Here is a 178,355-nt window from a genome sequence, read left to right on the forward strand (position 1 = left end):
GCGGGTCGGGCTCGGGCCGTCGCCGATGCTCTATTATGCCGCGGCGACGCTCGGCGTCGACGGCGGGGTGCAGGTCACCGGCAGCCACAATCCGCGCGACGACAACGGCTTCAAGCTGGTGCTGCGGGGCGACAGCTTCTTCGGCGACGACATCGCCGATCTCGCCCGCCTCGCCGCCGCGGGCGACTGGACGAGCGGGCAGGGCGCGGTGAGCGAGCGCGACGTCCGCGCGGATTACGTCGAGCGGCTGCTCGCGGGCGACCCCGAGCGCGATCAGGGGCGACCGCTCCGCGTCGGCTGGGACGCGGGCAACGGCGCCGCGGGCGAGGCGGTGCGCGCGCTCACCGCGCGCCTGCCGGGCGAGCACCATCTGCTATACTGCGACATCGACGGCCGCTTCCCGAACCATCACCCCGATCCCACGGTCGAGGCCAACCTCGCCGACCTCAAGGCACTCGTCGCGCGCGAGAAGCTCGACCTGGGGCTCGCCTTCGACGGCGACGGCGACCGCATCGGCGCGGTCGACTCGAGCGGCCGCGTGCTGTGGGGCGACGAGATCCTGGCGCTGCTCGCCGCGCCGCTGCTCGAGGAACTGCCCGGCGCGACGATCGTCGCCGACGTGAAATCGAGCGACGCGCTGTTCGACCGGATCGCGGCGCTGGGCGGACGCGCGCTGATGTGGCGGACCGGGCACAGCGAGATGAAGTCGAAGATGAAGGAGGTGGGCGCGCCGCTCGCGGGCGAGCTGTCGGGCCATATCTTCTTCGCGCACGGTTATTACGGCTTCGACGACGCGCTGTACGCGGCGGTGCGGCTGCTGCGCGCGGTGCGGCGCGCGGGCGAGACGCTCGCGGCGTTGCGCGCGGCGCTGCCGCCGCGCTGCACCACGCCCGAGTGGCGCGTGCCGGTCGCCGAGGCGCGCAAGCTCGCGGTGGTGGCGGAGGTGGCCGAGCGGCTCGACGCCGCGGGCGCGCGGGTCGACCGCACCGACGGGGTACGGGTATCGACGGACGAGGGCTGGTGGCTGCTGCGCGCGTCCAACACGCAGGCGGCGCTGACGCTGCGCGCGGAGGCGCGCGACGCCGCCGGGCTGGCGCGGCTGGTGGCGGCGATCGACGCCGAGCTGGAGCAGAGCGGGGTGCGGCGGTAGGCGCCCCCGGAGGGTCGGGCGGCCCCGCGTGACCGGTCTGTTCCTCATCCTCCTTGGGAAGGGGAGGTGGCGCGCGCCGCACGTCGGAGGGGTGTCCACGCCAGTGAGAATCGCCGGACTCTCCGGCGGTGACACCCCTCCGTCAGGCCTGCGGCCTGGCACCTCCTTCCAGGGGAGGATCCGACCGCGCTATCCCGCGCTCGGCCCCGGCAGCCAGCTCAGGTCCACCGCGGCGAGGCGGTCGACGTGGTTGGCGCTGCGCATGAGGCGTGCCTCGTCCAGCAGGGTCACCCGGCCGCCCGAGCGCGCGATCAGCCCCTGGTCCTCGAGCTGGCGCAGCATCCGGTTGACGTGCACCGCGGTGAGCCCGGTGGCGTCGCCGATCTCCTCCTGGGTCAGCCCCAGCTGGAAGGTGTCGCCGGTGCTGTCGTCCTGGCGGCGGATCCGGTCGCGCAGGTCGAGCAGCACCGCGGCGACGCGCGCGCGCGCGGACAAGCGACCCAGCCCGGCGAGCCGGTCAGTCAGCGTGGTGCGCTCAACCTGCTCGAGCGCGGCGAGCGCGAGCGCGACGCGCGGGTGGCGGAGCACCAGCTCGGCGAGCTGCGTGCGGTCGATCGGCACCACCACGCTGTCGGCGAGTGCCAGCAGCGCGTGCGGCGCCTTGCCGAACGCGATCACCGCCATGCCGGTCAGGTCGCCCGGGAAGATGAAACGGAGGATCTGGCGGCTGCCGTCGTCCAGCAGGACATAGGCGATCAGCATGCCGCTCCTCAGCGCGAACAGCTCGGTGGAGCGTTCATTCTCGCGCACCAGCGTCACACCCTTGCGCACGGTGCGCTCGCGTTCGCCCAGCTGATCGAGCGCCGCTCGCTCGGGCGCGGTGAGGATTATCATGTCGCCGATCCTGTCGGCGAGGCTACGCGCTGGCACCCGGTGGATATCCCCTTGATCTGCACGTTCGTTACGCGGGGGAAAGACCAACGTGCATTAAACCCGATCAAGCGCGCGCGGCCGCCACCCATGTTCGCTCGTCCTTGGCGACCGAGCGGGCGTTCGATAGAGCGGCGCGATGGATCGCATTCTCATCCGCGGCGGCAACCGCCTGAACGGCCGCCTGCCCATCTCCGGCGCCAAGAACGCCGCGCTCACCCTGATGCCCTGCGCCCTGCTCACCGACGAGCCGCTGACGCTGCGCAACCTGCCGCGGCTCGCCGACGTCGACGGCTTCGGCCACCTGCTCAACCAGCTCGGCGCCTCCACCACGATCGAGGGCAGCCGGCCGGAGGATTTCGGCCGCGTGATGACGATCCGCGCGGGCCAGCTCACCTCGACCGAGGCGCCCTATGACATCGTGCGCAAGATGCGCGCCTCGATCCTGGTGCTGGGCCCGATCCTGGCGCGCGCGGGGCAGGCGCGGGTATCGCTGCCGGGCGGCTGCGCCATCGGCAACCGCCCGATCGACCTCCACCTCAAGGCGCTCCAGGCGATCGGTGCCGAGCTGGAGATGTCGGCGGGTTACGTCACCGCCACCGCGCCCGGCGGGCGGCTGGAGGGCGGGCGCTACACCTTCCCGATCGTGTCGGTCGGCGCGACCGAGAACGTCGTGATGGCGGCGGTGACGGCGCGGGGCAGCAGCCGGATCGAGAACGCCGCGCGCGAGCCCGAGATCGTCGACCTGTGCCGCTGCCTCGTCGCGATGGGCGCGCGGATCGAGGGGATCGGCACCGAGACGCTCGAGATCGAGGGCGTGGCCGAGCTGCACGGCGCCACCTACGGGGTGATGCCCGATCGGATCGAGGCGGGCAGCTACGCCTGCGCCGCGGCGGTGGCGGGCGGCACGGTCGAGCTCGCCAACGTCAACGCCGCGGACATGGGCGCCACGCTGGAGGCGCTGCGCGGCGCGGGCGTGGGGATCGAGGAGCGGCGCGACTCGATCGTGGTGAGCAGCGAGGGGAAGCTGGCGCCGCTGACGCTCTCCACCGCGCCTTATCCGGGCTTCGCCACCGACATGCAGGCGCAGTTCATGGCGATGCTGTGCAAGGCCGCGGGCGCCAGCGTGCTGACCGAGACGATCTTCGAGAACCGCTACATGCACGTGCCCGAGCTGGCGCGGATGGGCGCGGACATCCAGGTGCACGGCCGCACCGCGGTGGTGAAGGGGGTCGACCGGCTGGTCGGCGCGCCGGTGATGGCGACCGACCTGCGCGCCTCGATGAGCCTGATCATCGCGGGGCTGGTGGCCGAGGGCGAGACCAGCGTGGCGCGAGTCTATCACCTCGACCGCGGCTATGAGCGGCTGGAGGAGAAACTGTCGGCGGTGGGCGCGGATATCGAGCGCGACTCGGGGGGGTGAGCGCGGAGGGTTCCCGACCCAGTCGCCCTCACCCTTCCGGCGCTGCGCGCCTCCCTCCGCTCGGCGGAGCCGAGTGGGAAGGGTGAGCCGCCTGACCCCCGTCCTCCCCATCACCCCAAAGGCGCGTCCCGCCGCGCCAGCAGCGGCGGCGCATAGGGCAGCGGCGCGTCCGCCGGCATCGTCGCCAGCTCGGCCGCGATCGCGTCGGCGCGCGCCTTGGCGGACGGGTGCGTGCGGCTGCGGAAGAAGCCGCCGTCGATCTTGCCGCCCTCCTCGCGCCAGAAGCGCACCGCCAGCTGCGGGTCCCAGCCCGCGTTGCGCAGAAGATAGGCGCCGAGCAGGTCGGCCTCCGTCTCGGTCGCGCGGAACAGCCTTCCGTTGCGACCCAGCTCGGCGAGCAGTCCCCATCTCACCCCGGCCGCCTCCAGCCGCGCGCGATGGCGCAGCACCGCGTGCGCCAGCTCGTGCGCCACCACCACCGCGACCTGATCGTCGCCGAACAGCGCGAACAGCCGCCCGCCGACCTGCACCACGCGCCCGTCGGACGAGGCGCCGAGCTTGTTGCCAGCGAGCACCTCGAACTCGACGCGGCAGCCGGCGCGCGGCTGGACCGTCACCGTCCGGTCGGCGCCGGCGCGGCGCAGCGTCAGCGCGAGCGGGGCCGTCGGCGGATGCGCGGCGATCAGCGCCTGGGCCGTGTCGCGGGTCACGCTGGTGGGATCCCCGCTCCCCGCGGGCGCGGGCACCGCCGCGCCGTCGACAGCGACCAGCCCGTCGTCGGCCACCACCCCCGCGGTCGCGGCGGGCGCGCCTGGCACCACCAGCTCGACCGCGACCGGGGCGGCGAAGGCGGCGCGCAGCGCGGGCGGATATTGGTCGGCGGCGTGGAGCGCGGCGCCGATCACCGGCTGCTGGTCGCGGCACAGCGACGCGTTGGCGGTGGTCAGCCGCCACGCGATCGCGGCGAGCCGCTGGTCGACCTCGAGCAGGGTCGGCTCGGCCGCGGCGGGGGCGGCCGAGAGAGCGGCGGGGAGCAGAGCTGCGAACAGGAACAGGAGACGCATCGGGGCAGGATCACTCGCGGTGGCGGAACGCCGCGGGCTCGATGCCGTGGCGCTGTAGTCTGTCATAGAGGCTGCGGCGCGGCAGCTGAAGCTCGGCCGCCGCGGCGGCGACGTCGCCGCGCACGCGGTCGAGCGCGGCGCGGATCGTCGCCGCCTCGAACCGGTCGACGCGCTCGGCGAGCGGCAGCTGGTCTGCCGCGCTCGGCGTCCCCTCGGCCACGCCGAGCACCACGCGCGTGGCATAGTTGCGCAGCTCGCGGACGTTGCCGGTCCAGTCGTCGGCGACGAGCCGCGCCTCCACCGCGGGATCGATGTTGGGCCGCTCGCGCCCGAACCGCTCCGCCGCCTCGCCGAGGAAATAGGCGAACAGCAGCGGCACGTCGGCGCGGCGCTCGCGCAGCGGCGGGATGCGCAGCCGCACCGTCTCGAGCCGGTAGAGCAGGTCGGCGCGGAACCGCCCCTCCGCCACCGCGGCGCCCAGGTCGGTCTTCGCCGCCGCGACCACGCGCAGGTTGACGACGCGCGGCGCGCCGCCGGGCTGGGGCAGCTCGCGCTCCTCCACCACGCGCAGCAACTTGCCCTGGAGCGCGGGCGACATGCTGTCGATCTCGTCGAGGAAGAGCGTGCCGCGGTCGGCGTCGGCGACGCGGCCGGGCTGGGCGCGGCTGCCGAACAGCGCCTCGTCCGCCACCGCGTCGGGCAGCGCGGCGCAGTCGACTGCGACGAACTGGCGCGCGCGGCGGTGGCTCCAGCGGTGGAGCAGCAGCGCGACCAGCTCCTTGCCCGTCCCGGTCTCGCCCTCGACCAGCACGTCGACGTCGACGTCGGCGAGCTGGCGGATCGTCTCGCGCAGCCGCACCATCGCGGGGGTGTCGCCGATCAGCGGGTAGTGCGTCTCCGCCTCCGCCGCGGCGACGCGCAGCCGGCGGTTCTCCAGCACGAGGCGGCGCATCTCGAGCGCGCGGCGCGCGCTGGCGATCAGGTGATCGGCGGCGAAGGGCTTGGCGATGAAGTCGAACGCGCCCTGCTTCAGCGCCGCCACCGCCATCGCGATGTCGCCGTGGCCGGTCATCAGGATCACCGGCAGCTCCGGGTCGCGCGCCCCCACCGCCTCGAACAGGGCGTGCCCATCCATCCTCGGCATGCGGATGTCGCTGACGACGATGCCGCGGAAATCGGCGTCGAGCTGCGCCAGCGCGGCGCGCGCGTCGCCGTGCGGCTCCACCTCGATGCCCGCGATGGTGAAGGAATCGGCGAGCGCGGTGCGGAGGCCCTCGTCGTCGTCGATCAGCACGACGCGGAGCGGTGACTCGCTCACGCGCGCCGCACCGAGGCGCGGAACGCCGCGCCGCCGAGCGGGGAGGGGACGATCCGCAGCGAGCCGTCGAACTGCGCGATGATGTCGCGCGCGATGCCGAGCCCGAGCCCGAGCCCGTCGGGCCGCCCCGTGACGAAGGGGCTGAACACCTCGTCGCCCAGCGCCGGGTCGATCCCCGGGCCATTGTCCGCCACGGTCAGCTCCACCTCGTCCTCCCTCGTCGCCACGGTGAGCGTCACGCGCGGGTCGTCGCGCCCCGCGAGCGCGTCGACCGCGTTGTTGATCAGGTTGACCAGCACCTGCTCCAGCCGCACACGGCCGGCGAAGACGCTCGGCTGCCCCGGCGGCGGCCAGTCGAGCGCGACGCGCGCGGCGCGCAGCCGGTCGCCGACGAGCAGCCGCGTGCCGTCGATCACGTCGTCGAGCGCGATCGGGCCCGCGGTGCCGCTGCCGCGTCGCGCGAAGCGCCGCATCTCCTGCGTGATCGTGCCGATCCGCTCGGTCAGCGCCACCGCGCTGTCGAGGCTGGCGGCGACGCGCTCGGTGCGCTGCTGCGCGAGATGGTGGCGCGCGTTCTCGGCGAGCGTCCGGATCGTCGCCACCGGCTGGTTGATCTCATGCGCCAGCCCCGCGGTGATCGAGCCGAGCGAGGCGAGCCGGTTGGCCTGCGCCAGCTCCTCGCGCGCGGCGCGGAAGCGACGGTCGGCGTCCTCGCGCCGCGCCATCGCCGCGCTGAGCTCGGCGGTGCGCGCCGCGACGGCCTGCTCGAGCTGCGCGCGGTCGGCCGCGGCACGCGCGATCCGGCTGGTGCGCCACAGCAGCAGCGCCGCCACCAGCGCCAGCAGCAGCACCGCGGTGGCGGTGGCGAGCCGCGCGAGGTTGGCGGCGTCGCGCAGCGCCCGCTCGACCGGCACGAGGTGGAGCAGCCGCCAGCCCGGATGCGCCGCCGGCACCGCCGTGAGGCGCAGCGGCGCGCCGTCGGGCGCGGTCGCGTCGGCGCCGGCGAGGCGGTAGCCGGTCGGCGCGAGCGGCCGGTCGAGGAACTGGCCGGTGCGCCGGATCTCCGCCAGCGTCGCGGGCGGCAGCGGGGCGAGCAGGCGCAGCGCGGCGCGCGGGTCGGTCGCGGCCAGCACGATGCCGCGCTCGTCGGCGAGGAGCGTCTGGCCCGGGTCGTTGGCCCAGGCGCGCGTGATCGCGCCGAACTCGACCTTCACCACCACCACGCCGAGCGCGCCCGCGGCGCCGTCGATCCGCCGCGCCATGAAGAGGCCGGGCCGCCCGCTGACGTTGCCGAGCGCGAAATGCTCCGCCGCGCCGTCGCGCAGCGCCTGCTGGAAATAGGGGCGAAAGCGGTAATCGTGGCCGACGAAGCTCTCCGCGCCGGCGGCATTGGAGGCGGAGACGGTGACCCCGCGCGAGTCGATCGCGTAGATCACCGGCGCGCCGGTGCGTCGCGCCAGCGAGGCGAGCTTGTCGTCGAGCCGCGTCGCCGCGCGCGAGGTACCGCCCTGCACCAGCGCGTCGCGCAGGTCGCCATATTCGCTCAGCACGATCGGCAGCAGGCGGAACTTGGCCAGCTCGCTGTCGATCAGCCGCGCCTGCTGGCGCGCGGTGCGCAGCGCCTCGGCCTCGACGCGATCCAGCGCGCGCTGCCGCGCCACGTGCGCGGCGGCGACGTAGAACAGCGCGCCGAGCAGCGCGACCGCGAGTACGGCGAGCAGCGGACCGGGGCGACGCGGCGGAGACACGCGTGCGGGATACCGCATCCCGGCCAACGAGACCATGCGAAAACCCGCGCCTGGCCATGCCGGGAGCCGCGGAAATCCTAGGATGAGCGTGTTTTCGCCGGTCCGACCGCGGCGGCGTACGATGGCGGTGAGAGCGACGGCCGCCGTCACGCCGGGTCGAGCCGCCTGCCCATGGAGAGGTCATGGTACGAGTTTCACCGATGTCGGGCGCGCTGCTCGCCCCCGCCCTGCTGGCCGCCCACATGCTGGCGACGCCGGCGGGCGCACAGGCCGGCGGCGGCAAGGCCGCGCCGGCGACGCCGATCGCCTCCGAATATCCCGCCGCCGGGACCGGGGAGGGCACCGCGCAGGGCAAGTACAACGTCTCGCGCTGGGCCGAGGACTGGCGCGCGATGGCCGACGCGGAGAAGCGCGACGACCCGCTCGACCGGCTCAAATATCTGCCGCTGACCCAGGACGGCTCGGTCTATCTCTCGCTCTCGGGCGAGCTCCGCTTCCGCGTCCAGGCGACCACCAACCCCGACCTGCGCGACCGCGCGGCGCAGCGGCAGGAGCGGCTGCGCGTCTACGCCGGCGCCGACCTGCACCTCGGCGACCATGTCCGCCTGTTCGGCGAGCTCGCCAAGGCACGCGTCGACGGCGTCAACATCGGCACTCCCGCGGGCAACCTGCGCAACGCGCTGACGCTGTCGCAGGGCTTCGGCGAGGTCTACGGCACGGTCGCTGGCGCCAGCGTGGGCGTGCGCGCGGGGCGGCAGGAGTTCTCGGACGGCCCCAACCTGCTCACCTCGGTGCGCGACGATCCCACGCTCCACTTCGTGCTCGACGGCGTCCGCGCCTACGCGCGCGGCAAGCGCGTGCGCGCCGACCTGTTCGACCTGCGCTACGTGGCCTACGGCCAGCAGGGGCTGAGCGACGACCGCACCGACGGCGCGCGGCGCTTCAGCGGCGTCACCTTCGGCTATGCGGTGCCGGGCGACTTCCTGGGCGGGTCGAAGCTGTTCTTCGACCCCTTCGTGTGGCGGCTGCGCAACCGCGCGGCGAGCTGGAACGGCACGGTCGCGCGCGAGGAGCGCATGTTCTACGGCCTCCACCTCTACGGCGACGCCGGGCCGGTGACGCTCGACTGGACGGTGAACCACCAGGGCGGCACGTTCGACGACCGGCCGATCAGCGCGTGGCAGGCGTTCGTGGCGCAGACCTACCGCCTCGGCGCGGCGGCGAGCGCGCCCCGCGTCGGCGTCCACGTCGACTATGCCAGCGGCGGCGGCACCTATGACGGGGGCACGCTGCGCACCGCGAGCGGGCTGTACGGCAACAACATCTATTACAGCTACCAGCTCTTCCTGACGCCGACCAACCTGTTCTCGGTGTCGCCCAACGTCTCGTTCGCCCCGGTGAAGAGGCTGCGCGTCACGGGCGAGTATACGATGGCGTGGCGCGCGAATGAGAAGGATGCGGTGTACCGTGCCTCGGGCGCCGCCTTCGCGGGCACGCAGGAGGTCGCGGGCCGGCGCATCGCCGACCTGATCCGCTTCCAGGCGATCTGGGCGGTGACGCCGCGGGTGAGCGTGACCGGGCGCTACGAGCACCTGATCGCCAAGGACGCGCTGACGCGCGCGGGGTATCAGAACTCAGACTTCCTGGCGGCGTGGCTGAGCCTGCGGTTCTGATGGGAAAGTCTCAGATCCTCCCCGGCACGGGGAGGGGGACCGCTCGCGAAGCGAGTGGTGGAGGGGGCTCTCCGCGCACGGGCCGGTGCGCCTGCGGAAAGCCCCCTCCACCAGCCTTCGGCTGGTCCCCCTCCCCGCGATGCGGGGAGGATCGATGGTGCCCGCACCTGTAGCACGATAAACCACCTATGATGAGGAGAGACGCCATGGCCGTCGCGCCGTCCGCCACCCCCGTCGCCGGTCGGCTCAAGTCGATCATCGGCGGCTCCACCGGCAACCTGGTCGAGTGGTTCGACTGGTACGTCTACTCGGCCTTCACGCTCTATTTCGTCGGCCACTTCTTCCCCAAGGACGACCCAACGGCGCAATTGCTCAGCGCCGCGGCGGTGTTCGCGGTCGGCTTCGTCATGCGGCCGATCGGCGCCTGGATCATGGGGGTCTACGCCGACCGGCGCGGGCGCAAGGCGGGGCTGACGCTATCGGTGACCTTGATGTGCACCGGCTCGCTGATCATCGCCTGCGCGCCCGGGATCGAGACGATCGGCTACGGCGCGCCCGCGCTGCTGGTGCTCGCGCGGCTGATGCAGGGCCTGTCGGTCGGCGGCGAATATGGCGCGAGCGCGACCTATCTGTCCGAGATGGCGGGCCGAGAGCGGCGCGGCTTCTTCTCGTCCTTCCAGTACGTCACGCTGATCTCGGGGCAGCTGCTCGCGATCCTGCTGCTGGTGGTGCTGCAGTCGGTGATGAGCGAGCAGGCGCTGACCAGCTGGGGCTGGCGCATCCCCTTCGCGATCGGCGCGGTGCTGGCGCTGGTGGTGTTCTGGCTGCGCCGCGGCCTCGCCGAGACGCAGAGCTTCGAGCGCGCCAAGGCGAGCGACGGGCCCAAGTCGGGCTTCGGTACCCTGCTCAGGCGCCACCCGCGCGAGACCGCGCTGGTGATGCTGCTCACCGCGGGGGGCACGCTCGCTTTCTACGCTTACTCGATCTACATGCAGAAGTTCCTGGTGAACACGTCGGGCTTCTCGAAGGAGACCGCGACCCAGATCAACGCGGTGACCTTGTTCGCCTTCATGCTGCTCCAGCCGGTCGCGGGCGGGCTGTCCGACCGGATCGGGCGCAAGCCGCTGATGGTGGCGTTCGGCGTCGCGGGGGTGCTGTTCACCTACCCGATCTTCTCCGCGCTGGAGCACACGCGCGACGCCACGGTGGCGGGGCTGCTGGTGATGGCGGCGCTGGTGATCGTGACGGGCTACACCTCGATCAACGCGGTGGTGAAGGCGGAGCTGTTTCCCGCGCACATCCGCGCGCTGGGCGTGGCGCTGCCGTACGCGCTGGCGAACACGATCTTCGGCGGGACGGCGGAATATGTCGCGCTGAGCTTCAAGCAGCACGGCTGGGAGCAGGGCTTCTACTGGTACGTCACGGTGATGATCGGCGTGTCGCTGCTGGTGTACCTGCGCATGCGCGACACGGGCAAGACCAGCCTGATCGCGGAGGACTGAGGGGGGATCAATCCTCCCCGGCACGGGGAGGGGGACCGCGACGCGCAGCGGCGTGGTGGAGGGGGATGGACCCAGGCGAATCGGCGCTTTCCGCGGAGAGCCCCCTCCACCGCCGCGCTGACGCGCGGCGGTCCCCCTCCCCGCCTTGCGGGGAGGACTTGAGGGGCAACTCACCCCATCGTCAGCACGATCTTGCCCACGTGATCCCCGCCCTCCATGCGGCGGTGCGCCTCGGCCGCCTGCGCCAGCGGGAAGCTGCGGTCCATCACCGGCCGCAGCTTGCCCGCCGCGGCGAACGGCCACACCGTGCGCGCGATCTCGTCGGTGACCAGCGCCTTGAAGCCGCCGTCGCGCGCGCGCAGCGTCGAGCCGGTCAGCGTCAGCCGCCGGCTCATGATCTGGAACAGCGGCACCGTCGCGCTGGCGCCGCGCTGCACCGCGATCGAGACGTGGCGGCCGTCCTCGGCGAGGCACTGGAGGTTGCGCGGCACATAGTCGCCGCCGACCATGTCGAGCACCGCCGCGCAGCCGCGTCCCTCGGTGATCTCCCGCACCCGCTCGACGAAATCCTCGGTGCGGTAGTTGATCGCATGGTCGGCGCCGAGCCGCCGCGCCGCGGCGGCCTTCTCCTCCGATCCGACCGTGACGATGATCTCCAGCCCGAACAAGTTGGCGAGCGTGATCGCCATCGTGCCGATGCCGCTGGTGCCGCCATGGACCAATACGGTGTCGCCCTCCATCGCGAAGGCGCGCTCGAACAGGTTGGTCCATACCGTGTAGAGCGTCTCGGGCAGCGCCGCCGCCTCGACCGGCGACAGGGCCTCGGGGACGGGGAGCACCTGGCCGGCGGGCACCAGCGCGTATTCGGCATAGGCGCCGCCCGCCACGAGCGCGCACACCGACTGGCCGAGCAGCCCCGGCTCGGCGCCGTCGCCCAGCGCCACCACTTCGCCCGCCAATTCGAGGCCGAGCACGCTCGACGCGCCGGGCGGCGGGGGATATTTTCCCTGGCGCTGCATCACGTCGGGTCGGTTGACCCCCGCGGCGGCGACCTTGACCAGCAGCTCGCCCGCGCCCGGCCGCGGCACCGCGCGCTCGACCGGCACCAGCACCTCCGGGCCGCCGGACTCCGCGGGATCGATCGCCAGCATCACCTCGGGCAGGTCGGTCATCGCTCGGGCAACCCTTTCTTCTGGCAATCGCACCGCCTTATGGCCGGCGCGGCGGGAGCGTCAACGCGCGCGGCGCGATCTGGGTCACCCGGCTTGACTCCGCGCGCGGTGGGGAGGACGATCGCGCCATGGACCCAGACGACCTCCTCGGCCCGGAGCGCGACGACCCGCTCGCCGCGCTGCTGCGCGAGGATCTCGACCGGCTCTCCGTCACCGAGCTGGAAGCGCGCGCCGCCGCGCTGGAGGGCGAGATCGCGCGGATCCGGCGCAAAATAGACGGGGCCGTTAACCATCTCGCAAGCGCCGACGCGCTATTCAAGCGATGAACGCTGGCGCACTGGGCTGGCGAACGATCGCTCCCGGTGCGGACGGCCAGCGCTTGATGCGGGGCCACTCAATCACGACATTCGTGACGATGGGCCGCGTGTCCTCACGCGGCCCGCTAGGAGTAATCTGATGCCCTCATTCGCCAGCGCCCTCGAGACCACGCTGCACAAGGCGCTCGAGGCCGCTTCCTCGCGTCGCCACGAATATGCCACGCTGGAGCATCTGCTGCTCGCGCTGATCGACGACGAGCACGCCAGCCAGGTGATGTCCGCCTGCGGCGTCGATCTCGGCGAGCTGAAGACGACGGTCGCGCATTATCTCGACACCGAGCTCGGCGCGCTGCGCGTCGACGCGGCCACCGATCCCTCGCCCACCTCGGGCTTCCAGCGCGTCGTCCAGCGCGCGATCCTGCACGTCCAGTCGTCGGGCCGCGACGAGGTGACCGGTGCCAACGTGCTGGTCGCGCTCTTCTCCGAGCGCGAGAGCTACGCGGTCTATTTCCTCCAGCAGCAGGACATGAGCCGGCTCGACGCGGTCAGCTTCATCAGCCACGGCGTCGGCAAGGGCGCCGCCACCCCCGAGGCCACCAGCGTCAAGGGCGCGGCCGAGGAGGAGAAGAAGGAGAAGGCGGACACGTCGGGCAAGAAGGGCGAGAGCGCGCTGAAGCAGTTCACCGTCGACCTCAACGAGAAGGCGAAGGTCGGCAAGGTCGACCCGCTGATCGGCCGCATGGCCGAGGTGGACCGCACGGTGCAGATCCTCTGCCGCCGTTCCAAGAACAACCCGCTCTACGTCGGCGATCCCGGCGTGGGCAAGACCGCGATCGCCGAGGGGCTGGCGCGCAAGATCGTCGAGGGCGACGTGCCCGAGGTGCTCAAGCCCGCCGTGATCTACTCGCTCGACATGGGCGCGCTGCTCGCCGGCACGCGCTATCGCGGCGACTTCGAGGAGCGGCTCAAGGCCGTGGTCAACGAGCTGGAGAAGATGCCGCACGCGGTGCTCTTCATCGACGAGATCCACACCGTGATCGGCGCCGGCGCGACCAGCGGCGGGGCGATGGACGCGTCCAACCTGCTCAAGCCCGCGCTGTCGGGCGGCACGATCCGCTGCATCGGCTCGACCACCTACAAGGAGTTCCGCAACCACTTCGAGAAGGACCGCGCGCTGCTGCGGCGCTTCCAGAAGATCGACGTCAACGAGCCCTCGATCGAGGACACGATCAAGATCCTCGCCGGGCTGCGCTCGGCGTTCGAGGACCATCACTCGGTGAAGTACACGCCCGACGCGATCAAGTCGGCGGTGGAGCTCAGCGCGCGCTACATCAACGATCGCAAGCTGCCCGACAAGGCGATCGACGTGATCGACGAGGTCGGCGCGATGCAGATGCTGGTGCCGCCGTCGAAGCGCAAGAAGACGATCACCACCAAGGAGATCGAGCAGGTCATCGCGACCATGGCGCGGATCCCGCCGAAGAGCGTGTCGACCGACGACAAGAAGCAGCTCGAGACGCTCGAGACCGACCTGAAGCGCGTGGTGTTCGGCCAGAACGCCGCGATCGAGAAACTGTCCTCGGCGATCAAGCTGGCGCGCGCCGGGCTGCGCGAGCCGGAGAAGCCGATCGGCAACTATCTCTTCACCGGCCCGACCGGCGTCGGCAAGACCGAGGTCGCCAAGCAGCTCTCGACGATCCTGGGCATCCCGCTCCAGCGCTTCGACATGAGCGAGTATATGGAGCGCCACTCGGTCAGCCGGCTGATCGGCGCGCCTCCCGGCTATGTCGGCTTCGACCAGGGCGGCCTCCTGACCGACGCGGTCGACCAGAACCCGCACTGCGTGCTGCTGCTCGACGAGATCGAGAAGGCGCACCCCGATCTGTTCAACATCCTGCTGCAGGTGATGGACAATGGGCGGCTCACCGACCAGCACGGCAAGACCGTCGACTTCCGCAACGTCATCCTGATCATGACGACCAACGCGGGCGCCGCGGACATGGCGCGCGAGACGGTCGGCTTCGGCAATCTCACCCGCGAGGGCGAGGACGAGCAGGCGGTGCAGAAGATGTTCACGCCCGAGTTCCGCAATCGGCTCGATGCGATCGTGCCGTTCGGTTACCTGCCGCCCGAGGTGGTGGCGCGCGTGGTGGACAAGTTCATCCTCCAGCTCGAGCTCCAGCTGGCCGACCGCGACGTCCACATCAAGCTCGACGACGAGGCCAAGAAGTGGCTCACCGACAAGGGCTATGACAGGCTCTACGGCGCTCGCCCGATGGGCCGGCTGATCCAGGAGAAGATCAAGCAGCCGCTCGCCGAGGAGCTGCTGTTCGGCAAGCTGGTCCACGGCGGCGAGGTGACGGTGAAGTTGAAGGAGGGCGCGCTCTCCTTCGCGATCGAGCCCGCCGCGCCGAAGAAGCCGGGCAAGAAGAAGGGCGGCAAGGCCGCGCCGGTCGAGGCGGGGTGAGGGCTGGGGGCGCGCCCGCCTCTCCCCGACCTTTGGAAGCGCCGCGCGGCGCGTGCGGGAGGCACAAGGGATGGTGAGCGACGGCCGCGGCGTGATCATGCCGCGGCCCGCCGACCGCCTCACCCCTTGAACATTCGCGCCGGTCGCGGATTGTCAGGGTGATGCCAGCACTCGCCCGTTCCACCGCGCCGCCGCCCGCCCTGATACGGATGCGGCTGGTCGCGACCGGGCTGCTGGTACTGATGGCGGGCGTGTTCCTCGCGTCGCGCGCGCTGGAGCCGCACCATACTGCCTGGGGCTTCGTCCGCGCCTTCGCCGAGGCGGCGATGGTCGGCGGACTGGCCGATTGGTTCGCGGTGACCGCCTTGTTCCGCCACCCGCTCGCGCTGCCGATCCCGCACACCGCGATCATCCCGCGCAACAAGGACCGGATCGGCGACCAGCTCGCGCAGTTCCTCCGCGAATATTTCCTCGTGCCCGCGGTGGTGGCGCGGCGCATGGGGCGGGTCGACGTCGCCGGCGCGGCGGGGCGCTGGCTCGCCGATCCCCCCGCCGCCGGCAGCCGGCTGACCCGCGGCATCTCGCGGCTGTCGATCGAGGTGCTCCAGTCGCTCGACCAGGAGCGGCTCGGCGGGATGGTGCGCGCGATGCTGGTGGCGCGCGTGCGCGACGCGAGATTGGCGCCGGTGCTCGGCCGCGCGCTCGCCGCCACGCTGGCGGAAGGGCGCCATCTGCCGGTGATCGACGGCCTCATCCACTGGGCGCGCGACGCGCTGGCGAGCAACGAGCATCTCGTCCGCGCGATGGTGCACGACCGCGCGGGCTCGATCCTGCGCTGGACCGGGCTCGACGAGACGCTCGCCAACAAGATCATCGACGGGCTCGACAAGATGGTCGCGGAGATGGCGGAGAACCGCGATCATCCGTTGCGCGCGAAGGCCGAGGGAGGGCTGGCGCAGCTCGCCGAGCGGCTCCAGCACGACCCCGTGATGCACGCGCGCGTCGAGACGCTCAAGCTCGAGCTGCTCGAGAACCCGGCGATGCAGGACTGGATCAACGGCCTGTGGGAGCAGGCGCGTGCGGCGATGCTGCGCGCCGCGCGCGACCCAGAGGCGATCCTGCGCGGCGGACTGGGTGACGCGCTGCGCCAGCTCGGCGCGACGCTGCGCGACGAGCCGCGACTGGGGCGGACGATCAACCGCTTCGTGCGTCGCGCCGCGGTCGGGGCGGCGGCGGACTATGGCGACTCGATCGTGCGGCTGGTGTCGGAGACGGTGCGCGGCTGGGACACGCAGACGATCACGCTGCGGCTGGAACATGCGGTGGGCAAGGACCTGCAGTTCATCCGCGTGAACGGGACGCTGGTCGGCGGACTGGTGGGCGTGCTGATCCACGCGGTCGACGTGTCGCTGTGAGTGGGGAAGGGCCGCGACGCCGCTCCCCTCTCCATCTCCCCGAGCGGACCTCGGGTCCAGCTGGGAAGACCGTCGTGAGGGTCACTGGCCTAACCCGACCGGGCGACGGCGTTCGCGGGGGCGGTGACGGCGTGCGTGCGCCCCGCCTTCACGAAGGGATACGCGCGCGGAACGAACCGCGCCTCGGAGCGCTTGTGGCGAGATGAGCTTTGCCGCATGGGATAACAGATGACCGCGGCAGCTGATTTCAGCGAGGAGAGAGACGGCCAGGCGCCCGTGCTGCGCTTCACCGGCGACCTGTCGCTGGCGCGCCTCGGCGATCTGCCCGACCGGCTCGGCGCGGTGCAGGGTGAGGTCGCCACCGTGGACCTCTCCGACGTCGACCGGATCGACACGATCGGCGCCTGGGTGATCCACCGCTTCGCTCGCCAGCACGACGCGCGGATCGAGGGGCTCGACGAGGACGCGCGCCATCTGTTCGAGCAGGTCGAGGCGGCCGACCAGCCGGTGCAGATGCGCCCACAGTCGGGCTCGTCCTTCCGCCGCGTGCTCGGCGAGATCGGCGAGGCGACCAGCAACGCGGCGCGCACTTCGCTCGGGCTCCTCGGCTTCATGGGCGCGACGCTGATCGCCTTCGGCGGCGTGCTGCGACACCCCAGCCGGTTCCGCTTCAACGCGACGGTGCAGCGCTTCGAGGTGGTCGGCGTCTCGGCGCTCGGCATCATCGGCCTGATGAGCTTCCTCATCGGCATCGTCATCGCGCAGCAGGGCGCGGTGCAGCTGCGCCAGTTCGGCGCGGAGGCGTTCACGATCAACCTCGTCGGCCGCATCACGTTGCGCGAGCTGGGCGTGCTGATGACCGCGATCATGGTTGCGGGCCGATCGGGCTCGGCGTTCGCGGCGCAGCTCGGCACGATGCAGCTGACCGAGGAGATCGACGCGATGCGCACGATCGGTGTCTCGCCGATGGAGGCGCTGGTGCTGCCGCGCACGATCGCCGCGATCGTGCTGATGCCGCTGCTGGGCTTCTACGCCTCGGTGATCGCGATCATCGGCGGCGGGCTGCTGTGCTGGTTCGCGCTCGATATCCCGCCGGTGGCGTACGTGGCGCGGATCCGCGAGGTGGTGCCGATCACCGACCTGTTCGTCGGCCTGATCAAGGCGCCGGTGTTCGGCGCGATCATCGGCATCGCGGGCTGTTTCCAGGGGATGCAGGTGAAGGGCGACGCCGAGCAGGTCGGGCTCAAGACGACCTCGGCGGTGGTGCAGGCGATCTTCATGGTGATCGTGGTCGACGCCTTCTTCGCGGTCTTCTTCGAGCAGATCGGCTGGATCTGATGGCGCGACGCGACACCCACCGGCGCGACGAGCCGATCATCCGGGTCAAGGGGCTGCGCAACAGCTTCGGCGACGCGGTGATCCACGACGACCTCGACCTGGAGGTGCGGCGCGGCGAGATCCTCGGCGTGGTCGGCGGCTCGGGGACGGGCAAGTCGGTGCTGATGCGCTCGATCATCGGGCTGCAGTCCCCCGACCGCGGCGAGGTCGAGGTGTTCGGCGAGCCGACGCTCGGTCGCTCCGAGCACGAGACGGTGGAGATTCGCAAGCGCTGGGGGGTGCTGTTCCAGGGCGGCGCGCTGTTCTCGACGCTGACCGTGGCGGAGAACGTGCAGGTGCCGCTGCGCGAGTTCTACCCGGGGCTGAACCTCGCGCTGCTCGACGAGATCGCCTCGTACAAGGTGGTGATGACCGGCCTGCCCGCCGATGCCGGGCCGAAATTCCCGGCGGAGCTGTCGGGCGGCATGAAGAAGCGCGCGGGCCTCGCGCGCGCGCTCGCGCTCGATCCCGAGCTGTTGTTCCTCGACGAGCCCACCGCCGGTCTCGACCCGATCGGCGCCGCCGCCTTCGACGAGCTGACGCGCGCGCTGCAGAAGACGCTGGGGCTCACCGTCTTCCTGATCACGCACGACCTCGACACGCTCTACGCGATCTGCGACCGCGTCGCGGTGCTGGCGGACAAGAAGGTGATCGCGGTCGGCACGATCGACGAGCTTCTTGCGCTCGATCACCCGTGGATCCAGGAATATTTCAACGGGCCGCGCGGGCGCGCCGCGGTCGCCTCCCAGAGCGCGGCGGCGGAGCGGGTCGACGCCGCCGACGCCGACGCGCGCGCGCACCCGACCGACGTGAGCGAGCGGGTCACCGGGCAGCACAGCCAGGGCGGCCTCGCCGACAACAGGGCCCGCGGGGCCGCAGGGGCAGAGTGATGGAAACGCGATCGAACCACGTCCTCGTCGGCGCCGTCGTGCTGATCCTGCTGGCGATGGTCGCCATCTTCACGGTGTGGATCGCGCGCATCGGCGGCACCGAGGAGCGCGAGTATGACATCTTCTTCCGCCAGGCGGTCGACGGGCTCGCCAAGGGCTCGTCGGTCACCTTCTCGGGCGTGCCCTCGGGCCAGGTGAAGTCGATCTCGCTGTGGCAGCCCGACCCGCAGTTCGTCCGCGTCCGCATCAGCGTCAACGGCGACACGCCGATCCTGCGCGGCACCACCGCGACGATCCAGGGAAGCTTCACCGGCACCAGCACGGTCAGCCTCGACGGCGCGGTCAAGGGCGCGCCGCCGATCACCTGTCCGGAGAATGACGCGGGCAACGTCTGCCCGCTCGGCAAGCCGGTGATCCCGACCAAGACCGGCGGCATCGGCGCGATCCTCAACTCCGCGCCGCAGCTGCTCGAGCGGCTGTCCACGCTGACAGAGCGGCTGACCGGCATGCTGAGCGACCGCAACCAGGCCTCGATCGCGGGCATCCTGGACAACACCAACCGGCTGACCGACGCGCTCGCCGACCGCGGCCCCGAGATCGCCGCGACGCTGGCACAGACCCGGGTCGCGATCGCGCAGGCGGGCAACGCCGCCGAGCAGATCGGCCAGCTCGCGAAGACCACCAACGGCGTGCTCGCCAACGACGTGCAGCCGGCGATGGCGAACCTCAACAAGGCGATCACCTCGGCGCAGGCGAGCGCGGACACGCTCAACTCCGCGATCGGCGACGCGCGGCCGGGGCTGACCACCTTCAGCAAGCAGACGATCCCGCAGATCAACCAGCTGGTGCGCGACCTGCGCGTCACCACCGCGTCGCTGTCGGCGATCTCCGAACGGGTCGAGCAGGGCGGCGCCGGCTCCCTGATCGGCCAACAGAAGCTGCCGGACTACAAGGGGAAATGATCGTGCGATCCGTGGCCAACACACTCCTCGTGGCGGCGGCGCCGGTGCTGCTGGCCGGCTGCGTGCGGTTCGGCGCCGAGCCGCCGCCCTCGCTGCTGACGATCGCGGCGCAGTCGCAGCCGCAGCCCGGCGCGGCGCAGAACTCCGCCACCGCGCGCTCGATCGTGGTGCAGGTGCCCGCGGTGCCGACCGCGATCGCGACGACGCGCGTGCCGGTGCAGGAGACCGACACGACGATCGCTTACGTCAAGGACGCGCAATGGGCCGAGCCGCCCGCGCGCCTCTTCGCGCGGCTGCTCGCCGACACGGTGACCGCGCGCGCGAACATGGTGGTGCTGTCGCCGGCGCAGTCGTTCAGCGACCCCAGCGCCAATCTGGCCGGCGAGCTGCGGTGGTTCGGCCTCGACGCGGCGCAGCGCCAGGCGGTGGTGGTCTACGACGCCGCGCTGACCCCGGCGGGCGCGACCAACGTCGAGAAGCGGCGCTTCGAGGCGCGCGTGCCGGTCGCGGCGATCGACGCCCCCTCGGCCGGCGCGGCGCTGAGCCAGGCGGCCAACCAGGTGGCACAGCAGGTCGCCGACTGGGTGGCGGGGCAGCGCTGACTCGCGTGCTCGCGCGCGACGCGGCTTGCGCGGCGGCGCGCGAGCCTCTAGGCGGGCGGGCTCCCGGGTATGCGGAGCGGTGGCCGAGTGGTCGAAGGCGCTCGCCTGGAAAGTGAGTATACGCCAAAAGCGTATCGAGGGTTCGAATCCCTCCCGCTCCGCCACCCAGTCTGAGGCTTCCTCGACCTCTTCTATCCTCCTGCCCGAAAGGGCGCACTTCCGCGGGGTGACGGGCACTTCTCGGTAGCGCGGAGAGGGTTCGCCAGGGGCATAGCGTGGTGATTCGCGCCAACATTCTCCGAAGCGAGGCTGGCTGGTACGGTTTCTCCCTCGGCTCGGGCGACCAGCTTTCAGTTCAGCCAATTCATCTAGTTTCGCTCACTCAGCCAGTTGGCGAGAGCCGCTCGCGTCGACGAATGTCGCAAATAACTGCGCTTTTCTGATGGTGCGAGCAGGTGCGTATGACTGCGACAGACGAGGCGTAACAGGCGGCTAATTACGTCGTATTCGGGCAAGAACCGGCTTCAGTTAAAGGCCGTAGAGGCAGTCATTTTCCGGCTTGCGCCTGCGCCTAGTGGGGCACATAATGGCTCTATCGAGGTTGTCGGGCCGTTGCCGGCCAGCGCCACTCGGTAGACGATCCTAGCATCGTCACATCTCCCAAGGAAGGGGCCGTTTCGTTGCTTCGCGCGCGGAAGAGCATTCGCTCTCCCGCGTGAGGAGCGGGGTTCGAGTTCTGACGTGGGGGATTGGTGATGGGCGTGCAAGGGCGGATTGAGCAAGGCCAACTTAAGGGCAAGCTGCTGCTATCGTCGCGTGGGCGGCGCGAGCATTGCGCGGCGGCGCGCGACCAGGTCGCGACTGTTGGCGACGGTGCTGCGGCCAAGAACGCGACATCGTTCAAGCTGCGCTCCATCGAGCACATTAAGGTGGCCAAGCGGCGCGCGCGGAAGACTACGCCGGCGCAGCTGCGGCGCGTGACCCAGTCGGTTCGCCAGTACGGCATCGTCGCGCCCGTGCTGATCCATGCGGCAGGCACGGTCATCAACGGTCACATCGTCGTCGAGGCGGCGCGCGAGCTGGGCATCTCCATGATCCCGGTGGTGGAGGTGACGCATCTCGACGAAGCAGCGGTGCGCGGCTTGCGCATCGCGCTCAACCGTCTGGCGGAGACGGGTGAGTGGGAGCTGCTCGAGCTCGCGCTCGAGCTCAACGAGCTGGGCGCGCTCGACTTCGATCTGTCAGACACCGGTTTCACCATGCCCGAGCTGGACATCATCATGCTGGGCGACGGTAGCGGCACTAAGCGGCAGTCGCACCAGGAGGCTTTGTCAAACCAAACGCACCGGCTTCGCGAGCGGCCGGGGCTTGTGCATCGTAGCGTCCTTCAGCTACTATCCTAAGGCTGTCAGCGCTGCGAACTCTCTCGAGCTGGTTTCGAGATCTCCTTCGTTCGCCCGGCCATCGAGCAAGCGGACGGGGTAGAAACTCGCCTATCTCGCGCTAGGTGCGGTTGCTTTGACAACACCAGCGTCCGATATCGGGCGGGCGGCAGGCAGCCCTGAGTGGCCGATATTGGGTCAGATTGGCTGTAGAGCGATGAGTTTCCGACATCAGCCAGTACCGCTCAAGTGACGGCTGATGTCGAGCCTCATCGTTTAAGAGACGGGGACGCCGCCCGTGGCAGCTACGACGTTACCAGACATGTAGCTGCCCTCAGATGAGGCGAGCAGCACATATGCGGGAGCAAGCTCCGCTGGCTGCCCGGCACGCCCGATTGGCGTATCCTGCCCCAGCGTTTGCAATTCCTCCGGCGATTTGGCGATCGGCTGAATGGGAGTCCAGATCGGGCCAGGCGCCACCGCGTTCACGCGGATCCCTTCACTGGAAAGAAGATTGGACAGGCCCACCGTCAGGCTAGATATCGCGCCCTTCGTAGCAGCGTACACGACCATGGTCTTGTTCGCGACCTTGGCCTGCTCGCTGGTCGTGTTGATGATGGCAGAGCCTGGCTTCATGTGCGGCGCGGCTGCCTTCGCCAGGCGGATCATGGCGAACACATTTGCAGCGAAGGCGCCTTGCATTTCATCGTCGTCGATGCTGTCCAACCCCTCGTTCATGGTCTGAGCCGCGGCATTGTTGACGAGTACGTCGACACTTCCGAGCTCGGCGACCGTGCGTTCGACAATGCTCGCGCAATGATCCCGGTCACGAATGTCTCCCGGAAGCAGAAGACAACGCCGCCCGGCTTTCTCGACCCAGGCCCGGGTCTCCTCCGCGTCCACCTGCTCGTCGGGAAGGTAGGATATCGCGACATCTGCACCTTCGCGAGCATAGGCGATCGCCACGGCCCGCCCGATGCCTGAGTCCCCGCCGGTGATCAGCGCAATCCGATCCTTGAGCAATCCCTTGCCGACATAGCTGTCCTCGCCGTGATCGGGCTTGGTCCGCATCTCTGCCGTCAGGCCGGGACGCGGCTGTTGCGGCTCGTCAGGAAAGCTGGTCGGATGGCTGATGCGCGGATCGTCGGTCATTTCAGTTCCTGCTGATGGAGTGAGCAGGGAACGGTCGACGAGCGGTTACGTGCCGAGGCAGGCAGCCCCGTTGATTAGCATGGGCCTCAGGGCAGCGATGATGAAACGACGTCCCAACCTGGCGTAGCTGGAAAGGCCGCCCGGGTGTCTGCTGGAATGGGTCGACGAGCTGACCATCACTCCGCCGTAGCCCGCACTCTGGCTTGATGCGCGCCGATGCCGGCCAAGACGCCGGCCGCTGATGCCAGCGTGGCATTATGCATGGGGGTGGCGACGTCTCCTGCAGCCCACACCCCAGGCACGGACGTTGCTCCCCACTGATCGACCTTGATGTAGGGGCCGGTTGGTCCTTCCTCATGATCGCATCCGAGAATAGCGGCCAGCGAAGTCGTGGGTGTCGTTCGGGGCGCCGTGAAGATTGCTGCGACGGTCAGTATGCGCCCGTCCGCCAGGCGAACACCATCGAGTCCGGGTGCTTCGCCGAGCAGCTCGACGATGGGCGTGCGCTCGATTGCCACGCCCCGCGCGGCGAACGCCTGGAGCTCGGTCGGCTCGGGCTCGAACTCTCCTTGCGTGAAGTAGGTGGTGGGTCCCCAGTCCGGGATCAGCAATGCCTGGTGCGGCGACATGGGATGCGCGGCCAGCACGGCAAGCGGCAGGTCGCGTACTTCGTAGCCGTGGCAATAGGGGCAATGCAGCACGCTCTCGCCCCAGCGCTCACGCAAGCCCGGGATCGACGGCAGCGTGTCCGTCACCCCTGTGGCTAGCACGAGACGTCGGGCGTGCTCCTCGGCGCCAGACGAGAGGCCGACGGCGAAGCCGTCATCGATCGGCTCGACCGCGCTGGCCTCGCCGGTCCGGATCTCCACCGTCGAATAGCGTATAAGTTGAGTTCGAGCGTCACGTAGGATCGCAGCGGGAGGCCGGCCATCCTGACCCAGGAAGCCGTGGGCTTCGTCGGCGAACCGGTTCCGCGGCAGCCCGGCATCGACTACCAGAACTTTCTGTCTCGCCCGGGCAAGCTGCAGAGCAGCGGACAGGCCGGCGAAGCTGCCGCCAACAACGATCACGTCGTACATATTGAGCCTCTCAGCATACTACAGGTGTTACATGACGTGCGTCGCCATATTTTGCAACATCGAAAGTTACGTGATAGCCAGGGCTCAGGAGGATCAATGCTGTGGACGCCCGGCTGTCGAGAATGCTGCACCTGCTGATCCACATGGGCCGCATGGCGGGACCGCTGACCTCGGAGGCAGCGGCCACAATGTTGGGAACGAACCCTGTGGTTGTCCGCCGGACGATGTCGGGGCTGCGCGACGCGGGCTACGTCCGCTCGGTGAAGGGGCATGGCGGCGGATGGTCGCTGATTAGGGATTTGGACGATATCACCATGCTCGACGTCCACCGAGCGCTCGGAGAAAACCGCATCTTCGCGCTCGGTCCAGCTGACCCGACGGCGACCTGCCTGGTCGAGCAAGCGGTCAACGCATCACTCGAAGGTGCGCTGCGTGAGGCAGAAGCGCTGCTCCTGCGGCGTTTAAATGATGTGTCCGTTGCGAGCATCGCTGCGGATTTCGACCACAGGTTCGCCGAGTCGCCGGACATAGGCGAGACTGAAGCGAGCGGCCGTCGTACGTCGAGCGACTAAACGGCGGACAGCCAATAGACCTTATTGGTGACCGCCCGGGGGTCACATGCGAGAGCTCTAATCGGCAGGCTCTTAGGACCGCCCAAAAGCCTTGAGCACCGCTCTGTTTCGACGTCCGAACTCGGGAGGCGGGCAGGGAGTTACGGATGACCGATACTGGACCCTAGCCACGAAGGGGCGCAGCACAGCGCCCCCTTGCGGACATCCTGCGTAGGCCGCACACGTTCGGCTATGAGCGATCACGTAAACGTCTTTACCGTCGACCACACAGGGTTCGCTGTTTCGTCTTTGGACGCAGCCATCCGGTTCTGGACGGGAGCGCTCGGTTTCACGCTGGAGCGTCAATCTGAGATGGGCGGCGACTTCCTGCATCAGGTGACTGGTGTCGTTGATCCGAGCGTAAAGACGGCGATCGTCAAGGCACCCGACGGCTACGTGGTTGAATTGTTGCAATACTCGAACGGCTCTCAGAACGGGAGGGTACCCGACAGCGCGGGATCGATCGGAGCCGCCCACCTAGCTCTGACCGTGAAGGACATCCACGCCGCCATCGCCCGCGTTGAGGCGGCAGGATGGAGAGCGAAAGGTAGTCCGCTGCCGATCGCGGGTGGCCCGCGGAAGGGTACCTTGGTGGCCTACGTCTCAGGTCCCGATCATGTCACGATAGAGTTCATGCAGCCGCCAACCCGTTGATGGCCCGCGGCTGCTTCTCTGCCAAGAAGTCCAGTCGGACGTTTGCGCGGCATCCCGGAAGGCTCGGACCCGAGATGAACAAGCATCCGAAGTTTGGCGGGCGCCAGGCGGCCCTGAGTGACCGGTATTGGATCTCTCCAGTTCTTACACGTGAGCGCAACGCGACCTGCACGATCATACGCCGTGCCCGCTCGCGGAAAAGGTTCTCGAGATCTCCGCGGGTCAGTGTTCAGCAGCGAGGCGTGCACCTACCGCGGTGATGAGCCCGAAACCGAGATGGTTTAGCGTGTGAACCGCGATCGTCGTACCTCCTGAGTGCCATTCAGGGCGCCGCGGCGGAGAGGGCAAGGTACGCACCCTGCACGATGACCTACTCGCGCGCGTCGGGCAGCACCCTGGCGTCTGGTGTATGGAGCCCGAGCTGACGCGCACCGGCGCGCTCCAGGTCGGTGAGCTCGGACGGCTTGCGACTTTTCCGCTCGCCTGCGACCAGCAGCGCGCTTATCGCGAGCCCGGCGACCAGCCCACCCGCGACTGCGCCGGCCGTGCGCTCATGCCGGCACCTCGTCGACGCTCGCCTGCCGCGCGGGGGTGACGCCGTTCTCGTGCTGGCGGAACGCGGCGAGCGCGCGATACACCTGCAGCCGCGCCCGCATCACCGAGCCGAGCGGCTGGTGCGCGATCAGGCTGTTAGACGGGCGGAACGTCAGCTCCTCGTCGAAGTAACGCTGTCGCGCCGGGCTATACGCGTCCTGCACCGGCAGTCGGATTGTTGCCACGGTGAGGTACGGGCTTTGCTCGGTCGGCCACTCGACTGACGCGTCCTCGATCGGCTGGGTCTCGGCGTCAGTCCACAGCTGTGCTCGAAGCTCGTAGACAACCTCATGGTCGCGGAAGAAGGCAGTCGCGGCATGGCGGAAGCCGTCCTCGTCGGCGTGCGGGTCGAGCCGCCACTCCTGCAGCGCCGCCTGCGCGGGGGCAACCGGGAACGCGCCGAGCTTGGCGACATGGTCGCCGAAGCGGATCGGCGCCTGGCTGAAGTATGGCTCGGCAAGCGGGTGCGCGAAGGGATGGCCGAAGAAGTCCGCCATCGAACTCTCGGTGCCCACCGCGTGCAGCAGGCGGTTGAGGTTGCGCGCGACCGACGCGACCGCGCTCTTCGCGCCTTCGGGCAGGGCGGCCGCCTTGCCGATCACGCTGCCGTCGCGAAGGAAGCCCGCGGCAGTGCCCGACGGGAAGGTAGTGCCGGTCGCGAGCACGAAGTCCTGGGTCTCGGCGTCGTGCCCGGGCAGCTTCTCGCCCTCGACCTCATAGACCTTGATCGCCATGCCGCGATGGGTGGACACACGGTCGCCCAACGTCTCTCCCGGCCCCTGCGCGAAGCGGACCGCGACCGGGTGCGAGCCCGGCGTCGCGAACAGCCCCTGCGCCAGCTCGCGCGGCAGGTCGGCGGCGATCTCGAGCGTACCGGTGACGAGCGCGCTCGACTTCGCATGACTGGCGCGCACGGCGTGGTGCTCGCGCCGCTCGACCGTCTCGCTCTGCTGGGTCATGCCGCGGATGATGCCGTCGATCGTCTCCTGCTCGTCCGCTTCGGGGTGCTCGATCTCGGGTCGATAAGGGAGGTAGGTCATCGGCATCTCGCTAGATGAGTGATGGGAGGCGCTCACGTCTGAGCCCCGCCGAGAAAGTCGACCAGCAGCTGCGCCACCTGCTCGGGCGCCTCGCGCTGAGGAAAATGGCCGACGCCGGGCAGGCCAACCAGCTCGAAGGGGCCGTCGAACTTGGCCGGCACGCGCTCGAAGCTGGCAGGCGCGGTGACACCATCCTCGTCGCCCTTGATAAAGAGCGCGGGCAGAGACAGCGGTGCCGCCGCCTTGATCTTGGTCTCGAGCCACTCGCTCCGGGGGTCGAACGGAGCGTTCTCCCAGCGCGAGCGATAGCTATGCAGTGTCACGTCGATCCAGTCAGGATTATCGAACGAGCGGGCGACGCGGCGGAAGGTGGCCTCGTCGAACCAGCCAGGTGGCGCCCAGTTGACCCAGTGCACGTGCGCGAACCCGTGCGGGTCGCGCCGCACCGCTTCCTCGCCGCGCGCGGTCGCCATGAACCAATGGTACCAGTAACGCTGCGCCTGCTCGAAGCCGGGCGTCGGCATGCCCCCGAGCCGCGGCGGTGTCGCCAGCATCGCCAGCCGCTCCACGCGATCGGGCCAGCCGACCGCGAGCGCCTCCGCGATGTTTGAGCCCCAGTCGTGACCCACCACCGCCAAACGACGGATCCCGAGCGCGTCGAGCAGCGCGATCATGTCCATGGCATGGATCGCGCTGTTGCCGGTACGCAGCGCCGCGGAGTCGCGGAAACGGGTCGCGCCGAACCCACGCAGCGTCGGCACGATGACGGGGCGGCCGGCCGCGGCGAGCGCGGGCACGACGCCGTCCCAGGTCGAGGCGTCGTCGGGCCAGCCGTGGAGCAGCAACACCGGTGGACCGTTGTCGGGGCCCGCGACGGTGTAGGCGAGGTCGAGGTCGCCCGCGGCGATCGTCGGCATCGCGCCGCGCCTCAGCCGACCGCCGGGAAGCGGGCGCTGTCGTGCATCGGGCAGCCGTTGTAGCGTGCGCGAAACGCGGCCGACATCTCATAGGCTTGCCGCCGCGCGCGATTGACCGAGCCGAGCGGTCGATGCGCGGCGAGGCCGTGCCAGGGGCTAAAGAAGGTGTTCTCGTCGACCGCGCCGGCGAGGTCAGTTCCGATCGACAGCTGCGGTGCCACGGTGATCCGCGCCACGGTGCGATACGGGCTCGCAGCCTCGTCCCACGCGACCGAGGCATCCTCGATCGGCATCGCGTCGAGATCGGTATTGAGCTGTACGCGCAGCTCCCACTCGCCGCCGCGCTCGATGATCGTCTCGCGGATTACCTCCCGCAGCGCGTCGGGGCGACCCGACGTGTTGACGCTGTCACCGGTCAGCTCGGTGAGGTTGGACGACACCGGTACCAGCGCGAACTTGGCGATATACTCACCGTAGCGGAACGGTACCTGGCTGTAATAGCTGTCGCCGAGTGGGTGCGTGATCGGCGCGCCGCCCATCGTCGCGATCATTGCGCTCTTGCCGCCGACCGCCTCCAGCGCGGTCTCGACACCGCGCAGCGTGGCGGAGAGCAGCTTCTTGGCCCATTCGGCGCGATCGGTCGTCGCGGCGAGCTGCTTGAGGCTGCCGAGGAACGCCTTGGCGTCGGGCGCGGCGAAGGCGGGCGCGTTGACCAGGATCAGGTTCTGCGTCGTGTCCTCGGCCGAGTCGGGCAAGCGCTCGCCCGCGACGTCGAGGACTTTCAGCGCCAGCCCACGCGGCGCCGAGACCGAGTCGTCGAGCAGGTCGCCCGGGTTGGTTGAGAAGCGCATCAGTACGCGGTGCGCGCCCGGTCCGGCGAACAACCCCTGCGCCAGCTCGGGCGGCAGGCCGTCGACGATCGTGAGCTCGCCCGAGAGGATGCCGTGCGCCTTCGCATGGACGCTGCGCACCGCGTGGCCGTAGTCCTCCGAGGTGGTCTCGGTGATCGAGCGCATCGTGTCGATCAGGTCGCGGTGGACCTTCTCCTCATCGTCGATCGGCGCTTCGACGCTGTCGCTGTAGCGAACGGGGGTGGGGGTCATCGGTTCTTCTCGCAGACTGGAGGGCGGCTTGGGTTATCGGGCGGGGGTGAAAGCAAACAATTGCGTAGGCACCGATGCAGGCGCGCCGGGCTTGAACCAGACGGTGTCCTGGATGTGGCTCGCGGTCACGTAGATGCGCCCGTCCGGACCTTCGGCGAAGGTATCGGGCCAGCGGAGCCGGCGATCGGTGAGGACCGTCTCGACCGTCGCTCCGCTCAGGCGCTTGATCGAGTAATCCTGCGGCGAGGTCAGGTAGAGCACGCCTGCCTTGCTCATCCACAGCCCGTCCGCGACGTGGGTGCGCGTGATGGTGCGCACGCCCGCGGTGCGGCGTGCTTCCGCCACGTCGCGAGCGAGGAGCGCGGTGTCGATCGAGTAGAGCGTCTGGCCGGTCAGGGCCTGATAGAACAGCGTCTTGCCGTCATTCGAGATGGCGATGCCGTCCGCGGCGAAAGCGGGCTGCCGACCATCGGGTCGGCGCAGTGGAGCGCCGTCGAGCGTGACCGTGACGGCCTTGTCGACCTGGGTCGAAGGATGACCGTCGAGCGTGCGCCAGCTCTGGCCGCTCTCCAGGTCCACGACGATGATCGCACCGCGCGTACCGCTGTCGGTGATGTAGCCCAGTTTGCCGTCGGGGGAGAAGCGGATGTCGTTGAGGTAGGTACCCTGCAGCGCGACGTCCTCGGGCACCGGGATCACCTTGGTGACGGAATTGGTCTTGAGGTCGACGCGGACGAGCTTCGGCGCTCCCGGCAGGATCTTCTCGTTGCCCGGCGCGCCGGGATCAAGCACCCACAGGTTGCCGCGGCCATCCGGAACGATCGACTGCACGCAGACGAAATGTTCGCCGACCGAGAGCTCGCTGGACCGCGCATTGCGCCATTCGTTCCATCGCGCGTCCGGGTAGGGCCTGAGCGACCCATCCTTCATGATCTCTGCCACGGAGATCGGCGCATCGTCGGTCCAGCGCGGGAAGTTGACGAAGCGACGCCCGTCGGCGACCACCGCCACGCCCGTGGCCTGATGGTCGAACTGAGCGACCTCGGTCAGTTGTGAGGGCCGCTGCGCGAGCGCTGCTCCGGCAACCGAGGCGATCAACGCGGCCGCCGTGGCTGCGGTGAGATAGGGATTGGCTCGCTGCACGTCACGGCTCCGGCTTATCGAGAGGGAAGATGGGCAACGTCTCGAGCGCAAACACCCGAACGCGACATCTGGCCCACGTCCTGGCGCGGGGGACTGGACGTCCCCCGCCGTGGCCTCAGCGGCGCGCGGGCGCCGCGAAGGCCGCCTTCAACCGCGCGACCGCGAGATCGTTGGCGTCCTTGGCGCCGCGGACGACCTTCGCCATGCCGAAGAACTCGTGCGTCACGCCGGGATAGGTCTTCTGCTCGACCTTGACGCCGGCCGCGCGCATCGCTGTGGCCAACGTCTCGCCATCGGAGCGAAGCGGGTCGATCTGCGCGTTGATGATCGTCGTCGGCGGCAGGCCACGCAGGCTCGCCGCGACGAGATTGAGGCGCGGGTCCTGCGCGTCGGCCGGGCTGGCCTGGTAGTAATAGCCGAACCACTTGAGCATAGCGGCGTTCAGCGGCTTGGCGTTGGCCGAGTCCATGCGCGATGGCAGTGTCGTGCTGCTGTTGGCGATCGGATAGACCGAGACGATGTGGCGCGGTACGGTCAGGCCATTGTCGCGCGCGTAGATCGCGGTCGCGACCGCGAGATTGCCTCCCGCGCTCTCACCGACCATCGCGATCTTCTCAGGGTCACCGCCCCAGTTCGCCGCCTGCTGCAAGGTCCAGCGATAGGCTGCCGCCGCGTCGTCGTGCTGCGCGGGGAACTTGAACTCGGGGGCGTGGCGATATTCGACGGACACCACGATCGCGTTCAGCGCCTTCGCCATCGCTCGCGGAGCAGCGTCATACGTGTCCACGTCGGCGATGACCCAGCCGCCGCCATGATAATAGACGATCACGGGCATCGGCTTGCTGCCGGCCGGCGCCGCCCCGGGCTTGTAGACGCGCGCGAATTGCTGCGGGTCCGCGCCATAGGGCAGATCCTGCGTCGTCACCGACGTGTCGGGGGCGGTGGACATGCCCTTCTTCGCCATGACCGCCTTCGCACCGTCAGCGGCGGACGGCTGCATCCGCGCCTCGGCGGGGGTGAGCGTCTCGATCGGCTTGCCACCGAGACCGGCGAGCGCGTCCAGTACCATCTGCATATCGGGCGCGGCTTTCGGCGGCTGGATCGCGCTGGCGGGTGGTGCAGCGGGGGGCGGCGCGCTCGGAGAGGACGGCGATTGCGCCAGCGCACCGGCGGAGGCTGTCAGCACAGCGGCCGCGACAATGCCGGCGCGCAGAGGCAGCTTCGAGACGGATACCATGGATTTCTCCTGTTGTTCGAACCTGAACAAACGAGGCGCAAGCAACGTTTCTGTACGGAACCGTCCCAAGCCGAAGGCGGTCCGGGAGGATAAGCGATGACGATCCTATCGTTTGCGAGCAGCACGCCTGCGAACCCGGCTGCCGACGTCGTTGGATCGATCGGCAACAAGCTGTTGGCCAGCTTTTCGGCGCAGAACCTTGCCCTGCTGCGACCGCATCTTCAGCCGGTGACGTTCGCGGTGGGCGACTTCATCGCTCGCGCCGGCGAGCAGATCGACAGCATCTGCTTCCTCGAGCAGGGCATCGCCGGCGTGCTGGACTCGCTCGACGATGACCGGCGCTACGCCGTCGGGCTCGTCGGCGCCGAGGGCTTCATCGGATGGCCGCTGCTGATGGGCAGCGATCGCTCCCCTTACGATGTCACGATGCGGGCCGAACAGGGACAGGCCCAGCGGATTCCCGCCGACGCCTTGCTGGCCGCTATCGATCGAAGCGCCACGCTTCGTCTCGCCCTCACACGCTACGTCCATGTCTTCATGCTGCAGATGGGGCGGACGATCGTGTCGTCGCTGGCGCATGCGGTGGATCGGCGGATGGCGCGATGGATCCTGCTGTACCATGACCGCGTCCAGAAGGATGAGATCTGCATGACGCACGAGGAGTTTCGGCTGATGCTCGGGGTGCGGCGCAGCAGCGTCACCGAGGCTCTGCATCGGCTCGAGGGCGAGCAGGCTATCCGCTCCGTGCGCGCCAAGGTGCTCGTGCACGACCGCGCTAAGCTGCTGACGCTCGCGGGCGACACTTACGGTCAACCGGAACAGGAGTATGCGCGGCTGCTCGGCTAGATCGTAACAGCGCGCGCCTTCGCTGATTCCTCTCTCCTGCCGGCGGATCAATTCGCCTAGCGTCCCTTGCAACCTTAACGAATGTCGGAACTTGGGGAGCGATGATTTAGCGCTGAATGTCTGAAGATGGGTTTCCGCTCCTCACAGGCGAGAGGTCAAAGCTTCTTCCCAGACCTGCTAGCGCATAACGCAGCGGAAACCCATGTGGGACGCTGTAGTGTCCTTCGGTTGAGGCCAGCGCGCAGCGGGGCGGTACCGCTGGCAGTATTCCGGAGCGCACAGATGCGACCCGCCCTTAGCCACATACCGATCGATGCCCGGATCAGAGGCCGCACCTGCACAGCAGCGAGCTGCTTTATCGCTCTCACTCGCATCCGAGTAGCGGTCGGCTGTCCATTCCCAGACATTGCCAATCAGATCGTAGAGCCCATACCCGTTTGCGGGATAGCTCCGCACCTGCGCTGTCCGCGTTCGATGCGGCGGCGCCGCATTGTGCCAAGGAAAGATGCCATCCCAGGTCTGCGCCATTCGGCGGCCGCCCGGCATGAAGTCATCACCCCAGGCATATGGAGCGCCTTCAAGTCCGCCTCGTGCCGCATATTCCCATTCGGCTTCAGTCGGCAGTGACTTACCCGCCCAAGCGGCATAAGCCTCGGCATCGGAGTGCGCGATGTGGACGACGGGATGTCTCGCAAGCTGCTCGATCGAGCTGCCCGGGCCTAGCGGATGCCGCCAATCGGCGCCGAGGACGAACTGCCACCAGACCGGATCGCCTTCGAGCTCAACCGGATGGGCTGGCGGCACGAAGACGATTGAGCCGGGAGCAGCGAGCGCAGGGTCCATGCCTGGATAGTCGGTCGGGTCAGGCGCGACCTCGGCGAACGTGACGTGGCCGCTCGCCTTGACGAAGCGGGCGAACTGCGCGTTCGTAACCGGCGTCTCGTCGATCCAGAAGCTGTCGACCTCGACCCGTCTAACTGGACGCTCATCCGGGTAGAAGTCGTTCGATCCCATTGCGAACTTGCCCGCAGGGATGCGCTTCATGCCAGCGTGCCGGCTCCTCATCGCGGTCGCGTCCGACCGGCTGCCACCATGGCTGCCAGACGGCGATCCATCGCCTGCACCAGCTCCAGCTGCCGAGAGGATAGATCTTCTTTCTCGTCGGGATCGTGAAGGAGATTGAACAGCTGCGGAGCCGCAGCGGCACCAATGTCGTTGCCGTGGAAGCTAGCCGCCCCGCCACTCGCGCGGATTAGCTTCCAAGGGCCCTCCACCAGTGCGAGGATGCTGCCGCCAGCCCCTTTAGCCAGCGTCGCTTTCTCAGAAACGACGGTGCTTGCCTCCTCGATGACGAAGCGACGGCCTTCGCGGCTCCGCCCAAGGAGCGGAGCAAGCATATTGAAGCTATCGACGGCCGCGTCGGACGCCAGAGGCTGCCTCGCCAGCGCGGCGAGGCTTGCGGTCAAGTCAACATGATCGATCAGCGCTGAGGACGTAGCACCGCCGTTCACACCGGCCGGCCAGCGGACGATCATCGGCACCCGCAGACCGCCGTCGTAGATGCTGTACTTGCCGCTGCGAAAAGGCCCCGCTGGTCGATGTGTGCCGACCTTGGCGACGGCCTCGTCGTCGTAGCCGTCGTTCAGTACGGGGCCGTTGTCGCTGCTGAACACAACGAGCGTATCGCGCTCGACGCCGGCGTCGGTCAGCGCTTGCAATACCTCTCCGACGCACCAGTCGAGTTCAGCGATCACGTCACCGCGCGTGCCCATTGTCGTGGCGCCGCGGAAGCGGGGTGCCGGGAGTCTTGGCACATGCACCTCGTTCGGCGCGAAATAGAGGAAGAAGGGCTTTGACGGATCGGCGCTCACGCTGTCCCTGATGAAGGCGCTGGCCTTGCCGGCGAGATGCTCCGCCATCTCCTCGTCCTTCCATCGGGCTGCCTTACCACCGCTCATGAAGCCGATGCGGCTCACGCCGTCGACGATCGTGCCGTCATGACCGTCGTTCGGCCTCAGCCGCAGCAGATCAGGGTTCTCGCGACCAGTGGGATCCGACCCGACTTTCTGGCGGTAGTCGACCTGGATCGGATCGGCTGGGTCGAGACCCACCACGCGCCTGCCCTCGACGTACACGCATGGCACCCGGTCGATCGTCGCCGGGATGATGTAGGAATAGTCGAAGCCGATCTCGAGCGGTCCTGGCGAAATGTCCTGGTTCCAGTCGATGTGGCCGTCACCGAGCCCGAGGTGCCACTTGCCGACGACGCCGGTACGATAGCCGGCTCCGCGCAGCACCGAGGGGAGCGTCGCCGTGCCCGGTCGAATGAGAGCCGGCGCGTCGCCCGGCAGGATATGCGCGCCGTCCTTCCGCCACGCGTAGCGCCCCGTCAGCAACGCATAGCGCGACGGCGTGCATGTAGCCGCTGGCGCATGGCCGTTGGTGAAGCGAAGACCTTCCGCCGCGAGACGATCGATGTTCGGAGTTCGAACAGCGGTCGCGCCGTAGCAGCCGACGTCACCATAGCCGAGATCGTCGGCGTAGATGACGACGACGTTTGGCAAACGATTGTGATCGGTCACCCGAGCGGAAGCTCGTCCAAGCAGGCCCATCGCGGCAGTGCCTGCAAGCAGCGCGCGCCGCGTCGTCGAGAATGCCATCTCTTCACTCCTCATCGACGCCATAGCGGCGCGGTCGATCCGAGCCGCTAAACTTCAGCTTTGGCGTAGATCGAGTTGTCTATGTTGACCCTGCCAGCGGATTTGCTCCTTTCCAAGCGGCACGGCCGCGCAAGACGACAAGGGGAAGGTCGCCATCGAAGTCGCGAGCCGGGCAGGGCGAGGGGGAAGACGTGACGAACCGACTCAAGACCACCGCGCGAGCGCGGGTGCTATCAGGCGTGGCGCTCGCAACGCTGTGGGCAGGCGCTGCGGGCGCACAGGCGATGTCGGGTGCGCCGGATCAGGCAGCCGTGGCGGGCACGACCGTGGATCAGGCGGCCGACGATCAGGCGGGCTCGAGCGCGCTGGCGCAAGGTGGCGGCGACATCGTCGTGACCGGCATCCGGCAATCAATCCGAAGTGCGATCAGCGAGAAGCGCGACGCGATCAACGTCGTCAATGTCATCAACGCCGAAGACGTCGGCAAACTGCCTGACCAGAACCTCGCAGAGGTCCTGGAGAACGTGACGGGCATCCAGATCGATCGATCCGCCGGCGTCGGTAGCTCGGTGTCGATCCGAGGCTCGTCCCAGAACCTCGTGCTGATCAACGGTCGCGTCACGACGCCCTCGGGGGATGCGCGCGGCGGCATCAGTTTCGACGACGTTCCGGCCGAGATCATCGCTTCGGTTCGCGTCACGAAGGTGCCGACGGCAGACCAGGTGGAAGGCTCGGTCGGCGGGATCGTCGATCTGCGGACCTACCGCGGGCTGGGATTGAAACAGCCGCTAGCCGCTATCCGGGCGCAGATGGAATATGCCGATCAGGCGGACCGCTACAATCCGACCGTCTCCGGAGTTTTCGGACGGACCTTCGACACGGGCATCGGCGCGATCGGTGTCGTCTTGTCAGGAAGCTACCAGACGCAGGACGTGCGCGAGGACACACTGAACGTTCGCTACGCGCCGCGAACCGGGGTCGATGTCACCGGCGACGGGACCGCCGACCCGTACCTCGCTCCTAACTTCGTGGGCCAATATTTCTTGCGACGTCACCGCGAAAACAAGACCGTGAGCGGTTCGACCGAGTGGCAGGCGACGAGCGCGCTTAAGCTGTTCGTCGATGGCACCTACGTCAATCAGCAGAACGACGGGGATCAGCCCGGCGTGTTCCTCCAGCCGCCGCTGACGGAGCTCCCGCTGACTAACGCCGAGTTCGAGATGCGTCGGTCGGGCGGCGTCAGCTACCGCCAGATGACGCGAGGCACGCTTAGCGGCGTGCAGTTCCGCTCGACGGGCGAGAGCCCAACGCGCGACACCGAGTCCTACCTCGTCGCAGGAGGCGGCGAGTGGGAGCACGGGCCCTTCACTCTCAAGGTCGAGGCGAGCCGGGCAGGGTCGGACACGCTAGACGCCAACTTCCAGCTCGTTGCGCAGTATTCCAATCCTGGTGCGGGCTTCAACACCGCGCCAGGTCGGATCAGCCCGCCGCTTCTCTTCGATCTCACGCGCGACGATCTGTACCTGGCCCCGGACGCATCGAGCCCGCTCGCGGCGAACCTCGCGAACCCAGCCTATTACTCGACCTTCATCGCGCGCGACAATTATACCCGCTTCCACAACGTCGAGAACGCGCAGCGGATGGATCTGCACTGGGCGGCGGATCTCGGCCCGCTGAAGTCGGTCGACGTCGGTGCACGCCTCAATCAGACGGATTCACGTCGCGACAAAACGACGCAGGTGTCGGCGACCTTCCCCGGTGTCAGCGCAGCTTCGCAGCCCGGCCTCTATCGGCAAGCGCCGACAGACTTCTTCGATTTCACCGGCGACCGCTACCTCGGTGGCTTCGTGGTCGCTGGCGCGTTGACCGATGATCCGGCGGCCGCCCGCGCCGCCGTCGGGCTGGCCGCCGCTCCGCCGGAAGACCTCAGCGCCCGCTTCTCGGTACGAGAGCGGACGTATGCCGGATACGGCAAACTCAACCTCGAGGGCGACACCCTCGGCATGAACGTGCGTGCGGAGCTGGGCGCTCGGTACGTGCACACGAAGCAGACGGCGTCCGGCCTGCTCGTCACCGGCGGCACGTCGACGCCGAGGGTGGCGACGCAGGAATATTCGTATCTGCTGCCGGACGCGATCCTGAGCGTGCAGCCGGTCGAGTCGGTGCTGCTACGCGCTTCCTACGGCCGCTCGCTGCGTCGACCCGACTTCTCGCAGCTGGCGCCGAGCGCCGTCTTCCCCGTCGTCGCCAACTACGTCAGCGTCGGCAATCCCGATCTCAAGCCGCAGACGGTCGATCAGTTCGATGCCGCGGTGGAATGGTACTTCGACCGCAACAGTATCTTCTCGGTCGGCGGCTTCTACAAGAAATACCACGATCTGGTCGTCACCATCGCGCAGCCCCCAGTGCTCCGCGATGAAGCGGTCGGCTTCTTCAATCAGGCCAACTGTATCGGCGGCATCTTCAATCCGGTCGCAGTGGACCTGACCGGCGCCGTCGGCGTCTGCACCGGAGTAAACCAGCCACAGAATCAGGGCGACGCTACGCTGAAGGGCATCGAAGTCGACTTCCAGCACAGCTTTACCTATTTCCCCGGCGCGCTGAGCGGCTTCGGCGTGATCGCCAACTACACCTATCAGGATGGCAAGCGCTCGGTGCCCTTCACCGTACCCGCCGCGCTTGTGGGCGGTCAGCTGGTCACCATACCTTTTGGGCTTAGGGAGCTGTCGAAGAACAACTACAACGTCACCTTGTTCTTCGAGAAGTACGGAATCAACGCTCGTGTCCGTTACACCTACCGCGATCCGTTCCTGCGCACCGAGGCGACCGACGTTACCAACAATCTCCCTCTCTACCAGGACAAGCGGAGCCAGGTGAACGCTTCCGTCAGCATTGATATCAATCCCAAGTTCGCCGTGACCTTCTCGGGCGTCAATCTGACGGCCTCGCCCAACAAGGAGAACGCCATCTTCATAGATGGTCCCCTGACGCAGGAGCGCATCGCCGATCGGCGCTTCGTCGTAGGCGTTCGCGGCGTTTTCTGAGGGCTGCTCAGGGGCGTGGCGATCACGCCCGCATGAAGGTTCACCATCGAGGTGGACGCAGGGACCGCACCCGCATGGACGAAGACCAAAGGGGAGACACCATGACCGCAAACGCTTCTGGCGAACGCTCGCGACTGCTGCGAGCGCTGAGAAATGGCGTTGCTGTAGCTGCGGCCTTCGCATCCGCTACGGCGATCGCGCAACCTGCGTCGCCGAGCGCCCCTACGATCGTCAGGACGGCGGTGCCGCTCGTTCGCTCCGCCGAACGACCGAACATGATCGTCATTATGGGAGACGACATCGGGTACAGCGACATCGGCGCCTTCGGCGGCGAGATTGACACGCCCAACCTCGACGAGCTTGCCCGCCACTCGCTCAAATTCAGCAACTTCTACAACATGTCCCGGTGCTGCCCGTCGCGCGCCAGCCTGCTGACGGGTCGTTACCCCCACCGGGTCAATATGGGCGAGAATGGCAACAGCCTGGCCAAGGACGTGCCGACCGTCGCGGAGGAGCTCCGGGACGCAGGTTACGCGACGACGATGATCGGCAAGTGGCACCTGACCGCGGCCGTGCCGCTCAAGGAGCGCACCGAGCAGTTGAAGTGGCTCAACCATCAGGCGTACCGTGATCGCGACTTCGGCGATCGCACGACCTACCCCGCCGCGCGCGGCTTCGAGCATCACTGGGGGACGATCTGGGGGATCGACGACTATCACGACCCCTTCAGCCTGGTGGACGACTTCACGCCCGTCCAGACGGTGCCGAAGGGCTTCTACCTGACCGACGCGATCAGCGATCACGCCGTCAGCGAGGTTCGGCGGCTGGGCGGTGGCAGGCGGCCCTTCATGATGTACGTGGCGTACACTGCGGCTCACTGGCCCCTGATGGCGCCCGAGAAGGTGATCCAGAAATACCTGCCGCGCTATGCCGACGGCTGGGAGCGGCTGCGAGCAGATCGATACGCGCGACAGGTGCGCCTCGGCCTGATTGAGCCTGCGACAGATCGAGTGCCGGCACTCGATAAGGGATACGAGAACAATGCCGGCATTGCCTGGAGCAACCTTACCGCTGCGGAGCGCGCGGTTCAGGTCCGGAAGATGGCCACACATGCGGCGATGATCGACGTGATGGATCAGGGGATCGGCCGCTTGATCAGGGCACTCAAGGACAGCGGGCAGTACGAGAACACGGTCATCATGTTCTTGAACGACAACGGCGCCTCCCCTGAGATCATGACCTATGCCGATTACGATCGCTGGAGCGAGACCCGAGACGGCAGGCGGGTTCAGTACGGCGAGTATCCCGAGGTGGCGGCGATCGGCGGCGAGACCACGATGGCGGCGATCGGGAGCTATTGGGCTAGCGCAGCCAACACGCCATTCCGCTGGTGGAAAGCCGAGGCCTACCAAGGCGGGACTCACACGCCCTTCATGATGAGTTGGCCTGGTCACATGGGATCCCGCGAGGGCATGACCGTCACCGACGCGGCGCACGTCGTCGATGTCACACCGACCTTGTTGGCGCTGGCTCATGTCACGCCGAGAGCCAGCCGAGCACCCGTCGACGGTGTGTCTCTGGACGTTGCTCTGAGAGGGCACGCGGTTGCCCGTCAGCGACCGCTCTTCTTCGAGCACGAAGGGTCGCGCGCCGTGATCGATGGTCGGTGGAAGTTGGTCGCTCGAGCGCCTGGTCCAAGCTCGCCCGTATATCGCGCTTGGGAGCTCTACGATCTCGAAAACGATCGCACCGAAACCAAAGACGTAGCTGCTCCAAGCGCTGCTGTCGTCAGGCGCTTGGAAGGGCTCTGGGATGATTGGGCGAGAGAGGTCGGAGTTCGCGCTCGCATCGAGACGGCGCGAGCTTTTCAGTCTGACTGAGCCGTAGTCCGGCGGCTCTGAAGATGAACGAGCGGCCGGAGTTGGGGAGCGGGCAGGGGCGCCTGAATGACCGATCTTGGGTCTTTTCCCTGGGCATTGGTCAGCGCTCCCGCGCCTCGCGCCCTAGGCCGGCATAGGTGGCGTCAGGACCGCGCCGCTACTCAGAACGAATCGAGCAAGCTCGTCGGATCCCTACACAGTCGCTCGCACGGCTAGGACGGATGCGCGTCAATCGCGATGCATCCGTGGGAACCCAGCCGTCGCTACTAGACTACCGCGGCGAGCTCCTCGAACTTCTCCGGCCGCCGCGCAGTGTGCACTTCGCCGCCGCGGACCGAAACGTTGGACCATGGAAGACGGTGGAGGGTTTCCGCAATTCCGGCGAAGCCGCCGATGCGAACGACCAGATACTCGATCCCGCCCCCGCCGCAGCCGACCAGAGCGTCGACCGCGTGGCCTGCCACCGAGCCGTCGGCCGCTCTAACAGGAAGACCGTCGAGCGACGCCACCGAGAACAGCGCCTCGCCGGGCAGCTTCGTGCTCCGTCTCTCCTCCGCCCGCGTCGCATCGCTGATGCGCGCACGGCGGCCCAACCATCGCCAGATGCCGAACAGGTCGACGATGCCGAGGAACAGGTTCGAATAGAGGAGCTGCTGCTGGCCGGACGCGAGCCCGACGACGATCCAGCTAACGGCGCCGATCGTGAAAACGACGAAGCCCCAACCTGTGACGCGGGCGCCGAGGTTGGCGGCAGTCATGAGCGCTGCCACGCAGGTCGCGACTAGCGCTACCCAACCAGCCGTATCCGCCATCCGCCTTCTCCCAACAGCTCCGCACAGGTGGAGCGACGTCGCATCGCCTCTCCTACCTAAGCTGTTGGAGAAGTCTCGGCGGGGATTGATCAAACTGACTGGGATCAAGCGCCTCTGGGTGGACCCGTAAGAAGGTACAGCGGGTGCCCAGCTGCTCCAGCGTCCCGGATGAACGAAGGCGCTCAAAGACGACCTGAGGGCACTGTCAAAGCTAATGCACCTTCGGCGTTCGCCGGGGTAGGGAGGCGCATGCCTCGCTCACGCAAGCCAGCCAGCCCGTTCCGCTATTTCAACTCGTCGCCCGAGGTGATCCGGCTGGTGGTGCTGATGTACGTGCGCTTTCCACTGTCGCTGCGGAACGTGAAGACCTGCTGTTCGAGCGCGGCATCGACATCTGCCACGAGACGGTGAGGCTGTGGTGGAACAGGTTCGGTCCGCTGTTCGGGGGTGAAGTACGGCGCCAGCGGGTGAGCCGCATGCGCGGCTTCCGTCACTGGCGCTGGCACCTGGACGAGATGTACGTGAAGCTGAACGGCGAGATGGTCTACCTGTGGCGCTGTCGATCACGAGGGTGAGATCCTCGAGAGCTACGTCACCAAGACACGCGACAAAAAGGCCGCGCTCGCGTTCATAAAGACGGCGCTCGAGCGCCACGGCTCGCTCGAGGCGATCACCACCGACGGTCTGCGCTCCTACGGTACGGCGCCGAGCGAGCTCGGCGCCCGCGAGAAGCAGGAGGTTGGTCGCTGGGCTAACAACCGGGTGGAGAACTCGCACCTGCCCTTCAGGCGACGAGAACGGGCGATGTTGAGATTTCGGCAGATGCGAACCTTACAGAAGTTCGCCTCGGTCCACGCCAACGTCCACAACCACTTCAATCACGAACGCCACCTCGTCGACCGCCGAACCTACAAGCAGCGCCGCTCCGCGGCGCCGGCCGAGTGGCAGGCGCTCGCCAGCTGATCCGACGCGAGCCGAGGGCGAGGTGCATCGTGTGGAGATGAGTTCGCATTAGACTGCCAGCACCGTTGCGGCCATTCGTCGAGCAGATCCAGCAGCGGGCGGCGGACGAAGGCATGTCGACGATGTGTCCGGCCGACGAGGCGGAGCTCGCCGCTCGCGATCGAGAGATCGCCGCGGGTCACATGGGCTGGTGACCCCAGGCAGTCGAACAGATGGCTGCCAGGAACGCCATGTGCATCGACTGCCGAGATTAACGACTAACGGAAGTTGGGAAGTGGGAAGGGCGCCTGCAGTGACCGCTTGTGGGTCCGTTCGCCGTGGTCTCCTAGCGATGTGCCTAATGCCTCCCGGATGTCCTGAATGCCCATGCCCGCGCGCTGCGACCCGTCATCGTTGCGCATGAATGTGACCATCAGGTGGGGGCAGTCACCTCGGCTTTCAGAACATCAAAGTTGGCGTGGAGTAGCTCAACCAGTGAGCGTCGTTCGCCTTCACGACCCAACGCTTCTGTCGAAAGTCGAATGGCTCCCATGGCGAGCATTGCGACTAGCCGGTGCGCCATTTCGCGCTCAGGACTGGGCCAGCGCGCCCGCAGGCCGTCGACCAAGCGTCGTTCTTGCTCGACATAGGTCACCTGCTTGCGAGCCTGAACCGCGGCGCTCGTCCGCATGAGCTGATCGATCGCGGCTAAGTCGTCGGCCGGCACCTGGGCACAGACGTCGATCACTGCAGCTCGAACAGCGTCGATCGGTGAGGCGGTGTCGTCGGCATGGCGGATGCGCTCGGCGATCAGATCGCCCATACGGCTCTGGAGCGAGAGGAGAATGTCGTCCTTGGATTTCAGGTAGAGGAAGAAAGTGCGTCGCGAGATACCTGCCTTGGCAGCGATCTCGTCCACGGTCGTCGCGTCGATGCCTTGCTCAATGAACAGGCAAATGCCCGCATCGGTGATGCGCCGCAGGGTCTCCTGCTTCTTCCGCTCGCGTAAACCCGGCGTCGAATCCGCGACGATCTCAGCCACTGTTCCTGCTTCACGCTTGATTTTTGCACCCAGTGCATATTAAGTGATCTGCACTCGATGCATATATCAGGATCGGCTCGGATGGCAAAGTGGACATGCAGCGACATGCCGGACCAGTCAGGGCGCGTGGCGGTGGTGACCGGAACGGGAGGGCTTGGCCTTGAGGTGGCGCTGGCGCTGGCTCGAGCCCGTGCCGAGGTGGTGATCGCCGGACGCGATCCGCGCAAAGGCGCCGCGGCCACTACGCAGATCTGCTCTGCAGTACCCGCGGCCAAGGTCCGCTTCGAACCGCTAGATCTCGCGTCGCTCGCATCCGTGGCGCAGTTCGCCGAACGATTGCGCATGGATCAGCAGCGGGTTGACTTGCTCGTCAACAACGCGGGCGTGATGGTGCCGCCTGAGCGGCGCTCGACGGTGGATGGCTTCGAGCTGCAGTTCGGCACGAACCACCTCGGGCATTTCGCGCTCACCGGACACCTCCTGCCGCTCCTTCGCGCGTCCGAAGGCGCGCGGATCGTCTCTGTGTCGAGCGTCGCGGCCCGCGCCGGCTCGGTCGACTGGGGCGACTGGAACGCGACAGGCAGCTACGAGGCGATGCCGGTATATGCCCGCTCGAAGATTGCGTGCCTCATGTTCGCGTTCGAGTTGCAGCGACGCAGCGAGGCCGCCGGGTGGCAGCTTACCAGCATCGCGGCCCATCCTGGCGTCGCGCGCACGGAGCTGCTCCACAACGGACCCGGCCGGAGCAGCCTGCACAGTCGCGTCCGCTCGCTTCTGCCTTTCTTATTTCAGCCCGCAGCGCAGGGCGCGCTGCCGCTGCTGTTCGCCGCCACGTCACCCGACGCGTGCGCAGGGAGCTATTATGGCCCCGACCGGCTGGGCGAGACGCGCGGTTACCCGGCCGACGCGAAGATCCCATCGCACGCATTAGACCGCTTGGCCGCCGAGCAGCTGTGGGCATTGTCCGAGCGCGCGACCGGGGTGCGGTACTGAACAGCCAGGTAGGACACTGCATCTATGGCCAGGTACCTGACCTACGCAGCCTTCGGCTGGCTGACCTTCACGGGCGTGATGCACTTCGCCGTCGACGTCGTGAGCCAGTACCTGCGCGGCAAGCGCGCGCCCGGACCGGAGACAACGCTCTATTACGGACTGAACTCGGCCTTCGCGCTCGGGCAAGTCCTTTTCGGGCTGATGTGCCTGTGGGCAGCGCATCGTGAGCCTGGCCTGCTGCGCGAACCGGCAGTGGTGATGCTCGCCTGCGCGGGCGCCGCGGCGTGGCTGGCGCTCACCTTCACCGCGATGGACTATTGGGAGCCCAAGCTCAACGCCGTCATCTTCATCGCCCTGCTGATCGCCGCCATCACGCTCGAGCGCGTACGGGCTTGATCCTGTGCAGATGCCAAGTCGCGAATTCACAAGGAGACGAGCTATAAAGGGGCTTCGATGTGCTCTCACGGCTGGTGGTGGAGGGCAGGCGCGCCAGCGTCATCACGGCGCAGGGTGCTTGACCGTAGCGAGCGCTATTGCTCTGGCGTTGCAGGCATCGCGTGCCCCGGCGCTCCCGTCAGACGGGCCGGTACAGCGCCTGCCGCCCGCGGGCGTGCCGGTTCCGCTGGACCGCGCGTTCTCGGGCACGATCGCGCTCTCGGTCGATGCCACCGACGTCGCACACAAGCTCTACACGGTCGAGGTCGTCATTCCGGTCCAGGCCGCGGGCGCGATGACCCTGCTCTACCCGCGCTGGGAGGCCGCGAGCCATGGTCCGAGCCTGAGCGTGGTCAACCTCACCGGCTTCGCCGTCTTCGCCGGGGCGCGTCGACTGGCCTGGCGGCGCGATCCGCTCGAGCCGCATGCCTTCCACCTCGACGTGCCCGCTGGTGCGGCGAGCGTGACGGCACGTTATCAGGTCGTCGCCGCGGCCCGCGACCTCACGCGCGACCTGATCATGCTGCCGTGGCAGCAGCTCATCCTCTATCCCGCGGGATGGTACGCGCGAAACATTGCGGTAGCCGCCATGGTGTCGCTGCCGGACGGCCTGATCTCCCACGCGCCACTGATCGCTGGCCGGAGCGCCGACGGGCACCTCGTCCTGCCGGAGCGAACATTAGAGGCTCTGCTCGACACGCCCGTCTACGCTGCGCGCTCGGCAACGCGAGTGTCGCTCGCTGCAGGGGACGCGCCGGTGACGCTCACCGCGATGGCCGCGGCCGCGATGCCCCCCGTCATTCCGCCGGAGCGGGTCGACGCGCTCCGGCGCATGGTGGCGCAGACGGGCCGGGTCTTCGGCACCGCTCCGTTCGCCCGGTATGACTTCCTGGTCCGGCTGGGCGATGACCTCGCTGCCGGCGGGACCGAGCATCGCGCCGCGGGTGAGATCACGCTACCCGCCGGCTATTTCGACGACTGGTCGCGCCAGCTGCTCGACCGCGACATCTTCCCGCACGAGCTCGTCCATGCATGGAACGGCCTCTTCCGCACGCCGGCGGACCTGTGGGCGCCAACGCCCAACGTCCCGCAGTCGGGGAGCCTGCTATGGGTCTACGAGGGGCGGACCGAGTTCTGGGGACGCGTGCTCGCCGCACGCGCGCACCTGCGAAGCAAGCAGGAGACGTTGGACCGGCTGGCGCTCGACGCGGCGGAGGTGTCGCAGCGACGCGGGCGCGCCTGGCGATCGCTCGCCGATGACGTCAATTACCCCGCCTTCATGCTGCGCCAGCCGGTACGCTGGCGAGACTGGCAGCGCCGACGTGATTATTACGACGAGGGCGTCCTGCTGTGGCTCGCCGTCGAGGCGCGATTGCGCGAACGCACCGGCGGACGGCGCGGGCTCGATGACTTCGCTCAAGCTTTCTTCGCGGGGGCCACGCCCAATGCGCCGACGCAGACCTACACGTTCGAGGCGCTGTGTGTCGCCTTGGAGGCGGTCGCGCAGGGCGAATGGGCGGGTTTTCTGACGACGTGGCTCGAGGCGCACGATGAGCTCGACACGTTGATCGGGCTGAGAGCGCTCGGATGGAACCTCGTCTACACGAACACGCCAACGGAAACCTTCCGACAGCACGAGGCGGAGTTGGGCGGGCTAGACCTCACTTACTCGCTTGGGATGACGGTCATGGCCGACGGGCGCATTGGTGCCGTCTCATGGCAGGGATCCGCGTTCACCGCGGGCCTCGCACCGGGCGCGAAAATTTTGGCGGTCAGCTCCGAGCCGTTTTCGACCGAGCGCCTCCTGCAGGCAGTGCGAAGGTCTGAAACAGTGCCAATCACGCTCACGGCGGAGCAGGACGGCGGCAGGAGGGACTATCACCTCAGCTACAAGGGATCATTGCGCTATCCCAGTCTCGAACGCTTCGCGGAGAAGGCGGATCGTCTTAGCCGCTTGTTGGCTCCACGATAACGTGCCGCCCAACGCCGGCGGGGCAGGGGGCGGCTTACCCCCGGCTACCTGCGGCGATCGCCGTCAGAGCTCGAACACCTTGGGCAGGCCGAAGGAGAATGCATGCTCGGCCCGGGACGGTTCGGTAGTTTCTCAGCTACCGGCCCGGCCACATTTGCAGGAAGGTCGCCGCAGTTTGGCGCAGTTCGGCTTCACTCGTACCACTACCGGCCGCTACGAGCAGACCATCCGTTGCAGCCTTGAGCGTCAAAGCCAGACTGCGGGCGGCAAAGGATGGCGCAAAGTCGCCGTCCTCGGCTGCGCGTACCATGCGCGCGACCAATTTCTCGCGCCAGAAGTCGCCGCGCTGAACGACGAACTTCCTGATCTCGTCATCACCGGGGGCGTGGCTGAGCGAATGGACGATGCCCATGCTGCCCTTGGGGTCGGCCGTACTCGTTTGCAGCGCGATAGTACCTTCCAGCAGGTGCTCGGCGACGGCGCGGGCGGACGGCTGTTCCAGCGCCTCGACCATGTAGGCCGTCTTCTCCTGTTCGTAGAGGCCCATCACCTGGCGGAACAAGTTCTCCTTGTCGCCGAAGGATGCATATAGCGTCGCGCGGCTGATCCCCATCGCCTCGAGCAGAGTACCGATACTGGCCCCGGCATAGCCGTGGCGCCAGAACACTCGCATAGCAGCGACAAGGGCTGCATCGCTGTCGAACTGGCGGGGACGCCCCCGTTGAACGGGCCGCTCTGAAGCGTCTTGGGCGCGCGTCTCGGTCATGCACTCGTCCTCGTCCTGGCACTCGACCGTTGATTTATGGAACGATCGGTATACCTAGGTATTTGGAACGACCGGTATAGCAATGCGGCCGCCGTCCCACATCCGTTTTCTGACATACGAGGACTCGAATGACCTACTCTCCCCAGGAAGAAACCAACCTTCGGATCATCAATGACGCGTTGAACGATGCGGCGCACGATTTCACCCGCTTCTTCGAGGCGGTCTTCGCGTCGGACGCCGAGTGGACCATCGCGGGGCACGGGCCTGTGGCACGGACTTACTACGGGATGACGGACTTGTTCGATAATGCGGAGAAGGCCCTATTCGCTCGCTTCGCAGAACCCCTGACGATCGTCACGCGTGGCACCTGGGCCGATGGAGACACCGTGTTCGCGCGCATCGACAGCAGTAGCCGCGCCCTCGACGGTGAATCGTACAACAATGGCTATATGTATATCATGACTATGAAGGACGGTAAGGTCATCTCCGGTATCGAATGGCTAGACCTCAACGCTTATTACCAGATCATCGAGAGAGTGGTGATTTAAGCTCCACAGGGTCATAAGCACAGCGTACACGGTCGGTATCGAAGATAGCTTCGTGTCCGTCATTCGGCGTCGACCATGTGCCTGACCTATTTCTCAAGGCTGCATCGCATCTGGGAACTCCTTGGCCGTATTGCTGGCGGCTTTCAGTTCGGCGCCTATAGGCTCATGTTTCTCCTTCGTATGCGAGTGGGAGCGACAGCAGCCGGCCGCCCTCCCGCGTGAGGCGGTTCAGATACTCAGCGTGGTTGATGATCTGGTAGGGGAAGAACAGCCCAGCCTTCGTCGCCGGCTCTCCATCCAACCCTGCGAGGCGTTCCAACACCATGCTGATGCCGAGCCCGGTCAGCGGAGCTGCTCCACCGGGATGAAAGACGGCATGACGGGTGCGCTGCGGTGTGCCCGCCTCGCCAACCCCCGACAGCTCAATGATGATCTCGGTCGACTTCTCTCCTCCCGCACGCCTGCTGGAACTGATGCCCGTACCAATGCCGAACTCGACATCGCGGGCGCCTGTCGTGGCCGCCAGCCCGGCGATGTCGATCGTCGAGAATCCAACGGCCGTCAGCTCCGCGCCGTCGATGGCTTGGAATTTGAAGTTGGCGTTACCGCCCTTGCGCCACACGAACGCGCCGTTGCGCCGCGCGAAAACAGAGGAGATGACCGACGCGAAACGCTCGAAATCTTCCGCGACTGCAGGGCCACCCCAATCTTCCTCATCGATCAGCGCGCCGATCCGGATGCCGTCGATGCGGGCGTACGTCTTCGCTGCCGTGAGCGTGGCGATAGTGGTGGCGCCGACCAGCCACTCATACCCGAGCACCACTGCTGCGGCATCGGGGCGCTGCATATGGATCGCCATCTCGGGCGCCACCTCGTAGAGCCCGGTCGAGATGCCCAAGTGCGGGATGCCTCGCGCGTGTGCATAGCGCAGGCTCGCGAGACGATGATCGGAATAGAGGACGGCAACCGCCGCGATCGATCGGTCGCCGACGCCAAGATCGTCGGCATACGGATCGATCGCTATTCCCTCGGCATGATCAAGCTCACTCGCAGCCTGGTAGGCTTTTTGCCGGTTCCTGCTGCCTATCAGCAAGGGAGCTTCGGGATGCCGCTTACGCAATGCCTGGATGGTGTAACGACCAATCTGGCCGGTGCCGCCCAGGATGAGGATGGGTGATATGGACATGAACGCCTTTCCGCTTAAAGCTACGATTCGTAGCTTCTTGTAACCTACCTATGGTAGGTTATGCAAACGGGTATGACGGTAGCGGTGTCGAACGTAGTGGTCCCGCGGCAGGGACGTCGTCTTTCCAAGGCCGATCGGCGGAAGCAGCTGCTTGCGGCGGCGCTAGACATGATCCGCGAGAAGGGTGCTGACAGCCTCACGCTCGGGCATCTCGCGGTGCGGGCCGGGGTGTCCAAGCCGGTCGTCTATGACCACTTCGGCACGCGTTCTGGGCTGTTGATCGAGCTGTATCGCTGGATTGATACCGAACGGGTCGAGGCTTTCCGCCAAGGGATGGCGGCGGCCTACCAGGATCGCGACGAAACGATCGCCACTCTTGCGACCACCTACATTCGCTGCGCGGCAGACCTGACCGGCGAGTTCCACGTGGTCGGTGCGGCGCTCGCTGGAAGTTCGGAAAAGGCGGAGGTATATGCCGAGCTGCTTGACCAGTCCGTCGCCATGTTCGTGTCGGTGCTGCACCCTTTCAATCGGCTGACAGGTGCCGCCGCGACGCGACTATGTGTCGGCCTGGTCGGCGCGGGCGAAGGGCTGTCAACGGCGATCGTCCGTGGAAGGCTCGCCGAGACCGAGGGCATTGCGACCTTCAGGGACATCATCGATGCCTGCGTGGGGTAGCCATCGGCCATGGCAATTAGACATGTCGGCGTGCAGGCTTGTCGACGCGCGTTCGACGAGGCCCGTAAATTAGCGATTTGCGAATGCTCCGCCGACTGACAAGCAGCCGGCCAAGTCTTTCCGCTCACCGCCCTGAGATCCGGCACTACCTAGGCTGCCCTTTACGATCAAACTTCCGCAGTACGCACGATATCGATCAGCGCTTGTAGAGCGGCGGGTGTCCTTCGGTTACGAGCATTATAAAGGCACAGGCCTGGGACTGGTGGCGACGAGTCTGCGAGAACCTGTACCAAACGTCCCACCTGCAACCCTTCAGCGGCATAGGGCTCTGGCACGAAGGTGATGCCTAGCCCATCAGTGGCAGCCTCCACCATCAAGCCGCTATGATCGAGAGTGAGCGCTCCGGGAACGTCGACCAGCACCTCTTCGCCGCCACGCTCAAATTCCCAGCGGTACGATTTGCCACTCGGAAGACGCTGGCGGATGCAACGGTGCGTGTGGAGCTCCTGTGGAGCTGCCGGCTCACCATGGCCAGCCACGTAGCTCGGCGCCGCGACCGCTATGAAGCGCGTGTCGCCACCAAGGGGTACTGCGACCATGTCCTGCGGCACTGCCTCTCTCAAACGCACGCCGGCATCGAACCCTTCCGCGACGATGTCGACCAGTCGGCCCTCTGTCAGCAGCTCCAGGATCACGCGCGGGTGGCGCTCGAGCAGGAGCGGTACGGCGTGGCGTAGCAACCAGCGCGCGCCACCCTCGTTTGCATTGATGCGGAGCGGTCCACCGACATTCGGGTTCGCGCCGACGTTCCCGAGCATGTCATCGAGGGCGCGGAGGGCAGGGGCTAGTCGCGCAAGCAGCCGCTCTCCAGCTTCGGTCAACGCAACGCTCCGCGTCGTCCGGTGAAGCAGGCGGGTACCGAGCCGCTGCTCCAGGCTGCGCAGGGCATGGCTCAATGTCGGCCGCGCCACCCCGGCGATGTCGGCAGCGCGACGAAAGCTGCGGTGCTGCGCAACCAGTGCGAAGGCCCTTAGCTCTGTCAGGCTTACGTCTGCCATTGGTGCATCCCATCGACCAGCTACGTGCGATTGAGCCGTCTTATTGCACCCAGTCCAACGCTTTATCTCTGCGGTAAAGGAGATTGCCATGAAGCGTTGGTTCATCACGGGCGCGTCGTCGGGGCTCGGCCTTGGCATGACGGAGCGCCTGCTACAGCGCGGTGACGCGGTGGTCGCAACTGCCCGTCGCGTTGAGGCACTCGCGGCGCTGCAGGCGAGCTACCCGAGTCAGCTGTCGGTCGAGCACCTCGACGTGACGGACACGGCCGCGGTCCGACGGATCGTCGATGCCGCGTTTGCCAACGGGCGGGTCGATGTCGTTGTGAGCAACGCTGGCTACGGCCTGTTCGGTGCGGCGGAAGAGCTCTCCGACCTTCAAATCGACCGCCAGATCGCAACCAATCTGACGGCGTCGGTCCAGCTCATCCGCGCCGTTCTGCCGCACCTGCGCGTGCAGGGCGGAGGCCGTGTTCTGCAGGTCTCGTCGGAAGGCGGGCAGATGACCTACCCCGCTTTCAGCCTCTATCATGCCACCAAATGGGGATCGAGGGCTTCATCGACGCGGTCGCCCAGGAAGTCGCGCCATTTGGCATCACGTTCACACTCATCGAGCCGGGGCCGACCGATACGGGCTTTGGCGCAGCTCTGGATCGTGCGCCCGAGAGCGACGTGTATGACGCCACACCTGCGGGCGACGTCCGACGTGCGATCGCAAGCGGCGACTTCACCTTGACCGGGGACGCCGATCGCACCGTGGCGGCTATGATCGAGGCTGGTGACACCGCGCAGCCGACAGCTCGGGTGACGCTGGGCAGTACCGCCTACATCAGTATCGAGAAGGCTCTCACGTCGCGGCTCGACGCGCTTCGTGCCCAGCGGGATGTTGCGTTCGCGGCAGACCGGTCGCGATGACCGCGCGTGTGACGGCGCTCGCGTTGATGCTTGCCGCCTCTGGGGGGGGCACGCGGGCCAGGATGCGAGCTCGTCAAACGAGCTGGTCGGCACGTGGCGGATGATCTCGGCGACGCTCGAAGAGGATGGACGTGAGACGCGGCCCTACGGGCTTAAACCGGCCGGGATGCTGGTCTTCACCCCGGATTTTCACTTCGTGGAGGTCCTGACAAACTCAGAGACGCCGCATGTCGCATCCGGGCGGCGCGGGGAGGGTACCGATAGCGAGAACCGGGAGGCGATGACAAACGGGGTCGGTTTCTTTGGCGCTTATTCCGTCCGCGGGGACGGCACATTCTCCGGCAATGTAGTGGAGGGCGCGACCTTTCCGAATTGGGTCGGAAGTGAGCGGACGACCCATGAGCTCCTACTTGAGGTTCGCGGCTCCCGGTTGACCGAGACGTTCACGCGGCCAGGTGGCGGCGTGCTGCGCGCCGCGTTCGTCCGGGTAAGAGCGCCTGCTAATGCGCGGAATACCTGAAGGGCTCGGCGTCGGGATGAACGGACGGCGGGAGTTGGGCGGCGAGCAGGTGTCCCTGAACGACCGCTCTTGGGTCCTCGGCACGAGAGGGTAGGGGGTCGCAACCGCCCATTAGTAGACATTTGAGGCTGACATCTCGAAAGCAGCCGCCATACCGTCCTGCGGTGTTTGTCGAGCGAGCCTACGTCGAGCGGGAGAGGCTGTCGGATCGCGATCTGGAGCGGCTCCGCGCTTGTTTGGTCGTTCAGGTGCAGCGTTACGAGTACGCCCTCCCCAACTACCCGACGAACTGGATGGAAAAGCACGGGCGGCCTTTCGTCGACAAGCTCCGCGAGAAGGTCGCGCGCGTTGACGCTCTGATCATCAGTAGGACGACTGTCCGCTGACGCCCACTTGCGGACACCCATGCAATCGGTTCTTCTGTGCAAATGAGTGCCGCACCTGTAACCCGCGTCAGACGTGAAAACTTCAGAAAGGCTGCGTTGGGCCTATGCCTCACTATGACAATTCCTGCCGTCATAGCCTGCGCGCAGCTGCTATTCGCGCAGGAGATTCTCGTCAGACTAGGCGTTATCGATGCAACCGATAGGTATCAAAACATCCCCGTTTTTCGAATAGCGATACTGAATTTCTATGGCAAAGTTGCTATTGTTCTCGTCATATATTGGGTGGTAGCTGCGCTTCTCAGCCGACGAGAATCTCTCAGGTTAAGACGAGCTAACGTGGTACTATGGCTTGGCATTGTATTTTCCTGCGCGGCTATATTTGTCGGATCAGTAGCCCCAGCACGCGCACACTTTCTCGAGAGTACTTGTTCGCTTCTCGGCCTATCTAGCGTTGACCCGCCGGGTTTTGACACACAATCACCCTGCTCGGTCTTTGCCACGCAAAGCTTGGCTGTCATGGCTTGCTGGGTGCCGCTTACCCTCATCATCCTGAGCCTACTACAACGCGTGCTAGGTTCGCGTTGAAGGCCGCATTCGGACGTCGGCCTTCCAGACACCGCCAGGCCGTAAGCGCCCATAACTGACATTCTGGCGCGTCGTGAAGCGGCGCATTCTACTAGATCTATCGCTTGCTCGCGTGAGGCAGCGCGCTTGGGATTGAAGTTAAGCATGTAGTCGCTTTGAAATAGCATGATTGCCTCTGGCCCTTGAATGATGCGCACGAAGTCACGCCAATCTAAATCAGAACTACCTTGTGCCGATTTTAGCTGAACGCGTTCCGTCGATCGATCAACGATGGTCTGAGTTTGAAGTGCTTTCGTTTGTCGGTACGCTCAGCGCGAGCGAGAGGGTATTAGGGCGTAATTCATGGCAAGGATGCAGGCGAGCACGGGAGACCAGGAAGCAAAACCCGCCGCCCCGCCGCTAAGGATCAACCACGCACTACCCGAGGCGCGGAATAGCGCTCCAATTAGCGCGCAAACGAGCCCGACGAGAGCGAAGCTCAGGACCGTGCGTATGGGTCGCCTTCTCTCAGGTGGCGCCAGAGCCAGTTTCTCGGCGCGCTAAGCCGGCACTCTCCGCCTTGAGCGGGCGCGACACGGGACAGACCTCCTGCACGTAGGCGTTGAGCGTGTTGGCGAGATTGTCGCCCACGAGCCTGTAGAAAACGAACTGACCGCGCTTCTCACTGGCCACTAGCCCGGCGTTCTCCAGCACGGACAGGTGCTGCGACACGGCCGGCTTGGACATCTCGAACCGAGACGCGATCTCTCCCGCGCTCAACTCCGCGTGAGCGAGGTAGGCCAGAATTTTCCGGCGCGGAGTGGACGCCAGCGCCTCGAACACCTTCTGCATGGTCCTCAATTAAGGGATAAGTTAAGCGCTTGACAAGGGAGAAGCTGTGCGGAAGTATTTAAGCCGTTACCTAACGGCTTAGAGGATGGCATGAGCGACGATCCCGACCGCTGCCGCGTGAACTCGCTTGTGGAACTGCCCGACAGCAGCCCGGTGGAAGGCGTGGTGCGCTGGGATCCGGTGCATTCGCTTTGGAACGGTGGGATGCTGGCGGGGGCGCTCGCGGCGCCGTTCCTGTTCAGCTGGGGAGCGCTCACGATCTGCCTGCTGCTCGCCGGCGCCACCCTGCTGCTCGGCCATAGCGTCGGCTTCCACCGTCGCCTGATCCACCGGAGCTTCGACTGCCCACTCTGGCTCGAGCGGCTGCTGGTTTGGGCCGGCACCCTGGTGGGCATGAGTGGGCCGCTATGGATGATCCGCACTCACGATTTGCGGGACTGGGCGCAGCGCCGAACCGATTGCCACGACTACCTGGCGCACCGGCGCCCGCCGTTGGTGGACGCGTGGTGGCAGATGCACTGCCGGCTGGTTCTGCGCTTCCCGCCTGCGTTCGATCTCGGGCGAGCGGGACGCGATCCGTTCTACCGATACCTGGAGGCGACCTGGATGGTCCAGCAGCTGCCAGTGGCGGCGTTGCTCTATCTGGCGGGCGGCTGGAGTTGTGTGCTCTGGGGCGTGTGCGTACGCGTGACGCTCTCCGTGGCCGGCCACTGGTTCGTCGGTCATCTGGCACACCGACAAGGACCGCAGAGCTGGATCGTCAACGACGCGGGCGTGCAGGCGCACGATGTGCCCTGGGCAGCAATCCCCACCATGGGCGAGGCGTGGCACAACAATCATCACGCCTTTCCAGGTTCCGCCAGGATCGGGCTCTACCCGGGGCAAAGCGACTGGGGCTACGCGTTCCTGCTGCTGCTTGAGCGTGCAGGGCTAGCCTGGGATATCGCGCTGCCTGAACACCTCGCTCGCGAGGGCGCAGTGACCAGGGTGGCGCCCGAGCACCGACACGAGGCGCGGTCTGGCGCGATGAGGAGGGCTTGAGCAGTGCGGCTGCTCTCCTTCGCCGATTCCACCCGGCCCGCCACCTACGCGTTGATCGCCCCGGTTCTCCTGTTCATACCGCATCTTACGGTAGCGCTTCTGCTCACGTGGCGCGGTGCGCCGCCGGTAACTGACGCTGGCTTTTGGCTGCTCCCACTCCGTCGTATGGCCATGCGCCCGGACCTCCCCGACAGCGACGCCGCAGTGGCGTTTACCGTGGCGCTCATGGCGGCCGCCGCGCTGGCGCTGGCGTCGTTCCGGCGCGCCAATTGGTCGGGTGCAGGCTATGCCGTCGCTGCGATCATCGTGTTGCCCGGCGTGCAGGTGGCAGCCGCGGCGGTGCTGGCCTTACTTCCCAAGTTCACGCGGCACGAGGCGAACGGCCTAACGCCGGGCGTCAATACCGCTCACGTTGTGCAAGGCGTCCTTGCTGGTGTGGCGATCATCGTTGCTGCGGTGCTCGTGTCCGCGCTGGCAATGGGCAGCTATGGCTGGAGCCTGTTCGTCTCGACGCCCGTCCTGGTAGGAGTGACGACCGGCTACCTCGCCAATCGAAGCCTGCTGCTGAGTTGGGGCGCCACGGTGCGGGTTGTGCTGGCTGCAGCAGTGCTTGGAACGACGGCGCTGGTGGTGCTGGCGCTCGAGGGGCTTGTCTGCATCCTGATGGCAGCACCCCTTGGCGCTGTGGCCGCGTTGGTCGGCGGTGCTGCAGGCCGGGCGACTGCCCGCGCCGTGCACGGCGGTGGGCGGCCGCTGGCGAGCCTGGCGCTGCTACCCGCACTGTTCGCGCTGGAGGCGGCAATTCCACCCACGCTCCCGATTGCTGCTCACGCCACGGTGATCGTTGGCGCACCGCCGGCCGCGGTGTGGAAGGCGCTGACTGAAGGCGACGCGATCGCCGGCAGCCCCGGTTTGGTGGGCGCGGCGGGGCTGGCCTACCCGCTGAGAGGGCGACTGCTGGGCCAAGGTGTCGGCGCGATCCGCTTGGGCGAGTTCTCGACAGGCATGGCGCGCGAGCGGGTGACCGAATGGGTCCCCGGCCGCCGGCTTGGCTTCCCCGTATTGAGCCAGCCGCCCGCGATGGAGGAGATGAGCCCGTATCGCCGCGTGCGCTCACCGCACGTGCACGGCTATTTCAGCACCTCCGCTACCGCCTTCACGCTTTCCACTTTGCCAGGCGGGCGCACCCGGCTCAGTGTGGAGGCTTCCCACATTCTGCGCATCGAGCCCGCGCTCTATTGGGAGCCCCTCGCGCGCCTCGCCATTCGCCTCAACATGGCCCACGTGCTTGGCGACGTGCGGCGGAAGGCTGGGCAGAATTAGGGCGCAGCGCATCTCGCTTCGGCAATGACAGGCAGCTGACAGCGCCGCCGATCATCCAAAGGCTACCTGACCCATTGACTACTCTCCAAGAGAGAATGAGCTGCCAGGAACGCCCGCGACTGCGTCCTCGGCACGAGAGGGAAATGGTTGCAACCGCCCACTTGCGGCGGTTCCGCTTGATCGTCAATCTCGCTGGAACTCGCTTGCGGAGACGAGGTTGTGCCTGACCAAGCTACCACGAACATGTATGTGGACCTGTCGCTTTTCACGATGAACAATTCGTTCGGCTACATCAATGGCGACATGCTCCTCCCGTCCACCCCTGCCGTCGGTGAAATCATATCTTTCACTCATCCTGAAAGTAGTGGCGAGGATGCCTTGGTTGGAAGTGTGCATGTCGAGCATATAAACCATGTAGGCGGCAAGATCGCGGTTCGACGAGCGTCACCGCTGTGCACCGCTGCTGAGGGATCGCGAACCTTGGGTCCGGCTCGAAGGGCTCGTCGCTCAGAAGGTGTCCGGCCACATCGCGATGGGTGGCTGGTCATCGCCATCGATCCTGCTACCGGCTGTACATGCTTAGATTACGGATCAGGCGCCACGAAGCGATGGTCGGACGCATCTTCGATCGCGTGGCTGCGATAGAAGCGTCGATAGCGGCTCTCGGCGACGAGGATCTGCTCGATCTCGCCGATATCTTTGCCGACAGAGGCACAAACCCGTTGCGCGAACTGACGCAGGACGAAATGCGCCGACGTCATATCAGCTTGTGATGCGGCCTCCTTCGCGTTTCCGGCGTCTGGACGGCGCGCTCGCGGACCTTCCCGTCGAGCAGCCGATGCTACTCACCGAACTCGACGGCTTCCTGACCGGGCTGCTTGTGTCCCCGCAAGCCGCGCCGCCGAACGAGTGGATGGAGATCATATGGGGACCGGAGACTGAAGGCGTGCCTCCCTTCGAGGATCCGCTCGACGTGCAGTGGTTCGCTTCGGCGATAGCAGCGCGCATGTCAGAGATCGCCCGTGACCTTGCCCGTGGCAAGTTTCAACCGATCCTCGACCTTGATGAGCGGGATCGAGAGCTGCTCTGGGAAGACTGGATTGGTGGCTTTGCCGAAGCTGTGGCATTGCGCCCGGATGCGTGGAGCGCGCTGGCGAACGATGACTCTTTGTCGCAGCCATGGTCGCGATTGGAGACGCTGATCAAGGTCGCCCGCAACGAGAGCGACTTGGACAGCGTGGAGGTCAACGCACTCCAGGACCATGTCGTGAGCGACCTGACAGACGCGGTGCTCCGCCTGTACCCCATGTCCGATCGTTCCCTGGCAGCGTCGACCATTGCGCCGTCCACGATGATGGCGGCGAAGATCGGCCGGAACGATCCGTGCCCTTGTGGATCAGGCAGAAAACACAAGCGCTGCTGCGCCTGAGAGCGGCCGGCGATCGTGCAATCCGCACGCGTCGCCGACCGACGTGAGTACGGCGAGATCGTCATGCGGTCGACCGCACCGGCGTGGGTGCCTGTCGCTTGCCTCACCGACGAGAGATTGTCGCAGCTCCCGGATCATGTGATTGATGAAAGCGCGTGGCGGACGCCTAGCCCCCTAGGGTCAGGATCACCGCCGACGGTCTGCGCTCCTACGGTGCCGCGCTGACCGAGCTCGGCACCCGCGAGAAGCAGGAGGTGGGACGCTGGGCCAACTACCGGGTGGAGAACTCGCAACTTCCGTTCAGGCGAGGAGAGCGCGCGATGCTGCGCTTCCGGCAGATGCGAACGCTACAGAAGTTCGCCTCGGCCCCTGCCAACGTCCACAACCACTTCAACCACGAACCCCACCTCGTCGAGAGGCAGACCTACGGGCAGCGCCGTTCCGCGCGTTTGCAGGTGGCAGGCGCTCGTCAGCTGACCCGACGCGAGCCGGGGGCGCGGTGCATCGTGTAGCGACGAGTTCGCATCAGACTGACGGCACCATCGAACCGGCTCGACACGTCGAGCCGGGCAGCGTGAGCGGCAGCGCCGACCTGAGGACGCGCACCGCAGCGCAATTTTCATGCGCTGCAATGCCTCAACCCGACGCTAGTTTGCTTTAAACGCAACGATTGCACAGCATCCAGTCCATTGAACGGCGTTGTCAGCCGCTGCAACCTCCTCACCTTGGAGAAGCGGCCGCGAGGACATGGTCGCCGCGCGACCTACTCGAGTTGACCCGGAGGCCGGGGATCGATCCACGATCGTCCCACATACCGCGGCGACCCGAGGTTCAGCGGATAGGTGCGGGATCGCCTGTGTCGCCGTTGGTCGCGCGGTCAACGAGTGGGAGGCCTGGGCGCGATGGCGCCGTGTCCTCCCGCTGGCATCAGAAGGGGTTGGTATGAGAAAACGTTACTTCGGGGCAAGCGCCCTGGCCGCGATAACGATCGCACTCGCCGCCGGAACGGCGCAGGCGCAGGAAGCGGGTGGAGGCGATCAGCAGCCGCTCGCCACACCGACCTCGGCGGGAGTCGACAACGACGTCGTCGTGACCGCGCGCAAGCGCAGCGAGACGGTGCAGACGATGGCCGATCCGGTCAGCGTCATCTCCGAGGCAGCGATCCAGAACGCGGACCTGCGCACGCTGCAGGACGCGGTGCGCCTGACACCGAACCTGGTGGTGCTCGATGGCTTGTACCCGGGCTATAAGACGGTGTCGTTCCGCGGCTTCACCACGCTGGGGCGAGACGGCGAGTTCCCGTTCGCGACGATCGTCGACGGCGTGGTGCAGCCCGGCCAGATGTTCTTCCAGCAGGAACTCGTCAACGTCCAGCAGATCGAGGTGCTGCGCGGTCCGCAGGGTACGCTCTATGGCGGCGGCGCGATCGCGGGGGCGATCAACATCGTCACCAAGCAGCCCACCGACGAGTTCGAGGGCAGTGCCACGGCGGCCTGGCTGAGCGGCGACGAGAAGCGCGTCAACCTCAACCTGTCCGGCCCGCTCATCGCTGACAAATTGTACTTCCAGGCGGGTGCGACCGCGTATGACTTCGACGGTCTGATCGACAATGTCGCGATCAACCAGAAGGCGGACTTCGCGCGCGCTCTCACCAGTCGCTCGTCGCTGGTATGGGCGGGCACGCCCGACTTCCGGGCGGCGCTGACCCTCTCGACGACCGACAGCAAGGTGGGCGGGCTGTGGCTCGCGCCCGTCGCCGATGAGCTATTCGACGAGGTCGTCGCGCCGGTCAGCGAGAACCAGCTCGGCATCGTCCGTACCAAGCTCCGCGCACTGTCGCTGAAGATGGACTACACGATCAGCGACTTCGCGACGCTGACGTCGATCACCGCCAACTCCTACGGCCGCGATTATACGACCGCCGACGGCGACTTCTCCGCGGCCGATACCTATACCCAGAACGTCCGCTTCATCGACAAGGCTTGGTCACAGGAGGTGCGGTTGACCTCCGATGGCACGGGGCCATTCAAGTGGAACGTCGGCGCCTTCTACCAGGACGAGACGCGCAACCAGGTCAGCAATTACGGCAGCGTCGGCAATCCGCCAGACTTCTTCTCGCAGAACGACGACGAGCGCGAGTATCGCACCTTCGCGCTGTTCGGCCAGGCCTCCTACGCCTTCACCGATCGGCTCGAGTTCACCGGCGGGTTCCGCTACGACTGGGAGCGGCAGCGGCTCACCGACCAGCTCGCGAACCAGACCTTCCGCCAAACCTTCAGCGAGCCGCAGGGTAAGGCCTCGCTGTCCTACAAGGTCTCACCCAGCCTGTTCACCTACGCGAGCTACTCGCGCGGCTATCGCAAGGGCGGGTTCAACCCGCGCAGCATCGCGGCACTGTTGAGCTACGATCCCGAGACCGCGGACAATTACGAGCTGGGGTTCAAGAGCGACTTCGCCGATCGACGTGTCACGTTCAACGGCGCGGTCTTCTATACCGATTTCAACGGCCAGCTGCTCCAGACCTCGCGCGTGCTGCCGGGTCAAGGCATCTACATCGCCATCTCGAACATCGAGAAGACCAAGGTGTTCGGCTTCGAGGCGGAGACCACGATCCGGCCGCTCGACGGCTTCAGTATCAGCGGCTCCGTCGGTTACTCGGACGTCAAGATCAAGCAGTTCCTCCCCGAGGATCGCGACGCCTTCCGCGACAATCGCACGCCGCAGATCTACGGCTTGACGTTGCAGGGCTCGTTGGATGTCGACCGGCCGCTGGGCGGCGGCTTCAGCCTGGTCGCGCACGGGGATGTCACCCATCGTGGCGATGTCTACTGGGACGTGGAGAACAGCCTGCGCACTTCGCCGCGCACCTTCCTCAACGCCAAGATCGGCATCCGCCGCGACAATTGGACGCTGTCGTTCGTCGGCCGCAACATCACGGACGAGCGCACGCCCGCCGCGGTCGGCCCGCACGCGCTCGGCACCACCAGCCTGGTCAGCTACAACGAACCCGCGCAATATGGCGCGCAGCTGGGCGTCCAGTTCTGAGCGAGATGCGCGCCGGTGGCCGAGCTTCGCCAGATTGGCCGCCGTGCTGTCTCGCACTGCGATGGCGTGAGCGGATCGGCGACCGAGCAGCCGGTCAACTGAAGTGAGGAGAAGGGCCATGCCGAACGCGATCGACCGACGTGCTGTGCTGGGCGGCGCGGCGGCGCTGGCGCTGTCTGCCCCGCTTGCCGCGCGATCGCGCCGCCGCCCGCTCGGCATCCAGCTGTACACGCTCATGGCGGCGCTGGACGCCGACTTCGACGGTACGATCGGCAAGGTCGCGGCGATGGGCTATCGCGAGGTGGAGACACTCGGCAGCTTCGGCCGCGATCCCGCCGAGGTGCGCGCGATCCTCGACAAACACGGCCTGGTGTCGCCGTCGCAGCACATCATGCCGCCCGGGCTCTACAAGGTCTTCGACGACGGGGTGGCCAAGCGGATCGACATGCCGACGTTCGAGCGCAAGTTCATCGAGGCCTTCTCGTTCGATCGCGTCGAGGGCCTGATCGAGGCGTGCGTCGCGCAGGCGCGACCGCTCGGGCAGAAGTATATCGTGTGGCAGATCAGCTGGCCGTCCCAGCTGCGCACCCGCGCGCAGATCGATCAGCTGATCAAGGCGTTGAACCGCGCCGCCGACGCGGCGCATGCGGCCGGGTTCACGCTGGCCTATCACAATCACAGCCAGGAGTTCACGAAGGTTGGCAGCGACGTGCCCTATGATCTGATCCTCCAGGGCACCGATCCTGCCAAGCTGAAGTTCGAGATGGATCTCGCCTGGGCGGTCAACGCGCGGGTCGATCCGGTCGCCTATTTCCGGCGCTTCCCGGGCCGCTTCCGCATGGTGCACATGAAGGATATCGCGCGCGACGGCTCGGTCCGCGATCCCGGCGAGGGCATCGTGCCGTTCAAGACGATCATCCCCGCGGCCGAGGCCGCCGGGGTCGAGCATTTCTACGTCGAATATGACGTGCCGACCGACCCGCTGGCGACGTCGGCGGCGGCGCGGCGCTATCTCGCGCCCCTGATGTGACGTCCACGCCGGCAGCGGCGCGGCCCATCTCGTTCACCGCTGGCGGCTGATCACTTCGAAGGAGGCGAGCCGTCCGTCGCTGATCGTCGCAACCGCGAGACACTCCTCCGCGCCGGCACCCTCGGCGCCCTCGAAGGTGGCCGCGTAGCGGGCGAAAGCGAGCCGATCGTCGGCCAGCGTTGCCTGCACCGGAGTCTCCAGCGTCACCGCGTCGGTCTTCGCGCGGATCCGTCGGAAGTGCTCGCAGATCGCCTCGGGCCCGGTGCCGCGAACCGCACCGTCCACGATGAAGGGCGCTTCCGCGGTGAAGAAGCGCGCGAAGCCGTCCGGCGTGAAGTCGTGCTCGAGATAGGCCTGGTTCCACCAGGAAAAGAAGCGAGTAATCGGATTGTCGGTCATCGCAGCTCCGTGGATGTCGAGAGAGTGGACAGCGGGCGCGCCGCGGAACGCGAGAGCCGCTTGGCGGCGAACAGAAAGGCCATGGCGGCGAGCAGCGCGTCGACGGTCGGCGCGCGGGTCAGCTCGAGCAGGCCGAGCCCCAGATTAGCGCGCGGCAGCGTAATGAGTCCAACGACGATCCCGAACCCCCAGGCAGACAGTGGCACGAGCCGGAAAGCGGCAGGCGGCGGCGCAGCGGTCGCGTAGCGCTGTCGGTCGAGGAAGAAGTCCGCGACGTACACGCCCGACATCGGCGCGATCAGCAGCCCCATGAAGGTCAGCCAGACGATGAAATGGCCGAGGATGTCGGCGGCGGCGAGGCACGTGCCCAGCACCCCCGCGACGGCGGCGAGCAGCCAGCGCTCCACCTTCGGGAACAGCGCCGAGAGCGACAGCGCCGAAGCGTACAGATTCTTGTCGTTGCTGGTCCAGGTGGCGAGGATGATGACGAGGAGGCCGGGCAGCGCGATCCCGGCCGCCAGCATGGTCGCGACCAGATCGGCGTTGCCGTACAGGATGCCCAGCGTGGCCGCGAGGATCAGCAGCAGCGGGAAGGCGACGCCGTAGTTGATGTACATCGCCGTCGCATTGTCGCGCGGCGTCCGTAGGAAGCGGCTGAGATCGGGGTTGATCGAGCAGCCGAACACTTCCGCGCCGACGACGATCGAGACGATCATGCCGAGCCCCAGCGGCTCGGCCAGCGCGCGCGGTGCGAACAGACCCGCGGTGCCGTGACGATCGAGCCCGATGGCGAGCGGCACCAGCGTCGCCAGCAGCAGCAGCGGCACGCTGACCACCGCCACCTTGCCCATTGCCTTGACGCCGATCACCGCGGTGGAGGCGATCAGCGCGCCGACCAGCGCGATGCCGACACGCTGGTCCAGCGTGTAGCCGAGCTGGGTGTCGAGGATCGCGGCGACGCTCTTCACCAGGATCTGCGTCTGGAGGCCGAACCAGCAGAAGGACGTGACCACCATCAGCGCGACGATCACCAGCGAGCCGCGCGTGCCGAAGGTGCGCCGTAGCACCATCGCGGTAGGCAGCCGCGCGGTCACGCCGACATAGCCGGTGGCGATGCCCCAGAAGCCGAGCAGCAGGCTGCCCAGGAGGATCCCGATGGTGACCGTGGTGAGATCGGCGCGCTGGCCGAGCTGCCCGCCGAAGGCGAAGAACGGCACCGAGATCGATACGCCGACCAGCACCATGGTGAGAAAGGGCCAGCTGCGCATGTCCTGCTCGCCGGGCGGGCGCTCGGGATGCCGCTCGATCATGCCGGCGATGCGCTTGACGATGGCCACGGTAGAACGCCCCCTTTGTTTCAGCGCATCTGCGCGTGCAGCGCGCGAACCCAGTCGCTGTCGCCGCGCGCGTGATCGAGATGGGTCCAGAAATGGTCGAGGTCCGGTGTCTCCACCGTCACCCGGTTGCCCGCGGCGACGAGCGCGTCGGCGAAGCTGCGACCCTGCTCCCGGAAGATAGCGAGCTCCTGCCGGCCCCAGGAAAGGTGGAACGCGGTGTCGACCTTTCCCACCGCCAGGAGCGGTGAGGCGTCGGCTTCGGCGCCCGCGTCTACGAGCATCGGCACGGGCGACACCCCGGGTATCACCGCGCGCCCGTGCGCGCCGCGCAGGTCATAAAGGCCGCTGTAGCAGAAGCAGCTGCGGATCACGTCTGGCGGCAAGTCGAACGCCGCGTGAAGGTCGGTACGAAGGCTCGCCAGCGCGGCGAGGTGTGCGCCCGCTGAGTGACCCCCGACATGGATGCGCCTCGGGTCCGCGCCGATCTCCTCCGCGTGGCGCAGCAGCCAGGCGATCGCGGAGAGACAATCCTGCAGTTGCGCCGGGTGCTTCGCCGCGGGCGCGAGCCGGTACCCCAGCGATACGAAGATCGCGGGGCAGGCGGTGATCGCCGGTGCGGCCAGCGCCATCCACTCCTTGTAGCCGTGCGTCCAGCCGCCGCCGTGGATATCGAGGAAGATCGGCAGCGGCGCGGCGACGGCGGCCTGCGGCGGGAAAAAGAGGTCGAGGCGTTGCTCCTCGTCCGCGCCATATGCCACGTCGAGGCGATGGGGCAGCGCGGCCACGGCATGCCGCCACAGCGCCATCGCCACGCCATGATAGCTGTCGCACGTCGCGTTGATCGAGGATTGCGGTCGCAGCATGTGAGGCCTGATCCTGTCACCGGCGCTTCCTTCTCATCAGCGGCGATCCGCTGCTTTGCGCTCGGCGCAACAAACTCACGAAGATTTGGGTCAAGAATGGAATATCAATGCGGCGTGAAGCGGAATGGGGATTGTTCTGAATGAAGCGATATCGCGTCGCGGTGGACATCGGCGGCACGTTCGTTGACTCGATCCTGTTCGACGCAGAGACCGGGCGGACGCGTCTTGCCAAGGCGTCGACCACGCCGGACGAGCCGGCGCGCGGGGTGTTGGAGGCCTTGTCGCGGTTGGGGATCGACCTGGCCGACACCGAGCTATTCGTGCACGGCACCACCCTGGGCCTCAACGCAGTCATCCAGCGGCGCGGCGTGGCCACCGGCATCATCACCAACGCTGGCTTCCGCGACATCTTCGAGATCGGTCGGGGCGATGTCCCCGCCGCCTCCATGTACGACTTCCGCTACCAGCGGCCGCCCTCGATCGTGCCGCGGCGCTATCGCAAGGGTGTCGCCGGACGCATCGCGGCGGACGGCAGCGAGCTCGAGCCGCTCGACGAGGCGGGCGTGGTGGCGGCGGCGGGCGAGCTGGTCGCGGCGGGTCTGCGCTCGATCGCTCTGTGTTTCCTCCACAGCTATCGCAACCCGTCGCACGAGGAGCGCGCCGCCGCGCTCATATGCGCCGCCTTTCCGTCGGTCGCCGTGTCCGCGTCGAGCGCGATCACGCGCGAGTATCGAGAGTATGAGCGCACCGCCACGGCGGTGGTGGACGCCTATATCAACCCGATCTTCAATGACTATGTCGGCCGGCTCGAGCGCGGATTGGTCGATGCCGGCTTCGACGGCAAGTTGCTCATCATGCGCTCGGCCGGCGGCGCGATGACGGCACGGACTGCGCGCCAGGCGCCGATCTACACGGTGCTGTCGGGGCCCGCCGGCGGTCTGATCGGGGCGAGCTATCTCGCGCGCGAGATCGGTCGCGATCGGGTGCTGACGCTCGATTACGGCGGCACCAGCCTCGACGCCGCGGTGATCGAAGACGGCGAGCCGCTGGTGATGCACGAGGCCCCTCTGGCCGACCTGCCAGCGCTGATCCCGATCTTCGACATCCGCTGCATCGGCGCCGGTGGCGGGTCGATCGCCTGGGTACAGGAAGGTCTGCTCCAGGTCGGTCCGCACAGTGCGGGATCGCAGCCTGGGCCGATCGCCTACGGCCGCGGCGGCACCGAACCGACCACCACCGACGCGGCCTTCATCCTCGGCTTCCTCGACGCCGCCAATTTCCTGGGCGGCAGCGTGGAACTGGACGTTGAGGCGGCGCGCGCGGGCATGGAGGCGAAGGTGGCGGGGCCGCTCGGCATCGACCCTACCCGGGCGGCCGCGGGCATCTTCGACGTGCTGGTGGCGCGCACCGCCGGCGCGATCCGCGAGATCACGGTCGAGCGCGGGCGTGACCCGCGCGACTTCTCGATGCTCGCCTTCGGCGGCGCCGGCCCGATGATCGCGCCGCTGATCGCGCGCGAGGTCGAGAACGCGGAGTTGATCGTGCCCCAGTCGCCGGCGGTGTTCTCCGCCTGGGGCATGCTGATGTCGGACGTCGTCACCGACGTGGCCCGCACCGAGCTGCGGCCGCTCGACGACGCCGCCGAGGCGCCCGTGATGGCCGCGTTCGACGAGCTGGTCGCGCAGGCGCGCGCGGCGCTCGCCGATCAGGCGAGCGGCAGCATCGGGGAACGCATCGTGCGGCTGGTGGAGTGCCGCTATGTCGGGCAGGAGCATGCGCTCGAGGTCGAGCAGTCGGACGAGCAGCCGTTCGACACCATCCGCGCGCGCTTCCACGCGTTGCACAAGCAGCGCTACGGCCACGCCATCGATACCGCCATCCAGGTGGTGACATTACGCGTGCGCGCCAGCGCCGTGCTGCCCAAGCCGACCTTACCGCGCGCGGCGGCGGCGACCGGCGCGGTATCGGACGCCATGCGAGGGCAGCGCGAGGCGTTCTGCTTCGCGCGGCGCGAGCGCGTCGCCTTCGTCGTCTACGATCGCGCCGGCCTCGCGGCGGGCCACGCCTTCGACGGACCGGCCATCGTCGAGGAAGGCACCGCCACGACGGTGATCCACTCTGATCAAGCCGTCACGGTCGACGAATATGGTCATCTTATCATCCGCAGGAGAGTCGCATGACGCTGGACGGCGCGACGGTCGAGGTCATCCGCAGCTATCTCGTCTCCGCGGCGGAGGAGATGCGGCGCACGCTGATCCGCACCGCCTTCAACCCGGTGATCTACGAGGTGCTCGACTTCGGCATCTCGATCTTCGACGCCGAGCTGGAGCTGATCGCGGACGCGCCCGGTCTCGCCTTCTTCCTCGGCGCGAATGATTACGCGATCCGCAAGGGCGTGGCGCATGCCGGGCTGGAGACGCTGAAGCCCGGCGACATCCTGATCATGAACTATCCCTATTGGAATTCCGCGCACGCGGCGGACGCGACACTGTTCGCGCCGGTGTTCGCGCCGGGTGCCGACCGGCCGTTCGCGTTCACCTGCATCCGTGCGCACTGGATGGACCTGGGCGCCAAGGACCCGGGCTATGTGCTCGATTCCACCGACATGCACCAGGAAGGGCTGATCTTTCCCGGCACGCGCATCTATCGCGACGGCGAGCCGGTGGGCGACATCATCGATATCATCCGCTTCAACTCGCGCATGCCCGGTCCGGTGCTGGGCGACCTGGAGGCACAGGTCGCCGCGACCCGGACTGGCATCGTGCGGCTCAACGCGATCCTGGCGAAGTTCGGCGCCGACGCGTTCGGTGAGGCAGTGACGCGGATCAAGGATCACAGCGACGCCCTCGTCCGCAAGGCGCTCGCCGAGCTGCCGCGCGGCAGCTGGGAGGCGGACGACCTGGTCGACGACGACGGCGTCAGCGACGATCCCGTGCCGATCCATGTCCGCGTCACGATCGATGACGACGGCATGACCTGTGACTTCTCGGGATCATCGCCGGCCGTGCGCGGACCGATCAACATCCCGATCGGCCTGACCGAGACGATCTGCAAGTTCGCGCTCAAGTCGCTCACCACGCCGATGCAGCGCAACAACGCCGGCTCGTTCCGCGCGCTCACGGTGGTCGCGCCCGAGGGAAACCTGTTCCACGCCGCTTACCCGTCCGCGACCTACACGCAATGGCCGGCGCATCTCGCGCTGGAGCTGGTCTACAAGGCCCTGGCGCAGGGTATGCCGGAGCGGGTGGCGGCCTGCTCGGGCGGGGACACGCTGGGATTCATGATGATCGGGCGCAGCAAGGCGACCGGCGAGATGTACGCGGTGTCGAACAACGAGCCGGTCGGCTGGGGGGGGAGTGCCACGCACGACGGGATCAACGCCACCAACCACATCTCCGGCAGCCTCGTCCGCAACACGCCGATCGAGGTCATCGAGATGAAGACGGGCATGCGGATGGAGACGTTCGGCATCCGGCCAGACTCCGGCGGCGCCGGGCGCACGCGCGGCGGCGTGGGCACCGAGCGCTCCATCCGCTTCGTCGAGGACGGAGAGTTCCTGTCGATCACCAAGCGCAGCAAGGAGCGGCCCTGGTCGCTGCTCGGCGGGGCGCGACCCGAGACCAACGAGCTGTTGGTCCGCGCCGGGACCCCCGAGCAGAAGCGGGTGGGGACCTATCGCCTGCCGGTCCGCACGGGCGATCGCGCCGTCGCGCGCGCCGCGGGCGGCGCGGGCTATGGGTCACCCTATGAGCGTGATCCCTGCGCCGTGCTGGAAGACGTGCTGGACGGCTATGTCACCGTCGAGGCGGCCGAGCGCGAGTATAAGGTGGCGATCACCGGCTCGCTGGTCGACGAGGCCGGTACCGCGCGGCTGCGCGCGCCGGCAGCGTGACGGAGACGGCGCTCGTCGGAACGTCGACGCCGGTATCCTTCTCGCTTCCGAGCCGGCGACCGACCGGTGACATCGCCGCCGCCGCGAGGGGCGGTGACTCGGCCCTCTCTCAAGACGTGACCCGCCCGATCGGATAGAGGAGGTGGTCGCGATCCTGGTAGGGCGAGCGGCTGTAGAACCACCTCAGGCGCGCGAGCGGGTCGGCCGCGAAGGCCGGGTCGGCCGCCAGCGCGGCGGCGAACGCCTCGGCGAGGGCGGGATCGGCGGCCAGCATCTCGTCCGCCATGGGCGCGACGACATAGGCCTCCATGTATTCGACTGCGTCGAGGCAGCCGGCGACGAAACCTTTCGCGAAGAGGGAGTCGGCGCAGGCCGGCTCGAGCATATGGATCGCCAGCTCGCCGAGCGGCTGATCCGTCGTCACGAAGGCCGAGCCGGCGGCGAAGGTTCGCCGCTGTAGCTCGACCAGCGCGCAGTCGGCGGCCACCGCAGGCCGCCGCTCCGAGATCGCTGGTGCCACCGTGACGTCGCGGAGGCGGATCGATTCAACGTGCACCTCCACCGGCTCGGCGGCGATCTCCATCGTGATGCCGTGACGCCCCAGCCGCTCGATCACCTCCGGCTCCGAGACGGGCACCCAATAGCCACGCGGGCGAGAGATGATGACCCCGGGCCGTGATCCGTGGAGCGGCACCTGCACCTCCGGGAGCGGCACGCCGAGCCAGCGCACCTCGCGCGCGCCGGACGCGGGCGAGTCGTAGAAGTCGGAGGCGATCGGACGAAAGGCGATCTCGCGCGCCGGCTCCGGCGCCAGGTCCCATGTCAGTACCGGGCTCGGCGCTCGGCCTGCGCGATCGCGCGCGGTCGCGTCGCGCAACGCATCGATCTGCTCGGCAGCGACCTTCAGGGTCGCCTCCAGCAGGGCATAGGTGCCGAGCACGCGCTGCCTGACGGGCTTGAGCGAGTGGTTCTCGACCAGCACGGTGGCGAGATGGCGCATGTCGCCGTAGCTGTGCGAGAAACGTGGAGGGAAGGCGGGCAGGACCAGCCCCAGTTCGGGGCGGCGGTCGTCCATCGCCAAGATCAAGGGGCCGGGAAGGTGACCCATGGCTTCCATCGACGCCGTCACAGCGGGTCCATATCGGCGGTGGAGCCAGGCGCTGATCGCGGGCGACGTGGCATAGGGCTCGTCCTGAAAGCCGAAGCAGATGTCGTACTGATAATCGAGCCCGTCGGTGACGTGCAGGTCGACGAACAGGTCCGGTTCGATCGCGTCGATCAGCGCGATCAGCGACTGGATCTCGGGTGACTCCGCCTTGATGAAATCGCGATTCAGGTTGAGCCCCTGCGCCGAGGCGCGCCACCCTTGTACCGCCGGACCTCGCTGATTGGGGCGACTGAACGCCGAGCGCCGCTCATGGCCGTCCGGGTTGAGCACCGGGACGAAGTACCAGTCGGCGCCGTCGAGCAGGTCATCGCGGCCGTTGAAGGCGATGTCGCGCAGCAACATGAGGCCGGCGTCCTTGCCGTCGATCTCGCCGGGATGGATGCCGCACTGGACCAGCACGCGCGCCCGGCGGGATGCTGCCGCGTGCGCGCGCGCGCCCGCCTGATCGCGCGACGCGGTGACCACGGTCAGCGGCCGGCCCTCGACTGACCGGCCGAAGGTGCCGAGCGTCACCAGGGGGGTGGCGGCGGCGAGGTCGTCGAGGAAGGCGAGCGTCTCGGCGTAGGTCGGCGTCGTGGCGAAGTCGTCCGCCTCGGCGGGGGTGCGCCAGTTGGCACCGGCAGGCGCGATCAACGCCTCGCTCGCGCCCGACCACGCGGGCACGGGGGGCAGCGGGGCGCGGCGATCGTCGGGCCACGGGGCGATGGTCATGAGGCTCTCCTGAAAGGACGCAGGAACGGCGCGTGACGCGAGGGTAGAGCGCCCTCAGAACGCGGCGATGCCGGTGATGGCGCGGCCGAGGATCAGCGCGTGGACGTCGTGCGCGCCCTCGTAGGTGTTGACCGTCTCGAGGTTCATCAGGTGGCGCATGACCTGATACTCGCCCGAGATGCCGTTGCCGCCGTGCATGTCGCGCGCCGCGCGCGCGACGTCGAGCGCCTTGCCGACGTTGTTGCGCTTGACCAGCGAGACCATCTCGGGCGCGAACCGGCCCTCGTCCATCAGCCGCCCGACCCGCAGGCTCGCCTGCAGCCCGAGCGCGATCTCGGTCTCCATGTCGGCCAGCTTCTTCTGGAACAGCTGGCGCCCGGCGAGCGGCGTGCCGAACTGCTTGCGGTCGAGCCCGTATTGCCGCGCGGCGTGGAAGCAATATTCCGCCGCCCCCAGCGCCCCCCAGCTGATCCCGTAGCGCGCGCGGTTGAGGCAGCCGAACGGCCCCTTCAGCCCCGCCACGTTCGGCAGCAGGGCGTCCTCGCCGACCTCGACCTCGTCCATCATCACCATGCCGGTGATCGAGGCGCGCAACGAGAGCTTGCCCTCGATCTTGGGCGCGGCGAGCCCCTTCGCGCCCTTCTCCAGCACGAAGCCGCGGATCGCGCCGTCGTGCGCGTCGCTCTTGGCCCAGATCACGAACACGTCCGCGATCGGGCTGTTCGAGATCCACGTCTTGGCGCCCGAGATCACGTAGCCGCCCTCGGTCTTGCGCGCGCGCGTCGTCATGCCGCCGGGATCCGAGCCGGCGTCGGGCTCGGTCAGCCCGAAGCAGCCGATCAGCTCGCCGCGCGCCAGCCCCGGCAGCCAGCGGTGGCGCTGTGCCTCCGAGCCATAGGCGTAGATCGGGTACATCACGAGGCTCGACTGCACGCTCATCATCGAGCGATACCCTGAGTCGATCCGCTCCACCTCGCGCGCCACCAGGCCGTAGGCGACGTAGGAGGCGCCGACGCCGCCATATTCCTCCGGGATGGTCGGGCCGAGCAGACCCAGTTCCCCCATCTCGCGGAAGATCGCGGGGTCGGTGTGCTCGTTGGCGAACGCCTCGACGATGCGCGGCGCGAGCTTGTCCTCGGCATAGGCGCGCGCGGTGTCGCGCACCATCCGCTCGTCCTCGCTCAGCTGATCGTCGAGCAGGAACGGGTCTGCCCAGTCGAACCGGCCCATCTGGGTCATCGTCTACCGCCTCGCGTCGGGGTCATGTCACAGGTCATCGGGAATGACCGCCGTCGTTTCGATCTCGATCAGCGCGGCGTCCTCCATCAGCGCGACCACCTGCACGACCGCCATCACGGGGTAGTGGCGCCCCATCAGCGCGCGGTAGATCTCGCCGACGCGCCTGGCGTCGCGAAGATAGGCCTGTTTGTCTGTGATGTACCACGTCATGCGCGCGACATGCTCGGGCGCCGCCCCCGCCTCGGCGAGGATCGCGAGCAGGTTGCGCAGGATCTGCTCGAACTGGCCGGGCAGGTCGGTCGCCTCGAACCGTTCCTCGGCGGTCCAGCCGATCAGCCCCGCGACGAACAGCTGGCGCCCGCTGGCGGTGACGGCGTTGCTGTAGCCGCGCGGGCGCGGCCAGCCGGGTGGCTGCACGATCCTCATGCGCCGCCTTCCCGCATGGCCGCGATGGCGGCGCGCGCGATCACCACTTTCTGCACCTCGCTCGCTCCCTCGTAGATGCGCAGCGCGCGGACCTCACGATACAGTCGCTCCACCACGTTACCGCTGACCACACCCGCGCCGCCGAACAGCTGCACCGCGGCGTCAATCGTGCGCTGCGCCGTCTCGGTGGCGTGGAGCTTGGCCATCGCTGCCTCGCGGGTCACGCGCGGCTGGCCGCGGTCCTTCGCCCAGGCGGCGCGATAGATCAGCAGCGCGCTCGCGTCGTTGCCGAGCGCCATGTCCGCGATCGCAGCCTGGGTCAGCTGCAGGTCTGCGAGTGGCGCACCGAAGAGCCGCCGCGTCGTCGCGCGCGCGATCGCCTCGTCGGTGGCGCGCCGCGCCAGGCCGAGCGCCGCCGCACCCACGGTGGAGCGTAGCATGTCGAGCACCGCCATCGCGATCTTGAAGCCGCCACCCGCCGTGCCGATCAGGTGATCCTCGGGGACGACGCAGCCGTCCAGTCGGATCGTGGCGAGCGGGTGGGGCGCGATCACGTCGATCGTTTCGGTCACCGCGAAGCCGACGGTGGCGGTGGGCACGACGAAGGCGGAGAGGCCGCGCGCGCCCTCGCCCTCGCCGGTGCGCGCGAACAACGTCAGCACGTCGGCGATCTGACCGTTCGAGATCCACGTCTTCTCGCCGTCGATCCGCCACCCGCCCGGCACCTGCGTGGCGGTGGTCGCCATCGCCGCAACATCGGAGCCGGCCACCTTCTCCGACAGGGCGAAGCCCGCCACCCACTCACCCGCGGCGACCCGCGGCAGATAGGCGCGTCGCACCGACTCGTCGCCGAACAGCGCGATCGCGCCAGTGCCGAGCGCCTGCATGGCGAAGACGAAGTCGGCGAGCCCATGATGATAGGCGAGCGTCTGACGCGTGAGACACAGCGTCCGCACCTCGACGGACTCGGCCGCTCCCCCATAGGCGGCGGGCACGGCGTGGCGCAGCACGCCGGCGTTGCCGAGCAGGCGAGCGAGCGCGCGGCAGTCGGCACCCACGTCGCCGCTCTCATGGTGCAGCGCGTCGCCCAGCGCGCCGCACCAGTCGTCGAGCCACGTCGCATGGTCGCGGTGGCGCTGGTCGAGGAAGGGCCAGTCGAGGAAGGTCGTGTCCGCCATCTCAGTCTCCCTCGAACACCGGCGTCTGCTTGGCGGCGAAGGCGTGATAGGCCCGCTCGAAGTCGCGCGTCGCCATGCAGATCGCCTGCGCCTGCGCCTCCGCCTCGATCGCGGTGTCGAGCGACATCGCCCATTCCATGTTGAGCTGGTTCTTGGTCATCGCGTGCGCGAACGTCGGACCGCGCGCGAGCGTGGCGGCGAGCGCCTGTGCCTCGCCGAGCAGCGCCTCGGCCGCGCACAACCGGTTGAAGAAGCCCCAGCGCTCGCCCTCCGCCGCGTCGAAGGCGCGCCCGGTGAACAGCAGCTCGGCGGCGCGGCCCTGGCCGATGATCCGCGGCAGGATCGCGCACGCCCCCATGTCGGCGCCGGCGAGGCCGACTCGGGTGAAGAGGAAAGCGGTGCGCGCCGCGGGTGTGGCGAGGCGCAGGTCCGACGCCATCGCCAGGATCGCGCCCGCGCCCGCGCACACGCCGTCGACCGCGGCGACGATCGGCTGCGGGCAGTGCCGCATCGCCTTCACCAGGTCGCCGGTCATGCGCGTGAAGGCGAGCAGCTCGGGCATCGTCATCGCGGTGAGCGGACCGATGATCTCGTGCACGTCGCCGCCCGAGCAGAAATTACTGCCCGCGCCGGTGAGCACGACCGCGCGCACCGCGGGTGCGTAGGGCAGTGCGCGAAACAGGTCGCGCAGCTCGGCATAGGATTCGAAGGTGAGCGGGTTCTTCCGTTCGGGCCGGTGCAGCGTCACGGTCGCGACCGAGTCGACGACCTCGAAGACGAAGTGCGAGGGATGATAGGTGGCGGGATCGATGACGGTCATCGGGGCGGCCTCACATGACTTCGCCGCCGGCGACCGCGATCGCCTGACCGGTGATCGAGCGTGCCGCCTCGGCGACGAGCCACAGCACCGTCGCGGCGACCTCGTCGGGCGCGATCAGTCGACGCTGCGGGTTGGTGGCGGTGAAGACGGCCTCGGCCGCCGAACGGTCGCGCCCCGTGCGCACGACGATCGTGTCGACCGCGTCGCGCACGATCGCGGTGTCGGTATAGCCCGGGCACACCGCGTTGACGGTGATCGCGGTCCCGGCGAGCTCCAGCGCGAGCGAGCGGGTGAGCCCCAGCAGCGCGTGCTTGCTCGCGGCATAGGCGCTGACATAGGCGTAGCCCTTCAGCGCGGCGGTGCTCGCGACGTTGATGATGCGCCCGCGCGGCAGCGTTCGCATGCCCGGCAGTACCGCGCGTGTCAGGTGGACCGCGCCGAGCACGTTGGTGCGCCAGGCCTCGTCCCACACCGCGTCGTCCGTCTTCTCGAAAGCGTTCGTGCGCGCGACGCCCGCGCCGTTGACCAGCACCGCGACCGGCCCCGAGCGCTCGCTCGCGATGGCGAGCGCGGCCGCGACCCAGCTGGCGTCGGTCACGTCGCAGGCGACCGGCAGGGCGCCGGGCAGATCCGCACAGGCGCGCTCGAGCCGCCGCGGGTCGCGGCCCGTGACGGTGACGCGGTATCCGGCCGCGGCCAGCGCGGCAGCGATCGCGAGGCCAATGCCGCTGCCACCCCCGGTGACCAGAGCGTGTGCGCCGTCGCTCACTTGATCGTGGTCAGCTGGCCGGCGTTCGCCGCGTTGCGCTTCAGCTGAGAATAGCCGCTCTGGTACTGCGGCGGCACGGGCGCGTCGTCGAGCTGCTGCTGCGCGGCGGCGCGGATCGTCCAGTTCGGGTCCATCTGGTGCGGGCGCCCCATCGCGCACAGATCAGCGCGCCCGGCCGCGACGATCGAGTTGACGTGGTCGACCTCCCAGATGTTGCCGACGGCCATGGTGGCGATGCCGACCTCGTTGCGGATACGGTCGGAGAAGGGCGTCTGGAACATGCGGCCGTAGACCGGCGTCTCGCGCTTGGTAACCTGGCCTGAAGACACGTCGATCAGGTCAACTCCGGCGGCAGCGAAGGCGCGGCTGATCGCCACCGCGTCGTCGGGCGTGTTGCCGTCGGCGCCGACCCAGTCGTGCGCGGAGATGCGCACCGACATCGGCTTCTCCGCGGGCCACACCGCGCGCATCGCCGCGAAGATCTCGATCGGCCACCGGATCCGGTTGGCGAGCGTGCCGCCATACTCATCGGTGCGGCGGTTCTGCGTGGGGCTGAGGAAGGCGGAGAGGAGATAGCCGTGGCCGCAGTGGAGCTCGATCATGTCGAAGCGGGCCGCCTCGGCCAACTCTGTCGCGCGCACGAACTGGTCGCGGATGCGGTCCATCTCGGCACGATCGAGCGCCACCGGGACCTGATTGTCGGGCGTCCAGGCGACGTCGGACGGCCCGACCACCGGCCAATTGCCGACCTCGAGCGGTCGATCGATCCCCTCCCACGCCAGCCGCGTCGACCCCTTGGCGCCGCTGTGGCCGAGCTGCACCGCGATCCGCGCGCCCGGCGTGCGGTGCACGAAATCGGTGACGCGACGCCAACCCGCCGCCTGCGCCGCGTTCCACAACCCCGTGCAGCCCGGCGTGATCCTGCCCTCGGGCGAGACGCAGGTCATCTCGGTGACGATCAGCGCCGCGCCGCCGAGCGCGCGCGCGCCGTAGTGGACCAAGTGGAAATCGTCAGGGACTCCGTCCACCGCCGAGTACATCGCCATGGGCGACATCACCACGCGGTTGCGCAAGCTCATGTCGCGCAGCTGGAACGGCAGGAACATCGGAGGGATCGGCTCGTCCGTCTCGCGCCCGAGCGCGCCCGTCACCAGCGAACGCTCCAGGGCGGCCAGCCAGGCGGGGTCGCGCAGCCGCAGGTTCTCGTGGCTGACGCGCTGGCTGCGCGTCAGCAGCGTGTAGGTGAACTGCTTCGCGTCCATCGCCAGGTAGCGGTCGAGGTTCTCGAACCACTCGGTCGAGTTGCGCGCCGCGTTCTGGAGCTTGACGACCTCGAGCTGGCGCTCCTCCTGATAGTCGCGCAGCGCCGCCGCCATGCCGTCGTGCGTGTCGATGCCGGGGCGGCTCATCACCTCGGCGAGTTTGATCGCGTCCTCCAGCGCCAGCTTGGTGCCCGAGCCGATCGAGAAATGCGCGGTATGCGCGGCGTCGCCGAGCAGCACGACGTTCTCGTGGCTCCAGCCGTGGCAGATCACGCGCGGGAAGCGGATCCAGGCCGACCCGCGGATGTGGCCGGCGTTGGACATCAGCGGGTGGCCGCCGAGGTGATCGGCGAAGATCGCCTCGCACAGGCGGCAGCTCTCCGCCTGGCTCATCGTCGCGAAGCCGGCACGCTCAAAGGTCTCGGGCGCGCATTCGACGATGAAGGTCGCGGTGTCTTGGTCGAACTGGTAGGCGTGGGCCCAGATCCAGCCGAACTCGGTCTTCTTGAACAGGAAGGTGAAGGCGTCGAAGCGCTGGTGCGTGCCGAGCCAGACGAAATGGTTACGGCGAGTGTCAATGTCGGGGCGGAAGCTCGCCTCGTAGCGGCGGCGCAACTTGCTGTTGAGCCCGTCCGCCGCAACCACCAGGTCGTTGTCGGCGAGGAAGGCGCTGTCCGGCTCGACCTCGGTCTCGAAGGCGAGCGTCACGCCCAACTCGCGTGCGCGTGCCTGGAGAATGTCGAGCAGGCGCTTGCGGCCGATGCCGATGAAGCCGTGGCCGGTCGAGCGGTCGTCCGCGCGTCGCACCCCGTCGTCGATATGGACCGCGATATCGTCCCAGTGCGCCAGCTCGTCGATCATCACCCGCGCGCTGACCGGGTCGTTCTCGCCGAGCCGATCCATCGTCTGGTCGGAGAAGACCACGCCCCAGCCGAACGTGTCGCCGGCGCGGTTGCGCTCGTAGACGGTGACGTCGTGCGACGCGTCGCGCAGCTTCATCGAGATCGCGAAATACAGCCCGGCGGGGCCGCCGCCGACGCATGCCACCTTCATCGCACTCTCCTCGACGGGGACGCAGGCCAGATTATCGGACCGCACATATACTTCAAGCCTAAAATATCTCCACGATCACGCCGCCGTGGCGAGCGCCGCGGCGAGCGCGTTGCCCTCCTCGTCCGCCAGCGCGGCGGCGCGCAGCGAGCGCAGCTGCGCCGCCGCGTCGGGTCGGCCGACGAGCCGTCGCGCCGCCTCGATCACGAGCGTGAAGTGGCGCAGGCCGCGCTCGAACGTGTCGCTATAGCCCTTGATCAGTTCCTGCGTGGCGGCGATCTCGGTCGCGAGCGCGACATCGGTCGCGGCGGTCGCGGCGACGAGCGCGAGCCACTCCTCGATGCGCGCCTGCTCCTCGGCGAAGCGCCAGGTCGACCGGCGGATCCGCCGCATCGCCGCGACCGTCCGCAGCAGCAGGAACCAGCGCAGGCGGGTGACCCGGACGTGGCGCCCGCGCGAGAACAACGGCTCGAGCCGTCGCCGCAGCGCGGGACGGTGCCAGATCGCCGCGCCGAACCGCGCCGGCAGCGTCTCGCACACCTCGCGCAGCCGCGGGTGCATATAGTCGGTGACGGTGAGGAGCTGGGTGGCGCCGACCCGGACCTCGCTCGCGACGCGTGCCGAGCGCGCCGCGCGCACCTTCAGGTCGGCGACGCGGATCGTGTCCTCGTAGCTCATCCACAAGGCGAGATGCCGCGCCACCGCCTCGGTCAGCACTGGTTCGTCGCGCGCGGCGATCGCTGCCAGGCGGTCGAGGTAGAGGTCGGCGTAGCGCGCGTCCTGATAGTCCATCAGACGGCGCACGCCTTCCAGCGCGGAGGCGTGCGCGGCGTCGGGCAGGGTGGCGAGTACGCGCGCCTGGCGCTCGGCCCCGGCAGGTGTGGTGGCGGCCGGCGGTGCGGCGGCAGCCTCGATCGCGTCGCGGCGCTCGCCTGCCGCGGCCATGCCCGCGGCGAAGCCGGCGAGATTGGCGGCGACCGCCTTTCCGCCGCGCTGGATCGCCGCCTCGAACGACTCGCGCGCGAAGGGCAGCGCCCCCGCCCCGGCGAGCGCGCCGAACATCACCGAGCTGATCACGCTGCCCGCGCCGGCCGCGGCCGCCTCCATATCGAACCCGACGAAGCGCCTCGATCGCCGCGCCGCCGCGTCGAGGATGCGCTCGCTCGCGCCGGTACCGTCCCCCAGCGCCGACTTCTCCGAGATGGCGTAGATGCGGTGGGTCGATCCGATCAGCGTGGTGCGGTCGGCGCTGACGAAGCCGCGCAGGATCGCGCGCCCCGTCTCCATCAGCTCGGACGCGATCACGACGTCGACGTCGCCGGGCGTCGGAGTCATCGCCAGCACCGGCGCAGGATGATTGGCGCCGGGCGCGCCGCGGCGCACCATCTCGATGTAATAGATCGTCGAGCCGGTACGCTGCGCCACGCCGGGGACGGAGGTGCCCTGCGCGACATAGCCTTCCGCCTCGGCGAGGGCGAGGATCCAATCGGCGAGCACGCCGCCGCCCTGACCGCCCAGCGCCAGGATCGCGACCGTGAGGCGATCGCGCTCGCCCGCGGTCGGCGTCGCCATCAGAAGGCCCTCGCCGCGAGCGCGCGCGCGTCGCGCGCCTGTATCCAGCCGATCAGCGCGGCGCGCCAGCGCGCCAGCAGCCGCTCGAGTCGGCCGGGGTTGGTCACGATCTCGGCCTTGTAGAAGGACGGGCACAGCACCGCGGCATGCGCCACCTCGCCGCAATTGCCGCAGCCGACGCAGCTGTCGTCGATCGCGGTGACGGGGTGGTGGCGCAGCGGATCGGGGTTGGCCTTGACGCTCAGCGACGGACAACCCGACAGGCGGATACAGGCGTGGTCTCCGGTGCAGGTGTCGGGATCGACCCCGAACCGCTCGCGGACCACGCGCTTCCCCTCGCGCGCCGCCTGCGCCAGCAGCGGCCGCACGCGGCGCTGCTTGTTGAGCATGCACTCCGACTGCGCGACGATCACCTTCGGCCCCTTCTCGGGGGTGGTCAGCGCTTCCTTGAGCGTGTCGCGCATCCGTGCCACGTCGTAAGTGCGCGTCAGCGTGCGCGTCCAGCCGACGCCCATACCGCGGAGCGCGCGCTCGATCGGGTTGTTGGTGCGCCGCGTCGCGTTCTCGGCGCGCGAGGACAGGATGTCCTGACCGCCGGTCGCGGCCGAATAGCCGTTGTCGACCACGATCGTGACAGTGTCGTCCTGGTTGAAGACCGCGTTGCCGATCCCTGACGTCAGGCCGTTGTGCCAGAAGCCGCCGTCACCCATCATCGCCACCGCGCGCCGCCCCCCCGCGCCCTCGCTCGGCTTGAAGGCGGAGGCGCCGGCGGTGCCCAGGCCATACCCCATGGTCGTGTTGCCGATGTGGAAGGGCGGCAGGATCGAGAAGAGGTGGCAGCCGATGTCCGCCGAGACGTGCAGCGCGCCGAGCTCGCGCTGGACGAGCTTCATCGCCGAGAAGATCGGCCGCTCGGGGCAGCCGGTGCAGAAGCCGGCGGGGCGGGGCGGCACCGTGCGCGCCAGCTCGGGCTCGGGCGGCAGCGGCGCGGGGGGCGCGGCGGCGACCCGCCCCGGCGCGTGCGCCGCGAGGAAGGCGAGCAGCGCGTCGCGCAGCACTTCGCCCGAATATTCGCCGGCGCGAGGCAGTATTTCCTTGCCGACGACGCGCGTGTGCAGGTCAGCGCGGCGCAGCAAGGTGTTGAGCTCATGCTCGATGAACTCGGGCTGGCCTTCCTCGACGATCAGCACCGCGCGCTTGCCCGCGCAGAAGGCGGCGACCTCGTCGGGTAGCAGCGGGTAGGTGACGTTCAGGCAGTAGACCGGCACGCGCGCCGCGCCGTGTGCGTCCGACAGGCCGACCAGCTCGAGCGCGCGATTGAGCGTGTTGTAGAGCCCGCCCTGGACGATGATGCCGATCTCGTCCTGCGCCGGCCCGAACCATTCGTTGAGCCGCCGCTCGGCGATGAAGCGCTGTGCCGCGGGCCAGCGCCGCTCGATCTTCTCGCGCTCGTGCAGGAAGTTGGCGGGCGGTAGCACGATCCGGTCGACGTCGCGGACCGGGTTGGCCGCGGCCTCCCCGACGGTGAGCGGCGGCCGGCGATTGTCGCGTGCGGTGAAGCTGCCGGTGACGTGGCAGGCGCGCACGCGCAACTCGATCATCACCGGCGTGTTCGACGCCTCGGAGAGCTCGAAGCCGGCCTCGACCATGTCGACGATGCTGGGCAGGTTGGGGCGCGGGTCGAGCAGCCACATCTGCGACTTCATCGCGAAGGCATGGGTGCGCTCCTGCATGATCGACGAGCCCTCGCCGTAATCCTCGCCGACGATGATGAGCGTACCGCCCTTGACCCCGCCGCTGGCGATGTTCGACAGCGCGTCCGAGGCGACGTTGGTGCCGACCACCGACTTCCACGCCACCGCGCCGCGCAGCGGATAATTGACCGAGGCGGCCAGCATCGCCGCGGCGGCGGCCTCGCTCGCGTTCGACTCGAAGTGAACGCCCAGCTCGCGCAGCAGCGGGTCGGCGTCGGCGAACACGTCCATCAGATGGCTGATCGGCGACCCCTGATAGCCGCCGACATAGGCGACGCCGGCCTGGAGCAGCGCCTTGGTGACCGCGAGGATCCCTTCGCCCGCGAACGTCTCGCCGGCGCCGAGGCGGAGCTGCTCCACCTCTCGCTTGAAGGAGCGCTCCGCCATCGTCTCAGCCCGCGACCAGCGCGAGCACCCGCAGCGGGCTGCCCGATCCGCCCGTGATCTTGAGCGGGGCGGCGATCACCACCGCGCCGGTCGGCGGTAGCTGATCCAGGTTGGCGAGGCATTGCAGCCCGTAGCGACCGGCGCCGTGGAACAGCGTGTGCGCCGGATAGGCGGGATCGAGCAGGTGCGCCTGCCCGGCGTCGGTGCCGATCGTCTCAACGCCCAGACCGTGCGCGTCGCGCTCCTCGATGAGGAAGCGCACCGCTTCCGCAGACGGCCCCGGCGTATGCGCGCCGTCGTCGCGGCGGTTGGTGTAGGTGTCGCTGTCGCGCTTCGACCAGTCGGTGCGCAGCAGCACCCAGCTGCGCGCAGGGATGCGGCCGTGCGTCGCCTCCCAGGCGGTGATGTCCGCTACGGTGAGGAGATAATCGGGGTCGGCCGACGCGGCGGCGGAAACGTCGATCACCACCGCCGGCGCGACGAAGTCCTCGGGCGCGATCGTGTCGACGGTGTTGCGCGGCAGGTCCTTGCCCGTCACCCAGTGTACCGGCGCGTCAAAGTGCGTGCCCGTGTGCTCGCCCACCGTGAAGTTGTTCCAGTGCCAGGCGACGCCGCGATCGTCGTAGCGCGAGATCTCCTGCCGACTGAACGGCGCGGTCTGGCCGAACGGCTCGGGCAGGATCAGCACTGGCGTGTCCTCCGACAGCGGCTGAGTCAGGTCGATCGTGCGGATCGAACCGCGCTGGAGCGCGGCGGCAAGGTCGGCGAGCACGGCATGCGACATGCGATCTTCTCCGATAGTCTGGAAGACGACGTGGGAAGGAGCCTGTCACGAGAAACGTGCACATGCAATTAAATTCGGATCGTGCGTTGCGGCCTGGTCGAGGCCCCGATAAGGCCCGCTCGGGGAGGGCGCACGTGGACAACCGACAGCTTGGCAATCCTGGTACCGCCGCCTTCCAGGTGGAGCGATATCCCTTCTACCTGCTCAATCGGTTGGTCTCCCGCTACAATGGCGTGATCGGCGGGCGCCTGCGCGCGATCGACCTCGATATCCCTTCCTGGCGCGTATTGATGATCCTGGGCGAGCGAGCGCCGCGCGGCGTGCGTGACATCGCGGACGCGGCCGTGATCCCGCTCTCGACCATGACTCGTATCATCCAACGCATGACAAGCGCCGGCCTGGTCGCAGTGAGCGACAGTGCCGACGATGCGCGAGTCACCGAGGTGTCGCTCAGCCCCGAGGGAGAGCGCCGCTTGGCGGCCGCGCGCGAGGCGAGCGCGCCGGTGTACGAGCAGGTGATCCGCGGCCTCAGCGAACGCGACTTCGACCAGCTGCTCGACCTGCTCGGTCGCGTCCACGCCAACCTGGACGAGGTCGCGTGAGCGAGCTGCGCGAGAAGCACGACGGCGCCTTCTCCGAGCAGATGGACGTGCGCGTGTGGCTGCGGCTGCTGAGCTGCTCCACGGTCATGGAGAAGCGGCTCCGCCGCCGCCTCGTCGAGCACCACGCCACCACGCTGCCGCGTTTCGACGTCCTCGCCGCGCTCGACCGTCAGCCCGCGGGCATGACGATGAGCCAGTTGTCGCGCGCTTTGCTGGTCTCCAACGGCAACGTCACGGCACTGGTGCGACAGCTGGAGCAGGACGGGATGGTGGCCAGCCGCCAGGCGAGTGGCGACGCGCGCTCCAGCATCGTCGCGCTGACCGACCAGGGGCGCGCGCACTTTCGCACCTTAGCCGAGTCGCATCATCGCTGGGTTCAGGCGATGCTCGCGGGCGTGCCGCGCGACGAGTTGGCGACGCTCTATCGGCTGCTCGCGCTGGTGAAGAGCTCGATCGCCGCCGAGCGCGAGCCGGGCGAGGAGGATCGATGAGCTTCGTGTCGCGACAGATCGTCCGCTTCGCGCACGTCGATGCCGCCGGCATCGTCTTCTACCCGCGCTATTTCGAGATGCTCAACGCCGCGGTCGAGGATTATTTCGCCGCGCTCGGCGCCAGCTTCGCGCAGATGCACGCGACGCGACGCCTGGGGGTGCCGACGGTGTCGCTCAGCGCCGAGTTCGTCGCCGTGAGCCGCCTCGGCGACGAGCTCGATCTCGCGCTGTCGGTGCGGCGCGTCGGCACCTCCTCCGCGACGATCGGGGTGGAGGTCAGCTGCGGCGGAGAGCAGCGCTTCCGCGGCGAGGTGGTGCTGGTCTGCATGGACCTCGACCGTGGGCGCGCGGTGCCCTGGCCCGAGGACATGCGCCCGCGCTGAGCGGGGGCGTCATAGCACGCCGTCCCAGAGGCGCCGCTCGGCGCCGGCGAGATCGGCAACGATGCGCGGCACGGCGTCGAGCCGCATGGTCGCGCGCCGGCGCACGTCGTAGCTCGGCCAGTTCGCGGCTGGTGCCCCACCGCGCACGAAGCGCAGCCACATCGCGTGCATCGCTGCCGACAGCCGCTCCGCCGACGCGCCGACCGGGCCGTAGACCGCGGAGGCGGGGTCGTCGAGCCGCGCCCAGGTGAGCGGCAGCTCGGCGCCGTGGATGGCGTAGCCGCGGCGCGCCCCGGTGGTGAGCGGCAGGTCGAAGCGGTAGAGATAGGCCGCGCCACCCGCGCGCGCCTGCGCCGCCGCCAGCCGGATCGTCGGTATGCCATATTCCTCCGCGCTCACCGCGGCGTAGCGGCGGGCGAGCGGGTCGGGCACGAGCGCGGCGTAGCGCGCGTAGACCGGCGCGAAGGCGGCGAGATCGAGGTTGGCGAGCTCGCCGGCGCGCACTGCCTCGGCCCCGGGGGCGGGAGGGCCCCAGAACGCCACCTCGTCGCGGTTCCAGCCGAGCAGCAGCGGCACGTCGCGCGCTGCGCCGGCAGCGATGGCGGCGAGCGGCGCCTGCGGGAGCAGCGCACCGCCGACCACGGCGCGGAAGGGATATTTGCGGGGGTACGCCGCCACCACCGCGGTCTGCGCCGCGAGCAGCGCGCGCGCGGGCAGGTCCCGCAGCGCGACGGGCGCGACCCCGGCGGCGGCGGCGACGCGGCGGGTCAGCTCGGCGGCGCGGGCGCGATCGGCTACGGTGTGACCGCCACCGCTCTCCACGATCGCGCGAGCGAAGAGGCCGCGTGCCGCGGGTGCGGTGAGCAGCGAGACGACGTCCTTCGCCCCCGCGCTCTGCCCTGCCAGCGTCACCCGCGCCGGATCGCCGCCGAACGCCACGATGTTGTGACGTACCCAGCACAGCGCCATGATCTGGTCGCGCAGGCCGTTGTTGCCGCTGTCGTGATAGGCCGCGCCGAGCGCCTCCTCGAGATCGAGAAAGCCCAAACAGCCGGTGCGATAGGTGATCGTGACGCAGACGACGCCGGCGCGCGCGAAGCCGCTGCCGTCGAACACCGGGAAGCGTGTCGAGCCGGTGACGTTGCCGCCGCCGTGCACCCAGACCTTTACGGGGTGAGGCCCGGGCCGCTCGGGCGCCCAGACGTTGAGATAGAGGCAGTCCTCCGAGGTCGGCAGCGGCGCGCTCGGGTCTTCGGGTACCGAGCCGGGCTGGATCGGCGAGGGTGCATAGGCCAGCGCCGCCAGCGGCTCGCGCCAGCGCGGCGCCGGCTCGGGCGCACGGAAGCGCAGCGCGCCCAGCGGTGGGCGCGCGAACGGGATGCCGAGGAACCGCGCCACCGTGCCGTCGCTCGTGCCGCGGATCGGCCCGCATCGCGGCTCGCGCAACACCGGCGTCGCCGCGCTCGCCGCACCGCCGGGGTACGCGCCGAGCGCGACGAGGCCGGCGCCGCCGCGCCGCAGCAGCTCGCGCCGGTTCACGCGACCGCCAGCGGCGCGCGGCCGCGGCGCAGCGCGGCATCGAGCAACAGCACCGTCGCGCCATTGAGCAGCAGCGCCGCCAACCCGAGGTCGAACCCGGTCGCCGCCGCCCAAGCCGACAGCGGGCTGGGAAGCAGCATCGCGGCATAGCCCACCGCCAGCCCCGCGCCGAGCGCGACGGCCGGTACGCCCGGGCGCAGGAAGGCGAGGTAGACGCCGGGCGCGAGCATGCCGATCGTGGCGTAAGCGGTCAGCCCGATCGTCACCAGCGACTGGTTCGGCCCGACCGAGAGCCAGGCAGCGAGCGCGGCGAAGGCGACCATCGCGGCGCGCGAGGCGAGCAGCTGCGCGCGCTCGTCCAGCGCGGGGCGCAGCGGCAAGACCACGTTGCGCGTGAAGATCGTCCCGATCGTCAGCAGCAGCACCGAACCCGGTACCAGCGCGAGCAGCGCCGCGGTGCCGCCGAACAGCCCGGTCACCCAGGCAGGGTAGCGATCGGTGACGAGCTGCAGCAGGACCGCGTTGGCGTCGCCGTCGGGCGGACGCGTGCCCGCGACCAGCGCGGCCACGCCGAGCAGGATGATGAACAGGTACGACAGCGAGTAGAGCGGCTGGAAGATCGCGTTGCGGCGCAGCGTCTTCGCGGCGTCGGCGGCGTAGCAGAGCTGGAACATGTGCGGGAAGATATAGGTGCCGACCGCGACGCTGATCGCGGTGGTCATCAGCCAGGTGACGCCTAACCCGGCCGCGAGGTCGCGCCCGGGCAGCGTCGCGGCGGCGGGCGCCATCGCCTCGGCGCGGCGGAACAGGTCGGCGATCGAGCTCGCGCCGACCTCGCGCGCCACGGTGAGCGCGAGCCCGCCGACCAGCAGCACCATCAGCACGTCCTTGACCCCCGCGGCGAAAGCGGCCGAGCGTAGACCAGCGAAGAAGACGAACAGCAGCATCGCCGCCGCGGCGAGCGCGGCGGCGGTGGTGGGATCGACGTCGCCCAGCGTCACGCGCAGCACCAGCCCCAGCGCGGTGATCTGGATCTGCACGTAGATCACCAGCGCGGCGATCCCGACCAGCGCGACGAGGATGCCGAGCCAGCGCGAGCGATAATGATGCGCGAAGAAGTCGGCCTGGGTCATCAGCCCGCTGACGCGCCCGCTGCGCCAGATCCGCGGCGTCAGCCAATAGCCGATCGCGGCGGCGAGCGAGACCGAGCACAGCGCCAGCGTCGCGGGCGCGCCGTGCGCCCAGGCATAGCCCGAGATGCCGAGCACCGCGAAGGTGGTGTAGATCTCGCCCGCGTTGAGGAACCAGAAGACGAGCAGCCCCAGGCTGCGCCCGCCGATCGCCCACTCGCTGATCGTGCGCGCGCGCGCCTGCATCCGGCCGTAGGCGACGGTGCCCAGCATCGTCGCCACCACCACCACCACCGTCACCGCCGTGGCGATCATCGCGGCGCCGCCGCGGCGTCGAGCCGGTAGACCAGGGCAATGGCGAGGCTGGCGACCACCACGCCTGCCAGTTCCCACAGCAGCAGGAAGGGCATGTGCCACGGCCGCCACGCCACGCCGTTCGCCCATGGCACGCCGCCGACCTGCCACAGGAAGGGCAGGAGCAGCGGCAGGTGGCGACGGTGCAGGCCCCCCGAGGGCGGGCTGTCGGGTTCGTCCATGGCGCTACGCTCCTTTCCGGCGAGCAGCCAGGCTAGCCACACCAGCATTGCGATGGGTGCGCGCTCATGTCGTGCTGGACGCAACGTCGGCCGCGCCCGCCTCGTCGTCGGTCCATTGACGAAGCTGTCGCTCGAGCACACCCAGCATCTTGAGCGGTGCCCCCTCGAGCTGGCGGCCGCTGCGCGTGATCAGGCCGATCGCGGTCTCCTCCACCCCCTCATCGTGCAGCGGCACCGCGCGCAGCGATCCCTCGCGCAACTCGGCCAGCACCGAGATCGACGGCAGCACGGTGGCATAATGGCCCGACAGCGCCGCGGCGCGCATCATCTGGATCGAGCTGCTCGTCATAACCGGTTCCAGGAAGAGCCGCTGCGACGCCTCGGCCAGGCTGAGGATCTGACGCAGTCGGAACTGCTTCGGGGCGAGGCACAGCGCATGGCCTTGAAGGTCGCGCAGCTCGACGCCGCGCCGTTCTGCGAGCGGGTGGCCCGGCGCGACGATCACCTTGAGAGGCTGCCGCGCCGAGCCGCGCAGGCGGATCTTCGCTTCCATCGGCGGCTGGAAGATCAGGCCGACATGCGCCTCGTCCTCAAGCACCATGCTGACGATCTCCGCCGTCGACGGCGTCAGGATCGTCAGGCGCACCGCGGGGAAGCGCTGCTGGAACTCGTCGAACAGGCTGGTCAGCGACTGACCGAGAAAGCCTTCGCCGACCGCGATCTGCACGTGCCCGGAACGGACGCCGCGAAGGTCGCCCAGCCGCGTGCGGAACGTCTCCTCCTGCGCCAGCTGCGCGTGATAATGTTCGACCGCGACGCGCCCCGCCTCGGTCAGCCGGATCGCGCGGCGCCCGCGCTCGATCAGCGGCAGCGCATATTCCTCCTCGAGCTGCGCGATCTGCCGGCTGATCGACGAGACCGCGATGTCGAGCTTGTCACTGGCGGCGCGCATCGTGCCCGCCTGCGCCGCCTCGAACAGATACCGCAGCCCCAGGTCCGCCATGCCATGCTCCTCCGGACACAATGCTGACGCCTTGTTGCGTCAGACGCAATGAAAACACCGCGCCGCGGCGATTGCACGAGCGGGCGCCGCGATGACAACTGCGTCCGTGGCACAGGGGAGCGATGCGTGATGGCAGACACCGGGAAGCGGGCGCGGGTCGGCTGGCGGGGCTATATACCCGCGATCGTCACCCCCTTCGATGCCGAGCTGGCGCTCGATACGCGCGCGCTCGGCGGCTATCTCGAGTGGCTCCACGCCGAGGGCATGCACGGGCTGGTGCTCGCGGGGACGACGGGCGAGTGGACCAGCCTGTCGCCGCAGGAGCGAAAGGCCTTGTTCGACGCGGCGGGCGCGCAGATGCGCGGCAAGCTGCCGCTGATCGCGGGCTGCACCTGGTTCACCCCGGACGAGGTGGTGGAGTTCGCGCGCCACGCCCACGCCGCCGGCTTCGACGGCATCCTGGTGACGCCGCCGCCCTACATCCGCCCGCGCGAGGACGAGATCCTCGGCTTCTACAAAGCGGTGAGCGACGCCTCCCCGCTGCCGATCTGCGTCTACAACTGGCCTCCGGGCACCGGTATCGATATGTCGGCCGAGCTGCTGGAGCGGCTGGCGGATCTCGACGGAGTGGTGGCGATCAAACAGTCGACGAGCAACCTGGCGCGCTTCGTCGAGACCTTCTTCGCTTTGTCGGAGAAGGTGCGCGTGTTCGGCTTCTCCATGGACGAGCATGGCCTGGCGCTGCTCCAGGCGCGCGGCGGCGACGGCACGATGGGCGCCGGCGCGGTGCTCGGCCGCGATCACCCCGACTTCTACAACCTTTTGTGGGCGGGCGACGTCGAGGGCGCGCGCGCGTGCGGGCGCAACGACCGCCGCGTGCTGACCGACTGGTACACGCCCGAGCTGGTCGGCCGTTTCGGCTCGGGGCCGGCGATCCTCAAGGCCGGGTTCGCCGCGCGCGGCATGCCCTTGGGCGGAGTTCGCCCGCCGTTGCTCGACGTGTCGGCGGAGGCGCGCGAGCGCATCGGCGTGACGCTGGCGGCGCTCGGCAAGGCCTGACGCGCGTGGACGCCGCCGACGTGCTGATCATCGGCGGCGGGCTGATCGGGTGCGCGGCGGCGTGGCACCTCGCGCGCGCGGGCACCGACGTGCTGCTGATCGAGCGCGGCGAGCTCAACGCCGGCGCTTCCGGGCAGAACGCCGGGTCGCTGCATTTCCAGATCGAGCGGCGCTTCCTGGAACACGGCGAGGCGCTGGCGGACCAGGCCGCGCGCACCGTCGCGCTGAGCCGGCTGGCAGTGAGCGAGTGGCGCGACCTGCCGGCGGCGCTCGGCGACGACCGTCTCGACGTGGCGATGCACGGCGGGCTGATGGTTGCGCAGAGCGACGACGAGCTGCGCCTGCTCGAGCGCAAGGCGGCGCTGGAGGCGCGCTGGGGTCTGCCGACCCGGTTGATCGACGGCGCGGAGGCGCGGGCGATCGCACCCTATCTGGCGGACGACGTGCGGGCCGCCAGCTTCCTCGCGGACGAGGGCCACGCCAATCCCCGGTTGGTGACGCGCGCGCTCGCCGAGGCCGCGGCATCGGCGGGCGCACGTTTTGCTCCCCAGACCGTGCTACGCGCGCTCGTCCCGGTGTCGGGCGGGTGGAGAGTGACGCTGCGACGCGGCGCCGCCGACGTGGAGGTGGCCGCGGCGAGCGTGTTGATCGCGGCGGGGGCGTGGACCATGGCGGTGGGAGCGCTGGCGGGGGTGCACCTGCCCGTCTTCCCGATCGGGTTGCAGATGAACGTCACCGAGCGTGTTGCGCCGTTCCTGCCGCACCTCGTTCAGCATGTCGGCCGCCGCCTGTCGATGAAGCAGGCGCATGACGGCAACGTGCTGATCGGCGGCGGCTGGCCATCACGGCTCGCGCGCGGTGAGGACGGGTTCGATCTCGCGCGCGCGCCAACGGTGCTGGTCGACTCGCTCACCGGCAATCTCGCGGTCGCGGCGGCGACGGTGCCGCGAGTCGGCGCGCTCAACCTGATCCGCACCTGGACCGGGGTGGTCGCGATCACCGCCGACCAGCTGCCGCTCGCCGGCGCGGTGCCGGGCCGCCCAGGCCTGTTCGTCATCGCCGGCGGGTCGGGCTTCACGCTCGGCCCGACGCTCGCGCGCGCGGTCAGCGCGGAGATGCTCGGCCGGTCCGCGGGCGACGCGGCCGAGGCGATGGCACTGGTCGCCCCCGCGCGCTTCGCGCACCTCAACGCGATGCTGGCGTGATGGCGCGCGTGGCGGATACCGCGCGGGGGGTGGCCGGCGGGATCATCGTGGATGGCGCATGCGTGTCTTTTCACCCCGGCGAGACCATCGCCGCGGCGATGCTCGCGGCCGGGCACGCTGCCTTCCGTCGCGATCGCCACGATCGGCCGCGGGGCCTGTGGTGCAACATGGGAACGTGCTGCGAGTGCCTCGTGCTGCTCGAGCGCGACGGTGAGGCGCGACGGGTGCGCGCCTGCCTGGTCGATGCGGCACCGGGGCAGCGGGTGACGACGCGGGACGGTGCGGCGTGAGCGAACCCTGCTACGACCTCGCGATCGTTGGCGGCGGGCCGGCGGGGCAGGCGGCGGCCGAGCAGGCAGTGGGGGCCGGGCTGTCGGTGGTGATGCTCGACGAGCAGGCGCGCATGGGCGGGCAGATCCTGCGCCAGCCACCATACGAGATGACAGTGGCGAGCTGGCTGGACGCCCGCGGCTATCGCGCGCTGAAGCGGCAGCTCGCGCGCGCCGAGGCGCTGCCCGGTCTCACCTTCCTGGGGCGCACCTCGGTCGCGGGCGTGCTGCGAGAGGCGGCGGGCTTCGCGCTGATCGCGGTGCCCACCGACAGCGCGCCGGGCCGCCGGGTCGCCGCGCGGCGCTTGCTGGTGGCGGCGGGCTGCTATGACCTGCCGGTGCCACTGCCGGGATGGACGCTGCCCGGCGTCATGAGCGCGGGCGCGATCCAGGCCTTCGTCAAGAGCCAGCGGCTGGTCCCGGGCGAGCGCTTCGTGCTCGCGGGCACGCACCCGCTGCAGCTGATCCTGGCCGATCAGCTCGTCGCCGCGGGCGGCACCGTCGCGGCGCTGCTGTTCGCGCAGACGCCCGGCGCGGTGGCACACGCGCTCGCCGGCCATGCCGGGGCCGCGCTGCGCCACGCTGCGCCGCTGGCCGCGGCGGCGGCGAGCTACGCGCGCCTGCGCCGTGCCGGCGTGCCGATCCAGTTCGGGCGGACGGTGCTGGCGGTCGAGGGCAGGGACGAGGTCGTGGCCGCGCGCGTCGGCGTGCCGGGCGAGGCGGGTGAGGCGATCGCCTGCGACCGCGTCGGTCTCTGCTACGGCTTTCTGCCCCAGGCCGACCTGCCGCGCAGTCTCGGCGCGACCGCGCGCTGGGTCGAGCGCACCGGTGGCTGGGCCACCGTGGCGGACGCGTGGCAGCGCGGTGACGTGCCCGGCCTGTACGTCGCGGGCGAGACCACCGGCGTCGCCGGCGCGCCCGCCGCGCTGGAGGAGGGGCGGATCGCGGGGATCGCGGTCGCGCGCGACGCCGGGCGGATCGATGCGGCCGCTGCCGGGCGCGCGGCGGCGGAGCCGCGGCGCCGGCTCGCCCACCTGCGCGGCTTCGCGGCGCTGCTCGACGCCGTCGCGGACCCGCGCGCAGTGATGACTCGCCTGGCCGGTGACGACACGATCGTCTGCCGCTGCGAGGATGTCACACGCGCGCAACTGCTCGCCGCCGCCGAGGGCGTCGCGGCGCCGTCCGACGCGAGCGCGCTCAAGTTGGTCACGCGCGCGGGCATGGGATTGTGCCAGGGACGCGGCTGCGAGGCGGCGGTGCTGCGGCTGCTGGCGGAGCGGACCGGCGTCGGGCCGGAGGCGATCGGCGGCTTCACGCCACGCTTCCCGGTCCGTCCGGTGCCGATCGCGAGCGTCGGCGAGGTAGGCGGCCGCTGACGCGACGGGGCGGGTTGTCGCTGACGCAACGAAGTCGTCGCCCGCGCGCGCTTGTCCGCCCCCCGTCGGGCCAGCACACTCCCCGTCAGACGCGACCAGCAGGAGTATGCGCTTATGGCCGACCACGATCGTCCGCTCTTCCTCGAGGCCGACCATGTCTCCTGGACCGTGCCCGACCTTGACGACGCGGTGCGCTTCTACACCGAGGTGTTCGGCGCGACCGAGCTGTTCCGCATGGGGCCGCTCGACGCCGCCGATATGCCGCGCGGCGATGACGGCCGCGATTGGATGGCGTCGCACGTCAACGTACCCGGCGCGCGGCTGACGCTGGCGATGCTGAAGCTCACCCCCAACCTGAACTTCCAGCTGGTGCAGTATGACAAGCCCGACGATCGCCGCACCGAGCTGCCGCGCAACTGCGACCGCGGCGGTCATCACCTCGGCCTGCGCGTCGACGACGTCGACAAGGCGGCGCGCTATCTGGCGGCGCACGGCTGCACGGTGATGGAGACGATCGTGATCGATGCCGGCCCGCTCGCCGGCCACAAGAACCTCTACGTGCTCGATCCTTTCGGCCATCAGCTCGAGATCGTCGACTGATCGCCGCCCTGCCCGCTCCAGACCCAGGAGATCTCATGCCGATCGAACGTCTCAACCCGCCCGCGCTCTACGACAGCCTGCAGTTCGGTTTCAGCCACGCGACGGTGCAGCACGGTGGTCGCACCCTGCACCTCGCCGGCCAGGTCGGCTGGGACAAGGAGCTGAACGTCGCCGCGGGCGACCTCGCCGCGCAGACGCGCCAGGCGCTCGCCAACCTCCGCGCCGTGCTCGAGGCGGCGGGCGCGAGCGCGGCCGACATCGTGCGGCTGCGCACCTATGTGGTCGACCACGAACCGGCCAAGCTCGGCATCGTGCTTCAAGAGGTCGGCGCCTTCTACGGCGAGGCGACGCCCGCACCTAATACCTTCATCGGGGTGCAGGCGCTGGCGCTGCCCGACTTTCTTGTCGAAATCGAAGCGATCGCGGCGCTCCCGGAGTGATCAGCCGCGGAGATCTCAGCCAAAGCGAGTGCCGTAACACTCAGATATGCTGGCTTTATCTTGCACTTACTCAGGGAGACTCGTCTGTTCGTGATAACGATACCTTATCGTGACAATGTTGTGCGCGGCGCAACGAAGTCCTCGCCGCTGCTGCATTGCAGGGGGCGCGGCCAAGATAGATCATGATCTCACGCTCACCGACGGCTCACACGTCGGAAGCGTCCGCAGGCGGGCATCGTACTCTTACCAACCCTTGCAGGGGAGGATTTCCATGCGTTGTCCCAACATCATCGCTTTCTCTTTGTCGGTCAGCGGCGCAGCCATGGCGGCAGCGCTGTTCGCCGTCCCCGCCCAGGCGCAGCAGTCTCCCGCGACGACCGACGCGCAGAACGCCACCGCCGAGACCGAGCCGAGCGTCGGCGCCGCGTCGGGTGACATCGTCGTCACCGCCTCCAAGCGCGTCGCCAGCACGGTGCAGGACACGCCGATCTCGGTCCAGGCACTGAGCGGGGACGACCTCAAGGCGCGCGGCGCGGTCGATTTCGCCGACTTCTATCGCTCCGTCCCGGGCCTGTCGGTGCAGGACGAGGGGCCGGGCGACAAGCGCTACGTCATCCGGGGCATCAACTCGAACGGTGCCGGTACCGTCGGTCTTTATCTCGACGAGACCGTGATCACCGGCGAGAACGCGCAGGACGGCTCGGGTCAGGCGCCCGACATCAAGCTGTTCGATATCGATCGCGTCGAGGTGCTGCGCGGGCCGCAGGGTACCACCTTCGGCGCCAGTTCGATGGCGGGCACAATCCGCTACATCACCGCCAAGCCCAAGCTGGATCGCTGGACCGGCTACGTCCAATCGGGCCTGCGCGCGACCCGCGGCGCCGACCTCGGCTTGCAGACCGACGGCGCGATCAACATACCGGTGATCGCGGGCGTGCTCGCCGTGCGCGCGTCGGGCTTCTACGCCGATCTGCCCGGCTATATCGACAACCGCTTCCAGGAAGGCGCCAACGCCGAGAAGAGCAAGGCCGGACGGCTGCAGGCCCGGCTTCAGATCACGCCGGATCTCACGCTCGACGGCATGGCGATGTACCAGAAGGTGCATCAGGACGCGAAGAACTTCTACAATCGCGAGGACTTCGCCGGCACCCCGCTGACCGGCTACCGCTATCAGCAGGCCGATGTGGCGCGCGCGCCCTACGACGACGAGAGCGAGATCTACAACGCAACGCTGACCTATACGCGGCCGTTCGGCACGGTCACCGCGACGGGCTCGCGCTTCGTGCGCGACACCGACTTCAACCGCGATGCCTCGCTGGCGGCGCAAGCTTTCTTCGGCCTGCCGTATGACGGCGACGGCCGGTCGCTGCTGCGCCAGGTCAAGCACCGCCGCGTCGACAGCGCCGAGCTGCGCTTCGCCTCCGACTTCGGCGGCCCGTTCCAGCTGCTGTTCGGCGGCTTCTACCAGGACGAGAACCGCGACTATCGCAGCTACTGGCCGACCGTGAACGCGCAGGGAGTGATCGACGCCAGCTCGCGGCTGCTGCTCGATCGCACCGTCGGTACCGACATCAAGGAGAAAGCGCTGTTCGGCGAAGCGAGCTACGCCTTCGTGCCGAACCTGACACTGACCGTCGGCGCGCGGCTCTTCGACTTCAACCTGGAGCAGCGCTCGGTCGCGATCGTGAGCGCCGGGGGCGGCACCGGCGCGGGGCCCGGCCCGCTGCTCAAGACGAGCGACAGCGGGCTGATCGGGCGCTTCAACCTGGCGTGGAAGGTCAACGAGCAGGTCAACGCCTATGTCCAGGTGGCGCAGGGCTATCGCTCCGGCGGCACCAACGACCAGACCGCGGCCGAGCTCGCCAACGTGACGATCCCCGCCGGCTACGGCTCGGACTCGCTGTGGAACTATGAGGTCGGCCTCAAGACCGCGCTGATGGATCGCAAGCTCTACCTCAATGGCGCAGTCTACTACATCGACTGGTCGAACATCCAGGTGACCGACCAGGCCAGCAACGGCACCGTGTCCTTCCCGTTCACCGGCAACGGCGGCAAGGCGTCCGTTAAGGGTGCCGAGCTGACGCTGGACGCGCGCCCGGCCGCCGGGTTGCAGCTCAACCTCGGGCTCAACTACAGCCTGGCCGAGCTGAGCGAGGACAATCCCGTCCCCGCCACCGGGCGCAAGGGCGACCGCGTGCCTTACGTGCCCGAGTGGACCGGCTCGGCCGGCTTCTCCTACAGCGCGCCGATCGGCGACGCCGGGCTGGAGGGGACCGTCGGCGCCGACGCGAGCTACCAGGGATCGATGGCGACCAAGTTCAACTCGGCGATCGCTAATTATCGCGCGCTCGATTCCTACTGGCTGGTGGGGCTGCGCGCCGGGGTCTCGCGCGGGCCGTGGGCGCTCAACCTCAACGTGACCAACCTGTTCGACGATAACACGCCGATCAACTACAACGAGATCGTGCCCGGCGTGTACCCCGACGGCTTCTATATCAGCAGGCCGCGTACCGTCGCGCTCGCCGGCACGGTGCGGTTCTGACCCGCCCCGTCCAGCTCCGGCGGCGCGCGGTCGCGCTCGTCGCGCTCACCGCCACGACCGCCGCCACCGCGGGGGAACCGCGCCCCTGGGCCGACCCCGCCCATCCGGCCGCCGAGCGCGCCCGGCTGATCGTCGCGGCCATGACCGAGTCGGAGAAGCTGGCGCTGCTCGAGGGCGACACCACGCTCGACGCCAACGGCACCGGGGTGAACCCCTGCGTCGGCCATGTCAGCGGCATCCCGCGGTTGGGCCTGCCCGCCTTGTGCATGGGCGACGGGCCAGCCGGAGTCGGCAACGGCATGACGCAGGTCACGCAGTTCCCGGCACCGATCATGGGCGCGGCGACGTGGAACGCGGCGCTCATGGAACGGTTTGGTGCGGCGCTCGGTGCGGAACATGCCGCCAAGGGGCGCAACGTCGTGCTCGCGCCGACAATCAACATCATCCGCACGCCACTGTGGGGCCGCACCGCCGAGACGCTGAGCGAGGACCCGTATCTCACCGCGGCGCTGGGCACCGCGATCACGCGCGGGATCCAGGCGCAGGGGGTGATCGCCACGCCGAAGCATCTCGCCGCCAACAATCAGGAATGGCTCCGTCTGGGCGACGCGCCGGGCTATGAGGCGATCGATGCGCGCGTCTCCGCCCGCGCCCTGCACGAGATCTATTTGCCCGCCTTCGAGGGGGTGGTGAAGCGTGCCGAGGCGGGCTCGATCATGTGCGCCTACAATCGCGTGAACGGCCATTACGCCTGCGAGAACAAAGATCTGCTGGGTACTCTGCGGGGCTGGGGGTTCGACGGCTTCGTCGTCGCCGACTGGTATTTCGCGCATCGCAGCACCGTGGCCGCGGCCAAGGCGGGGCTCGACATCTCGATGCCCGGCGGCGCCAGCCCGTTCGGCTTCGCCGACTTCTACGGCGCGCCGCTCCGCGCGGCGCTGGCGCGCGGCGCCGTCTCGCGCGGCGACATCGACGCGATGGTCACGCGCATCGTCACGCCGATGTTCAGGCTCGGGCTGGTCGACCGGCCGATCCGCGGCAGCAGCGCAGCGGACGCGCGCACGCCGGCGCATCTCGCGCTCTCGCAGGAGATCGCCGAGCAGGGCAGTGTGCTGCTGCGCAACGAGCGCGGCGTGCTGCCGCTGGCGCGCACATTGCGCTCGATCGCGGTGATCGGCGACGACGCGAGCGCCAACGTCCAGACCACCGAGCGCTACGGCGGGTTCGTCAAGAATGACGCGGTCCACCCGCGCGCGCCGCTCGACTCGATCCGCGCCGCGCTGCCCCCCGGCACGCGCGTGCGCTACGCGCGCGGGACGCTCGGCATCGGTGCGCTGCCGGCGATGCCAGCGAGCGCGTTCCGCGGGCTCACCGCGCGCTACTTCGCCGGCGCCACGCCACAGGGTACCGCGCTCGTCACGCGCGCCGAGCCGCGCATCGACTATGCCGAGGCGGGGGCGCAGGCGGGGGTGGCCGGGCTGCCCAAGACGTGGTCCGCGCGTTGGGAGGGACAGATCGTGCCGCCGCGCACGGGAACCTACCGCTTCTCGCTCGACGGCGGCGGCGACGCCCGCCTGACGATCGACGGGCGGCGTGTCGCCACCGTGCCCAAGAACAGCTTCCGTCTGGTCACCCATGGTGTGGCGGAGCTGCGCGCCGGCGTCCCGGTCCGCTTCCAGCTCGACTATAGCAACGCGCCGACGCTCTCGCCGACCGAGCTGCGGCTCGGCTGGCAGGTGCCCGACCCCGCCCTGATCGACGAGGCGGTCGCCGCGGCGCGCGGGAGCGACGTCGCTTTGGTGTTCGTCGCCGATCACGTCTCGGAGGGAGCCGACCGTATCGACCTGCGCCTGCCCGGTGATCAGGACGCGCTGATCGCCGCGGTGGCCGCGGCCAACCCGCGCACCGTGGTGGTGCTGCACACGGTCGGTCCCGTGCTGATGCCGTGGCGCGACCGCGTGGCGGGCATCGTCGCGGCCTGGTATCCCGGCGAGCAGGCGGCGGACTCGATCGCCGCGCTGCTGACGGGCCGCGCCAACCCGTCGGGCAAGCTGCCGGTGACCTTCCCCGCCGACATGACCAGCGGGCCGACCGACCGGCCCGAGCGCTATCCCGGCATCGGCACGACGGTGCGCTACGACGAGGACCTGCTGGTGGGCTATCGCTGGTACGACCAGCAGCGTGTCGAGCCGCTGTATCCGTTCGGCTTCGGGCTGTCCTACACGCGCTTCCGCTACGATCGACTTAGCGTGGCGCCGCGACCGGGCGGCGGCTGGCAGGTGCGCGCGACGGTGCGCAACGTCGGCGCGCGCGCGGGCAGCGAGGTGGCGCAGCTCTACGTCGCGCTGGCGCCTGGGAGCGGCGAGCCGCCCCAGCAGCTCAAGGGCTTCGCGCGGGTCACGCTGGCGCCCGGCGCGGCCGATACGGTCGACTTCACGCTCACCGAGCGCGACCTGTCGACCTGGGACGAGGCGGCGGGCGGCTGGAGACCTCATCGCGGCCGCGCCGAGGTCTTCGTCGGTGGCAGCTCACGTGATCACGCGCTCAGCGGGGCGATCGACGTGGCGGCGCGCTGAGCGGCAGGTGTCGGCGAGTTTTGGGATCAGGGCTCAGGCCGCCGACCAGCTCGCCACCGCCTGTTCCAGCACCGCGAGCGGGACCGGACCCGACTGCAGCACCAGGTCGTGGAAGCCGCGCACATCGAAGCGCGCGCCCATGGCGCCCCGCGCGCGCTCGCGCGCGGCGACGATGCGGTTGGCGCCGACCTTGAAGCTGCACGCTTGCCCAGGATACACGCAGTAGCGCGTGACCTCGCGCTCGGTCGCGAGGGGCTGCTCGCCGGCGTGCTCGACCATCCAGGCGACTGCCTGCTCCTTGGTCCAGCGCTTGTAGTGGATGCCGGTGTCGACGACGATGCGTGCGGCGCGGAACAGCTCGGACTGGAGATAGCCGATCCGCCCGAACGGGTCGGCCTCGAAGAGGCCGAGCTCGTCGGCCACCTGCTGCGCGTAGAGCGCCCATCCCTCGGTATAGGCGGAGAAGCGCACCATGCGGCGGAACAGCGGCAGCGCCGGGCTGTGCGCGAGCACGCTGTACTGAAAATGATGGCCCGGCACGCCCTCATGGTGCGCGAGCGTCGGCAGCCGCCATGTCGTGTGCTCGGCGGGGGTCTTGAGGTTGAGCGAGAAGACGCCGGGCTCCCCTTTGCTCCCCTCGCTGTAGAAGGCGCCCGGCGCGCCGCCCTCGATCGCGACCGGGATGCGGCGGACCACGATGGGGTCGACCGCGACGTTGCCGAAGGCGCGCGGCAGCCGCTCGATCACCCGGCGCAGCGCGGTGTCGGCGATAGCGAGCAGCCGCGCGCGGCCGGCGTCGTCGTCGGAGACGCGAAAGCGCGCGTCGGCGTTGAGCGCGGCGATCCGCTCGCCCACAGTGCCTCGGCTCAAGCCTTGCGCGCGCAGGCTCGCGTCGATCTCCGCCGCCAGCGCCGCGTACTGCGCGAGCCCGGTCTCGTGCAGCTCGGCAGGGGTGAGCGCGGCGGTGGTGTTGGCGCGGCACGCGGCGGCGTAATAGGCCTCGCCGTCGGGCAGGCGCCATACGCCAGCGGTATCGACCGCCCGCGGCGCCAACGCCGCCAGCGCGGCGGCCTGACGGTCGAGCGCCGGCGCGATCGCCGTGCGGAACACCGCCAGCGCGGCGTCGTCGCGGTCCCCCAGCTCCTTGGCGCGGATCCGCGCCAGCGCCGGCGCGAGCAGCGCGGACTCGAGCGGGGCGCCGTCGCGCAGCGCATGGATCTGCGCCACCGTCTTGGCGATGACGAAGCCCGGCGGCGCGACCCCGATTGCGGCGTCGTGGCGGATGCGATCGGTCTCCTGATCGAGCGCGGCCGGCAGTGCCGCGAGCCGCGCGCGCCAGGCGTCGACGTCCGCGGCGTCGTCGATCGGGTGCCGGCTGCCGATGAAGTCGGGCAGCCAATAATAAGCGCCGTTCATCTGGCTGACGACATAAGGGCTCGGGCGCAGGTTGCCGTCGACATAGCCGTAGCGCGCCAGGAGATCGTCGAGCGTGTCGTAGACGAAGCGCGCGACGTCATGGTCGAGCGCCCACCGGGGCGACAGGCGCGCGCGGTCGATCCCGGCGAGCTGCGCGCGCGCGACGCGGATCGCGGCCCGGTCGGCGGCGCGCGCCGCCATCGACCGATCGTCGAGCCGGTAGCGCAGCGCCGCATGGGCTCCGCTATCGAAGTCGTTGGCGGTCGCTTCCTCGGGCGAGCGCGCCAGATAGGCCTCGCTGTGGCGCTGGAGTAGCGCGGCGAGCGCGGCGTCAACGGCGCCCGGCGCCGCGTCCGCCGGCAGCGCGGCGGCGAGCAGCCCGACCGCCGAGCTGCCCAGGAACTGTCGCCGGTCGATCATGCTGTCTCCCTCAATCGTTGATCGTCCGGCGGCGCGGCCGACGCCGTCAGAACTTGTAGCCCAGCGTCCCGCCGATCACGCGATAGGACGGCTCGACCTGCACGCCGCTGTAGAAGGCTTTCTCGTACGCGTTGGCGAAATAGCGCGCCTTGAACAGATTCTCGACGAAGACCGTGGCACGCAGGCGGTCGTTCTCGAGCCCGGCGCGCAGGTTGACGTTATGGTACCCGGGCGAGACGAACGGGTAGACGGTGTAGCGATAGGCGAGCGGCGTCGAAAGCATCTCCGAGCGGTAGCTCCACTCCGCGCGCGCGAAGCCGTCGATCCGATCAGTGATCGGCCGCTTGTACTGCGCCTGCGCGCCGAGCGTGAACTTGGGCGCGTTCACCAGCGGTCGGCCAGTGATGTCGATCACCACGCCGTCGATCAGCGCGTTGCGATAGTCCTTGAACTTGGACTCATTGTAGCCGGCGTTGCCGCTCAGCTTGATCGCGTCGCTGACGCGCAGGTCAAAGCTGCCCTCGACGCCGTAGCTGTCCGCCGCGGCGGCGTTGGCGATCCCGCTGACGCCGCGCAACAGGCCGGTGACCGGATCGATATATTGGAAGCGGATCGTCTGCTGCACGTCGTTCCACTTCATGTAGAAGCCGGTGACGTCGACGCGCAGGCGGCGGTCGAACAGGTCGAATTTCGACCCGAGCTCGTAGTTCCACAGCGTCTCGGGCTGGAAATCGTTGGCGAGGTTGACGTTGTTGCTGGTCTGCGTGCCGCCCGACTTGAACCCGCGCGACGCCGTGGCGAACAGCAGCAGGTCGCGCTGGAGCTTGTAGCTGAGCGTCAGCTTGGGCGAGATATCCTCGAACGCGGCCGAGCGGTTGTTCACCGCGGTGAGGATGTCGTTGGAACGGTTCTCGGCGTAGTTGCGCGTTTTCTCGAACGAGTAGCGGCCGCCCACCGTGGCCGAGAAGCGCTCGGTGAGGTTGAAGGTGCCCTGCGCGAAGATCGCCATATATTTGGTCGCGCTGTCGGAGATCAGCCCGGTGACGGCGAGGCCCTCGCAGTTATTCGCGCGCGCGGCGGGGCACAGCGGGCTGTCCGCGCCGTGGAAGGTCTGCTGGCCGGTCACGCCGGTGTCGCGCCCGACCGAGGCACCCAGGCTCCAGTCGAGGAAGTTGGTGCCGTTGGACTGGAGGCGGAGCTCGCCGCTGGTCGACTTGCGGGTGAGCTTCAGGTTCTCGTAGAAGTAATCGCGGCTGCCGCCGTCGACATCGCCGTAGTTGAACACGTCCGACTTTAGATGACCGACGACGGCAGTGATCGAGGCGAGGCCGACATCCCACACCGCTCGGGTGCTGTAATATTGATATTTGCTGCCGACCCGCTGCGGTCGGTTGAAATTCACGCGGTCGGTGTTGTCGGGAAAGAAGCCGACGCCATCGGGGTCGCCGATCAGCCCGGCGGTGCGGCCGTAATAGACCGAGGCCCAGGTCGCGGTGACGAAGCCGGTCGGCACGCCGTTGCGCATGCCAGTGGCCTCGTCGGAGTAGCTATAGGCGAAGTCCCAGGTGAGCCCGTCCAGCGGGGTGAGCCGCGCCTGGATCCGGCCGGTGTAGAACTTGCTGTCGTTGCCCCCGCCGATCGGGTTGATGTTCGTGATGTAACCATCCGACTCTTCGTACTGCCCGGAGGCGCGCAGCGCGAGCACGCCGTCGATCACCGGCACGTTCAGCACGCCCTGCGCGCGCTTGGTGTCGAAGCTGCTGTAGCCCAGCTCGATCTCACCCTCGAAGTGATTGACCGGCTTCTTGGTGATGATGTTGATCGCGCCGCCCACCGAGTTGCGGCCGAAATACGTGCCCTGCGGCCCGCGCAGCACCTCGATTCGCTCCAGATCAACGATCTGCGGGTTGCTGGTCGCGGCGGCGACGTTGAACTCGTCGATGTAGAAGGCGTAGCTGCCCTGGCGCACGTCGGCATAAGGATTGAGCTGGTTGGAGATGCCGCGGATCGACAGATCCTTGCGGTCGCGCGAGCCGTTGGACTGGAAGCTGACGTTGGGGGTGAGGGCGAAATAGTCCTCGACGCTCTGTACGTTCTGATCGCGCAGCGTCTGCGCGGTAATGGCGGTGATCGCGATCGGCACGTCCTGGATCGACTCGGCGCGGCGCTGCGCGGTGACGACGATGTCGCCGCCCGGCGTCTCGCCGCTCGCCTCGCTGACGGTCTCGTCCTGCGTTGCCTGCTGCGCCGTCGCAGGCGCGGCGAACGCGGCGAGGAGGGTCGCCATGACGGCGCCGTGTCGAAGCTGTGGTACGCCGCGGCGGGCGCCGCGCATGCGATCGTTCATGCCATGCCCCTTCGTTCGCCGGCGCGCGACCGCGCACCGGCATCTCTGTCCACGTTCCCCTGACGGTCGCCCGCCGTGTCGGCGGTGCGCGGCCTTAGCGGCTCACTTGGTCCAGCAGGCCGGGTCGGGCGGCCCCTTGGCGAGGTCGACCGGCGCGCGGACCAGGGTGATCGACGCGATCTTCCCGCCGCGCAGCTCGGCGTGGCCGGCCGCGAGCACGCAGCCGAGCTTGCCGTCGCGGCGCGAGCGGATCACGTGATAGGTGTAGAGGCGGTCACCCTGCTGGAACGCCGCCTTGAACGGCACCACGATCTCGACGTCGCCGCCGCCCGCCTGGATCTTCTGGAAATGAGTCGCCCACTGATCCACGCCGCGGATCACGGTTCGACCCTCCAGTGTCAAGGTCGCGTCCGGCGTGAAGTAGCGCGAGAAGTTCTCGGCCGTGAAAGCTCCTGGGGTCTTGAATGCCTGGTCCCACCAAACAAACATCCGCGATAGCGCATCCGTCGGCTGTTGAGCCGCGACCGGTGTTGCCAAGATCATAGCCGCGGCCATGGTCGCGGTTAGGCGCTGTCTCATCCTCGCTATCTCCCCTTGCGTGCCGCGCTACCTTGCCCCTGTCGCAACGGCCTCGTAGCTGAGTGTCGGTGAGTTACGTTGTTGTTACAACGCCTTCGCAAGGAAGCGATCGTTGCTTTGGACGCAACGATCGGCGGTGTCAGGGCGTGACGCGCGCCGGATCGCTGTCGTCGCGAACGATCGCGCCGCCCTTCATCACGAACGCGATGCGACGCAGCGCGCCGATGTCGGCGGTCGGGTCCGCGGGCAGCGCGACGATATCGGCATACTGGCCGGCGGCGATCTGGCCGACACTCGCCTCGCGGCCCAGCATCGTCGCGGCCCGGATCGTCGCGGACTGAAGCGCCTGGAGCGGCGTCATGCCCGCCTTCACGTACAATTCCGCTTCGGCGACCGTGGCGTTGGTCCCGCCGTTGGGCTCGAACGGGAATTGGTCGGTGCCGAGCGCGACATTGACGCCGAGGCGGATCGCCTTCTGCAGCATCGCCCAGTGATCCCTGCCGGTCGAGGCGACGCGCTCGAGATACCAGTCGGGCGAGCCGATCTTGCGGTAGAACTCATAGGCGCCGGGCTGGCTCACCACCATCGTCGGCACCAGCCACACGCCCTTGGCCTTCATGTCGGCGAGTACCGCGTCGTCGAGGTGGTAGCCGTGCTCAAAGCCGTCGATGCCGAACCGCAGCGCCTGGCGGGCGGCCTCGACCGAGCCGTTGTGCGCGGTGACCTTGACGCCGTTGCGATGCGCCACCTCGATCAGGGTCGACAGCTCGTCGTCGGTCATCGGCGCGGCGGAGATGCTGCCGTGCGTGTCGGAGATGCCGCCCGAGATCGCGATCTTGATCCAGGTCGCGCCCAGCTTGATCTGCTGGCGCACCGCGCGTGAGAGTGCGGCCGGCCCGTCCGCCTCGAGCGAGCCGTGGCCGCCCGTGGTCACGATCACCTCGCCGGCGGTCTCGATCCGCGGGCCGGGCACCTCGCCGCGATCGATCGCGCGTTTGAGCGCGAAGTCTGTGCCATGATCCTCGCCGGTGAGGCGCACGGTGGTGACGCCGGCGAGCAAGGTGCGGCGCGCATTGTCCGCCATGCGCAGCACCTCCTCCGCGTCGGTCTCGTTGAGCAGCGCGTTGCCCTGCGCGCCTGGCAGCTTGAGCCCGAGGTGGACATGCATATTCATCAGCCCGGGGATCAGCCACTGGCCGCGCATCGGCAAGACGGTGGCACCCGCGGGCACCGCCACCGCGCCCGAGGGGCCGACCCGCACAATCCGCTCGCCCTGTACCAGCACCGTGGCGTCGGCGATCTTGGTGCCCTTGGCGACGTCGACCACGGTGCCGCCGACCAGTGCCACGACCGGCACGGCGGGCGCCGCGGCGTCCTGCGCGAGCACGGGGCCGGTGGCACAGGCCGCGAGCAGCAACGCGACGAACGATCGCTTCATGGTAGTGTCCCCCGATTGCCCCGGGGCGTCTCGGCCCCGGTGCCGCAGCATGGGCGATCACCGCTCGCCCACAAGCGTGTTCGCGCGAGTAAGTCGTTGCGTCAGGCGCAACATCCCGCGCCACCGACCGATCGCTGCGCGATCAGGCGAGCGCGAAAACGGGAGAAATCCTTGCCTTTAGGCAGTTTCGTTGGTGCGGTGAACGCCTCCCGCGCGCGCCGGCGGGTGTCTTGGCAAGGTCGCGTTCGTTGCGCAGACTGCGCGCGAATGGGGGCGGTATGGGTGACGACATAGCATTGAGTCTCTCGCGCCGCGCAGCTCTTCGGCTGCTCGGCACGACGATGCTGGCCGCGGCAGCGCCGCTGCGCGCCGCCGACAGCGACGCGTCGCAACGGCTGCGCGCACTGCTTGACGATAGCGCCGCGGCCGACGCGCGGCTCGACCCGCTGGGCGCGGCGCGCAAGGGCGCGGCGGCGGGCGGATCGGTCTTCGTCGACCCGCTCAGCGACGCTTATGCGACCACGCTGCGCGCCAACAAGAGCGCGGAACTGGCGCGGCTCGGGGCGATCGATCGCGCGGCACTGCCGCCGGTCGACCAGATCGCCTATGACGTGTTCGCCTATCGGCTGCGCCAGACGCTCGCCTATATCGCCGACGGCTCGTTCAAGGTCGCGCAGCTCACGCCGCTGAACCCGTCGTTCGGGTTGCAGGTGGAGTTCCCCGACTTCGTCGCCGGCCCGAGCGCGCCCTTCGCGACGCTGGTCGATTATGAGGATGGACTGCGGCGGCTCGATGGCTTCGCCGGTCATCTCGACCAGAATGTCGTGCGACTGCGTGAGGGCCTGGCGCAGGGCTATGTGCAGCCGCGCATCATCGTCGAGAACATCCTGCGCCAGGTCGACGCGCTGCTCGCCATCCCGGTCGACGACAGCCCCTTCTTCAAGGCGATCGGGCGCATGCCCGGGAGCGTCACGCCGCCCGACCGGACGCGGCTGACGCTCGCCTATCGTGCCGCGATCGCGGGCAAGGTCTATCCGGCTTATGCGCGCTGGCAGCGTTACCTGCGGGAGACCTATCTGCCGCGCGCCGCCGCGGCGCCGGGTCGCTGGGCGCTCAAGGGCGGCAACGCGCTCTACGCCGCGGAACTCGCCCGCCATACCACCACGGCGCGCTCGGCGGACGACATCCACCGGCTGGGGCTCAGCGAGGTCGCGCGGATACGCGGCGAGATGGAGCAGGTGCGGGTCACGATCGGCTTCAGCGGCGACCTGCACGCGCTGTTCGAGCACGTGCGGACCGACAAGCGCTATTATTATACCCGGTCCGAGCAGCTGCTCGCACGCTTCGCCGCGATCGAGGCGCAGATCTGGGCCGCGATCCCGCGGCTCTTCCACGATCGGCCGAAAGCGCCGTTCGCGGTGCGCCCGCTGCCCGCGCTCGGTGAGCAGCGCGGCACCGGCTATTACCGCCCCGGCGAGCCCGACGGGGTGTCGCCCGGCATCCTCTATTTCAACATGGCGATGCTCAGCACGCGCCCGATCCCGACGCTGGAGACGCTGACGCTGCACGAGGGCATACCGGGCCACCATTTCCAGCTGACGCTCGCGCGCGAGAATCTGGCGCTGCCGCCGCTGCTGCGCTTCGGCGAGGCGACTGCCTATACCGAGGGCTGGGGCCTGTACGCCGAGTCGCTCGGCCGCGACTTGGGCATGTTCACCGACCCGATGCAATGGTTCGGCCATCTCGACATGGAGATGCTGCGCGCGGTGCGGCTGGTGGTGGATACCGGCCTCCACGCGCAACGCTGGGAGCGGCAGCGCGCGATCGATTATATGCTCGCCAACACCTCGATGGCGGTCAAAGACGTCGCGGTCGAGATCGATCGCTACATCGCCTACCCGGGCCAGGCGTGCGCGTACAAGATCGGCGAGCTCAAGTTCCGCGAGCTGCGCGAGCGCGCCGCCGCGGCGCGTGGCGCCAGCTTCGACGTGCGCGACTATCATCGCGCGGTACTCGACACTGGCGCGTTGCCGATGGACGTGCTCGACGCCAAGATCAGCGCGTGGATCGCCGCGCCTTAAGCGACCCGCACCGCACGATGCCACGCTGGAACAGGACGACCCGATGCCCGACGCCTTCCTCTGCGACGCGGTGCGCACCCCGATCGGCAAGCTCAACGGCGCGCTCGCCGCGGTGCGCGCCGACGATCTCGCCGCCGTCCCGCTGCGCGCCTTGGTCGAGCGCAACCCGTCGGTCGACTGGGCGGGCGTGGACGACGTGCTGCTCGGCTGCGCCAACCAGGCCGGCGAGGACAATCGCAACGTCGCGCGCATGGCGGTGCTGCTCGCCGGCCTGCCCGAGACCGTGCCGGGAGCTACCGTCAACCGCCTGTGCGGCTCGGGGCTCAACGCGCTCGGCATGGCGGCGCAGGCGATCCGCTGCGGCGACGCCGCGCTGGCGATCGCGGGCGGGGTCGAGAGCATGACCCGCGCGCCCTATGTGATGGGCAAGGCCGCGGGCGCGTTCGACCGCGCGCAGCAGCTCGAGGACACCACGCTGGGCTGGCGGCTCGTCAACCCGGCGATGCGCGCGGCGTACGGCGTCGACACGATGCCGCAGACCGCCGAGCACGTCGCCGAGCAATGGGGCGTGTCGCGCGCCGAGCAGGACGCCTTCGCGCTCGCCAGCCAGGAGAAAGCCGCGACGGCGATCGCGAGCGGGCGGCTCGCGGCCGAGATCGTGCCTGTCACCGTGGCGCGGCGCGGCGCCGAGCCGATCGTCGTCGCGGTCGACGAGCACCCGCGCGCGACCAGCCTCGCGGCGCTGGCGCGGCTCACGCCCGTGGTCCGCGCCGACGGCACGGTGACCGCGGGCAACGCCTCGGGGCTCAACGACGGCGCCGCGGCGATGCTGGTGGCGAGCGAGGCGGCGGCGGCGCGCCACGGGCTGACGCCGCGCGCGCGCGTGCTGGGGCTGGCGCTCTCGGGCATCGCGCCGCGGATCATGGGAGCGGGGCCGATCGAGGCGGCGCGCAAGCTGTGCCGGCTGACCGGCGTGGGGCTCGAGCGGCTCGACGTGATCGAGCTCAACGAGGCCTTCGCCGCGCAGGCGATCGCGACGCTGCGCGACCTGGGCGTCGCGCCCGACGACCCGCGGGTCAACCGCAACGGCGGCGCGATCGCGCTCGGCCACCCGCTCGGCATGTCGGGCGCGCGGCTGGCGCTCACCGCGACGGAGGAGCTTCACCGCGTCGGCGGGCGCTACGCCATGGCCTTCATGTGCGTCGGCGTCGGCCAGGGCATCGCGCTGATGCTCGAGCGGGTCTGACCGGCGCGAGAGCCGGTCGGGGGGCTCTGGCAAAGCTAAGGCTCTGTCAAAGCTAATGCACCTGCGGCGCTCGCCAAGGTAGGGGAGGGACCATGCCCCGCCTCCGCAAGCCAGCCAGTCCGTTCCGCTACTTCAACTCGTCGCCCGAGGTGATCCGGCTGGTGGTGCTGATGTACGTGCGCTTCCCGTTGTCGCTGCGGAACGTGGAGGATCTGCTGTTTGAGCGCGGGATCGACATCTGCCACGAGACGGTGAGGCTGTGGTGGAACAGGTTCGGTCCGCTGTTCGCGGGCGAGGTCCGGCGCCAGCGGGTGAGCCGCATGCGCGGCTTCCGTCACTGGCGCTGGCACCTGGACGAGATGTACGTGAAGCTGAACGGCGAGATGATCTACCTATGGCGCGCGGTGGATCACGAGGGCGAGATCCTCGAGAGCTACGTCACCAAGACACGCGACAAGAAGGCAGCGCTCGCCTTCATGAAGAAGGCGCTCAAACGCCACGACTCGCCCGAGGCGATCACCACCGACGGTCTGCGCTCCTACGGTGCGGCGCCGAGCGAACTCGGCACCCGCGAGAAGCAGGAGGTGGGTCGCTGGGCCAACGACCGAGTCGAGAACTCGCACCTGCCCTTCAGGCGACGAGAGCGGGCGATGCTGCGGTTCCGGCAGATGCGAACGTTACAGAAGTTCGCCTAAGTTCATGCCAACGTCCACAACCACTTCAACCACGAACGCCACTTCATTGACAGGCAGACCTACAAGCAGCGCCGCTCCGCGGCGCCGGCCGAGTGGCAGGCGCTCGCCAGCTGATCCGTTGCCCACAAAGCCCGAGGTGCATCGTGCAGAGACGAGTTCGCGTTAGACTGACAGCACCCTCGTCGCTCATCCAGTCGGCAAGCCGATCCGGCCAATGCTGGATCGACAACCTCTCGTCGTGCACGCCGACATTGAAGCCATGGCCCACGCCGGAGAAGATGTGGAGCTCTGCCGTCCGCCCCGCCTGCTTTAGCTGCTGGAAAAGGGTGAGGGCGGGGCCGGCGCAGCACGTGTCGAGCGCGCCCGCCGCGATAAACGCGGGCGGCGCGTGCGCCACGTCGGCCGCGGGTATGCCGATCGGCCCCGGGTAGACGAGCACCTGGAAGTCCGGTCTCCCGTTGATCCGTGCCAGGTTGTCACCCCTCACCTGATCACCGGACTCGAAATTGTCAGCGACCAACGAGACGAGCTCGCCGCCTGCTGAGAAGCCCATCAGGCCGATCCGGCGAGGACTCACGCCGTAATCAGCGGCATGCGCTCGCACCCAGCGCACCGCGCGCCGAGCGTCGGCCGCGGCGTCACGCTCGATCGTGTAAGTCGAGCCTGGCTCACGCGCGAGACGGTAGCGCAGCACGAAGACGGTGATGCCGTAGCGATTGAGGATTTTCGCGGGGGCAACGCCCTCGTTCTGGAACACCAGCATGCGATGTCCCCCGCCGGGCGCGATGATGATCGCGGTACCGTTCGCGTGCTCGCTGCGCGGCCGGAGGATCGTCAGAGAGGGTCGGTGTACGTTGTGGACGTACGCGCCGTCCTCGAGTTGCTCCTGCTCCCCCGCGCGCCGTTCCGAACCTGGTGCAGCGCGACCCCAGATGGCGACGACGTCGGATGACTGGGGCGCGGTTGCAGCGAGCAGGGGCGCGACGAGCGCGAGAGCGGGCAGAAACAAGCGACGCATGGTCGGAACTCCGCGAGCCAGCGCGACACCGCCCGACCGCCGTGGTCTGACACGCGCGCGCGCATCGCGTCGAGCACCTCCAGCAAAGGAATGTTACGCGATTGGTTATATTGACATTATAACCAAGTGCCTCGATCAGATAATCAAATTACAAAATAAATCGCTCGCAGGGTAGGTTCATTCCAAACGGGGGAATTGGGCTTTGAAGACCACATTGCTGCTGCTCGCGTCCGCCTCGGCGCTGCTCGCACCAGGGGCAGCGTTCGCGCAGGCCGAAAGCGTCGCTGTTCCTACGCCTTCCACGGAGCCACCGGGCGCCGCGGCTGATCCCGCACCCGTCCAGGACGATGCCCCCACCGCCGACATTACAGTGACCGGCTCGCGTCTCGCCTCACGCGGCTACTCGCAGCCCACGCCCACGACCACGGTGAACCGCGACGACATCGAGAAGCTGTCCCAACCCAACCTTTTCCAGGCGATCCGCCTGCTGCCCGCGTTGCAGGGCAGTTCGGGGCGCCAGACGCGCGGCAACAGCACCAGCAGCGGCCAGCAGGGCCTCAGCTCCTTCGCGCTACGCGGTCTCGGCGAGCTCCGCACGCTTACGCTGCTCGACGGTCAGCGGGTCACCCCGGCCAACTTCATCGGCGTGCCCGATATCAGCCAGTTCCCGCAGCTCCTGGTGGAGCGGGTCGACGTGGTGACCGGCGGCGCCTCGGCCTCCTACGGCTCGGACGCGGTCGGCGGCGTGGTCAATTTCGTTACCAACAAGCGCTTCACCGGCGTGCGGGCCAACCTGCAGACCGGCATCACCACCTATGGCGACGACCCGAACGTGACCGCGCAGGTCGCCTGGGGCGGCGCGTCGCAGGACGGACGACTGCATGTCCAGGTGAGCGGCGAATATAGCTATGAGGGAGGCACGCCGGCGGGCGACTTCGGCGTCTCCGGCGGCGTGAACGGGCGCGATTGGTACAACGCGCCCGCCTTCCTCGGTCGCTCGAACGCGGCGACGGTCGACGGCCTTCCGCGCTACACGCTGATCAGCCGCGCGCAGCCGTTCCAATATGCGAGATTCGGCCTGATCACGTCCGGCCCGCTGCAGGGCACGGCCTTCGGTCCCGGCGGCGTGCCCTATCAGTTCGACTATGGTTCGGCCGGTCGCCCGCTGGGCAACGGTCAGGTGACGGGGTGCTTCAATCCCTTCTGCGTCGGCGGCGACCTCAGCGCGCAGATCGGTGAGTCGCCCAGTCTCGCCAGTCGGCTCGAGCGCGGCGTCGGCTACGGCCGCGTCGGCTTCGACGTCAGCGACGGCATGGAGGTGTTCGCCACCGCCACGCTGGCGCGCGTGCTGTCACGCAACTTCCCCAATCGCGGCGCCGAGCGGATCGGGCTGACCGTCCAGTGCGACAACGCCTTCCTCCCCGCCGCCGTGCGCGACGGCTGCGCCGCCAATGGGATCACCAGCTTCCAGTTCGGCACGGTCACCGGCCAGTTCGCCGACCCGATCACGGTGCGCACACGCCGCGACCAGCAGCGCTACGTGCTCGGGGTCGACGGCAAGGTGGCGATCGCCGGCACCGAGTGGCGCGTCAACGCCTATGGCGCACACGGCGTGAGCACGATCGCGGTCGACGTCAGCAATATCTCGCTGCAGCCGCACTTCAACGCCGCGATCGACGCGGTGACCGCGCCCGACGGCAGCATCGTGTGCCGAAGCGCGGTCGCGCGTGCGGCGGGATGCGTGCCGTTCAACGCCTTCGGCGACGTCACCAACTCCGCCGCCGCCTACGCCTATGTGATGCCCGAGAACGGCCCCCGGCAGCGCTCGCGCCAGGAGCAGAATGTCGCCAGCTTCAACCTGACCGGCGAGCCTTTTCCGTCCTGGGCGGGGCCGGTGGCGATCGCGTTCGGCGTCGAGGGTCGAGAGGAGATCTACCGCACCGTCGCCGACCCCTACGGCAACGGCGTGAGCGCGGCGACGCCGAACTCCGCGCTGTATTCCGCCGATCCGCTGCTCAACACCACGGTCGGCAACAACTGGTACGCGGGCAACTACAAGGCGGGGCGGGGCCGCTACGGCGTCAAGGAAGCCTATGCCGAGATCAACGTTCCCATCCTCGACTCGGACGTCCTGGGCGAGGCCAACGTCAACGGCGCGGTCCGCGTCACCGACTATACCACCTCGGGCACGGTGGAGGCGTGGAAGATCGGCGGCGTGTGGAAGACCCCGCTCGATGGCTTCCGCCTGCGTGCGGTGACCTCGCGCGACGTGCGTGCCCCCAACCTAAGCGAGCTGTTCGCGGCGCAGATCGTCACCAACTCGACCGTGCTGTACCGCGGCAACGTCATCAACATCCAGAATCGCGTCGCGGGCAACACCGACCTGCGGCCAGAGATCGGCCGCAGCACCGAGGTCGGGTTCGTCTATGCCGAGCCGAGCTGGCTGCCCGGCTTCGCCGTGTCGGTCGACTATTATGACATCAAGATCAGCGACGCGATCATCTCGCTCGGCGCGCAGCAGATCGTCGACCTGTGCGAGCAGGGCGCGCAGGACCAGTGCGCCGCCACCTTGCTCGACAGCCCGACACCGGGCGCGAACTACGTTCAGGTCACCGCCTTCAACGCTGCCAGCATCCGCACGAAGGGTTTCGACGTCGAGGCGTCGTATCGCTTCCCGCTCTCCGGGATCGGCCTTCCTGGGCGCATCACGTTGCGCGGCCTGGCCACCCACGTCATCGAGCTGGTGACGACGTCCAACGTCATCGGTTCGATCCCGATCGACACCGCCGGGGTCAACAGCGGCACCACGCCCGATTGGAAGGGCTTGCTGACGCAGAGCTGGGACACCGACCGCTTCAGCCTATCGCTGACAGAGCGCTTCATCAGCGACGGTGTCTACTCGAACGAGTGGATCGAGTGCCGGAGCAGCTGCCCGATCTCGACCAACAACAACCCGACGGTCGACGACAACAGCATGCCGGGCGCCTTCTACGTCGATCTGGGCGGCAGCTACAACCTGACCAGCGAGGTCAGCGCCTTCTTCCGCGTGGACAATCTTCTCGACAAAGACCCCGTCGCGGCGCCGTCCACCGGCGTGAGCCCGGGCGTCAACTCGCTGCTGTACGACGTGCTCGGCCGCACCTTCCGACTGGGCGTGCGCGCCAACTTCTGACCGGGACCCTCGGGAATCCCATCGATTTCGCGACGGCCGCCGTCAGAGCGGCCGCGTGACGCGAGGCGACCATAGCGCCCGCATCCAACGCAGGACGAACGAAAGGACCATCGCGCTCAACGAAGGGGACAGACGCATGACCATCCGACGCCACACCGGGCTGCTGCTCGCCACCGCGGTCGTCGCCGCGCTCACCGGCGCGCCTGCCCGGGCGCAGACCGTCGATCAGGCGGAGAGCGACCCGCAGGCGGCCTCGCGCGAGCGGTTCGACGGCACCGCCGACGCTGCCGCGGAGGAAATCGTCGTCACGGGTCGCGGGAGCTCGGCCAACGGCGTGACCAACACGACGCCGGGCGGCGGCCTGATGTCGGTGCAGACCGGCACGAAGCTGCGCAGCACGGTCACGCGCGACTATATCGATCGGCAGGCGGCGACCACGAACGTCTTCACGCTGATCCGCAATCTGCCCGGCGTCGTGCTGGGCAGCGGCGACCCCTTCGGCAGCGCGCCCAACCTGACCATCCGCGGGCTGAGCCAGACGTCGCTCGGCTTCAACTTCGAGGGCATGCCGATCGGCGACCAGCTGTCGTACAGCGCCTTCCCCAGCGAGTGGGCGGACAGCGAGAACATCGGCCTGATCAACCTGACGCGCGGCTCGACCGACATCACCGCGCCGGTCTACAACTCGGTGGGCGCGCTCTTGCAGGAGGAGCTGATCGCGCCGGCGCGCTCGGCGGGCGCCTTCGCCTCGGCGAGCCTCGGCAATTACGACCTCAATCGACAGTTCCTCCGGCTGGAGACCGGTGAGATCGGCGCGTCCGGCGTGCGCGCCTTCGTGTCGGGCTCGCGCACGTACAACCGCAGCTGGCGCGGCCCGGGGCGGACCGAGCGCCACCACATCGACAGCAAGATCGTCAAAGAATTCGCGTCGGGCGACGTGATCTCGCTGGTGGCGACCTACAATGAGGAGAAGTCTGACCGTTCGCGCAATCCGACGCTGGCGCAATACCGGCAGTTCGGTCGCGACTTCAACTTCGATGCCAGCTACAGCGTCGATCCGGCGACCGGTGTCGGCAATCCCAATTACTATCGGTTGCGGGTCGCCGATCGCCAGAGCCTCTATGTCAGTGCGCCGTCCAGCTTCAAGCTCACCGACCGGCTCGACATCGTCGCCACGCCCTATTTCCTCTACACGCACGGCATCATCAACGGCGCGAGCAACCTGAACCTGCGCACCGCCTTCTATGGCAATCAGCCGGCCGGGCCGTTGCAGGCGCCCGGCGCTGTCGCCGGTCAGGCGATCGCGACGGTGATGAACGTCGATCGCTACGATCAGAAGACCTATGGCCAGAACAGCTACCTGCGCTGGAACGTCGGGCTTGCGCAGCTGCGGCTCGGCTATTGGTACTCGCATTTCGTCCACGACGAGAAAGCCGCTTTCCAGGTCGCCGACGCGGAGGGGGGCGTCCGGGATCCCTATGGCGACCGCGGCTCGGTGCTGACCGCGGGCGGCGACACGTTCCGCAACTTCGCCGCGCGGATCGAGCAGAACGTCCACGGCGTGTACGCGGACATGACGGTGAAACTCGACGACGACCGGCTACTCGTGAACACGGGCTTCAAATACGTCTGGGTCGACCGCACGTCGCGCAGCCCGCTGCCCGGCAGCGCGATGCGGACCGAGAGCCTGAGCCAGCGCCCGCTGCCTCAGGCATCGATCCGCTACAGCGTCGACGACAAGAACCAGCTTTTCGCCGACATCACCACCGCGTTCCGCGCGCCCTCGGCGGTGTCGTCCTACGTCAACATCTACAATGCGGCGACCGGCGTGCCGTCCAGCACGCCGTCAGGCAATTACACGCCGGAATACTCGCTCGGTCAGGAGATCGGCTTCCGCCACCACGGCGACCTCGTCCATTTTACCGTGGCCGCGTTCAACTACGACCTGACCGACCGGCTGGTGCAGGGCAGCCAGATCGTCAACGGCACCAGCGTCGGCTTCGCGGTCAATGTCGGTGACCAGTCCGCGCGCGGCGTGGAGGCGGAGATCGGGCTGGTGCCGTGGCACGGGTTCAGCCCCTATGTCTCGGGTCAGTATCTCGACGCGACGACGAAGGACGACTACCCCGTGCGCGGCGTCTTCCTCCCGACTGCGGGCAAGCGCGCGGTGCTCAGCCCCGAATGGGTCACCTCGGCGGGGCTGAGCTACGACGACGGGTCGTTCTTCGCCTCGGTCGAGGGCACCTATATCAGCGACCAATATTCGACCTTCATGAACGACGAGGTGCTGCCCGGCTTCGCGACCGCCAACGCGAGCATCGGCTACCGCTTCGAGTCGATCGGCTTCGTCAAGAAGCCGCAGCTGCAGCTCAACCTCACCAACATCGCCGACAAGAAGTACCTATCCGGCATCCAGGGCGTCACCTCGAACGCGCAGGCGACCGCGAGCCGACAGGGCAACGTGATCGCCGGGTCGGCACCCACCTACCTGATCGGCGGCGGCTTCGGCATCACCGGCTCGATCAGCGCCGCCTTCTGACCCCGCCTACCTCTCTGTACGCGACCGAGGAGACCCTCATCATGCGACGTCGAACCTTCCTGGCCTCTACCACCGCGGGCGCGCTCGCGGCGAGTGGCACATCGCGAGCGCAGATCGTACCGCGCTACCGGCGTGTGCCGCGCATCGCGGTCGGCGGCATCGCGTCCGAATGCAGCACGTACAGCCGCATCCGCGCCCGGCTGGAGAATTTCACCGTGCTGCGCGGCGACGCGATCTTGGAGAACGAGCGCTTCACCTTCCTGCGGCGCTACGACGTGCCTTTCCTGCCGACGCTCGTCGCCAACGCCGGTTCGGGCGGACCCATCGCGCGCGACGCCTATGACGCGCTCAAGGCGGAATATCTCCAGCGACTGCGCGCGCTGCTGCCGCTCGACGGGGTCTATCTGGCGATGCACGGCGCGATGTTCGTCGAGGGCATGCAGGACGCGGAGGGCGACTGGTACGAGGCCACCCGCCAAGTCGTGGGACCGGACTGCCTGCTGTCGGCGAGCTACGACCTGCACGGCAACGTCAGCCAGCGGATCGTCGACAATCTCGACGCGATCACCGCCTATCGCACCGCGCCGCACGTCGACCGGGTCGAGAACACGATGCGCGCGACCGACATGCTGACGCACTGCCTGCGCTACGGCCTGCGCCCTGGGATCGTCTGGGCGACGATCCCGGTCGGGCTGGCGGGTGAGCAGAGCAGCACCGAGTGGGACCCCGGCCGCCGACTCTGGGCCGATCTGAGCGAGTACAACCGTCAGGCCGGCGTGCTCGATGTCTCGCAGCTGGTCGGCTACGTCTGGGCCGACGAGCCGCGCTCGGCGGCGTCCGTGTGCGTGACTGGCACCGACCCGGCGATGCAGGCGCGGATCGCGGTCGAGCTCGCCTCGCGCTACTGGGACGCGCGCCGCGACTTCAAGTTTGGTAGTCCGACGGGTACGATCGAGGAGACGATCGCGACCGCGATGGCGGCGACCACCAGGCCGGTGGTGATCTCCGACTCCGGCGACAATCCGGGTGGGGGCGGCAATGCCGATCAGTCGCTGTTCCTCCAGGCGCTGCTGAAGGCCGGCGCGCGCGAGGTGCTGCTGGGCGGGATGACCGACCGGCCCGCGACCGACGCCTGCTACGCCGCGGGCGTCGGCAAGACGATCCCGCTCTGTGTCGGCGGCTCGCTCGACCCCGTGGCGAGCAGCCCGGTCCCGGTGACTGCCACGGTCAAGTATCTGGCGACGGTCAACGATCCGGCCGAGCGCGAGGCGGTGATCGCGTTTGACGGCATCACCATGACGCTCTCCTCCAAGCGCCGCGCCTACCACGCCGCCGAAGCCTTCCGCGCGCTCGGCCTCGAGCCGTCGGCGTTCAAGATCGTGGTGCTCAAATGCGGCTATCTCAACCCGACGATGAAGCCGCTCGCCAACCCGCACCTGATGGCGCTGTCGCCGGGCGCGATCGACCAGGACATCCCGCACATCGCCAATCGGCACCGCGTGCCCACCTTCCCCTGGGTGGCGGACCTTCGTTATGCTCCGCGGCCGTACCGCTCGGCACGGATCGGTCGGGCGTGACGCGGGTCATCAAGGAGAAGAGAGCGATGCGACGCAGCCACACGACGGCGCGGCAGGTCGGACGCGTGATGCTGACCGGCTCGATGCTCTGCGCCGTGGCCGCGCGCGCGCAGGTCGCGGCGCCCCCGACGCGGGCCGCGGACGTCGCGATCGTGCACGCGCTGCGCGAGCGCGGCGACTATCGCGCCGCCGTACGGGCCCTGGAGCAAGAGCATGATCGATGGGTCGAGACGATCGTGCAGCTCACCGAGATATCGGCGCCGCCGTTCAAGGAGGCGGCCCGCGCGCGCGCCTATGCCGCCATGTTCAAGGAGGCGGGGCTCAGCGACGTCCGGATCGACGAGGTGGGCAACGTCCTGGGGCTGCGCCGCGGCACCGGCGTTCCCGGCGGCAAGATGGTGATCATGGCGGCGCACCTCGACACGGTCTTCCCCGCCGGGACACCGGTCACGGTGCGGCGCGACGGCACGCGGCTCCACGCGCCGGGCGTCGGCGACGACTCGACCGGGCTGGCCACCCAGCTCAGCCTGATCCGCGCGATGGCGGCGGCGAAGATCGCGACGCCGCTCGACATCCTCTTCGTGGGCAATGTCGGCGAGGAGGGGCTGGGCGACCTGCGCGGGGTGCGACACCTCTTCTCGCAGCCCGCGTACCGCAACCGCGCCGCCGCCTTCTTCTCGATCGACGGCGCGGCCGAGGACGGCTTCACCGTCGGCGGGGTGGGCTCCAAGCGCTATCGCCTCGTTTTCAAGGGACCCGGCGGTCACAGCTACGGCGCGTTCGGGCTCGTCAACCCGATGGCGGCGATGGCGGCCACGGTCACGGGCCTGTACGCGCTGCCGACGCCGTCCGACCCGAAGACGACGTACAGCGCGAGCGTCGTGGGCGGGGGCACCTCGGTCAACGCGATCCCGCGTGAGGTCACGCTGGAGGTTGACATGCGCTCGGAGAGTGCCGCCGAGCTCGCCAAGCTCGAGCGCGACTTCCTCGCAGTGGTCGATCGCTCGGTGATTGCGGAGAACGCGGCGCGCTCGGTGAAGCAGGGTGCGGTCACGGTCGAGAAGGTGCCGGTCGGCGACCGGCCCGCGGGCGCCACCCCGGTGACCGACCCGCTCATCCGGCTCGGCGTCGCCGCCTATCGCGAAGAGAAGATCGCGCCGCGGCTGACCAGCAGTTCGACCGACGCCAACGTCCCGATGAGCCTGAGCATCCCCGCCGTGACGCTGTCGCGCGCCGCGACCGGCGATCGCGGCCACTCGCCCGACGAGTGGATCGACACGGCGAAAGTCCCATCCCAACGGGTGAAGCGTCTCGATCTGCTCTTCCTTCTCGCCGCGGCGGGCCTGCGGTGAGGAGAGGTGCGGTTCGGCCGGCCGCACGCCGCCGCGCCTGATGGTGCGTGCTCGATTATGCGCGCGGCACTAGCAACTTCGATAATACCCTTCTTCGCGGTTTAAGATCGGTATGAACGAGTGTCCGGGGCTAGGAAGTCGGCGGGGGCCCTTGCGTGACCGGTTATGCGTCGGAGCGGCAGAGAGGAGACGATCCGTCCCGCGCGACGGCGGATGTTTGCGTCAGCAAGCCTCCGCCATAGGATTGGATATGAGTCGAGCGCAGTGGACAAGTCAGTTAAAGCGGCGTGACTTGATCGCCGGCGCGGCGGGAGCGGCGCTGGTGAGCATGCTGCCAGCGAGCCTCCAGGCACAGCCGTCCGCTGGCCGGTTGCTGGCGGTGAGGGGGACCCGCATCTGGGTCACGGACACAGGGCCTCGCGGCGCCCCCGTGTTCCTCTACGTCCACGGCGGTCCCGGGATCGGCGCGCTAGAGTTCGAGCACTACATGGTTCCCGCGCTGGCGGGCAGGGTTCGATTGGTCAGCGTGGATCAGCGCGGCGTACTTCGCTCCGACGCGCTTCCTGCCGGTACAAACGTGACGGTCGACGATCTCATCGCCGATCTCGAGGCTGTTCGGAGCGCGCTGGCAGTGCCGCGTTGGCACGTGCTGGGACACAGCTTCGGCGGCATGGTCGCTCTACGCTACGCGCTGGCGCACCCGAACCGCGTGCAGCGTCTTGTACTAGAATGCCCATCCATTGATCTTGCCAGCTCGTTCCGCTGGCTGTGCGCGGCGGCAGCGCAGCTTCTAAATGGATTTGAACCCGCAAAGGCGTTGCAGGCGACACGACTGGCAGACCCGTCCACTCCGCTGGACGACGGCTTCATCAGCCAGATGGATGAGCTGCTTGCGGCGCTGGGTGGAAGGCGCCAGGACCTCTACGTCAGCAACCCGCGAAACCGTGACATCTTCTCACGCCTTGCTGCAACCGCCGGTCTTTCGGAAAGCCGTTGGAGGCAGGGCGCCGTTCCCGGCAAGTCGCTCCTGGCGCAACCCTCGACGCGCCGCCCGATGCTATCTGCCATAGAGCAGTGGGTTGGGCCGCTGCTTCTGATCCGTGGCGATGGTGACCACGTCACCAGCCCAGCGGAACTCGTCGCCGTTGCAAAAGCGGGCGGAAAGATCGTCACCGTCCCCGATGCAGGGCACTTCGTCCACGTCGAACAGCCTGGCGCGTTGGCGAAGCTCCTTTCGCAGTAGCCGCTGCGAACCATGGCAACACGTGCTTGCGCGTCATGCACGCAAGCTGGTCTGGGAAAGACCGTCGATCAAGTATGAACGAACGTCCAAAAGCAGGCATTGATCATGCTGCTCGGAATGTCCGCAACTCGGTCAACCTGACATTTGGCTCATGACCGTTTGCATAGCGACGCAGTTTCGGCCACCCGAAACAACGGGCGTTGGATGCGGGTAGGCGATCGGCCCGGCGAAGTCCGGTATGCTCGCCGACTAGGTCGTGGTCGCGGGGGATCCCAACAGCGACCTTGCAGCGCTCCGCCGAGTTCGGGCGGCATTGAAGTAGGGCGCGGACACGACGCTATATAGAAGAGCCTCCAAGTCGGCAACGTACTCGCGTTCCCAACCTTGCTGCGAGTAGCTGATCCGAAAAAAGGTGTGCGCCAAATCGAGTCGTCTTCCGCGTGTTCCGGCGGTAGTGCGTGAACATGGCCCGCGTCGCCGCTCCGATCACCTTCGTCACCGAATCGCCAGCGGTCGACGCCGCCACGTTCGCGCGCGAGATCGCGGGAGGCTATGCCCCGATCGGGCTCTGTCAAAGCTAATGCACCTGCGGCGCTCACCGGGGTAGGGGAGTGGCATGCCGCGCCCCCGCAAGCCAGCCAGCCCGTTCCGCTACTTCAACTCGTCACCCGAGGTGATCCGGCTGGTGGTGCTGATGTACGTGCGCTTTCCGCTGTCGCCGCGGAACGTCGAGGACCTGCTGTTCGAGCGCGGTATCGACATTTGCCACGAGATAGTGAGGCTGTGGTGGAACAGGTTCGGTCCGCTGTTCGCGGGTGAGGTGCGGCGCCAGCGGGTGAGCCACATGCGCGGCCTCCGTAATTGGCGCTGGCACCTGGACGAGATGTACGTGAAGCTCAATGGCAAGATGGTCTACCTGTGGCGAGCGGTGGATCACGAGGGCGAGATCCTCGAGAGCTACGTCACTCAGACGCGCGACAAGAAGGCTGCGCTCGCGTTCATGAAGAGGGCGCTCAAGCACCACGGCGCGCCCGAGGCGATCACCACCAACGGCCTACGCTCCTACGGTGCGGCGCCGAGCGAACTCGGCGCCCGCGAGAAGCAGGAGGTGGGTCGCTGCGCCAACAACCGGGTGGAGAACTCTCACCTGCCGTTCAGGCGACGAGAACGGGCGATGCTGCGGTTCCGGCAGATGCGAACGTTACAGAAGTTCGCCTCGGTCCACGCCAACGTCCACAACCACTTCAATCACGAACGCCACCTCGTCGACCGCCAGACCTACAAGTAGCGCCGCTCCGCGGCGCTGGCAGCGTGTCAGGCGCTCGTCAGCTGATCCGACGCGAGCCGAGGGCGAGATGCATCGTGTAGAGGCGAGTTCGCGTTAGACTGACAGCACCCGAGCGTAAGAAGCGGACGTTCCGCTAACGCCCAATGAAGACCCGTCAGCGGAGGCTTCCCTGCGTCGCGCTCATCAGTCGCCCTGTTCGCTCTCGCTCGGTCTCGTCGCCTGATCATTTCCGCAACGCTGCGACAGGCGTGTCAGCTTGCGAAAGCGCGGACTGGGCGAGGTGGGAGAGTGCCAGAGAGTGCGGTGCGCAGCGTCGGGGCCGAGCACATTAAGGTCACCGGCTTCGTCGACGAAGTAGCGCTGCGACAGCCAGCCGTTCTCGTCCTGCCAGGTCTCAGCAGGATCGAAGCCTTCATCAAGGTCGAACGTTCGGGCGCAATGTCGTTTCTCAATGAGAATGTGGTGGTCTGGTGATGGCCAGCCCATCCATCGCGCGCGTTCCGGACGTATCCATTGGCTTTCGCCATTGGGGCCTCGGCGGACGACAGCTCTCACGTCATCGAAGCTCTTGTTTTCGATGAGGAGCTTGATTGCCCTTGAGCACGATCCGAGCAGTACGGGTGCGAGCAGGAGGAAGGCAAGACTCGGAGTGTCAATCACCTTTTCCCACCGTTTGATGCGATCGGCCATGCACTAACGTAGCGCGAGATGAGTTGCCGCGCGAGCGTGATCCGATCCAATAACGTCGTGACCTGCAGGGCGGAGCAGCCGCGTATATTAGATCCGACGTGCGATACGACGCCACCCTGTTTGGCGCCCGCCACTCGCCCTAGCTGCCCCTCAGCGAGCGTCCGCTTAATAACTGGCGACCGCCAGAAGGCGGACGGACTGGCAACCTGCCAAATCCGGCCGGCCGGGCAGCTGCGCGGAACGCCCGGAAGGCTCGAGCAGCGAGATGAACGAGCGGCCGGAGTTGGGAAGCGGGGATGGGCGCCTGAGTGACCGGAATTGGGTCTCAGCACGGCGAAGGAGAGGGCGCCTGACCTTGCCTTAGGAACGCGTGCAGTCAATTCGTTCCCCGATGCGAGTAGCTGAATACGCGCGCCAGTCGCCAGCCGTCTGGCGCACGCTGCCATAGCTGGACGAAATGCGCCGTTCCGACCTTCCGCTTTGCGCCATCCCCCTTGCCTTCGTAGAAGTCGTGGTCGCCTTCCTCGATGGCTCCGAAGCCTGGCACGGCCTCGACGCGCAGGGAGGGTTCAACCAGCTCACGCCGATGACGCCAGCCATCTGGCTTGGCAGCTGCGGTACATGACTTCATGTAATCTTCCAGGAACACCGCTGCCCCTCCGGCCAGCTTGCCACCTTTATCGTGATACATCTCGAAGTCGGGCGTGAGATAGCCGGCCACGACCTGACGATCGCAGCGCTCGAAGAATGCGGCGAAAAAGGCAGCGTCGCGCATCCTGATCTCGGCAGTAAGCGCGGGACCGGTCGGCGGCACGACGAGTGCGGCTGCAGCAGCGGCTTGCGCGAGGGCATGCAATACGGACACGGCTTAGCTCCCGAGGTGTATTGCCATACTAACACAGCAACGACGTTGCTCAAAGGGCTTCTCGCAGCCGGGGGGTAGCTGAATTTTTGCACGACAGGCGGCTCTCGACATCAAGGAGCCCGAGGCTCCACCCATTCAGTGAGGTGAGTTCGTTCCGGCGGGCTGTGGATGCCATACGGTCGTGTCACAATTGCGAAATCGATCAGAGAGAGTCTGCTCGTTTGCGCGAGGGTTGAGCGGCTTTCGCTTCTACGGCGTTGGCGCTGAAGCAAGGAGAACGTTCAGTGACCACCGGGGTCCTCACCGAAGCGTGGAACGAGGCGCCGCGAGTGCGCCTGCTCGCCGATCGCCCTGTGGCGCCAGGTGGCCGCTACGTCCTCTGCTGGCTACAGCAGGCACTGCGAGCCCGAGACAATCCAGTCGTCGACGCAGCGGTCCGGTTGGGGAATGCGCTAGGGCTACCCGTCCTGGTCTACCACGGCGTGCGGGAGGATTACCCTTACGCGTCCGATCGGCTGCACCGCTTCATCCTGGGAGCGAGCGTGGATCTCGCCGCCGGTTGTCGCGAGCGAGGGCTCGCGTGCGTGCAACACGTCGATCGCGCCGGACGACGGGAAAAGGGGTTGATTCATCGCCTCGCCGCAGAGGCCGCGGCAGTGGTGCTGGAAGATCAACCGACGTTTGTCGCGCGCTGGCAGGCGGAGCGGGTCGCGGCGCGGGCCAAGGTGGCGGTACTCGCCGTCAACGCCGCCTGCCTGGTACCGCCGGCATTGATCGGCGACGATGTTCGCGGTCGATACGGTTTCCTACGGCGGCATGAGCCGGAGCGCGCTGCCTGGTCGACGTGGTCTGACGAGAGCGCCGACGTGGCGCCTTACACGGGCCACCTGCCGTTCACGCCCGAACTGCTTGAGAATTGCAACCTCGACGATCTGGTCGCGAGCCTCGACATCGACCATTCCCTACCGGTCAGCGAGATGCATCCGCCGGGCCGTGCCGCAGCGAGCGAGCGCCTGGCCCGCTTGGTCGACGAGGTCCTACCCGTCTACGCTGCAGCCCGGAACGATGCCACACGAAGCGAGAGCGCCAGCGGTCTCTCCCCCTATCTGCACTTCGGCGTGCTCGGTCCGCGCGAGATCATGGCAGCGGTGAGCGGCGCTTCGGCGGGCGGGCAGCACAAGCAGAAGTTCGCAGACGAACTGCTCGGCTGGCGTGAGTGGTTCCACTATCAGGCCACACAGCTGGCGGCGCCGGAACGATACGACCGCGTCGCTGGCTGGGCTCGCCGCACGCTGGCGGACCATGCCGTCGACCCTCGACCCAACATGGAGACGCTCACCGCCATGTTGGCGGGAGAGACGAGCGATCAGACGTGGAACGCGTGTCAGCGACAGTTCCTCATCGATGGCTGGATGCACAACAACCTGCGCATGTACTGGGCCAAGCGGATCATCGCGATGACGGCCAGCCCAGAGGCCGCGTGGGCCACCGCCTGCTACCTCAACGATCGGCTAAGCCTCGATGGTCGCGATCCGAGCACTTACGGTAATATCGCCGCCATGTTCGCCGGATCACCGTCCGATCGAGAAAGACCGATCTACGGGCGCGTGGCAACACGCAGTGACGGTTCCACGCGGAAGAGGGAGGGCGGCGACGCATGGCTCGCGGCGTCAGCGATCCGGCCAGCGCCAACGCCGGTTCTCGGAGACGTGCCGGTGGACCCGTATCTGACCGGTGAGCCGGCGATCTAAGCATTACGTCAAAGCGCGATCACGAGAGTCGACGTGAACGAACGACCGCTTCCAGGAAGCGGTCTGAAACCGTGCAGTGACCGCTATTGGGTCCTCGGCACAAGAGGGCAGGGGCCGCAAGCGCCCACAATCGGCCGTTCACGCCAGCTTTGACGCTGCCCGTAAGGAGACGTTCATTCAGGCAGCGGTGTTGCCCGGAGGGGCTGATCGCTGATAATCGGTCGACTGAAGGCAAAGCTTCCGAAGGTGCGATGAGTAACCTGAGCGAGGCAAGTACTTTAACGTAGCCATGCCGATAAAGCTTGGGCGAGTTCGGATGGCTTGCTCTGCAATTGTCACATCGTTTGGTGGGGCTGTCCGCGCCTTTCGGCATGAATAGCACGTGCGCAGGAGGTGAAGGTCCTAGTGACCGTTCGTCAGGCTTGTCCCGCCACATTTACTACAGCATGGGAAGCCGACGCGGCGGTGGTCCGGATGGAAAGGCCGTGTCGATCCGGTCGAGTTCGGCTTCAGTCAGCTCCAGCAGGCCGGCGCCCGCGTTCTCGGTGACATGATCCGCGTTTGAAGCTTTGGGAATGGTGAAGCTGAACGGGTGCCGAACCAGGAAGCGGAGCGCCACCTGGCGCGGCGTCGCCCCGTGATCGGCGGCAATTGCCGCCAGTACCCGCCCGGCGGGAGAACGCGCTTCGGGGAAGCTGCCATGGCCGAACGGGCTGTAGGCGACGGTTGCGATGCCGTGCCTCTCGCACCATGGCAGCACCGCATATTCGATCGCGCGTTCCTCCAGATTGTAGAGGACCTGATTGCACGCGATTCGACCCTCGCCGCCCGCGTTCCACGCTGCCTTCAGGTCGGGCACGTCGAAGTTGCTCACCCCCCAGGAGAGGATCTTGCCCTGTTCGCGTAGCCGCTCGAAGCCGGCGAACGTCTCCTCCAGCGGGTGTGAACCAGGCCAGTGCAGGAGGTAACAGTCCAGCCGGTCGGTGCGCAGGCGCGCGAGCGACCGCTCGCAGGCCGCCACCGTCCCGGCACGAGAGGCATTGCTCGGCACCACCTTCGAGACCAGAAAGACCTCGTCACGCCGGCCCGCAATGGCCTCGCCGACGACCGTTTCGGCCTCTCCATACATCTCGGCCGTATCGATATGCGTCATGCCGAGATCGAGGCCCCGGCGCAGCGCGGCGATGGCCGTCGGCCGATGCGCGTCGTCGATATACCAGGTGCCCTGGCCGATCACCGCGACGTCGAGCGCGGCGTCACCGAACGGCCGGCGCTCGATCCCTTCTTGCCCCGGCAGCGGGCGATCCGCGACCCTCATTCGCCGGCCGCCTGCCGCGATGGTCCGCGTGCTGCGGCGAACAGCGCGATCGCCTCGCGGTTGAAGGCGGGGATGTCGTCGGGCTTGCGGCTGGTGACCAGACCCTGATCGACAACGACGTCCCTGTCGATCCACGCCGCACCCGCATTCTCGAGATCGGTCTTGAGCGAGGGCCACGAGGTTAACCGCCGCCCGCGCGCCGCCCCCGCTTCGATGATCGTCCAAGGCCCGTGACAGATCGAGGCGACGGGCTTGCCGGCATCGAAGAACGCCCTCGCGAACGCGACCGCGCCCGGCAGCGTCCGCAGCGCATCGGGATTGATGACGCCGCCCGGGAGCAGGAGCGCGTCGAACGCATCCGGGCGAGCGTCGTCGAGGTGAACGTCGACGGGAAACGTGTCACCCCAATCCGTGAAGTCCCAGGCCTTCACTTCGCCGCCCATGGGCGACACGAGCGTGGTGTCGGCGCCCGCGGCGTCCAGCGCGTTGCGCGGTTCGGTCATCTCGACCTGCTCGAAGCCGTCCGTCACCAGGATCGCCACCTTGAGGCCGCTTAGCGTCTGCGAGGCCATGTCGTTCTCCGATTCAGGTTCGGGGTCTGACTGCGGTTACCGTTCGCGCCGGGGCAGTGGGCCGTTCGAGGCGAAGACTCGACCTTTCGAGACCAGCGCGCCCGGGATGGGCGCCCGGCGCACGCAACACCCGCACCCGGCGGGATGCGCCGTCCGGGGCATGGGATCGCTCTTCCTCTCGCGTTCGACGGAGGTTCGCAGGCCGGTTTCGCCACTCGCAAGGGCGGGTGCGCCGAGCAGGGTTCGCGCCGCCGGCGCGGCGCAGGCCGGGCAGTCGCATGGCTCGCGATACTGGGCCATCGGTCGCATCGCCGTGAACGGCCCGCATTCGGCACAGCGATAGTCATAGATCGGCATGGCGTTCCTCGATGATCCGAAAGGGCGGCGGAGCGGCCGCGGCCGCCCCGCCTTCGGCGTCACGCGGCGTTTTTGAGCACCACCTTGGTCCAGCCATCGTCCCGATCGTCGAAATGCTGGTATGCGGCCGGCGCCTCGTTCAGCGCGAGCGCGTGCGACACGATGAAGGAGGGTTTGGCGCGCCCGGCGAAGATCAGGTCGCGCAATTGCCGGTTGTAGGCCTTGACGTTGCACTGGCCTGTTCCGATCGACTGCCCCTTGAACCAGCACAGGCCATAGTCGAACACGATCTCACCCTGCGCGTAGAGCGGCTCCTGCGGCGCCGGGTCCTGTGGCACGAACACACCGACGACGCCGATACCGCCGGTGAACTTCACCGACTTCACCAGATCGTTCATCGTCATGTTGGGGTGCTCCTGCCCCTGTGGGTCATGCGCCTGGTAGCCGACGCATTCGCAGCCGCGGTCGGCACCTTCGCCGTTGGTCAGGTCTAGTACCCGATCCACTGCGGGACCCTTCGAATCGTCGATGGCGATGGCGCCGATCGATTCGGCCAGCCGCAGCCGGTCGGGATGGCGGTCGACCACCATGACCATCGCCGCGCCCTTTATCATGGCCGAATAGGCGGCCATCAGGCCGACCGGTCCCGCGCCATAGATGACGATCGTCTCGCCGGGACGCAGGCCGGCCAGCTCGGTGCAGTGCCAGCCGGTCGGGAAGATGTCGGCCAGCATCACATAGTCGTTCTGCCGTTCCTGCGCGTCCGGCGGCAGCTTGAGGCAATTATAGTCGCCATAAGGAACCCGCAGCAGTTCGGCCTGGCCACCCCGATACGGCCCCATGCCGGCGAAGCCATAGGCGGCACCCGCCATGTTGGGGAAAACGCTGCGGTCCGCCGTGGTCACGCAGAAGGCGCTCAAGCCGCGTTCGCAATTCCGGCAGAACCCGCAGCCAATATTGAAGGGGACGGCGACCCAGTCGCCAACCTTCACGCGATCGACCGCGCTGCCCACCTCGATCACCTGTCCCAGATTCTCGTGCCCGAATACGCCGCCCGGCTGGAAGTCGGTGCGCCCCTCGTACATGTGGAGGTCGGAGCCGCAGATGTTGGTGCTGGTGATCCTGACCAGCACGTCGGTCGGCTTCTCGATCACCGCGTCGGGAACGTCCTGCACCGCCACGTCGCGGGGCCCGTTATAGACGACTGCTTTCATGACATCCTCCTTGTCGATACCGATGATGCGCTGGATGGGTGAGACCGGATCGTCAGTGGTTCACCTGACCGCTTTGACCGGGCAGCTTGAAAGCGAGCACGTCGGCGTGCTCGATCTGGGGCGGGCTCGCGAACAGCTCGGGCGTGCGAGCGACGAGCGCGCGTCCAACCTTGCCGGCAAGATGGACAAGGCGGCCCGCGTCGTTGGGGAAGGTATCGAAGATCGCGAAGTCTTCCCGAGCGAACCGCACGGCGTACCAGGTTCTCGTGTCGTGCTCCTCCAAGACCGCTTCCAGCCCACCGCGCAGAAAGGCGTCGACCTCGTCGCCCTTCCCCGGCTTCGCCGTCAGGCGGACGAACAGAGCCTTGGCCACTCCCGCTCTTGGCCGATCGGTCGGCGCGGCGGTGCTACGCGATGTGTCAGATGCGGTGTCGTCCATACCAAGCTCCTTCAGGTGTCAGGACGGTCTTGCAGGCATCGCGAGCACGTGAGCATTCGCACCTTCCCTAAGGAATCTTACGTGGACCTGGGGCTGACGCACGCGGTCGGGATGGTCGAGGTACGATCAGACCGCCCCATTCTGCCCGGGTATTCTGATCTCGAAGCACTTCGACCCGTCCTCGTGCTGGATGAAGACGCCGTCGGCCGAAGCGACAAGGCGCTTGACCAATGACAGGCCCATGCCGTCCTTTCGGGCGCGATCAGTCGCGGGAAACGGGACGCCGTTGTCCTCGACCAGGATCGCGGCGTCCCGCACCCCGTTGCGACGCACCGATATGCGGATGTGGCCGGCCATCCCCTCCTGGAACGCATGCTTGATCGCGTTCGTCGCCAGCTCGTTGACGACGAGCGCCAGCGCGGCAACGTGTTGCGGGCTGAGCCCCTGCACGTCATATTCGGTATGCAGCGAGATGAGGATCGAACGGGGCTCGGTCTGGCTCAGCAGCGCCTCGCACACCTGTTGCAGCGCGCGTTGCAGGCTGCTGGGGTGCCGCTCGTTCAGATCGCTTCGGGCCTGCGCCAGGACCGCGACCCGCGCCATGGCGTCCGCGAGCGCATCGCGCGCTTCGGTATTCGTAGCGCGCCGGCTCTGCATGGACAATAGGCTGACAACAAGCTGCAGGTCGTTGCTGGATCGATGATAGGTCTCGCGCAGCAACAGGTCGTCGCTCGCGGCGGAGCGGCAGGCATATGGCGAGCTTGACGGCTTTCCGTCGATCATCAGCGTTCACCTCAATTTCGATCGGGCTTCCGAAAGCGAACCGACGTGGAGGCTGCTTGATTCTTCGATCACGGTCGGGATCTGAACCCTGCCAACGGCGTCGCCCTTCGGTCGGCAAGGCAATCCTTCCCGATGGCCGGCGGAGGCGGCATCCGGATAAGCCCTAGGTAGGCTTCCGCGCCTTTCCGGCGGTGCCCGACGGCGCGATCCCCGCGGCGAGCGCGATCTGGCCCAATTCGGTCAGGCTGCCGGCGCCCAATTTGGTCATGACCTGGGCCCGATGCAGTTCGACGGTGCGCGGGCTGATACCGAGCCCCTGGGCGATGACCTTGTTGGTGCCGCCGTCGACCAGGCCCACCAGCACCTCCCGCTCTCGCGCCGTCAGCCGGCCGATCTGCGCACTCGCTTCCTCGTTGCGGGTCGCGGGTCGAATGGCGGCCTGGCACTCCGCCAGAACGACGGCCAACTTGTCTTGCAGGAGAGGCTCATCACTGGCCAGGATAAAATCGACAGCTCCGGCTTTCATGGCGGTGACGGCGGCTTCGGCCCCGGCGGTGCGATCATCCAGCGCGATCGTCGGCAAGGCGATGGAGCGTGCCTTCAGCTCACGCGGGATCGAAAGACCGTCATCCCTTTGCTGGCGAAGATCGACCAGGACACACCCGGCTGACAGCACGGGCGCGATATCGAGAAAGACGGCCGCGCTGTCGAAAATGCGGGCATGATAGCCGATCGCACGAACCAGACCCGCGAGACCGCGCGCTGTCGGGCCCATGACGCTGACGATGTAGACCTGCCGACTGTCCTCCTTGGTCAGGTCCTCGGCGATGCCGCCGATACGCGTGATCGCGCCATGGTCGTCTCGAATGGGGAAGCTGGTGTCGCGCAACCACCGCACGCCGTCGTCGGGGGCGCGCACGATCCGGTACTCATATTGCGTGACCTCTCCGCCCTTCACGCTGTCGAAAGCGCGCAGCACCCCCGCCCGATCGTCCGGGTGCACGCCCTCCATCCAGGCCTCCAGATCGCCCGGCGCCTGTTCGAGCGACACGCCGAAGATGCGCTCGAAGGCGGCGCTCCGATAAAGGATCGCGCCCGACGCCGTCTCCGCGATCCACAGCAGGTTGCTGCTGTTCTCGGCGAAGCTGCGGAACTGTGCATCGCTCGCCCGCACGGCGGCTTCGTTGCGGCGCTGCTCGGAAACATCGATCGCAGCGCCGATGAAGCCGATCGCTCGATCATGCCGGAACTCCGTCCGACCCGACGTCGCGATATGACGGGTGATGCCGTCGTTTTGCCCGATCACGCGATACTCGATCGCGTAGCGACCATCGCCCGCCGGATCGACGCAAGCGGCGATGGCGTCCCGAACCAGCGCAAAATCGTCCGGATGAATACCTCTCTCGTACACCGCCATGTCGACCGGATCGTCGGGCGCGAGACCCCACATGCGGCGCAGGCGCTCGTCCCAGTCGAGCGCGCCTGTCACCGGATCCCATGAATAGATGCCGAGGCCGACCAGATCGGTGGCAGCACGCAGACGCGCTTCGCTGCGCTTCGAGGTCTCTTCGAGCGATCGCCGCTCGCTGGTGTCACGCGACACGCCCACGACGAGCTCGACCGAACCATCCTCGGCGCGGATCGGACCCCAGAGATAGGAGAGATACGCGGCGTGGCCCGTCGTACTTTCGAAATATACCTCGTCCTCCACGATGACGGCGTCCTTGAAGACGCGGTCCATGTCGTCGTTCAAGTGCCTCGCCAGCTCGGGCGGATAGCCCAGATCCTCGAAGTTGCGGCCGATCATTTCCTCTGCCGTGAGCCCGAACAGGGCGAGCATCACGGGATTGGCATAGGCGAAGCGGCGCTCTGCATCGAAGGCGTAGACATAGTCAGGGATCGACGACAGCGTCGCTTCCAGGAAGCGTGACTGGCTGGCGTATCTCGCGGCCACCGCTTCGATCTGCTCGGACGCGCGCTTCAGATCGTCGATGTCCTGCACGACGACGATCGCTTCGTCTCCATCGGCACCTTCGCGGCGGAAAGGCACCGCGCTGACGCGCAACCAGCGCTCCGGCCCGTCGTCGCTGCCGTATAGGAAGTCGATGCCCGGCATGACGCGCTCGCCCCGCAGCGCGCGGGCACCGGGATAGTCGCTGGGCGCGATCAGCCGGCCATCAGCGTCGTACCCCCGCCAGCGCCGCGTCTCCGCCGGCTGGCGCGAAGGCAGACGGTCGATGCGTGCATAGTCGCGAAGGGTCTGGTTGAAGTGGGTCAGATTGCCGTCGCGATCATAGACTCCCACCCCGAGCGGCAGGTTTTGGAGCACCGACGCGAGCAGCTTGCGCTCGTCGCGCAGCGCGCGTTCGGCGTGGTCGCGTGCGGACAATCCCGGGCCGGTCTCGTCGCTGGATTGATCGTTTGACATCCGCCCGCCCCCCGCGGGCAGAGACCCGCCAGATCGCTACCATAAGGTAGTTGGGTAAGGTTCCTAAGGGTTTTCACCTATTTGGCCAAATCATAGCCGATCCTAGGTCGGTCTCGTTCCATCGAGGAGACCGGCATGAGCACCGCAGTTCGGCAAGACCCGCCTGGGGCGGCGCTCGATGCCTCCGCGCATGCCGCGGTCACGATCGACCGCCCGGCCGACGATCTTCGCACGCTCTGGCTCGATCCTCGGACGCAGGCCCGCATATGGGCACATTTCGCCGATGTGACCGCGCGCGACGACGGCACCGCCGACTGGATCGCTCGCGGCCCGGCAGGCGGGCAGTATCGCTGGCGCACGAAGATCATGGCCACCAGCCCGGACGATATCCGCTGGGCCTCGCTGGACGGCGCCGACGTGCCGAACACCGGCGCGCTGGCGTTGCGCCCGGCGCCGGGCGATCGCGGCACCGAGCTTCATCTCGATGTGCGGTTCGATCCGCCCGGCGGGATCATCGGCAAGGCGGCGAGCAAGCTGTTTCACATCGTGCCCGGCGAGATCGTGCGGAAGGCGCTCTACCAGTTTCGCGCCCTCGCGCTGACCGGCGAGATCCCCACCACCGATCCACAGCCTGCCGCCCGCCAGGGCGGGGCCGACCGCTAGGAGCCGGGCCGATGCGCGCACTTTGCTGGAATGGCGTCAACGATCTTCGCGTTGAGACCGTCGCCGACCCCGAGATCCTCAATCCCCAGGACGTGATCCTCAAGGTCCGCCTTACCACCACCTGCGGCTCCGACCTGCACCTCATCGACGGGCTGATTCCAACGATGCGCGAGGGCGATGTGCTGGGTCACGAGTTCATGGGCGAGATCGTCGACGTCGGGCGCGACGTCACCAAGGTGAAGCGCGGCGACCGGGTCGTGGTCCCGTCCTTCATCGCGTGCGGAAAATGCTGGTATTGCGCGCACGACCTCTACTCGCTCTGCGATACCAGCCACCCCAAACCCGAGCTGCAGGAACCGCTGCTCGGCTATCCGACCGCTGGCATCTATGCCTATTCGCACGCCTTCGGCGGCTATGCCGGATCGCACGCCGAATATGTCCGGGTGCCGTTCGCCGACACCGACTGCTTCGTCGTGCCCGACGGACTCCCCGACGAGGACGCGCTGTTCATCTCGGACGCCGCGCCGACCGGCTTCATGGGCGCGGACTTCTGCAACATCCAGCGCGGCGACGTGATCGCGGTCTGGGGCTGCGGTGGGGTGGGCCTGATGGCGCAGCAGAGCGCGATGATCCTCGGCGCCGAGCGCGTGATCGCGATCAACCAGTACCCGGAACGGCTGGCGCAGGCGGAGGCGTTCGGCGCTACCCCGCTCGACTTCACCAAGGTCGACGTGGTCGAGGCGCTGAGGGAACTGACGGGCGGACGAGGCCCGGACGCGTGCATCGATGCCGTCGGCATGGAGGCGGACGGCACGGGCACGCAGCATGCCTACGACCGAATCAAGCAGGCGCTGTACATTGAAACCGATCGCGGCGCTGCGCTGCGTCAGGCGATGCTCGCGGTCCGTAAGGGCGGCACGCTGTCGATCCTCGGCGTCTATGGGGTGCTGGACAAGTTTCCGCTCGGCCTGTTGATGAACAAGGGCGTGACCGTGCGGACAGCGCAGCAGCACGGTCAGGCCTATGTCCCGCGCCTTCTCGACCACGCCTTGCGCGGCGAACTGACGCCGGCGGCGCTCGCTACCCATCGCTTTTCACTGGAGGACAGCCCGGCGGGGTATCGCATGTTCAAGCACAAGGAGGATGGCTGTCTCCGGGCGGTGTTCGCACCGTGAAACGGCAGCGGAGGCGGGGCTAGGTGATGGGGCTAGAACAAGCGCTCGGGATTGCGCTGACCCTGCTGTTCCTGGCCGATGTCTTCCTGACCGTGCTCTATGCGCGAGCGGGCACCGGCCTTCTCGCGCCTCGCTGGAACCGGGCGGCTTGGACGCTGCTCCGCGCCGTCGCCGGCCTGGCGGGCGGACGTCGCGGCACAGTGCTGTCGCTTGCCGGTCCGCTTATCGTGGTGTCGCTGATCGGTTTCTGGTCGACCGGCTTCACGCTGGGTGCTGCGCTGGTCATCCAGCCCGAACTCGGCACGGCAATTCGCCCTTCGAGCGGCGAAGCACGGACCGACTTCGTGACTGCGCTTATGGTCGCGGGCAACAGCCTGTCGATCGTCGGCGGCGGTGACTATTCGCCGTACACGACCGGCACGCGCCTGCTTTTCCTCGCAAACTCCCTGATCGGCACCTCGGTGCTGTCGCTGGTGCTGAGTTATATCGTTCAGATCTATTCGGGCCTGCGCGAGCGCAACGCGCTGGCACTGGCGGTCGACCTGATGACCGACGGCACCGGCGACGCCGCGGTCATGCTCGCGCGCCTCATGCCTCGAGGCGATCCTTCGGACCTGAAGAGCGCATTGGGAAACTTGGTCGGCTCGCTCGCCGCGACCAAGGAGGCGCATCATTTCTACCCTCTGCTGTTCTATTTTCGCTTCGAGGAGCCGCGCTACGCGGTGTCGCGCTTCAGCTTCGTCCTGCTCGACGCGACCACGCTGATCGAAACCGCGCTCGACCCGCAGCGCTATGGCGGCCTTGCGACCTGCGCGTCTGTCGCCGCGATCCGCAGGGGGGCGTGGATGCTGCTGGAGACGCTCGGCGCTCATTATCCCACTGCCGACGATCGTACCGACGCCCCCGTCGGGGCCGTCTCGCGTCTTGGCAGCTATCTGGCGGCGACGCGGATCCTTGAGCGCGCGGGCATCGCAGTCCGTCCGGACGCCGCCGAAGCCTATGTTGCTCGCCGCCAGGAATGGGCCCCGCTCGTCCGGCGGGTCGCGCCGACGTTGGGTTACGCCATGTCCGAGATCGATCGGCGGTCGCCGTTGGCGCAAACAGGCGTGGCAGATTGAGCATCTAAACGGAGATCGTCACCGCTCTACGTGCGGCAAGTCGCGCTCTGGCTTGCAAGGCGAAGCCGATGACAGAACCCATCGATCATGACCCGGCGCTAGCGCTAAGCACCACCCAACTGTCTGAACAAGCGTCCATGAAAAGCGACCGCGTTCCGAGAGCGGCCATTCCGCTTTCCTGCCAATCAGGCCAGCCGGACAGCGGCGCGCACGTCCAGGAGGCCGGATTGGCGAGATGAACAAGCGTTCGAAGTGGGGAGGACGGCAGGTGGCCCTGAGTGACCGGTATTGGGTCGACGAGCTGACCATCGCTCCGTTGCAGCAATCCTCTGCTTTGATGCGCGACGACGCCGGCTAGGACGCCGACGGCCGATCCCGATGTGGCATCATGCATGGGGTAGCGGCTTCTTCTGCAGCATAGGCGCCATCAAGGGAGGTCAATCATCACTGATCGACCCTGATGCAGGGGCCGGTCGGTCCGTCGTCATGGACCCGAGCGTGTGCTCCTGTCGTCAGACATTTCACTACGTGTCATAAGTCTTCTGCTTCCGTCTGTTCACCGAAGCGATGCTTCGCCATTCTGGCAACGCCACATCGCTAGGAGAAAGCCACTGTGATCGGGAAGTTACGTGCCGTGAGCGCGGCTCGGGCGTCGGGCGACTTGGCGACTGCACTGAATCGCTGCCGGGAGGCGGTGCGCGCTCGGCCAGAGAGCCCCGTCGCGGAGCACAACCTCGCGTCCGTTCTCGGCGACATGGGGGATGCCGCCGGCGCCCTGCGAGCGAGCGAGCGTGCTTTGGCGAAGGGCGGCCGGGCGCCCGAGACACAGCTCGTTCGTGCTCGGGCGTTGCAGGCGTTGGGAGCGCTGGACGCAGCAGAGCAGGGCTATGTCGCAGCCATTGCGGCTCGAGCCGACTACGCCACAGCACACCGCGATCTGGCGCAGTTGCGCTGGATGCGCACAGCGGACCTGAGCCATGCGATGGCGGAACTGGCGGGCGCGCCTGCGTCGCTCGAACTCGCGCTCGTCCGCTCCACTGTGCTCCAAGCGGGCGGGCATGCCGACGCGGCCGCTATAGTTCTCGACGAGGCACTGCGGCGCGCGCCGGGCGAGATCGCGCTCCTGCTCGCCGCTGCGGCGCTGGCGGCGAAGACGGCCCGAGGAGCAGCTCCGTCACGCCACTTCGGCATTGCGCGCGGCCCCGGGCAGCGTCGCGACGGCGCGCGCCGCGGTCGAAGCGCTGCTCCATGCGGAGCGCATTGAAGAGGGCGTCACGCTTGCTGAGCGGATCGTCGCCGCCGCGCCCGACGATCAGGGTGCGATAGCGCTGCTCGCAACGGCTTGGCGGCTCGCCGGCGACCAGCGCCACGCGGCGCTGTGCGACGATCCCGCGCTCGTCTCAACCGCGCTCATAACCGCGCCGGCGGGTTGGCCCGACCTGCCGGCCTTCCTGAGAGAGCTGGCGATGGCGCTTGAGGCGTTGCACGCTTGGCGCACCCATCCCCTGGAACAGTCAATGCGCCACGGCTCGCAGACCCAGGTTGACCTCACCCGGTGCGATGCACCGGTGATCCGCGCGCTGTTCGCCGCCCTGCACGCGCCGATCCGCGCCCATATAGACCAGCTCGGGCCCGGCAGCGACCCGGTGCGGCGCCGTGCGACCGGCAGCTATTGCTTCGCCGGTGCTTGGTCGGTCCGGCTCCGTCCGGGCGGGTACCACGAGGATCACGTCCATCCCGCCGGCTGGATCTCCTCCGCGTTCTACGTCTCGCTGCCCGAGGCGGCGCGACCGGTGCCGGAGGGTTGGCTCTCGCTCGGTCGGCCGGGGGTGCCGACGCGACCGCCGCTCGCGCCGTCGCGCCATATCGCGCCCGCGCCGGGCATGCTGGTGCTGGTCCCCTCCTACCTGTGGCACGGCACCGAGCCGTTCGGGGGCGAGCGGCCCCGTCTGACCGTCGCCTTTGACCTAGTGCCGGGCTGAAACGAGCTTTTTTCGGCGGCGCGGGTGTGGTGCGCGACATCGGCTGCGTCTGACATGCGGATCGACGGGACAATGAGGGGAACGAGATGAGATCGGCCATGCTGTGCGGCGCCGCCGCGTTGATCACCACCGCGAGCGCGTTGGCCGAGCCGATCTCCCCCAAGGTAGGCCCGCTGCCATCACCCGCCGAGGCGTTCCCGACCGAGCCGGGCAGCGACTATTATCTCGCCGACTACGACGCCTATGAGCGTTAACTCAAGGCGCTGACGGCGCGCTCCGACCGCATCAAGCTGATCGACATCGGCCGCTCGGCGGAGGGCCGGACGATGTGGATGGCGGTGGTGTCGTCCCCGCAGAACCTCGCCAAGCTCGACCGCTACAGGGAGATCGCGCGCCGCCTCGCCAAGGCCGAGGGGCTGGACGAGCAGCAGGCCACCGCGCTGGCGCAGGAGGGGCGTGCGATCGTCTGGATCGACGCCGGGCTCCACGCCACCGAGACGGTGACGACGCAGAGCCAGATCCACGTGCTGTATCGCCTGCTGAGCGGCGACGATGCCGAGACGCGCCGCACGCTCGACGACACGATCGTGCTATTCGGCCAAGACAATCCGGACGGGCTCCAGCTCGTCGCCGACTGGTACATGCGCAACAAGGACCCCAAGCAGCGCGAGTTCCGCACCATCCCGCGCCTGTATCAGAAGTATGTCGGGCACGATAACAACCGCGACAGCTTCATGTCGCAGATGCCGGAAACGACCGCGCTCAACCGCGTCTTCTTCCGCGAGTGGTTTCCGCAGATCATCTTCAACCAGCACCAGACCGGTCCGGCGGGGATGGTGGTGTTCGTCCCGCCGTTCCGCGACCCCTTCAACTACAATTACGCGCCGCTGGTGATGAACGAGCTGCAGGAGGTCGGCGCGGCGATGCACAGCCGGCTGGTGGCGGAGAACAAGGGCGGTTCCGGCGCGCGCTCGGCCGCGCCATATTCCACCTGGCACAACGGCATGGTCCGCTCGATCGCCTATTTCCACAACTCGATCGGCTTGCTCACCGAGATCATCGGCGGGCCGACGCCGGAGAAGATCCCGCTACTCGCCGACACGCAGCTGGCGCGCAACGACGAGACGCTGCCGATCGCGCCGCAGGAATGGCACCTGCGCGACAGCCTCGAATATCAATGGTCGCTCGACCGCGCGGTGATCGACTATGCCGCGCGCAACCGCGAGCGGCTACTCATGAACATCTGGCGCATGGGCGACGCGGCGATCCGCCGCGGCGAGCGCGACAGCTGGACGATCACGCCCAAGCGCGTCGACGCGCTCAAGGAGGCGGACAAGACCGCCAAGGCGGACGAGGGCTATGTCGGCTACAACAGCCGCGCGCGCGAGGGGATGGTCGCCGCGCCGCTGTACGGCAGCATGCTGCACGACCCCGCCGCGCGCGACCCGCGCGCCTATGTGCTGGTGCCCGAGCAGCAGCGCGACCTGCCGACCACGATCACCTTCCTCAACACGCTGCTAAAGAACGGCGTCGACGTCGAGCGCGCGGCGCAGCCCTTCACCGCGGGGGGCAAAAGCTACCCCGCCGGCGCCTATGTCGTTCGCACCGGGCAGGCGTACCGGCCGCACGTGCTCGACATGTTCGAGTCGCAGGACCATCCGCATGACGCGGAATATCCCGGCGGCCCGCCCAAGGCGCCGTACGACATCACCGGCTATACCTTGGCCTATCAGATGGGCGTCGCCTTCGATCGCGTGCTGGACGGGGTGCCCGGCGCGCTCACGCGCGTCACCGCGGAGCAGCTCGCGCCGCCGCCCGGGCGCGTGATCGGCGGCGGCGCGGCGGGATGGCTGATCGGCCACGAGAGCAACAACGGGTTCATACTGACCAACCGCCTGCTCAAGGCGGGGGTGCCGGTGCGCTGGCTCGCCGGCGAGCAGCGCGTCGCTGGCCAGACGCTGGCCGCGGGCGCGCTGTTCGTCTCGGCCTCGCCGCAGGCACGCGCGATCATCACCGCGGCCGCGCCGCTGGGGGTGGACGCCTTTGCGATCGGCAAGGCGCCGGCGGGCACGGGCGTGGAACTCAAGCCGGTGCGCGTCGGGCTCGTCGATCGCTACGGCGGGATCATGCCGGCGGGTTGGACCCGCTGGCTGCTCGAGCAATATGAGTTTCCGTTCGAAGTGGTGTACCCGGGTCAGCTCGACGCCGGTGACCTGAAGCAGCGCTTCGACGTGCTGCTGTTCGCCGACGGCACCGTCCCAGTAACGCGCGGTGGCGCCTATCCCGGCGGCTATCGCTTCGATCTGCCCAAGCCCGAGGCGATCCCCGAGGCCTATCGCGGCTGGCTCGGCGAGGTCTCGGCTGAGAAGACCAAGCCCGCTATCGACGCCGTCGCGCGCGCGGGCGGCACCGTCATCACCGTAGGCAGCGCCAACGCGCTGGCGACGATGCTGAGCCCGGCGATTCAGCCGGCGCTGGTCACCCGCAAGCCCGACGGCAGCGCCGCGGCGCTCGACAAGAAGGACTTCTACATCCCCGGTGCGCTGGTGCGCGCCAGCGTCGATCCGCGCCAGCCGCTCGCTTACGGCATGACGCCGCAGGTCGATATGTTCTTCGACGAGAGCCAGCCCTTCGTCCCGGCAGCGGGCGCCACCCGGATCGCCTGGTTCGACGCGGCGCAGCCGCTGCGGAGCGGCTGGGCGGTCGGGCAGGAGCGGCTGCGCGGCACCGTGGCGGTCGCCGACGTCGACCTCGGGCGCGGCAAATTGTTCGCGATGGGCCCGGAGGTGACCCAGCGCGCGCAGCCCTACGCCACGTTCAAGCTGCTGTTCAATGGCATCCTCTACGGCCCGGCGGTCGCCGCGACGCGCTGAGGCTGGCGGGCAGGATGATTGCGAGTACACTCGGTAATGGAGGGCTCTGTCAAAGCTAATGCACTTCCGGCGCTCGCCGCGGTAGGGGAGGGGCATGCCCCGCCCGCGCAAGCCAGCCTCGCCGTTCCGCTACTTCAACTCGTCGCCTGAGGTGATCCGGTTGGTGGTGCTGATGTACGTGCGCTTCCCGCTGTCGCTGCGGAACGTGGAGGACCTGCTGTTTGAGCGCGGGATCGACCTATGCCATGAGACGGTCAGGCTGTGGTGGAACAGGTTTGGTCCGCTGTTCGCGGGCGAGGTGCGGCGTCAGCGGGTGAGCCGCATGCGAGGCTTCCGCCACTGGCGCTGGCATCTGGACGAAATGTACGTGAAGCTGAATGGCGAGATGGTCTACTTGTGGCGGGCCGTCGATCACGAGGGTGAGATCCTCGAGAGCTACGTCACCAAGGCCCGTGACAAGAAGGCAGCGCTCGCGTTCATGAAGAGGGCGCTCAAGCGCCACGGCTCGCCCGAGGCGATCACCACCGACGGTCTGCGCTCCTACGGCGCTGCTCTGTCTGAGCTCGGCGCCGCGAGAAGCAGGAGGTTGGTCGCTGGGCCAATAACCGGGTCGAGAACTCGCACCTGCCGTTCAGGCGACGAGAGCGGGCGATGCTGCGGTTCCGGCAGATGCGCACCTTACAGAAGTTCGCCTCAGTCCACGCCAACGTCCACAACCACTTCAACCACGAACGCCACCTCGTCGACAGGCAGACCTACAAGCAGCGCCGCTCCGCGGCGCTGGCTCAGTGGCAGGCGCTCGCCAGCTGAGTCGATGCAGACGAAGGGCGAGGTGCATCGTGTAGAGACGAGTTCGCGTTAGACTGACAGCACCCGCATAGCGGGTAGAGGAAATGGCGCCGATAGCTGTTGAAAGACGCGTGATCACGTACACTGCCCAACATGGATCCACCCGCCTGCATCAGTCAGGCAATGCGCATCATTGATTAAGATCAGGCTACAGGCTGTAAGGCAGATGCGAGGTGGTCGCCCGTTGACAGCCACGAACGCGTCGGTTCTGAAGGCCCAAGTCAGCCCTTGCAGATTGCCTTGACGAGCATCGGAGCACACGCGACCGATCGCTCACAAACGCCTGACAAGGCGGGGCAAGCATCAAGAGCTCCATGATCGGTCGAGCTTTCGCCGAGTTCTAGAAAATATTCGTTCGTGTTGCCCACCTCCGCGGTGTGTAGATGCGGCTCAAGGCTGGGTCATCTATGCGAAGCTGACCGAGGAATCCTCTAAGCGGCAGGAAGCGCATCTTTGAGTTCATGGTTATACCTACGGACGGTGGTCGGCATGATCGGCTGTGTCACCTCCAACACGCGCTGGAACGCTGCTTCGTTGAGGGGCCGACTGATGTGGTATCCTTGGATCGTGTCACATCCTTCCGCCACGGAGAAGGCAAGCTGCTCGCCTGTCTCAACGCCCTCCACGGTGGTGGCTATGCCGAGGCAGGAGCTCATCGTGATGATGGCGCGGATAATAGCCGCACTCTCCGAGTCTTCCGGGATCTGACGCACAAACGACTGATCGATCTTGATTTTGTCGAATGGGAATTTGCGAAGGTAGCTGAGCGACGAATAGCCAGTGCCGAAATCGTCCATCGAGATCCGCACGCCGGCTTCCTTCAGGCAAGCCAGTGTTGCTAGCGTACGCGCTTCGTCGTTGAGCAGTACGCCCTCGGTGATCTCCAATTCCAGCCGATTCGGCGCTAAGCCGGATGAGCTGAGCGCGGACATTACCACGGATGCCAACGTCGGATCGCGGAACTGCGCTGGTGATAGATTGACCGCGACGGTGATGTGCGCCGGCCAGGTTGCCGCTTGCGCACAGGCCGTCCTTAGGACCCAGTCGCCGAGCGGGAGAATAAGGCCCGTTTCTTCGGCCAGGCCGATGAAGTCGATCGGCGGTATCAAACCTCGTTCCGGATGGTTCCACCGCACCAACGCCTCTGCACCAGTGATCTCGCCATTCTTAGCGTTCATCAAAGGCTGATAGTGCAGCTCAAGCTCGCCGCCGTCGATCGCGTGACGCAGGCCGATCTCCAGGCGACGACGCTCCTGGGTCTCCTCGTCAAGCCGGGGATCGTAACGCCGCGAGGTCGCGCGGCCCTCTGCCTTTGCGGCGTAGAGGGCCAGATCGGCATTGCGTAACAATTCGGCGGGATCATCGCCGTCGTGCGGTGCTCAAGCGAAGCCGACGCTTGCGCCGAGGTGTAGTGCCTGACCGAGGTAGGTGAATGGCCGTTCACCGATCGTCTGCACCAACCTTTTAGCCAGGACGGCGACCGAGTCGAGGTGATCCGCGGAGACCTGGAGGATCGCAAACTCATCACCGCCAAGTCGCGCCAGCACGTCGCCATCGCGCAGCGTGGACTGCAGTCGCTCCGCTACCATCCGCAGGATCGTGTCTCCCGCCGCATGCCCCATCGAGTCGTTGATCGGCTTGAAACGATCAAGGTCGATCATCAACACGGCGAAGGATTGATCGCTCGACCGGCGGGAGGCAGCGTGAATGGAGAGAAGATCTAAGAAGCGGGTGCGATTGGCCACGCCGGTCAAAGCGTCGTTGAACGCCAGCGTCCGCATGCGTGCCTCGGTACGCAGGCGCTCGCGCTGATCCCGGACGGCGATCACCGTCTGCACCTTGTGCCCGAGCGCGACCTGCGAGCGCAGCACGCGAACTGGGATCATACCGTCGCTTGCGGTAAGGAGCTGAGCCTCACGCTCCTCACGCTCGGGCATGCTCTCGAAGTCCACGCCCGGGAGTAACTTACTCAGCGAGAATCCGGCAAGCGTGCTGGCGCTGTAGTCGGACAGTCGTTCGATACTCTGGTTGGCGGTGATGACCTCGTCGCCGCGGCAGATCAGCAGACCTTGCAAAGCCACGTCGGCGAGCTCGCGGAGGCGCCGTTGATCCTGGCGCCATCTCGCCTTCGCGGCCAAGTCGAAACGCCAGCCGACGACCGCGAGCGTCAGCAGCGCCGTGGAGACGCCCGCAACCCACGGAGTGACGGTCGACGGTGACATGGCGTTGGAAGGAAAGACGACGGCGCTGTCGCCATGCAGCGTCATGGCGGACATGCCGCAGAAGTGTAGGATGGCGATGGAGAGCAGCAGCAGCGGCGGCGCCGCCCGACGAAAACGACGACGACGGTGAGACAACGTCATCATGCCTAGGCCCATGACGGGCACACCGACCAGCACCGACGCCAGAACCAGAGGCAGGTTCCATGAGACGCTGCCGCGCACCAAGTAGGCCGACTGGCCGATGTAGTGCAGCCCTGCGATGCCCACGCCGATGACCACGCCGGCGACGAATTGGCGTGAACTGCGTCGCGAACTCATCGACACTAAGATACCTGCGCCGATGCCTGCGATCGCGCAGGCAAGCGACACAGCGGTGCGCGACGGATCGAAGGCGGCGTCGATGCCGGGCTTGAAGGCCAACAGCACGATGAAGTGAGTCGCCCAAGCGGTGCACCCGCCCGCCACAACACTCACCAGCGCCCAGCGCCGACGTGGAACGCCCTCGGCGCGTGCCGCGTGGCGGGCGATGGCCAAAGGTGGCGTACACGCCAACCCCGCACACTAGGGCCGCTAGAACCACCAGCAGATGGTCATGGCTCTGTGCGACGCAGTGCGCGATGGTCGTAAGGAGACTTATTTGAACGGCCTACGACCGGAATCTTAACACCGATCAAATGCCAGAGCGCACGGCTAAACAGGCCGACGCTATCACCGATGCGACTCGTACGCTCCTACAACGCCGCGTCCACCGAGCCTGATCTCAGAGCTTTCGCTGACGGAGAGAGTGGGTCGATGCTTGGATCGAGCATCTCCGCTGCCTGCTTTGGCACCATGCCTGTAAGAGTGCAGCGAGGTGCGTAGACGGAGCGCACGAGTTCGTGAGCGATGGGCCACTCTCGGCGTCAGTCGTGGTGCCCTGCCGCGTGGATGGACCATCGTGGGTTCTTGAGGTGGTGAGAACCGGATCAGCGCGGTGGTCAGCTACAGCTCGTATTAGACCTAAGTCGAAGGTTTTTTGTTAACATACGTTGGTTAGCGCTCCGTCTCGCGGCGATCCGTGCCATCCATGAACAACCGAGCGTCACGTGGGACGTGCCCGGGCTGGCCAAGACTGCAGCGATGTCGCGCTCGGCCTTTTTCGAGCGCTTCCGGCGCACGGTCGGCATGGCGCCGATGGAGTATCTCCTGCACTGGCGGATGGTGCTCGCGAAGCGATCGCTTGAAGAGGGAAAGCTTGCCGTCGCCGAGATCGCCCGGGAGGTTGGCTACAGCTCCGCCAGCACCTTCAGTGTTGCCTTCTCGCGCCATGTCGGTGCCACGCCGACCATGTACGCGCGACGAAAGCTGCTCGAGAACGAGCCTGCAAGCGACCCGCTGCGCCAGCATGAACCAGTGTCCGCTTTTGGGTAGCGAGAAAGACGCACTGAATGGCTGGTTCTGGGTCACAGTCGCCCTGCGAGGCGCCCACGGTGCGCGGTTGTGGCAACCACGGCCTAGTAACCGTTAGCCGAAGATGCCAGCGTTGAGGGCGCCTACGGAGCGCAGAAGCACGGCCTGATTGACGACTAAGTCGCTGCGTGCGCCGGCCAACGAGAGCTGCGCACCGCGCAGGCTCTGATCGGCGATCAGAATGTCCAGTGTGGATCGAAGCCCCAGTGAATATTCCGCGCGAACGCCCTCCAGCGCACGCGTGGCGGCCGCCACCGCGCGCTCACCCGCGTCGACACGCGCGCGAGCCGCGGCAGCGTTGGACCAGGCGGTGTCGGCGTTGCGCACGGCCTCGCGCTCCGCCGCATCACGATCATAGCCGGCGGCACGTGCACCCGCCGCTGCGGCGCGCACGCGCGATGCCACGACGCCGCCAGTCAGCAGCGGCAGGCGAAACGTCACTCCTGCGCTCGCGGCTCGGAGCGCACCGTCGCGCGACCCGAATGCGAAGCCGTAGCCATAGCTGCCGCCGAGGCCGAGCGATGGCGCGCCCTCAGAGCGGGCCTGATCGACCCGCGCGCGGGCTGCCTGCTCGTCTGATGCCGCCGCTAGTACGCCAGGATTGGCCTGAACGGCGCGCTCACGCGCCGCCAATGCACTGGAGGGCAGGCCGGGTAGCGCCGCGCTAGGCTGCTCCAGCCGTCCGGGAGCGCGTCCGACCAGGGCGCGGTACTGCGCCTCCGCGGCGGCGAGCGCGGCACGGGCGCTCAGCTCCGTCGCGGTCGCCCCCTCACGTTGGGCGCGCAACTGCATCACGTCGGTCTGCGTGCCGGTCCCCAGCCGGAAGCGCGCCTCTGCTTCAGCAACTTGCCGATCGAGCAACGTGATCTGCGCGCTCGCGATCGTCAACGCCTGCTGCTGGAGCAGCAGGTCGGCGAAGGCGGCGACTACGTCGACCAGCACGCTTGCCTCCACGTCGCGCAGCGCTTGCGCACCGGCGGCCCCGTCGGCGTTCGCGGCGCGTACCGCGCTGCGAACCCGCCCACTGGTCCAGATCGGCAAGTCGGCGGACACGCCACCGGCGGTGTTGCCACCACCGTAGAAGCGGTCGTAGCCGCCGTTCGCCTCGACGACGGCGGTGAGCCGACCGAGAGCCCGCGCCTGTTCGGGCAGTTCGGCGCGGGCGTCCTGTCGTGCCCGTGCCGCGGCGAGCAACGGGCTGGTCGCCGCCGCGGCGCGGACAGCCTCGGCCAGGGTCTCGGCCCGCGTCGGCGCGCCGGCGACCGCCAGCGACGCGGCCGCGAGCAGCAGTCGTCTATTCATGTCGCAGCGCCCACGCCGGGGTGGCGCGGCTCGCGCGAATCGACTGCGACAGCACCGTCACCACCGCGATCACCAACGTCAGCGCGCTCGCGCCAAGGAAGAACAGCGGGGACAAGGCGACGTGGTCGTCGAACCCAGCGAGCCACGTGCGCATCGCTACCCAGGCGAGCGGCCAAGCGATCAGATTTGCTAACAGCACCGGGCGCAGGAACTGCCCGACGAGCAGCTTGGCAACGTCGTTCGAGGTCGCTCCCAGCGTCTTGCGCACGCCGATCTCACGTGTGCGCCGGGCGGTGGTGAAGGACGCGAGGCCCCACAACCCCACACATCCGATCGCGACGGCCAGGATCGCGCCGATCGCGAACAGGTTCGCCATCTGCTGGTCGGACTTGCCGAGCCGGTCGAGCGCCTGCACAGCGGTGTAGCCGTCGAACGGCAGCCGCGGTACCGTTCCGCGCCACTCGGCCTGGGCGCGCTCGAGAAAGGTCTTGGTGTTGCCGTCGAAGCGGATCACGGCGATGCCGTTCTTCACCGTGCGCGCCGACAGGAGATAGAGCGTGGGCGACACCGGTCGGCGCGCCGAATCGACCCGCATATTCTCGATCACGCCGACGATCGTGCGCGGCCCCTCGGTGGGTCCCACCGTCCGGCCGATCGCGTCGGCGGGTGAGGCGAAGTGGAATGCGCGCGCCGCGGCGCGGTTGATCACCACGTTGGCGGGAGCGTTCGTGTTTGATCCATCCTGCGCGATGTCGGGGTCGCGGTCGGCCGGGCGCGCCGGGTCGAGCAGTCGCCCGGCGAGCAGCCGCGCACGCAGCGTCTCGAAATAGCCCTGCGACACCGAGTAGAACTCGATCGAGGGCCCGTACCCGGGCAAGCCGGGCACCGCATAGGTGTTTGCCGACACATAGTTGCCGATGCCGGGAACGCTGGTGCCCGCTGCCGCCGACCGAGCGCCCGGCAGTGCGGCGAAGCGGCGCAGCAGGTCGGTGCGCTGCGCCTCGTCCAGGCTGGCGCTGGCGTAGGAGCGGACCAGCAGCAGCTGCTGACGGTCGTAGCCGACGTCGGCGCTGCGGACGTGATGCGTCTGCGCGACGAGCACGGCGGTACCGACAATCAGCGCGATCGTCACCGCGAACTGGAACACGACCAGCGCCTCACGGACGCGCGCGCCGGCGTGGCCGCCGCCCGGGCCGCGCGCCGAGGCTAGCACCGCGGCGGCAGGGACGCGCGCTAGCACGATCGCCGGGTACAGGCCCGCCGTCAGTCCCACCACCAGCGCGAGCAGCAGCAGCGGCAGCAGCACGCCATCGACGCCGGCGTAGCGGATCGAGAGCGTCAGCCCGGTCGCCGCGTTGATCAGCGGCACGCCCAGCTCGGCGAGACCGAGCCCCAGCGCGGCGGCAGCCAGCGCGGTGACCACTGCCTCTCCGAGATAGTGACGCATTAGGGCGGCGCGATCGGCGCCGAGCACCTTCCGCATTCCCACCTCGCGCGCGCGCAGCCCGGCGCGCGCGGTGGCGAGATTGACGTAGTTCACCACGGCGACGAGCAGCGTCAGCAACCCGATGATGCCGAGTGTCGCCACCATCAGTCTGGAGCCGGGCGCCTCGAAATGGCGCGACGCGATCGGTCGGACGTTGAAGGCGAAACGATAGTCGGGGACCTCGGGAGTCTCGTTGGTGACGTGGCGCGCCGCCAGTGCCGGCAGCGCCGCCGCGAACCGCTCCGCCGCCTCCCGCCCGGGGAGCCGGACGAAGGTCTCGACGCTGTTGTAGTTCCACTGGTGGTTCGACTTATAATCGGGATCGGCAGGCGACTCCGAGTAGGTCATCGGCGCGATCAGGTCGAAGCGCAGCTCGGACGCGTCGGGCAGATCGGGGACGACCGCGACAACGCGATAATTGGTCTGCTGGCCGCGGCTCGTCACCGGCAGCGTGCCACCTAGCGCAGCGGTAGGGGAGCCGAAATATTTCGCGGCGGTGCGCGCGGTGATCACCAATTGGCTCGGATCGCGGAATAACGGCGGCAGCGCGCCCGCGACCGGGCTCAGCCGGAATACCGCGAACACGTCCGGGTCGACCGATGCGAGGCGCTCGCGCACGCCGATGCCGTCTCGGACCACCGCGACGTCGCGGCTCTCCACCCGCGTGCCGATCGTGCCGGGCAGGTCGGCGCGGATCGCGGTGAGCGCGGCGACTGGGGAGTTCTGCGTATGGGCCGCATCCTCCGGTGCGCCGGTGCCCGCCCCACCGACGAGGTAGAGGTCCTGCCAGCCCGGCAGCCACTTCTCGTATGAGGTCTCGAAGCGGACGTAGAGGCCGAGCACGAGGAACACCGCGATGCCGAGCGCCAGGCCGCCGATGTTGAGCGCGGCGTAGAGGCGGTGGCGGGTGAGCGAGCGCCAGAAGGCGACGAGCGTGAAGCGATCCATGTCGGCGCTCAGATCTGCCGCGCGACCGAGGCGACCACGCGCCCGTCGAGCATGTCGATCCGCCGCCCGACAAGGTCGGCGTGCGCTGGCGAATGAGTGACCATGACGATCGTCGCGCCGGCACGGTTCAGCGAATCGAGGATGCCCATCACCTGCGCGCCGTTCTCAGTGTCGAGGTTGCCGGTAGGCTCGTCGGCGAGGATCAGCTTCGGATCGCCCACCACCGCGCGCGCGATGGCGGCGCGCTGCTGCTGACCGCCCGAGAGCTGATGCGGATAGTGGCGTGCCCGATGCGAGATGCCGACCCGGTCCATCGCCGCCTCGACGCGCTGGCGCCGGTTGCCGCGACCGTCACGGCGATAGGCGAGGCCTAGCTCGATGTTCTCGGCGATGGTCAGCTCGTCGATCAGGTTGAAGCTCTGGAACACGAAGCCGAGCGTGCGCGCGCGGAACTGCGCCAGCGCGGTCTCATCCTCTCTCGCCAGGTCGTGGCCCTCGAACAAATACTGCCCGGACGATGGCCGGTCGACCGTGCCGAGCGTGTTGAGCAGGGTCGACTTGCCGCAGCCGGACGGCCCCATGATGGCGACGAACTCGCCCGCGCGAACGGAGAGGTTGATGTCGGCGAGGGCGGTGGTCTCCACCTCGTCGGAGATGTAGCGGCGCTGGATAGCCCGGAGCTCGATCACGAATATTCCCCTAGCTCAGGTTGATGATGGCGGCCTTGTTGAAGGCGCCGGTGTCGGAGGTGACGATCCGCTCGCCCGGCGCGAGGCCGGCGAGAATCTCCACCGACTCGGTGTTGCGAAGCCCTATGCGGATGGCGCGCCGGGTGGCGTGGCGGCCGCGGGCGTCGAGCACGTAGGCCACGGCGCCACCGTCGCTGTCGAGCCAGCCGCCTACGGGCGCGACGATGGTGGCGCGCGGTGTACCCAGTACGATCGTCGCGTCCATCGCCTGGCCGCGGTTCAGCCCGCGCGGCGGTGCGCGGAACGTCAGCTCGACGCGGAAGCGACCGTTAGTGACGGCAGGCAGCACCTTGCTCACGCTCAGCGCCGCGCCCTCGGTGGTGGCGCGCTGGCCGACCGCAACGCGGCCGAGAAAATACTGGTCGACGTCGGCGACTAACTTCCACGCGCCCTCGCTGTCGACCTGCCCAGCCGGATCACCCGGCTTGAGCGACTGGCCGGGCTGGATCGTGAAGTTGGTCAACCGCCCGGTCGCGGGCGCACGAAGCGTCAGCGAGTCCATACCGTCGCGCACCGCCGCGAGATTGCTCGACAGCCGCGCGCGCGTGTCCGCGAGGCGACGCGCCTGCAGGCCGGCGATGCCGCGCTCGGCCCCCTCGGCGCTGTGGAGCTGGCGCGAGCGGCGCCGCTGGTAGCTCGCCTCCTCCTGGTAGCTGCGCAGGCCAGCGTCGGACAGGAAGCCCTCCTGGTGGAGTTGCTCACGGATGATCAGGTCGCGGCGCGCCTTGATGAGATCATAGTCGGCGCCGGCGACCTGCGTGTCGCGGTCGCGCTGACCGCGCTCGAGGCTTAGGTCCTCTGCGGAGAGCTGCCCGAGCTGGCTCGCGATCTGCGCCTCGCGCGTCAGGATATCCAAACGGAGCTGCGGGTTGGCGAGCGTCGCCAGCGGCTGACCGGCGGTCACCGTGGCGCCGTCCTGGACCAGCAGACGCTGAACCTGGCCGCCCTGCACCACGCCCACCAAGGTGGTCAGCTGAGGTGCGACGGTGGCGCGGGTCGGGACATTGTCGTCGAACGGAGCGCGGCGCACCGCAGCGGTCTGCACGTCGGCGAGCGCGACATTGGCGGAGTCCGCCGCCGGCAGCCACCACCAGACCAAGAAGGCCAGTGCGACCGCGCCGGTGGCGAGCGCGACGCGCCGCCATCGCTTCGTGGCCCAGCGGCCGCGAGACGTGACGCGACGGTCCATCCCGGCGCCGCTCTCGGCGTGCGCGCCATCGGCCGCCGACAGCGCGCGATCAGTCACGGACGATGCCCGCGGCGCGCCGGGCGCGATTCAGCGCACGCTCGCGGCACGTCGGGTCGACGGCGTAGCGCTGCCACACGCTGGCGGCACAGACTTGGCTGGCCGCGCCGGCGAGACGGCGCTCGAAGGTGGCGCGGCCGGCCGGTCGGCCGAGGTCGAGGTCGGCGTAGCTGACATGGGCGGTACGCATCTGCTCGACCTCGCTCGACTGCGCCGTCGCGGGGGCGGCAGCGAGAACGAGCGTGACGGCGCCGGCGATGCTCAACAGCGAGCAGAGGGCGCGTTGCGCGTTGGTGATCATGAGCTTTCTCCTTCTCACGTCGGCGTTGGCGTCGACGCAGGGAGACGTTGCAGGCACCGTGCCAATTGCTCGTCGTCGAGGATGGGGTCGCATGGCGCGGGCGCCTCTGGCCGAAACGTGTCCATTCTCGGACAGTCCTGCGTCCGCGAGCGGACAATCGCACCGCGCGGTCCGACCCTGCGCCTCGTCGCTCCTCTTTGGCATGCATCTTGATCTGTTGGCAGACATGCCCGCACTTAGCTCCATGGACTCGCTCCGCTTCGATCGCTGTCTGGTCATCGACGATGACGAGGATATCCTGCTCTCGGCCAAGTTGCTGCTCGGGCGGCTGTTCCGCCGCGTCGACACCGCCGACAGGCCCGATGAGACGCCGGCGATGATCGCCGCAGGGGGGTATGACGCGGTCCTGCTCGACGCCAATTTCGCCCGCGGTGCGACCGACGGGAGCGAGGGCTTTCGCTGGCTCGGTGCGATTCTGCGCGCCGATCCCAGGGTCGCGGTCGTCATGATTACCGCTCACACCAGCGTGGCCGTTGCCGTCGCGGCGATGAAGCAGGGAGCGACCGACTTCGTCTCCAAACCCTGGAACAACGACAGGCTGCTCGCCACCGTCGCCAACGCCGCGGCACTCGGCCGCTCTCGCCGCGACGCCAGCGCGGGCGCGGCGGCGACGGGGTCGACGCTGCTGGGCGACTCACCGGCGATGGCGCGCGTCCGCTCGCTGATTGAGAAGGCCGCGCCGACTGACGCCAACGTGATGATCCTGGGCGAGAACGGCACGGGCAAGGAGCTGGTCGCGCGCGAGCTGCATCGCCTGTCGCGCCGCGCCGAAACGGCGATGGTGACGGTCGATTTGGGCGCGGTGTCCGAGACGCTGTTCGACAGCGAGCTCTTTGGTCACGTCAAGGGAGCCTTCACCGACGCGCGTGCCGACCGGCCGGGGAGGCTGGCCGCGGCGAACGGATCGACGCTGTTCCTCGACGAGGTCGGCAACCTGCCGCTCCACCTCCAGCCCAAATTGCTCACCGCGCTGGAGCAGCGCCGCGTCACCCCGGTCGGCGCCAACGCGCCGGTCGACATCGACGTGCGCGTCGTCTCCGCCACCAACCTGCCGCTGTCGGAGCTGGGCGACGAGGCGCGCTTCCGCCAGGACCTCCTGTTCCGCCTCAACACCGTCGAGATCGAGCTGCCGCCGCTGCGCGAGCGGCGCGACGACATCGCGCCGCTGCTCGCGCGCTTCCTCGACGATTATGCCGCGCGCTACGCCAAGCCGGTCCGCGCGCTCCCGGCGGAGGTGCTCGCCGAGCTGGTGGCGCATGACTGGCCCGGCAATGTCCGCGCCTTAAGGCACGCCGCCGAGCGCGCCGTGATCCTGGCCGAGGGCGACGGCTATCGTCTGGTCGACTTCCCGCTCACCCGCGGCGCGCCCGCGGCCGCCGCCACACCCGCGTCTCCGTCGGAGGGTGGCGGCGAGCTCAACCTCGACCGCGTCGAGCGGCAGGTCATCGAGGAGGCGCTGCGGAAGAACGGCTTCAACATCTCGCTCGCCGCGACCGCGCTCGGCCTCTCGCGCGGCGCGCTCTACCGCCGGATGGAGAAGCACGGTCTCTAGCCACTCGCTCGCGCTGCGCCTCGCGCTACGCGCCGCGCTGTTCCTCGCGCTGGCGACGGTGACCGCGGTGCTGGTGGCGTGGTGGCGCGCGCCGACCGCTGCGCTGCTCTGCGCCGGCGCCACCGTCGCCGCCGGTGCGGCGGTGTGGCGACTGATCGATCAGGGCAACGCCGAGCTGGCGCGCTTCGTCGCCGCGCTGGAGCGGGGTGATCTCAGCCAGTCCTTCTCGCGCCCGCGCCGCGGGGCCGGTTTCGACGATCTCGGCGCCGCTTATGATCGCGCGATGTCACGCCTGCGGGATGAGCGCGCCGCCACGCTCGGCAAGGTCCGCTTCGCCGAGGCGCTGGTGGATGGCGCCCCGGTGGCCCTGCTGCTGGTCGAACAGGACGGAAGCGTTCATTTCACCAACAAGGCGGCACGCCGCCTGTTCGGGCGCGACCGGCCCTGCCCGGCGGACGCACTGGTGCGCTACGGTCGTGACTTCGCGGATGCGGTCGCGCGCACCGCACCGGCACCGACGCGGCTGGCGCATCTCGCGCTCGGTGGCCTGCCGCAGCGGGTGGCGATCGACGTGACCCTGCTGGAGGCGCCTGGCAGCGCGCCGCGGCGTATCGTCGCGTGCAAGGTGATCCAGGCCGAACTCGACGGTGCCGAACTGGCGGCGCAGGTGGATCTCGTCCGCGTCCTCACCCATGAGATCATGAACTCGCTGACGCCGGTGACCTCGCTCGCGCAGCTCGTCGCCGCGGCGATGGCGGACGACGGCGCCGATCTCGCCGACGCGCGGCTCGCAGCCGCGGCGCTGGCGCGGCGTGCGGGCGAGCTGGAGCGGTTCGTCGGCAGCTACCGTCAGTTCAGTGAGGCGCCGGTGATCGCGGCGGAAGCGGTCGATTTGGTCGAGTTGCTCGACGAGGTGGCGCGGCTGTTTCGCGCCAGTGCCGCGGGTGGGGGAGCGACGCTCGCGCTCACGGTCACGCCGGCGTTGCCGGCGCTTCGCGGTGACCGCGGACTGCTGTCGCAGGTGTTGCTCAACCTGCTCAAGAACGCGGGCGAGGCGGCCGCGCCGACCGCGTCGATCACGGTGACGGCGACGCCCACGGAGGATGACCACGTGCGACTCGTCGTGCAGGACAATGGGCCGGGCATCCCCCCGTCGTTCGTACATGACGTCTTCCTCCCCTTCTTCACGACAAAGGCGGAGGGTACCGGGATCGGCCTCAGCTTCGCGCGTCAGGTGGTGTTGCTTCACGGCGGTCAGATCGGCGCACAGCCAGGGCCTCCCGGCCATGTCGAGCTTCTGCTTCCGCTCGCGCCATAAGGTTTGTTATGGATCGAGGTGAACAAATGTCGGAATTTGGGAAGTGGTCGGTGCGTCCTGAGTAGTCAATATTGGGTCTAACCGCGGGACATGAAGCCTCTGCGACGAGGCGAGATAAGCGAGTCTCGCCTCGACACGTCGCTATCGCAGAATGTTGGTCTTCGCGAGTTCCAGCACCTCGTCGCCGCGACCCGAGATGATCGCCTTCATCATGTACAAGCTGAAGCCCTTGGCTTGTTCAAGCCCGATCGCTGGCGGGATCGACAGTTCTTGCGTCGCGGTGACGACGTCGACCAGCGCCGGGCCCGGATGCGCGAACGCGTCGCGCAACGCGCCTTCTAGCGCGTCCGAGCTCTCGACGCGGATGCCGCGCAGGCCGGCGGTGCTCGCCATCTCGGCGAAATTGGGATTTTTCAGATCGACAGCGCTGTCGACGTAGCCGCCCGCCTTCATCTCCATCGCGACATAGCCGAGCGTGCCGTTGTTGAGCACGACGATCTTGATCGGCAGATCGAGCTGCACCGCCGACAGCATGTCACCCATCAGCATGGCGAAACCGCCGTCGCCCGACAGCGACACCACTTGCCGGCCGGGGCACGCTGCCTGCGCGCCTAGCGCCTGCGGCATCGCGTTCGCCATCGAACCATGATTGAGCGAGCCGAGGATGCGCCGTCGGCCGTTGGTGATGAAGTAGCGCGCCGCCCAGATCACCGGCGTGCCGACATCGGCGGTGAGGATCGCGTCGTCGTCGGCGACCTTGTTCAACACCTTGGCCAGGAATTGCGGGTGGAGCGGCGTGTTCGCGGGTCGCGGCGTGGCGAGATCGTCGAGCTTGGATCGGGTGCTGGCGTAATGCTTTCGCGCCGAGTTCAGAAACTTGGGCGATCGTTTGCCTGAGAGCTGCGGTAGCAACGCGCCGATAGTCTCGCGCACATCGCCCAGAACGCCGAGGGTGAGTGGAATGCGCCGCCCGAGCGCGCCAGGATCGCGATCAACTTGCGCCACCTGAGCGCCGGCTGGATAGAAGTTGCGATACGGGAAGTCGGTCCCAAGCATCAGCAGCGTGTCGCAATCTTTCATCGCATGATAGCCGGACTCGAAACCGAGGAACCCTGTCATTCCGACATCGAATGGGTTGTCCCATTCGAGATGTTCCTTGCCGCGATAGGCGTGGACGACTGGCGCCTGGAGCGCGTCGGCGAGCGCGACCACCTCGTCATGCGCCCCAGCACACCCCGAGCCGCACAGCATGGTGATCATCCCCGAACCGTTGAGTAGCGACGCCAGCTTCGCGATCTCGCCTGAGTCGGGCACCAGCCGGGCAGGGGCAGGCGGCGTGAAGGTGGCTGACGTGCCTTTCGGCACCTCCAGCAGCGATACGTCGCCTGGCACGACCAGCACGGCGACCCCGCGCATCCCCAGAGCGGTCCGCATCGCGCGGTGGAGCAGCTCGGGCATCTGCGCCGGGTTGGTCACCATCTCGCAAAAATGGCTGCATTCCCGGAACAGCTCGGTCGGGTGCGTCTCCTGGAAATAGCTCAGCCCGATCTCGGATGACGGGATATGACTGACGATCGCGAGCACCGGCTGGCGACCGCGATGGCAGTCGTACAGCCCGTTTATAAGGTGGAGATGTCCCGGCCCGCAGCTTCCCGCGCACACAGCAAGCGTGCCCGACGCCGCGGCCTCGGCGCCGGCCGCAAACGCGCCGGCCTCTTCGTGGCGAACGTGCATCCACTCGATCGTGCCCAGCCTGCGCAGGCTGTCGTTGATCGCGTTGAGGCTGTCGCCCGTCACGCCCCAAATACGCTTCACCCCGGCGCTGGCGAGCGTGGTTGTGAGCAGATCGGCGATCGTCATGGCCATCGAGTATTCCTTTGCGAGCAGCGCGGTCAGCGGATCGGGAGCGCTGCACGCCACAACGCGTCACCTAAGCTGCCGCCGCATACCCTATGCCACAGGCATTCAGCTCAACCCTTAGGTGCTCGGACCCGGTCAAGCCTTCGGATGGATCGATGGCCGCCCTTTGGAAGCGATTGAGCAACGGGAAACGGCTTCTTCTGGGTCTCAGCCGGTGCCTCCTAGAGCGGTTCCTTCAAGAGCGGCTAATGTACCTACAACCCCTAGATCAACGACCTTAAGAAAGACGCGCTTGGCCCCCTGCGCGTCGCCCGTCCGGCTTAGTTCAGCGTGCGCCCGCAGGAACGCCGTGCTCCACGCTGAGGTAATCAGCGCCGCTGCCAGAAAGGCAGTGTTTTCGTCGTCTCCTCCGGTCGACTCCTGCCGCAGGAAGGCCGCCAGATCCTGGACGAAGTGGTCGCGGATCTGCCGCGCGCGCGCCTTCAACGTTTCGCTAGCCTGTGCTGTCTCAACGAACACCCGCGTATCTTCGAACAAGGGAAAGGCTTCTGACGGCTGTTCGATCATCTGATGCGCGAGGGCACCCAGCGCTTCGATCGGCGAGCTGCCCGGCGTGCGTGACCGCATCGCCTCGAATGCCAGCGTGCGCGCTTCCTCCTCGCGGTCGAAGAACATGTCCTCCTTGCGGGGAAAATGGTTGAACACCGTCATGCGGCCAACGTCAGCGGCGTTCGCGATCTCGTCGATGGTCACCTGATCGAACCCGCGCTCCATGAACAGGCGCGTTGCGACGTCAGAGATCGCCTGGCGAGTGGCCATGCGCTTGCGGGTACGCCGGTCTGGCCGCAGGTCATCGTTGGTATTGCACATTAACATGTACTCGGTATATGGTCGGATCTCGTCCAGATTGGGGATGTTCTGATGGTGCCGTCAACCCGTAACGAGATTGGGGCAGGAGTAAGTCGCCCCGAGGTCCTCATCAGCGGCGCCGGCTTCGCCGGCCTGGCGACCGCCTTCGGCCTGAACCGTCTCGGCTATCAGGTCACCGTCGTGGAGGCGGCTGCAGGAGTTCGGCGCGGTGGCACGCCTGTCGATATCGAGGGGGAGACGATCACGATCCTGGAGCGGATGGGGCTCGCGGACCTCGTTCGTGCCAAGGCACTGCCGTCCCGCCGCTTCGAGTTCAAGAACGCGGACAATACAACGCTGGGTTCGATCGGGGTTAGCGGCGATCAAGCCTCTGAGACACGGTACGAGATCCATCGCGACGATCTGCTCGACATCCTGTACGGCGCGGTGGCGAACGACGTCACCCTATTGTTCGGGAGATCGATCTCGAGCCTCGACGAGCGCGCCGACAGTGTCTCGGTCACCCTGGACAACGGCGAGCGCCGCGACGTCGCGTTAATCGTGGGATGCGACGGCAACCGATCGAACACGCGGCGGCTTGTCTTCGGGGACGGAGACCAGTTCACCCATTTCATGGGCGGGTATTTCTTCCTGAAGGTCGTGCCAGAGACCGGGTAGCTGGCCGCTGACACGACGGAGGTCTATCGCGCGCCAGGGCGAATGGCGATGCTCAACGGCTACGACGACCGGACCGACATCGGCTTCGGTTTCCGCACCGACGCCGAGATCGCCTATGACTATCGCGACCGCTCGCAGCAGCAGCGGCTGATCCAGCAGCGGTGCGGCGATTTGGGTTGGAAGGTGCCAGCCATGCTGGCCTCCGTTGCGGGCGACGATGATTTCTACTTCGACCGGATCAATCAGATCCGGATGCCGTGTTGGTCTCGTGGGCGGGTCGTTCTGGTGGGCGACGCGGGCTACTGCGTCTCTCCGCTCGCTGGTCTAGGCGGCTCGATGGCGATCATCGGCGCGGGTCGCCTGGCAGCCGCTTTGGAGCGATATCCCGACGATCATGCTTCAGCGTTCCGTCATTATGAGGACGAGTTGCGGCCGTTCGTCGAGCAGATCCAGCAACGGGCGGCGGACGAAGGCATGTCGACGATGTGTCCGGCCGACGAGGCGGAGCTCGCCGCTCGCGATCGAGAGATCGCCGCGGGTCACATGGGCTGGTGACCCCAGTCAGTCGAACAGATGGCTGCCAGGAACGCCATGTGCATCGACTGCCGAGATTAACGACTGACGGAAGTTGGGAACTGGGAAGGGCGCCTGCAGTGACCGCTTATAGGTCGAGAACGCTACAGTCGTCCCGCGCAGAAGGCCATCAGATTGCGGCCGGTCTGGTGGCGGGGGCTGGCAGGTTCTATAGATCAGCAATGACGATCTCTCTTCGCTCAGTGCAAGTCGGGCAGGCAGCTCCGCTCGGTCCCAACGGTGTTCCCAGCGGCTTCATCAAGCTTCCAATCGACCACCGCGTAGGGCTGGATGCTCTGGGGCTGTTGGGCGATGAGCAAGCTGACCTTACGGTTCACGGCGGACCAGAAAAGGCCGTCTATGGTTACGCCAGCGAGCATTACGCTGCCTGGCGGTCAGAGTACCCGGAGCACGCCGACCTCCTCGTCCCAGGCGCCTTTGGTGAGAACCTGACCATCGACGGCTTGCATGAGGAGCGAATCCGAGTCGGAGACGTGCATGGGATCGGGAGTGCGCTGTTGCAGGTCTGTCAGCCGCGGCAGCCATGCTTCAAGCTGGCGCTTCGCTTCAGCGACAACCGGCTGCCGAAGGCCATGGTCAAATCCGGTCGCGCGGGGTGGTACTACCGAGTGCTGCAGACCGGAAAACTGGCCGCAGGCGACGAGGTCAGGCTGGTCGAGCGGCCGCAGCCTGACTTCCCCTTCTCGCGCCTGGTCTCCATCATAAACCACGGCGACGCGACAGCCGAAGAAAACGAATCGCTGGCAGCGATGTCGGAGGTAGCGGCCTGGATCCGCACGCGAGCGCAAGACAGGATAGGTAGGACGGCCTGAACGGCCGCGACTGAACCTGCTAACCTGAACCGACGTCCGGTTCGGGAGTAGCACTGGAGCGGTGCTGAACGGCCGAAACTGGGTCGAGGGCTCCACAACACTGATAACCCGGCCGTCCTTGAGCGATGTCGTCAGCAATCCTTGGGCGTGAGCATCTCATTGAGTCGACGCGAGAGCAGCTCCTGATAGCCGTCGTTGGTTCTGACGATCATGCGAATAGGATAGTCCAGCGCCATCACCTCTGCGGGGACGGCGACGAGCGCGAACGTGGCGAGCGCGTCGGCCAGCGTTGCGGTGGGCGCGATCACGCTGGCTGAGACGGCGGCGTGCGCGGGCGGTCGCCCGGTGCGCGAGTCGAGGTTATGCGCGCCGCGGACGTAGGTTCCGGAGGTGGCTACCGCGAGCTGATGCGCGGCTACGCGCAGCGGCGGTACGCCCGCTCCCGCCGGCGCCTCGAGATCGACCCACCACGGGTCGCCGTCAGGTCGCCACCCGCGACCGACGAGCTCGCCGCCGATTTCCACGAGACAGTGCCGAACGCCCAGCTCGCCCAGCAGATCGGCGACGGCATCGACCGCATAGCCCTTGGCGATGCCCGACAGGTCGAGCCGAACGCCCCCGGGCTGGTACAGCCGTCGCCGCGGCGCATCCCACGCCAGCCGGCGCCATCCACTTCGTGCGAGCGCGTCCGCGATCTCTGGCGGACTCGGCGCGGCGCGCGCGCCCGCTGGCCCGAAGCCCCAGAGGTCGACCAGGGCACCGATCGCCGGGTCGAACGCGCCGTGGCTACGCTCCGCCAGCGCGAGCGCCAGATCGACCACGCGCGCGAGGTCTGCGGGCACCTCATGCCAGCTGTTCGCGGGCGCGTCGTTGAAGCGCGACAGTGCCGAGCCGGGCTCCCAATGACTCATCTGCTCGACGAGCGCCGCGAGCCGTGCCGTGATCGCTGTAGCGACCGCGGCCGGCGCGACCCGGCCGGCGTAGCGCACGCGCCAAGTTGTCCCCATCGTCTCGCCCTCGACCAGCTCGACCCGCGCGGCGGGATCGTGCGACGCCAGCGCCGCCGGATCGGTCGTCGGCGGTAGCGCGAGCCGGGGCGCCGGCATCAGGGCGTCATCACCTCGAGCGTGGTGGTGTAGCTCATCCGCCGCTGCGTCGCGCGCGGCGCGGTCGCGCGCGCGTCGGTCAGCGTCGCGTTGAGCCAGTACATGCCCGCGCTCAGCCACTCGATCGCGAGCGTGCCGTCCGCCGCTGTGGTCAGCTCGCGGGCGCCCTCGGCGTCGCGGTAGCGCTTGCCGCCGGGCACCACGATAACCTTGAGCGCGGCGGCCGGCTGGCCGTCGACCAGGAAGCGGAAGCGGGCGGTCTCACCCGCGACCAGTTCGTCGGGGTGGGTGACATAGTCGATCTCGAGCCCCTTGCCGCTCGGCCGCAGTACGGTGCGGGTCGGCTCGCCGGCGGTGACGAAGATCTCGTTGCGCGCCGACGTCTCGGTCAGGCGCACGTCGGTCGCGTCGGCGGGGATGTCGGCGACCGTCAGCGGCGGCTGGCGCGGCCCCCCGTCGCTCGTCGGCGGGCCGCCGCGACCGCCGATGCGCTTCTCCACGCCCCCGACCTTGAAGCTGCCCATCATTCCCGACATTTCACTGCCGATCTTCCAGGTGCCGGGCTTGTCGAGGCGGACGTCGAACACCGAGCGGTAGCGCCCGGTAGCGCCGTTCTGGAGCGTCCCCGGCGTGCCGTCGGGCTGCCAGACCCGCACGGCCTCGAGCCGGCCGGGCTGGTGGTCGGCGTAGAACAAGTCGTTCGACACCGCGCTGTCGACCGTGACCCAGCCGTCGGTGCCGGAGAAGATCGTGCCCGAAGGCAGCAGCCACATGCGATGCGCCGAGACGGCGGCCGGCAGCGCGAGCAGCGCCGCGGCGACGAGGAAGCGGGAACGTGCGATCATGTTAGGACCTCCGGGAGGATCAGCGGGCGGTGACGGTGACGGCGCCGAGCTCGTGGGTGCCGCTGGCGCGCGCGGCGCCGGGGACCGTGAGCGGCACCTGGACCAGCTCGCGTCCACCGGTCTCGCGCGCCGCCTCGACGTGGAGGACATAGGCGCCCGGGCGGACGTCGGCGGGCAGCGCGATGGTGTGGACGCCGGGCGGTCGCGTCGCGCCGCTGATGCCGTCGGCGGGGAGATGCAGGCTGCGTCCGCCCTTGCGCCACCAGCCGCGCAGGTCGGCGAGCCACTTGGTGCCGGGCTCGGCGCCGCTCTTCTTCACGTCGTACCAGAGCGCGAGCGTCCGCGCCGGCCCACCGCCCGCGGGCTCGAGCCAGACCGCGACGTAGGGCGATGGTATTCGGCGACGGCGAGACGCGGCACCGTGACGCTGACGGTACCCGCTGCGGCGGGGGTCGCCACGGTGCCGGCGGCGAGCACGAGCAGGGAAGGGCGCATGGCGGTGTCTCCTCAGTGGATCAGGAAGAGCGCGATCAGCGCCGGCGCAGCGAGGCCGAGCGCGATGAGCGGCCAGGTGGCGCGGCGATGGCGTGCATGGAGGTGGAGCAGCAGCAGCCCGGTCAGCGTGAACAGCACGCACGCCGCCGCGAACAGGTCGATGAACCAGAACCAGGCGGCGCCGGCGTTGCGCCCCTTGTGCAGGTCGTTGAGGTAGGAGACCCAGCCCCGGTCGGTGATCTCCGCCGTGATCGCCCCGGTGACGCGGTCGACGCTGACCCAGGCGTCGCCGCCGGGGCGCGGCAGCGCGACATAGACCTCGCCCTCGGACCATTCGGCCGCGCGCGCGGTCGGGGCGACACCGACCGCGCCCGCGACCGCCTCGGCAACCGCGAGCGGCAGCGGCGCGTCCTTGGCGTGCACACCGGAGAGCTGGTGCCGCAGCGCCGCGGGCAGCACCGCGGCGCGCTCGGTGACCACGGGCGTGGCGGCGATGCTGGCGGCATGGTTGAGCGTGATTCCGGTGAGCGCGAACAGCAGCATCGCCACCAGCGACACCGCCGCGCTGACCCAGTGCCAGGTGTGGAGCTGCTTGAGCCACCACGAGCGCCAGCGTCGCGCGGCCGGCCGGCGCGCCGCGACGCTCACGCGTCGGCCCAGCGGCGCAGCAAATTGTGGTAGACGCCGGTGAGCTGCACCACCGCCGCATCGCCTTGGCCCCGGTCGGTCGCGACCGCCTGGATCGCGCGATCGAGCTCGAACAGGGTGCGGCGCTCGCCGTCGTCGCGCACCATCGACTGCAGCCAGAAGAAGCTCGCCACCCGCTCGCCGCGCGTCACCGGGGTGACGCGGTGCAGGCTGGACGCGGGATAGAGCACGAGGTGGCCCGCCGGCAGCTTGACCGACTGTGGCCCGAACTGGTCCTCGATCACCAGCTCGCCGCCGTCATAGGCAGCGGGATCCTCGAGGAAGAGCGTCGCCGACAGGTCCGAGCGGAGGCGGAAGTCGGTCCCGCGCTTCATCCGGATCGCGTTGTCGACGTGGAGGCCGAAGTCCTCGCCACCGGCGTAGCGGTTGAACAGCGGCGGGAAGACCTTGAGCGGCAGCGCCGCCGCGACGAACAGCGGCGTGCGCCCGAGCGCGTCGAGGATCATCCCGCCCGCCTCGCGCGCGGCGGCCGAGTCCTCGGGCAGCTGGCGGTTGCGCTTGGCGAGCGCCGACTGCAGGCCCGAGGTGACGTTGCCGTCGACCCACTCGCCGGCGTCGATGATCGCGCGGACGCGCGCGAGCGCGGCGGCGTCGAGCACGTCGGGGATGGCGATCAGCATGCGCGTGCTCCGTCCAAGACCGTCACCGCGCGGCTCAGAAGTTGTAGAAGAGGCTGAGCACCGCCGAGCGCGCGTCGCCGGGCACCGCCCAGCCGTTGTTGCGCACTCCCGTGTAATAGCGCTCGTTGCCGACGTTCTGGACGTTGAGCTGCGCGGTCAGCCCGCCCGCGAAGGTGTAGGCGAGATAGGCGCGGTGGATAAGGTAGTCGTCCACCAGCGGCTGTGAGGGCGCCGCGAGCGACGCGGCGGCGACGGCGAAGCCGCCCTGGTAGGTCAGGCCGTATCCGAGCTCGAGCCCGAACGGGAGGCGGTAGGTGGTGAACAGGCTGCCGGAGTGTTCGGGCGTCTGGGTCAGCCGGCTGCCGCGCTGCGGGTCGAGCACCGCGGCCGAGTTGCCGCAGGTCGTGCTCGGCGCGGCGAGGCAGCGGTCCGACACCGACTGGCGGATCGTGCCGTCCAGATAGGTGTAATTGGCGAAGATCGTCCAGGCCGGTGCGATCGCGCCCGAGGCGCCCAGCGCGACCCCGTCGACACGGCTGCGACCGTCGAGCACCTGTGTCGACGAGGGCAGCGCCGGGTCGACCGACGGGACGCGGTAGTTGGTGCGCTCGTTGCGGAACACCGCGGCGGTGAGCTCGAGCCGCCCGAACACGCTCGCCTTCACCCCGGCCTCGTAGTTGCGCGCGGTCTCGGGCGCGACCTGGCATGGATCGTAGGTGACGGCGGCACCGTTGATCACCTGCACCACCGGCGCGCCGCAACCGAGCCTGACCGTCGTGGACGAAGGCGTCTTGGCATTGCCGTAGCTGGCATAGACGCTCACCTGCTGCGCGGGGTGCAGCACCACGCCGCCGCGATAGGAGAAGAGGCGCTCGCGGCTCTGCTGCGGCCGCTGGGCGAGTTCGGTCACCTGCGTCGCGCCGGGCGGCACGACCGCCAGCGGCAGGTTGCGGAAGGTCGCGTGCTGCGACTCCCAGCGTACGCCGCCGTTCAGCTCGATGAAGCGGCCGAGTTCGAGCGTGTCGAAGGCATAGACGGCGAGGTTGCGCGTCTCGCCGCGCGCCTGCGCGGTGACGGTGCGATGGAGCGGCCCGCGCCACCTCGTATCGGGGTCGGTGATCGACAGGACCGGCAGCGGTGTCACCGCCGAGCCGTCGGCGTTGCGCAGCAGCGACGCGGTCGTGATCGCGTAATCCTCGATCGCGCCCGAGAAGCCGAGATTAAGTGTGTTGCGGAGACCGCCCTCGGCGCCGGTCGCGACGCGCAGGTCGGTCTGGTTGTAGAGTAGCTGCGCTTCCTGGTCGCGGACCAGGCCGCGCGGTCCCGACGGCTGCCACTGGCCGGGCGCGAGGCCGGCGGGGCAGGCGGCGCCGGTCGGTTGGAGCGCGACCCCCGCGAGGCAGAAGGTGCCCTGCGGAGCGCTGGTGACGCCGTTCTGCACGACGTGCTGCCAGCGTGTCAGATTGCGCACCGACACCGCCTCGCTGACCGCGTGGCGGAAGGTCGCGGTCGCGCGGTCGAGCACCTGATCCTGCTTGTCGAGGTTGACGATGCCGTAATAGTCCGAGCGGTCGACACCTGGCAGCGGGCCGCTCGACAAAGCGGTACGGAAGAAGGGCACGCCGTAGTAGGGCGTGTTGTCGTCCTCCTGGTGGACATAGGCGAGCGTCAGGCTGGTCGGCCCGTCGATCCCGATCGTCACCGCGGGCGCCACGCCCCAGCGCTCAAACTTCTCGACGTCGCGTCCCGGCACGTCGTTGCGGTGATAGGCGGCGTTGAGCCGCACCGCGACGTCGTCGCCGACGCGCTTGTTGGCGTCGATCGCAGCGCGGTAGTAATCGTCGGTGCCGATCGAGCCCTGCACGACGGTGAGATCGCGCGGCGTCGGCACCTTCGACACCAGGTTGATGGTGCCGCCGACCGAGCCCGAGCCGTTGAAGACGCTGTTGGCGCCGTTGTAGACCTCGATCTGCTGGAGGTTGAACGGGTCGGTGCGGCTGTACTGGCCGCTGTCGCGCACCCCGTCGACGGTGATGTCGTTGGTGGCGGAATAACCGCGCAGGTTGATGTTGTCGCCATAGCCGCCGCCCCCCTCGCCGGCCCCGAAGGTGATGCCGGGGATGGTCTGCAGCGCGTCGCGGAGCGTCTGGAGGTTCTGCTTACGAATGGTCTGGTCGTTGAGGACCGTGACCGTCTGGGGCAGGTCGATCAGCGCCGAGGTAGCCTTCGGGCTCTCGAGCTTAGCCGGCTCGGCGGGTGTCCCGTTGACGATGATGTCGTCGCGCCCATCAGTGCGATCCTGCGCCGCGATCGACGCGCCCGTGCCGGGATCCGCCGCGGCAGGCGCGGAAGCGATAAACCCGACGCACGAGAGCGCCAGGAAGGTCGGTCCATTTTTCAACATTGTAGCCCCCTGCTGCAGCAGCGATATTGCGAGCTAATTGCAGTGTCAAGGCTAATGAGAATCGTTCGCGATCTATCGTGCTGTCCACGAAGGTCCGATTACGGAAGATATAAAGCTTCCTTTATGTCCTGCTTGACGCGCCGCCTCCGCTGGTCGATGCGACGCAGGTCAAGGTTCTTCGGTCGGCTCGCCGCGCCGAAGCTAAGACGGGAAGCCGGTGCGATGCCGGCGCTGCCCCCGCAACTGTGAGCGGCGAGCAGGTGGTCGTTCCGTGTCACTGGTCGCGCTCGCGCGGCCGGGAAGGCCAGACCATCCGCACCGACCCGCGAGCCAGGAGACCTGCCTCGACGCCATAACGTCCACCGGCGGGGTGCCCGGTCTGGCCGCTCGCATGCCGCGGCCGGGCCTCCCGTCCGCGCGCGCCGGTGTCTGGTCCGCGTGCCCCGTCCTTCATCGGGGTATATGAAGATGATCGCCACCCACCGCCCGGCGACGCATGTCGCCGCACTGCTGCTCGTCACCTGTTCCTCCGGCGCGCTGGCACAGGACGACGATCGCGTACCGCCGCGCGACGACATCCTGGTCGTCGGCCGCGGTGACGGCGCGCTCGGCCGACCGAGCGCGACCGGCAGCCGCCTCGGCCTCACGCCGCTCGAACTGCCCGCCAGCGTCGCGACCGTCGGCGGCGACGCGATCCGCGCCCGCGGCGATCTTACCGTCGTCGAGGCGGTGTCGCGCGCGCCCGGCATCACCGCCGCGGCCAATGCCGGGAACGGCAACACCGCGCTCGCCGCGCGCGGCTTCGTCGGCCAGGGCTCGGTGCTGCAACTGGTCGACGGCATCCGGCTGTTCCCGGTCGCCGGCACGATCACCTTCCCGACCGATCCCTGGACCGTCGACCGGATCGAGGTGCTGACCGGTCCCGCCTCGGTGCTCTACGGCCAGGGCGCGCTCGGCGGCGCGGTCAACGTCGTCTCGCGCACGCCGAGCGACACTGCACGCTACGACGCGGAGCTGAGCTACGGCGCGCAGGACACATGGCATGTCGCGGCGGGAGCGGGCGGTCCGCTCGGGGAGATGCTGGGCTACAGGCTGGACGCGAGCTACCGCACCTCGGAGGGCTGGGTCGATCGCGGTGACAACCACAGCCTGGCGCTGTCGGGCGCGCTGCGCCTCGCGCCGAGTGAGCGGCTCACCGTCACGCTGCGCGGCGACTATGGCGACGTCGCGCCGATGCGCTACTGGGGCACGCCGCTGATCGACGGCCGGCTTGATCCGCGCAACCGGCGCCGCAACTACAACGTCGCCGACGCCGACATCCGCTTCCGCGACGATCGCCAGACGCTCGTCGCCGAGTGGGCGGTCAGCGACGCGGTGACGCTCACCAACGCCGCCTATCGGCTCGCCAGCAAGCGCAGCTGGTACGACCTCGAGAGTTACGCCTGGGCGCCGGCGGACGGTCGGCCCAACGGCGTTATCGAACGCTCGGACAATCTCGGCATCGCCCAGGACGTCGCGCAGTACGGTGACCAGGCCAGCGTGAAGCTGAGCACACCGCTGGGCGGCGGCTTCGCCAACGACCTGGTGCTCGGCGCCGAGGTCAATCGCGTGAACCTGCGCTACTCGAACAACTTCGCCGTCGCGGATCAGGCGGATACGGTCGACCCATTCACTTTCGCTCCCGGTATGCTGGAGGACCGCGCGGCGACGCTGCCGCGCTATCGCACGACCACGACCGAGTGGAGCATCTTCGGCGAGGACCGGCTGCGGCTGTCGCGTCGGCTCTCGCTGGTCGGCGGCTTCCGCTACGAGGAGGATGGGGTGCGCCGCCGCACCATCCTCTACGACGCGGCCGGAGCCCCAGTGGGCGAGGCGAACGCCTTCCCGGGCAGCGCGCGGGAGAAGAGGTTCCGCGACGCGACCTGGCGCGTCGGCACCGTCTACCAGCCCGCGCAGAGCGTCTCGCTCTACGCGCAATATGCCACGGGCATGGATCCCGTCGGCACGCTGACCACCTTCACCACCAGCGCGACGCAGTTCGCCTTCACCAATGCCAAGGGCGACCAGGTTGAGGCGGGCGCCAAGGCGGCGCTGCTCGGCGGACGCGTCAACGTGACACTCGCCGGCTATCGCATCGTGAAGAACGACCTGGCCGCGCAGCGCGTCACCAACGGCCCGCTCGAGCAGATCGGACGTCAGTCGTCGAAGGGGATCGAGGCGGCGCTGTCACTCGCGCTGACTGGCGGCCTCTCGGTCGAGGCGAACGGGACGGTGCTCGACGCCCGCTTCGACGACTTCCTCAGCGGCAACGCTGATCTCGCCGGCAACACGCCGCCGAACATGCCCGAGCGCGCCGGCAACCTGTGGCTCACCTGGCAGAGTCGCCGCGGCGTTCGCGCACAAGCGGGTCTGCGCCACGTCGGCGCGCGCTTCGTCGACTCGGCCAACAGTGCGCGGGTGCCCGCCTACACCCTCGCCGACGGCGGCCTCTCGTTCGCGATCACGCCGGCGCTCGCGGCCGACGTACGCGTCTACAACCTCTTCGACACCCGGTACGTCACCTCGACCTATGGCGCGGCGCAGTGGCTGCTTGGGCGGCCGCGCTCGCTCGACGTGGCGCTGCGCGCGCGGCTGTGAGATGTCGCGCTCATCCTGCCACCGGCGGCCAAGCGCTGGACCTACCTGATTTATCGCTGGTTTGGGTGCGTAGCAGGCGCATGGCGAACAGGGGGGAATCGGGAACCCCCGCTTTTCTTCCCATACTTGGCCAGTCAGACAGCTTCCTGGAATGGCCAGACCCGTCGGACTGTCGAGATGAACGAGTGATAGAAATCGGCACGGGGACCGACTGACGGGAATGACCGGTATTGGGTCCTCGTAGCCGGTAAAAGCGAGGCGGCGACGCCTCCCTCAGAATTGGAGAACGCCTCAAGCTGTACCGAGCGATACCAAAGGCGGATGCCCGCCCGCGCAGGTAAGACGCTAACCTGCGGATATGATTAAGAGCAAGGGCGTTGTCGGCTTCGAACCCCAGGTGCGGCTCGCGCCGGTCATCCGACCACGGGGCTTCTCACGAAGAAGCGAGAGGCGGCATGGCGAGAACCATAGTGGTGACCGGCGGCAGCGCGGGCATCGGCTTGGCGATCGCCGAGCGGTTCGCGTGCGACGGCTGGCAGGTCGCGATCCTAGCGCGACAGGAGGCGCGGCTGCAGCAGGCCAGCGCGATGCTGACGGCTGCTGGCGCCCCCAAGGTGCTGGCGATCAGCGCCGACGTCGCGGACGTGACGGCGATCGATGCAGCCGCGGCGCGCGTCGAGGCCGAGCTCGGATCGATAGCCGCCTGGGTCAACAACGCGATGTCGACAGTCGTCGCGCCGGCGGATCGCATCACTGCCGCGGAATACGAGCGTGTGACCGCCACGACCTATCTGAGCCAGGTGTACGGCACGCTGGCGGCGCTCCGCTTCATGAAGCCGCGGGGCAGGGGCGCGATCGTGCAGATCTCGTCGGGGCTGGCGGAGCGGCCGGCGCCGCTCCAAGCAGCCTATTGCGCCGCCAAGGCTGCGGTGACGGGTTTCACCGACTCACTGCGTGCCGAGCTGATCGCCGACCAAAGCGCCATCTCGTTGTCGGTCATCTACCTGCCGGCGGTGAACACACCGCAGCCGACCTGGGCACGCAATCGCAGCGGGCGCGAGCAGATCCTCCCCGATCCGTTGTTCGACCCGCGGCTCTGCGCAGAGGCCGTCCGCGAGGCCGTCGAGCGGCCGCAGCGCGAGTTCTGGGTCGGCCGGTCGACCGCGATGATGGCGATCGCGCAGTCACTCGCGCCGGCGTTCGCGGATCGCCAGGCCGCCAAGCAGATCGAGGCGATGAGCGGCGCACCCGCGCCGGATCGGGAGGGCAACCTCGACAGGGCGGAAGAGGGTCCTGCCGCCATTGACGGGCCTTCGACTGATCGGGCGCAGGCCGGCCAGCTTCAGATCTTCTCGAGCCGGCAGCGCGACCTGCTCAAGCTTGGCGCGGCGGGTGGGTTGCTCGGCGTCGGCGCCGCAGCCGCCTTTGGTCTGGCACGTATTCTACCGCGCCAGCGTTCATGAACGGGCTGCTCGACTTGCTCCGCGGCAAGCTAACGGCACCGGCACCTGGCGGCGTTCGGCTGGACGGCTATCTGGCGCTCGAAGACTATGGCGCCCTCGGCGACGGTCGTTCGGTCGCGTTGTCGGGCGCGGACGGCTCGATCGACTGGTGGTGCGTGCCCAATCTGGACTCGCCGCCGCTGTTCGATCGCCTGCTCGATCCCGAGGAGGGGGGCCGCTTCGTCGTGACGCCGACCGACAGCTTCACGGTCGAGCGGCGCTATCTTCCCGACAGCAACGTGCTCGAGACCGTCTTCACCACGGCAACGGGAAGCGCCAAGCTGACCGAGTCGATGAACAGCGGCACCGCCGGGCGTCTCCCCTGGGCCGAGCTGGGGCGGCGGATCGATGGGTTAACCGGGTCGGTGATCTTCCGGATGGAGATGCGCCCTGGCCGCCGAGCCGACGGTGCCAGTCCATATCACTCAACGATCGGCAAGCACGCCGTTTTCCATGTTGGAAGCGTGCTTGGGCTGCTGCTGCACAGCGAGGGGATCGTTGTCAGCCGCACAGACGAGGCGGTCACGGCTGAGTTCGCGGTGGCCAGCGGCGAGCGCAGGATCGTGGCGATCGTCGCAGGCGAGGACGAGCCGCTGGTGGTGCCGACGATCGATCGGATCGACGAGCGCATCGACACGTCCGACGCCGAGTGGCGGGCCTGGTCCGAGCGGGTCGAGCATGGCGGGCCGCGCCGCGCCGCGTTCATCCGCAGCGTCCTCGCGCTCAAGCTCCTGCTGTTCTCGCCCTCGGGCGCGATCGCCGCGGCCGCCACGACGTCGCTGCCGGAGGGTGTCGGCGGTCACAAGAACTATGACTATCGCTACGCCTGGATCCGCGACGCGGGCTATACCATCAAGGCGTTCCTCGCGGCGGGCGCGCAGGCCGAGGCCAAGGCGGCGTTCAGCTGGCTGCTCAAGCGACTGGGCGAGCACGGCGCGCGCGTGTGCTACACGCTCGACGGCGCCGTCGTGCCAGGGCTGCGCGAGATCGAGGTGCCGGGCTACCGCCGCTCCACGCCCGTACAGGTCGGCAATGCCGCGACCGATCAGCACCAGCACGGCATCTACGGCGACATCTTCGAGACCGCGGCGCGCTTCGTCACCTGCGGCAACATCCTCGACTCGTCCAGCGCCGAGCTGCTCTCGCACCTCGCCGACCAGTGCGCCGACGCGTGGCGCAAGAAGGACGCTGGGATCTGGGAGCTGGAGGAGCCGCAGCATTACACCATGTCGAAGGTCAGCTGCTGGCAGGCGCTCGCGCGCGCGGTCGAGCTTGCGGACCAGGGCCAGTTGCCCACCACCTGCCGCGAGCGCTGGTCACGCGAACGCGACCGGATCGCGAGCTGGATCGAGGAACATTGCTGGTCCGAGGCGAAGCAGGCCTTCGTCTTCTACCCTGGAAGCGACAGGCTCGACGCCTCGCTCGCGCTGATGGTGCGCTTCGGCTTCGACGGTCGTGATCGGCTCGAGAAAACTCTCGACGCGATCGACGCCGAGCTCGGCGCCGGCCCATATCACTACCGCTACAGCGACGTTGCCGCGGAGGAAGGCTGCTTTCTCGCCTGCACATTCTGGATGGTGGAGGCGCGCGCCTTGCTCGGTCAGCGCGATCGCGCCGAACAGGCCTTCGACGCGATCACGCGGGCGCTCGACCGCGGCGTCGGTGTCATGAGCGAGATGGCCGATCCGCGATCAGGTGCGTTCCTCGGCAACCTGCCACAGGGCCTGTCGCACCTGGCGCATGTCATGGCACTCGATGTGCTCGCTGCCGAGGACGACTGCTGACGTCCTTCAGTCTCTTTTTGTCAGTCCCCCACAAGCTGGAGCATCTCCATGACCGATCGCCTGACCATGCAGGATCCGCGCACGCAATATCCGCAGCCGCCGTTCCCGCGCCAGCCACAGCCCGTCCCCGGTCTCGCCGCCGAGATGGATCCCAAGCCCGATCACGGTGAGACGAGCTATGTCGGCGCAGGTAAGCTCAAGGGACGCAAGGCGCTGATTACCGGCGGTGACAGCGGCGTCGGTCGCGCCGCCGCGATCGCCTACGCGCGCGAGGGCGCGGACGTGGCGATCTCCTATCTCGCCACTGAACAGTCGGATGCCGATGAGGTCGTCAAGCTCATCGAGGCCGAGGGGCGAACGGCGGTCGCGCTGCCCGGCGACATCACCGACGAGGCATGGTGCCGCGAGCTGGTCAGCCAGGCCAAGGCGGCGCTGGGCGGGCTCGACATCCTCGTCATCAACGCAGGTCGCCAGCAGAACCGGGAGGACATCTCGAAGGTAACGTCGGACGACTTCGACAAGACGATGAAGACCAACCTGTACGCCATGCACTGGATCACGCAGGCAGCGGTGCCTCACCTGCCAGCGGGCGCGAGCGTCATCACCACCGCCTCGATCCAGGCGTACGAGCCGTCGGCGATCCTGCTCGACTATGCCACGACCAAGGCTGGCATCGTCGCCTACACCAAGGCGCTGGCCAAGCAGCTGCTGGAAAAGGGCATCCGCGCCAACGTGGTCGCACCGGGTCCGTTCTGGACCGCGCTGCAGGCGTCCGGTGGCCAACCTCCCGAGGCGGTGGAGAAGTTCGGTTCGGAGAGCCAGTACGGTCGTCCCGGCCAGCCGGTCGAGCTGTCGGCGGTATACGTGCTGCTCGCCAGTCAAGAGGCCAGCTTCATCAACGGCGAAGTGTACGGCGTCACCGGCGGCGCCGGCGTAGCCTAGGACCTCTGCGGCAGCACCCTTGGTGCTGCCGCCACAACGCTGAGAGATCCACGGTGCACGCCGCGTGCTGCTAGTACACCACGCACGACATCAGCGAAATCGCGACGACGAGCTCAGGATGCCGGAACAGATCGGCATGCCGATACTTGATGGGGATCACTGATAAACATCAATAGGTAAGTGCGTGGCTCAGCTTTATTTCCTGCACGCGCTTGGCGCGAGCGCGCGCGAATGGGATGAGGTAATCTCCGAGCTGAGCGAAGTCGGGGACTGCGTCGCGCTCGACCTCCCCGGCTTTGGCGACAGCGCGGACGCCGATCTCGACGTGGCGGGACTGGTCGACTGGTTCGCGCAGCAGGTGTCGGCCCGGCAACCGCAGAGCTGGGCGGTGATCGGCCACAGCATGGGCGGCAAGATCGCGACCCTCGCCGCCGCCCGCGCTCGCGACGGAGACCCGGATTTCGCAGGACTGGCCGCGGTGGTGCTGCTCGCCGCCTCGCCGCCGGCGCCTGAGCCGATGGCGGAGGAACGTCGCGCCGAGATGGTCGGCTGGTTCGACGACGGCCACGTCAGCGCCGACGAGGCCGCGACCTTCGTCGACGCCAACGCTGCGATACCGCTGCCCGAGTCGCTGCGCGCCCAAGCAATCGCGGACGTCCAGCGGTCCGGTCGCCGGGCCTGGACCGGCTGGTTGGAGCGCGGCAGCCGCGAGGATTGGCAGACGGGGGCGGGAACGCTGTCGGTCCCGGCGCTGATTGTCGCCGGCGGCGAGGACGGCGATCTGGACGAAGCGGCCCAGCGGCGGCTCAACCTGCCTCATTACCGCGATGCGCGGGTCGAGGTGGTCGCTGGGGCTGCGCATCTGTTGCCCTACGAGCAACCGGCGACGGTCGCGGCCCTGATCCGGGAGCATGTCGTACCCGCCTTCGGTCGCACGCTGCCCGCGCCGTTCGTGGCGCTGCTCGCCTCCGAGCGCGTCAGTCGCCGAACCCGCGCCGTGATGACCGAGCGCCATGCCGCGCCGCCGCCGGGCAAGCTGCTGTCGCCGCAGCAGCGGGCGGTGCTCGCCGCCTTGGTCGAGACGGTGCTGCCGGGCGCCGCCGATCCGGTCGACCTCGCCGCCCGGATCGATGCGATGCTGACCAGCGAAATCGGCGACGGCTGGCGCAGCGCCGAACTGCCCGCCGACGCCGAGGGCTGGACGTCGGGCCTGGACACCCTAGACCGCCTCGCCGGCGGCTTTGCCGACGCCGTGCCGGCGGATCGCGAGCTAAGCCTGCGGTCGATCGCTGACGGAACCCTCGACAAGACTGATGGTGGCCTCGATCCCCGCCAAATGCGACTGTGGTTCGCCGAGGCGCGCGCGGAGATCGCGCGTCAATGGATGGCGCTGCCCGCGACCATGGCACGGATCGGCTATGACGGTTTCGCCGTCGGCGGCGACGGACCGCACAAGCAGGGATATCAGCGGACCGCGGCGGACACGATCGAAGACTGGCAGCGGCTCGAGGCTCGCGCGTGAGCGCCGCAGCGGACATAGCCGACGTCGTCATCGTCGGCAGCGGCGCGGGCGGTGCCCCGCTCGCGGCGCGGCTGGCGGCGGCCGGCCTGTCGGTCGTCGTGCTTGAGGCGGGGCGAGCGTTCCGGCCCGACGATCATGTCGCCGACGAACTCGCCGCCGATATCTACTGGATGGAGGAGCGGCTGAGCGGCGGCGCCGACGCCACCGCCTTCGGTGCCAATAACTCGGGCATGGGCGTCGGCGGTTCGACGTTGCACTGGGGCGCCTTCTGCCCGCGGCCAGACGCGCGCGACCTGCGGCTGCACAGCGAGAGCGGGCAGGGTGAGGACTGGCCGATCGCGCACGACGAGCTGATCGCCTATGTCAAAGCCGTCGAGCGCTTCATCGGCGTGTCTGGCCCGAAGCATTATCCGTGGGACGACGCGCGGCGCTACGAACTGCCGCCGGTCGCGCGCAACGCACCCGCCGAAGCGATGGCGCGGGGCTGCGCGGCGCTCGGCATCACGGCCACCGACGCCCCCGCCGCGCTGGTATCACGCGATCGGGCGCAGCCGCACTGGGGCGAGCGCCAGGCCTGCATCAATTGCGGCACCTGCCACCAGGGTTGCCGGACGGGTGCCAAGGCGACCACCGACACGAGCTGGCTGCCGCTCGCCGTGGCGCACGGTGCCGAGGTGCGGGCAGAGTGCCGCGTGGTGGATATCGAACGCGACGGCAGCGGCCGGGTGACGGGCGTCGTCTACGTCCGTCACGGCGAGCGCCGGCGTCAGGCGTGCCGTGCGCTGTTCCTGTGCGCGGGCGGGGTCGAGACGCCGCGGCTGCTGCTCAACCTCGATCTCGCCAACTCGAGCGGTCAGGTCGGGCGCAACTTCATGGCGCATGTCGCGACGCAGGTGTGGGGCCGGTTTGACGCCGACATGCGGATGAACCGGGGCTACCCGTCGTCACTGATCACCGAGGATCTGATGCGGGCCACCGGCGCCGATCACGCCGGCGGCTATCTGATCCAGAGCTTGGGCGTGATGCCGGTGACGCTCGCCACCAATCTGGCGCGCGGTGCCGGACTGTGGGGGCGGGCGCTGGTCGATCTCCTCGCCGATTACAACCGGCTGGGTGGGATCGGCATCAACGGCGAATGCCTGCCGTCCGATGACAACCGACTGACGCTGGCGGACGAGACCGACCCCTACGGGCTGCGCAAGGCGCGAATCGATTTCAGCTACGGGCCAAACGAGCGCGCGATCGACGCCCATGCCCGGCGGACGATGACCGCAATCTGGGAGCGGGCGGGCGCGCGCGACATCTTCGCGGTCGACCGCTCGGCGCACACAATTGGTACGTGCCGGATGGGTCATGACGGCGACCGCGCCGTCGTCGATGCCGACGGGCGCAGCTTCGACATCGATAATTTGTTCATCTGCGACAATTCGGTGTTCCCGAGCGCGCTCGCCGCCAATCCGGCGCTGACGATCATGGCGCTGTCGTTGCGCACCGCCGACCGTTTCCTCGCGACGCGGGGCTGAAGGAGAGAGACATGAATCTGGGGATCAAGGGCCGCATCGCGCTGATCAGCGGGGCGGACTCGGGCATGGGCAAGGAGACCGCGCGGCTGCTGCTGGAGGCGGGCGTGCGGGTCGCGATCACCGACAAGCCCGACGGCACCTTGGACGAGGCGGTCGACGAACTGTCGTCGCTCGGCGAGATCGTCGCGGTGACCGGCGATGTCACCAAGCGCGACGAGGTCGAGGCGATCTGGCGGCAGGTCCGCGACAGGCTGGGCGAACCCGACATCTACGTCAACGCCGCCGGCGTCACCGGCGCGACCGGTGACTTCCTCGAGGTCGACGACGCCGGCTGGCTCGAGACGCTCGACATCAATCTGGTGGGCGCGGTGCGCATGTGCCGTGAGGCGATACCGGCGATGCGCGAGAAGGGCTGGGGCCGGATCGTGCTGTTCGCGTCCGAGGATGCGGTGCAGCCCTATGTTGACGAGCTGGCGTATTGCGCGTCCAAGGCCGGCATCCTCAGCCTCGCGAAGGGACTGTCCAAGGCCTATGGCGGCGACAACGTGCTGGTCAACACGGTGTCGCCGGCCTTCATAGCGACTCCGATGACCGACGCGATGATGCGCAAGCGCGCCGAGGAGAAGGGCACCTCCTTCGACGAGGCGATCGCGAGCTTCCTCGAGGAGGAACGGCCCGGCATGGTGTTGAAGCGGCGTGGGAAACCGGAGGAGGTCGCGGCGGCCGTCGCCTTCCTGGCCTCCGAGCGAGCGAGCTTCATCAACGGCGCCGGCATTCGTGTCGACTCCGGCTCGGTGTTCACGATCGCCGGCTGAAGGGGTGGAACCGTTGACCAGCCAGCGCGCTACGCTGTCGCACCTGCATCAATGATCGGAGTAACCCGGTGGCCGCCACGGACGAAGCCCAGCCGCAGTACAAGATCGACTATCGCGAGATACAGCCGTTCGGCACGCTCAAGGAGCTGCCGCTCGGCCTATCGGACAACGCACGCAAGCAGAGCGTGTCGATCCTAAACCAGGTACTCGCCGACACGATGATGCTGCGCGACCTGTACAAGAAGCATCACTGGCAGATGTCGGGCGCGACCTTCTACCAGCTGCACCTGCTGCTCGACACGCACTACGAGAAGCAGGCCGAGCTGGTCGATATGGTGGCGGAGCGGATCCAGGCGCTCGGCGGCATCAGCATCGCGACGCCGCACGACGTCGCCGAGATGACCCGGATCCAACGCCCTCCGAAGGGTCGCGAGGACGTGCCGACGATGCTCTCGCGGCTGCTCGAGGCGCATCGCGTCGTGCTGGAGCAGGCGCATGAGGGTGCGAAGGCGGCCGATGAGTCGGGCGACGACGGCACCAATGACCTGCTGGTGAGCGACATCATCCGCTCGAACGAGCCACAGGTATGGTTCATCGGCGAGCACCTCGCCGCGACCGCGCTGCAGCGCGCCGACTGACCCGACCCGAGGGCGTTGTCAGAGCAACTGCGCCTGGCCCGATATCGGCGTGTTTCTACCCGTTCGCTTGCTCGATGGCAGGCGAACGAACGGGGTCTGTAAACCAACTCGAGAGAGTTCGCGGCACCGACAGCCTTAGGATAGTAGCTGGATGACCCAGCGATGCGCAAGCCGTCGGGCGCTCGGAAAGCCGGTGCGGTTGGTCTGACAGAGCCTGTAGAGACGAGTTCGCACTAGACTGACAGCACCTCGCTGAGACGTCAGCGCAGCAGCCATGCCAGCGCGACAGCCTCGCCCGACTGAGACTGAATTTTTCGCCTAGCCAATACGCACTGCGAGAAGGAAGGCAGAGCGGTCCGATCGGCTGTCGACGCCGGACATCTATGCCCTCGCATTGCCGCCGCCTCTCATCGCGAGCTGCAACAATGGCGTACCGTTCTGGTATGCCTAAACAGCGCTTGGCCGAGCACCCGCATTGAGCTCGATCAGAGAGGCTTCGCCTCCGCGTTCCGCCCCCTTGTCGACGAACTTCGCAGTTACATCGCGCGAGAGGAGAGCCAAATTCTTAACAAGCTTCAGCCCGCCGCCTGATTGCGTTAAGGGCCTGATCTTCCCGGTACAGAAGCCGACGGATACCTCTCCGGCTCACTCACCTTTTGGAATTGGTTGACCAGCTTCAACTGGGAACGTGAACGAACGGCGATAGTTGGAGCGGCGGTCGCAACGGATTGAATGAACGCTTCTGCGTCTCACCCGATCGCCGAAGTTTTCTTCTCCTCAGAACCGTTTGCGAAGCGACACGGTGACGGTCCTGCCCAGTGGGTCGATGAGGTCGGTCTGGTACCGGCTCGGAGTAGCCCCGCTGCCGTTCCGTACCTCCTGTCGGGAGTCGAGCAGGTTCGCGCCTTCCAGCCGCAGTTGCAGGTGTTTTGCCCAGTCTCGACCGGCGAGGAAGCTGGAGACCGGCACATAGGCGGAGAGGGCGACCTGCACGATAGGGCGAAAGCGCAGGTCGTTGAGCCGATCCTCGCCGCGGATGAGGCGTTCGCCGCCGTAGTAGAGGCCGAGCGTACCGCCGTAGCCGCGCTTGTTGACGCCGGCATAGGCGTAACCCGAGACGCGTGGCGTGTAGCTCCCGATCGTGTCGCCGTTCAGCAGGTCCAGGAAGAAGGCACCCTCGCGGAGCCGCAACCGGTCTTCGAAGGCGTAGGTCGGGACCAGCCCGAGATAATAGCTTGGCCGATCGTCGCCGGGCGCAGTCGCGCCGTCGCTCGACAACGACGGAGGCCTGCCGATTCGACCGGTCGAGGTCAGCGTCAGCTGCAGCTTGCGTTGACGCTCGAGATCGAAGTTGATCGGGCGGTAGGTCACCGAGCGCAGGCGTCCACCGGCATCGCGGACGAACAAGCCCGGTACCAGCGCTTCGGCACGCGGCGTGAGCGTTACCAGGATGCCGGTCTGATCGCGGATCAGCGTCGCCTCGTACGACGCTGCCACGCGCAGCTCGCTGTTCTGCCATGGCTTCCAGGTCAGGGACAGCGATCGCACCTGGCGGCGGTCGGCCAGGAGGGCAGGGTTGCCGCTCCGCGACAGCGTCACGACCTCTGTGCGTCCGCTGGCGAGGTCGAACAGCGGCACGTTCTCGAGCGTGCGCGGAGGGGCGGACAGCTGGACCAGGTCGGGTGCCGCTCTGCTGCGGCGCAGCGAGCCGATCAGCTGCAGTCCTCGCAAGGGCGTCCAGGCGAGCCCGAACGTGCTGTCAAACAGGGTACCGAAGCCCTCGACCTGGCGGACGTTCACCGACGCGTTCGCCGACACGTCACCGATCGGCGCCAACACATTGTTGGCGCGGGAGGCGAGCGGCAGGTTGAGTGCCAGACCCGCCTCGGCCTGGTCTCGTCCCAGCCGCAGGTCGAAGGTGTCGACGCCGCGCAGGGCGGAGGCGGCGGACAATCGCGTGCCCTCCAACGTGGCGGTGACAGTCGCGCGGCCAGCGGGCAGGCGGAAGGGATCGTCGCTGGCGACGAGCTTGGCGGCGAGCGTGCGGGTACGCTGCCACGTTCGATCGGTCAGCCGGCGCGCAAGCAGGCCGGAGCTCAGTGGCGCGAACGGATCGGCTCCCCCGGCCAGCGCGGCCTGCGCACCCGACAGGTCGATCGACCGATCGGTGACGCCGCTCTGCACGGTCTGGTTCAGCGTGACGGTCGCGTCCCACTGCCAGCCCGCGAGGGCGCCGCGCAGAGTCGCGCCGACGGCGAGGGTGGTGCGCCCGTCGAGCACACGGAGCGGGGCCGCCTCCGTGAGGAAGCGGTTCAGCACTACCGGCCCGGCAAAGGGCGTGTAGCGGCTGGTCGGCGGTACGATCAGTGAGGCGGAGGTCGGTCCGGCCAGCGAGCGATCGCGGCTGTGTTCAAGCGACAGCGACAGCGATCCGCCTAACGTCGTGCCGACACGAGCACCCAGCACCGCCTCGCCCTTGATCGTGTCGTTGGCGGGCGCGAGCGTGAGGGTGCGTCCGTAATCGAAGAGGCGCGGGCGATTGGCGGCCGCGGCATAGCCCGCGAGCGCGCCGCGCTCTCCGGCTTCGGCCGGGACCGGCGCGATCATGACGGCGCCCCCCGCCAGCGTCGACAGGGCCGGGTCGATCTCGCCCCCGTCGGTCCCGGTCACGTTCCCCAGCGCGTCGAACGGAACGTCGGGATCGGGCTGAAGCCTGCGATCGGACCAGTAGAGCGGATCGGAGCGGGTGTAGTCCAGGTTGGCGGTGAGCCGCGCGTCGTCGCGCAGGCGGGTGTAGCCCGTGCGAGCGTTGATCGCACTGCGCCCCGTCGGCAGCGTCGACCCGAGCGCCGTGCGCGCTTCCACCTGCGTGAAGCGACGCTTGGTGATATAGTTCACCACGCGTCTCGACGGGGGAAAGCCGTACCGCAGGGCCGCCGGCTCAGGCAGGATCTCGATCTTCTCGATCGCCTCGGGCGGGAGCGACTGGATCTCCTGATAGCCCGAGACGCGTTGCGCGTTGAGCAGGAGGATCGGCGCTGATCCGTCGGCGGAGCGGGTCTGGCCCTGGATGGCGCGGTTCACCTCATCCACGCTCTGCGCGCCGAGCGCGGCGATGGCGTCTGCGTCCAGCTCGGCGAGTGGTGCGATGTCGGTGACTGCCGAGCCGCGGCGACCCACGACCACGATGTCCGGTGCAGCGTCGATGTTCGCGGCGGGCCTCTCCGAGGGTACCTCCTGGGCGGAGGCATGGGTCGCGTAAGGCCCGACCCAGCTCGCCGCCAGCAGGGATGCCGTCCGGTACCGCCTCACATAACGTCCTTCGTCGATGATACGTTCGCTGTGGCTTGGCTCGGCGTTGATGTCATGCCGGCCAGCCGGCGCCGCATGAAGCGCAGCATCGGTACCTCGATCCAGATGCGGAACGCCTGCGACACGCCGATGGTGATCGCCAGCAGAAGGGTGAAGATGGCGAAGCGCCGGGCGGATGATCCAGGCACGACGGATAAGACGTAGGAGAAGACGATCGGGTGCAGCAGATAGATCGCGTAGGAAGCGGCGCCCAGCGCGAGCGCGGAGCGGCTCCGCAGCGCCAACCCCGCGCGCTCGAGCTGCACCAGCCCCAGCACGACCGCGGCGGCAGGCAGGCCGAGCGCCGCCACCCGGATCTGGTCGGCAGCGCCGCCGTCCTGCCCGTGCAGTCCGGGTTCCAATATGTATAGTAGCGCGGCCGCTACGAACACCAGCGCCACCGCCGCGTCAGGCGGAAATGGCGTAGGTCGCCGGTCGACCCACAGGAAGATCGCCAGTCCAAAGGCGAACTCGATCAGCAATGGCCAGTCACGTGAGGTAACGCCGATCAGCCGCCCACCGTAAGCCAGCACGAGCAATGCCGCGATCGCGAGGAACGGTGCGCGCCGCGATCCAGCGCGCAGCGCGCCGGCGTAGAGCAGATAGAAGACCAGCTCATAGACCAGCGTCCAGCCGACAAAGAGGAGGGGTGGGCGGCCGTCCGGGCCGTGCAGGAAGAAAAGCGATCGGCCGATCCAGCCGAGCGCGGCATCGGTAGGCATGGCGATGAGCACGATCACGCCGAACAGGCAGGTCGCGATCCAGTAATTCGGCAGGACCCTGATCGCACGGTGCATCAGAAAGCCATGGTGCCCCGCCCTGGTGCTCCACGCGATGATGAAGCCGCTGAGTACGAAGAACAGGTCGACGCCGAAGCTGCCGTAAGGCCAGGGCACCGATGCGGCCGGAATCCGCGCCAAGTGGAAGGTGGCGACGCTGATCGCCGCAAAGCCCCGCAGCGCCTGCAGATTGTAGAAGAGGTCGGGAGGCGTGGAAGCATCGCGCTTCGCTGCAGGAGTAGGTGAAGCCGGCATCCGTGAGACGTCTTCACCTCGCCGCATCACGTCGTTTGGCCCGCTGAGTGATCCTGTTCCGCCGCGCGGTGCAAGCGACGCAGAACGGTGATGGCGAAGCCGTCGATCACCAAGGTGAGGGCGGGCAGTAAGACGCAGGTCCAGTCGAGCAGGATCAGACTAGCCGATATAGCCAGCGTGACGGTTGTCGCCGCGCCGAACCGCTGGGCAGCAGCCGTTCGCGTCCAGTTCCGCTCCGCCGCGAACCATGCGACCAGCACGTCGCTGGCGATGCGCAGCAAAACCATCAGCGTGAGCGCCGGCATCGCGGCGGCGTTGCCGGCGTTCAGCCAAGGCACGAGCATCTCGACCCCCGCGAACGAGCCCATAGCATCGGCGTAGTAGGGGTCGAGGTAAGGGTAGCCGGCGAGCACGCCGGCCAGCAGCAGCGCCGCCGCGGGCAGGATCAACCCCAGGACCAAGGTGTAGCTGGCGAGGACAAGCCGCCCTTCCACGTGGGCCGGCAGTTCGCGGCACGCCGTCGTCAGACAACCGATGGCGAAGGATAGGCCTTGGCCATCCGCCATCGCCTCTTCGAGTTCGGCTTCCATCGCCAGCTTCCAGCCATGGCGATGCGCACCCAGGCTCGCGGTCGCCACCGTCATCACCATACGCGCCAGGGCGGCGGTCATGCCGGCAGCGCCGAACTACGGGAGAGCGGGAGATCCTTCTTCGACCCGCGCGCCAGCGCCAGCCCGTGAGCGGTCAGCCGGTAGGCGTGACGCGGCGGCCGTCCCATCACGGTCGGCTCGCGCCATTCCGCCTCGACCAGGCCCTGGTCGGTCATCCGTAGCAAGAGCGGGTATAGCGAGCCTGATTTCAGCCCCGTGACCTTCATCAGCTCATAGCCGTGCGTCCAGTCCGGCGCTTGCTCGAACAACGCCACAAGGAGCGCGATCATCTGCGGAGACGGGCGTCGGGACCGAGCCATGGAAGGACAATACATATGTAGAGTTAGGCTGCAAGCACACTGCCGGCCAATTATGTGGCATGGCCACTCACCCGAGGCTTGCCGAGGCTTGATCGGCGTGATGAAAAAGCGTCCGTGTGTGGACGCCCCACCGGATACAAGGGGGTGTTCGGGAGATTTGATCGCGCGGGTTCAGGTGCTTCCGTGTGTCCGGCCTGTGATGCAGCCATCATCACGGCTGCTGGCCTGTATGGAGAT

General features: G+C 68.2%; 147 protein-coding genes, 1 tRNA gene, 5 pseudogenes and 1 riboswitch (1 of these 154 only partly in view). Of the genes and pseudogenes, 80 read left to right on the top strand and 73 right to left on the bottom strand.

From position 1 onward, the window contains the following. Positions 1-1,150, top strand: the 3' portion of a protein-coding gene (gene pgmG, locus KZ813_RS13080; protein WP_219755436.1) for a phosphoglucomutase/phosphomannomutase PgmG. 227 nt of this gene lie to the left of the window's left edge; 1,150 of the gene's 1,377 nt are visible here — the last part of the coding sequence; its start codon lies off the left edge, out of view; its stop codon occupies positions 1,148-1,150. 189 nt (positions 1,151-1,339) lie between these two features. Here the strand turns inward: pgmG and KZ813_RS13085 are convergent, their stop codons facing one another. Then, a complete protein-coding gene (locus KZ813_RS13085) occupies positions 1,340-2,044 on the bottom strand; it encodes a Crp/Fnr family transcriptional regulator (protein WP_219755437.1) in 705 nt (234 codons plus the stop codon). 175 nt (positions 2,045-2,219) lie between these two features. Here KZ813_RS13085 and murA point away from each other — a divergent pair, with 175 nt between their 5' ends. After that, the gene (gene murA, locus KZ813_RS13090) at positions 2,220-3,503 is read left to right on the top strand and encodes a UDP-N-acetylglucosamine 1-carboxyvinyltransferase (RefSeq protein WP_219755438.1); all 1,284 of its coding nucleotides are present in this window, start codon (positions 2,220-2,222) and stop codon (positions 3,501-3,503) included. A 110-nt stretch (positions 3,504-3,613) separates the two neighbouring features. Here the strand turns inward: murA and KZ813_RS13095 are convergent, their stop codons facing one another. The 3 genes from KZ813_RS13095 to KZ813_RS13105 are packed head-to-tail and all read right to left on the bottom strand — an operon-like array spanning position 3,614 to position 7,633. Then, complete coding sequence (locus KZ813_RS13095) at positions 3,614-4,567, bottom strand: M48 family metallopeptidase (protein ID WP_219755439.1); 954 nt, start codon at positions 4,565-4,567, stop codon at positions 3,614-3,616. 10 nt (positions 4,568-4,577) lie between these two features. Next, positions 4,578-5,885: a sigma-54-dependent transcriptional regulator gene (locus KZ813_RS13100; RefSeq protein WP_219755440.1), complete on the bottom strand. Its 1,308-nt coding sequence runs from the start codon at positions 5,883-5,885 to the stop codon at positions 4,578-4,580. Further along, positions 5,882-7,633, bottom strand: coding sequence for a sensor histidine kinase (locus KZ813_RS13105; RefSeq protein WP_219755441.1), 1,752 nt, complete (start codon positions 7,631-7,633; stop codon positions 5,882-5,884). Before KZ813_RS13105 ends, KZ813_RS13100 begins: the two co-directional genes overlap by 4 nt. A 182-nt stretch (positions 7,634-7,815) precedes the next feature. On the opposite strand from KZ813_RS13105, the gene KZ813_RS13110 reads away from it, so the two are divergent. Further along, complete coding sequence (locus KZ813_RS13110; protein ID WP_219755442.1) at positions 7,816-9,306, top strand: alginate export family protein; 1,491 nt, start codon at positions 7,816-7,818, stop codon at positions 9,304-9,306. A gap of 206 nt (positions 9,307-9,512) precedes the next feature. After that, complete coding sequence (locus KZ813_RS13115; RefSeq protein ID WP_219755443.1) at positions 9,513-10,808, top strand: MFS transporter; 1,296 nt, start codon at positions 9,513-9,515, stop codon at positions 10,806-10,808. A 170-nt stretch (positions 10,809-10,978) separates the two neighbouring features. Here the strand turns inward: KZ813_RS13115 and KZ813_RS13120 are convergent, their stop codons facing one another. Then, the gene (locus KZ813_RS13120) at positions 10,979-11,980 is read right to left on the bottom strand and encodes an NAD(P)H-quinone oxidoreductase (RefSeq protein ID WP_258046751.1); all 1,002 of its coding nucleotides are present in this window, start codon (positions 11,978-11,980) and stop codon (positions 10,979-10,981) included. Between the two features lie 128 nt (positions 11,981-12,108). On the opposite strand from KZ813_RS13120, the gene KZ813_RS13125 reads away from it, so the two are divergent. The 9 genes from KZ813_RS13125 to KZ813_RS13165 all read left to right on the top strand — a co-directional run bounded on the left by KZ813_RS13125 (position 12,109) and on the right by KZ813_RS13165 (position 21,413). Next, positions 12,109-12,306 carry a DUF1192 domain-containing protein gene (locus KZ813_RS13125; protein ID WP_219755444.1) on the top strand — a complete coding sequence of 66 codons (198 nt, stop codon included), beginning with the start codon at positions 12,109-12,111 and terminating at the stop codon, positions 12,304-12,306. A gap of 130 nt (positions 12,307-12,436) precedes the next feature. Next, positions 12,437-14,764, top strand: a complete 2,328-nt coding sequence (clpA, locus tag KZ813_RS13130; RefSeq protein ID WP_219755445.1) for an ATP-dependent Clp protease ATP-binding subunit ClpA — start codon at positions 12,437-12,439, stop codon at positions 14,762-14,764. A 161-nt stretch (positions 14,765-14,925) separates the two neighbouring features. Further along, entirely contained in the window at positions 14,926-16,179 is a 1,254-nt protein-coding gene (locus KZ813_RS13135; protein ID WP_258046752.1) for a DUF445 domain-containing protein, read from the top strand. 228 nt (positions 16,180-16,407) lie between these two features. Then, on the top strand, positions 16,408-17,517 hold the full coding sequence (locus KZ813_RS13140; protein ID WP_219755446.1) for an ABC transporter permease: 1,110 nt from the start codon (positions 16,408-16,410) through the stop codon (positions 17,515-17,517). Continuing rightward, on the top strand, positions 17,517-18,446 hold the full coding sequence (locus KZ813_RS13145; RefSeq protein ID WP_219755447.1) for an ABC transporter ATP-binding protein: 930 nt from the start codon (positions 17,517-17,519) through the stop codon (positions 18,444-18,446). The genes KZ813_RS13140 and KZ813_RS13145 overlap by 1 nt, the downstream gene beginning before the upstream one ends. After that, positions 18,446-19,408 (top strand): MlaD family protein, encoded by a 963-nt coding sequence (locus KZ813_RS13150; protein ID WP_219755448.1) that lies wholly within the window; start codon positions 18,446-18,448, stop codon positions 19,406-19,408. Before KZ813_RS13145 ends, KZ813_RS13150 begins: the two co-directional genes overlap by 1 nt. Before the next feature lie 11 nt (positions 19,409-19,419). Further along, positions 19,420-20,010, top strand: a complete 591-nt coding sequence (locus tag KZ813_RS13155) for an ABC-type transport auxiliary lipoprotein family protein (protein ID WP_308461887.1) — start codon at positions 19,420-19,422, stop codon at positions 20,008-20,010. Between the two features lie 73 nt (positions 20,011-20,083). Continuing rightward, positions 20,084-20,174 (top strand) — tRNA-Ser (locus KZ813_RS13160). Positions 20,175-20,765: 591 nt separating this feature from the next. Beyond that, on the top strand, positions 20,766-21,413 hold the full coding sequence (locus tag KZ813_RS13165; protein WP_219755450.1) for a ParB N-terminal domain-containing protein: 648 nt from the start codon (positions 20,766-20,768) through the stop codon (positions 21,411-21,413). A 255-nt stretch (positions 21,414-21,668) separates the two neighbouring features. Here KZ813_RS13165 and KZ813_RS13170 read toward each other — a convergent pair whose 3' ends face one another. Both KZ813_RS13170 and KZ813_RS13175 read right to left on the bottom strand, forming a co-directional pair. Beyond that, the gene (locus tag KZ813_RS13170; protein WP_219755451.1) at positions 21,669-22,544 is read right to left on the bottom strand and encodes an SDR family oxidoreductase; all 876 of its coding nucleotides are present in this window, start codon (positions 22,542-22,544) and stop codon (positions 21,669-21,671) included. 176 nt (positions 22,545-22,720) lie between these two features. Then, positions 22,721-23,623: an NAD(P)/FAD-dependent oxidoreductase gene (locus KZ813_RS13175; protein ID WP_219755452.1), complete on the bottom strand. Its 903-nt coding sequence runs from the start codon at positions 23,621-23,623 to the stop codon at positions 22,721-22,723. 101 nt (positions 23,624-23,724) lie between these two features. Between KZ813_RS13175 and KZ813_RS13180 the strand changes: the two genes are divergently transcribed. Together KZ813_RS13180 and KZ813_RS13185 are read left to right on the top strand one after the other, a co-directional pair. Next, a complete protein-coding gene (locus KZ813_RS13180) occupies positions 23,725-24,195 on the top strand; it encodes an Rrf2 family transcriptional regulator (protein ID WP_308461888.1) in 471 nt (156 codons plus the stop codon). Between the two features lie 231 nt (positions 24,196-24,426). Continuing rightward, complete coding sequence (locus KZ813_RS13185) at positions 24,427-24,888, top strand: VOC family protein (protein WP_219755453.1); 462 nt, start codon at positions 24,427-24,429, stop codon at positions 24,886-24,888. A gap of 551 nt (positions 24,889-25,439) precedes the next feature. Here the strand turns inward: KZ813_RS13185 and KZ813_RS13190 are convergent. The 5 genes from KZ813_RS13190 to KZ813_RS13210 all read right to left on the bottom strand — a co-directional run bounded on the left by KZ813_RS13190 (position 25,440) and on the right by KZ813_RS13210 (position 30,760). Beyond that, the gene (locus KZ813_RS13190) at positions 25,440-26,522 is read right to left on the bottom strand and encodes a catalase family protein (protein ID WP_258046753.1); all 1,083 of its coding nucleotides are present in this window, start codon (positions 26,520-26,522) and stop codon (positions 25,440-25,442) included. Between the two features lie 32 nt (positions 26,523-26,554). Then, on the bottom strand, positions 26,555-27,439 hold the full coding sequence (locus KZ813_RS13195; RefSeq protein WP_219755455.1) for an alpha/beta fold hydrolase: 885 nt from the start codon (positions 27,437-27,439) through the stop codon (positions 26,555-26,557). 11 nt (positions 27,440-27,450) lie between these two features. Further along, positions 27,451-28,542: a catalase family protein gene (locus KZ813_RS13200; RefSeq protein WP_219755456.1), complete on the bottom strand. Its 1,092-nt coding sequence runs from the start codon at positions 28,540-28,542 to the stop codon at positions 27,451-27,453. A 33-nt stretch (positions 28,543-28,575) separates the two neighbouring features. Further along, on the bottom strand, positions 28,576-29,685 hold the full coding sequence (locus KZ813_RS13205) for an L-dopachrome tautomerase-related protein (RefSeq protein WP_308461889.1): 1,110 nt from the start codon (positions 29,683-29,685) through the stop codon (positions 28,576-28,578). A 115-nt stretch (positions 29,686-29,800) separates the two neighbouring features. Next, a complete protein-coding gene (locus tag KZ813_RS13210; RefSeq protein WP_258046754.1) occupies positions 29,801-30,760 on the bottom strand; it encodes an alpha/beta hydrolase in 960 nt (319 codons plus the stop codon). A gap of 258 nt (positions 30,761-31,018) precedes the next feature. Between KZ813_RS13210 and KZ813_RS13215 the strand changes: the two genes are divergently transcribed. Then, complete coding sequence (locus tag KZ813_RS13215) at positions 31,019-31,768, top strand: Crp/Fnr family transcriptional regulator (protein WP_219755458.1); 750 nt, start codon at positions 31,019-31,021, stop codon at positions 31,766-31,768. A gap of 177 nt (positions 31,769-31,945) precedes the next feature. Here KZ813_RS13215 and KZ813_RS13220 read toward each other — a convergent pair whose 3' ends face one another. After that, positions 31,946-32,833: a formylglycine-generating enzyme family protein gene (locus tag KZ813_RS13220; protein ID WP_506344943.1), complete on the bottom strand. Its 888-nt coding sequence runs from the start codon at positions 32,831-32,833 to the stop codon at positions 31,946-31,948. After that, entirely contained in the window at positions 32,830-34,428 is a 1,599-nt protein-coding gene (locus KZ813_RS13225; protein WP_219755460.1) for a sulfatase family protein, read from the bottom strand. Before KZ813_RS13225 ends, KZ813_RS13220 begins: the two co-directional genes overlap by 4 nt. Positions 34,429-34,619: 191 nt before the next feature. Between KZ813_RS13225 and KZ813_RS13230 the strand changes: the two genes are divergently transcribed. Both KZ813_RS13230 and KZ813_RS13235 read left to right on the top strand, forming a co-directional pair. Then, entirely contained in the window at positions 34,620-37,472 is a 2,853-nt protein-coding gene (locus tag KZ813_RS13230) for a TonB-dependent receptor (RefSeq protein ID WP_219755461.1), read from the top strand. 101 nt (positions 37,473-37,573) lie between these two features. Further along, entirely contained in the window at positions 37,574-39,352 is a 1,779-nt protein-coding gene (locus KZ813_RS13235; RefSeq protein WP_219755462.1) for an arylsulfatase, read from the top strand. Positions 39,353-39,618: 266 nt separating this feature from the next. Here the strand turns inward: KZ813_RS13235 and KZ813_RS13240 are convergent, their stop codons facing one another. Continuing rightward, positions 39,619-40,110: a PRC-barrel domain-containing protein gene (locus tag KZ813_RS13240; protein ID WP_258046755.1), complete on the bottom strand. Its 492-nt coding sequence runs from the start codon at positions 40,108-40,110 to the stop codon at positions 39,619-39,621. 303 nt (positions 40,111-40,413) lie between these two features. Between KZ813_RS13240 and KZ813_RS20545 the strand changes: the two are divergent. Continuing rightward, positions 40,414-41,127, top strand: a pseudogene (locus tag KZ813_RS20545) (IS6 family transposase). A gap of 412 nt (positions 41,128-41,539) precedes the next feature. On the opposite strand, the gene KZ813_RS13250 reads toward KZ813_RS20545, so the two are convergent. Further along, positions 41,540-42,148 (bottom strand): TetR/AcrR family transcriptional regulator, encoded by a 609-nt coding sequence (locus KZ813_RS13250; RefSeq protein ID WP_219755464.1) that lies wholly within the window; start codon positions 42,146-42,148, stop codon positions 41,540-41,542. Positions 42,149-42,229: 81 nt separating this feature from the next. Between KZ813_RS13250 and KZ813_RS13255 the strand changes: the two genes are divergently transcribed. The 3 genes from KZ813_RS13255 to KZ813_RS13265 all read left to right on the top strand — a co-directional run bounded on the left by KZ813_RS13255 (position 42,230) and on the right by KZ813_RS13265 (position 45,548). Then, a complete protein-coding gene (locus KZ813_RS13255; protein WP_219755465.1) occupies positions 42,230-43,141 on the top strand; it encodes an SDR family oxidoreductase in 912 nt (303 codons plus the stop codon). A gap of 24 nt (positions 43,142-43,165) precedes the next feature. After that, positions 43,166-43,537 carry a hypothetical protein gene (locus KZ813_RS13260; protein WP_219755466.1) on the top strand — a complete coding sequence of 124 codons (372 nt, stop codon included), beginning with the start codon at positions 43,166-43,168 and terminating at the stop codon, positions 43,535-43,537. A gap of 118 nt (positions 43,538-43,655) precedes the next feature. Beyond that, complete coding sequence (locus KZ813_RS13265) at positions 43,656-45,548, top strand: M61 family metallopeptidase (RefSeq protein ID WP_219755467.1); 1,893 nt, start codon at positions 43,656-43,658, stop codon at positions 45,546-45,548. Between the two features lie 136 nt (positions 45,549-45,684). Here the strand turns inward: KZ813_RS13265 and KZ813_RS13270 are convergent, their stop codons facing one another. Continuing rightward, complete coding sequence (locus KZ813_RS13270; protein ID WP_219755468.1) at positions 45,685-46,314, bottom strand: TetR/AcrR family transcriptional regulator; 630 nt, start codon at positions 46,312-46,314, stop codon at positions 45,685-45,687. Positions 46,315-46,442: 128 nt separating this feature from the next. On the opposite strand from KZ813_RS13270, the gene KZ813_RS13275 reads away from it, so the two are divergent. Then, the gene (locus KZ813_RS13275) at positions 46,443-46,862 is read left to right on the top strand and encodes a nuclear transport factor 2 family protein (protein ID WP_219755469.1); all 420 of its coding nucleotides are present in this window, start codon (positions 46,443-46,445) and stop codon (positions 46,860-46,862) included. 163 nt (positions 46,863-47,025) lie between these two features. On the opposite strand, the gene KZ813_RS13280 is transcribed toward KZ813_RS13275, so the two are convergent. Then, positions 47,026-48,048 carry an NAD(P)-dependent oxidoreductase gene (locus tag KZ813_RS13280; protein ID WP_219755470.1) on the bottom strand — a complete coding sequence of 341 codons (1,023 nt, stop codon included), beginning with the start codon at positions 48,046-48,048 and terminating at the stop codon, positions 47,026-47,028. 72 nt (positions 48,049-48,120) lie between these two features. Here KZ813_RS13280 and KZ813_RS13285 point away from each other — a divergent pair, with 72 nt between their 5' ends. Continuing rightward, on the top strand, positions 48,121-48,726 hold the full coding sequence (locus tag KZ813_RS13285) for a TetR/AcrR family transcriptional regulator (RefSeq protein ID WP_219755471.1): 606 nt from the start codon (positions 48,121-48,123) through the stop codon (positions 48,724-48,726). 167 nt (positions 48,727-48,893) lie between these two features. Here KZ813_RS13285 and KZ813_RS13290 read toward each other — a convergent pair whose 3' ends face one another. Then, complete coding sequence (locus KZ813_RS13290) at positions 48,894-49,784, bottom strand: LysR family transcriptional regulator (RefSeq protein ID WP_219755472.1); 891 nt, start codon at positions 49,782-49,784, stop codon at positions 48,894-48,896. A 136-nt stretch (positions 49,785-49,920) separates the two neighbouring features. Between KZ813_RS13290 and KZ813_RS20480 the strand changes: the two are divergent. From KZ813_RS20480 to KZ813_RS13305, 4 genes and pseudogenes are all read left to right on the top strand, one after another. Next, positions 49,921-50,280 (top strand): annotated as a pseudogene (locus KZ813_RS20480) (SDR family NAD(P)-dependent oxidoreductase); the annotation flags it as partial. A gap of 41 nt (positions 50,281-50,321) precedes the next feature. Then, positions 50,322-50,696 (top strand): Rossmann-fold NAD(P)-binding domain-containing protein, encoded by a 375-nt coding sequence (locus KZ813_RS20190; RefSeq protein ID WP_258046758.1) that lies wholly within the window; start codon positions 50,322-50,324, stop codon positions 50,694-50,696. Beyond that, positions 50,665-51,216, top strand: coding sequence for a lipocalin-like domain-containing protein (locus tag KZ813_RS13300; RefSeq protein ID WP_258046759.1), 552 nt, complete (start codon positions 50,665-50,667; stop codon positions 51,214-51,216). The genes KZ813_RS20190 and KZ813_RS13300 overlap by 32 nt, the downstream gene beginning before the upstream one ends. A gap of 164 nt (positions 51,217-51,380) precedes the next feature. After that, complete coding sequence (locus KZ813_RS13305; protein ID WP_219755475.1) at positions 51,381-51,602, top strand: hypothetical protein; 222 nt, start codon at positions 51,381-51,383, stop codon at positions 51,600-51,602. Between the two features lie 245 nt (positions 51,603-51,847). Here the strand turns inward: KZ813_RS13305 and KZ813_RS20485 are convergent, their stop codons facing one another. Further along, complete coding sequence (locus KZ813_RS20485) at positions 51,848-52,459, bottom strand: YcxB family protein (protein WP_373369281.1); 612 nt, start codon at positions 52,457-52,459, stop codon at positions 51,848-51,850. A 235-nt stretch (positions 52,460-52,694) separates the two neighbouring features. Continuing rightward, positions 52,695-53,018 carry a metalloregulator ArsR/SmtB family transcription factor gene (locus KZ813_RS13310; protein WP_219755476.1) on the bottom strand — a complete coding sequence of 108 codons (324 nt, stop codon included), beginning with the start codon at positions 53,016-53,018 and terminating at the stop codon, positions 52,695-52,697. A 90-nt stretch (positions 53,019-53,108) separates the two neighbouring features. Here KZ813_RS13310 and KZ813_RS13315 point away from each other — a divergent pair, with 90 nt between their 5' ends. Together KZ813_RS13315 and KZ813_RS13320 are read left to right on the top strand one after the other, a co-directional pair. Continuing rightward, positions 53,109-54,059: an acyl-CoA desaturase gene (locus KZ813_RS13315; protein ID WP_219755477.1), complete on the top strand. Its 951-nt coding sequence runs from the start codon at positions 53,109-53,111 to the stop codon at positions 54,057-54,059. Positions 54,060-54,062: 3 nt separating this feature from the next. Further along, positions 54,063-55,382, top strand: coding sequence for an SRPBCC family protein (locus KZ813_RS13320; protein WP_219755478.1), 1,320 nt, complete (start codon positions 54,063-54,065; stop codon positions 55,380-55,382). Between the two features lie 183 nt (positions 55,383-55,565). Here KZ813_RS13320 and KZ813_RS13325 read toward each other — a convergent pair whose 3' ends face one another. Further along, on the bottom strand, positions 55,566-55,787 hold the full coding sequence (locus KZ813_RS13325) for a hypothetical protein (RefSeq protein ID WP_219755479.1): 222 nt from the start codon (positions 55,785-55,787) through the stop codon (positions 55,566-55,568). 179 nt (positions 55,788-55,966) lie between these two features. Beyond that, positions 55,967-56,143: a hypothetical protein gene (locus tag KZ813_RS13330; protein WP_219755480.1), complete on the bottom strand. Its 177-nt coding sequence runs from the start codon at positions 56,141-56,143 to the stop codon at positions 55,967-55,969. 11 nt (positions 56,144-56,154) lie between these two features. On the opposite strand from KZ813_RS13330, the gene KZ813_RS13335 reads away from it, so the two are divergent. The 4 genes from KZ813_RS13335 to KZ813_RS13345 all read left to right on the top strand — a co-directional run bounded on the left by KZ813_RS13335 (position 56,155) and on the right by KZ813_RS13345 (position 60,886). Beyond that, complete coding sequence (locus KZ813_RS13335; RefSeq protein WP_258046760.1) at positions 56,155-56,811, top strand: UPF0149 family protein; 657 nt, start codon at positions 56,155-56,157, stop codon at positions 56,809-56,811. 221 nt (positions 56,812-57,032) lie between these two features. After that, a complete protein-coding gene (locus tag KZ813_RS20400) occupies positions 57,033-57,323 on the top strand; it encodes a hypothetical protein (protein WP_373369282.1) in 291 nt (96 codons plus the stop codon). A 430-nt stretch (positions 57,324-57,753) separates the two neighbouring features. Continuing rightward, the gene (locus KZ813_RS13340; RefSeq protein WP_219755482.1) at positions 57,754-59,856 is read left to right on the top strand and encodes a TonB-dependent receptor; all 2,103 of its coding nucleotides are present in this window, start codon (positions 57,754-57,756) and stop codon (positions 59,854-59,856) included. Between the two features lie 118 nt (positions 59,857-59,974). Then, on the top strand, positions 59,975-60,886 hold the full coding sequence (locus KZ813_RS13345; RefSeq protein ID WP_219755483.1) for a sugar phosphate isomerase/epimerase family protein: 912 nt from the start codon (positions 59,975-59,977) through the stop codon (positions 60,884-60,886). 33 nt (positions 60,887-60,919) lie between these two features. On the opposite strand, the gene KZ813_RS13350 is transcribed toward KZ813_RS13345, so the two are convergent. Genes KZ813_RS13350 through KZ813_RS13360 form a run of 3 tightly spaced genes read right to left on the bottom strand, consistent with a single transcriptional unit; the run spans position 60,920 to position 63,428 of the window. Next, positions 60,920-61,285, bottom strand: coding sequence for a nuclear transport factor 2 family protein (locus KZ813_RS13350; protein ID WP_219755484.1), 366 nt, complete (start codon positions 61,283-61,285; stop codon positions 60,920-60,922). Then, positions 61,282-62,622, bottom strand: coding sequence for a purine-cytosine permease family protein (locus KZ813_RS13355; RefSeq protein WP_219755485.1), 1,341 nt, complete (start codon positions 62,620-62,622; stop codon positions 61,282-61,284). Before KZ813_RS13355 ends, KZ813_RS13350 begins: the two co-directional genes overlap by 4 nt. A 20-nt stretch (positions 62,623-62,642) precedes the next feature. Then, positions 62,643-63,428 (bottom strand): alpha/beta hydrolase, encoded by a 786-nt coding sequence (locus KZ813_RS13360; protein WP_258046780.1) that lies wholly within the window; start codon positions 63,426-63,428, stop codon positions 62,643-62,645. Between the two features lie 197 nt (positions 63,429-63,625). On the opposite strand from KZ813_RS13360, the gene KZ813_RS13365 reads away from it, so the two are divergent. Together KZ813_RS13365 and KZ813_RS13370 are read left to right on the top strand one after the other, a co-directional pair. Beyond that, on the top strand, positions 63,626-65,665 hold the full coding sequence (locus KZ813_RS13365; protein ID WP_219755487.1) for a hydantoinase/oxoprolinase family protein: 2,040 nt from the start codon (positions 63,626-63,628) through the stop codon (positions 65,663-65,665). Further along, the gene (locus tag KZ813_RS13370; RefSeq protein ID WP_219755488.1) at positions 65,662-67,377 is read left to right on the top strand and encodes a hydantoinase B/oxoprolinase family protein; all 1,716 of its coding nucleotides are present in this window, start codon (positions 65,662-65,664) and stop codon (positions 67,375-67,377) included. The genes KZ813_RS13365 and KZ813_RS13370 overlap by 4 nt, the downstream gene beginning before the upstream one ends. Positions 67,378-67,486: 109 nt before the next feature. Here KZ813_RS13370 and KZ813_RS13375 read toward each other — a convergent pair whose 3' ends face one another. The 10 genes from KZ813_RS13375 to KZ813_RS13420 form a co-directional block, all read right to left on the bottom strand. Beyond that, entirely contained in the window at positions 67,487-69,256 is a 1,770-nt protein-coding gene (locus tag KZ813_RS13375; RefSeq protein ID WP_219755489.1) for a M14 family metallopeptidase, read from the bottom strand. Between the two features lie 54 nt (positions 69,257-69,310). Further along, positions 69,311-70,495 carry an acyl-CoA dehydrogenase gene (locus KZ813_RS13380; RefSeq protein WP_219755490.1) on the bottom strand — a complete coding sequence of 395 codons (1,185 nt, stop codon included), beginning with the start codon at positions 70,493-70,495 and terminating at the stop codon, positions 69,311-69,313. Between the two features lie 27 nt (positions 70,496-70,522). Further along, on the bottom strand, positions 70,523-70,921 hold the full coding sequence (locus tag KZ813_RS13385; RefSeq protein WP_219755491.1) for a RidA family protein: 399 nt from the start codon (positions 70,919-70,921) through the stop codon (positions 70,523-70,525). Further along, positions 70,918-72,099 (bottom strand): acyl-CoA dehydrogenase family protein, encoded by a 1,182-nt coding sequence (locus KZ813_RS13390; protein WP_219755492.1) that lies wholly within the window; start codon positions 72,097-72,099, stop codon positions 70,918-70,920. The genes KZ813_RS13385 and KZ813_RS13390 overlap by 4 nt, the downstream gene beginning before the upstream one ends. Before the next feature lies 1 nt (position 72,100). After that, a complete protein-coding gene (locus KZ813_RS13395) occupies positions 72,101-72,919 on the bottom strand; it encodes an enoyl-CoA hydratase family protein (protein WP_219755493.1) in 819 nt (272 codons plus the stop codon). Between the two features lie 10 nt (positions 72,920-72,929). Further along, positions 72,930-73,688 (bottom strand): SDR family NAD(P)-dependent oxidoreductase, encoded by a 759-nt coding sequence (locus KZ813_RS13400; protein ID WP_219755494.1) that lies wholly within the window; start codon positions 73,686-73,688, stop codon positions 72,930-72,932. Then, positions 73,685-76,003 (bottom strand): bifunctional salicylyl-CoA 5-hydroxylase/oxidoreductase, encoded by a 2,319-nt coding sequence (locus KZ813_RS13405; protein ID WP_219755495.1) that lies wholly within the window; start codon positions 76,001-76,003, stop codon positions 73,685-73,687. Before KZ813_RS13405 ends, KZ813_RS13400 begins: the two co-directional genes overlap by 4 nt. 75 nt (positions 76,004-76,078) lie before the next feature. Beyond that, a complete protein-coding gene (locus tag KZ813_RS13410) occupies positions 76,079-77,572 on the bottom strand; it encodes an indolepyruvate oxidoreductase subunit beta family protein (RefSeq protein ID WP_219755496.1) in 1,494 nt (497 codons plus the stop codon). Then, on the bottom strand, positions 77,572-79,713 hold the full coding sequence (locus KZ813_RS13415) for a ferredoxin family protein (protein WP_219755497.1): 2,142 nt from the start codon (positions 79,711-79,713) through the stop codon (positions 77,572-77,574). The genes KZ813_RS13410 and KZ813_RS13415 overlap by 1 nt, the downstream gene beginning before the upstream one ends. A gap of 4 nt (positions 79,714-79,717) precedes the next feature. Next, the gene (locus tag KZ813_RS13420) at positions 79,718-80,497 is read right to left on the bottom strand and encodes a cyclase family protein (RefSeq protein ID WP_219755498.1); all 780 of its coding nucleotides are present in this window, start codon (positions 80,495-80,497) and stop codon (positions 79,718-79,720) included. Positions 80,498-80,631: 134 nt separating this feature from the next. On the opposite strand from KZ813_RS13420, the gene KZ813_RS13425 reads away from it, so the two are divergent. From KZ813_RS13425 to KZ813_RS13435, 3 genes are read left to right on the top strand one after another with little or no spacing between them, the layout of a single operon-like run. Next, on the top strand, positions 80,632-81,099 hold the full coding sequence (locus KZ813_RS13425) for a MarR family winged helix-turn-helix transcriptional regulator (RefSeq protein WP_308461890.1): 468 nt from the start codon (positions 80,632-80,634) through the stop codon (positions 81,097-81,099). Next, positions 81,096-81,590: a MarR family winged helix-turn-helix transcriptional regulator gene (locus tag KZ813_RS13430; RefSeq protein ID WP_308461891.1), complete on the top strand. Its 495-nt coding sequence runs from the start codon at positions 81,096-81,098 to the stop codon at positions 81,588-81,590. The genes KZ813_RS13425 and KZ813_RS13430 overlap by 4 nt, the downstream gene beginning before the upstream one ends. Further along, positions 81,587-81,973 carry an acyl-CoA thioesterase gene (locus tag KZ813_RS13435; RefSeq protein ID WP_219755500.1) on the top strand — a complete coding sequence of 129 codons (387 nt, stop codon included), beginning with the start codon at positions 81,587-81,589 and terminating at the stop codon, positions 81,971-81,973. Before KZ813_RS13430 ends, KZ813_RS13435 begins: the two co-directional genes overlap by 4 nt. A gap of 9 nt (positions 81,974-81,982) precedes the next feature. On the opposite strand, the gene KZ813_RS13440 is transcribed toward KZ813_RS13435, so the two are convergent. The 4 genes from KZ813_RS13440 to KZ813_RS13455 all read right to left on the bottom strand — a co-directional run bounded on the left by KZ813_RS13440 (position 81,983) and on the right by KZ813_RS13455 (position 86,181). Beyond that, positions 81,983-83,512 carry a carboxylesterase/lipase family protein gene (locus KZ813_RS13440; protein ID WP_219755501.1) on the bottom strand — a complete coding sequence of 510 codons (1,530 nt, stop codon included), beginning with the start codon at positions 83,510-83,512 and terminating at the stop codon, positions 81,983-81,985. Next, complete coding sequence (locus KZ813_RS13445) at positions 83,509-84,957, bottom strand: sodium:solute symporter family protein (protein ID WP_258046761.1); 1,449 nt, start codon at positions 84,955-84,957, stop codon at positions 83,509-83,511. Before KZ813_RS13445 ends, KZ813_RS13440 begins: the two co-directional genes overlap by 4 nt. After that, a complete protein-coding gene (locus KZ813_RS13450; protein WP_183942914.1) occupies positions 84,954-85,178 on the bottom strand; it encodes a DUF3311 domain-containing protein in 225 nt (74 codons plus the stop codon). Before KZ813_RS13450 ends, KZ813_RS13445 begins: the two co-directional genes overlap by 4 nt. Before the next feature lie 64 nt (positions 85,179-85,242). Further along, positions 85,243-86,181 (bottom strand): LysR family transcriptional regulator, encoded by a 939-nt coding sequence (locus tag KZ813_RS13455; protein ID WP_183942913.1) that lies wholly within the window; start codon positions 86,179-86,181, stop codon positions 85,243-85,245. Between the two features lie 129 nt (positions 86,182-86,310). On the opposite strand from KZ813_RS13455, the gene KZ813_RS13460 reads away from it, so the two are divergent. The 8 genes from KZ813_RS13460 (at position 86,311) to KZ813_RS13495 (ending at position 96,308) form a co-directional block, all read left to right on the top strand. Continuing rightward, positions 86,311-87,240, top strand: coding sequence for a dihydrodipicolinate synthase family protein (locus KZ813_RS13460; RefSeq protein ID WP_219755502.1), 930 nt, complete (start codon positions 86,311-86,313; stop codon positions 87,238-87,240). A gap of 5 nt (positions 87,241-87,245) precedes the next feature. After that, positions 87,246-88,445, top strand: a complete 1,200-nt coding sequence (locus KZ813_RS13465; protein ID WP_219755503.1) for an NAD(P)/FAD-dependent oxidoreductase — start codon at positions 87,246-87,248, stop codon at positions 88,443-88,445. Then, the gene (locus KZ813_RS13470; protein WP_219755504.1) at positions 88,445-88,735 is read left to right on the top strand and encodes a 2Fe-2S iron-sulfur cluster-binding protein; all 291 of its coding nucleotides are present in this window, start codon (positions 88,445-88,447) and stop codon (positions 88,733-88,735) included. Before KZ813_RS13465 ends, KZ813_RS13470 begins: the two co-directional genes overlap by 1 nt. Next, positions 88,732-90,150 (top strand): FAD/NAD(P)-dependent oxidoreductase, encoded by a 1,419-nt coding sequence (locus KZ813_RS20195; protein ID WP_308461892.1) that lies wholly within the window; start codon positions 88,732-88,734, stop codon positions 90,148-90,150. The genes KZ813_RS13470 and KZ813_RS20195 overlap by 4 nt, the downstream gene beginning before the upstream one ends. Positions 90,151-90,264: 114 nt before the next feature. Next, positions 90,265-90,750 (top strand): VOC family protein, encoded by a 486-nt coding sequence (locus KZ813_RS13480; protein WP_219755505.1) that lies wholly within the window; start codon positions 90,265-90,267, stop codon positions 90,748-90,750. 35 nt (positions 90,751-90,785) lie between these two features. After that, on the top strand, positions 90,786-91,190 hold the full coding sequence (locus KZ813_RS13485; RefSeq protein WP_219755506.1) for a RidA family protein: 405 nt from the start codon (positions 90,786-90,788) through the stop codon (positions 91,188-91,190). Positions 91,191-91,461: 271 nt separating this feature from the next. Further along, positions 91,462-93,732: a TonB-dependent receptor gene (locus tag KZ813_RS13490; RefSeq protein WP_219755507.1), complete on the top strand. Its 2,271-nt coding sequence runs from the start codon at positions 91,462-91,464 to the stop codon at positions 93,730-93,732. A 140-nt stretch (positions 93,733-93,872) separates the two neighbouring features. Continuing rightward, the gene (locus tag KZ813_RS13495; RefSeq protein WP_219755508.1) at positions 93,873-96,308 is read left to right on the top strand and encodes a beta-glucosidase family protein; all 2,436 of its coding nucleotides are present in this window, start codon (positions 93,873-93,875) and stop codon (positions 96,306-96,308) included. Positions 96,309-96,341: 33 nt separating this feature from the next. Here the strand turns inward: KZ813_RS13495 and KZ813_RS13500 are convergent, their stop codons facing one another. The 4 genes from KZ813_RS13500 to KZ813_RS13515 all read right to left on the bottom strand — a co-directional run bounded on the left by KZ813_RS13500 (position 96,342) and on the right by KZ813_RS13515 (position 102,508). Next, the gene (locus KZ813_RS13500) at positions 96,342-98,144 is read right to left on the bottom strand and encodes a DUF885 domain-containing protein (RefSeq protein ID WP_258046762.1); all 1,803 of its coding nucleotides are present in this window, start codon (positions 98,142-98,144) and stop codon (positions 96,342-96,344) included. 46 nt (positions 98,145-98,190) lie between these two features. Next, positions 98,191-100,431: a TonB-dependent receptor gene (locus KZ813_RS13505; RefSeq protein ID WP_219755509.1), complete on the bottom strand. Its 2,241-nt coding sequence runs from the start codon at positions 100,429-100,431 to the stop codon at positions 98,191-98,193. A gap of 162 nt (positions 100,432-100,593) precedes the next feature. Then, positions 100,594-101,046, bottom strand: coding sequence for a hypothetical protein (locus tag KZ813_RS13510; protein ID WP_258046763.1), 453 nt, complete (start codon positions 101,044-101,046; stop codon positions 100,594-100,596). A 163-nt stretch (positions 101,047-101,209) separates the two neighbouring features. Beyond that, complete coding sequence (locus KZ813_RS13515) at positions 101,210-102,508, bottom strand: amidohydrolase family protein (protein ID WP_219755510.1); 1,299 nt, start codon at positions 102,506-102,508, stop codon at positions 101,210-101,212. A gap of 296 nt (positions 102,509-102,804) precedes the next feature. On the opposite strand from KZ813_RS13515, the gene KZ813_RS13520 reads away from it, so the two are divergent. The 3 genes and pseudogenes from KZ813_RS13520 to KZ813_RS13530 all read left to right on the top strand — a co-directional run bounded on the left by KZ813_RS13520 (position 102,805) and on the right by KZ813_RS13530 (position 106,644). Further along, positions 102,805-104,589: a DUF885 domain-containing protein gene (locus KZ813_RS13520; RefSeq protein ID WP_258046764.1), complete on the top strand. Its 1,785-nt coding sequence runs from the start codon at positions 102,805-102,807 to the stop codon at positions 104,587-104,589. A gap of 43 nt (positions 104,590-104,632) precedes the next feature. Next, positions 104,633-105,835, top strand: a complete 1,203-nt coding sequence (gene pcaF / locus KZ813_RS13525; RefSeq protein WP_219755512.1) for a 3-oxoadipyl-CoA thiolase — start codon at positions 104,633-104,635, stop codon at positions 105,833-105,835. Between the two features lie 92 nt (positions 105,836-105,927). Further along, positions 105,928-106,644, top strand: a pseudogene (locus tag KZ813_RS13530) (IS6 family transposase). Here the strand turns inward: KZ813_RS13530 and KZ813_RS13535 are convergent. After that, the gene (locus KZ813_RS13535; protein ID WP_219755513.1) at positions 106,574-107,548 is read right to left on the bottom strand and encodes an alpha/beta hydrolase; all 975 of its coding nucleotides are present in this window, start codon (positions 107,546-107,548) and stop codon (positions 106,574-106,576) included. The pseudogene KZ813_RS13530 and the gene KZ813_RS13535 sit on opposite strands and share 71 nt — an antisense overlap. Positions 107,549-107,918: 370 nt before the next feature. Between KZ813_RS13535 and KZ813_RS13540 the strand changes: the two genes are divergently transcribed. The 6 genes from KZ813_RS13540 to KZ813_RS13565 all read left to right on the top strand — a co-directional run bounded on the left by KZ813_RS13540 (position 107,919) and on the right by KZ813_RS13565 (position 118,719). After that, on the top strand, positions 107,919-110,720 hold the full coding sequence (locus KZ813_RS13540; RefSeq protein WP_308461893.1) for a TonB-dependent receptor domain-containing protein: 2,802 nt from the start codon (positions 107,919-107,921) through the stop codon (positions 110,718-110,720). A 136-nt stretch (positions 110,721-110,856) separates the two neighbouring features. Beyond that, on the top strand, positions 110,857-113,259 hold the full coding sequence (locus tag KZ813_RS13545) for a TonB-dependent receptor (protein WP_219755515.1): 2,403 nt from the start codon (positions 110,857-110,859) through the stop codon (positions 113,257-113,259). Positions 113,260-113,300: 41 nt separating this feature from the next. Then, a complete protein-coding gene (locus KZ813_RS13550; protein ID WP_219755516.1) occupies positions 113,301-114,836 on the top strand; it encodes a M81 family metallopeptidase in 1,536 nt (511 codons plus the stop codon). 26 nt (positions 114,837-114,862) lie between these two features. Then, the gene (locus tag KZ813_RS13555; protein ID WP_258046765.1) at positions 114,863-116,188 is read left to right on the top strand and encodes a M20/M25/M40 family metallo-hydrolase; all 1,326 of its coding nucleotides are present in this window, start codon (positions 114,863-114,865) and stop codon (positions 116,186-116,188) included. A gap of 430 nt (positions 116,189-116,618) precedes the next feature. Continuing rightward, the gene (locus KZ813_RS13560; RefSeq protein ID WP_219755517.1) at positions 116,619-117,431 is read left to right on the top strand and encodes an alpha/beta hydrolase; all 813 of its coding nucleotides are present in this window, start codon (positions 116,619-116,621) and stop codon (positions 117,429-117,431) included. Between the two features lie 616 nt (positions 117,432-118,047). Further along, positions 118,048-118,719 carry an IS6 family transposase gene (locus KZ813_RS13565; RefSeq protein ID WP_219755518.1) on the top strand — a complete coding sequence of 224 codons (672 nt, stop codon included), beginning with the start codon at positions 118,048-118,050 and terminating at the stop codon, positions 118,717-118,719. Between the two features lie 183 nt (positions 118,720-118,902). On the opposite strand, the gene KZ813_RS13570 is transcribed toward KZ813_RS13565, so the two are convergent. Together KZ813_RS13570 and KZ813_RS13575 are read right to left on the bottom strand one after the other, a co-directional pair. Continuing rightward, on the bottom strand, positions 118,903-119,409 hold the full coding sequence (locus tag KZ813_RS13570; protein WP_219755519.1) for a hypothetical protein: 507 nt from the start codon (positions 119,407-119,409) through the stop codon (positions 118,903-118,905). 376 nt (positions 119,410-119,785) lie between these two features. After that, positions 119,786-120,274 (bottom strand): nuclear transport factor 2 family protein, encoded by a 489-nt coding sequence (locus KZ813_RS13575; RefSeq protein WP_308461894.1) that lies wholly within the window; start codon positions 120,272-120,274, stop codon positions 119,786-119,788. Positions 120,275-120,558: 284 nt separating this feature from the next. Between KZ813_RS13575 and KZ813_RS13580 the strand changes: the two genes are divergently transcribed. Further along, positions 120,559-122,025 (top strand): deoxyribodipyrimidine photo-lyase, encoded by a 1,467-nt coding sequence (locus KZ813_RS13580; protein WP_219755520.1) that lies wholly within the window; start codon positions 120,559-120,561, stop codon positions 122,023-122,025. 439 nt (positions 122,026-122,464) lie between these two features. On the opposite strand, the gene KZ813_RS13585 is transcribed toward KZ813_RS13580, so the two are convergent. The 7 genes from KZ813_RS13585 to KZ813_RS13615 form a co-directional block, all read right to left on the bottom strand. Continuing rightward, positions 122,465-123,343 (bottom strand): aldo/keto reductase, encoded by an 879-nt coding sequence (locus KZ813_RS13585; RefSeq protein ID WP_219755521.1) that lies wholly within the window; start codon positions 123,341-123,343, stop codon positions 122,465-122,467. Next, positions 123,340-123,915 carry a type 1 glutamine amidotransferase domain-containing protein gene (locus KZ813_RS13590; protein ID WP_219755522.1) on the bottom strand — a complete coding sequence of 192 codons (576 nt, stop codon included), beginning with the start codon at positions 123,913-123,915 and terminating at the stop codon, positions 123,340-123,342. Before KZ813_RS13590 ends, KZ813_RS13585 begins: the two co-directional genes overlap by 4 nt. Before the next feature lie 36 nt (positions 123,916-123,951). Then, positions 123,952-124,272, bottom strand: coding sequence for an FmdB family zinc ribbon protein (locus KZ813_RS20490; RefSeq protein WP_219755523.1), 321 nt, complete (start codon positions 124,270-124,272; stop codon positions 123,952-123,954). Between the two features lie 59 nt (positions 124,273-124,331). Beyond that, positions 124,332-125,486: a glutathione-independent formaldehyde dehydrogenase gene (locus tag KZ813_RS13600; protein ID WP_219755524.1), complete on the bottom strand. Its 1,155-nt coding sequence runs from the start codon at positions 125,484-125,486 to the stop codon at positions 124,332-124,334. Between the two features lie 52 nt (positions 125,487-125,538). Further along, on the bottom strand, positions 125,539-125,925 hold the full coding sequence (locus KZ813_RS13605) for a putative quinol monooxygenase (protein WP_258046766.1): 387 nt from the start codon (positions 125,923-125,925) through the stop codon (positions 125,539-125,541). Between the two features lie 126 nt (positions 125,926-126,051). Continuing rightward, a complete protein-coding gene (locus KZ813_RS13610) occupies positions 126,052-126,708 on the bottom strand; it encodes a sensor histidine kinase (RefSeq protein ID WP_219755525.1) in 657 nt (218 codons plus the stop codon). A gap of 163 nt (positions 126,709-126,871) precedes the next feature. Further along, the gene (locus KZ813_RS13615) at positions 126,872-129,136 is read right to left on the bottom strand and encodes a PAS domain S-box protein (RefSeq protein WP_219755526.1); all 2,265 of its coding nucleotides are present in this window, start codon (positions 129,134-129,136) and stop codon (positions 126,872-126,874) included. A 135-nt stretch (positions 129,137-129,271) separates the two neighbouring features. On the opposite strand from KZ813_RS13615, the gene KZ813_RS13620 reads away from it, so the two are divergent. The 9 genes and pseudogenes from KZ813_RS13620 (at position 129,272) to KZ813_RS13650 (ending at position 137,757) form a co-directional block, all read left to right on the top strand. Continuing rightward, positions 129,272-129,799 carry an SRPBCC family protein gene (locus KZ813_RS13620; RefSeq protein ID WP_219755527.1) on the top strand — a complete coding sequence of 176 codons (528 nt, stop codon included), beginning with the start codon at positions 129,272-129,274 and terminating at the stop codon, positions 129,797-129,799. Positions 129,800-129,810: 11 nt separating this feature from the next. Continuing rightward, a complete protein-coding gene (locus tag KZ813_RS13625) occupies positions 129,811-130,974 on the top strand; it encodes a zinc-dependent alcohol dehydrogenase (protein ID WP_219755528.1) in 1,164 nt (387 codons plus the stop codon). A gap of 23 nt (positions 130,975-130,997) precedes the next feature. Next, positions 130,998-132,092, top strand: coding sequence for a hypothetical protein (locus tag KZ813_RS13630; RefSeq protein WP_219755529.1), 1,095 nt, complete (start codon positions 130,998-131,000; stop codon positions 132,090-132,092). Between the two features lie 235 nt (positions 132,093-132,327). Next, on the top strand, positions 132,328-132,450 hold the full coding sequence (locus tag KZ813_RS20200) for a hypothetical protein (protein ID WP_258046767.1): 123 nt from the start codon (positions 132,328-132,330) through the stop codon (positions 132,448-132,450). Positions 132,451-132,753: 303 nt separating this feature from the next. Further along, the gene (locus KZ813_RS13635; RefSeq protein WP_219755530.1) at positions 132,754-133,356 is read left to right on the top strand and encodes a hypothetical protein; all 603 of its coding nucleotides are present in this window, start codon (positions 132,754-132,756) and stop codon (positions 133,354-133,356) included. Beyond that, positions 133,283-134,074 (top strand): 2OG-Fe(II) oxygenase family protein, encoded by a 792-nt coding sequence (locus tag KZ813_RS13640; protein WP_219755531.1) that lies wholly within the window; start codon positions 133,283-133,285, stop codon positions 134,072-134,074. The genes KZ813_RS13635 and KZ813_RS13640 overlap by 74 nt, the downstream gene beginning before the upstream one ends. 86 nt (positions 134,075-134,160) lie before the next feature. After that, on the top strand, positions 134,161-134,328 hold the full coding sequence (locus KZ813_RS20205; protein WP_258046768.1) for a hypothetical protein: 168 nt from the start codon (positions 134,161-134,163) through the stop codon (positions 134,326-134,328). Positions 134,329-134,337: 9 nt separating this feature from the next. Further along, entirely contained in the window at positions 134,338-136,947 is a 2,610-nt protein-coding gene (locus tag KZ813_RS13645; RefSeq protein WP_258046789.1) for a M14 family metallopeptidase, read from the top strand. A 94-nt stretch (positions 136,948-137,041) separates the two neighbouring features. Further along, positions 137,042-137,757 (top strand): annotated as a pseudogene (locus KZ813_RS13650) (IS6 family transposase). A 470-nt stretch (positions 137,758-138,227) separates the two neighbouring features. Here the strand turns inward: KZ813_RS13650 and KZ813_RS13655 are convergent. Further along, the gene (locus tag KZ813_RS13655; protein WP_219755532.1) at positions 138,228-139,145 is read right to left on the bottom strand and encodes a putative bifunctional diguanylate cyclase/phosphodiesterase; all 918 of its coding nucleotides are present in this window, start codon (positions 139,143-139,145) and stop codon (positions 138,228-138,230) included. Positions 139,146-139,175: 30 nt separating this feature from the next. Further along, the gene (locus tag KZ813_RS13660; protein WP_219755533.1) at positions 139,176-140,444 is read right to left on the bottom strand and encodes a diguanylate cyclase domain-containing protein; all 1,269 of its coding nucleotides are present in this window, start codon (positions 140,442-140,444) and stop codon (positions 139,176-139,178) included. 666 nt (positions 140,445-141,110) lie between these two features. Between KZ813_RS13660 and KZ813_RS13665 the strand changes: the two genes are divergently transcribed. Further along, on the top strand, positions 141,111-141,428 hold the full coding sequence (locus KZ813_RS13665) for a helix-turn-helix transcriptional regulator (RefSeq protein ID WP_308461895.1): 318 nt from the start codon (positions 141,111-141,113) through the stop codon (positions 141,426-141,428). Between the two features lie 93 nt (positions 141,429-141,521). Here KZ813_RS13665 and KZ813_RS13670 read toward each other — a convergent pair whose 3' ends face one another. Genes KZ813_RS13670 through KZ813_RS13690 form a run of 5 tightly spaced genes read right to left on the bottom strand, consistent with a single transcriptional unit; the run spans position 141,522 to position 147,499 of the window. After that, positions 141,522-142,769, bottom strand: coding sequence for a TolC family outer membrane protein (locus KZ813_RS13670; protein ID WP_219755534.1), 1,248 nt, complete (start codon positions 142,767-142,769; stop codon positions 141,522-141,524). Next, complete coding sequence (locus KZ813_RS13675) at positions 142,762-145,203, bottom strand: ABC transporter permease (RefSeq protein WP_219755535.1); 2,442 nt, start codon at positions 145,201-145,203, stop codon at positions 142,762-142,764. Before KZ813_RS13675 ends, KZ813_RS13670 begins: the two co-directional genes overlap by 8 nt. A gap of 8 nt (positions 145,204-145,211) precedes the next feature. Continuing rightward, complete coding sequence (locus KZ813_RS13680) at positions 145,212-145,892, bottom strand: ABC transporter ATP-binding protein (protein WP_219755536.1); 681 nt, start codon at positions 145,890-145,892, stop codon at positions 145,212-145,214. A 10-nt stretch (positions 145,893-145,902) separates the two neighbouring features. Next, on the bottom strand, positions 145,903-147,198 hold the full coding sequence (locus KZ813_RS13685; protein WP_308461896.1) for an efflux RND transporter periplasmic adaptor subunit: 1,296 nt from the start codon (positions 147,196-147,198) through the stop codon (positions 145,903-145,905). Further along, positions 147,191-147,499, bottom strand: coding sequence for a UrcA family protein (locus KZ813_RS13690; RefSeq protein ID WP_219755537.1), 309 nt, complete (start codon positions 147,497-147,499; stop codon positions 147,191-147,193). Before KZ813_RS13690 ends, KZ813_RS13685 begins: the two co-directional genes overlap by 8 nt. A gap of 226 nt (positions 147,500-147,725) precedes the next feature. On the opposite strand from KZ813_RS13690, the gene KZ813_RS13695 reads away from it, so the two are divergent. Together KZ813_RS13695 and KZ813_RS20405 are read left to right on the top strand one after the other, a co-directional pair. Continuing rightward, the gene (locus KZ813_RS13695; RefSeq protein WP_258046769.1) at positions 147,726-149,111 is read left to right on the top strand and encodes a sigma-54-dependent transcriptional regulator; all 1,386 of its coding nucleotides are present in this window, start codon (positions 147,726-147,728) and stop codon (positions 149,109-149,111) included. A gap of 58 nt (positions 149,112-149,169) precedes the next feature. Next, positions 149,170-150,429 (top strand): sensor histidine kinase, encoded by a 1,260-nt coding sequence (locus KZ813_RS20405; protein WP_219755538.1) that lies wholly within the window; start codon positions 149,170-149,172, stop codon positions 150,427-150,429. Positions 150,430-150,570: 141 nt separating this feature from the next. Here the strand turns inward: KZ813_RS20405 and poxB are convergent, their stop codons facing one another. After that, complete coding sequence (gene poxB, locus KZ813_RS13705) at positions 150,571-152,295, bottom strand: ubiquinone-dependent pyruvate dehydrogenase (protein ID WP_219755539.1); 1,725 nt, start codon at positions 152,293-152,295, stop codon at positions 150,571-150,573. 201 nt (positions 152,296-152,496) lie between these two features. Next, positions 152,497-153,108 carry a TetR/AcrR family transcriptional regulator gene (locus KZ813_RS13710; RefSeq protein ID WP_219755540.1) on the bottom strand — a complete coding sequence of 204 codons (612 nt, stop codon included), beginning with the start codon at positions 153,106-153,108 and terminating at the stop codon, positions 152,497-152,499. Positions 153,109-153,210: 102 nt separating this feature from the next. Here KZ813_RS13710 and KZ813_RS13715 point away from each other — a divergent pair, with 102 nt between their 5' ends. From KZ813_RS13715 to KZ813_RS13725, 3 genes are all read left to right on the top strand, one after another. Then, on the top strand, positions 153,211-153,816 hold the full coding sequence (locus KZ813_RS13715) for an FAD-dependent monooxygenase (RefSeq protein ID WP_219755541.1): 606 nt from the start codon (positions 153,211-153,213) through the stop codon (positions 153,814-153,816). A 42-nt stretch (positions 153,817-153,858) separates the two neighbouring features. Continuing rightward, on the top strand, positions 153,859-154,371 hold the full coding sequence (locus KZ813_RS13720) for an FAD-dependent monooxygenase (protein ID WP_219755542.1): 513 nt from the start codon (positions 153,859-153,861) through the stop codon (positions 154,369-154,371). 200 nt (positions 154,372-154,571) lie between these two features. Then, positions 154,572-155,222 carry an MOSC domain-containing protein gene (locus KZ813_RS13725; RefSeq protein WP_219755543.1) on the top strand — a complete coding sequence of 217 codons (651 nt, stop codon included), beginning with the start codon at positions 154,572-154,574 and terminating at the stop codon, positions 155,220-155,222. A gap of 131 nt (positions 155,223-155,353) precedes the next feature. On the opposite strand, the gene KZ813_RS13730 is transcribed toward KZ813_RS13725, so the two are convergent. The 6 genes and pseudogenes from KZ813_RS13730 to KZ813_RS13755 form a co-directional block, all read right to left on the bottom strand. Further along, positions 155,354-156,328, bottom strand: coding sequence for an FAD:protein FMN transferase (locus KZ813_RS13730; protein WP_258046770.1), 975 nt, complete (start codon positions 156,326-156,328; stop codon positions 155,354-155,356). After that, on the bottom strand, positions 156,328-157,173 hold the full coding sequence (locus KZ813_RS13735) for a DUF4198 domain-containing protein (RefSeq protein WP_219755544.1): 846 nt from the start codon (positions 157,171-157,173) through the stop codon (positions 156,328-156,330). The genes KZ813_RS13730 and KZ813_RS13735 overlap by 1 nt, the downstream gene beginning before the upstream one ends. A gap of 19 nt (positions 157,174-157,192) precedes the next feature. Then, a pseudogene (locus tag KZ813_RS13740) lies at positions 157,193-157,668 on the bottom strand (DUF2271 domain-containing protein). Between the two features lie 12 nt (positions 157,669-157,680). Continuing rightward, positions 157,681-158,316 (bottom strand): PepSY-associated TM helix domain-containing protein, encoded by a 636-nt coding sequence (locus KZ813_RS13745; RefSeq protein WP_219755545.1) that lies wholly within the window; start codon positions 158,314-158,316, stop codon positions 157,681-157,683. Next, complete coding sequence (locus KZ813_RS13750; RefSeq protein ID WP_219755546.1) at positions 158,313-158,996, bottom strand: Fe2+-dependent dioxygenase; 684 nt, start codon at positions 158,994-158,996, stop codon at positions 158,313-158,315. Before KZ813_RS13750 ends, KZ813_RS13745 begins: the two co-directional genes overlap by 4 nt. 34 nt (positions 158,997-159,030) lie before the next feature. Beyond that, on the bottom strand, positions 159,031-161,400 hold the full coding sequence (locus KZ813_RS13755) for a TonB-dependent receptor (protein WP_219755547.1): 2,370 nt from the start codon (positions 161,398-161,400) through the stop codon (positions 159,031-159,033). 154 nt (positions 161,401-161,554) lie between these two features. Beyond that, positions 161,555-161,761: riboswitch (cobalamin riboswitch) on the top strand. Positions 161,762-161,862: 101 nt separating this feature from the next. Here KZ813_RS13755 and KZ813_RS13760 point away from each other — a divergent pair. The 8 genes from KZ813_RS13760 to KZ813_RS13795 all read left to right on the top strand — a co-directional run bounded on the left by KZ813_RS13760 (position 161,863) and on the right by KZ813_RS13795 (position 172,763). Next, positions 161,863-164,037 (top strand): TonB-dependent receptor, encoded by a 2,175-nt coding sequence (locus KZ813_RS13760; RefSeq protein ID WP_258046771.1) that lies wholly within the window; start codon positions 161,863-161,865, stop codon positions 164,035-164,037. 455 nt (positions 164,038-164,492) lie between these two features. Further along, complete coding sequence (locus KZ813_RS13765) at positions 164,493-165,500, top strand: SDR family oxidoreductase (RefSeq protein ID WP_258046793.1); 1,008 nt, start codon at positions 164,493-164,495, stop codon at positions 165,498-165,500. Then, positions 165,497-167,323: a glycoside hydrolase family 15 protein gene (locus tag KZ813_RS13770; RefSeq protein WP_219755549.1), complete on the top strand. Its 1,827-nt coding sequence runs from the start codon at positions 165,497-165,499 to the stop codon at positions 167,321-167,323. Before KZ813_RS13765 ends, KZ813_RS13770 begins: the two co-directional genes overlap by 4 nt. Before the next feature lie 48 nt (positions 167,324-167,371). Beyond that, positions 167,372-168,265 (top strand): SDR family oxidoreductase, encoded by an 894-nt coding sequence (locus KZ813_RS13775; RefSeq protein ID WP_219755550.1) that lies wholly within the window; start codon positions 167,372-167,374, stop codon positions 168,263-168,265. Positions 168,266-168,449: 184 nt separating this feature from the next. Next, positions 168,450-169,787: an alpha/beta hydrolase gene (locus KZ813_RS20410; RefSeq protein WP_219755551.1), complete on the top strand. Its 1,338-nt coding sequence runs from the start codon at positions 168,450-168,452 to the stop codon at positions 169,785-169,787. Continuing rightward, positions 169,784-171,310, top strand: a complete 1,527-nt coding sequence (locus tag KZ813_RS13785) for a GMC family oxidoreductase (protein ID WP_219755552.1) — start codon at positions 169,784-169,786, stop codon at positions 171,308-171,310. The genes KZ813_RS20410 and KZ813_RS13785 overlap by 4 nt, the downstream gene beginning before the upstream one ends. Positions 171,311-171,321: 11 nt before the next feature. Further along, on the top strand, positions 171,322-172,125 hold the full coding sequence (locus KZ813_RS13790; RefSeq protein ID WP_219755553.1) for an SDR family NAD(P)-dependent oxidoreductase: 804 nt from the start codon (positions 171,322-171,324) through the stop codon (positions 172,123-172,125). A 68-nt stretch (positions 172,126-172,193) separates the two neighbouring features. Then, entirely contained in the window at positions 172,194-172,763 is a 570-nt protein-coding gene (locus KZ813_RS13795; RefSeq protein WP_219755554.1) for a Dps family protein, read from the top strand. Positions 172,764-173,540: 777 nt separating this feature from the next. Here the strand turns inward: KZ813_RS13795 and KZ813_RS13800 are convergent. Genes KZ813_RS13800 through KZ813_RS13815 form a run of 4 tightly spaced genes read right to left on the bottom strand, consistent with a single transcriptional unit; the run spans position 173,541 to position 178,088 of the window. Beyond that, a complete protein-coding gene (locus tag KZ813_RS13800; RefSeq protein ID WP_219755555.1) occupies positions 173,541-176,075 on the bottom strand; it encodes a TonB-dependent receptor in 2,535 nt (844 codons plus the stop codon). Further along, a complete protein-coding gene (locus KZ813_RS13805) occupies positions 176,072-177,148 on the bottom strand; it encodes an acyltransferase family protein (RefSeq protein WP_219755556.1) in 1,077 nt (358 codons plus the stop codon). The genes KZ813_RS13800 and KZ813_RS13805 overlap by 4 nt, the downstream gene beginning before the upstream one ends. Before the next feature lie 26 nt (positions 177,149-177,174). Beyond that, complete coding sequence (locus tag KZ813_RS13810; protein ID WP_219755557.1) at positions 177,175-177,819, bottom strand: hypothetical protein; 645 nt, start codon at positions 177,817-177,819, stop codon at positions 177,175-177,177. Next, entirely contained in the window at positions 177,816-178,088 is a 273-nt protein-coding gene (locus KZ813_RS13815; RefSeq protein ID WP_219755558.1) for a PadR family transcriptional regulator, read from the bottom strand. The genes KZ813_RS13810 and KZ813_RS13815 overlap by 4 nt, the downstream gene beginning before the upstream one ends. Between the last annotated feature and the right edge of the window lie 267 nt (positions 178,089-178,355).

Source organism: Sphingomonas folli (assembly GCF_019429525.1).
GTDB lineage: Bacteria > Pseudomonadota > Alphaproteobacteria > Sphingomonadales > Sphingomonadaceae > Sphingomonas > Sphingomonas folii.

What these genes read in the sequence shown, in the direction of transcription:
- KZ813_RS13300 (WP_258046759.1), top strand. Translation starts at nt 50,665, where the DNA reads ATGTTGCGTTCGCGGCAGACCGGTCGCGATGACCGCGCGTGTGACGGC.
- KZ813_RS13340 (WP_219755482.1), top strand. Translation starts at nt 57,754, where the DNA reads ATGAGAAAACGTTACTTCGGGGCAAGCGCCCTGGCCGCGATAACGATC.
- KZ813_RS13750 (WP_219755546.1), bottom strand. Translation starts at nt 158,996, where the DNA reads ATGCTGATCGCCATCCCCGACGTGCTCGACGCCGCCGCGCTCGCGCGC.
- KZ813_RS20190 (WP_258046758.1), top strand. Translation starts at nt 50,322, where the DNA reads ATGGGGATCGAGGGCTTCATCGACGCGGTCGCCCAGGAAGTCGCGCCA.
- KZ813_RS13470 (WP_219755504.1), top strand. Translation starts at nt 88,445, where the DNA reads ATGGCGCGCGTGGCGGATACCGCGCGGGGGGTGGCCGGCGGGATCATC.
- clpA (WP_219755445.1), top strand. Translation starts at nt 12,437, where the DNA reads ATGCCCTCATTCGCCAGCGCCCTCGAGACCACGCTGCACAAGGCGCTC.
- KZ813_RS13715 (WP_219755541.1), top strand. Translation starts at nt 153,211, where the DNA reads ATGGTGCCGTCAACCCGTAACGAGATTGGGGCAGGAGTAAGTCGCCCC.
- KZ813_RS13535 (WP_219755513.1), bottom strand. Translation starts at nt 107,548, where the DNA reads ATGCGTCGCTTGTTTCTGCCCGCTCTCGCGCTCGTCGCGCCCCTGCTC.
- KZ813_RS13490 (WP_219755507.1), top strand. Translation starts at nt 91,462, where the DNA reads ATGCGTTGTCCCAACATCATCGCTTTCTCTTTGTCGGTCAGCGGCGCA.
- KZ813_RS13670 (WP_219755534.1), bottom strand. Translation starts at nt 142,769, where the DNA reads ATGAATAGACGACTGCTGCTCGCGGCCGCGTCGCTGGCGGTCGCCGGC.
- KZ813_RS13585 (WP_219755521.1), bottom strand. Translation starts at nt 123,343, where the DNA reads ATGAGGGTCGCGGATCGCCCGCTGCCGGGGCAAGAAGGGATCGAGCGC.
- KZ813_RS13610 (WP_219755525.1), bottom strand. Translation starts at nt 126,708, where the DNA reads ATGATCGACGGAAAGCCGTCAAGCTCGCCATATGCCTGCCGCTCCGCC.
- KZ813_RS13485 (WP_219755506.1), top strand. Translation starts at nt 90,786, where the DNA reads ATGCCGATCGAACGTCTCAACCCGCCCGCGCTCTACGACAGCCTGCAG.
- KZ813_RS13255 (WP_219755465.1), top strand. Translation starts at nt 42,230, where the DNA reads ATGGCAAAGTGGACATGCAGCGACATGCCGGACCAGTCAGGGCGCGTG.
- KZ813_RS13455 (WP_183942913.1), bottom strand. Translation starts at nt 86,181, where the DNA reads ATGGCGGACCTGGGGCTGCGGTATCTGTTCGAGGCGGCGCAGGCGGGC.
- KZ813_RS13345 (WP_219755483.1), top strand. Translation starts at nt 59,975, where the DNA reads ATGCCGAACGCGATCGACCGACGTGCTGTGCTGGGCGGCGCGGCGGCG.
- KZ813_RS13450 (WP_183942914.1), bottom strand. Translation starts at nt 85,178, where the DNA reads ATGGACGAACCCGACAGCCCGCCCTCGGGGGGCCTGCACCGTCGCCAC.
- KZ813_RS13445 (WP_258046761.1), bottom strand. Translation starts at nt 84,957, where the DNA reads ATGATCGCCACGGCGGTGACGGTGGTGGTGGTGGTGGCGACGATGCTG.
- KZ813_RS13240 (WP_258046755.1), bottom strand. Translation starts at nt 40,110, where the DNA reads ATGACTGCCGCCAACCTCGGCGCCCGCGTCACAGGTTGGGGCTTCGTC.
- murA (WP_219755438.1), top strand. Translation starts at nt 2,220, where the DNA reads ATGGATCGCATTCTCATCCGCGGCGGCAACCGCCTGAACGGCCGCCTG.
- KZ813_RS13330 (WP_219755480.1), bottom strand. Translation starts at nt 56,143, where the DNA reads ATGACGTCGGCGCATTTCGTCCTGCGTCAGTTCGCGCAACGGGTTTGT.
- KZ813_RS13510 (WP_258046763.1), bottom strand. Translation starts at nt 101,046, where the DNA reads ATGGCCGCGGCTATGATCTTGGCAACACCGGTCGCGGCTCAACAGCCG.
- KZ813_RS13310 (WP_219755476.1), bottom strand. Translation starts at nt 53,018, where the DNA reads ATGCAGAAGGTGTTCGAGGCGCTGGCGTCCACTCCGCGCCGGAAAATT.
- KZ813_RS13415 (WP_219755497.1), bottom strand. Translation starts at nt 79,713, where the DNA reads ATGGCGGAGCGCTCCTTCAAGCGAGAGGTGGAGCAGCTCCGCCTCGGC.
- KZ813_RS13395 (WP_219755493.1), bottom strand. Translation starts at nt 72,919, where the DNA reads ATGACCGTCATCGATCCCGCCACCTATCATCCCTCGCACTTCGTCTTC.
- KZ813_RS13225 (WP_219755460.1), bottom strand. Translation starts at nt 34,428, where the DNA reads ATGGCATTCTCGACGACGCGGCGCGCGCTGCTTGCAGGCACTGCCGCG.
- KZ813_RS13790 (WP_219755553.1), top strand. Translation starts at nt 171,322, where the DNA reads ATGAATCTGGGGATCAAGGGCCGCATCGCGCTGATCAGCGGGGCGGAC.
- KZ813_RS13120 (WP_258046751.1), bottom strand. Translation starts at nt 11,980, where the DNA reads ATGACCGACCTGCCCGAGGTGATGCTGGCGATCGATCCCGCGGAGTCC.
- KZ813_RS13195 (WP_219755455.1), bottom strand. Translation starts at nt 27,439, where the DNA reads ATGCCGACGATCGCCGCGGGCGACCTCGACCTCGCCTACACCGTCGCG.
- KZ813_RS13190 (WP_258046753.1), bottom strand. Translation starts at nt 26,522, where the DNA reads ATGACCTACCTCCCTTATCGACCCGAGATCGAGCACCCCGAAGCGGAC.
- KZ813_RS13210 (WP_258046754.1), bottom strand. Translation starts at nt 30,760, where the DNA reads ATGCAGATGGTACTGGACGCGCTCGCCGGTCTCGGTGGCAAGCCGATC.
- KZ813_RS13085 (WP_219755437.1), bottom strand. Translation starts at nt 2,044, where the DNA reads ATGATAATCCTCACCGCGCCCGAGCGAGCGGCGCTCGATCAGCTGGGC.
- KZ813_RS13405 (WP_219755495.1), bottom strand. Translation starts at nt 76,003, where the DNA reads ATGAAGGTGGCATGCGTCGGCGGCGGCCCCGCCGGGCTGTATTTCGCG.
- KZ813_RS13480 (WP_219755505.1), top strand. Translation starts at nt 90,265, where the DNA reads ATGGCCGACCACGATCGTCCGCTCTTCCTCGAGGCCGACCATGTCTCC.
- KZ813_RS13150 (WP_219755448.1), top strand. Translation starts at nt 18,446, where the DNA reads ATGGAAACGCGATCGAACCACGTCCTCGTCGGCGCCGTCGTGCTGATC.
- KZ813_RS13270 (WP_219755468.1), bottom strand. Translation starts at nt 46,314, where the DNA reads ATGACCGAGACGCGCGCCCAAGACGCTTCAGAGCGGCCCGTTCAACGG.
- KZ813_RS13615 (WP_219755526.1), bottom strand. Translation starts at nt 129,136, where the DNA reads ATGTCAAACGATCAATCCAGCGACGAGACCGGCCCGGGATTGTCCGCA.
- KZ813_RS13765 (WP_258046793.1), top strand. Translation starts at nt 164,493, where the DNA reads ATGGCGAGAACCATAGTGGTGACCGGCGGCAGCGCGGGCATCGGCTTG.
- KZ813_RS13590 (WP_219755522.1), bottom strand. Translation starts at nt 123,915, where the DNA reads ATGGCCTCGCAGACGCTAAGCGGCCTCAAGGTGGCGATCCTGGTGACG.
- KZ813_RS13370 (WP_219755488.1), top strand. Translation starts at nt 65,662, where the DNA reads ATGACGCTGGACGGCGCGACGGTCGAGGTCATCCGCAGCTATCTCGTC.
- KZ813_RS13735 (WP_219755544.1), bottom strand. Translation starts at nt 157,173, where the DNA reads ATGATCGCACGTTCCCGCTTCCTCGTCGCCGCGGCGCTGCTCGCGCTG.
- KZ813_RS13290 (WP_219755472.1), bottom strand. Translation starts at nt 49,784, where the DNA reads ATGGCAGACGTAAGCCTGACAGAGCTAAGGGCCTTCGCACTGGTTGCG.
- KZ813_RS13145 (WP_219755447.1), top strand. Translation starts at nt 17,517, where the DNA reads ATGGCGCGACGCGACACCCACCGGCGCGACGAGCCGATCATCCGGGTC.
- KZ813_RS13365 (WP_219755487.1), top strand. Translation starts at nt 63,626, where the DNA reads ATGAAGCGATATCGCGTCGCGGTGGACATCGGCGGCACGTTCGTTGAC.
- KZ813_RS13185 (WP_219755453.1), top strand. Translation starts at nt 24,427, where the DNA reads ATGAGCGATCACGTAAACGTCTTTACCGTCGACCACACAGGGTTCGCT.
- KZ813_RS13235 (WP_219755462.1), top strand. Translation starts at nt 37,574, where the DNA reads ATGACCGCAAACGCTTCTGGCGAACGCTCGCGACTGCTGCGAGCGCTG.
- KZ813_RS13775 (WP_219755550.1), top strand. Translation starts at nt 167,372, where the DNA reads ATGACCGATCGCCTGACCATGCAGGATCCGCGCACGCAATATCCGCAG.
- KZ813_RS13620 (WP_219755527.1), top strand. Translation starts at nt 129,272, where the DNA reads ATGAGCACCGCAGTTCGGCAAGACCCGCCTGGGGCGGCGCTCGATGCC.
- KZ813_RS13285 (WP_219755471.1), top strand. Translation starts at nt 48,121, where the DNA reads ATGACGGTAGCGGTGTCGAACGTAGTGGTCCCGCGGCAGGGACGTCGT.
- KZ813_RS13095 (WP_219755439.1), bottom strand. Translation starts at nt 4,567, where the DNA reads ATGCGTCTCCTGTTCCTGTTCGCAGCTCTGCTCCCCGCCGCTCTCTCG.
- KZ813_RS13215 (WP_219755458.1), top strand. Translation starts at nt 31,019, where the DNA reads ATGACGATCCTATCGTTTGCGAGCAGCACGCCTGCGAACCCGGCTGCC.
- KZ813_RS13200 (WP_219755456.1), bottom strand. Translation starts at nt 28,542, where the DNA reads ATGACCCCCACCCCCGTTCGCTACAGCGACAGCGTCGAAGCGCCGATC.
- KZ813_RS20205 (WP_258046768.1), top strand. Translation starts at nt 134,161, where the DNA reads ATGAGATCGGCCATGCTGTGCGGCGCCGCCGCGTTGATCACCACCGCG.
- KZ813_RS20490 (WP_219755523.1), bottom strand. Translation starts at nt 124,272, where the DNA reads ATGCCGATCTATGACTATCGCTGTGCCGAATGCGGGCCGTTCACGGCG.
- KZ813_RS13770 (WP_219755549.1), top strand. Translation starts at nt 165,497, where the DNA reads ATGAACGGGCTGCTCGACTTGCTCCGCGGCAAGCTAACGGCACCGGCA.
- KZ813_RS13815 (WP_219755558.1), bottom strand. Translation starts at nt 178,088, where the DNA reads ATGATCGCGCTCCTTGTGGCGTTGTTCGAGCAAGCGCCGGACTGGACG.
- KZ813_RS13110 (WP_219755442.1), top strand. Translation starts at nt 7,816, where the DNA reads ATGGTACGAGTTTCACCGATGTCGGGCGCGCTGCTCGCCCCCGCCCTG.
- KZ813_RS13325 (WP_219755479.1), bottom strand. Translation starts at nt 55,787, where the DNA reads ATGCTCGACATGCACACTTCCAACCAAGGCATCCTCGCCACTACTTTC.
- KZ813_RS13420 (WP_219755498.1), bottom strand. Translation starts at nt 80,497, where the DNA reads ATGTCGCATGCCGTGCTCGCCGACCTTGCCGCCGCGCTCCAGCGCGGT.
- KZ813_RS13275 (WP_219755469.1), top strand. Translation starts at nt 46,443, where the DNA reads ATGACCTACTCTCCCCAGGAAGAAACCAACCTTCGGATCATCAATGAC.
- KZ813_RS13570 (WP_219755519.1), bottom strand. Translation starts at nt 119,409, where the DNA reads ATGGCCGATCGCATCAAACGGTGGGAAAAGGTGATTGACACTCCGAGT.
- KZ813_RS13600 (WP_219755524.1), bottom strand. Translation starts at nt 125,486, where the DNA reads ATGAAAGCAGTCGTCTATAACGGGCCCCGCGACGTGGCGGTGCAGGAC.
- KZ813_RS13755 (WP_219755547.1), bottom strand. Translation starts at nt 161,400, where the DNA reads ATGTTGAAAAATGGACCGACCTTCCTGGCGCTCTCGTGCGTCGGGTTT.
- KZ813_RS13545 (WP_219755515.1), top strand. Translation starts at nt 110,857, where the DNA reads ATGACCATCCGACGCCACACCGGGCTGCTGCTCGCCACCGCGGTCGTC.
- KZ813_RS13805 (WP_219755556.1), bottom strand. Translation starts at nt 177,148, where the DNA reads ATGCCGGCTTCACCTACTCCTGCAGCGAAGCGCGATGCTTCCACGCCT.
- KZ813_RS13435 (WP_219755500.1), top strand. Translation starts at nt 81,587, where the DNA reads ATGAGCTTCGTGTCGCGACAGATCGTCCGCTTCGCGCACGTCGATGCC.
- poxB (WP_219755539.1), bottom strand. Translation starts at nt 152,295, where the DNA reads ATGGCCATGACGATCGCCGATCTGCTCACAACCACGCTCGCCAGCGCC.
- KZ813_RS13125 (WP_219755444.1), top strand. Translation starts at nt 12,109, where the DNA reads ATGGACCCAGACGACCTCCTCGGCCCGGAGCGCGACGACCCGCTCGCC.
- KZ813_RS13165 (WP_219755450.1), top strand. Translation starts at nt 20,766, where the DNA reads ATGGGCGTGCAAGGGCGGATTGAGCAAGGCCAACTTAAGGGCAAGCTG.
- KZ813_RS13460 (WP_219755502.1), top strand. Translation starts at nt 86,311, where the DNA reads ATGGCAGACACCGGGAAGCGGGCGCGGGTCGGCTGGCGGGGCTATATA.
- KZ813_RS13625 (WP_219755528.1), top strand. Translation starts at nt 129,811, where the DNA reads ATGCGCGCACTTTGCTGGAATGGCGTCAACGATCTTCGCGTTGAGACC.
- KZ813_RS13550 (WP_219755516.1), top strand. Translation starts at nt 113,301, where the DNA reads ATGCGACGTCGAACCTTCCTGGCCTCTACCACCGCGGGCGCGCTCGCG.
- KZ813_RS13350 (WP_219755484.1), bottom strand. Translation starts at nt 61,285, where the DNA reads ATGACCGACAATCCGATTACTCGCTTCTTTTCCTGGTGGAACCAGGCC.
- KZ813_RS13410 (WP_219755496.1), bottom strand. Translation starts at nt 77,572, where the DNA reads ATGGCGACGCCGACCGCGGGCGAGCGCGATCGCCTCACGGTCGCGATC.
- KZ813_RS13280 (WP_219755470.1), bottom strand. Translation starts at nt 48,048, where the DNA reads ATGTCCATATCACCCATCCTCATCCTGGGCGGCACCGGCCAGATTGGT.
- KZ813_RS13170 (WP_219755451.1), bottom strand. Translation starts at nt 22,544, where the DNA reads ATGACCGACGATCCGCGCATCAGCCATCCGACCAGCTTTCCTGACGAG.
- KZ813_RS13360 (WP_258046780.1), bottom strand. Translation starts at nt 63,428, where the DNA reads ATGGCGCTGTGGCGGCATGCCGTGGCCGCGCTGCCCCATCGCCTCGAC.
- KZ813_RS13810 (WP_219755557.1), bottom strand. Translation starts at nt 177,819, where the DNA reads ATGACCGCCGCCCTGGCGCGTATGGTGATGACGGTGGCGACCGCGAGC.
- KZ813_RS13335 (WP_258046760.1), top strand. Translation starts at nt 56,155, where the DNA reads ATGCGGCCTCCTTCGCGTTTCCGGCGTCTGGACGGCGCGCTCGCGGAC.
- KZ813_RS20200 (WP_258046767.1), top strand. Translation starts at nt 132,328, where the DNA reads ATGAACAAGCGTTCGAAGTGGGGAGGACGGCAGGTGGCCCTGAGTGAC.
- KZ813_RS13690 (WP_219755537.1), bottom strand. Translation starts at nt 147,499, where the DNA reads ATGATCACCAACGCGCAACGCGCCCTCTGCTCGCTGTTGAGCATCGCC.
- KZ813_RS13385 (WP_219755491.1), bottom strand. Translation starts at nt 70,921, where the DNA reads ATGAGGATCGTGCAGCCACCCGGCTGGCCGCGCCCGCGCGGCTACAGC.
- KZ813_RS13555 (WP_258046765.1), top strand. Translation starts at nt 114,863, where the DNA reads ATGCGACGCAGCCACACGACGGCGCGGCAGGTCGGACGCGTGATGCTG.
- KZ813_RS13495 (WP_219755508.1), top strand. Translation starts at nt 93,873, where the DNA reads ATGACCGAGTCGGAGAAGCTGGCGCTGCTCGAGGGCGACACCACGCTC.
- KZ813_RS13115 (WP_219755443.1), top strand. Translation starts at nt 9,513, where the DNA reads ATGGCCGTCGCGCCGTCCGCCACCCCCGTCGCCGGTCGGCTCAAGTCG.
- KZ813_RS13515 (WP_219755510.1), bottom strand. Translation starts at nt 102,508, where the DNA reads ATGAAGCGATCGTTCGTCGCGTTGCTGCTCGCGGCCTGTGCCACCGGC.
- KZ813_RS13760 (WP_258046771.1), top strand. Translation starts at nt 161,863, where the DNA reads ATGAAGATGATCGCCACCCACCGCCCGGCGACGCATGTCGCCGCACTG.
- KZ813_RS13710 (WP_219755540.1), bottom strand. Translation starts at nt 153,108, where the DNA reads ATGGCCACTCGCCAGGCGATCTCTGACGTCGCAACGCGCCTGTTCATG.
- KZ813_RS13500 (WP_258046762.1), bottom strand. Translation starts at nt 98,144, where the DNA reads ATGATCGACCGGCGACAGTTCCTGGGCAGCTCGGCGGTCGGGCTGCTC.
- KZ813_RS13260 (WP_219755466.1), top strand. Translation starts at nt 43,166, where the DNA reads ATGGCCAGGTACCTGACCTACGCAGCCTTCGGCTGGCTGACCTTCACG.
- KZ813_RS13135 (WP_258046752.1), top strand. Translation starts at nt 14,926, where the DNA reads ATGCCAGCACTCGCCCGTTCCACCGCGCCGCCGCCCGCCCTGATACGG.
- KZ813_RS13390 (WP_219755492.1), bottom strand. Translation starts at nt 72,099, where the DNA reads ATGGCGGACACGACCTTCCTCGACTGGCCCTTCCTCGACCAGCGCCAC.
- KZ813_RS13175 (WP_219755452.1), bottom strand. Translation starts at nt 23,623, where the DNA reads ATGTACGACGTGATCGTTGTTGGCGGCAGCTTCGCCGGCCTGTCCGCT.
- pcaF (WP_219755512.1), top strand. Translation starts at nt 104,633, where the DNA reads ATGCCCGACGCCTTCCTCTGCGACGCGGTGCGCACCCCGATCGGCAAG.
- KZ813_RS13140 (WP_219755446.1), top strand. Translation starts at nt 16,408, where the DNA reads ATGACCGCGGCAGCTGATTTCAGCGAGGAGAGAGACGGCCAGGCGCCC.
- KZ813_RS13220 (WP_506344943.1), bottom strand. Translation starts at nt 32,833, where the DNA reads ATGAGGAGCCGGCACGCTGGCATGAAGCGCATCCCTGCGGGCAAGTTC.
- KZ813_RS13675 (WP_219755535.1), bottom strand. Translation starts at nt 145,203, where the DNA reads ATGGATCGCTTCACGCTCGTCGCCTTCTGGCGCTCGCTCACCCGCCAC.
- KZ813_RS13605 (WP_258046766.1), bottom strand. Translation starts at nt 125,925, where the DNA reads ATGGACGACACCGCATCTGACACATCGCGTAGCACCGCCGCGCCGACC.
- KZ813_RS13730 (WP_258046770.1), bottom strand. Translation starts at nt 156,328, where the DNA reads ATGCCGGCGCCCCGGCTCGCGCTACCGCCGACGACCGATCCGGCGGCG.
- KZ813_RS13380 (WP_219755490.1), bottom strand. Translation starts at nt 70,495, where the DNA reads ATGACCCAGATGGGCCGGTTCGACTGGGCAGACCCGTTCCTGCTCGAC.
- KZ813_RS13565 (WP_219755518.1), top strand. Translation starts at nt 118,048, where the DNA reads ATGCCGCGCCCCCGCAAGCCAGCCAGCCCGTTCCGCTACTTCAACTCG.
- KZ813_RS13725 (WP_219755543.1), top strand. Translation starts at nt 154,572, where the DNA reads ATGACGATCTCTCTTCGCTCAGTGCAAGTCGGGCAGGCAGCTCCGCTC.
- KZ813_RS13505 (WP_219755509.1), bottom strand. Translation starts at nt 100,431, where the DNA reads ATGGCGACCCTCCTCGCCGCGTTCGCCGCGCCTGCGACGGCGCAGCAG.
- KZ813_RS13695 (WP_258046769.1), top strand. Translation starts at nt 147,726, where the DNA reads ATGCCCGCACTTAGCTCCATGGACTCGCTCCGCTTCGATCGCTGTCTG.
- KZ813_RS13315 (WP_219755477.1), top strand. Translation starts at nt 53,109, where the DNA reads ATGAGCGACGATCCCGACCGCTGCCGCGTGAACTCGCTTGTGGAACTG.
- KZ813_RS13720 (WP_219755542.1), top strand. Translation starts at nt 153,859, where the DNA reads ATGGCGATGCTCAACGGCTACGACGACCGGACCGACATCGGCTTCGGT.
- KZ813_RS13375 (WP_219755489.1), bottom strand. Translation starts at nt 69,256, where the DNA reads ATGACCATCGCCCCGTGGCCCGACGATCGCCGCGCCCCGCTGCCCCCC.